The sequence below is a fragment of the Pseudomonas sp. MS15a(2019) genome, assembly GCF_013277805.1.
In the GTDB taxonomy this organism is placed as follows: Bacteria; Pseudomonadota; Gammaproteobacteria; order Pseudomonadales; family Pseudomonadaceae; genus Chryseomonas; species Chryseomonas benzopyrenica.
In genome coordinates, this window is sequence record NZ_VBTN01000009.1 from 55,610 (window position 1) to 284,261 (window position 228,652).

At 64.1% G+C, this 228,652-nt stretch carries 203 protein-coding genes, 5 tRNA genes, 1 other RNA gene and 1 riboswitch (2 of these 210 cut by a window edge); of the genes, 79 read left to right on the plus strand and 130 right to left on the minus strand.

The window, feature by feature from the left end; translation table 11 throughout:
* The 13 genes from murC to rsmI form a co-directional block, all read right to left on the minus strand.
* Positions 1–568, minus strand: the start of a protein-coding gene (gene murC / locus FEZ61_RS13005) for a UDP-N-acetylmuramate--L-alanine ligase (RefSeq protein WP_017640706.1). It extends 848 nt beyond the left edge of the window; 568 of the gene's 1,416 nt are visible here — the first part of the coding sequence; it begins with the start codon at positions 566–568; its stop codon lies beyond the left edge, outside the window.
* A gap of 34 nt (positions 569–602) precedes the next feature.
* Positions 603–1,673 carry an undecaprenyldiphospho-muramoylpentapeptide beta-N-acetylglucosaminyltransferase gene (gene murG, locus FEZ61_RS13010; RefSeq protein ID WP_017640707.1) on the minus strand — a complete coding sequence of 357 codons (1,071 nt, stop codon included), beginning with the start codon at positions 1,671–1,673 and terminating at the stop codon, positions 603–605.
* Positions 1,663–2,862: a putative lipid II flippase FtsW gene (gene ftsW / locus FEZ61_RS13015; RefSeq protein WP_026083805.1), complete on the minus strand. Its 1,200-nt coding sequence runs from the start codon at positions 2,860–2,862 to the stop codon at positions 1,663–1,665. Before ftsW ends, murG begins: the two co-directional genes overlap by 11 nt.
* Complete coding sequence (gene murD / locus FEZ61_RS13020) at positions 2,862–4,205, minus strand: UDP-N-acetylmuramoyl-L-alanine--D-glutamate ligase (protein WP_017640709.1); 1,344 nt, start codon at positions 4,203–4,205, stop codon at positions 2,862–2,864. Before murD ends, ftsW begins: the two co-directional genes overlap by 1 nt.
* Positions 4,206–4,210: 5 nt before the next feature.
* Entirely contained in the window at positions 4,211–5,293 is a 1,083-nt protein-coding gene (mraY, locus tag FEZ61_RS13025; RefSeq protein WP_017640710.1) for a phospho-N-acetylmuramoyl-pentapeptide-transferase, read from the minus strand.
* Complete coding sequence (gene murF, locus FEZ61_RS13030; protein ID WP_068383385.1) at positions 5,293–6,660, minus strand: UDP-N-acetylmuramoyl-tripeptide--D-alanyl-D-alanine ligase; 1,368 nt, start codon at positions 6,658–6,660, stop codon at positions 5,293–5,295. The genes mraY and murF overlap by 1 nt, the downstream gene beginning before the upstream one ends.
* A complete protein-coding gene (locus tag FEZ61_RS13035; RefSeq protein WP_173148971.1) occupies positions 6,653–8,122 on the minus strand; it encodes a UDP-N-acetylmuramoyl-L-alanyl-D-glutamate--2,6-diaminopimelate ligase in 1,470 nt (489 codons plus the stop codon). Before FEZ61_RS13035 ends, murF begins: the two co-directional genes overlap by 8 nt.
* Positions 8,119–9,882 (minus strand): penicillin-binding transpeptidase domain-containing protein, encoded by a 1,764-nt coding sequence (locus tag FEZ61_RS13040; RefSeq protein ID WP_093256247.1) that lies wholly within the window; start codon positions 9,880–9,882, stop codon positions 8,119–8,121. The genes FEZ61_RS13035 and FEZ61_RS13040 overlap by 4 nt, the downstream gene beginning before the upstream one ends.
* Positions 9,879–10,172, minus strand: coding sequence for a cell division protein FtsL (gene ftsL, locus FEZ61_RS13045; RefSeq protein WP_017640714.1), 294 nt, complete (start codon positions 10,170–10,172; stop codon positions 9,879–9,881). The genes FEZ61_RS13040 and ftsL overlap by 4 nt, the downstream gene beginning before the upstream one ends.
* Positions 10,169–11,110: a 16S rRNA (cytosine(1402)-N(4))-methyltransferase RsmH gene (gene rsmH / locus FEZ61_RS13050; RefSeq protein ID WP_017640715.1), complete on the minus strand. Its 942-nt coding sequence runs from the start codon at positions 11,108–11,110 to the stop codon at positions 10,169–10,171. Before rsmH ends, ftsL begins: the two co-directional genes overlap by 4 nt.
* A 2-nt stretch (positions 11,111–11,112) precedes the next feature.
* Positions 11,113–11,568 carry a division/cell wall cluster transcriptional repressor MraZ gene (gene mraZ / locus FEZ61_RS13055; RefSeq protein ID WP_173149188.1) on the minus strand — a complete coding sequence of 152 codons (456 nt, stop codon included), beginning with the start codon at positions 11,566–11,568 and terminating at the stop codon, positions 11,113–11,115.
* Between the two features lie 289 nt (positions 11,569–11,857).
* Positions 11,858–12,213: RNase P RNA component class A (gene rnpB, locus FEZ61_RS13060), an RNA gene on the minus strand.
* Between the two features lie 61 nt (positions 12,214–12,274).
* Positions 12,275–13,120 (minus strand): 16S rRNA (cytidine(1402)-2'-O)-methyltransferase, encoded by an 846-nt coding sequence (rsmI, locus tag FEZ61_RS13065; protein ID WP_173148973.1) that lies wholly within the window; start codon positions 13,118–13,120, stop codon positions 12,275–12,277.
* 120 nt (positions 13,121–13,240) lie between these two features.
* On the opposite strand from rsmI, the gene FEZ61_RS13070 reads away from it, so the two are divergent.
* The 4 genes from FEZ61_RS13070 to FEZ61_RS13085 are packed head-to-tail and all read left to right on the plus strand — an operon-like array spanning position 13,241 to position 16,594.
* Positions 13,241–15,028, plus strand: a complete 1,788-nt coding sequence (locus FEZ61_RS13070) for a penicillin-binding protein activator (protein ID WP_160923827.1) — start codon at positions 13,241–13,243, stop codon at positions 15,026–15,028.
* Positions 15,025–15,399, plus strand: coding sequence for a YraN family protein (locus FEZ61_RS13075; protein ID WP_017640719.1), 375 nt, complete (start codon positions 15,025–15,027; stop codon positions 15,397–15,399). The genes FEZ61_RS13070 and FEZ61_RS13075 overlap by 4 nt, the downstream gene beginning before the upstream one ends.
* 32 nt (positions 15,400–15,431) lie before the next feature.
* A complete protein-coding gene (locus FEZ61_RS13080; RefSeq protein ID WP_007162067.1) occupies positions 15,432–16,025 on the plus strand; it encodes a phosphoheptose isomerase in 594 nt (197 codons plus the stop codon).
* The gene (locus tag FEZ61_RS13085) at positions 16,022–16,594 is read left to right on the plus strand and encodes a BON domain-containing protein (RefSeq protein WP_017640720.1); all 573 of its coding nucleotides are present in this window, start codon (positions 16,022–16,024) and stop codon (positions 16,592–16,594) included. The genes FEZ61_RS13080 and FEZ61_RS13085 overlap by 4 nt, the downstream gene beginning before the upstream one ends.
* A 61-nt stretch (positions 16,595–16,655) precedes the next feature.
* Here the strand turns inward: FEZ61_RS13085 and FEZ61_RS13090 are convergent, their stop codons facing one another.
* Positions 16,656–16,892 carry a DUF2171 domain-containing protein gene (locus tag FEZ61_RS13090; RefSeq protein ID WP_017640721.1) on the minus strand — a complete coding sequence of 79 codons (237 nt, stop codon included), beginning with the start codon at positions 16,890–16,892 and terminating at the stop codon, positions 16,656–16,658.
* A gap of 148 nt (positions 16,893–17,040) precedes the next feature.
* Between FEZ61_RS13090 and FEZ61_RS13095 the strand changes: the two genes are divergently transcribed.
* A complete protein-coding gene (locus tag FEZ61_RS13095; RefSeq protein ID WP_173148975.1) occupies positions 17,041–17,697 on the plus strand; it encodes a sulfite oxidase-like oxidoreductase in 657 nt (218 codons plus the stop codon).
* Positions 17,698–17,704: 7 nt separating this feature from the next.
* Here FEZ61_RS13095 and FEZ61_RS13100 read toward each other — a convergent pair whose 3' ends face one another.
* Entirely contained in the window at positions 17,705–18,109 is a 405-nt protein-coding gene (locus FEZ61_RS13100; RefSeq protein WP_017640723.1) for a hypothetical protein, read from the minus strand.
* Positions 18,106–19,326 carry an N-acetylmuramoyl-L-alanine amidase gene (locus FEZ61_RS13105; RefSeq protein WP_017640724.1) on the minus strand — a complete coding sequence of 407 codons (1,221 nt, stop codon included), beginning with the start codon at positions 19,324–19,326 and terminating at the stop codon, positions 18,106–18,108. Before FEZ61_RS13105 ends, FEZ61_RS13100 begins: the two co-directional genes overlap by 4 nt.
* Positions 19,327–19,605: 279 nt before the next feature.
* Between FEZ61_RS13105 and osmE the strand changes: the two genes are divergently transcribed.
* From osmE to FEZ61_RS13155, 10 genes are all read left to right on the plus strand, one after another.
* A complete protein-coding gene (gene osmE / locus FEZ61_RS13110; RefSeq protein ID WP_017640725.1) occupies positions 19,606–19,944 on the plus strand; it encodes an osmotically-inducible lipoprotein OsmE in 339 nt (112 codons plus the stop codon).
* A gap of 192 nt (positions 19,945–20,136) precedes the next feature.
* Complete coding sequence (locus FEZ61_RS13115) at positions 20,137–20,658, plus strand: hypothetical protein (protein ID WP_064307900.1); 522 nt, start codon at positions 20,137–20,139, stop codon at positions 20,656–20,658.
* A 230-nt stretch (positions 20,659–20,888) separates the two neighbouring features.
* A complete protein-coding gene (gene ilvD, locus FEZ61_RS13120; RefSeq protein ID WP_173148977.1) occupies positions 20,889–22,724 on the plus strand; it encodes a dihydroxy-acid dehydratase in 1,836 nt (611 codons plus the stop codon).
* A 473-nt stretch (positions 22,725–23,197) separates the two neighbouring features.
* Positions 23,198–24,391, plus strand: coding sequence for a carbohydrate porin (locus tag FEZ61_RS13125; RefSeq protein WP_231356057.1), 1,194 nt, complete (start codon positions 23,198–23,200; stop codon positions 24,389–24,391).
* 65 nt (positions 24,392–24,456) lie between these two features.
* Positions 24,457–25,485, plus strand: coding sequence for a sugar ABC transporter substrate-binding protein (locus FEZ61_RS13130; RefSeq protein WP_173148979.1), 1,029 nt, complete (start codon positions 24,457–24,459; stop codon positions 25,483–25,485).
* Positions 25,486–25,580: 95 nt separating this feature from the next.
* On the plus strand, positions 25,581–26,663 hold the full coding sequence (locus FEZ61_RS13135) for an ABC transporter permease (RefSeq protein ID WP_173148981.1): 1,083 nt from the start codon (positions 25,581–25,583) through the stop codon (positions 26,661–26,663).
* Positions 26,663–27,430, plus strand: a complete 768-nt coding sequence (locus FEZ61_RS13140) for an ATP-binding cassette domain-containing protein (protein ID WP_085984308.1) — start codon at positions 26,663–26,665, stop codon at positions 27,428–27,430. Before FEZ61_RS13135 ends, FEZ61_RS13140 begins: the two co-directional genes overlap by 1 nt.
* 199 nt (positions 27,431–27,629) lie before the next feature.
* On the plus strand, positions 27,630–29,483 hold the full coding sequence (locus tag FEZ61_RS13145; RefSeq protein WP_173148984.1) for a methyl-accepting chemotaxis protein: 1,854 nt from the start codon (positions 27,630–27,632) through the stop codon (positions 29,481–29,483).
* Positions 29,484–29,596: 113 nt separating this feature from the next.
* A complete protein-coding gene (locus FEZ61_RS13150; protein WP_064307895.1) occupies positions 29,597–30,955 on the plus strand; it encodes a nucleobase:cation symporter-2 family protein in 1,359 nt (452 codons plus the stop codon).
* A 120-nt stretch (positions 30,956–31,075) separates the two neighbouring features.
* Positions 31,076–31,276, plus strand: coding sequence for a hypothetical protein (locus FEZ61_RS13155; RefSeq protein WP_068383394.1), 201 nt, complete (start codon positions 31,076–31,078; stop codon positions 31,274–31,276).
* Here FEZ61_RS13155 and FEZ61_RS13160 read toward each other — a convergent pair.
* Together FEZ61_RS13160 and FEZ61_RS13165 are read right to left on the minus strand one after the other, a co-directional pair.
* Positions 31,273–31,767: a DUF523 domain-containing protein gene (locus FEZ61_RS13160; protein ID WP_173148985.1), complete on the minus strand. Its 495-nt coding sequence runs from the start codon at positions 31,765–31,767 to the stop codon at positions 31,273–31,275. The two genes, FEZ61_RS13155 and FEZ61_RS13160, sit on opposite strands and share 4 nt — an antisense overlap.
* 31 nt (positions 31,768–31,798) lie before the next feature.
* Positions 31,799–32,431, minus strand: a complete 633-nt coding sequence (locus FEZ61_RS13165) for a 2OG-Fe(II) oxygenase (protein ID WP_173148987.1) — start codon at positions 32,429–32,431, stop codon at positions 31,799–31,801.
* A gap of 178 nt (positions 32,432–32,609) precedes the next feature.
* On the opposite strand from FEZ61_RS13165, the gene FEZ61_RS13170 reads away from it, so the two are divergent.
* Positions 32,610–33,347 carry a DUF2059 domain-containing protein gene (locus tag FEZ61_RS13170; RefSeq protein ID WP_173148989.1) on the plus strand — a complete coding sequence of 246 codons (738 nt, stop codon included), beginning with the start codon at positions 32,610–32,612 and terminating at the stop codon, positions 33,345–33,347.
* 6 nt (positions 33,348–33,353) lie between these two features.
* On the opposite strand, the gene FEZ61_RS13175 is transcribed toward FEZ61_RS13170, so the two are convergent.
* Positions 33,354–34,292 (minus strand): alpha/beta hydrolase, encoded by a 939-nt coding sequence (locus FEZ61_RS13175; protein ID WP_173148991.1) that lies wholly within the window; start codon positions 34,290–34,292, stop codon positions 33,354–33,356.
* A 182-nt stretch (positions 34,293–34,474) separates the two neighbouring features.
* Between FEZ61_RS13175 and FEZ61_RS13180 the strand changes: the two genes are divergently transcribed.
* Genes FEZ61_RS13180 through FEZ61_RS13195 form a run of 4 tightly spaced genes read left to right on the plus strand, consistent with a single transcriptional unit; the run spans position 34,475 to position 39,212 of the window.
* Positions 34,475–34,945 carry a MarR family transcriptional regulator gene (locus tag FEZ61_RS13180; RefSeq protein WP_017640741.1) on the plus strand — a complete coding sequence of 157 codons (471 nt, stop codon included), beginning with the start codon at positions 34,475–34,477 and terminating at the stop codon, positions 34,943–34,945.
* Positions 34,946–34,948: 3 nt separating this feature from the next.
* Entirely contained in the window at positions 34,949–36,403 is a 1,455-nt protein-coding gene (locus tag FEZ61_RS13185) for an efflux transporter outer membrane subunit (protein WP_173148993.1), read from the plus strand.
* A 16-nt stretch (positions 36,404–36,419) separates the two neighbouring features.
* A complete protein-coding gene (locus FEZ61_RS13190; protein ID WP_242455161.1) occupies positions 36,420–37,631 on the plus strand; it encodes an efflux RND transporter periplasmic adaptor subunit in 1,212 nt (403 codons plus the stop codon).
* A 54-nt stretch (positions 37,632–37,685) separates the two neighbouring features.
* On the plus strand, positions 37,686–39,212 hold the full coding sequence (locus tag FEZ61_RS13195) for a DHA2 family efflux MFS transporter permease subunit (protein WP_017640744.1): 1,527 nt from the start codon (positions 37,686–37,688) through the stop codon (positions 39,210–39,212).
* Between the two features lie 8 nt (positions 39,213–39,220).
* On the opposite strand, the gene FEZ61_RS13200 is transcribed toward FEZ61_RS13195, so the two are convergent.
* From FEZ61_RS13200 to FEZ61_RS13210, 3 genes are all read right to left on the minus strand, one after another.
* The gene (locus tag FEZ61_RS13200; protein WP_160923835.1) at positions 39,221–39,595 is read right to left on the minus strand and encodes a c-type cytochrome; all 375 of its coding nucleotides are present in this window, start codon (positions 39,593–39,595) and stop codon (positions 39,221–39,223) included.
* Entirely contained in the window at positions 39,592–40,404 is an 813-nt protein-coding gene (gene mutM / locus FEZ61_RS13205; RefSeq protein WP_093256224.1) for a bifunctional DNA-formamidopyrimidine glycosylase/DNA-(apurinic or apyrimidinic site) lyase, read from the minus strand. Before mutM ends, FEZ61_RS13200 begins: the two co-directional genes overlap by 4 nt.
* A 162-nt stretch (positions 40,405–40,566) precedes the next feature.
* Positions 40,567–41,391: an HDOD domain-containing protein gene (locus FEZ61_RS13210; RefSeq protein WP_173149192.1), complete on the minus strand. Its 825-nt coding sequence runs from the start codon at positions 41,389–41,391 to the stop codon at positions 40,567–40,569.
* Positions 41,392–41,611: 220 nt separating this feature from the next.
* On the opposite strand from FEZ61_RS13210, the gene FEZ61_RS13215 reads away from it, so the two are divergent.
* The gene (locus FEZ61_RS13215) at positions 41,612–42,151 is read left to right on the plus strand and encodes a type 1 glutamine amidotransferase domain-containing protein (RefSeq protein WP_173148995.1); all 540 of its coding nucleotides are present in this window, start codon (positions 41,612–41,614) and stop codon (positions 42,149–42,151) included.
* Between the two features lie 129 nt (positions 42,152–42,280).
* Here the strand turns inward: FEZ61_RS13215 and FEZ61_RS13220 are convergent, their stop codons facing one another.
* From FEZ61_RS13220 to FEZ61_RS13255, 8 genes are all read right to left on the minus strand, one after another.
* Complete coding sequence (locus FEZ61_RS13220) at positions 42,281–42,871, minus strand: LON peptidase substrate-binding domain-containing protein (RefSeq protein ID WP_160923837.1); 591 nt, start codon at positions 42,869–42,871, stop codon at positions 42,281–42,283.
* An 88-nt stretch (positions 42,872–42,959) separates the two neighbouring features.
* Positions 42,960–43,667, minus strand: coding sequence for an ABC-type transport auxiliary lipoprotein family protein (locus tag FEZ61_RS13225; protein ID WP_017640750.1), 708 nt, complete (start codon positions 43,665–43,667; stop codon positions 42,960–42,962).
* An 87-nt stretch (positions 43,668–43,754) separates the two neighbouring features.
* Positions 43,755–46,007 (minus strand): DNA topoisomerase IV subunit A, encoded by a 2,253-nt coding sequence (gene parC, locus FEZ61_RS13230; protein WP_173148997.1) that lies wholly within the window; start codon positions 46,005–46,007, stop codon positions 43,755–43,757.
* 140 nt (positions 46,008–46,147) lie between these two features.
* Positions 46,148–48,046 carry a DNA topoisomerase IV subunit B gene (parE, locus tag FEZ61_RS13235; RefSeq protein ID WP_173148999.1) on the minus strand — a complete coding sequence of 633 codons (1,899 nt, stop codon included), beginning with the start codon at positions 48,044–48,046 and terminating at the stop codon, positions 46,148–46,150.
* A 7-nt stretch (positions 48,047–48,053) separates the two neighbouring features.
* A complete protein-coding gene (locus FEZ61_RS13240; RefSeq protein ID WP_064308568.1) occupies positions 48,054–48,662 on the minus strand; it encodes a YqiA/YcfP family alpha/beta fold hydrolase in 609 nt (202 codons plus the stop codon).
* 84 nt (positions 48,663–48,746) lie between these two features.
* Positions 48,747–49,553, minus strand: a complete 807-nt coding sequence (gene cpdA, locus FEZ61_RS13245) for a 3',5'-cyclic-AMP phosphodiesterase (protein ID WP_173149001.1) — start codon at positions 49,551–49,553, stop codon at positions 48,747–48,749.
* Between the two features lie 139 nt (positions 49,554–49,692).
* Complete coding sequence (locus FEZ61_RS13250) at positions 49,693–50,148, minus strand: DUF1249 domain-containing protein (RefSeq protein WP_017640755.1); 456 nt, start codon at positions 50,146–50,148, stop codon at positions 49,693–49,695.
* Positions 50,139–50,759, minus strand: coding sequence for an NUDIX domain-containing protein (locus FEZ61_RS13255; protein WP_173149003.1), 621 nt, complete (start codon positions 50,757–50,759; stop codon positions 50,139–50,141). Before FEZ61_RS13255 ends, FEZ61_RS13250 begins: the two co-directional genes overlap by 10 nt.
* A 186-nt stretch (positions 50,760–50,945) precedes the next feature.
* On the opposite strand from FEZ61_RS13255, the gene FEZ61_RS13260 reads away from it, so the two are divergent.
* On the plus strand, positions 50,946–51,695 hold the full coding sequence (locus FEZ61_RS13260) for an RsiV family protein (protein ID WP_068383418.1): 750 nt from the start codon (positions 50,946–50,948) through the stop codon (positions 51,693–51,695).
* Between the two features lie 231 nt (positions 51,696–51,926).
* Here the strand turns inward: FEZ61_RS13260 and cytX are convergent, their stop codons facing one another.
* A complete protein-coding gene (gene cytX, locus FEZ61_RS13265) occupies positions 51,927–53,189 on the minus strand; it encodes a putative hydroxymethylpyrimidine transporter CytX (protein WP_068383420.1) in 1,263 nt (420 codons plus the stop codon).
* A gap of 235 nt (positions 53,190–53,424) precedes the next feature.
* Positions 53,425–55,302 (minus strand): phosphomethylpyrimidine synthase ThiC, encoded by a 1,878-nt coding sequence (gene thiC, locus FEZ61_RS13270; protein WP_173149005.1) that lies wholly within the window; start codon positions 55,300–55,302, stop codon positions 53,425–53,427.
* Positions 55,303–55,404: 102 nt separating this feature from the next.
* A riboswitch (TPP riboswitch) is annotated at positions 55,405–55,531 on the minus strand.
* A 109-nt stretch (positions 55,532–55,640) separates the two neighbouring features.
* On the opposite strand from thiC, the gene FEZ61_RS13275 reads away from it, so the two are divergent.
* Positions 55,641–57,137 carry a TolC family outer membrane protein gene (locus tag FEZ61_RS13275; protein ID WP_173149007.1) on the plus strand — a complete coding sequence of 499 codons (1,497 nt, stop codon included), beginning with the start codon at positions 55,641–55,643 and terminating at the stop codon, positions 57,135–57,137.
* Here FEZ61_RS13275 and waaA read toward each other — a convergent pair.
* From waaA to FEZ61_RS13290, 3 genes are read right to left on the minus strand one after another with little or no spacing between them, the layout of a single operon-like run.
* On the minus strand, positions 57,083–58,348 hold the full coding sequence (waaA, locus tag FEZ61_RS13280) for a lipid IV(A) 3-deoxy-D-manno-octulosonic acid transferase (RefSeq protein WP_173149009.1): 1,266 nt from the start codon (positions 58,346–58,348) through the stop codon (positions 57,083–57,085). The two genes, FEZ61_RS13275 and waaA, sit on opposite strands and share 55 nt — an antisense overlap.
* 45 nt (positions 58,349–58,393) lie before the next feature.
* Positions 58,394–60,178: an IlvD/Edd family dehydratase gene (locus tag FEZ61_RS13285; RefSeq protein ID WP_173149010.1), complete on the minus strand. Its 1,785-nt coding sequence runs from the start codon at positions 60,176–60,178 to the stop codon at positions 58,394–58,396.
* A 32-nt stretch (positions 60,179–60,210) separates the two neighbouring features.
* A complete protein-coding gene (locus tag FEZ61_RS13290) occupies positions 60,211–61,392 on the minus strand; it encodes a fumarylacetoacetate hydrolase family protein (protein ID WP_017640763.1) in 1,182 nt (393 codons plus the stop codon).
* 108 nt (positions 61,393–61,500) lie between these two features.
* Here FEZ61_RS13290 and FEZ61_RS13295 point away from each other — a divergent pair, with 108 nt between their 5' ends.
* The gene (locus FEZ61_RS13295) at positions 61,501–62,448 is read left to right on the plus strand and encodes a LysR family transcriptional regulator (protein ID WP_017640764.1); all 948 of its coding nucleotides are present in this window, start codon (positions 61,501–61,503) and stop codon (positions 62,446–62,448) included.
* Between the two features lie 166 nt (positions 62,449–62,614).
* Positions 62,615–63,979: an MFS transporter gene (locus FEZ61_RS13300; RefSeq protein ID WP_173149012.1), complete on the plus strand. Its 1,365-nt coding sequence runs from the start codon at positions 62,615–62,617 to the stop codon at positions 63,977–63,979.
* On the opposite strand, the gene FEZ61_RS13305 is transcribed toward FEZ61_RS13300, so the two are convergent.
* Entirely contained in the window at positions 63,976–65,262 is a 1,287-nt protein-coding gene (locus FEZ61_RS13305; RefSeq protein ID WP_242455162.1) for an MFS transporter, read from the minus strand. The two genes, FEZ61_RS13300 and FEZ61_RS13305, sit on opposite strands and share 4 nt — an antisense overlap.
* A 223-nt stretch (positions 65,263–65,485) precedes the next feature.
* On the minus strand, positions 65,486–66,370 hold the full coding sequence (locus FEZ61_RS13310) for a LysR substrate-binding domain-containing protein (RefSeq protein ID WP_173149016.1): 885 nt from the start codon (positions 66,368–66,370) through the stop codon (positions 65,486–65,488).
* Positions 66,371–66,453: 83 nt separating this feature from the next.
* Between FEZ61_RS13310 and FEZ61_RS13315 the strand changes: the two genes are divergently transcribed.
* The 4 genes from FEZ61_RS13315 (at position 66,454) to FEZ61_RS13330 (ending at position 69,847) form a co-directional block, all read left to right on the plus strand.
* Positions 66,454–66,786: an SMR family transporter gene (locus tag FEZ61_RS13315; RefSeq protein ID WP_173149018.1), complete on the plus strand. Its 333-nt coding sequence runs from the start codon at positions 66,454–66,456 to the stop codon at positions 66,784–66,786.
* Positions 66,787–66,864: 78 nt separating this feature from the next.
* A complete protein-coding gene (locus tag FEZ61_RS13320) occupies positions 66,865–68,040 on the plus strand; it encodes an FAD-dependent oxidoreductase (RefSeq protein ID WP_068383441.1) in 1,176 nt (391 codons plus the stop codon).
* A complete protein-coding gene (locus FEZ61_RS13325; protein WP_068383443.1) occupies positions 68,037–68,852 on the plus strand; it encodes an aldo/keto reductase in 816 nt (271 codons plus the stop codon). The genes FEZ61_RS13320 and FEZ61_RS13325 overlap by 4 nt, the downstream gene beginning before the upstream one ends.
* Positions 68,853–68,950: 98 nt before the next feature.
* Complete coding sequence (locus FEZ61_RS13330) at positions 68,951–69,847, plus strand: metal ABC transporter ATPase (protein ID WP_068383445.1); 897 nt, start codon at positions 68,951–68,953, stop codon at positions 69,845–69,847.
* A gap of 13 nt (positions 69,848–69,860) precedes the next feature.
* Here FEZ61_RS13330 and FEZ61_RS13335 read toward each other — a convergent pair whose 3' ends face one another.
* Positions 69,861–70,604, minus strand: coding sequence for a TIGR00266 family protein (locus FEZ61_RS13335; protein WP_173149020.1), 744 nt, complete (start codon positions 70,602–70,604; stop codon positions 69,861–69,863).
* Positions 70,605–70,808: 204 nt separating this feature from the next.
* Here FEZ61_RS13335 and FEZ61_RS13340 point away from each other — a divergent pair, with 204 nt between their 5' ends.
* Entirely contained in the window at positions 70,809–73,166 is a 2,358-nt protein-coding gene (locus FEZ61_RS13340) for an FdhF/YdeP family oxidoreductase (RefSeq protein ID WP_173149022.1), read from the plus strand.
* Between the two features lie 447 nt (positions 73,167–73,613).
* Here FEZ61_RS13340 and FEZ61_RS13345 read toward each other — a convergent pair whose 3' ends face one another.
* The 3 genes from FEZ61_RS13345 to FEZ61_RS13355 all read right to left on the minus strand — a co-directional run bounded on the left by FEZ61_RS13345 (position 73,614) and on the right by FEZ61_RS13355 (position 75,761).
* The gene (locus FEZ61_RS13345; protein ID WP_017640774.1) at positions 73,614–74,201 is read right to left on the minus strand and encodes a hypothetical protein; all 588 of its coding nucleotides are present in this window, start codon (positions 74,199–74,201) and stop codon (positions 73,614–73,616) included.
* Positions 74,202–74,308: 107 nt separating this feature from the next.
* On the minus strand, positions 74,309–74,926 hold the full coding sequence (locus tag FEZ61_RS13350; protein WP_017640775.1) for a LysE family translocator: 618 nt from the start codon (positions 74,924–74,926) through the stop codon (positions 74,309–74,311).
* A gap of 49 nt (positions 74,927–74,975) precedes the next feature.
* Positions 74,976–75,761, minus strand: coding sequence for a 2OG-Fe dioxygenase family protein (locus FEZ61_RS13355; protein WP_173149024.1), 786 nt, complete (start codon positions 75,759–75,761; stop codon positions 74,976–74,978).
* A gap of 125 nt (positions 75,762–75,886) precedes the next feature.
* Here FEZ61_RS13355 and FEZ61_RS13360 point away from each other — a divergent pair, with 125 nt between their 5' ends.
* The gene (locus FEZ61_RS13360) at positions 75,887–76,750 is read left to right on the plus strand and encodes a LysR family transcriptional regulator (RefSeq protein WP_173149026.1); all 864 of its coding nucleotides are present in this window, start codon (positions 75,887–75,889) and stop codon (positions 76,748–76,750) included.
* A gap of 363 nt (positions 76,751–77,113) precedes the next feature.
* Here FEZ61_RS13360 and FEZ61_RS13365 read toward each other — a convergent pair whose 3' ends face one another.
* The 7 genes from FEZ61_RS13365 to FEZ61_RS13395 form a co-directional block, all read right to left on the minus strand.
* Positions 77,114–77,422 (minus strand): chaperone modulator CbpM, encoded by a 309-nt coding sequence (locus FEZ61_RS13365; protein ID WP_017640778.1) that lies wholly within the window; start codon positions 77,420–77,422, stop codon positions 77,114–77,116.
* Positions 77,422–78,366: a curved DNA-binding protein gene (cbpA, locus tag FEZ61_RS13370; protein ID WP_173149028.1), complete on the minus strand. Its 945-nt coding sequence runs from the start codon at positions 78,364–78,366 to the stop codon at positions 77,422–77,424. Before cbpA ends, FEZ61_RS13365 begins: the two co-directional genes overlap by 1 nt.
* Positions 78,367–78,430: 64 nt before the next feature.
* The gene (locus FEZ61_RS13375) at positions 78,431–79,438 is read right to left on the minus strand and encodes a transporter (protein ID WP_059316035.1); all 1,008 of its coding nucleotides are present in this window, start codon (positions 79,436–79,438) and stop codon (positions 78,431–78,433) included.
* 118 nt (positions 79,439–79,556) lie between these two features.
* On the minus strand, positions 79,557–81,059 hold the full coding sequence (gene lysS, locus FEZ61_RS13380) for a lysine--tRNA ligase (protein WP_173149029.1): 1,503 nt from the start codon (positions 81,057–81,059) through the stop codon (positions 79,557–79,559).
* Between the two features lie 126 nt (positions 81,060–81,185).
* Positions 81,186–82,281, minus strand: a protein-coding gene (prfB, locus tag FEZ61_RS13385) for a peptide chain release factor 2 (protein ID WP_143075288.1) whose coding sequence is annotated in 2 segments (ribosomal slippage) — positions 81,186–82,208 and positions 82,210–82,281 — 1,095 coding nt in all. Because the reading frame shifts where the segments join, the coding sequence is not laid out codon by codon here.
* A gap of 100 nt (positions 82,282–82,381) precedes the next feature.
* The gene (locus FEZ61_RS13390; RefSeq protein WP_173149031.1) at positions 82,382–84,004 is read right to left on the minus strand and encodes an MFS transporter; all 1,623 of its coding nucleotides are present in this window, start codon (positions 84,002–84,004) and stop codon (positions 82,382–82,384) included.
* 109 nt (positions 84,005–84,113) lie between these two features.
* Positions 84,114–85,787 carry a GMC family oxidoreductase gene (locus FEZ61_RS13395; protein ID WP_093256114.1) on the minus strand — a complete coding sequence of 558 codons (1,674 nt, stop codon included), beginning with the start codon at positions 85,785–85,787 and terminating at the stop codon, positions 84,114–84,116.
* A 146-nt stretch (positions 85,788–85,933) separates the two neighbouring features.
* On the opposite strand from FEZ61_RS13395, the gene FEZ61_RS13400 reads away from it, so the two are divergent.
* Positions 85,934–86,836, plus strand: coding sequence for a LysR family transcriptional regulator (locus FEZ61_RS13400; RefSeq protein ID WP_173149033.1), 903 nt, complete (start codon positions 85,934–85,936; stop codon positions 86,834–86,836).
* A 3-nt stretch (positions 86,837–86,839) separates the two neighbouring features.
* Here FEZ61_RS13400 and FEZ61_RS13405 read toward each other — a convergent pair whose 3' ends face one another.
* Entirely contained in the window at positions 86,840–87,535 is a 696-nt protein-coding gene (locus FEZ61_RS13405; RefSeq protein WP_093256109.1) for a tellurite resistance TerB family protein, read from the minus strand.
* A gap of 191 nt (positions 87,536–87,726) precedes the next feature.
* Here FEZ61_RS13405 and FEZ61_RS13410 point away from each other — a divergent pair, with 191 nt between their 5' ends.
* On the plus strand, positions 87,727–88,197 hold the full coding sequence (locus FEZ61_RS13410) for a nuclear transport factor 2 family protein (protein ID WP_093256106.1): 471 nt from the start codon (positions 87,727–87,729) through the stop codon (positions 88,195–88,197).
* 38 nt (positions 88,198–88,235) lie between these two features.
* Here FEZ61_RS13410 and FEZ61_RS13415 read toward each other — a convergent pair whose 3' ends face one another.
* The 13 genes from FEZ61_RS13415 to ffh all read right to left on the minus strand — a co-directional run bounded on the left by FEZ61_RS13415 (position 88,236) and on the right by ffh (position 100,476).
* Complete coding sequence (locus FEZ61_RS13415; protein ID WP_093256104.1) at positions 88,236–89,339, minus strand: NADH:flavin oxidoreductase/NADH oxidase; 1,104 nt, start codon at positions 89,337–89,339, stop codon at positions 88,236–88,238.
* A 68-nt stretch (positions 89,340–89,407) separates the two neighbouring features.
* Entirely contained in the window at positions 89,408–91,129 is a 1,722-nt protein-coding gene (recJ, locus tag FEZ61_RS13420; RefSeq protein WP_173149035.1) for a single-stranded-DNA-specific exonuclease RecJ, read from the minus strand.
* Positions 91,129–91,668 (minus strand): YaeQ family protein, encoded by a 540-nt coding sequence (locus FEZ61_RS13425; protein WP_007160963.1) that lies wholly within the window; start codon positions 91,666–91,668, stop codon positions 91,129–91,131. Before FEZ61_RS13425 ends, recJ begins: the two co-directional genes overlap by 1 nt.
* A 275-nt stretch (positions 91,669–91,943) precedes the next feature.
* Entirely contained in the window at positions 91,944–93,353 is a 1,410-nt protein-coding gene (thrC, locus tag FEZ61_RS13430; RefSeq protein WP_064307872.1) for a threonine synthase, read from the minus strand.
* A 46-nt stretch (positions 93,354–93,399) separates the two neighbouring features.
* The gene (locus FEZ61_RS13435; RefSeq protein WP_017640791.1) at positions 93,400–94,704 is read right to left on the minus strand and encodes a homoserine dehydrogenase; all 1,305 of its coding nucleotides are present in this window, start codon (positions 94,702–94,704) and stop codon (positions 93,400–93,402) included.
* A gap of 63 nt (positions 94,705–94,767) precedes the next feature.
* Positions 94,768–95,493: a thioredoxin fold domain-containing protein gene (locus FEZ61_RS13440; protein WP_017640792.1), complete on the minus strand. Its 726-nt coding sequence runs from the start codon at positions 95,491–95,493 to the stop codon at positions 94,768–94,770.
* A gap of 62 nt (positions 95,494–95,555) precedes the next feature.
* Positions 95,556–96,446: a site-specific tyrosine recombinase XerD gene (gene xerD / locus FEZ61_RS13445; protein WP_017640793.1), complete on the minus strand. Its 891-nt coding sequence runs from the start codon at positions 96,444–96,446 to the stop codon at positions 95,556–95,558.
* On the minus strand, positions 96,443–96,856 hold the full coding sequence (locus FEZ61_RS13450) for an acyl-CoA thioesterase (protein ID WP_007160958.1): 414 nt from the start codon (positions 96,854–96,856) through the stop codon (positions 96,443–96,445). The genes xerD and FEZ61_RS13450 overlap by 4 nt, the downstream gene beginning before the upstream one ends.
* A gap of 65 nt (positions 96,857–96,921) precedes the next feature.
* Positions 96,922–97,272 (minus strand): 50S ribosomal protein L19, encoded by a 351-nt coding sequence (gene rplS / locus FEZ61_RS13455; protein ID WP_007160957.1) that lies wholly within the window; start codon positions 97,270–97,272, stop codon positions 96,922–96,924.
* Between the two features lie 42 nt (positions 97,273–97,314).
* Positions 97,315–98,052, minus strand: coding sequence for a tRNA (guanosine(37)-N1)-methyltransferase TrmD (gene trmD / locus FEZ61_RS13460; RefSeq protein WP_068383467.1), 738 nt, complete (start codon positions 98,050–98,052; stop codon positions 97,315–97,317).
* Between the two features lie 3 nt (positions 98,053–98,055).
* Complete coding sequence (rimM, locus tag FEZ61_RS13465; protein ID WP_064307868.1) at positions 98,056–98,592, minus strand: ribosome maturation factor RimM; 537 nt, start codon at positions 98,590–98,592, stop codon at positions 98,056–98,058.
* Positions 98,593–98,597: 5 nt separating this feature from the next.
* Complete coding sequence (gene rpsP, locus FEZ61_RS13470; RefSeq protein ID WP_017640797.1) at positions 98,598–98,846, minus strand: 30S ribosomal protein S16; 249 nt, start codon at positions 98,844–98,846, stop codon at positions 98,598–98,600.
* A 250-nt stretch (positions 98,847–99,096) separates the two neighbouring features.
* The gene (gene ffh / locus FEZ61_RS13475) at positions 99,097–100,476 is read right to left on the minus strand and encodes a signal recognition particle protein (protein WP_007160953.1); all 1,380 of its coding nucleotides are present in this window, start codon (positions 100,474–100,476) and stop codon (positions 99,097–99,099) included.
* Positions 100,477–100,901: 425 nt separating this feature from the next.
* Between ffh and ccsA the strand changes: the two genes are divergently transcribed.
* Positions 100,902–101,702, plus strand: coding sequence for a cytochrome c biogenesis protein CcsA (gene ccsA / locus FEZ61_RS13480; RefSeq protein ID WP_017640798.1), 801 nt, complete (start codon positions 100,902–100,904; stop codon positions 101,700–101,702).
* 188 nt (positions 101,703–101,890) lie between these two features.
* Positions 101,891–103,195: an MFS transporter gene (locus FEZ61_RS13485; protein WP_017640800.1), complete on the plus strand. Its 1,305-nt coding sequence runs from the start codon at positions 101,891–101,893 to the stop codon at positions 103,193–103,195.
* A 58-nt stretch (positions 103,196–103,253) separates the two neighbouring features.
* Here the strand turns inward: FEZ61_RS13485 and purT are convergent, their stop codons facing one another.
* The 3 genes from purT to FEZ61_RS13500 form a co-directional block, all read right to left on the minus strand.
* A complete protein-coding gene (gene purT, locus FEZ61_RS13490; protein WP_173149037.1) occupies positions 103,254–104,435 on the minus strand; it encodes a formate-dependent phosphoribosylglycinamide formyltransferase in 1,182 nt (393 codons plus the stop codon).
* A gap of 21 nt (positions 104,436–104,456) precedes the next feature.
* Positions 104,457–104,654 (minus strand): DUF1289 domain-containing protein, encoded by a 198-nt coding sequence (locus FEZ61_RS13495; protein ID WP_017640802.1) that lies wholly within the window; start codon positions 104,652–104,654, stop codon positions 104,457–104,459.
* Between the two features lie 265 nt (positions 104,655–104,919).
* Entirely contained in the window at positions 104,920–105,507 is a 588-nt protein-coding gene (locus tag FEZ61_RS13500; protein WP_173149039.1) for a CoA pyrophosphatase, read from the minus strand.
* A 127-nt stretch (positions 105,508–105,634) separates the two neighbouring features.
* Between FEZ61_RS13500 and FEZ61_RS13505 the strand changes: the two genes are divergently transcribed.
* Entirely contained in the window at positions 105,635–106,189 is a 555-nt protein-coding gene (locus FEZ61_RS13505; RefSeq protein WP_017640804.1) for an NUDIX hydrolase, read from the plus strand.
* Positions 106,190–106,256: 67 nt separating this feature from the next.
* Entirely contained in the window at positions 106,257–106,793 is a 537-nt protein-coding gene (locus tag FEZ61_RS13510) for a L,D-transpeptidase family protein (protein ID WP_017640805.1), read from the plus strand.
* A 163-nt stretch (positions 106,794–106,956) separates the two neighbouring features.
* On the opposite strand, the gene FEZ61_RS13515 is transcribed toward FEZ61_RS13510, so the two are convergent.
* Genes FEZ61_RS13515 through FEZ61_RS13530 form a run of 4 tightly spaced genes read right to left on the minus strand, consistent with a single transcriptional unit; the run spans position 106,957 to position 110,408 of the window.
* Positions 106,957–108,111: an ABC transporter ATP-binding protein gene (locus FEZ61_RS13515; RefSeq protein WP_017640806.1), complete on the minus strand. Its 1,155-nt coding sequence runs from the start codon at positions 108,109–108,111 to the stop codon at positions 106,957–106,959.
* Positions 108,112–108,121: 10 nt separating this feature from the next.
* Positions 108,122–108,781, minus strand: coding sequence for an ABC transporter permease (locus FEZ61_RS13520; protein WP_068383475.1), 660 nt, complete (start codon positions 108,779–108,781; stop codon positions 108,122–108,124).
* A gap of 4 nt (positions 108,782–108,785) precedes the next feature.
* Entirely contained in the window at positions 108,786–109,688 is a 903-nt protein-coding gene (locus FEZ61_RS13525) for a glycine betaine ABC transporter substrate-binding protein (RefSeq protein ID WP_017640808.1), read from the minus strand.
* A gap of 9 nt (positions 109,689–109,697) precedes the next feature.
* On the minus strand, positions 109,698–110,408 hold the full coding sequence (locus FEZ61_RS13530) for an ABC transporter permease (protein ID WP_017640809.1): 711 nt from the start codon (positions 110,406–110,408) through the stop codon (positions 109,698–109,700).
* A gap of 722 nt (positions 110,409–111,130) precedes the next feature.
* On the opposite strand from FEZ61_RS13530, the gene FEZ61_RS13535 reads away from it, so the two are divergent.
* The 4 genes from FEZ61_RS13535 to FEZ61_RS13550 all read left to right on the plus strand — a co-directional run bounded on the left by FEZ61_RS13535 (position 111,131) and on the right by FEZ61_RS13550 (position 115,834).
* Positions 111,131–111,322 carry a hypothetical protein gene (locus FEZ61_RS13535; protein WP_158891359.1) on the plus strand — a complete coding sequence of 64 codons (192 nt, stop codon included), beginning with the start codon at positions 111,131–111,133 and terminating at the stop codon, positions 111,320–111,322.
* Positions 111,323–111,641: 319 nt separating this feature from the next.
* Positions 111,642–112,688, plus strand: coding sequence for a glycoside hydrolase family 5 protein (locus FEZ61_RS13540; RefSeq protein ID WP_160923872.1), 1,047 nt, complete (start codon positions 111,642–111,644; stop codon positions 112,686–112,688).
* 294 nt (positions 112,689–112,982) lie between these two features.
* Complete coding sequence (locus FEZ61_RS13545; RefSeq protein WP_173149041.1) at positions 112,983–114,158, plus strand: acyltransferase; 1,176 nt, start codon at positions 112,983–112,985, stop codon at positions 114,156–114,158.
* A gap of 92 nt (positions 114,159–114,250) precedes the next feature.
* Entirely contained in the window at positions 114,251–115,834 is a 1,584-nt protein-coding gene (locus FEZ61_RS13550; RefSeq protein ID WP_064307861.1) for a peptide chain release factor 3, read from the plus strand.
* A 74-nt stretch (positions 115,835–115,908) separates the two neighbouring features.
* Here the strand turns inward: FEZ61_RS13550 and rmuC are convergent, their stop codons facing one another.
* The 4 genes from rmuC to recC all read right to left on the minus strand — a co-directional run bounded on the left by rmuC (position 115,909) and on the right by recC (position 126,730).
* Positions 115,909–117,492 (minus strand): DNA recombination protein RmuC, encoded by a 1,584-nt coding sequence (rmuC, locus tag FEZ61_RS13555; RefSeq protein ID WP_173149043.1) that lies wholly within the window; start codon positions 117,490–117,492, stop codon positions 115,909–115,911.
* 73 nt (positions 117,493–117,565) lie between these two features.
* The gene (gene recD / locus FEZ61_RS13560) at positions 117,566–119,647 is read right to left on the minus strand and encodes an exodeoxyribonuclease V subunit alpha (RefSeq protein WP_242455163.1); all 2,082 of its coding nucleotides are present in this window, start codon (positions 119,645–119,647) and stop codon (positions 117,566–117,568) included.
* Positions 119,640–123,302 (minus strand): exodeoxyribonuclease V subunit beta, encoded by a 3,663-nt coding sequence (gene recB / locus FEZ61_RS13565; RefSeq protein WP_173149045.1) that lies wholly within the window; start codon positions 123,300–123,302, stop codon positions 119,640–119,642. The genes recD and recB overlap by 8 nt, the downstream gene beginning before the upstream one ends.
* Positions 123,299–126,730, minus strand: a complete 3,432-nt coding sequence (gene recC, locus FEZ61_RS13570; RefSeq protein ID WP_173149047.1) for an exodeoxyribonuclease V subunit gamma — start codon at positions 126,728–126,730, stop codon at positions 123,299–123,301. Before recC ends, recB begins: the two co-directional genes overlap by 4 nt.
* A 182-nt stretch (positions 126,731–126,912) precedes the next feature.
* Between recC and FEZ61_RS13575 the strand changes: the two genes are divergently transcribed.
* Positions 126,913–127,410, plus strand: a complete 498-nt coding sequence (locus FEZ61_RS13575; RefSeq protein WP_173149049.1) for a hypothetical protein — start codon at positions 126,913–126,915, stop codon at positions 127,408–127,410.
* Positions 127,411–127,423: 13 nt separating this feature from the next.
* Here the strand turns inward: FEZ61_RS13575 and yacG are convergent, their stop codons facing one another.
* From yacG to pilB, 5 genes are all read right to left on the minus strand, one after another.
* Positions 127,424–127,621: a DNA gyrase inhibitor YacG gene (gene yacG, locus FEZ61_RS13580; RefSeq protein WP_173149051.1), complete on the minus strand. Its 198-nt coding sequence runs from the start codon at positions 127,619–127,621 to the stop codon at positions 127,424–127,426.
* On the minus strand, positions 127,618–128,229 hold the full coding sequence (gene coaE / locus FEZ61_RS13585; protein WP_173149053.1) for a dephospho-CoA kinase: 612 nt from the start codon (positions 128,227–128,229) through the stop codon (positions 127,618–127,620). The genes yacG and coaE overlap by 4 nt, the downstream gene beginning before the upstream one ends.
* Complete coding sequence (locus FEZ61_RS13590) at positions 128,226–129,098, minus strand: A24 family peptidase (RefSeq protein WP_173149055.1); 873 nt, start codon at positions 129,096–129,098, stop codon at positions 128,226–128,228. The genes coaE and FEZ61_RS13590 overlap by 4 nt, the downstream gene beginning before the upstream one ends.
* Entirely contained in the window at positions 129,098–130,315 is a 1,218-nt protein-coding gene (locus FEZ61_RS13595) for a type II secretion system F family protein (protein WP_201973606.1), read from the minus strand. The genes FEZ61_RS13590 and FEZ61_RS13595 overlap by 1 nt, the downstream gene beginning before the upstream one ends.
* Positions 130,316–130,524: 209 nt before the next feature.
* Positions 130,525–132,219 (minus strand): type IV-A pilus assembly ATPase PilB, encoded by a 1,695-nt coding sequence (gene pilB / locus FEZ61_RS13600; RefSeq protein ID WP_173149057.1) that lies wholly within the window; start codon positions 132,217–132,219, stop codon positions 130,525–130,527.
* A 212-nt stretch (positions 132,220–132,431) separates the two neighbouring features.
* Between pilB and FEZ61_RS13605 the strand changes: the two genes are divergently transcribed.
* A complete protein-coding gene (locus tag FEZ61_RS13605) occupies positions 132,432–132,896 on the plus strand; it encodes a pilin (RefSeq protein WP_173149059.1) in 465 nt (154 codons plus the stop codon).
* A 207-nt stretch (positions 132,897–133,103) separates the two neighbouring features.
* On the opposite strand, the gene FEZ61_RS13610 is transcribed toward FEZ61_RS13605, so the two are convergent.
* Positions 133,104–134,102, minus strand: a complete 999-nt coding sequence (locus FEZ61_RS13610) for an SDR family oxidoreductase (protein ID WP_173149061.1) — start codon at positions 134,100–134,102, stop codon at positions 133,104–133,106.
* Positions 134,103–134,391: 289 nt separating this feature from the next.
* On the opposite strand from FEZ61_RS13610, the gene FEZ61_RS13615 reads away from it, so the two are divergent.
* From FEZ61_RS13615 to cyoE, 6 genes are all read left to right on the plus strand, one after another.
* Positions 134,392–134,467 (plus strand) — tRNA-Thr (locus tag FEZ61_RS13615).
* 406 nt (positions 134,468–134,873) lie between these two features.
* A complete protein-coding gene (gene cyoA, locus FEZ61_RS13620; protein WP_017640824.1) occupies positions 134,874–135,797 on the plus strand; it encodes a ubiquinol oxidase subunit II in 924 nt (307 codons plus the stop codon).
* 3 nt (positions 135,798–135,800) lie between these two features.
* The gene (cyoB, locus tag FEZ61_RS13625) at positions 135,801–137,789 is read left to right on the plus strand and encodes a cytochrome o ubiquinol oxidase subunit I (protein ID WP_017640825.1); all 1,989 of its coding nucleotides are present in this window, start codon (positions 135,801–135,803) and stop codon (positions 137,787–137,789) included.
* 3 nt (positions 137,790–137,792) lie between these two features.
* Positions 137,793–138,407 (plus strand): cytochrome o ubiquinol oxidase subunit III, encoded by a 615-nt coding sequence (locus tag FEZ61_RS13630; RefSeq protein ID WP_064307850.1) that lies wholly within the window; start codon positions 137,793–137,795, stop codon positions 138,405–138,407.
* On the plus strand, positions 138,407–138,745 hold the full coding sequence (gene cyoD, locus FEZ61_RS13635; protein WP_064307849.1) for a cytochrome o ubiquinol oxidase subunit IV: 339 nt from the start codon (positions 138,407–138,409) through the stop codon (positions 138,743–138,745). Before FEZ61_RS13630 ends, cyoD begins: the two co-directional genes overlap by 1 nt.
* A gap of 11 nt (positions 138,746–138,756) precedes the next feature.
* The gene (cyoE, locus tag FEZ61_RS13640; protein WP_218189462.1) at positions 138,757–139,644 is read left to right on the plus strand and encodes a heme o synthase; all 888 of its coding nucleotides are present in this window, start codon (positions 138,757–138,759) and stop codon (positions 139,642–139,644) included.
* Between the two features lie 61 nt (positions 139,645–139,705).
* On the opposite strand, the gene FEZ61_RS13645 is transcribed toward cyoE, so the two are convergent.
* From FEZ61_RS13645 to rluD, 11 genes are all read right to left on the minus strand, one after another.
* Positions 139,706–143,470, minus strand: a complete 3,765-nt coding sequence (locus FEZ61_RS13645; RefSeq protein WP_242455164.1) for a PilC/PilY family type IV pilus protein — start codon at positions 143,468–143,470, stop codon at positions 139,706–139,708.
* 155 nt (positions 143,471–143,625) lie between these two features.
* On the minus strand, positions 143,626–144,234 hold the full coding sequence (locus FEZ61_RS13650) for a PilX N-terminal domain-containing pilus assembly protein (protein WP_017640830.1): 609 nt from the start codon (positions 144,232–144,234) through the stop codon (positions 143,626–143,628).
* A complete protein-coding gene (locus tag FEZ61_RS13655) occupies positions 144,231–145,031 on the minus strand; it encodes a prepilin-type N-terminal cleavage/methylation domain-containing protein (protein ID WP_173149063.1) in 801 nt (266 codons plus the stop codon). The genes FEZ61_RS13650 and FEZ61_RS13655 overlap by 4 nt, the downstream gene beginning before the upstream one ends.
* A gap of 3 nt (positions 145,032–145,034) precedes the next feature.
* Entirely contained in the window at positions 145,035–145,631 is a 597-nt protein-coding gene (gene pilV, locus FEZ61_RS13660) for a type IV pilus modification protein PilV (RefSeq protein ID WP_068383499.1), read from the minus strand.
* Entirely contained in the window at positions 145,632–146,165 is a 534-nt protein-coding gene (locus tag FEZ61_RS13665; RefSeq protein ID WP_068383500.1) for a GspH/FimT family pseudopilin, read from the minus strand.
* Between the two features lie 335 nt (positions 146,166–146,500).
* Positions 146,501–146,576: transfer RNA gene (locus FEZ61_RS13670), tRNA-Lys, on the minus strand.
* A gap of 5 nt (positions 146,577–146,581) precedes the next feature.
* Positions 146,582–146,658, minus strand: a tRNA-Pro gene (locus FEZ61_RS13675).
* 10 nt (positions 146,659–146,668) lie between these two features.
* Positions 146,669–146,744 (minus strand) — tRNA-Asn (locus tag FEZ61_RS13680).
* A 162-nt stretch (positions 146,745–146,906) separates the two neighbouring features.
* Positions 146,907–149,471 (minus strand): ATP-dependent chaperone ClpB, encoded by a 2,565-nt coding sequence (gene clpB / locus FEZ61_RS13685; RefSeq protein WP_173149065.1) that lies wholly within the window; start codon positions 149,469–149,471, stop codon positions 146,907–146,909.
* Positions 149,472–149,602: 131 nt separating this feature from the next.
* The gene (gene pgeF, locus FEZ61_RS13690) at positions 149,603–150,334 is read right to left on the minus strand and encodes a peptidoglycan editing factor PgeF (RefSeq protein ID WP_173149067.1); all 732 of its coding nucleotides are present in this window, start codon (positions 150,332–150,334) and stop codon (positions 149,603–149,605) included.
* On the minus strand, positions 150,331–151,290 hold the full coding sequence (gene rluD, locus FEZ61_RS13695; RefSeq protein ID WP_017640836.1) for a 23S rRNA pseudouridine(1911/1915/1917) synthase RluD: 960 nt from the start codon (positions 151,288–151,290) through the stop codon (positions 150,331–150,333). Before rluD ends, pgeF begins: the two co-directional genes overlap by 4 nt.
* Before the next feature lie 188 nt (positions 151,291–151,478).
* Between rluD and FEZ61_RS13700 the strand changes: the two genes are divergently transcribed.
* Positions 151,479–152,504 (plus strand): outer membrane protein assembly factor BamD, encoded by a 1,026-nt coding sequence (locus FEZ61_RS13700; RefSeq protein ID WP_007160812.1) that lies wholly within the window; start codon positions 151,479–151,481, stop codon positions 152,502–152,504.
* Positions 152,505–152,571: 67 nt separating this feature from the next.
* On the opposite strand, the gene FEZ61_RS13705 is transcribed toward FEZ61_RS13700, so the two are convergent.
* Positions 152,572–154,194: an NAD+ synthase gene (locus FEZ61_RS13705; protein WP_173149069.1), complete on the minus strand. Its 1,623-nt coding sequence runs from the start codon at positions 154,192–154,194 to the stop codon at positions 152,572–152,574.
* Between the two features lie 134 nt (positions 154,195–154,328).
* Here FEZ61_RS13705 and FEZ61_RS13710 point away from each other — a divergent pair, with 134 nt between their 5' ends.
* From FEZ61_RS13710 to FEZ61_RS13720, 3 genes are read left to right on the plus strand one after another with little or no spacing between them, the layout of a single operon-like run.
* The gene (locus FEZ61_RS13710) at positions 154,329–154,577 is read left to right on the plus strand and encodes a PP0621 family protein (RefSeq protein ID WP_017640839.1); all 249 of its coding nucleotides are present in this window, start codon (positions 154,329–154,331) and stop codon (positions 154,575–154,577) included.
* Complete coding sequence (locus FEZ61_RS13715; protein ID WP_017640840.1) at positions 154,561–156,135, plus strand: ATP-binding protein; 1,575 nt, start codon at positions 154,561–154,563, stop codon at positions 156,133–156,135. The genes FEZ61_RS13710 and FEZ61_RS13715 overlap by 17 nt, the downstream gene beginning before the upstream one ends.
* A 2-nt stretch (positions 156,136–156,137) precedes the next feature.
* Positions 156,138–157,478: a sigma-54 dependent transcriptional regulator gene (locus FEZ61_RS13720; RefSeq protein WP_173149071.1), complete on the plus strand. Its 1,341-nt coding sequence runs from the start codon at positions 156,138–156,140 to the stop codon at positions 157,476–157,478.
* Here the strand turns inward: FEZ61_RS13720 and thiO are convergent, their stop codons facing one another.
* On the minus strand, positions 157,479–158,582 hold the full coding sequence (gene thiO, locus FEZ61_RS13725; protein ID WP_173149073.1) for a glycine oxidase ThiO: 1,104 nt from the start codon (positions 158,580–158,582) through the stop codon (positions 157,479–157,481). It abuts the gene before it with no gap.
* A gap of 97 nt (positions 158,583–158,679) precedes the next feature.
* On the opposite strand from thiO, the gene FEZ61_RS13730 reads away from it, so the two are divergent.
* The 7 genes from FEZ61_RS13730 to FEZ61_RS24620 all read left to right on the plus strand — a co-directional run bounded on the left by FEZ61_RS13730 (position 158,680) and on the right by FEZ61_RS24620 (position 166,059).
* Complete coding sequence (locus tag FEZ61_RS13730) at positions 158,680–159,204, plus strand: GspH/FimT family pseudopilin (RefSeq protein ID WP_068383511.1); 525 nt, start codon at positions 158,680–158,682, stop codon at positions 159,202–159,204.
* A gap of 104 nt (positions 159,205–159,308) precedes the next feature.
* Entirely contained in the window at positions 159,309–159,785 is a 477-nt protein-coding gene (locus tag FEZ61_RS13735; protein ID WP_173149075.1) for a GspH/FimT family pseudopilin, read from the plus strand.
* On the plus strand, positions 159,782–160,255 hold the full coding sequence (gene pilV, locus FEZ61_RS13740) for a type IV pilus modification protein PilV (RefSeq protein ID WP_173149077.1): 474 nt from the start codon (positions 159,782–159,784) through the stop codon (positions 160,253–160,255). Before FEZ61_RS13735 ends, pilV (FEZ61_RS13740) begins: the two co-directional genes overlap by 4 nt.
* Positions 160,252–161,274: a PilW family protein gene (locus FEZ61_RS13745; RefSeq protein WP_173149079.1), complete on the plus strand. Its 1,023-nt coding sequence runs from the start codon at positions 160,252–160,254 to the stop codon at positions 161,272–161,274. Before pilV (FEZ61_RS13740) ends, FEZ61_RS13745 begins: the two co-directional genes overlap by 4 nt.
* Complete coding sequence (locus FEZ61_RS13750) at positions 161,271–161,750, plus strand: PilX N-terminal domain-containing pilus assembly protein (protein ID WP_068383521.1); 480 nt, start codon at positions 161,271–161,273, stop codon at positions 161,748–161,750. The genes FEZ61_RS13745 and FEZ61_RS13750 overlap by 4 nt, the downstream gene beginning before the upstream one ends.
* A gap of 17 nt (positions 161,751–161,767) precedes the next feature.
* Positions 161,768–165,604: a PilC/PilY family type IV pilus protein gene (locus FEZ61_RS13755; protein ID WP_173149081.1), complete on the plus strand. Its 3,837-nt coding sequence runs from the start codon at positions 161,768–161,770 to the stop codon at positions 165,602–165,604.
* Between the two features lie 5 nt (positions 165,605–165,609).
* Positions 165,610–166,059, plus strand: coding sequence for a type IV pilin protein (locus FEZ61_RS24620; RefSeq protein WP_082731498.1), 450 nt, complete (start codon positions 165,610–165,612; stop codon positions 166,057–166,059).
* Between the two features lie 15 nt (positions 166,060–166,074).
* Here the strand turns inward: FEZ61_RS24620 and ispH are convergent, their stop codons facing one another.
* From ispH to murJ, 6 genes are all read right to left on the minus strand, one after another.
* A complete protein-coding gene (ispH, locus tag FEZ61_RS13765; RefSeq protein ID WP_173149083.1) occupies positions 166,075–167,019 on the minus strand; it encodes a 4-hydroxy-3-methylbut-2-enyl diphosphate reductase in 945 nt (314 codons plus the stop codon).
* 34 nt (positions 167,020–167,053) lie between these two features.
* Positions 167,054–167,500, minus strand: coding sequence for an FKBP-type peptidyl-prolyl cis-trans isomerase (gene fkpB, locus FEZ61_RS13770; RefSeq protein ID WP_173149085.1), 447 nt, complete (start codon positions 167,498–167,500; stop codon positions 167,054–167,056).
* Complete coding sequence (gene lspA / locus FEZ61_RS13775; protein ID WP_064307832.1) at positions 167,493–167,996, minus strand: signal peptidase II; 504 nt, start codon at positions 167,994–167,996, stop codon at positions 167,493–167,495. The genes fkpB and lspA overlap by 8 nt, the downstream gene beginning before the upstream one ends.
* Positions 167,989–170,823, minus strand: coding sequence for an isoleucine--tRNA ligase (ileS, locus tag FEZ61_RS13780; protein ID WP_173149087.1), 2,835 nt, complete (start codon positions 170,821–170,823; stop codon positions 167,989–167,991). Before ileS ends, lspA begins: the two co-directional genes overlap by 8 nt.
* Before the next feature lies 1 nt (position 170,824).
* Positions 170,825–171,772, minus strand: coding sequence for a bifunctional riboflavin kinase/FAD synthetase (gene ribF, locus FEZ61_RS13785; protein WP_173149089.1), 948 nt, complete (start codon positions 171,770–171,772; stop codon positions 170,825–170,827).
* Positions 171,773–171,851: 79 nt separating this feature from the next.
* Positions 171,852–173,390, minus strand: coding sequence for a murein biosynthesis integral membrane protein MurJ (gene murJ / locus FEZ61_RS13790; RefSeq protein WP_064307830.1), 1,539 nt, complete (start codon positions 173,388–173,390; stop codon positions 171,852–171,854).
* Between the two features lie 243 nt (positions 173,391–173,633).
* Between murJ and rpsT the strand changes: the two genes are divergently transcribed.
* On the plus strand, positions 173,634–173,912 hold the full coding sequence (gene rpsT / locus FEZ61_RS13795) for a 30S ribosomal protein S20 (protein WP_017640855.1): 279 nt from the start codon (positions 173,634–173,636) through the stop codon (positions 173,910–173,912).
* A gap of 95 nt (positions 173,913–174,007) precedes the next feature.
* Here the strand turns inward: rpsT and proB are convergent, their stop codons facing one another.
* The 4 genes from proB to rplU all read right to left on the minus strand — a co-directional run bounded on the left by proB (position 174,008) and on the right by rplU (position 177,077).
* Positions 174,008–175,126 carry a glutamate 5-kinase gene (gene proB, locus FEZ61_RS13800; RefSeq protein ID WP_017640856.1) on the minus strand — a complete coding sequence of 373 codons (1,119 nt, stop codon included), beginning with the start codon at positions 175,124–175,126 and terminating at the stop codon, positions 174,008–174,010.
* A 15-nt stretch (positions 175,127–175,141) separates the two neighbouring features.
* Positions 175,142–176,353, minus strand: coding sequence for an Obg family GTPase CgtA (gene cgtA / locus FEZ61_RS13805; protein ID WP_017640857.1), 1,212 nt, complete (start codon positions 176,351–176,353; stop codon positions 175,142–175,144).
* A 122-nt stretch (positions 176,354–176,475) separates the two neighbouring features.
* Complete coding sequence (gene rpmA / locus FEZ61_RS13810; RefSeq protein ID WP_007160792.1) at positions 176,476–176,736, minus strand: 50S ribosomal protein L27; 261 nt, start codon at positions 176,734–176,736, stop codon at positions 176,476–176,478.
* 26 nt (positions 176,737–176,762) lie between these two features.
* Positions 176,763–177,077 carry a 50S ribosomal protein L21 gene (gene rplU, locus FEZ61_RS13815; RefSeq protein ID WP_007160791.1) on the minus strand — a complete coding sequence of 105 codons (315 nt, stop codon included), beginning with the start codon at positions 177,075–177,077 and terminating at the stop codon, positions 176,763–176,765.
* 400 nt (positions 177,078–177,477) lie between these two features.
* On the opposite strand from rplU, the gene FEZ61_RS13820 reads away from it, so the two are divergent.
* Positions 177,478–178,452 carry a polyprenyl synthetase family protein gene (locus tag FEZ61_RS13820; RefSeq protein ID WP_160923906.1) on the plus strand — a complete coding sequence of 325 codons (975 nt, stop codon included), beginning with the start codon at positions 177,478–177,480 and terminating at the stop codon, positions 178,450–178,452.
* A 132-nt stretch (positions 178,453–178,584) separates the two neighbouring features.
* On the plus strand, positions 178,585–178,839 hold the full coding sequence (locus FEZ61_RS13825; RefSeq protein WP_017640860.1) for a hypothetical protein: 255 nt from the start codon (positions 178,585–178,587) through the stop codon (positions 178,837–178,839).
* A gap of 2 nt (positions 178,840–178,841) precedes the next feature.
* Here the strand turns inward: FEZ61_RS13825 and FEZ61_RS13830 are convergent, their stop codons facing one another.
* The 7 genes from FEZ61_RS13830 to FEZ61_RS13860 all read right to left on the minus strand — a co-directional run bounded on the left by FEZ61_RS13830 (position 178,842) and on the right by FEZ61_RS13860 (position 185,171).
* Complete coding sequence (locus tag FEZ61_RS13830; protein WP_173149091.1) at positions 178,842–179,459, minus strand: FKBP-type peptidyl-prolyl cis-trans isomerase; 618 nt, start codon at positions 179,457–179,459, stop codon at positions 178,842–178,844.
* Positions 179,460–179,501: 42 nt separating this feature from the next.
* The gene (locus FEZ61_RS13835; protein WP_081737463.1) at positions 179,502–179,657 is read right to left on the minus strand and encodes a DUF2256 domain-containing protein; all 156 of its coding nucleotides are present in this window, start codon (positions 179,655–179,657) and stop codon (positions 179,502–179,504) included.
* Positions 179,654–181,204, minus strand: coding sequence for a cryptochrome/photolyase family protein (locus tag FEZ61_RS13840; protein ID WP_173149093.1), 1,551 nt, complete (start codon positions 181,202–181,204; stop codon positions 179,654–179,656). The genes FEZ61_RS13835 and FEZ61_RS13840 overlap by 4 nt, the downstream gene beginning before the upstream one ends.
* Positions 181,201–181,506, minus strand: coding sequence for a DUF6482 family protein (locus tag FEZ61_RS13845; RefSeq protein ID WP_064308082.1), 306 nt, complete (start codon positions 181,504–181,506; stop codon positions 181,201–181,203). The genes FEZ61_RS13840 and FEZ61_RS13845 overlap by 4 nt, the downstream gene beginning before the upstream one ends.
* 147 nt (positions 181,507–181,653) lie before the next feature.
* A complete protein-coding gene (locus tag FEZ61_RS13850) occupies positions 181,654–182,142 on the minus strand; it encodes a TIGR00645 family protein (RefSeq protein ID WP_017640865.1) in 489 nt (162 codons plus the stop codon).
* An 81-nt stretch (positions 182,143–182,223) separates the two neighbouring features.
* Positions 182,224–182,565 carry a hypothetical protein gene (locus FEZ61_RS13855; RefSeq protein ID WP_007160783.1) on the minus strand — a complete coding sequence of 114 codons (342 nt, stop codon included), beginning with the start codon at positions 182,563–182,565 and terminating at the stop codon, positions 182,224–182,226.
* A 161-nt stretch (positions 182,566–182,726) separates the two neighbouring features.
* Positions 182,727–185,171 (minus strand): ATP-binding protein, encoded by a 2,445-nt coding sequence (locus FEZ61_RS13860; RefSeq protein ID WP_017640866.1) that lies wholly within the window; start codon positions 185,169–185,171, stop codon positions 182,727–182,729.
* A gap of 228 nt (positions 185,172–185,399) precedes the next feature.
* Between FEZ61_RS13860 and FEZ61_RS13865 the strand changes: the two genes are divergently transcribed.
* The 3 genes from FEZ61_RS13865 to FEZ61_RS13875 all read left to right on the plus strand — a co-directional run bounded on the left by FEZ61_RS13865 (position 185,400) and on the right by FEZ61_RS13875 (position 187,213).
* Positions 185,400–185,744, plus strand: coding sequence for a hypothetical protein (locus tag FEZ61_RS13865; RefSeq protein WP_017640867.1), 345 nt, complete (start codon positions 185,400–185,402; stop codon positions 185,742–185,744).
* Positions 185,745–185,813: 69 nt separating this feature from the next.
* The gene (locus FEZ61_RS13870) at positions 185,814–186,677 is read left to right on the plus strand and encodes an EamA family transporter (RefSeq protein ID WP_017640868.1); all 864 of its coding nucleotides are present in this window, start codon (positions 185,814–185,816) and stop codon (positions 186,675–186,677) included.
* Between the two features lie 41 nt (positions 186,678–186,718).
* Positions 186,719–187,213, plus strand: coding sequence for a gluconokinase (locus FEZ61_RS13875; RefSeq protein WP_068383540.1), 495 nt, complete (start codon positions 186,719–186,721; stop codon positions 187,211–187,213).
* A gap of 17 nt (positions 187,214–187,230) precedes the next feature.
* On the opposite strand, the gene FEZ61_RS13880 is transcribed toward FEZ61_RS13875, so the two are convergent.
* The 9 genes from FEZ61_RS13880 to FEZ61_RS13920 all read right to left on the minus strand — a co-directional run bounded on the left by FEZ61_RS13880 (position 187,231) and on the right by FEZ61_RS13920 (position 197,181).
* The gene (locus FEZ61_RS13880) at positions 187,231–188,025 is read right to left on the minus strand and encodes a thymidylate synthase (protein ID WP_017640870.1); all 795 of its coding nucleotides are present in this window, start codon (positions 188,023–188,025) and stop codon (positions 187,231–187,233) included.
* 128 nt (positions 188,026–188,153) lie between these two features.
* Positions 188,154–189,050, minus strand: coding sequence for an ABC transporter permease subunit (locus FEZ61_RS13885; protein ID WP_059316118.1), 897 nt, complete (start codon positions 189,048–189,050; stop codon positions 188,154–188,156).
* A gap of 82 nt (positions 189,051–189,132) precedes the next feature.
* Positions 189,133–190,041: an ABC transporter permease subunit gene (locus FEZ61_RS13890; RefSeq protein ID WP_064308087.1), complete on the minus strand. Its 909-nt coding sequence runs from the start codon at positions 190,039–190,041 to the stop codon at positions 189,133–189,135.
* Positions 190,038–191,192 carry a polyamine ABC transporter ATP-binding protein gene (gene potA / locus FEZ61_RS13895; RefSeq protein ID WP_017640873.1) on the minus strand — a complete coding sequence of 385 codons (1,155 nt, stop codon included), beginning with the start codon at positions 191,190–191,192 and terminating at the stop codon, positions 190,038–190,040. Before potA ends, FEZ61_RS13890 begins: the two co-directional genes overlap by 4 nt.
* Positions 191,193–191,246: 54 nt before the next feature.
* Positions 191,247–192,305 (minus strand): polyamine ABC transporter substrate-binding protein, encoded by a 1,059-nt coding sequence (locus FEZ61_RS13900; protein ID WP_173149200.1) that lies wholly within the window; start codon positions 192,303–192,305, stop codon positions 191,247–191,249.
* A 149-nt stretch (positions 192,306–192,454) separates the two neighbouring features.
* The gene (locus tag FEZ61_RS13905) at positions 192,455–193,552 is read right to left on the minus strand and encodes a polyamine ABC transporter substrate-binding protein (protein ID WP_064308089.1); all 1,098 of its coding nucleotides are present in this window, start codon (positions 193,550–193,552) and stop codon (positions 192,455–192,457) included.
* Between the two features lie 105 nt (positions 193,553–193,657).
* The gene (locus FEZ61_RS13910; protein ID WP_173149095.1) at positions 193,658–195,016 is read right to left on the minus strand and encodes an aminotransferase; all 1,359 of its coding nucleotides are present in this window, start codon (positions 195,014–195,016) and stop codon (positions 193,658–193,660) included.
* Between the two features lie 22 nt (positions 195,017–195,038).
* On the minus strand, positions 195,039–196,397 hold the full coding sequence (locus FEZ61_RS13915) for a glutamine synthetase family protein (protein ID WP_017640877.1): 1,359 nt from the start codon (positions 196,395–196,397) through the stop codon (positions 195,039–195,041).
* A 34-nt stretch (positions 196,398–196,431) separates the two neighbouring features.
* Positions 196,432–197,181 (minus strand): gamma-glutamyl-gamma-aminobutyrate hydrolase family protein, encoded by a 750-nt coding sequence (locus FEZ61_RS13920; RefSeq protein WP_173149098.1) that lies wholly within the window; start codon positions 197,179–197,181, stop codon positions 196,432–196,434.
* A 406-nt stretch (positions 197,182–197,587) separates the two neighbouring features.
* On the opposite strand from FEZ61_RS13920, the gene FEZ61_RS13925 reads away from it, so the two are divergent.
* Both FEZ61_RS13925 and aguA read left to right on the plus strand, forming a co-directional pair.
* The gene (locus FEZ61_RS13925; protein WP_007160769.1) at positions 197,588–198,964 is read left to right on the plus strand and encodes a glutamine synthetase family protein; all 1,377 of its coding nucleotides are present in this window, start codon (positions 197,588–197,590) and stop codon (positions 198,962–198,964) included.
* 139 nt (positions 198,965–199,103) lie between these two features.
* On the plus strand, positions 199,104–200,201 hold the full coding sequence (gene aguA / locus FEZ61_RS13930; RefSeq protein ID WP_173149100.1) for an agmatine deiminase: 1,098 nt from the start codon (positions 199,104–199,106) through the stop codon (positions 200,199–200,201).
* A gap of 61 nt (positions 200,202–200,262) precedes the next feature.
* On the opposite strand, the gene FEZ61_RS13935 is transcribed toward aguA, so the two are convergent.
* The 3 genes from FEZ61_RS13935 to desA all read right to left on the minus strand — a co-directional run bounded on the left by FEZ61_RS13935 (position 200,263) and on the right by desA (position 204,736).
* Positions 200,263–201,642, minus strand: a complete 1,380-nt coding sequence (locus FEZ61_RS13935; protein ID WP_017640880.1) for an OprD family porin — start codon at positions 201,640–201,642, stop codon at positions 200,263–200,265.
* A gap of 809 nt (positions 201,643–202,451) precedes the next feature.
* Positions 202,452–203,429, minus strand: coding sequence for a sensor domain-containing diguanylate cyclase (locus FEZ61_RS13940; RefSeq protein WP_064308092.1), 978 nt, complete (start codon positions 203,427–203,429; stop codon positions 202,452–202,454).
* Between the two features lie 113 nt (positions 203,430–203,542).
* Entirely contained in the window at positions 203,543–204,736 is a 1,194-nt protein-coding gene (gene desA, locus FEZ61_RS13945) for a delta-9 fatty acid desaturase DesA (protein WP_068383545.1), read from the minus strand.
* A gap of 250 nt (positions 204,737–204,986) precedes the next feature.
* On the opposite strand from desA, the gene oscA reads away from it, so the two are divergent.
* The 6 genes from oscA to FEZ61_RS13975 all read left to right on the plus strand — a co-directional run bounded on the left by oscA (position 204,987) and on the right by FEZ61_RS13975 (position 210,717).
* On the plus strand, positions 204,987–205,172 hold the full coding sequence (oscA, locus tag FEZ61_RS13950) for a sulfur starvation response protein OscA (protein WP_017640883.1): 186 nt from the start codon (positions 204,987–204,989) through the stop codon (positions 205,170–205,172).
* A gap of 77 nt (positions 205,173–205,249) precedes the next feature.
* The gene (locus FEZ61_RS13955; RefSeq protein ID WP_017640884.1) at positions 205,250–206,251 is read left to right on the plus strand and encodes a sulfate ABC transporter substrate-binding protein; all 1,002 of its coding nucleotides are present in this window, start codon (positions 205,250–205,252) and stop codon (positions 206,249–206,251) included.
* 106 nt (positions 206,252–206,357) lie between these two features.
* On the plus strand, positions 206,358–207,170 hold the full coding sequence (cysT, locus tag FEZ61_RS13960; RefSeq protein WP_017640885.1) for a sulfate ABC transporter permease subunit CysT: 813 nt from the start codon (positions 206,358–206,360) through the stop codon (positions 207,168–207,170).
* 9 nt (positions 207,171–207,179) lie between these two features.
* Positions 207,180–208,046, plus strand: a complete 867-nt coding sequence (cysW, locus tag FEZ61_RS13965) for a sulfate ABC transporter permease subunit CysW (protein WP_173149102.1) — start codon at positions 207,180–207,182, stop codon at positions 208,044–208,046.
* A 6-nt stretch (positions 208,047–208,052) separates the two neighbouring features.
* Positions 208,053–209,021, plus strand: a complete 969-nt coding sequence (locus FEZ61_RS13970) for a sulfate ABC transporter ATP-binding protein (protein WP_173149104.1) — start codon at positions 208,053–208,055, stop codon at positions 209,019–209,021.
* Positions 209,022–209,163: 142 nt separating this feature from the next.
* Positions 209,164–210,717 (plus strand): methyl-accepting chemotaxis protein, encoded by a 1,554-nt coding sequence (locus tag FEZ61_RS13975; protein WP_068383551.1) that lies wholly within the window; start codon positions 209,164–209,166, stop codon positions 210,715–210,717.
* On the opposite strand, the gene FEZ61_RS13980 is transcribed toward FEZ61_RS13975, so the two are convergent.
* The 3 genes from FEZ61_RS13980 to gabD all read right to left on the minus strand — a co-directional run bounded on the left by FEZ61_RS13980 (position 210,714) and on the right by gabD (position 214,988).
* Complete coding sequence (locus tag FEZ61_RS13980; protein ID WP_173149106.1) at positions 210,714–211,910, minus strand: HDOD domain-containing protein; 1,197 nt, start codon at positions 211,908–211,910, stop codon at positions 210,714–210,716. The two genes, FEZ61_RS13975 and FEZ61_RS13980, sit on opposite strands and share 4 nt — an antisense overlap.
* A 113-nt stretch (positions 211,911–212,023) precedes the next feature.
* Positions 212,024–213,304 carry a 4-aminobutyrate--2-oxoglutarate transaminase gene (gene gabT, locus FEZ61_RS13985; RefSeq protein WP_017640890.1) on the minus strand — a complete coding sequence of 427 codons (1,281 nt, stop codon included), beginning with the start codon at positions 213,302–213,304 and terminating at the stop codon, positions 212,024–212,026.
* A 235-nt stretch (positions 213,305–213,539) separates the two neighbouring features.
* Positions 213,540–214,988, minus strand: coding sequence for an NADP-dependent succinate-semialdehyde dehydrogenase (gene gabD, locus FEZ61_RS13990; RefSeq protein WP_068383558.1), 1,449 nt, complete (start codon positions 214,986–214,988; stop codon positions 213,540–213,542).
* Between the two features lie 342 nt (positions 214,989–215,330).
* Here gabD and FEZ61_RS13995 point away from each other — a divergent pair.
* Positions 215,331–215,407: transfer RNA gene (locus FEZ61_RS13995), tRNA-Arg, on the plus strand.
* 309 nt (positions 215,408–215,716) lie between these two features.
* Here FEZ61_RS13995 and FEZ61_RS14000 read toward each other — a convergent pair.
* Genes FEZ61_RS14000 through FEZ61_RS14015 form a run of 4 tightly spaced genes read right to left on the minus strand, consistent with a single transcriptional unit; the run spans position 215,717 to position 224,519 of the window.
* Complete coding sequence (locus tag FEZ61_RS14000) at positions 215,717–218,908, minus strand: DEAD/DEAH box helicase family protein (protein ID WP_173149109.1); 3,192 nt, start codon at positions 218,906–218,908, stop codon at positions 215,717–215,719.
* A gap of 23 nt (positions 218,909–218,931) precedes the next feature.
* Entirely contained in the window at positions 218,932–221,082 is a 2,151-nt protein-coding gene (locus FEZ61_RS14005) for a DUF4357 domain-containing protein (protein WP_173149111.1), read from the minus strand.
* A gap of 21 nt (positions 221,083–221,103) precedes the next feature.
* Positions 221,104–222,543 carry a restriction endonuclease subunit S gene (locus FEZ61_RS14010; protein WP_201973609.1) on the minus strand — a complete coding sequence of 480 codons (1,440 nt, stop codon included), beginning with the start codon at positions 222,541–222,543 and terminating at the stop codon, positions 221,104–221,106.
* Entirely contained in the window at positions 222,540–224,519 is a 1,980-nt protein-coding gene (locus tag FEZ61_RS14015; protein WP_173149113.1) for an N-6 DNA methylase, read from the minus strand. The genes FEZ61_RS14010 and FEZ61_RS14015 overlap by 4 nt, the downstream gene beginning before the upstream one ends.
* Before the next feature lie 696 nt (positions 224,520–225,215).
* On the opposite strand from FEZ61_RS14015, the gene FEZ61_RS14020 reads away from it, so the two are divergent.
* From FEZ61_RS14020 to sugE, 3 genes are all read left to right on the plus strand, one after another.
* Positions 225,216–225,446, plus strand: coding sequence for a hypothetical protein (locus FEZ61_RS14020; protein ID WP_017640892.1), 231 nt, complete (start codon positions 225,216–225,218; stop codon positions 225,444–225,446).
* A gap of 100 nt (positions 225,447–225,546) precedes the next feature.
* On the plus strand, positions 225,547–225,942 hold the full coding sequence (locus FEZ61_RS14025) for a hypothetical protein (RefSeq protein WP_017640893.1): 396 nt from the start codon (positions 225,547–225,549) through the stop codon (positions 225,940–225,942).
* A gap of 168 nt (positions 225,943–226,110) precedes the next feature.
* Positions 226,111–226,428 (plus strand): quaternary ammonium compound efflux SMR transporter SugE, encoded by a 318-nt coding sequence (gene sugE, locus FEZ61_RS14030; RefSeq protein ID WP_017640894.1) that lies wholly within the window; start codon positions 226,111–226,113, stop codon positions 226,426–226,428.
* A gap of 10 nt (positions 226,429–226,438) precedes the next feature.
* On the opposite strand, the gene FEZ61_RS14035 is transcribed toward sugE, so the two are convergent.
* Positions 226,439–226,924, minus strand: a complete 486-nt coding sequence (locus FEZ61_RS14035; protein ID WP_173149115.1) for a hypothetical protein — start codon at positions 226,922–226,924, stop codon at positions 226,439–226,441.
* A gap of 100 nt (positions 226,925–227,024) precedes the next feature.
* On the opposite strand from FEZ61_RS14035, the gene FEZ61_RS14040 reads away from it, so the two are divergent.
* The gene (locus FEZ61_RS14040) at positions 227,025–228,116 is read left to right on the plus strand and encodes a PQQ-dependent sugar dehydrogenase (protein ID WP_026083822.1); all 1,092 of its coding nucleotides are present in this window, start codon (positions 227,025–227,027) and stop codon (positions 228,114–228,116) included.
* A gap of 33 nt (positions 228,117–228,149) precedes the next feature.
* On the opposite strand, the gene FEZ61_RS14045 is transcribed toward FEZ61_RS14040, so the two are convergent.
* On the minus strand, positions 228,150–228,652 hold the end of the coding sequence (locus tag FEZ61_RS14045; RefSeq protein WP_173149117.1) for a DUF4214 domain-containing protein. It continues 835 nt past the right edge of the window; 503 of the gene's 1,338 nt are visible here — the last part of the coding sequence; its start codon lies beyond the right edge, outside the window; its stop codon occupies positions 228,150–228,152.

A 228,652-nucleotide genomic window follows, 5' to 3' on the forward strand; every position in this document is an offset into this window, starting at 1 on the left:
CCTCGTAGGTGCTCATGTGGTCGGCGTCGATATTGGTGACCACGGCAACCATGGGCTGCAGGTGCAGGAAGCTGGCGTCGCTCTCGTCGGCCTCGGCGATCAGGTAGCGGCTGGTGCCGAGCTGGGCATTGGTACCGGCGGCATTGAGGCGGCCGCCGATGACGAAGGTCGGGTCCAGGCCCTCGGCTGCGAACACCGAGGCGATCAGACTGGTGGTGGTGGTCTTGCCATGGGTACCGGCGACGGCGATGCCGTGGCGATAGCGCATCAGCTCGGAGAGCATCTCGGCGCGGGGCACAACGGGAATGCGCTGCTCGAGGGCGGCGGAGACCTCGGGATTGGATCTGTTGATGGCGCTGGACACCACCAGCACGTCGACCTGATCCAGGTTCTCGGCGCGGTGGCCAATGTAGATACGCGCGCCGAATTGCTGCAGGCGCGCGGTCACCGCGGATTCCTTGAGGTCCGAACCCGAGACTTCATAGCCCAGGTTCAGCAGCACCTCGGCGATGCCGCACATGCCGACGCCGCCGATACCGACGAAGTGGATGCGCCGGATGCTGCGCATGCGCCGAACCTCGGCCTGAATGGCACTTTGCGACTTAACCACGGGCAACCTCCAGACAGGCGTCGACGACTGCACGGGTGGCATCGGGTTTGGCCAGGGCACGGCTGCGAGCGGCCATGCCGGCAAGACGTTCGGGATGCATCAGGACCTCGGTAAGCTGCGCGGCGAGATCCGCCGGGCGGGTGGAATGTTGCGGCAGCACCACACCGGCACCGGCGCGCTCCAGGAAGCGCGCATTGCTGGTCTGGTGGTCGTCGATGGCGTGCGGCAGGGGGATCAGCAGCGCCGGCAGACCGGTGGCGGTCAGCTCGGCGACGGTCAGGGCACCGGCCCGGCAGATCACCAGATCGGCCCAGGCATAGGCGGCGGCCATGTCGGCGATGAAGGGCTGGACATCGGCCTCCACGGCGACGTTGGCGTAGCGCTCGGCGGTCACCTCGGCATGCTGGCGGCCGGCCTGGTGGCGCACATTGGGTCGCAGGCCCGCGGGGAGCTGGGCCAGGGCGTCGGGCAACAGCTTGTTGAGCGGCTCGGCGCCCAGGCTGCCGCCCAATACCAGCAGGTTGGCGGCGCGCTCTTCCAGCGGCGCACGGGTCACCGGAGCGAAGAGTTCGGCGCGCACCGGATTACCGGTGGACAGGCGTTTGGCGGACGCCGGAAAGGTGTCGGCAAAGCCTTCGCAGACGCGGGCGGCCATGGGCACCAGCAGGCGGTTGGCGGTGCCGGCATGGGCGTTCTGTTCATGGATCACCAGTGGGATGTTGCACAGCTTGGCGGCCAGGCCACCGGGACCGGTGACGAAGCCACCCAGGCCCAGCACGCAGACCGGCTTGAGCCGGCGCATGAGACCCATGGCCTGCATGAGGGCGCCACTGAGTTGCAGCGGTGCCTTCACCAGAGAACGCAAGCCCTTGCCGCGCAGTCCGGTGACCGGAATGTGGTGCAGGCTGATGCCGGCCTTGGGCACCACGTCGTTCTCGATGCCGCGCGGCGTACCCAGCCAATGCACGGTATAGCCGCGGGCTTCGAATTCACGGGCGCAGGCCAGGGCCGGGAAGACGTGCCCGCCGGTGCCGCCGGCCATGATGAGGACGTTAGCGGACATCGGCGAAATCCTCTTCGGTGAATTCCACATCCTCGGTATCGACCAGCGTTCGTCTCTCCCACTCGATGCGCAGCAGCAGACCCATGCTCACGCAACAGATCACCAGGGAGCTGCCGCCATAGCTGAGGAAGGGCAGCGTCAGCCCCTTGGTCGGCAGCAGGCCGACGTTCACGCCGATGTTGATCAGGAACTGGCCGATCCACAGCATGGACAGGCCATAGGCCACATAGGCCGAAAAGAACTGCTTGGACTGCTCGGCCCAGTGACCGATGAACAGACCGCGCACGCAGACGAAGAGGAACAGCCCGACCGTGGCCATGGCACCGATCAGCCCCAATTCCTCGGCCAGCACGGCGAAGAGGAAGTCGGTATGGGCCTCGGGCAGGTAGAACTGCTTCTGGATGCTGTTGCCCAGGCCGAGACCGGTCCAGCCGCCACGGCCGAAGGCGATCAGTGCCTGGGTCAGCTGGTAGCCGGAACCGAACTGGTCGGCCCAGGGATCGGTAAAGGTGATCAGTCGCTGCATCCGGTAGGACTGGGTCTGCACCAGGACGAACACCGCGAACACGGCCAGGGCGACCATCAGCATGAAGCGGAACAGGCCGACACCGCCGAGGAACAGCATGGCACCGGCGGCGCCCATCATCACCACGGTGGCGCCGAAGTCGGGCTCGCGCAGCAGCAGCATGGCCATCGGCAGCAGAACGATGAAGGGCTTGAAGAAGCCGGCCCAGGTGTGGCGCACCTCATGCTGACGACGGACCAGGTAACCAGCCAGATAGAGCACCACGAAGACCTTGGCGATCTCCGAGGGCTGCACGTTGAAGATGCCGAAGCCGATCCAGCGCAGGGAACCGTTCACCTCGCGACCGATGCCAGGCACCAGCACCGCTATCAGCAAGAGGAAAGCGATGATCAGCAACGGAAAACCGAAGCGCTGCCAGGTGGCCATGGGAATCAGCATCACCACGCCGCAGGCAACGAAGCCAATGGCCAGGTAGACCAGGTGGCGATACATGAAGTACAGCGGATTGCCGGACTGGGCCGCGGCCACTTCCGAGGAGGCCGAGGTCACCATCACCAGGCCGAGGCCGAGCAGCAACAGGCAGCCGGCCAGCAGCGGGAAATCCAGGTCGATGCCGTGGCGGCTGGCCAGCGGCGAGGGATAGGGACGCAGCAGGCTGAGGATCATGACAATGCTCCTACGGCCTGGGCGAACAACCGTCCGCGCTCTTCGAAATTGCGGAACATGTCGAGGCTGGCGCAGGCCGGCGACAGCAGCACGGCATCGCCCGGCTGGGCCAGCTGGCGGCTTTCATTCACCGCCTCGTCCAGGGTAGCGACGCGCACCTGTTGCACGGTGGCCGGCAGGATCTCGGCGATCCGCGCCGCATCGCGGCCCAGCAGCACCACGGCGCGGCAGTGGCGCGCGATGGGCTCGCGCAGGGCGCTGAAATCGGCCCCCTTGCCGTCGCCACCGGCGATCAGCACCAGTTGCCCGGCGATGTCGTCACCCAGGCCTTCGACCGCCGCCAGGGCAGCGCCGACGTTGGTGGCCTTGGAATCGTTGTAGTAGTTGACCCCCGCGACCTCGCCCACCCACTGGCAGCGATGCTCCAGCCCCGGGAAGGCGCGTAGCGCCTCCAGCATGGGCGCCAGCGGCAAGCCGGCAGCCTGACCCAGCGCCAGTGCGGCCAGGGCATTGCTGTGGTTGTGGGTGCCCCGGATCTTGAGTTCCTCGACATCCAGCAGGTTGTCGAAGGCCAGCGCCAGATAGCGATGGCCCTCCTCCTCGCGAATGCCGAAGGCACGGAAATCCGGACGTCCCAGGCCAAAGGTCAGGCAGGGCACGCCCTCGCCGATCAGCGGCCGCGACAGCGCATCGTCGCGATTGACCACCACCTGGCGGGCGCCGCGGAAGATGCGGTGCTTGGCCTGGTGATAGGCCGGCATGCCGCTGTAGCGATCCATATGGTCTTCGCTGAGGTTGAGCACCGTGGCCACCTCGGCGTCGAGCCGCTCGCAGGTCTCCAGTTGGAAGCTCGAAAGCTCCAGCACATAGAGTTCGACGTCGTCGGCCAGCAGATCCAGCGCCGGAGTGCCCAGGTTGCCGCCCACGGCGACGCGCTTGCCGGCGCGCCGGGCCATGTCGCCGACCAGTGTGGTGACGGTGCTCTTGGCGTTGGAGCCGGTGATGGCGACGAGGGGTGCCTTGGCGTGACGCACGAACAGATCGATGTCGCCGGACAGCCGCACGCCACGGGCAGCGGCCTCTCGCAGCGCCGGCGTTTCCAGGGCCAGACCGGGGCTCACATAGAGTTCGGCCGCGCGGCAGAGGAAGTCGGCATCCAGCTCACCGCAACGCACCTCGATCCCGGGATACTGGGTGCGCAGCGTTTCCAGTTCCGGCGGCTGTTCCCGCGTGTCGGCCACGGCAAAGGGCACGCCCCGGCGCGCGAGAAAGCGCACCAGCGACATGCCACTCTTGCCGAGGCCGACGACGATACGGAACTGGTCGGAAGCGATGAGCACTGCGATTACCTCAGTTTCAGGGTGGCGAGACCGAACAGCACCAGGATCACGGTGATGATCCAGAAGCGCACGATGACCCGCGGTTCGGGCCAGCCCTTCAATTCGAAATGGTGGTGGATCGGCGCCATGCGGAAGACGCGCTTGCCGGTCAGCTTGAAGGAGGCGACCTGGATGACCACCGAGAGGGTCTCCATGACGAAGACGCCACCCATGATGAACAGCACCACTTCCTGGCGGACGATCACGGCGATGGTGCCGAGAGCGGCGCCCAGCGCCAGGGCGCCGACGTCACCCATGAAGACCATGGCCGGATAGGTGTTGAACCAGAGGAAGCCCAGACCCGCCCCGATCAGGGCGCCGCAGAAGACGATCAGCTCGCCGGAGCCTTCCACATAGGGAATCAGCAGGTAGTCGGCGAATTTCACGTTGCCCGACAGGTAGCAGAAGATGCCCAGGGCGCCGCCGACCATTACGGTGGGCATGATCGCCAGGCCGTCGAGGCCATCGGTGAGGTTGACCGCGTTGCTGGAGCCGACGATGACGAAATAGGTCAGCACAACGAAGAAAATCCCCAGCGGGATTTCGATGTTCTTCAGCAGCGGCAGGATCAAGGTGGTTTCGATTGGGGCCTTGGCCGTCATGTAGAGGAAGATCGCCGCCCCCAGGCCGAACACCGATTGCCAGAAGTACTTCCAGCGACTGGGCAGGCCCCGGGAGTTCTTCTCGATCACCTTGCGATAGTCGTCGACCCAGCCGATGGCGCCGAACAGGAAGGTCACCCCCAGCACGGTCCAGACATAGCGGTTGTGCAGATCGGCCCACAGCAGGGTGCTGATGCCGATGGTGGTCAGGATCAGGGCGCCGCCCATGGTGGGAGTGCCGGATTTGGACAGGTGCGACTGGGGGCCATCGTTGCGTACGGCCTGGCCGATCTGGCGGATCTGCAGGGTGCGGATCATCCAGGGGCCGAGCCACAACGACAGCATCAGGGCGGTCAGAACGCCCAGAATGCCGCGCAGGCTGAGGTATTGGAAGACGGCGAAGCCCTTGTAGAACTGTTGCAGGAACTCCGCCAACAGCAGCAGCATCAGTGTTTCTCCTCGGTGTTGAGAGCGCAGAGCGCGGCGACGACCTTGTCCATCGCGGCGCTGCGGGATCCCTTGATCAGCAGGGTGGTTCCGGCCCGGTCCTCGTCCGCCAGGGCCTCGATCAGTTGTTCGCGATCGGCGAAATGTCGGGCCTCGGCGCCATAGGCGCGGGCCGCATGGGCCATCGAAGGACCGACGCTGTAGAAGGCGTCCACCTTGCCGCGGGCATGCTCGCCCACGTCGCGATGGCCCTGTTCGGTCCATTCGCCCAGCTCGGCGATGTCGCCCAGGACCACCACCCGACGGCCCGGCAAGGCAGCCAGCAGATCGATCCCGGCCTTCACCGAGGCGGGGTTGGCGTTGTAGCTGTCGTCGATGACCTGGGCGCCGCGCTGGCTGGTGCGGGTCAGGGTGCGACCCTGGACCGGTGCCGCTGTGGCCAGGCCACGGGCGACGGTGGTCAGGTCCAGGCCCAGGCTGAGGGCGGCTGCGGCGGCGGCCAGGGCATTGCCGACGTTGTGGGCACCCAGCAGTTGCAGGGTGATGCGTACGTCGTCTTGGGCAGTGTGCAGGGTGAAGCTCGGACGACCTTGGCTATCCAGGCTAACCTCGGTGGCGCGGACATCGGCGCGGGCATCCAGGCCGAAGGCGATGACTTGGCGCCCGGCCGCACGGCGTTGCCAGGTCTCGAAGGCGGCGTCATCGCGGTTGAGCACCACGGTGCCCGCCTCGCCCACGCCTTCGATGATCTCGCCCTTGGCCTCGACGATACGATCGACGCCGCCGAACTCGCCCACATGGGCCTGGCCGGCGTTGGTAATGATAACGACATCCGGGCGTGTCAGGCTCACGGTATAGGCGATGTCCCCGACGTGGGAAGCGCCCAGCTCGATGACGCCGAAGGCGTGCTCGGCGGCCAGTTGCAGCAGGGTCAGGGGTGCGCCGAGTTCGTTGTTCAGATTGCCTTGGGTGGCCAGCGTGGCACCCTGCTGACGCAGGATGGCGGCGAGCAGTTCCTTGACCGTGGTCTTGCCGCTGGAGCCGGTCACGGCGGCGAGCTTGCCTTGGAACAGATCACGATTGAAGGCGCCGAGGCGACCCAACGCCAGGCGGGTGTCGGCTACCACCAGTTGGGGCAGATGAACCTCGGGCACGGCGCGCTCCACCAGGGCTGCCGCGGCGCCCTGGGCGGCCACGTCGGCCAGATAGGCATGACCATCAAAGCGCGGCCCGCTCAGGGCAACGAAGAGTTGTCCGGCCACGGCCTTGCGACTGTCGGTGCCGACGCCATCGAACAGGGCATCGGCGCCCAGCAGGTTGCCGGTCAGGGCCTCGGCCACTTCGGTGAGGGTGAAGGATCTAAGCATGCTGTCGCTCCCAGGCGGTCAGGGCCCGCTCGGCCTGGTCGAGATCGGAAAAGGGATGGCGGACACCGGCGATTTCCTGGTAGGGCTCATGGCCCTTGCCGGCCAGCACCACGATGTCCTGGGCGGTCGCCGCGGCCACGGCCTGGGCGATTGCCACCTCGCGCCGGCCGGCGAAGCTCACCTGCTCAGGCTGCGCGAAGCCCGCGCGAATGTCGGCGACGATGGCGGCCGGATCCTCGGTACGGGGGTTGTCGTCGGTCACCACCACCTGGTCGGCCAGGCGCTCGGCCACCGCGGCCATCTCCGGCCGCTTGCCGCGATCGCGATCGCCGCCACAGCCGAACACGCAGACCAATCGACCCTGGGCACCGACATGGGGCCGCAGGGCAGTGAGCACCTTGTCCAAGGCGTCGGGGGTATGTGCATAGTCCACTACCACCAGCGGCCGCCCGGCGCCGCCCAGGCGCTGCATGCGTCCGGCCGGGCCCTGCAGCTGCGGGAGGATGGCAAGGATGGCGTCGAGGCCATGCCCCAAGCCCAGCAGCGCACCGATGGCGGCCAGCAGATTGCTCAGGTTGAAGAGTCCGATCAGCTGGCTGCGCAGCTCGCCGGTGCCCTGGGCGGTGGCCAGCTGGGCGCGCACGCCGTGGTCGTCGAACTGGACAGCCTGGCAATAGATGCTGGCAGCCGGATCGCTCAGGCTGTAGGTCAGGGTCGCTGCCGGGCTGGGGCGAGCTGCCAGCTCTCGGCCAAAGGCATCATCCAGATTGAGGACGCGGGTGCCGAGCCCGGGCCAGGCGAACAACTGGGCCTTGGCTTCGCCATAGGCGGCCATGGTGCCGTGGTAATCGAGGTGGTCACGGGATAGATTGGTGAAGACCGCGACCTTGAAGGCCAGCGCTGCCACCCGGCCCTGGACCAGGCCATGGGATGAGACCTCCATGGCCACGCTGGCGGCGCCACCGGCGGCCAGTTCGGCCAGGGTCGCCTGTAGCTTGAGGGGGTCCGGGGTGGTGTGGCGGCCTTCGGCGAGGGCGCCATGGAAGCCGTTGCCCAGGGTGCCGACGATGCCGCAGCGCTGACCGAGCAGGTCGCAGGCCTGGGCGATCAGCTGGCTGACACTGGTCTTGCCGTTGGTGCCGGTGATGCCGACCAGCGCCAGGCGCTGGCTGGGTTCGCCATGGAAACGACCGGCGATGGCGGAAAGCTTGCCGGCCAGCCCTTCGACGGCGATCAGAGGGATGTCCAGGTTCGGCAGCGCGGGAGCGTCCTTCACCTCGTAGGCGATGGCTGCGGCACCCCGTTCGGCGGCACTGGCGATATGGGTACGGCCATCGCTGTGCAAGCCGGGAATGGCGAGGAACAGCGAGCCCGGCCGAACGTCGCGACTGTCCAGCGCCAGGCCGTCGATGTCGACGGCAGCGCTGGCTTCAGACAGGAGTTCGGTCAGCAGACGGCTCATCGATCACGCTCCCCGACCAGCAGCGGCTTGGCGGCAGCCTGGGCCTGGGCCTGGGCCTGCTGCACCGGCAGCGGCTGCAGATTGTCCGGCTGGATGTTCATCAGGCGCAGAGCGCCGGACATCACGCGGCTGAACACCGGCGCCGACACCACACCACCGTAGTAGCCGCCCTTGCTGGGACGGTCGATCACCACCACCGCGGCCAGGCGCGGATTGCTGGTGGGGCCGAAGCCGGCGAACAGCGAGCGATAGGAATTTTCGGCATAGCCCCGGGTACCGGTGCTGGTCTTGCGCGCGGTACCGCTCTTGCCGGCGACGTGGTAGCCCGGCACCTGGGCGCGGAAGGCACCACCGGGAGCTTCCACGACCTGTTGCAGCATGCCTTGCAGGGTCTTGGCGACGCGCTCGTCCACCGCCTGGTCGCTGGCCGGAGCCTTATCCAGGCGCACCATGGATAGCGGTACCGAGCGCCCGTCGTTGGCCAGCACCGAATAGGCATGGGCCAGCTGCACGGCGGTCACCGCCAGGCCGTAGCCATAGGACAGGGTCGCGGTCTCGGCCGGACGCCAGGTGCGGTGGTTGGGCAGATTGCCGACCCGCTCGCCGGGGAAGCCCAGACCGGTGTCCTGGCCGAGGCCGACGGCGCGCATGGCGTTGTAGATGTTCTCGCCACCGACATCGAAGGCGATCTTGCTCATGCCGACGTTGCTGGACTTGATGAGGATGCCGGTCAGGTCCAGGGCGCCATCGCTGTGGGAGACGTCCTTGATGGTGTAGCGGCCGATCTGCAGCGAACCGGGATAGACGTTGACCTTGTCGGTGGGCTTCCAGCGACCGCTGGCGAGCGCCGCGGTCATGGAGATCGGCTTCATCACCGAGCCGGGCTCCATGACGTCGATCATCGCCCGGTTGCGCATAGCGGCCGGTTCGAGGCTGCGTCTGTTGTTGGGGTTGTAGGTGGGCATGTTGACCATCGCCAGGACTTCGCCGGTCTTGACGTCGACGATGGTGAGGCTGCCGGCCTCGGCTTCGAACTGGGTCAGGGCATTGCGCAGCTCGCGGGCAGCGAGATACTGCAGACGCAGGTCGATGGACAGCGCCAGGGTATTGCCCGGCTTGGCGTTCTTGGCGACCTGCACATCGCGGATCAGCCGACCGCGACGATCCTTGACCACCTGGCGACGACCCGGCACGCCGGACAGCCATTCGTTGAAGGCCAGTTCGATGCCTTCGCGGCCGTGATCGTCGATATCGGTGAAGCCGACCACATGGGCCGCCACCTCACCCGCCGGATAGAAACGCCGAAATTCCTCGATGTCGTAGACACCGGGAATCTTGTGCGCCTTGACCTGGCTCATCACCGCTTCGCCCTGCTCGGGCGTCAGGCCGCGGGCCAGGTAGAGAAATTCCTTGCTGGCGTTCTGCTCGATGCGTTTGGCCAGTTCCGCACGCGGCTGGCCGACGGCATCGGCCAGGGTCGGCCAGCGATCCTCGGCGCCCAGCAGCTCCTTGGGATTGATCCACAGGGTGGTGACCGGCGTACTCACGGCCAGGGGTTCGCCATTGCGATCGGTGATCAGGCCACGGTGCGCCGGGATAGGAATGGTGCGCACGCTGCGCGCATCCCCCTGCCCCTTGAGAAAGGCCCGGTCGATCACGTGCAGATCGACGATGCGCCAGATGATGGTGCCGACCATGACCAGCAACAGCCCGATAATCAGGCTGAAGCGCCAGGGCAGGCGCGCGATCAGGCCTTTCACGGATTGACCATCCGGATTTCGGTCGGATCGGGAATGCGCATCTGCAGCTGACCGCTGGCCAGGGCCTCGACGCGGCTGTGGGCGGTCCAGGTGCTCTGCTCCAGCAGCAGCCGACCGTACTCGGCCTGGGCCTTGTCGCGGATGGCCATCTCGCCATAGAGGGTATTGAGCAGCTGGCGATTCCAGTGGGCGCTATAGGCCACGGCTACCGCCGACAGCAGCACGCCAGCGAACAGCACCAGCATGACGCTGCTGCCCAGGGGCAGTTTCTTGACGAAGAGCCGGCTCATTTCAGCTTCTCGGCAACGCGCATCACGGCGCTGCGGGCGCGGGGATTGGCGGCCAGTTCGGCTTCGCTGGCATAGACCGGCTTGCCCAACAGGCGCAGCGAAGGCTCGAAGACCGTGGCGCGGATCGGCAGGTCGCGCGGCAGCTGGTCGGCCTCGCCCTTGGCCAGTCGGCGCATGAATTGCTTGACGATGCGATCTTCCAGGGAGTGGAAGCTGATCACCACCAGCCGGCCACCCACCGCCAACTGCTCGTAGGCGGCCTGCAGGCCCTGCTCCAGATCGCTCAGTTCGCGGTTGATGTAGATACGCAGCCCCTGGAAGGCGCGGGTGGCGGGATGTTTGCCCTTTTCCCAGGCCGGATTGGCCTCGGTGAGCACCTTGGCCAGATCACCGGTGCGTTCGAAGGGCTGGATCTCACGACGCTGCACCACGGCGCGCGCCATGCGCTTGGCGAAGCGCTCTTCGCCGAATTCCTTGAACACCTGGGCGATATCGGCCTCGGCAGCCGTGGCGATCCAGGCGGCGGCGCTCTGCCCCCGGCTCGGATCCATGCGCATGTCCAGGGGACCGTCCTGCATGAAGCTGAAACCGCGCTCGGGATCGTCGAGCTGGGGCGAGGAGACGCCCAGATCCAGCAACACGCCATCGACCTGGCCGGACCAGCCACGGCTGACGAGTTCATCGCCCAGCTCGGCGAAGCTGCGCTGGACGATCTCGAAACGCGGATCTTCCGCGGCCAGGGCCTGGCCGGCAGCGATCGCCTGGGGGTCCTTGTCGAAACCCAGCAACCGCCCTTCCCCACCCAGCAGGCGCAACGCGGCCCGGCTGTGTCCGCCGCGGCCGAAGGTGCCGTCCAGATAACGGCCGGCAGGCTGGATCGCCAATGCCTGTACGGCCTCGTCCAGGAGAACGGAGACGTGGTGGAAGACTGGGTTCATGGTCACAGGATCAAATCGCGCATTTCATCCGGCATACCGCCGGGTTCCTTAATCGCCAGGAGATCCGCGTCGCACACGGCACTCCAGGCATCCTCATCCCATAACTGGAACTTGTTGAGCTGCCCGACCAGCATCACGCGCCGGTCCAGCTTGGCGTATTCACGCAGGCGCGGCGGAACCAGGAAACGGCCACTGCCGTCGAGTTCCAGATCCACCGCATTGCCGATCAGCAAGCGCTGCAAGCGGCGAGTCTCCTCGCGTAGCGAGGGCAACTGCCGCAGCTTGCTTTCGATGATTTCCCATTCCGGGAGTGGATAGACGCAAAGGCAGGGCTCGACGGCATCGATCGTCACGATGAGCTGGCCGGCACAACGCTCCAGCAGCTCGTCACGATACCGGCTCGGCATCGCGGCGCGCCCCTTGGCGTCGAGACTGATGGCGTTCGCTCCCCGGAACAATTTCGCGTCCTCTAATAGGCTGTCCTTGCCATTAAATCCCACTTCGCCCCACTTCGTACCACCGGCCGCCACTATATTGAGGAGGGCCGCTTTCAGTCAAGGTAAGCGAGGGGGTTCCCAGGCCGCGTGGGACGCGGATTTCGAGCAAATTGCACGAGTTCACGACCAAGACGAACGACATCGATTTCCGACAAACGGAAATGAAGTCAATTGATTGGCTCAATTGATTAAAGTGATGTCTTAAGAAGAGGTCTCAGACCCCAGGCGTAGAGGCCCGGGAGGGAGGGAGTGCGAGAGCCGACCTGTAAGCCGGGTTCTGTCGAGGACAGTCATTCCTCTGGGACAACCATCGCTGATTGCCTCTAGCGACCTACCCGAATCCAGCGCGGGCCACGCCTATGGATTCCTATTTGGTCTTGCTCCAGGTGGGGTTTACCTAGCCACGAACTGTTGCCAGCCGTGCGGTGCGCTCTTACCGCACCTTTTCACCCTTACCGGCGCTTGCGCGCTTAGGCGGTTATTTTCTGTGGCACTTTCCGTAGGCTCACGCCTCCCAGGCGTTACCTGGCACCTCGCCCTATGGAGCCCGGACTTTCCTCCCTCGCGACCCTTGCGGATCACGACAGCGACTGCCCGGTCGGCTCTCGCGGCGCAAGGGTATAGAGACTGGGGGCGGATAACAAGGAAAGATGCCCACTAATTCGCCCTACTCGCTCTTGCGCTCCAGCGCTAGCTGGTAGAGCAGGTTCTTGCGCGCGCCGGTGATCTGGGCGGCCAGGGCGGCGGCGCGCTTGACCGGCAGCTCGGGCAGCAGCAGATCGAGGATGCGCAGGGTTTCGGCATCGACCTCGGCGTCTTCCGGCGCGGTCCAGCCGGCCACCAGCAACACGCATTCGCCGCGCTGCTGATCCAGATCCTCGCGAATCCAGGCCTGCAGCTCGCCCGCGGGCAGGCCGCGCAGGGTCTCGAAGGTCTTGGTCAGCTCGCGCCCCAGCACGATGTGCCGCTCGGGCCCGAAGGTGCTCACCATGTCGGCCACGCAGTCGTCGAGGCGATGGGGCGCCTCGTAGAAGATCAGGGTGCGCGGGTCTTCGCGCAGGGCCGCCAGCCGCCCCTGCCGGCCCACCGCCTTGGCTGGCAGGAAGCCCTCGAAGCTGAAGCGGTCCGAAGGCAGCCCGGCCGCCGACAGCGCCGCGATCAGCGCGCAGGCACCGGGAATCGGCGAGACCCGGATGCCCTGGGCGCGCGCGGCGCGCACCAGGTGAAAGCCCGGATCGGAAATCAGCGGCGTGCCCGCATCGGAGATCAGGGCGACGTCCTCTCCCGCCAGCAAGCGGGTGATGAAGCGACCTCCGGCATCGCGCTCGTTGTGGTCGTGACAGGCGGCAAGTGGCGTTTCGATACCGAAATGGCGCAAGAGGCGCGCCGAATGACGGGTGTCTTCGGCGGCGATCAGGGCCACGTCGCGCAGGACCTTGAGGGCACGGGTGGTGATGTCGTCCAGGTTGCCGATGGGGGTGGCAACCACATAAAGAGTACCCGGCGAAATCATGATGAAACCTGACGGACTGGAAATAGCCCAACAGTGTACGCCGCTCTCGCCTCGGCGTTCGCAGCGCCTGGGTGCTGTGAGACAATCGCCCCTTTCCGAACTCTGCTCAGGAACCACCGCATGAAGTTCCGCCTGCGTCCGCTGCTCTGCGCCACCGCCTTCGCCCTGCTCGCCGCCTGCAGCAGCTCGCCCACCACGAGCAGCCTCGGGGCGCTGCCTCAGCCCAGCCAGGCCAGCATCGAGCAACTGCTGAACCAGGCCGGCTCCAGTCAGTCCGAGCAGGCCAATCTGCTGCGTCTGACCGCCGCGGACAAGGCCTATGCCCAGCAGAACGCCCGCGAAGCGCGGCAGATCTTGGGCTCCATCAATCTGGAAGGCTTGAAGCCGGCGCAGCAGATGTTCGCCCAGACCCTGCTGGCCCAGCTCGATCTGCTCGACAAGCAGCCGGCCCAGGCGCTCAAGCGTTTCGACCATCCCAGCTTCGCCCAACTGGGCGAATTGCCGGCCCAGCAGCAGATCCGCAGCGGCCTGACCAAGGCCGAGGCCCAGGCCGCCAATGGTCAGCCGCTCGCCGCCGCCCAGGAACGCATCTTCCTGGGGCCATTGCTCGAAGGCGATGCCGCCCACGACAACCGCGAGCAGATCTGGCAGCTGGTGACCAGCCTGCCGGATGCGCAACTGCGCCAGAGCGTGAAGGATGCCGATCTCAATGGCTGGCTGGCCCTGGCCGCCATCACCCGCGGCAACCTGGCGCTGGATCAGCAATTGTCGGCCATTGAGGAATGGCAGCAGCAGCACCCCGGCCATCCCGCCGCGCGCAATCTGCCCGATGACCTGGAACGCCTGAAGACCCTGGCGCGTGAGCCACTCAATCGCGTCGCCCTGCTGCTGCCCCTGCAGGGTCAGCTCGCCGGCGTCTCCCGCGCGCTGCAGGACGGCTTCATGGCCGCCCGTTACGAGGCCCTGGCCGCGGGCCAGACCGCCCCGGCCGTGACCGTCTACGACAGTACCCAGATGGGCTCGCTGGACGCCTTCTACCGCCAGGCCCAGGCCGCCGGCATCCAGCTGGTGGTCGGCCCGCTGGAAAAGAATCTGGTCAAGCAGCTGAGCGATCGCCCGCAATTGCCGCTCAACACCCTGGCGCTGAACTATGGCGACAGCCAGGGCGCCCAGCCGCCGCAGCTCTTCCAGTTCGGCTTGGCCGCCGAGGACGAGGCCCGTGAAGCCGCCCGCCGTGCCTGGGCCGATGGCAAGCGCAGTGCCGGTGCCATGGTGCCCCAGGGCGACTGGGGCACCCGCGTGCTGGCCGCCTTCCAGAACGAGTGGCAGCAGTTGGGTGGTCGCCTGGTCGCCGCCGAGCGCATCGGCCAGCCGGTCGAGATCGCCAACCGCATCACCAGCCTCCTGCAGATGCGCCAGGGCATGGACTTCATCTTCCTCGCCTCGACGCCGGCGCAGGCCCGCCAGATCAAGCCGATCCTGGTCTACCAGAACGCCCGCGATCTGCCGGTGTACGCCACCTCCAACCTCAACAGCGGGGTCAACGAACCCGGCGTCAACCAGGATCTCAACGGCATCCTGTTCTGCGAAACGCCTTGGCTGCTGGACCCGAGCAATCCGCTGCGCGCCAAGATCACCGCCCAGTGGCCCCAGGCCGGCACCAGCATCGGTCGCCTCTATGCCATGGGCGCCGATGCCTACCTGCTGGCGCTGCACCTGCAGCAGCTCAAGGCCCTGCCCAACTCCGAGCTGCCCGGCTTGTCCGGCAATCTGAGCGTGGCGCCCGATCAGCGTGTGGTGCGTCACCTGCCCTGGGCGGAATTCCGCAACGGCGTGGCCCAGCCGCTGCCAGCCAACAATGCACCGCTGCCCACCACCAGCGTGCCGGCCTCGCTCAGCACGCCGTGAAGCAAGCCCCGCACCTCCAGCGCGGCAAGCAAGGCGAGGACCGTGCGCTGCAGTTCCTGCAGACGCACGGTCTGCGCCTGATCGCCCGTAACTGGCGCTGGCGTGGCGGTGAGCTCGATCTGGTCATGCTCGACGGCGATACAGTAGTATTCGTCGAGGTACGCGCCCGCAGGCACACCGCCTGGGGCGGCGCCGCGGAAAGCATAGATGCCCGCAAGCGGCAGCGACTGGTCAACAGCGCCGCCCTCTTTCTGCAATCCGAAGCGCGCTGGGCCAAGCGGCCCTGTCGTTTCGACGTGATCGCGATCGGCCCCGGGGCCGACGCATCCCCTCAGGCACTCGAATGGATCAAACAGGCCTTCGAGGCCTGAGGCCCTCCACAGCACAGGTCAAAGATATCGCGATGGACACCCACGCCCGCATCCAGAAACTCTTCCGGGACAGCATCGAAACCAAGCGTCAGGCCATGGAAGTCCTGATTCCGCATATCGATCTGGCCAGCCAGGTCATGGTCGCGGCCCTGCTCAACGAAGGCAAGATTCTCACCTGTGGCAATGGCGGTTCCGCCGGCGACGCCCAGCATTTCTCCTCGGAACTGCTGAATCGCTTCGAGCGCGAGCGGCCCAGCCTGCCGGCCCTGGCCTTGACCACCGACACCTCGACGCTGACTTCCATCGCCAACGACTACAGCTACAACGAGGTGTTCTCCAAGCAGATCCGTGCCCTCGGTCAGCCCGGCGACATCCTCCTGGCCATCTCCACCAGCGGCAACTCGGCCAACGTGATCCAGGCGATCCAGGCCGCTCACGACCGCGAGATGACCGTGGTCGCGCTCACCGGCCGCGATGGCGGCGGCATGGCCTCGCTGCTGCTGCCCGAGGACGTCGAGATCCGCGTACCCGCCAAGGTCACCGCCCGCATCCAGGAAGTGCACCTGCTGGTGATCCACTGCCTGTGCGACCAGATCGATCAGCAACTGTTTGGAAGCGAAGAATGAAGAAAGCTCCTCTGCTCGCCATCCTGGCGCTGTCCTTTGCGGTCGCCGGCTGCAGCAACGTGGTCACTGCCAGCCGCGACAAGCCCATCGACGACAACCGCGGCACCCGTACCCTGGGCAGCACCGTCGATGACGCCCTGATCGAGACCAAGGCCGCGGTCAACATCTCCAAGGCCAATGCCGACCTGGCCAGCTCGCACATCGTGGTGGTGAGCTACAACGGCGTGGTACTGATCGCCGGCCAGACACCGCGCGCCGATCTCAAGGCCCAGGCCGAACAGGCGGTGCGCAGCGTGCAGCGGGTCAAGACGGTGCACAACGAACTGCAGGTGACCGGTAACTCCTCGCTGCTGGCGCGCAGCAACGATTCCTGGCTGACCACCCGCATCAAGACCCAGATGTTCGCCGACCAGGACATCCCAGGCTCGCGCATCAAGGTGGTCACGGAAAACGGCATCGTCTATCTCCTGGGCCTGGTGACCCAGCAGGAAGCCGCCCATGCCGTGCAGCTGATCCAGAGCGTCTCGGGTGTGCAGCGCATCGTCAAGCTGTTCGAATACATCAACTGATCCCTATTCGCCGCCCAACAAAAAGCCCTGCAATGCGGGGCTTTTTGTTGGGCGGCGTGCCTTAGGCGGCCTGCCACTCGCTTTCGGCTTCGTCGCGGGTCTTGGACAGGCGTACCTGGCTGCCTTCCACGGACTGGACCCAGCTCAGCGGAATGTAGTGATGCTTGCCATCGGCGTCCTGATCGCGCTTGGTCAGCTTGATGCGATCGGCGCCCTCCATGTGGTCGACGGTGCCCACGTGCTGGCCGTCCGAACCGACAACTTCCGCATGCTCTTTGATCTGGGTTGCATCTACCATGGTGGTTCTCCGGCAGGTTAAGAAAAAGGAGGCGCCTCTCTGAGTGCCTGCAGGATAGGAGGCGTGAGCAGCCGTCTGGGTTCGGCCTGTGCCGACGAAAGGCCATCATTGAGGTCAGAAGCCCGAGAACTGCGAAGAGGATCCACCGATGAGTGATGAGCCAAGCAAGCTGACCCGTTTCAAGGAACGCTGGGCCCAGGAGGGCCGCTTCCTTACCGGCCAGGGCGCACGCCCGGACAGCGAACGCCTGCCACCCGGCCAGCATCGGGTCAGCAACTGGCCGGTCCTGGATCTAGGGGTACGCCCGGAAGTCAGCCAGGAACGCTGGCAACTGGCGGTGACCGGCGCGGTCGGCAAGACGCTGCGCTGGAACTGGGAGACCTTCGCGGCGCGGGCGACCACCCAGGCCATCAGCGACATGCACTGCGTCACCACCTGGTCACGCTATGACAATCACTGGATCGGCCTGCCGGTAAGCGAACTTCTGGACGAGGTACAGCCGCGGGACGAAGCGACCCATGTGCTCCTGCACAGCTACGACGGCTACATCACCAACCTGCCGCTGGCCGATTTCGCCGCACCTGGCGCCATGCTGGTGCACAGCTGGGAAGACCAGCCGCTGACCGCCGAGCACGGGGGCCCGGTGCGGGCGCTGATCCCGCACCTCTATCTGTGGAAGAGCGCCAAGTGGCTCAGGCGTATCGACTTCCGGGTCGGCGACACGCCTGGCTTCTGGGAGATGCGCGGCTATCACGACCGGGGCGACCCCTGGCAGGAGCAGCGCTACTCCGACGACGACGCCTGAGGCTCTCTCAGCGTGCGGCGGGGGCCAACTGCAGCTCCACCGGATCGCCGGGGTTGAGACTGCGGATACGGAATTCGTCGCGGGTGAGACCGAGGATTTCCGTGGGATAGGTGATGCCTTCCTCGATCAGATTCAGGCCCTTCTCGGTGCGCGTCCAGCGGCCCAGGGAGGGCTGGCTGCTCGGCGAGGCCATCACCAGGGTGCCATCGCTGAGAAAGACATAGAGCATTCCCGGCTCGATGCTGTTGCTGGTCTTGATCTGCCAGACCTTGTTGACGAAGCCTTCCTGGGCACTGCCCTGCTTGTCGCCACCGCCCTGCCCGTAGCCGATCAGCCCGGCCACGACACAGAGCGCGCCTATCACCAGCACCACCACGCGCCAGTAACGACGCGCCTTGTCTTGCAAACTCATGTCACTCCTTGGGTGTTCTTGAGGCTGGCCAGGTAGGTGCCCAGCGGCGGGCGCTCCTGGAAATAGCCATGCAGTCCGGCAAAGATCGAATCGGCCAGCTGCTTCTGGTGGCGACTGTCGAGCAAGCGCCGGCAGTCGCGATCATTGGAAATGAAGCCCGTCTCGACCAGGATTGAGGGGATGTCCGGCGATTTGAGCACAGCGAAGCCCGCCTGCTCCACCCGTTTCTGGTGCAGGTTGGTGATGTTCGCCAATTGCCCCAGCACCTTGTGGCCCAGGTCCAGGCTCGAGGAGATGGTGGCGTTCATCGACATGTCCAGCAGCACGCCGGCCAGCATGGGATCGCGGCCCTTGAGAATCTCGTTGGCACCGATCAGGTCGACGTTGTTCTCGCTGTCGGCCAGGAAGCGCGCCGTGGTGGAGGTCGCGCCTCGCTCCGACAGGGCATAGACCGAGGCCCCATAGGCCGTACGCCGCGGTGCGGCATCGGCGTGCACCGAGACGAACATGTCGGCGTTGTAGCTGCGGGCGACCTCGACCCGCTTGCGCAGCGGCACGAAGAAGTCGTCGTTGCGCACCAGCTTGGCCTTGAAGCCCTTCTGCAGGTTGATGCGCCGCGCCAGATTCTGCGCCACGATCAGGGCAATGTCCTTTTCCCGATCACCGCGGGCGCTCAGTGCACCGGGATCCTTGCCACCATGCCCGGCATCGACCACCACCATGATGTCGCGCCCCGTGGCCAGGCCCTTGCCGCGCTTGACCTCCAGCGGCGGCTCGGCGTCGACCGGCTTGCGTGCGGCCACTGCCGGCGTCCCGGCGCGCTTGAGATCGAGCACCAGGCGGTTGGACGCGCCCTCGCCCGGGCCGAGGATGAAGCTCTCCATCTCCACCGGATGGGCCAGCTCCAGCACCACCCGGGTGTCCTGGGCGCCATAGCGGGCGCTGCGCACGGCGCGCACCGGCGACCCCTGCAGGGCGAGGTGGTTGAGCACCGCGGGCGCCTGGGTATCGGCGAGATCGAGAATGATGCGATCCGGCGCCACCAGGGTAAAGGTCTTGTAGCGCACCGGTCCGGTGAGATCGAAGACCAGGCGGAGCTTCTCAGCGTCCTGCCAGGCCCGGGCACCCTTGAGTTGCTGCCGGGCGGCAAACGCCGGCAACCCGACGGGCAAAGTCATGCCAGCCAGGATCAGATTGAGCAGACGACGGCGATTCATGGGGTCCTCGCGAGAAACGAGAAACGGCTGGGAAGTTACAACATAACGCTAAAGATCGCCTGCCACCTGGCCCCTGTCAACTGCCATTCGGACAAAATATTCCTTAGAAAACCAGGGCATAGCGTTCGTTTGCAGAATCAGCTTTAGATACAGTCACTTGCCGCTCTCGCGAGCCGACCCGTCAAAGGCGCGAACGGCGAGAAGTGCGACGGAGAGCGAATTTATCGGCGCCGTCATCGTCGAAGTGTCAGGCACTTCCGCCTTTGAAGGGATCACACCATGAACAAGAAGATTGCAGTCGCGACCGCCCTGCTGGCCGGCACCGTGCTGGCGGGCTGTTCCTCGGTCAAGAACACCGCCGACTACACCGTGGGTCGCGTGGAATTTCGCGAGCAGCCGCTGGTGAAGCAGGTGGAAAAGGGTATGGCCAAGGCTGACGTCCTGCGTATCGGCGGCACCCCGTCGAGCACCTACACCCGCAAGTATCGTCCGGGTACCTGCAACAACTATGTGCTCAACAAGGACGGCAAGGAGCAGGTCTATTCGATCGGCTTCGACAGCATGAACCGCGTCGACAGCAAGGACTTCGAGACCTGCGAAAGCGCCGACCGCGCCTGATCGGGGATCTGACCGGCCAGCCAGGCCGGGTGTCCTGACGGACGCTGGCGGCGTCTGATGGACAGGATCGGCGAGCGGCAGCACCCTAAGCCCTCGCCATCCATGAACGTTGCGCCGACGTCCTGCACTGCGGATCGACGCAGGCACGGCCAGCGCCGCCAGGCTCTACCCATCGTTCCAAGGAATTCAGGCATGTCCAGACGTCACCTCATACTCACAGCTGCGGTGCTTTCCCTGACTGGCTGCGGTGGCTATGACTACAGTTGCGATGCGGCCAAGACCGCCGAACTGGTTCGTCAGCAATACGCCCAGACCATCAACGAGATCTATGCGGACGACATCGCCGCCGGCCAGCCCGCGCTGGAGGCCAACCAGATCTCGCTGGTCGACATCAAGGCCCAGGAAGAACCCTCGGACAGTGGCGAAGCAGGCTTCTATACCTGCAACGCGACCGTCGAGGCCACCTGGCCCAAGGCCGCGCTCGAACGCCTGGCTCCGGCCGCCGCTCAATTGGCCAGCGTGGGTGCCATCCTCGAAAACGGCCACCTGCGCCATGCGCTCAGCTACGAGTCCTCGCTGGAAGGCAGCGACAAGCAGCGCGTCGACATCACCCTGCCCGAAGCCGTGGACCTGAGTCTCAAGACCCTGGCCGGCCAGGAACCGATGGACGAATACCTGGAAGACGCTCCCGACGGCGAACAGGAAGCGCCCTGATCCACCGGCGCCCGCGCTGCTGTGCAGTGCTGGCGCCCGGGTGTATGATCCGGATTCCCCTCCGCCAGCATCCTCCGGCGGGTTCGTGAGCCCCGGCACCCCTGTGGAGATCCCGCATGGCGTCGTTGCCCTCCGGCCCGGCAATCGTCACTTCGCGTTTGCACCGTGCCTCGTCCGCGCTCACGATGACCAGAACCGTGACCTAGAAAGCCGCCTCGGAGAGACGCTTCATGCCTGACTATCGCTCGAAAACCTCCACCCAGGGCCGCAACATGGCGGGCGCCCGAGCGCTCTGGCGCGCCACCGGGATGAAGGACGAAGACTTCAAGAAACCCATCATCGCCATCGCCAACTCCTTTACCCAGTTCGTGCCGGGCCATGTCCATCTCAAGGACTTGGGCCAGCTGGTCGCCCGGGAGATCGAGAAGGCTGGCGGCGTGGCCAAGGAATTCAACACCATCGCCGTGGACGACGGCATCGCCATGGGCCACGACGGCATGCTCTATTCGCTGCCGAGTCGCGAGATCATCGCCGACGCCGTGGAGTACATGGTCAATGCCCACTGCGCCGACGCCCTGGTGTGCATCTCCAACTGCGACAAGATCACCCCCGGCATGCTGATGGCCGCTCTGCGCCTGAACATCCCGGTGGTGTTCGTCTCCGGCGGTCCCATGGAAGCCGGCAAGACCAAGCTGGCCAGCCACGGCCTGGACCTGGTCGACGCCATGGTCATCGCCGCCGACAGCTCGGCCAGCGACGAGAAGGTCGCCGAATACGAACGCAGCGCCTGCCCCACCTGTGGCAGCTGCTCGGGCATGTTCACCGCCAACTCCATGAACTGCCTGGTCGAGGCCCTCGGCCTGGCCCTGCCCGGCAATGGCTCGACCCTGGCTACCCACGCTGACCGCAAGGAACTGTTCCTGCAGGCCGGCCGCACCATCGTCGACCTCTGCCGTCGCTACTATCAGGAAAACGACGAGTCGGCGCTGCCGCGCAACATCGCCTGCCATGCGGCCTTCGAGAACGCCATGACCCTGGACATCGCCATGGGCGGCTCGACCAACACCATCCTGCACCTGCTGGCCGCCGCCCAGGAAGCCGAGGTGGACTTCGATCTGCGCGACATCGATGCCCTGTCGCGCAAGGTGCCGCAGCTGTGCAAAGTGGCGCCGAACATCCAGAAGTACCACATGGAAGACGTGCATCGCGCCGGGGGCATCTTCAGCATCCTGGGCGAACTGGCCCGTGGCGGTCTGCTGCACACCAACCTGCCCACCGTGCACAGCCGGACCCTGGGCGAAGCCATCGAGCAGTGGGACATCACCCTGACCCAGGACGAGGCGGTGAAGACCTTCTTCCGCGCCGGTCCCGCCGGCATCCCGACCCAGGAAGCCTTCAGCCAGGCGACTCGCTACGACACCCTGGACGATGACCGCGCCGAGGGCTGCATCCGCAGTGTCGCGCACGCCTATTCCCAGGAAGGTGGTCTGGCCGTGCTCTACGGCAACATCGCCCTGGACGGCTGCGTGGTGAAGACCGCCGGCGTGGATGAATCCATCCATGTGTTCGAGGGCAATGCCAAGGTCTTCGAGAGCCAGGACGCCGCGGTGCGCGGCATCCTCGCCGACGAGGTCAAGGCCGGCGACATCGTCATCATCCGCTACGAAGGGCCCAAGGGCGGTCCGGGCATGCAGGAGATGCTCTACCCCACCAGCTACCTGAAGTCCAAGGGCCTGGGCAAGCAGTGCGCCCTGCTCACCGACGGTCGCTTCTCCGGCGGCACCTCGGGCCTGTCCATCGGCCACGCCTCTCCGGAAGCTGCAGCCGGTGGTGCCATCGGCCTGGTGCGGGATGGCGACAAGGTGCTCATCGACATTCCCAAGCGCAGCATCAACCTGCTGGTGAGCGACGAAGAGCTGTCCCACCGCCGCATCGAGCAGGACAAGCTGGGCTGGAAGCCGGCACAACCCCGTGCCCGCCGCGTGACCACCGCGCTCAAGGCCTATGCCCTGCTGGCCACCAGCGCCGACAAGGGCGGCGTGCGCGACAAGGCGCTGCTGGGCTGACCGTTACTGCGAGGCGATGGCAGCTGCCGTCGCCTTGCAGCACTGCTCCACCACTCCCCTCTGCTCTCCACGCTCTATTTCACCCCTCTGGCTCCGCTCTCTCCTCGCCACTCCGCCTGCCCCTGCCTTCCTTACAACCTTCGCGCGTGTAACCCCCATTCCAGAGGGGTTCCACAGTTGCTTGGCTTGCTAATTTTGTAGAAGCGCAGCCTGTGATTCAGCTCACACCTCGCGATTAGCGCGCCGCTAGGCCGTTGAGTGATCAAAGGCTACCCTCCGTCTGCCGCTGAATTGATTCAGCGATAAGTTTGTAGTCAGGTTGAGCCCCAATGGTCACACCTATGCTGATCTTCCGCTGGAGCACGGCGGGTCAGGTGTAGGCCAGGCACGCGTCACACAACAACAATAAACAGGGAACATAAATGAATAAGAAAAAGGCTATGCCCTTGGCCAGGGTTTCGGTCGCCTCCTTGATGAGCACCCTCCTGCTGATTCCTTCGGCACACGCCCTGGAAACGATCGGGTACTTCCGTACCGGGCTCGGCGATTCCTCCGGTTCCGATTCCATGCGCTGCTTCAAGCTGCAGGGCGCGCAGTCCAAGTACCGCCTGGGCAACGAGTGCGAACAGTACGGCGAACTGGCACTCAAGCAGGACGTCCTGACTCTCAACGACGGCTCGGCAGTCGGCGTATACGGCATGGGCAGCTTCTTCAACCGCTACGACCGCACCCCGACCTTCAACGGGGACAATGGCGAGATCCGTGCCGTCCAGGCCTACGCCTACTGGAACAACATCGCCGCGCTGAACGGCGGTAATCTCTGGGCCGGCCGCCGTTACTACAAGCGGAACGACATCCACATCTCCGACTTCTTCTACTGGAACCAGAGCGCCACTGGCGGCGGTATCGAGGACGTCAACATCGGCGGTCTCAAGTACAGCCTGGCCTTCTCGCGCAAGGACAACCAGAACCAGAAGGACTTCCAGAACCGCCTCGACTTCAACGTCGCCGGTTTCAACACCAATCCCAATGGCTCGCTGGAGATCGGCGTCAGCTACCTGGACAAACCGACCAACCAGCCCAACGCCAACAGTGGTGTAGCCGTGACGCTGCAGCACAAGCAGGCCAATTTCATGGGTTGGGGTGGCGTGAACACCTTTGCCGTACAGCGCGGCCAGGGCCCGGGCACGGCGCTGGGCAGCACCGGCGATCCGACCCTGAGCAGCGCCGACGTCTCCTATCGCGTTGTCGACTTCTTCGATTGGCAGATCAGCCGCTACTGGGGTGGTCAGATCGCCGCGGTCTACCAGAAGGACGAACGTCCCAACGGCAATGACCTGCGCTGGACCTCGCTGGGTGGCCGCCTGGTGTACGGCATCACCGACCAGTTCAAGTTCTCCACCGAACTGGGCCATGATCAGGTGCAGGCTCCCGGCGGCACCCGCAAGCTGACCAAGCTGACCCTGGCGCCTACCTGGTCGCCCAAGGGCCCGGAATTCAAGACCCGTCCGGAGTTCCGCCTGTTCTATACCTATGCGGCCTGGAACCGGGCAGCGCAGCAGGCAGCCGATGATTTCGACGCCGGCTCCGCGCTGTCGAGCACCGGTACCTTCGGCAACGACCTGCACGGCTCCAACATCGGCTTCCAGATCGAGCAGTGGTGGTAGCCATCCTCCGCCGCGACCGGCGTGCTGCCGGTCGCGTTCTCGTCCGCGAACCTGAGCGCACAACAATGAAAAGAACCGTCTCCCTTTCCGCCTTCACCGGCTGCCTGCTGGCCGCCGCCCTGGCCAGCGCCACCGCCCAGGCGGCCCCCGTGTCCGCCTGCCTCATCACCAAGACCGATACCAACCCCTTCTTCGTGAAGATGAAGGAAGGTGCCAGCGCCAAGGCCAAGGAGCTGGGCATGACGCTCAAGGCCTATGCCGGCAAGATCGATGGCGACAGCGAAAGCCAGGTCGCGGCCATCGAGACCTGCATCGCCGATGGCGCCAAGGGCATTCTCATCACCGCCTCGGACACCAAGGGTATCGTCCCCAATCTGCAGAAGGCCCGCGAGGCCGGCCTGCTGGTGATCGCCCTGGATACCCCCCTGGACCCGGTTAACGCCGCCGACATGACCTTCGCCACCGACAACCTGCTGGCCGGCAAGCTGATCGGCCAGTGGGCGCGGGAAACCCTGGGTGACAAGGCCAAGGACGCCCGAGTGGCCTTTCTCGACCTGAACGCCTCCCAGCCCTCGGTGGACGTCCTGCGCGACCAGGGCTTCATGCTCGGCTTCGGCATAGATCCCAAGGATCAGAACCGCATCGGCGACGAGACCGACTCGCGCATCGTCGGCCACGACGTGACCAACGGCAACGAGGAAGGTGGGCGTGCAGCGATGGAAAACCTGCTGCAGAAGGACCCGACCATCAACGTGGTGCACACCATCAACGAACCGGCCGCCGCTGGCGCCTACGAGGCGCTCAAAGCCGTGGGTCGCGAGAAGGACGTGTTGATCGTGTCCATCGACGGCGGCTGCCCGGGCGTGCACAACGTCGCCGACGGCGTCATCGGCGCCACCTCCCAGCAGTACCCGCTGCAAATGGCCGCGCTGGGCATCGAGGCGATCAAGACCTTTGCCGACAGCGGCAAGAAGCCTACCGCCACCGAAGGCAAGAGCTTCGTCGACACCGGCGTGAAACTGGTGACGGACAAGCCGGTACCCGGCATCCAGTCCATCGACAGCAAGACCGCCCTGCAGAAATGCTGGGGCTGATGGCCCCTCGTCTACGCTAGAGCAGACCGATCGCCCCGCCAGCCGCGCCGGCGCGGGCGATCGCCTCTCGGCCGATCCGCTTTCAGGAGATTGCCATGAGCGATCCGACCTCGCCTTCCCCGTCCGGGCAACCCTTCGAACAGGTGCTCAAGCACAGCGCCACGGAGGTCGCCTCCTTCGCCCGTGACGAGCGCAGCCCGCTCGTCAAATTCCGCCACTTCCTGCATTCGCGCCCCTCGGCGGTCTCGCTGCTGGTGCTGCTGTTGTCGCTGGGCATCTTCGGCGCCCTGCTGGGCGGCAAGTTCTTTTCCGCCTTCGCCCTCACCCTGATCCTGCAACAGGTCGCCATCACCGGTATCGTGGGCGCGGCCCAAACCCTAGTGGTGATCACCGCCGGCATCGACCTTTCGGTAGGCGCCATCATGGTGCTGTCCTCGGTGGTCATGGGCCAGTTCACCTTTCGCTACGGCCTGCCGGTGGAGCTGTCGATCCTCTGCGGCCTGGTGGTGGGCACCCTGTGCGGCATGGCCAACGGCTGGCTGATCGCCCGCATCAAGCTGCCACCCTTCATCGTCACCCTGGGCATGTGGCAGATCGTGCTCGCGGCCAACTTCCTCTATTCGCGCAACGAGACCATCCGCGCCCAGGAAATCGGTGCGACGGCGCCCCTGCTGCAGGTGTTCGGTGACAACTTCCGCCTGGGCGGTGCCGTCTTCACCTATGGCGTGATCGCCCTGGTGGTGCTGGTCGCCCTGCTCTGGTACGTGCTCAATCACACCGCCTGGGGCCGGCATCTCTATGCGGTAGGCGACGATCCCGAGGCCGCGGCGCTGGCCGGGGTCAACGTCCGCCGCATGCTGATCACCGTGTACGGCCTGTCGGGGCTCATCTGCGCCTTCGCCGGCTGGGTGCTGATCGGCCGCATCGGCTCGGTCTCGCCCACCGCCGGCCAGTTCGCCAACATCGAGTCCATCACCGCGGTGGTGATCGGCGGCATCTCGCTGTTCGGCGGCCGTGGCTCGATCCTCGGCATGCTGTTTGGCGCCCTGATCGTCGGCGTCTTCGCCCTGGGCCTGCGGCTGCTGGGTACCGACGTGCAATGGACCTATCTGCTGATCGGCACGCTCATCATCGCGGCCGTGGCTATCGACCAATGGATCAGAAAGGCGGCCAGCTGATGACTACCGAACCCCTGCTGATGGCGCGCGGCCTGGTGAAGCGCTATGGCCGCGTTACCGCCCTCGACCACGCCGACTTTGACCTGCTGCCCGGCGAGATCCTCGCCGTGATCGGCGACAACGGCGCCGGCAAGTCCTCCTTGATCAAGGCCATCTCCGGCGCCCTGCGGCCCGATGAAGGCGAGATCCGCTTCGAGGGGCAGCCGGTGCAGTTCGCCTCGCCCATCGCCGCGCGCCGCGCCGGCATCGAGACGGTCTACCAGAACCTGGCGCTGTCGCCAGCGCTGTCCATCGCCGACAACCTCTTTCTCGGTCGCGAACTGCGCAAGCCGGGACTGCTGGGCACCCTCTGCCGCACCCTGGACCGCAAGGAAATGGAGCGCATCGCTCGGGAAAAGCTCTCCGAACTAGGGCTGATGACCATCCAGAACATCAACCAGGCGGTGGAGACCCTGTCCGGTGGCCAGCGCCAGGGCGTCGCCGTGGCCCGGGCGGCGGCCTTCGGTTCCAAGGTGATCATCCTCGATGAGCCCACCGCGGCGCTGGGGGTGAAGGAGTCGCGCAAGGTGCTGGAACTGATCCTCGACGTGCGGGCCCGCGGCATCGCCATCGTGCTGATCTCCCACAACATGCCCCATGTGTTCGAGATCGCCGATCGCATCCACATCCACCGGCTGGGTCGCCGGTTGACGGTGATCGATCCGCGCGAGCATTCCATGGCCGATGCCGTGGCCCTGATGACCGGTGCCCAGACGGTGGCCGCCTAGTCGTTCTCGCCATCTTGGGTCTTACAGCCGGCAGTCGCCTGGAAGACCCTAGGCCAGCCTACCCCAAGACGGATCGCCGCTGCTTCGACAAAGACCTGGCCAAACGCTCAAGTTATCGCGCACTTGCACCGATAAAGCCTGAATAATTATTTCGGAGCTACACAACGTGCCTGCCTTGTCGTTGAAACAGAAACTCTCGTTGTCTGCCACCGCGGCCGTGCTGGTGGTGGGTGTAGGTCTGACGACAATCAACTTCTTCAACACCCGTGCGGCCCTCGAAGCCTCCACGATCGAACAGCTGAAGACCGTCAGCTTCGTCTTCAACGGCGGTGTCCGCCAGTGGTTCGACGGCAAGGCCGCAGCGTTGCGCGCCCTGGCGGCGGACACTCAGGAGACGAACCTTCCGGCTGGTCTCAATCAGGTCAAGCGTTCCGGCGGCTTCGACAACGTCTTCTATGCCCGCGGCGATGGCAGCCAGGTCAATGCCAACGGCGCTCAGTTACCGCCGGACAACAACGACCCGCGCCAATGGCTGTGGTACCAGCAGGCGATGCAGAATCCCGGCAAGGTGTTCTTCTCCATACCCACGGTGGCGGCGGCGACCAAGCAGAACGTGCTGTCCCTGGGCTGGGCGTTGCAGTCCGGTGGCAAGACCAGCGCCATCCTCGGCGCCGACGTCAGCATCGGCGACATCCTCGACCAGCTCAAGCGGGTGCAGCTGCCGGGTGCCGGTAGCGCCGTACTGGTCAACGGCCAGAACATCGTGCTGGGGCATGAAAACACCGCCCTGTTGGCCAAACCGCTCACCGAGCTCTATCCCCAGCTCACCGCGGACACCCTCCAGCGGCTGGCCCAAGCGCCAGGCGAGCGCTATATCGAGACCAACGCCGGCCAGCGGCTCTATGCCGCGCCCATGAATCGCGACGGCGAGACCCTGGTGATGGTGGTCGACAGTGGCGTCCTGCTGGCACCGCTACAGCGGCAACTCTGGATCAGCATCGTCATCCTGGCCGTGGTGCTGGGGGGCTCGCTGCTGCTCATCAACCTGCTGTGCAGCTATCTGCTGCGGCCGCTGGGCGTGGTCTCGAACGGTCTGCAGGTGATCGCCGATGGCCAGGGCGACCTGACCCGGCGCATTGCCGTACAGAGCAACGATGAAGTCGGCGGCCTGGCCGGCCACTTCAACCAGTTCGTGGCCAGCCTGCACGGCTTGATCGGCGGCGTGCGCCAGCATGCCCAGAGCGTGGACGCCGAATCGCAAAAGGTCCTGCAGCGCAGCGCCGCGGCTACCCAGGAGCTGGGCCGCCTGCAGCAGGAGATCACCCTGGTGGCCACCGCCGTGACGGAGATGTCCTCGGCCACCCAGGAGATCGCCCGCAATGCCGAGCAGACCGCCGCGGCCATCCGCCAGTCCTCCGATAGCACCGCCCAGGGTCTGACGCTGGTGCAGACCAGCAAGGAATCCATCAACAGCCTGGCCCGGGAAGTCGACGACGCCACCCGGGTGATCGGCGAGCTGGATCACCACTCCCAGGCCATCGCCAAGGTGCTGGACAGCATCCAGAGCATCGCCGAGCAGACCAACCTGCTGGCGCTCAACGCGGCCATCGAGGCGGCCCGGGCCGGCGAACATGGCCGTGGCTTCGCGGTGGTCGCCGACGAGGTACGGACGCTGTCGCAGCGGACCCAGGCCTCGACCCGGGAGATCAACGAGACCATCGGCACCCTGCAGCAGATGACCCGCCAGGCGGTGCAGCGCATGGACAGCAGCATGGCCATCGCCGAGCGCAGCGTCGCCGACGTGGAACGCGCCTCCAGCGCCCTGGAAGAGATCGCCCAGAGCGCCGGCGTCATCTCCGAAATGTCCCTGCAGATCGCCACGGCGGCCGAGGAGCAGACCTCGGTCACCGAGGAGATCACCCGCAACGTCATCACCATCAAGGGCCTCGGCGACACCCTGGCCAGCGGCGCCGAGGATTCGGAACGTCAGTCGCGCTCCCTGCAGCATCACGCCGCCGATCTCAATCGCGACGTGGCCCGCTTCATCCTGTAAGACGCAAGGCATAGCCGCCGCCCCCCAGGTCGGCGGCTTTCTCCAGGCCGAAGACCCTGCGCCACGGGGCGGGCATCCGGTAAGATCGGCGCTTTTTCCGCGACGACTCCGCCATGTCCCAGCCTTCCCGCTCCGAACTGCTCTACGGTCCCCAGGACCGACCGCGCCCGCTGATCGCCCTGCTCGCCGCCATCCAGCACCTGCTGGCGATCATCGTGCCCATCGTCACCCCCGGTCTGCTGATCTGCCAGGCCCTCGGCGTCTCGCCGCGCGACACCAACCTGATCGTGTCCATGTCGCTGGTGATCTCGGGGATCGCCACCTTCGTCCAGTGTCGCCGCTTCGGGCCCTTCGGTGCCGGGTTGCTGATCGTCCAGGGCACCAGCTTCAACTTCGTCGGCCCGCTGATCGCCGGTGGCGCGCTGATGGTCAAGAACGGCACCCCGGTGGAAGCCGTGATGGCGGCCATCTTCGGCGTGGTCATGGCCGGTTCCTTCGTCGAGATGGGGGTGTCGCGGGTGCTGCCCTTCGTCAAGCGCCTCATCACCCCGCTGGTGACCGGCATCGTGGTGCTGATGATCGGCCTGACGCTGATCAAGGTCGGCCTGATCAGCATGGGCGGCGGCTTCGCGGCGCTGGGCAACGGTACCTTCGCCAATGGCGAGAACCTGCTGCTGTCGGGCACCGTGCTGGCCACCATCGTGGTGCTCAATCGCCTGCCGCTCCGTGGCCTGCGCAGCAGCGCCATCGTCGTCGCCCTGCTGCTGGGCTATGCCCTGGCGGCCTGGCTGGGCCGGCTGAATTTCACTGGCATGCACGAGGCCGCCTGGGTGCAGATCCCGATGCCACTGCACTTCGGCCTGGGCTTTTCCTGGTCGCTGTTCGTGCCCCTGCTGGTGATCTATCTGGTGACCTCGCTGGAGGCCATCGGCGACATCACCGCCACCAGCAAGGTCTCCCGCGAACCGGTGGAAGGTCCGCTGTGGATGCAGCGGATCAAGGGTGGCGTCTTGGTCAACGGCGCCAACTCGCTGCTGGCCGGGCTCTTCAACACCTTTCCCAGTTCGGTGTTCGCCCAGAACAACGGAGTGATCCAGTTGACCGGCATCGCCAGTCGCCATGTCGGCCTGTGGATCGCCGCCATCCTGGTCCTGCTGGGGCTGTTCCCAGCGGTGGCCGGGGTGATCCAGGCGGTGCCCGAGCCGGTGCTCGGCGGCGCGGCCATGGTGATGTTCGGCGCGGTCGCCGCCTCGGGGATCAACATCCTCGCCAGCGTCGAACTGGACAGACGCGCGCTGCTGATCATCGCCGTGTCCCTGGCCCTGGGCCTGGGCATTTCCCAGGTGCCGGAATTTCTCGCCCATATGCCTGCGGGCCTGAGAGCGGTGCTGGAATCCGGCGTCGCCACCGGCGGCCTGTGCGCCCTGCTGATGAACTGGTTCCTGCCGGAGACGCCCAAAGCCGCTGGCTAGACCGATTTTTCATCCGCGGGCTGAAGTTCCACGCGGGGGTGCCGATAGCCTGGGCAAGTCACCTGTGGACTCGCCACGATCGTCGTTTCGATCGTGAGCGACCCACCCAGCAGAGCGCCCATGATCAGCCCGGATGTTCCTGTCGTTAAGGTCCCGCTGCGCGAATATGCTGCCTTGGCGCGCGCCATGGGCGCCACCGTCTTTGCCCAGAACCTCGAGAAGCAGCCGGGCGAACTGGTCGGCTGGCGCTTTCCCAAGGGCTGCTTCGTGCAGAAGGCGTACTTCCAGATGCTGCTGGGCCGCCAGCCGGAAACGCTCTAGGGGTTACCGTCCAGCGCCGCGAGAAAGCGCTGCGCCTCGGCCAGTTCGGTCTCGTTGAAGACGGCGACCCCGGCGCGCTTCAGCGCCGCCGCAGTGACGCCCTCACCGGCTACCCGGGTGCCGCTGAAGCGGCCATCGTAGTTTTCCACATTGCCGCACGAGGGACTGCGGGCCTTGAGCACCGCCACGCGGATGCCATGGCGCGCGACCAGTTCGAGGGCGACCATGGCACCGGCGACAAAGGCGGCGCTGACGTCCTCTCCTGTCTCGGTCATGACTGGTAGCCGACCGTCCAGCACCGCCCCGCCCTGGCCGCCGGGGATCTCCGCGGGCGGACGCGGCGTGGGCAGGCCACCGGCCACCTCCGGGCAGAGGGGCACGATACGCCCTTCCGCCTGCCAGGCGCCCAGCAGATCGAAGGGGCCATGAGCGCCACCGTCATAGCGCACCCGATGCCCCAGCAGGCAGCGACTCACCAGTATCTTTTCCATACGCCCTCCAGGTCCGTCGCCAGTCTACCGCCTAGCCCTGCAGCGGATTCTCGCCACGGCGACGGAACCAGCCGGTCAGCGACAGCCGCTCGCGGGTGGCCGGCAGCACCTCGTGGGGCAACTGGCCGGAGAGAAAGCACACCAGGCTGCCGCCCAGGGGCAGGACATCCTGGTGGCGCTGCTCGTCCAGATAGAGGCGCAGCTCGCCGCCCTGCTCCGGCAACCAGGCGTCGTTGAGATAGAGCACCAGGGAGACCATGCGCCGGTCGTCGTCGCGGAAGCGATCCAGGTGGCGGGCGTAGAAGGCCCCCGGCGGATAGAGCGCGAAGTGGCTCTCGTAGTCTTCCAGTCCCAGGAACAGGGTGCGGTTGAAGGCCTCGCGCAGGGTGTCCATGAGTTGCAGGTAGCGCTGCACGCCGGGATGCTCGTCGTCCGGCTCCAGCCAGGCGATGTGATCGCCGCGGACGCCTTCGCGGATCAGCGGGCTGTCGCCACGGCCGATGCCGGCGCGCTCCAGCTCGCCGCGGGCATGGCGCAAGCGGCACTCGGCGGCCAGCTCGGCGGTGAGGTCCAGGGGCAGGAAGATGCTCTGCCGCGACCAGCCGTGCTCGGCGAGATCGTCGACGATACGTTGCAGCAGGGGATGCTCGGGGTGCAGAGCCATCGCGGGAACCGTAGGAACCGGACCAGGCCGGCGGGATGCCGAGTGTAAGAGAAGTCGGCCACGGCTGCGCGCCTGCCTTGACCAGGCGACGAATGCCCGGGATGAGCGCCTCGACAGCCAGCCTGGGGTTGCCGACAATGGCGGACTTTCCGGCTCCGTGCCGCTGCCCGAGGTGTCCATGCGCGTTCTGTTCGCTTCCCTGCTTTTCGCCATCAGCCTGCCCGCCCTGGCCGACGATACGGTCAGCCTCTATCAGGCCGCAGGTTGGCCCGAGCAGCGCGGCCACTTCCGCGACGCCCTGCAGGCCGCCCAGCAGCGCTATCAGAACAGCCTGCCGCCGGCGCTCTACCAGAGCCTGGTGGACAACAGCAACAAGCGTTATACCGCCGCGGCCATCGACCAGCGGGCCCTGGCCGCGCTGCGCCAGAGTCTGCCCGCCGAAGGCCCCGCGCTGCAGTTCTTCCAGTCGCCCGTCGGGCGCAAGGTGGTCGCCGCGGAAATCGCCGCCACCCGCAGCGATCAGCTGGCCAAGCATGCCAACGGCGTCCCCCAGGTGCAGGCCAGCCCGGCCCGGCGCGCCCAGGCCAAGCGTCTGGCCAGTGCCCTGCCCGTGCGTGAAGCCGGCGCCGAGGTCAGCGTGGCCCTGGCGGGCCTCGCCGCCGACAGCCTGAGCTCCATGCTGCCGGGCCTGATGGGGCAGCAGCAGTCCGGCGGCATGATCGAGCAGCAGCGCCAACGTTTCATCCAGCAGATGAATGCCGGTGACCTGGAGAACACCCTGCTCTATGTCTATCGCACCCTGAACGACAACGAACTCGGCCAGTTCGCCGACTTCGCCAGTTCGCCCAATGGCAGTGCCTACTACCGGGCCGCCGTGGCCGCGCTGCGCGCCGGTCTGGGCAGTGGCGGGCAGTAAGTCCGCTCAGGCGAGACGCTCGTCCAGCCAGCGGAAGTAGCGCTGGCGCAGGGCCTCGGTCTCGTTGACCAGATGGTGCCGCGCTTCCGGCAGGCGCAAGACCTCGGGCCGGACGAACTTGGCCTCCAGCACCCCCAGGTTGTGCCGCCAGTCGACGGTGAAATCCTGCTCGCCCTGGATCACCAGCGGGCTACGGGTACTGGCCGGCGCCCCTTCCAGTTGCGGAATCCAACGTGCCAGAGCGCCGACCCATAGGGCCGGCAGTTCCCTGGGCTGCAGGCTGTCCTGCTGCAGGAAGTCGAGAAAGGCTGGATCGCCGGAATTCACCGAAAAGCGCCGCGGCAGGGCCCGTACGAAGGGCTTCACCAGCCGATAGGTCCATAGGCTCTGGCGCCAGGCGTGGGGCCTGACCAGAGGCGCCAGCAAGATCGTCTCGCCCAGCTCGGGGGCAGGCTCGCCGCGCAGCAGATAGTCCAGCAGGATGGCGCCGCCGGTGCTCTGGCCCAGCAGGTGCCAGGGCCGGGGCAGGTCCAGGCGCCGGGCCTCGGCGATCAGCGCCGTCAGGGCGGTCTGGTATTCGGCGAAGTCGTTGATGCTGGCGCGGGCGCCGCTGGACAACCCATGCCCAGGCAGGTCGCAGGCCAGCACCGCCAGCTGCCGCGACAGGGCCCAGTCCACCACATGGCCATAGAGGCCCATGTGATCGTAGTAGCCGTGCAGCATCAGCAGGCTGCCACGCGGCTCGAGCGGCCACCAGCCCTGGACGGCGAGCTGATAGCCGCCGGCCGCGAGCGCGCCCAAGGCCACCGTCACCTCGGGTCGCGCCTGGCTGTCCGCCAGGCGGTAATGGGCGCGATAACCCAGGTGGTCGTCAGCCGCGGGCAGGTCGCGGTGCAGGGGCACCAGGGTCCCGCGCAGTCGGTCTAGATCGAAGGAAGAGATCATGGGTCGGTTCAAGATGAAGTTGCCACCATGATCAGCGTCCAGACCGCCACGGGACAAGAGGCCGCCAACAGACTTTTCCAATTGTTTCAAAGTGCGCAACTCTCCCCTGCGTAAAGGTGTCTGAATATTTCACTGCCTAGGCAGTATTCTGGATGCGCTTGATTGCCTGGGCAGATACTGCAATGTCACATTTCGACCGTAGCAACTTTCCATTGCGCAACTCCGTAGGTCATCTGATCCACCTGGCGAACCAATACAAGGATCGCGTGCTGGACAGCCACCTGGCGCCTTACGACATCACCGCTGCCCAGTTCAAGGTGCTGCTGCTGCTCGCTCGCGACCAGACCGACACCCCGGCCGAACTCAGCCGCTGCCTGTCCCTCGACAGCGGCGCCATGACCCGCATGCTCGATCGCCTGGAGGCCAAGGGCCTGCTGCGCCGGGTGCGCAGCCTGAGCGATCGCCGCCAGGTGCGGCTGGAGTTGACCGCCCAGGGTCAGGCCCTGAGCAGTGAACTCATGCAGATCGGCGTGGATGCCCTCAATGACCTCACCCACTGCCTGGATCGCCAGGAGCTGGATGACCTCGAACGCCTGCTGCGCCGCCTGCTCAGCCCCTCCGGCCTGCTGCCGGAGACCTCTGGAGACCTCTGACCCATGACCTTTCGCCTGCCGTTGACCGCCCTCTGCGCCGCCCTGCTGCTGGCCGGCTGCGTGTCGTCCGAGGGGTTGCACACCCAGGGACGCGCCGTGGATCCGGCGACGCTCAAGGGCGACGCCACCTTTGCCAGCGATCGCCTCTCTCCCGCCCAGTGGCCGAGCGCCGACTGGTGGACCCGGCTGGGCGATCCGCAGCTCGACAACCTGATCCGCGAGGCCCTGCGGGACAGCCCCTCGCTGCAGGAAGCCGATGCGCGCAGCCGCCAGGCCGATGCCGCCGTGCTCGCCGCCGATGCCGATCGCTATCCACAGATCGACGCCAACGGCGGCGTGACCCGCTCGCGCCTGGCACGGCCGGATGACCCCGTCGGCCAGGGCGAGCGCTACAGCACCCTGCGCCAGTTCGATGTGAGCGGCAGCTACAGCTTCGATCTCTGGGGTGGCCAGCGCGCCGCCTGGGAAGCTGCGCTCGGTCGCGCCCGCGCCGGCGAGGTGGATCGCCAGGCCGCCCGCCTGACGCTGGCCGCCGACGTCAGTCGCGCCTACAACCAGCTCGGCCTGGCCTATGCCAATATGGACGTGGCCCAGCAGGACCTGGAGCGTACCCGCGGCATGCTCGACCTGGCCCAGCGCCGGGTGGACGCCGGCCTCGACAGCGACTACCAGCTGCAGCAGACCCAGAGCCTGGAGGCCAGCGCGGCGGCGTCCCATGCCGCAGCTGAACAGCAGGTGCGAACGGCCCAGATCCGTCTCGCCGTGCTGTTGGGCAAGGGGCCAGACCGTGGCGCCGAGATTCCACGGCCCAAGCTGATCGCCCCCGCCGCGGTGAACCTGCCTGCCCAGTTGCCGGTCGAGCTGGCCGGGCGTCGTCCGGACCTGATCGCCGCCCGCTGGCGGGTGGAGGCCGCGAGCAAGGACATCGTCGCCAGCAAGACCAACTTCTATCCCAACCTGGACCTGACGGTGGCCGCCGGCAGCAAGGCCATCCTCGGCGACGCCTTGCTCGGCGGTCCGGCGCGCTTTTTCAACGTCGGCCCGGCGCTGTCGCTGCCGATCTTCGATGCCGGTCGTCGCCGCGCCGATCTCGCCAGCCGCGATGCCGACTATGACCTCGCGGTGGCCCAGTACAACCGGACCCTGGTGCAGGCACTGGGCGACATCGCCGACGCCATCACCCGCCAGCGCTCGCTGGACCAGCAGATCGTCGAGCAGCAACGGGCACGGGACATCGCCAAGAGCTCCTTCGACATCGCCATGCAGCGCTATGGCGCCGGCATCGGCAACTACCTCGATGCCCTGACCGTGGAGCAGCAACTGCTGCAGACCGAACGTCAGCTGGCCAGCCTCCAGGCCGACCGCGTCGACAGCGGCGTGCTGCTGATGCAGGCCCTGGGTGGCGGCTTCCAACCGTCCAAACTGCCGCCGGCGCCCGCCGCCGCGGCCACACACTGATACCGAGAGCCCGACCATGGCCGATTCCGCCGCAACCCCCAACGACAATGCCCAGGAGCAGAAGCCGCAGCGCTCCGGCAAACGCAAATTCCTCCTGCTGCTCCTGCTGCTGGTGGTGATCCTGGCCGGCGTGGGTGTCTACTGCTACCACCTGTTCTATGGCCGCTTCCATGCCGATACCGACGATGCCTACGTCAACGGCAACCTGGTGCAGATCACGCCCCAGGTCGTCGGCACCGTGACCCGCATCGCCGTGGATGATGGCGACTACGTCCGCCAAGGCCAGCCGCTGGTGGAATTCGATCCCAGCGACACCGCCGTCGCCCAGCAGAGCGCCGAGGCCAACCTGGCCAAGACCGTGCGCCAGGTGCGCGGCCTGTACAGCAACGTCGACAGCTACAAGGCCCAGGTGGCCGCCCGGCGCGTCGAGGTCGAACGGGCCCGCGCCGACTACGCCCGCCGCCAGCAACTGGCCAAGGGCGGCGCCATCTCCAAGGAAGAACTGGCCCACGCCCGCGACACCCTGGTGTCGGCGCAGAGCTCCCTGACCTCCGCCCAGCAGCAACTGGACACCAACCAGGCACTGGTGGACGACACCGAGATCGCCTCGCACCCGGACGTCAAGGCCGCCGCCGCCCAGCTGCGCCAGGCCTACCTCAACCATGCCCGCAGCACCCTGGTGGCGCCGGTCAGCGGCTATGTCGCCAAGCGCTCGGTACAGGTCGGCAGCCGCGTGCAACCCGGCGCGGCCTTGATGGCCGTGGTGCCGCTGGACCAGATCTGGATCGATGCCAACTTCAAGGAAACCCAGCTCGCCGAGATGCGCATCGGCCAGCCGGTGGAGATCCACTCCGACCTCTATGGCGACGACGTGCGCTATCGCGGCGTGGTGGAAAGCCTGGGCGTGGGCACCGGCAGCGCCTTCTCGCTCCTGCCGGCGCAGAACGCTACTGGCAACTGGATCAAGATCGTTCAGCGCCTGCCGGTGCGGATCCGCCTGGAAGACGACAACCTGGACAAGCACCCGCTGCGCATCGGCCTGTCGACCGTGGTCGACGTCGACCTGCACGACCAGGACGGCGCCCGCCTGCCCACCACCACGCCGCAGCAGCCGCGCTACAGCACCGATGTCTACGATCACCAGCTGGCCGAGGCCGATCAGCTGATCCAGCAGATCGTCCACAACAACGGTCCGGCCGCCCGCGCCGCCGGTGTCGCCAAGCGCTGACAGCCAAGGAGGCTCCCAGCGAGCCTCCCCGTCCACCCCTTCTGGTAATCCGTCATGAGCGATAACGCCTTTCGCCCGGCGAGCCTGCTGCTCGCTACGGTGGGCCTGTCCCTGGCCACCTTCATGCAGGTGCTCGACACCACCATCGCCAACGTCGCCCTGACCACCATTTCCGGCAACCTCGGGGTGAGTTCGGAACAGGGCACCTGGGTCATCACCGCCTTTGCCGTGAGCAACGCCATCGCCCTGCCGCTGACCGGCTGGATGGCGCGCCGCTTCGGTGAGGTGAAGCTGTTCATGGCCGCCGTGGTGCTCTTCGTCATCACCTCGTTCCTGTGCGGCATCGCCACCTCCATGCCGGAGCTGGTGATCTTCCGCGCCATGCAGGGTTTCGTCGCCGGCCCGCTCTACCCCATGGCCCAGACCCTGCTGCTGGCGATCTTTCCGGCGGCCAAGCGCGGCATGGCCCTGGCGCTGCTGGCCATGGTGACGGTGGTGGCGCCCATCATCGGGCCCATCGCCGGCGGCTGGATCACCGACAACTACAGCTGGCCGTGGATCTTCTTCATCAACATTCCCATCGGCATCTTCGCCACCCTGGTGGTCTGGAGCCAGCTGGGCAAGAAGCCGGAAAAGCTGGTGCACCAGCCCATCGACTACGTCGGGCTGATCCTCCTGGTGCTGGGTGTGGGCGTATTGCAGGTGGTGCTAGACAAGGGCAACGACCTGGACTGGTTCGAATCCAACCTGATCTGCCTGGGCGCGGCCTTTTCCGCCGTGGCCCTCACCGCCCTGGTGATCTGGGAGCTGACCGACAAGCATCCCATCGTCAACCTGCGGTTATTCCGCTATCGCAATTTCAGTTTCGGCACCCTGGCGCTGGTGCTGGGCTATTCGGGCTTCTTCGGCATCAACCTGCTGCTGCCTCAGTGGCTGCAGACCCAGCTCGGCTACACCCCGGTGTGGGCGGGCCTGGCCGCGGCGCCCATCGGCATCCTGCCGGTCATCCTCTCGCCGCTGGTGGGCAAGTTCGCGCACAAGACCGACCTGCGCCTGCTGGCCGGGGGCTCCTTCCTGGTGATCGGGGCGTCGTGCTTCATGCGCGCCACCTTCAACAACGAGGTGGACTATCGCCACATCGCCGAGGTACAGACCTTCATGGGCCTGGGCGTGGCGCTGTTCTTCATGCCGACCACCAGTATCCTGCTGTCCAGCCTCAAGCCGTCGGAGCTGGCGGACGGCGGCGGCCTGGCGACCTTCCTGCGGGTGCTGGGCGGCAGCTTCGCCTCCTCCCTGACCACCTGGTTGTGGCAGCGCCGCGCCATCCATCACCATGCCCAGCTGACCGAGGACGTCACCGTCTACAGCCCGGCCACCCAACACTACCTGGACGCCCTCGGCGGGCCATCGCAGCAGGCCTATGCGCAGCTGGACAAGGTGGTGGAAGGCCAGGCCTATATGCTCTCCACGGTGGACTACTTCACCCTGCTCGGCTGGATCTTCATGGGGCTGTTCCTGATCATCTGGCTGGCCAAGCCGCCCTTCGCGGCCAAGCCGGGGGCCGGCGGTGGCGACCACTAGGACAGCGTCTAGGGCGCGTGATGCTGGGTCTGCAGGTAGTCGGCGATGTCGCCTAGATCCTCGGCGTCACCGATGCCCCAGAATCTCATCTTGGTGCCTGGCACCTTCCGCTCGGGATCACGCAGAAAGGCCGCCAGGGCCTCGCGATCCCAGGCGAAACCGGCCTGGCGCATGGCTTCGGAGTAGTTGTAGCCGGCTAGACTGCCGGCCTGGCGGCCGAAGAGGTCGTTGAGCTGGGGGCCGAAGCCGGACTGGGCGCCGGGCCCCACCGAATGGCAGTTGTGGCAGCGCCGCAGGAAGAGATTGCGGCCGTTGTCGGCATCGGCCCAGGCCAATTCACCACTGAGCAATGCCAGCACGGCCAGCCCAGCCAGGCCCTTCATCGCTGGCACTTCCGGCAATAGACGCTGGCGCGCTGGCCCAGGCGGATCTCTTGCAGGCCCGTCCCGCAGACCTTGCAGAATTCGCCCTTGCGGCCGTAGACGAACAGCTCCTGCTTGAAATAGCCCGGCGCGCCGTCGCCGCCGATGAAGTCGCGCAGGGTGGTGCCGCCACTCTCGATGGAGCGCGCCAACACCTTCTTGATCTCGACGGCCAGGCGCTCGTAGCGCGCCCGGGAAACGCTGCCAGCGGCCCGGCGGGGATCGATGCCGGCAGCGAACAGTGCCTCGGCGGCGTAGATGTTGCCCACCCCCACCACCACGGCGTTGTCCATGATGAAGGGCTTGACCGCCATGCTGCGTCCACGCGACAGCTCGAACAGCCGACCGCCGTCGAAGGCCTCGGTCAGGGGCTCAGGGCCCAGCTTGCTGAGCAGCACATGGGCGTGGGGATCCTGGGTCCAGAGCAACGCACCGAAGCGCCGGGGATCGGTGTAGCGCAGCGACAGCCCGGATTCCAGCTCGATGTCGACGTGCTCGTGCTTGGCCGGCGGCTGGTCGGCCGGCACCAGGCGCAGGCTGCCGGACATGCCCAGGTGACCGATCAGGGTGCCGCTCTCGGCGCGGATCAGCAGGTACTTGGCCCGTCGCTCCACGGCCTCGATGCGCTGACCGGAGAGGCGCACGTCCAGGTCTTCGGGGACGGGCCAGCGTAGCCGACCATCGCGGACGATGACCCGGCGTACGCGCTGACCGACGACATGGGGCTCGATGCCCCGGCGAGTGGTTTCGACTTCAGGTAGTTCGGGCATGAGGATCCAGGAGGCTTATTCCAGAGATTTGGCTTAAAAGGCGCCGAGCGAAGGTCAGGCAAGGCGAAAAACAGCGAGGAAGCGGAGTTTACAAAGGGTAAATGAGCATTCCGAGCTGGTTTTCAACGCCGCCTGGCCGAGCGCAGGCCCTTTTAACCAAATCTAGTAATTGATCCGACCGCTGCCCATCTCAAGGATGGTCTCCTTGAGCGACTCGAAGTCGTACTCGGACAGGCCGACGTGATCCAGCACCCGCGGGGCGATGGCCTGCCACTCGTGATCCTCGTCCTGGCCGCCCAGGGCGCGATAGCAGCCACAGATGTGCTCGGCCATCTTCAGCAGGGCCAGCAGATTCTTGATCTGGATATCGGTGGTCGAGTCCTCGTCGAAGACCGACTGGGCGTTGTGGTGATTGGCGATGGCCTGGCCGACGTGCTCCGGCAAGCGCCAGGAGCGGGAGATGAAATAGCCCACCACGGCGTGGTTGGTGTTGAAAATCCGGTTCTCCACGTCCACCACCCGCACCTGCTCGTTGACGCTGGCATAGGCCTCTTCCAGCACCGCCATGTAGTTGGGGAAGCGCTTGAGCATCAGCGGGATGCCACAGTTGTGGAACAGGCCCAGGGCATAGGCCTCGTCCGGGGTCGGGTAGCCGGTCTTCTTGGCCAGGCTCAGGCAGGTCTCGGCCACGTCTTGGGCGGTGTCCCAGAAGCGGTTGAGGATGACGATGGTCTCGTCGGTGAGCTCGCCCTTGATCGACTGGGCGTTGATCAGGTTGATGACCGACTGGCTGCCCAGCAGATTGACCGCGCGCTGGATCGAGGTAATGCGATTGCTGAGGCCGAAATACGGCGAGTTCACCAGCTTGAGCAGGGCGCCCGACAGCCCCGGGTCCTGGCCGATCAGGCGGGAGATGACCTTGAGATCGGGGCTGGGCATGAGTTGTTCGAGCTGCAGATCCACCATGATCTGCGGCTGCGGCGGAATGCTGATGCCTTGCAGAGCCTGACGGATCTGCTCCTCGGTCAGCTGAGGGGACGCTTGGGACATGGGGACTACTCTGCGATGGATGTCGCAAATTTACTCCGCGCCGTGCGCCGATGCCATCGGGCGCGACGAAGGAACTTCAGAGGGGTAAAGCGAGACGGATTTAGGAGCGCTGGCAAAAGGCTAGCCCGACCGAATTCCAATCGAGGTATCCGCAACCATGGCTACATCCCTGAACGGCAAGAAAATCGCCATCCTGGTCACCGACGGCTTCGAACAGGCCGAGCTCACCGGCCCCAAGCAGGCCCTGGAACAGGCCGGCGCCCAGACCCACATCATCTCCGCCGAGCGCGGTGAGGTGCGCGGCTGGGACGGCACCGAGCCGGCCGACAGCTTTCCGGTTGACCTCACCTTCGCCGCAGCCAATGCCGGTGACTACGACGCCGTGCTGCTGCCCGGTGGTGTGGTCAATGCCGACACCATCCGCATCGACGCGCAGGCCCAGCAGCTGACCAAACAGATCGCCGATGCCGGCAAGCCGGTGGCCGTCATCTGCCATGGCGCCTGGCTGCTGATCTCCGCGGGCCTGGTGCAGGGCAAGACCCTGACCAGTTGGCCCTCGCTGACCGACGACCTCAAGAACGCTGGCGCCACCTGGCAGGACCAGGAGGTCATCGTCGACGGTCAACTGGTTAGCAGCCGCAAGCCGGACGACATTCCGGCCTTCAATCGCGAGTTCATCAAGCTGCTGGCAGGCTGACCCTCAGAGAATGGCACTTTGATCTCATAAGACTGAACTTATGGCAAAGTGCCAGGGTCTTATCGAGTGCCCCCAAAGCACTTTTAGCCCGCCCTGCCCGGCGGGCTTTCTTTTGCCTGGCGTTTGGCCTCAAGCCTGGAAGTCACCTTGCAGATCCACCAGATGGCGGTCGATAGCGGCCAGGCGCTGACCCTGATCGCCCATGCCCAGCCATTCCAGCTTGAGGTGGGCCTCGAACGGCAGCAGGTAGGCCAACTGGTAGCCCAGGGCCTGGCGGTCGGCGACTTCACCGCCCATGTCCAGGCTGGCGACCATGGGATGCTGGGCCAGGGCCACCAGCAGTGCCATGAGATCGGCGTCGCCATCGCGCAATGGCTGGGGCTCGCTTTCGGGGAGCCACTCCACCTCTCCCACCACCAGGTGATCGGGCTGTTCTTCCTGGCTCAGCAGGCGAAAGCGCCGGCCACCTTCGATGCGGATGCCCAAGAGGCCGTTGCTCTGCTGCTGCCAGTCGCGGATCAGTGCCTCGCAGCCGTAGGCGCCCAGGCGATTGGGCGCCGCACCGGTCTCGCGGCCTTCGAGGATGGTCACCACGCCAAAGCTGCTGCCCTGCTTGAGGCAACGACCGAGCATGTCCAGATAACGGGCTTCGAACAGCTGCAGATCGAGGCGGCAACCGGGAAACAGGGTGGTGTTCAGGGGAAACAGGGGCAGCGTCATGCAACCTCCAGGGCTTGAGGGTCCTGCTGGATAGAACATCGAGCGCCGCCGAAGGCTCCCGCGCGGCGACGCGCGGAGCCCGGCCGGATCAGAAGCGATAGACCTCGGCGCCGGTGCGAATGGGCACCACGGCTGGCAGCGTCGGCCGGGCCTGGGCCTCCTCGACGAGTTTTTTCGGCTCCTTGCGCGCTACCTCGGCCCCACGCCGGCCGCGCTGGGCGACCTTGGTGAGATCGGTGGCCAGGCGTGCGGCCAGTTGCTGCAGCAGCTCGCTCTGGGCCCGCACCTGGGCTGCGCGGTCGCCGGCATGACGCGCCTGCAGATGGACCACTTCGCTATCCAGCAGGCGGCCCTGGCCATCGCGCAGCTGCCAGCTGGCATCTAGCGCCGCAGGTGCCTGATCGCCCGCATCGAGGCGGGTCACCACCAGCTCCACGCGATACTGGGGATCGAAGCCCGCGGGTTGCTCACCCACCACCACCCGGCCGCTGTTCAGGCGACTGGCGAGTTGGCGCTGCAGCAGTTGCCGCACATTGGCATTCAGCGGTCCGGCCCAGTGATCGCCCGTGGTCTTGAGACTGCCATCGGGCTGGCGTTCCAGCAGCACGTCGCGCTGCAGATAGTCGGCCAGTTGCAGGCTTTCGATCCACACCGCAAGCCCACGCTCGCTGCTCGCCGGCGCGCGGGCGTTGCCGCCGTCGAGCTGGTAGTAGTGGCTGGGGCCGAGGCTGGCACAGCCACCCAGGCCGGCCAGCAGGCCAACGAGCGCCAGCCTGGCGAGACATATCCGTTTCATCGAGGCTCTCTCTCTCGACGGGCACCATGGCCCAGCGAGTCCTGGTCGAAAAAATCCGGACTATGCTAGCGGCTGACTGCAGACGGCTCAAGTTTCCACCTGCAGCGAGTCCACCCGCTGGAAGCCACGCGGCAGCTTGTTGCCGCGCCGGCCGCGCTCGGCGCGGTAGTGCTCCAGGTCGCTGCCCTTGAGGGTATAGGGTCGCTTGCCGGCCTGCAGGGTCAGGGAAGCACCGGCCGGCACCACGGCCAGATCGACCACGTACTCCTCGCGCTTGGCGACTCGCTCGCCAGGGATGGAGATCAGCTTGTTGCCCTTGCCCTTGGCCAGTTGCGGCAGCTCGGTGATGGCGAACACCAGCAGCCGTCCCTCGTTGGTGACCACCGCGATGGAGGTGTCCTCCAGGGAAGCCACCGGCTTCGGGGCCAGCACCTTGGCGCCGTTGGGCAGGCTGATCAGCGCCTTGCCGGCCTTGTTCTTGGCCTGCAGGTCCTCGCCCTTGACCACGAAGCCGTAGCCGGCATCCGAGGCTAGTACATAGAGGCTGCTGTCGTCCGGCAGGAGCAGACACTCGAAGCTGGCCCCTGGCGGCGGCGTCAGGCGTCCGGTCAGAGGTTCGCCCTGACCCCGCGCCGACGGCAGGGAGTGAGCCGCAACCGAATAGCTGCGCCCGGTGGAGTCGATGAAGACGGCGAACTGATTGGAGCGGCCCAGGGCTGCCGCCTTGAAGCCGTCGCCGGCCTTGTAGGACAGCCCGGTCGGGTCGACGTCATGGCCCTTGGCCTGGCGCACCCAGCCCTTCTCGGAAAGCACCACAGTCACCGGCTCGGTGGGCATGAGCTCGGTTTCGGACAGGGCCTTGGCCTCGGCACGGGCGACGATGGGCGAGCGGCGGGCGTCGCCATAGGTCTCGGCATCCTTGATCAGTTCGTCGCGGACCAGGTTGCGCAGCTTCTTGTCGCTGCCCAGCAGGGTCTGCAGGCGCTTCTGCTCCTTGAGCAGTTCGGCCTGTTCGCCACGGATCTTCATCTCTTCCAGCCGCGCCAACTGACGCAGGCGGGTTTCGAGGATGTAGTCGGCCTGGTCCTCGGAGAGCTCGAAGCAGGCCATCAGCGCCTGCTTGGGATGCTCTTCGGTGCGGATGATGTGGATCACCTCGTCCAGGTTGAGGAAGGCGATCAGCAGGCCGTCCAGCAGGTGCAGGCGGCGCTCGACCTTGTCCAGGCGGAACTGCAGGCGACGGCGCACGGTGCCGATGCGGTAGAGCAGCCACTCCTGGAGGATCTGCCTGAGGTCCTTGACCTGGGGTTTGCCGTCCAGGCCGATGACGTTGAGGTTGACCCGGTAGCTGGATTCGAGATCGGTGGTGGCGAACAGGTGCTGCATCAGCTCGTCGGCATCGATGCGGTTGGAGCGCGGCACGATGACGATGCGGGTCGGATTCTCGTGGTCCGACTCGTCGCGCAGGTCGGCCACCATGGGCAGCTTCTTGGCCTGCATCTGGGCGGCGATCTGCTCCAGCACCTTGGAACCCGAGACCTGGTGCGGCAGCGCGGTGATGACCACGTCGCCGTCTTCGCGGCGGTAGACGGCGCGCATGCGCACCGAGCCGCGCCCGGTCTCGTAGATTTTGCGCAGGTCGGCGTGCGGGGTGATGATCTCGGCTTCGGTAGGGAAGTCCGGACCGGGCACGTGTTCGAGCAGTTCGGGGATCCCGGCGATGGGATCGTCCAGCAGGCGCACGCAGGCAGCCGCCACCTCACGCAGGTTGTGCGGCGGGATGTCGGTGGCCATGCCCACGGCGATGCCGGTGGTGCCGTTGAGCAGCAGGTTGGGCAGACGTGCCGGCAACACCGCCGGTTCGTTCAGGGTGCCATCGAAGTTGGGCACCCAGTCCACGGTGCCCTGCCCCAGTTCATTGAGCAGCACCTCGGAATAGCGCGACAGCCGCGCCTCGGTGTAGCGCATGGCGGCAAAGGACTTGGGATCGTCGGGCGCCCCCCAGTTGCCTTGGCCATCCACCAGCGGATAGCGATAGGAGAACGGCTGGGCCATGAGCACCATGGCCTCGTAGCAGGCCGAGTCGCCGTGGGGGTGGTACTTACCGAGGACGTCACCCACGGTACGGGCGGATTTCTTGTGCTTGGCGTCGGCGTCCAGGCCCAGTTCGCTCATGGCATAGACGATGCGGCGCTGGACCGGCTTGAGACCGTCGCCGATGTGCGGCAGGGCACGGTCCATGATGACGTACATGGAGTAGTTCAGGTACGCCTGCTCGGTGAAGTCGGCCAGCGAACGGCGTTCGACGCCATCCAGGCTCAGGTCGAGGGGTGCACTCATGGGAGTCCTTTGGTGTTACGTCTTTGATCGGGGGGCCCGGTCCATCGCGGTCATGGACCACTCCTACAGGAGCTCGATACACCTGTAGGAGCGGTCGCTGCGGCGAACCGCCATGACCGCGATAAGCGCAGCCAACATATTTAGAGCAGCACTTCGGCGCGATCGCCCTTGGATTCCAGCCAGCTCTTGCGGTCGCCGGACCTCTTCTTGGCCAGCAGCATGTCCATCATCTCGAGGGTGCCGGGCACGTCCTCGAGGGTCAGCTGCACCAGGCGCCGGGTGTTGGGATCCATGGTGGTCTCGCGCAGCTGCAGCGGATTCATCTCGCCGAGGCCCTTGAAGCGGGTGACCTGGGGCTTGCCGCGCTTCTTCTCCGCCGCCAGGCGATCGAGGACGCCGTCACGCTCGGCCTCGTCGAGGGCGTAATGGACCTCCTTGCCCAGGTCGATGCGGTACAGCGGCGGCATGGCCACATAGACGTGGCCGGCGTCCACCAGCGGACGGAAGTGCTGCACGAACAGGGCGCACAGCAGGGTGGCGATGTGCAGGCCGTCGGAGTCGGCGTCGGCGAGGATGCAGATCTTGCCGTATCTCAGGCCGCTCAGGTCGGCGCTGCCCGGGTCGATGCCGATGGCCACGGCGATGTCGTGCACCTCCTGGCTGCCCAGCACCTCGCTGCCGTCCACCTCCCAGGTGTTCAGGATCTTGCCGCGCAGCGGCATGATGGCCTGGAATTCCTTGCTGCGCGCCTGCTTGGCACTGCCACCGGCGGAGTCACCCTCCACCAGGAACAGCTCGGATCTCATGGGATCCTGGCCGGCGCAATCGGCCAGCTTGCCGGGCAGCGCCGGACCCTGGGTGATCTTCTTGCGCTCGACCTTCTTGCCCGCCTTGAGGCGGCGGCCGGCGTTGTTGATGGCCAGTTCGGCGATCTGCTGACCCAGCTCCGGATGGGCGTTGAGCCAGAGGCTGAAGGCGTCCTTGACCACCCCGGCGACAAAGGCCGCCGCCTCGCGGGAGGACAGCCGCTCCTTGGTCTGGCCGGAGAATTGCGGCTCCTGCATCTTCATCGAGAGGACGAAGGCGATGCGCTCCCAGACGTCTTCCGGGGCCAGCTTGAGGCCACGCGGCAAGAGGTTGCGGAATTCGCAGAATTCGCGGATGGCATCCAGCAAACCTTGGCGCAGGCCGTTCACATGGGTACCGCCCTGGGCGGTGGGAATCAGGTTGACGTAGCTTTCCTGCACCGACTCGCCGCCCTCGGGCAGCCAGAACAGCGCCCAGTCGACCGCTTCCCGGGCCGAGGCCAGGCTGCCGTGGAAGGGGGCCTCGGGCAGCCGCAGGGCATCGCCCACGGTGTCGATCAAATAGGATCTCAGGCCGTCTTCGTAATGCCATTCGCTACGCTCGCCGCTGGCTTCGTCGAGGAAGCTCACCGCCAGGCCCGGGCAGAGCACCGCCTTGGCCTTGAGCACGTGCTTCAGACGGCTGACGGAAAACTTGGGCGAATCGAAGTACTTGGGATCCGGCCAGAAGTGCACGCTGGTGCCGGTATTGCGCTTGCCGACGCTGCCGACCACGGCCAGCTCGCTGGCCTTGAAGCCGTCGGCGAAGGCCATGCCGTATTCGTTGCCGTCGCGCTTGACGCGCACCTCGACGCGGGTCGACAGGGCGTTCACCACCGAGATGCCCACGCCGTGCAGGCCACCGGAGAATTGGTAGTTCTTGTTGGAGAACTTGCCGCCGGCGTGCAGCTTGGTGAGGATCAGCTCGACGCCGGAGACGCCCTCTTCCGGATGGATGTCCACTGGCATGCCGCGCCCGTCGTCGAGCACCTCGAGGGAGTTGTCGACGTGCAGGATTACCTGCACCTGGCGCGCATGACCGGCCAGGGCCTCGTCCACGCTGTTGTCGATGACTTCCTGGGCCAGGTGGTTGGGCCGGGAGGTGTCGGTGTACATGCCAGGGCGCTTGCGCACCGGATCGAGTCCGGAGAGGACTTCGATGGCGTCGGCGTTATAGGCGTTCTGCGTGGCCATGGGGTCTCTATTCGAAGGTGTTGAAATCCAGCTCGCGCCAGAGCGCCGGATCGAAGCCGGCCAGCTCCAGCAGCAGCGGCAGCTGGCGATGGAAGCCCTGGAAGCCGTGGTCGCCACCCTGCTCGATACGCAGGGTGCAGGCGCCGTAGTAGCGTTCGGCGTCGCGGTAGTCGAGGGTCTCGTCGCCGGTCTGCAGCCAGACGTGGAAGCGCTCGGGATCCGCCGGCGCGGCGACTTCCAGCGCACGCATGGCCTCGACGTGGGCCTCGGTGAGGATCCAGGTCTCGCCGGTATGGTGATTGCGCTGGAGCCCCAGGTAATGCTCCATGAAGCGCCAGGGCCGGACCGCGGGGTTTATCAGCACGGCCTTGAGCCCGTGGCGCTCGGCCAGGACGGTGGCATAGTAGCCGCCCAGGGAGCTGCCGACCAGCAAGGGGGCGTCCAGCTCGGCCAGTTCGCGCTCCAGGAGGGCGAAGGCGGCATCGGCATCGTTGGGCAGCGCCGGGGCACGCAGGCGGTCCGCCAGGCCGAGTCGGGTCATGCAGGCGGTCAGCTGCCGCGCCTTCAAGGACGCGGGTGAGCTGTTGAAACCATGGATATAGAGGATCGACGGCATCGGGCCGCTCCTACTGGATAAAAAAACAGGTAAAGAGTAACCCGTTTCGACCCGCGCGACCAAGGCAGCCGACCGGCGTCGGCGTCAGTAGCCCGCCGCGCTGTGATCCACAGTGAAGGCATGCTGTTGCAGACGCGAGACACCGGTTTCCAGGGTGCCATCGGGCAACAGGCGCAACCAGCGATAGCCCGGGGCCTGGTCGCCCGCCTTGAAATCCTCGCTGCCCGGCTCGAATTGCAGACCGGTGGACGGCGAGGCCAGCAGGCGCACGCCGTTGCGCAGCTGATCGAATTCCTGGTGGATGTGACCCCAGAGCACGACCTTGACCTGAGGATGGCGATCCAGCACGGCGAACAGCTCGTCCGGCCGGTGCAGCCCCAGGGGTTCCATCCAGCCACAGCCCACCGGGACCGGGTGATGGTGCAGGCAGATCAGTGCGGGACGTTCGGGCGCAGCGCTCAGGGCCTCTTCCAGGGCCAGCAGTTGCGCCTGCTCCAGCTCACCGAACACGCAGCCGCGCACGGTGCTGTCGAGCAGGATGAGACGCCAGGCGCCCAGGTCGGTGACGGATTCCAGAAAATCGCGATCGCCACAGGCCTTGGCCATGGGCGCGTTCTCGTCATGGTTGCCGGCCAGCCAGCGCATGGGCGCGTCCAGCGGCTCGGTCAGCGCGCAAAAGCGCTGATAGGACGCCACGGAACCATCCTGGGAGAGGTCACCGCTGGCCAGCAGCAGATCGATGCGTGGCTGCTCCCGTACCACCTGGGCGACCACCTGTTGCAGGCTGGCCGCCGTATCGATGCCCAACAGCCGGCCATTGGCACGAGCAAACAGATGGCTGTCGGTCAGTTGGACGACGAGGGGAGCGTTGACACTATCCGGCAAACTCACCAAAGCCTCCTAGGCATAAGGGGACAACGAGCGCAGGCAGGGTGCAGAAAAGTTCCCGGGAACTTGCGTGCATGCATCACATTTTCGCAGCTTGACGAGCGAGAGGGAAGCCGCGGCTGTCAGCGTTGCGCCCTGGTGCTCATCGCTGCAGGATGGGTTCAGCCTCGTGGCCACAGGCCAGGCAGTGACTCAACCACTCGCCGAGAAACAGATTGAGCTGGTTCTTTTCGTCAGGCTGATGCATCGCCTGGTTGGGATAGGGATAGCGTCCGAGCAGGTGCCGGGAGGCCCCGGCCGACACCACTTCCGCCATCCGCGCATCGTGATAGACCCGCACTTCCAGCTCGGGAACCGGCAGCCAGGGCAGCCCCAGTTCCTGGCGGACCCGCAGCACCGTCGTATAGGGACAGGCCTCGGTGACCTCCAGCGCCAGCACCCCCAAGGGGCGCTCGCCTTGCGACAACATGACGCGGCGCGATACCACGGCTTCGCGCATCTTGGGCAGAAGCCGCATCAGCCGCACGTAGTTGGCCTCGCACGTGGCCTGCAGGCCCGGCAGGTCAACTCGATAGCGATCTCGCAGTTTCAGCCCCATAACCCCCGTACCTCGGCGCGATTGAGCGCCAACCATTGCAGGGCGATGATTGCCGCTGCGTTATTGATTCGACCGTCGCGCACCCCTGCCAGTGCCTCGTCCAGCGACCAGACATGGACGCGAATGTCCTCGCCCTCCTCCTCCAGACCATGGACGCCACCGGCGTCCGCGGAGCTGCAGCGGCCCAGGTAGAGATAGACCTGTTCGTCACTGCCGCCGGGCGAGGGGAAGTAGGTGGAGATGGGCCAGAGCGATTGCAAGGTCAGCCCGGCTTCTTCCTCGGCTTCCCGATGAGCGACCGCCTCGACGGTCTCGCCCTGCTTGTCCACCAAGCCCGCCACCGGCTCAAGCAGCCAGGGATGAGCGGTCTTTTCCATGACGCCGACGCGAAACTGCTCGATCAGCACCACCTCGTCGCGCACCGCATCGTAGGGCAGCACGCAGACGGCATCGGGACGCACGAAGACCTCGCGCTCCAGTTCCGGGCCCAAATCACCGGAGAACTGGCGATGGCGCAGCCGGAAACGGGCCATGCGGTAGAAGCCTTGAAAGCAGATCTCGCGGCTCAGGATTTCAATGGCGGGCGCCTGGGATTCATTGGCTTCGGTCATGGGCGCTCCAGCGCTGATTGCAGGTAATCAGATCATCGTAGCGTGCCGCCTGCGTGCGTGCAGCCCCCGGCGCGCCAAGTCGCGAAAAGGACAACAAGCCGGGAAACCTGCGCCCACCCCTGGCAAACTTATGGGGCCAGACGGGTTCGAAAGCCGTCGTTCTCTGTTTCCAGGACAAGGAATCCCATGCGTATCCGCCCGCTCCTCCTGCTCGCCGGCCTGCTGCTCGGTGGTTGCCAAAGCGTCTTCGGCCCCAACCTCGACAAACCCCTCACGCCTCGCCACCAGGCCTGGGAGCACCGCCCCGCCGGCTGCCAGGGCGAAGACTGCCCACTGATCAACATCGACTACGTGGAGTTCGGCGAACCGGCGCTGGACGCCCTGGTGCAACGCCACCTGCTGGGCCTGGCCCGTGCCGAGCCGGGCGCGCCCATCCCCGCCTCGCTGGCCAGCTACGAGCGGGATTTCCTCGCCAAGGCCCAGCCGCGCTGGAGCAGCTATCTGCAGGCCAAGGTGCGCGAACAGCATGACGGTCTGGTGATCATCGAATTCTCCAGCTACCTGGCCAACGGCGGCGCCCATGGCCTGGCCGGGCGCGACTTCGTCACCTGGGATCGCCACCTCGATCGGCAGATCACCCTGGGCGACATGCTGGTGCCGGGGCAGGAAGCCGAATTCTGGCGCCTGGCGCAGCTGTCGCGGGAGGCCTGGATGCTCAGCAACGGTGTCGGCGATGCCGAATTCCGTCAGCAGTGGCCCTTCCTCAAGACCAACAACGTGGCCCTGGACTTCGGCGCCCTGACGCTCAAGTACGACATCGGCAGCATCGCCCCCTATGCCATGGGCCATCCGGAGCTGAAGATCCCCTATCCCAAGCTCAACGGCATCCTCAAGGGCGAGTATTTCCCGGGGCGCGGGAAGAGTCGCCAGCCGTAGTCCGCCCTGTTGGGCTTCGACGGTGGAGCCGTCTCAGCCCAACCTACGGTGTCACCTCGGACCGCGACCGACGTAGGTTGGGTTGAGCGCAGCGAAGCCAACAGGCCCTATTCAGCAGCGCACCGTTGGGTTTCGACGATGGAGCCGTCTCAGCCCAACCTACGCCTGCTAGGCCAGCACACTGTTCCCGTAGGTTGGCGCTGAGCGCAGCGAAGCCCAACAGGCCGGACCCTAAACCCGCTTCAACCCCAGCAGCGCCTGCGCGGTACCGGCCACCACGATGGCCGGCAGGGTCGCGCCCCAGGCCGGCAGCAGGGTCGGCAGCAGGTGGTAGACGGCCACGCCGAGGGCCCAGGCGATCAGGGATTCCAGGCGCAACGCCCGTACCCGCTGCGGAGCCTTGCGGCGGCGCAGCAGGAAATGATCCACCAGCACCACGCCGAACAGCGGGGCGAACACCGAGCCGATCAGCAGCAGGAAGTGCTCGTACTGGGCCAGAGGCACCAGCAGCGCCAGCAGGGTGCAGAGGATGCCGATAGCCAGGGTAAGCTGCCAGATCTTGACCTGAGCGAGAAAGCCCGTGGCCACTGCCGCCGAATGATAGGCGGCGAAGGCGTTTTCCGATTCGTCCAGCAGGATCAGCAGCAGTGGCAGGCCCAGGCCGGCCACGGCCAGGGCGCGCAGCAGGGCGTCGGCTTCACCGCCGCTGGCGAAGGCCAGGGTGTAGGCGAAGCCCAGGCCCATCAGCCAGAGGTTGCCGCAGAAATAGCCCAGCATGACGCCCCGGCCGGCGCTGCGTCCGGTGCGGGCGAAGCGGGTGTAGTCGGCGATCACCGGTAGCCACGACAGCGGCATGGCCACCACCAGGTCGAAGCCCAGGGCCTGGGTCAGGGAGCCATCGCCCGGGCGCTGCCAGAGCGCGGCCAGGTCGGCGCGCAAGAACAGGTCCAGGGTCAACCAGCCGCAGGCGCCCAACAGCAGCCAGATACCCCAGCGGCTGAGGAAACGGCGCACGAAGGTCAGGGGACCGGCCACCGCCAGGGCCGTGGCCAGGGCGCCGAAGACCAGGGTCCAGAGCACCGGCGAGGCCCAGCTCTGCAGGCCCCAGCTGCCCAGCAGCACACTGGCCGCCTCGCGCATCACCACCAGTTCGAAGGCACCCCAGCCGATCAGCTGGGTGATGTTGAGCACCGCCGGTAGCAGCGCGCCGCGCTGGCCGAGGCTCTGGCCTAGGGCGGTCATGCCGGCCAGGCCGGTATCGCTGCCCACCAGGCCGGCGGCCGCCAGCAGCAGCACCCCGACCCCGGTGCCGAGCACCAGCACCAGCAGGCCATCGGCCAGGCCGAGGCCGGGTGCCAGCAACGCGCCGGCCTGGGCCACCATGAGACCGATACCCAGGGAGAACCAGAGAGTGAAGAGATCGCGCCCGCCAAGGATGCGGCGGTCCGCCGGAACGGGGACGGTGGGGGTATAGAGGCCGGGGGCCTGGGCCATGATGGGTCTCGTGAACAAGGGGTTGAGGGCGCCCAACGTCGTTGGGTGACGCCGGGCATTGTTGGGCTTCGCTGCGCTCAGCACCAACCTACGGTGGTTTGTCTGGAACCGTAGGTTGGGTTGAGACGGTTCCATCGTCGACGCCCAACGGTACGAGGTCGACCTGCGCATCGTTGGGCTTCGCTGCGCTCAGCGCCAACCTACGGAAACAGCGTGCTGGCCCAACCTACGGTCGTCAGACCTGCTTGTAGATCACCCCGCCTTCGTCCTTGAAGCGCGCGGCCTGTTCCTGGAAGCCGGCTTCGATGGCCTTCTGCTCGTCGGTCAGGCCGTTCTCCTTGGCGTAGTCGCGGACCTCCTGGGTGATCTTCATGGAGCAGAACTTGGGTCCGCACATGGAGCAGAAGTGCGCCACCTTGGCCGAGTCCTTGGGCAGGGTCTCGTCATGGAAGGCGCGCGCCGTGTCCGGGTCCAGGCCCAGGTTGAACTGGTCTTCCCAGCGGAATTCGAAACGCGCCTTGCTTAGTGCGTTGTCGCGGATCTGAGCGCCGGGATGCCCCTTGGCCAGGTCGGCGGCATGGGCGGCGATCTTGTAGGTGATGATGCCGGTCTTGACGTCGTCCTTGTTGGGCAGGCCGAGGTGCTCCTTGGGCGTCACGTAGCAGAGCATGGCGCAGCCGAACCAGCCGATCATGGCGGCGCCGATGCCGCTGGTGATGTGGTCGTAGCCGGGGGCGATGTCGGTGGTCAGCGGGCCGAGGGTATAGAACGGCGCCTCGTCGCAGCACTCCAGCTGCTTGTCCATGTTCTCCTTGATCAGCTGCATGGGCACGTGGCCCGGGCCTTCGATCATGGTCTGGACGTCGTGCTTCCAGGCGATCTTGGTCAGCTCGCCGAGGGTTTCCAGTTCGCCGAACTGGGCGGCGTCGTTGGCGTCGGCGATGGAGCCCGGGCGCAGGCCGTCACCCAGGGAGAAGCTCACGTCGTAAGCCTGCATGATCTCGCAGATGTCTTCGAAGTGGGTGTAGAGGAAGTTTTCCTTGTGATGCGCCAGGCACCACTTGGCCATGATGGAGCCGCCGCGGGAGACGATGCCGGTGACGCGCTTGGCGGTCAGGGGCACGTAGTGCAGGCGCACCCCGGCATGGATGGTGAAGTAGTCCACGCCCTGCTCCGCTTGCTCGATGAGGGTGTCGCGGAACAGCTCCCAGGTCAGTTCTTCGGCGACGCCATCGACCTTTTCCAGGGCCTGGTAGATGGGCACGGTGCCGATGGGGACCGGCGAGTTGCGGATGATCCACTCGCGGGTCTCGTGGATGTGCTTGCCGGTGGACAGGTCCATCACGGTGTCGGCGCCCCAGCGGATGCCCCAGGTCAGCTTTTCCACCTCTTCCTCGATGGAAGAGCCCAGTGCGCTGTTGCCGATGTTGCCGTTGATCTTCACCAGGAAGTTGCGGCCGATGATCATCGGCTCCAGCTCCAGGTGGTTGATGTTGGCCGGGATGATGGCGCGGCCGCGGGCCACCTCGTCGCGGACGAACTCGGGCGTGATCTCCTGGGGAATGCTGGCGCCGAAGCTCTGGCCGCGGTGCTGGTTGCCGAGCAGGCCGGCGGCGCGGGCCTCCTGCAGCTTCATGTTCTCGCGGATGGCGATGTATTCCATCTCCGGGGTGACGATGCCCTGGCGGGCATAGTGCATCTGGGAGACATTGCGCCCGGCCTTGGCCCGGCGCGGCTGGCGCGCCAGGTCGAATCTTAGGGCGGCGAGGCTCGGATCGGCGAGCCGCGCCTGACCGAATTCGGACGAGAGCCCGGCCAGCAGTTCGGTGTCGCCACGCTCTTCGATCCAGCGCGAACGCACGTCCGGCAGGCCCTTGCGCAGGTCGATGCGGGCGGTCGGGTCGGTGTAGGGACCGGAGGTGTCGTAGACGAACACCGGAGCGTTCTTTTCACCGCCAAAGGCGGTGGGGGTATCGGCGAGGGAGATTTCCCGCACCGGCGCGCGAATGTCGGGACGCGAGCCAGTCAGATAGACCTTGCGCGAATTGGGCAACGGCTGGGTGGACTGGCGGTCGACGCGGGTAAAGTCGGTGACGTTGTTCTGCTTGTTCATCGAGGCTCTCCTGGTGGGCGCGTTGCCGAGGGAAGAACCTGGACGAAGGGGTGGGCACGCAGGAAGATGCAAGCCCGGACGGATGGCGACCACGGAGACGAATGCGGACGCCCTCTTGTTCCCTACGCAGGTTGACGCACCGCCATGCGGCGCGCCTAGCCTGATCAGGTTCAACGGGATCCGGGACTACCCGATCTCAGCGCCTCGTAGCGCACCCCGACAAGAACGCGGCCAGTGTAAACCCAGACTGGCAGAAACTTCGACCGCTATTTCCTCTCCTATGGCGGATTCGGACGAAGTCACTACACTGGCCCGGTCCCTCAAGGAAGGCTCCAAGAATGCGAAGATTCCTGCTGCTCGCGGCGCTCTGCACCACGGCCGGTCTGGCCCACGCCCAGGTGGCCGGCAATGGCCTGCTCGACGTCTACCGCGAGGCGCTGGACAACAACGCCGACCTCGCCGCCGAGCGCGCCGGTCTCGGCGCCCAGCGCGAGGCGGTGCCCCAGGCGCGCGCTGGCCTGCTGCCGCAGATCGGCCTTGGCGCCCAGTTCAACGACACCCACACCAGCCTGGAGCTGAAGGACAATCCGGCGCTGGGCGTCCAGGGTGGCCGCTACAGCAGCGATCGCAGCAGCCAACTGATCCAGGCCACCCTCAGCCAGCCCCTGTTCCGTGCCGACCGCTGGTTCCAGCTCAAGGCCGCCCAGGCCGCCACCGAGCAGGCCGAGCTGCAGTTTTCCGCCGCCCAGCAGCAACTGATCCTGCAGACCGCCGAGGGCTATTTCAGCGCCCTGCGCGCCCAGGACGCCCTGGCCACCGCCCGTGCCGAGGAAAAGGCCTTGTACCGCCAGCTGGACCAGTCCCGCGAGCGCTACAAGGTCGGCCTGACCGACGACACCGACGTGCTCCAGGCCCAGGCCAGCTTCGACAATGCCCAGGCCAACCGCTCGCAGAGCGAGCAGCAGGTGGCGGACGCCTTCCAGGCTCTGACCCGTCTGACCGATCGTGACTACGGCAGCATCGCCGGCATTCGCCACGACCTGCCGATCCTGCCGCCGCAGCCCAACGATGCGCGCCTGTGGGTGGACACCGCCATGCGCCAGAATCTGCAGCTGCTGGCCGCCGGCCAGGGCGTGAACGCGGCGCAGGAAACCCTGCGCCAGCGTCGCGCCGGGCACCTGCCGACGGTGGATGCGGTGGCGCGCTACAGCCACAGCGACAACGATGCGGTGAATCTGCCCAACGCCGAGCAGCTCGCGCTGTTCGGCAGCCCGGTCAACAGCCGCAGCATCGGTATCCAGGTGGAGCTACCGCTGTACAGCGGCGGCGCCACCAGCTCCCAGGCGCGTCAGGCCTACCAGCAGCTGGACCGGAGCGAACAGCAGCAGGAAAGCCTGCGCCGCCAGGTGGTGCAGAACACCCGCAATGCCCATCGGGCGATCAACACCGACATCGAGCAGGTGCGGGCCCGACGGCTGTCCATCGCCTCCAGCCAGCGCGCCCTGCGCGCCACCGAGATCGCCTACCAGGTGGGCAGCCGCACCATCGTCGACGTGCTCGACGCCCAGCGGCTGCTGTACAACGCCGTGCGCCAGTACAACGATGCCCGCTACAACTACATCCTGGATACCCTGAGACTCAAGCAGGCGGCCGGCACCCTGGCGCCCAACGACCTGCTGGCGCTGTCGGGCTATCTCGACGCCCACTACGACCCGGATCGCGACTTCCTGCCGCCGGACCTGGCCAAGACCCGCGCCGACGTCCTGCCGGCGCGCTCGGCTCAGGGCGTGAGCAATTTATCCAGTCCGGAGAGCAGGCGCTCCAGCGCACCCTGATTGGCGGCCAACACCGCCAGACCCGCCTGCCGGCGCCGCTCGGCTTCCGCCGGTTCGGCCCAGAGTCGGGCGACGGCGGCAGCGATGGCCGGGGCTTCCGCTACCGTTTCCAGGGCGCAGGCGTCGCGCAACTGGGCGACGATGTCGAGGAAGTTGAATACGTGCGGACCGCTGAGCACCGGCACCCCCAGGGCTGCCGGCTCCAGCGGATTGTGGCCGCCACGCTCGATCAGGCTGCCACCGACGAAGGCCACGTCGGCCAGGGCGTAGAGAAACAGCAGCTCGCCCATGGTGTCGCCCAGCAGGACCTGGGTCTGCGGTTGCACCGCCTCCCCCGTCGAGCGCTGGATCACGCTGAAATCTTCGCGGCGCACCTCGGCCAACACCTTGGGGAAGCGCTCGGGGTGGCGCGGTACCAGGATCAGCAGGGCATCGGGGCGTGCGGCCAGCAGTTGGCGATGGGCTTGGAGCAGGATCTCGTCTTCACCGGCATGGGTGCTGGCGGCGATCCACACCGGGCGATGGCCCCAGCCCTGGCGCAGGTCAGCCGCGCGGGCCGGCAGCTCGGGATCGATGCGTAGGTCGAACTTGATGGAACCGGTCACCGAGACCCGCTCGGCACGGGCACCGAGGGCCCGGAAGCGCTCGGCTTCCACCGGCGTCTGCACCGCGAGCCAAGCCAGCTCTGCCAGCATCGGCGCGGTCACTCCGCCCAGTTTTCCGTAGCCACGGGCGGAACGCTCGGACAGCCGGCTATTGGCCAGGGCGATGGGAACGTCGCGGCGCGCCGCCTGGTGGATGAGGTTGGGCCAGAGCTCGGTTTCCATCACCACCCCCAGACTCGGTCGCAGCCGGTCGAGGAAGCGCCCGGCCAGCCAGGGCAGGTCGTAGGGCAGATAGCAGTGATGGACCTCGCTACCGAACAGGGCGCGAATGCGCTCCGAGCCGGTGGGCGTCATGCAGGTCACGGTGATCGGCAGCTGCGGATGGCGCTGGCGCAGGGCGCGGATGACCGGCGCGGCGGCGATGCTCTCCCCCACCGACACCGCATGCACCCAGATGCCGCCGGGAGGTACCGCCGGTAGTCCCAGCGCCAGGCGCTCGCCGATACGTTGCCGATAGGCGGGAGCCTTGCGTCCGCGCCAGAGCAGGCGCAAGAGGATGAAGGGCAAGGCCAGGGTAAAGATCAGGCTATAGAGGGTACGGTTCATGGCGGCAGAGCTTAATGAAGCAAGGCCGCCAGTGCGAGCCCGATCCTAATGCGAATGCCGTGGCGTCCCGCCTTCGCGGGCGATCACCTTGAGGTGCAGGGTGGCCGGTTCCAGGCAGCCGCCGGTGGAGAGCTGGCCCACCAGTTGCCGGTAGAGCTCCTGCCAGGGGGTCTGGGCCGGCGGCAGGTTGGGTGTCCATTCGGCGCGGCGGCGCGCCAGCTCGGCATCGTCGAGCAGCACATCGACGCTGCGGGCGTTGAGGTCCACGCGCAGCCGGTCGTTGGTCTTGAGCAGGGCCAGGCCACCACCCACCGCTGCCTCCGGCGACATGTTGAGGATCGAGGGACTGGCCGAGGTGCCGCTCTGACGACCATCACCCAGGCACGGCAGGGAGTCGATGCCCTTCTTGATCAGGGCCGCCGGGGGCGCCATGTTGACCACCTCGGCGCTGCCCGGATAGCCCACCGGACCGGCGCCACGGATCACCAGGATGCAGCGTTCGTCGATGTCCAGCGCCGGATCGTCGATGCGCGCGTGATAGTCCTCCGGGCCTTCGAAGACGATGGCCCGCGCCTCGAAGCTGTTTTCCTTGCCCGGTTCGGCCAGGTAGGTCTGGCGAAAGGCCTCGCCGACCACCGACATTTTCATGATGGCGCTATCGAAGAAGTTGCCGCTGAGCACGATGAAGCCGGCGCGGTGCTTGAGCGGCGCCTCATAGGGCTGGATCACGGCGGGATCCGAGCTGGCGGCGCCCTCGGCGATGCTGCCGATGGTCTTGCCGGAGACGGTCAGGCATTCGCCGTGCAGGCGACCGGCCTTGAGCAGCTCGTGAAGGACCGCTGGTACCCCGCCAGCGCGGTGGAAGCCCTCGCCCAGGTACTTGCCGGCTGGCATACAGTTGGCCAGCAGCGGGATGTCCTCGCCCAGGCGCTGCCAGTCGTCCAGCGACAGTTCCACGCCCATGTGGCGGGCGATGGCGATCAGGTGCGGCGGGCAGTTGCTGGAGGCGCCCAGGGCCGAGGCCACCACGATGGCGTTCTCGAAGGCCTCGCGGGTCATGATCTGCGAGGGGCGGACGTCGCCCAGCACCAGCTGGCAGATGCGCTTGCCGGTGGCATAGGCCATCTGGCCGCGTTCGCGATAGGGCGCGGGGATGCTGGCACAACCCGGCAGCGACATGCCCAGGGTCTCGGCCAGGGCGTTCATCGACAGGGCCGTGCCCATGGTGTTGCAGTGACCCACCGAGGGTGAGGCGGCGGTGGTCAGGGCCATGAAGCCCTCGTAGTCAATCTCGCCGGTTGCCAGCAGGTTGCGCGCGTGCCAGAGCACGGTACCCGAACCGATCAGCTCGCCTTTGAAATGGCCGTCCAGCATGGGGCCGCCGGACAGCACGATGGCCGGTAGGTCGGTGGTGGCCGCGGCCATCAGGCAGGCCGGAGTGGTCTTGTCGCAACCGGTGGTGAGCACCACGCCGTCCAGGGGAAAACCGTGGAGGATCTCCACCAGGCCGAGGTAGGCCAGGTTGCGATCCAGGGCCGCGGTGGGGCGGCGACTCTGCTCGGCGATGGGGTGCACCGGGAACTCCATGGGGATGCCGCCCGCGTCGCGGATACCGGCCTTGACCCGCTGGGCCAGCTCCAGGTGATGACGATTGCAGGGCGTGAGGTCGCTGCCGGTCTGGGCGATGCCGATGATCGGCCGGCCGGACTGGAGTTCGTCACGGGTCAGGCCGTAGTTCATGTAGCGCTCGACATAGAGCGCGGTCATGTCGGCGTGGGCAGGATCATCGAACCATTGCTGGCTGCGCAGCGGGCGTTTGGCGGAAGTCATGATGGTCTCTAGTTGTTATTAGGAAAGAGCGGTTAGCGACCCAGCAGGCCGCGGGCGGCCAGGTTGTGCATCAGAGCACCGAGGCCGAAGCGCCAGGCCGGGGCCTGGTCGCTGGTGGTCACCCTATTGTGCAGGGTTCCCAGCAGCGGGCTGGCGATGCTCACCACGTCCCCTACCTTGTGGGTGAAGCCACCGCCCGGGGCGTCGCGATCCTGGGTCGGGGCGAATAGGGTGCCGAGAAACAGCACGAAACCGTCGGGATACTGGTGGTTGGCATTGAGGGTCTGGGCGGCGAGATCGGTGGGATCACGACTGATCTGCGCCATGGAGCTGCTGCCATTGAGGTGAAAGCCGTCTTCGCCCTGGACTTCCAGGGTCACCACACACTGGCGGACCTGGTCGAGATCGAAGGTCTCGTCGAACAGGCGGATGAAGGGCCCCAGGGCGCAGGAGGCGTTGTTGTCCTTGGCCTTGCTCAGCAGCAGGGCGCTGCGGCCCTCGATGTCGCGCAGGTTGACGTCATTGCCTAGGGTGGCGCCATGCAGGCGGCCGCGGCTGTCCGCCACCAGCACCACCTCGGGTTCGGGATTGTTCCATTGGGACACGGGGTGGATGCCGATGGCGCTGCCGCTGCCGACCGCGGCCAGCACCGGCGCCTTGGTGAAGATCTCGGCGTCCGGCCCGATACCCACCTCCAGGTATTGCGACCACATGCCCTTCTCGATCAGCAGCGCTTTGAGCGCCTGGGCGCGCGGACTGCCCGGCTCCAGGCCCTGCAGATCCGCGCCGATCACCGCCTGCACCTGCTCGCGGATGGCCACGGCGCGCCCGGCATCGCCGCCGGCCTGCTCTTCGATCACCCGTTCCAGCATGCTGGCGGCAAAGGTCACTCCGGCGGCTTTGATCACCTGCAGGTCGGCCGGTGGCAGCAGGTGCAGACGTGCGGGGTCGGCCTGCTCGCCACTGTTGGCCAGCAGGTCATCGAGGCTGCCGAGGTAGCGCCCAGGGGTATCGCGCAGGGCCTGCAGCGGCGCCTCTTCCTCGAACAGGGCGCTCAGCGTAGCAAAGCGTGCCGAGATATCGAAGACGCCGTCCTCGCGCAGCACCACGGGCGAGGGACCGGCCAGCGGACCGGGCACCCAGGCACGACCGACCAGAGTGCCGGCCAGGCCATCGGTGGGAAGGGTATTGGCAGGCGAGAGACGAAGGGGCATGGGCAGGACTCCAGGGCTGATGGGTCCACGCTAGGCAGCCGGACTGATAAACTCAAATGGGCTTATTTCATCATTCGATAACCTGCGCTTATCGCCTGGGAGGCATGCGTGTCCGAGCCGTCGTTCAGCCAGATCAGCCACTGGCTCAAGTTTCGCCACCTGCTGCTGATCGATACCCTGGGGCGCACCCGCAACATGCACCTGGCCGCGCAGCAGATGAATCTCAGCCAGCCGGCCATCAGCAAGATGCTCAAGGAGCTCGAGCACCTGCTGGGCTTCGCCCTGTTCGAGCGCCAGCCACGCAGCATGCCGCCCACCGCCCTGGGCGAGCACGTGCTGCGTTACGCCCGGGTGGCCCTCAACGATGCCCGCGACTTCGCCGAGCAGATCGACAGCCTGAGACGCGGCGGTCACGGCCAGCTCAAGGTCGGTGGCATCTTCGCCGCCACGGCGGTGGCCCTGCCGCAGGCCATCGTCGCGATCAAGCAGCGCTGGCCGCTGCTGGCCATCGAGGTGGTGGAGCAGACCAGCGATCACCTGATGGAGATGCTCGACGACAAACTGCTGCACCTGGCGGTGGCACGCTTCACCGACGAAGCCCAGGCCCAGCGTTTCGACTTCCAGCCCCTGGCACCGGAGCCCTTCCGTTTCGTGGTCAACGCCGATCATCCACTGGTGGGCAGCGGCCCCGTGGGCCTCGACCAGGTGCTGGCCTGGCCCTGGATCCTCTATCCCAAGGGCACGCCCATCCGCGGGCGCATGGAGCGGGCCTTCGCCGCCGCCGGCCTGCCGGTGCCGAACAACACCATCGACACCATCTCCATGCAGACCTTTCTCCAGGTGCTGCGCGCCGGCCCCATGATCGGCATGCTGCCGGAGGCCATGGTCGAGCCCTATCTCGCCAGCGGCGCGCTCAGTGCGCTGGAGCTGCCGCTGCACCTGCCGGCGCAGGACTACGGCATCCTCACCCGCAAGGGCGAACCCCTCGGCGAGGCCGCCCGGGAATTCGCCGCCATCCTGCTGAGCCATGCCGGTCGCGAGGAGTCCGCAGCCTAGACAGCTCGATAACGCGCCGTTATCGAATGATCCGCAAATGCCATTGGGAAAGAATCGCTCTCGCTCCTAGAGTGGCCTGGCGATCCAGACGGCCACCCCGCATCCCCGGCCGCCTCCGACCTCTTCAATAACAACAACGGGCCCCAAGGCCCCGAAGGTCATTCCCATGTTCGAGACCACCGCTCCCCAGGGCGCCGCTGGCGACGCCTTCGAAGAACGCACCTATCGCAAGGTGGTGCTGCGTATCCTGCCGATCCTGCTGCTGTGCTACATCGCCGCCTACCTGGACCGGGTCAACGTCGGCTTCGCCAAGCTGGACATGCTCGATGACCTGGGCTTCAGCAACACCGTCTATGCCCTCGGCGCCAGCATGTTCTTCTGGGGCTACTTCCTCTTCGAGGTCCCCAGCAACCTGCTGCTGCATCGCTACGGCGCGCGCTTCTGGATCGCCCGCATCATGCTGACCTGGGCGATCATCTCCATGGCGGTGGCCTTCACCCAGCCGCTGGCGCAATTCTTCGGTCTGCAGTCGAGCACCCTCTTCTATGTGCTGCGCTTCCTGCTGGGCGTCTGCGAGGCGGGCTTCTTTCCCGGGGTGATCCTCTATCTCAACTACTGGTTTCCGACCCGCCGGCAGAGTCGGGTGATGTCGGGCTTTCTCATCGCCCTGCCCTTCAGTCTGAGCTTTGGCGGCGTGCTTTCCGGCTGGCTGATGAGCAGCCTGCACAACTGGCACGGCCTGGCCGGCTGGCAGTGGATGCTGCTGGTGGAAGGGGTGCCTTCGATCATCATGGCGATGGTGGTGTTCTGCTGCCTGAGCGACAACATTGACAAGGCGCCCTGGCTGAACGCCCGGGAAAAGGCCCTGCTCAAGCGCAACCTGGAGCAGCAGAACGCCGGCAAGGCGTCGCGCCTCAGCGAGGTGTTCTTCAATCCGCGGGTCTGGCTGCTGGTGTTCATCCTGCTGACCTTCAACACCGGCTTCTATGGCCTGGCCTTCTGGATGCCCTCGATCATCAAGAACGCCGGGGTCAGCGGCAGCCTGCAGATCGGCCTGCTCACCGCCATCCCCTACAGCGTCGCCCTGGTGGTCATGCTGCTCAACGCCCGTCATTCGGCGCGCACCGGCGAGCAGCGCATGCATGCGGCGGTACCGGCCTTCGTCGGCGCCCTGGGGCTGGTGCTGAGCGCCTGGTTCATCCACAACATCGTGCTGTCGATCTTCTTCCTCACCGTGGCCGCCTCGGGCCTGCTGGCGCTGATGCCGATCTTCTGGTCGCTGCCCGGCACCCTGCTTTCCGGCGTCGCCGCGGCGGCGGGTATCGGCATGATCAACGCCATCGGCAACCTCTCCGGCTTCACCGGCTCGATGATCACCGCGACCATGGAAACCCTCACCGGTGACATCAACAATGGCACCTATGTGCTCGGCGCCTGCCTGTTCGTCAGCGGTCTGCTGATCCTGGCGATCCCGGCCTCGATGCTGCAGCGCACGCCGACCGCCGTGCCGCTGGACCTCAAGCCCGCCTAGCCCGCCTCGGGCACGGCCGAGCGCCCGGCTCCCGCGGCGCTCGGCCGGCCGATCCACAGCGCCATCAGCGCCGCCAGCAGACCGGTCAGCCCAGCCAGTACCAGGGCCTCCTGGTAGGAGCCGAAGTGCTCGCGCAGGGCTCCGGCGAGAAAGGCCGCGCAGGCGGCGCCGAGCATGTGCCCGCAGAATACCCAGCCGAACACCACCGGCGCGCTCCTTTCACCAAAGCTCTGGTTGGTCAGCTTGACCGTGGGCGGCACGGTGGCGATCCAGTCCAGCCCGTAGAAGATGCCGAACAGCAGCAGTTGCTCGGGGGCGAAGCCGGAGAACGGCAGGTAGATCAGCGAGAGGCCGCGCAGGCTGTAGTAGACGAACAGCAGGCGGCGCGGATCGTATCTATCGGTCAGCCAACCGGAAGCGGTGGTGCCCACCAGGTCGAAGATGCCCATCAGCGCGAGGATGCCGGCGGCCTGCACCTGGGACAGCCCGTGGTCGTGGCCCATGGCGATGAAGTGGGTGCCGATCAGGCCATTGGTGGTGAAGCCGCAGACGAAGAAGGTCAGGAACAGCAGCCAGAAATCGCGCCGCCGACTGGCCATGGCCAAGGTGCCGAGGGTCACGCGAAACAGATTGCCCGGTGCGGTGGCGACCGGCGCCTGATAGTCCGCCGGGGCGCCATGGGGCCGCAGGCCGACGTCCGCAGGACGCTCCGGCAGCAGCCAGGCCACCAGCGGGATCAGGGCGGCGCTGGCCACGGCCACGGTCAGCACCACGGTCTGCCAGCCTTCCTGACTGGCGAGATGGGCCAGCAACGGCAGGAACACCAGGTTGCCGGTGGCGGTGCTGGCCGCTAGCAGGCCCATCATCAGGCCCCGGTGGGCGACGAACCAGCGATTGACGATGGCGGCGCCCAGCACCATGGCCACGCAGCCCGTGCCCAGGCCGCTGAGCACGCCCCAGGTGGCCACCAGGTGCCAGGGTTCGCGCATCAGGGTGCTCAGGGCGGTGGCCAGGCTGATCAGGGTCAGGCCGCCGAGCAGGGTACGGCGGATGCCGAGGGTCTGCATCAGGGCGGCGGCGAAGGGCCCGACCAGGCCGTAGAGGAAGATGCCCACGGCGGCGGCGAAGGACACGCTTTCGCGGCTCCAGCCAAAGGTCTCCTGCAACGGCAGCAGCAGTACACCAGGGGTGGACCTAACCCCGGCCGAGACCAGCAGGGCGAGAAAGATCAGCGCCAGGACGACGAAGACATAGCGCTGGCCGAGGGCGGGAGGTGTGGTCATGGCGATCATCCCGGATCGAGGAGGAATGACCTGAGTATCGCAGCGCTCGCGCCTTGGCGCGGGTCAAATTACCCCACGGATCTGGCCAGGATACAACTTTCATAGGAAGAGCCCGTGGGCGAGCGCTGAAGGTCCGTCTTGTTGGGCTTCGCTGCGCTCAGCGCCAACCTACGGGCGCTCCGCGTAGGTTGGGTTGAGCACAGCGAAGCCCAACACGTCACGCTCAACCAATCGCCCGCAACTCTTCGGCCAGCCGCTGCGCCAGCCAGCGCGCGGCCGGCCCCGGCGCGGCGTTGCGGCGCCAGGCCAGCTCCACCACCAAGGCCGGCGGCACCCAGTCGCAATCCAGCTCGGCCAGCAGGCCCTGGTAGGAGGGATAGCGCGCCACGTGCCGCGGCAGCCAACCCCAGCCGAGGCCGCGCATCAGCAGTTCGGCGAGCAGATAGAAGCTGTCGGCGCGCCAGACCTGGGGCGCGATCTGCTCGCCGCCGGGATAGGGATGCTCCAGCGGCGCGATCAGCAGCTGGCGATGGCGGGCCAGTTCGCGTCGCCCTACCCCACGCTGGCGGGCCAGGGGATGCTGGGCGCCACAGGCGGTGACCTGGGCGACATCGCCCAGCGCCTGGCGCTCCAGGGCCTCGGGCATGTGCTCATGGCGAAACAGCAGACCGAGGTCGGCCTGGTCGGTCAGCAGCTTGCGCGCCACATCGCCCTGGGCGCCGCTGGTGAGCTGGACTTCCAGGTGTGGGAAGGCCGCCGCCAGGGCGTCCAGAGCATCGAGCACCGGCTGGTAGGGCATGGCCTCGTCCAGCGCCAGGCGCAACAGCGGTTCCTGACCGGCACAGAGCGCCTGGGCGCGACTGTCCAGCCGCTGGCACTGGCGCAAGACCTCACGCGCCTCCTCCAGCAGCGCCAGACCGGCCGCGGTGATGACCGGCGTGCGACCATTGCTGCGCGCGAACAGCGCGACGCCCAGATCGGTCTCCAGCAGGGCGATGGCAGTGCTCACCGCCGATTGCGCCCGTCCCAGACGGCGTGCCATGGCCGAGAAACTCGCGCCCTCGGCGATGCCGACGAAGATCTTCAGCTGCTCCAGATTCCACTGCACGACCCATCTCCTCAACGGATAGGTATCAACTTTCACCTATCGCCGCACAAGGCACAATGAGGCATTCGACAGGAGGAATCATCATGAGCGGATACATCTACCTGGCCATCGCCATCGCCGCCGAAGTCGTCGCCACCACCTCCATGAAAGCCATCAGTGGCTTCAGCAAGCCACTGCCACTGTTTCTGGTCATCACTGGCTACGGCCTGGCCTTCTGGATGCTGACCCTGGTGGTGCGCAGCATTCCCGTGGGCGTCGCCTACGCCATCTGGGCCGGGCTGGGCATCGTGCTGGTGAGCATCGCCGCGGCCTTTCTCTATGACCAGAAGCTGGACCTGCCGGCCATGCTGGGCATGGGGCTGATCGTCGCCGGCGTGGTGGTGATCCAGCTGTTTTCCGGCAGCACCGGGCATTGATGAGGGGCAGGACATTACACGTAGCGTGTAAAATTCCACGTAATGTGTAATGTCCTCGCTTTCTACTAGGTCTCGTTCATGTCCCAACCCTGCTCCACCGATATCCTCATCGTCGGCGGCGGCGTCGCCGGCCTCTGGCTCAACGCCCGTCTCAGACGCGCCGGCTACGCCACCGTGCTGGTGGAGACCGGTGCTCTGGGCGGCGGCCAGAGTGGCAAGTCCCAGGGCATCATCCACGGCGGCACCAAGTACGCCCTGACCGGGATGCTCACCGGCGCCTCCGAGGCCATCGCCGACATGCCGCGGCGCTGGCGCGAGAGCCTGGCCGGCAGTGGCGAGCTGGATCTGTCCGGCGTGCACCTGCTCTCCGAGGCCCACTACCTCTGGTCGCCCGGCAGCCTGGCCGGCAACCTCACCAGCTTCTTCGCCAGCAAGGCGGTGCGCGGCCGGGTGGATGCGGTCAAGGGCGACGAACTGCCCCCGGCCCTGCGCGACCGCGCCTTCAAGGGCAAGGTCTATCGTCTGGCCGAACTGGTGCTGGACGTACCCAGCCTCGTCGCGCGCCTGGCCGAGCTGGCCGGCGACAGCCTGCTGGCCGGGCATGACCTCCAGCCCCTGCGCGAAGACGGCGAACTGACCGGCCTGGTGGTGGACGGCCAGGCCATCCGCGCCCGCCGCATCGTGCTCACCGCCGGCGCCGGCATGGCCGATCTGCTCCAGGCACTCCATCTGGAACAGCCGGCCATGCAGCGCCGACCGCTGCACATGGTGGTGGTCAAGGGCCCCATGCTCAAACCCCTCTATGCGCACTGTCTGGGTGGCGGCCCCAAGCCGCGGGTGACCATCACCAGCCACCCCACCGCCGACGGCCAGTGGCTGTGGTACCTGGGCGGCGATCTGGCCGAGGCCGAGGGCGTGGCCCGTGAGCCAGCGGCGCAGATCGCCACGGCGCGCGAGGAATTGCAGCGCCTGCTGCCCTGGATCGACTTCGACGGCGCCCGCTGGGCAACCCTGCGCGTGGATCGCGCCGAGCCGGCGCAATCCGGACTGGTGCGGCCGGACAACGCCTTTCTCGCAGAGGAAGGCCGTCTGCTGGTGGGCTGGCCGACCAAGCTGGCGCTGTCGCCGGACCTGGCCGACCGTGTCCTCGCCAATCTCGCCCGCGACGGCATCGCCCCCGGACAACACCCCACCCTGCCCGCCCATCCGCAACCGCCGGTGGCCGCGCCCTTCTGGGAGGAACTGCTGCCATGAGCCTGCGCACCCTGCACGGCCTGCACCGCCCCCTGGGTAGCACCGGCCTGGAGATTTCCCCCCTGGGCCTGGGCACGGTCAAGTTCGGCCGCGACCAGGGCGTGAAGTATCCCAATGGCTTCACCATCCCCGACGATCGCACCGCCGCCGACCTGCTCAGCCTGGCTCGCGAGCTGGGCATCAACCTGCTGGATACCGCCCCGGCCTATGGCCGCAGCGAAGAGCGTCTGGGTCCGCTGCTGCGTGGCCAGCGCCAGCACTGGGTGATCGCCAGCAAGGTCGGTGAGGAATTCGAAGGCGGACTGTCCAGCTTCGACTTCAGCCCGGCCCATACCCGCCGCTCGGTGGAACGCAGCCTGAAGCGTCTGGAAACCGACTGGCTGGACCTGGTGCTGGTGCACTCCGACGGCAACGACCTGAGCATTCTCGAAGACAGCGGCTGCTACGAGACCCTGGCCGAACTCAAGCGCGAAGGCCTGATCCGCGCCTTCGGCTTTTCCGGCAAGACCGCCGCCGGCGGCCTCAAGGCTCTGGAAACCGGCGATTGCGCCATGGTCACCTTCAACCTCAACGAAGACGCCGAGATCCCGGTGATCCAGGCCGCCGCCGCCCAGGGCAAGGGCATCCTGATCAAGAAGGCCCTGGCCAGCGGTCACGCCGTACTCGGCGCCGGCCAGGATCCGGTGCGGGCCAGCTTCGCCCGGGTGTTCGGCGAGCCCGGGGTGAGCAGTGCGATAGTCGGCACTATCGATCCCCTGCACCTATCACATAATGTCCGTACCCTGGCCGAAGTGATCACCGCTCGGCCCTGATCCAGAGCGTTTCGCTGAACCCTTGCCTTCGTCCACTGGACGCCCTGCCCGATCGCCCGGGACGGCGCGTCCGCGGCACACTACAACAGGAGTCGGCCATGCCCCAGCTCATCGCCCGCCACAATCCCAAGGCGTTCAAGACCCTGCCCCTTTCGGTCGAGGCCAATCATGACGGCCTCACCTACCAGGCCCTCGGCCAACCGCTGAATTTCAGCGAGATGCTGGAGCGGCGCCAGCCGATCGAGATCGAGGATGCCCAGCACTTCAGTGCGAAGCTCGCCAACCTGGGCGTCTCGGTGCGCCTGACGTTGAACTGGCAGGGCCAGGACCACTGGCTGCTGGTGCGCCAGCGCCGGCCCGATCGGGGCGACGTGGTGCTCAAGCTGATCTCCGGCTATATCCCGACCCACGAACTGGCCCTGCCGCTGCTCACCGCCGTGCAGGAGGTGGCCGAGGAGTGCCTGATCGAGACGCCGCGCGGCTGGCTGGCCGGGCGCTTCGCCGACACCTGGCTACCGACGCCCTATGCCCCGGCCCTGCCCTATCGCGAGGACGTGGCCTTTCGCCTGAGCCCGCGTTCGGGGGCGGCACGGCCGGTGCGCTGCGGCAGCCTGGCGCTGCTGGAGCGTCCGCGCGCCTATGTGCACACCCCCACCGCCTCGCTGCAACTGGTCTATGACCTGCTGCTGGAGCTGCCCAAAGAGTGCAAGGCGCCAAGTCTGTTCCACGTCGACGAGAAGATCGAGAACGGCCAGCTGCTGGCGCGCCTGGCCCGCCAGCGCCCGGATCTCTATCTGGTCGCTCTGGACGACGGCAAGCCCACCGGCGAGCTCTATACCCTGTCGGTCGGCCAGCGCCTGCCGGTGTCGACCCGCGGCCTCTGGCTGTCGGAAAGCTTCGCCCGCCAGGACGGCTGGCTGGTCCACGACAGCCGCGTGCGCTGGCGCGACTGGCTGGAGCGCATGGCGCCCCAGAGCGCCCTGCAACGGGCCTAGGACACAGGGAGAACTAGTCGCCACCCGCGCGGCGTTCGCCGACACCGCCGCCGGCCGCGGCCTGAACCCGGCCGGCTAATCGCGAAAAGGGCAGCGTCTGGATCCACACGGTGCCGTGACCGCTCAGGGTCGCCAGCACCAGGCCTTCGCCGCCGAACAGCATGCTGCGCAGGCCACTGGCCAGCTTGATGTTGTAGTCGATGCCACTGGTGAAGCCCACCAGACAGCCAGTGTCCAGGCGCAGCGTTTCGCCCCTGAGTTCCTTGCGGATCACCGTGCCCCCGGCGTGCACGAAGGCCATGCCATCGCCTTCCAGCCGCTGCAGGATGAAGCCTTCGCCGCCAAAGAAGCCGGCGCCCAGGCGCCGGGTGAAGGCAACGCCGATACGGGTGCCCTTGGCCGCGCAGAGAAAGGAGTCGCGCTGGCAGAACAGGGTGCCGCCCAGGGCTGCCAGATCCAGGGAGATCACCTGACCCGGATAGGGCGCGGCAAAGGCGACGTGGCGCTTCTCCCGGCCCTCGTTGGTGAAATGGGTCATGAACAGCGACTCACCGCCGAGCATCCGCTTGCCGGCACCCCAGAGCTTGCCGAGCAGTCCGTCGGACCCATCGCCCATACGTGCGGTGAAATCGATGTCGGCCTCCATGTAGGTCATGGCACCGGCCTCGGCGATCACCGTCTCGCCGGGATCGAGACCGATCTCCACCGCCTGCAGGGATTCGCCGAGGATACGATGGTCGAGGATATGGCTGGCCATGGTGAGCTTTCTCGGTAGCTGCGGAAGCGTCCAGCCTAGCAGTCACCGGCCGCCTTGGCGCGCCCCTTCAGGCGGGTGAACGGCGCTTCGCTGTCCGCTCGCACTCGTCGGCCCGGCAGCCAGACGGTGGAACGCCAGCCCGCTTCCAGGGTTCACCTCTAGGTACCCGCCGGCTTCCTGTCCGGCTCAGTTCCAGAGGTGAACATGACCAAGCAATCCGCCCATTCCCCCGCTCAACCCCTGCACGGCACCCAGGAGCACGGCAGCGCCGGGGGCTGGGGTGCGCTCAATGCCGTGACCCAGCACCTGAGCCGCCAGAAGGTGTTGATGCGCGGCAACAAGGCATTGCTGACCATGAACAAGCCGGGTGGCTTCGACTGCCCGAGCTGCGCCTGGCCCGATCCGAAGACCCCGCATACCTTCGAATACTGCGAGAACGGCGCCAAGGCAGTGGCCTGGGAGGCCACCCGCAAACGCACCACCCCGGAATTCTTCGCCGCCCATACCCTGAGCGAACTGCGCACCTGGACCGATCACGACCTGGAAGACCAGGGCCGTCTCACCCACCCCATGCGCTACGACGCCGCCAGCGACACCTACCGCCCGGTGAGCTGGGCGGACGCCTTCGCCGAGATCGGTGCCGAACTGCGCACTCTGGACGATCCCTGGAAGCTGGAGCTTTACACCTCGGGCCGTTCCTCCAACGAAGCCGCCTTTCTCTACCAGCTGTTCGGCCGGCTCTATGGCATGAACAACTTTCCCGACTGTTCCAACATGTGCCACGAGACCACCACCACCGCCATGCCGGAGAGCATCGGCGTCGGCAAGGGCACCCTGGACCTGGAGGATTTCGCCCAGGCCGACGCCATCTTCATCATCGGCCAGAATCCCGGCACCAACAGCCCGCGAATGATGAGCGAACTGCACGACGCCGTGCACCGCGGCGTGCCCATCGTCACCTTCAATCCGCTGCGGGAAAAGGCCCTGGTGCGCTTCGCCTCGCCCCAGGCTGTGCGCGATATGGCCTTGCCGGGTGGCGGCGTGGCCATCAGCTCCCAGTACCACCAGGTGCGTATCGGCGGCGACATGGCGGCCATGCAGGGGCTGTGCAAGGTCGTCATCGAGGCTGACGACGAAGCGCGCCGCAGCGGCGCCCCGCGCATCCTCGACGTGGCATTCATCGAACAGCATTGCGTCGGCCTGGAAGCCTTCGCCGAACACTGCCGGGGGCTGAGCTGGGAGCGTCTGGAGCGCTATTCCGGCCTGACCCAGGCGGCCATGCGGGACGCGGCTCAGGTCTACATGAAGGCCGAGCGGGTGATCGCCTGCTGGGGCATGGGCGTGACCCAACACCGCCGCGGCGGCGATGTCCTGCAGCAGATCATCAATCTGTTGCTGCTGCGCGGCAACGTCGGCAAGCCTGGTGCCGGCCCCTGTCCCATACGCGGCCACTCCAACGTCCAGGGCGACCGCACCGTGGGCATCTACCAGAAGCCCAAGGAACCCTTCCTGGCGAGGCTGGACCAGGCGTTCGATTTCCAGGCGCCCCGCGAGGGCGGCGACGACGTGGTGGAGTGCTGCGAAGCCCTGCTGCGCGACGAACCCCAGGCCTTCATCGGCCTGGGCGGCAATTTCTTCCGCGCTATTCCCGACATCGACCGGGTAGCGCCCCATGTCGCCAACCTGCGCCTGACGGTGCAGATCGCCACCAAGCTCAACTGGAGCCATACCCTGCACGGTCGCAGCACCTTCCTGCTGCCCTGCCTGGGCCGCACCGAACGCGATGTCCAGGCCAGCGGAGTGCAAACCATCACCGTGGAAGACTCCATGTCCATGGTGCACGGCTCAACCGGCAGCCTGGAACCGGCCTCGCCGGAACTGCTGTCGGAGATCGCCATTGTCGCCGGCATCGCCAAGGCGACCCTGGGCGAGCGCTATCCCCATATCGATTGGGACGCCCTGGTTGGCAATTACGCGCGCATCCGCGACAAGATCGAGGCGGTGCTGCCCGAACAATTCGCCGACTACAACGCCCGTATCGAACAGCCCGGAGGTTTCCGCCTGCCCAATGGTGCCCGTGAGCGACAGTGGGATACACCCAACGGCAAGGCCAACTTCCTCTTTCCCGGCGACGTGCTGGACGAGGACGACAGCCCGCCGGATGCCGAGCACCTGCAGCTGATGACGATCCGCAGTCACGACCAGTTCAACACCACCATCTACTCCAATCGCGACCGCTACCGCGACATCGATGAGCGCATGGTGGCCATGCTCAGCCCCGAGGACATGCGCCGCCACGAGGTGCAGGAGGGTGACTTCATCGACTTCATCGGCGCTGCCCTGGACGGCATCTCACGCCGCGCCGGCCCCTTCAAGGTCATCGCCTACGACGTACCGGCCGGTTGTTGCGCCGCCTACTATCCCGAGACCAACAGCCTGGCGCCGCTGGCCAACCACGACACCCGCAGCCATACCCCGGCGTCGAAGTCCTTGCCGGTAAGAATTGAAAGGCTGAGTCAGGAACAGGCGATGCAACGGCGGGGGTTGATTGCGGCGGGATAGTCCTACGCGGCTACAGATCAACTCACGGAGTTCTCTTCACGCCGCCAGAGACTCAAGGCTTCCAGAGACTTGGTAGTCCTGAGCTGATTGGTTAAGTCAACTGCACTGCCTGGCAAAAGACCAACAAGATCCAGGCTGTGATTGCTGATCCTGGATAACCCTGGCGTAAGACGCCACATGCGGTGATAAGGAGGCCGCGGCCATGCGAGGCGCTTCCGTACGCCTGTAGTCCCCTGGCCATTGATTAAGGCTCAAGAGTAGGCGCAAATGAAGAGAGGGCGGGCTCTGGCGTTGTCGTGTCCAGAAAGGTCCCCATGCCTGCCTACGCTTCGCCTTGTTTGATCTCGAAAAACCTAGTGCGAATATGAGTTAGGGACCAATCACCTGACTTCGGTCGGGAATGAATTTTCGCACACTTACATCAGGTCTTCTGCATATCTTGCCGGCCTAACCAGAGCCTTGTTCATAAGCTTGCGAAACAAGGAGCAACGCTCTGGATGCAACTGCGTAAACAATTGCCAAGCCTGTCATCATGAATGTTAAAAACCATGCCATCGTATTAATGGAATCAGGTGCCACCAAGTTAGTGACACCAATCATGAACGCCCCATAAAGCAGCGGGATTAATGAAAGGCAGAAGGCAATTTTAACCAGCCTCTTGAACTTTAAAATAGATTCGAATTTTTCACCGCACTGCGCCACTCTGCCAGCAGCATTCAGCTTTAGCAAAGCTCGAATCAAATCATAAATTGAAGCGGCGCCACCTATAAAGCAAACCCAAGCCATAGGGTCGTTCAGCATAAACTTAGACTGAGAGCCGAAGAAATACAAAACCAAGTAACCAATGGGTGCAACCAATAGGAAAAACACAACACCATACATATCGAAGGCGACATCGATGAATTGCTTCCTACTGTCTCCGCTCAGCTTTCGACTAATACGCCAGTACATAAGCGGCGTGATCAATATCACTATCACAAAGACAAAGGCTGTAGACACCTGAACCCATTCCTTGGCATAGAAGCTTTCGAACATCAGAACCTATCCTTACAGAAATACATAGAAATTAGCATCAGGAGGCACTATTGTTCTGATACAGCATGTGCTGTCTGCCTCTGACCTGTCCGTTCGCGAACCCCGTATCACCGGAGAGTAGTAGGCATTAAAAGCATGGCGCCGAGTATCATCAGCGCGGCGCCGATGACCCTGTCTAGTACGATTTGCTTGCTAAGCATCTTCTGACGGAGCATCTCTGCAGAGAAAAAGATAGCGACGAGACTGAACCAAGCCCAGTGAGAGAACGACATGAACAGACCGTAGGCGAAGTTTGTGACAAGAGAGCTGTCAGGCTTTACCACCTGAGTGTAGGTCGACACAACGAACAGCATTGTCTTCGGATTGAGGGCATTGGTAAGAAATCCCATCCGAAAGATCGACAGTAGGCGCTCAGATGTTCCAAAGCCAGCATTGAGGTCAACTCGGTTTTTGTTAGTGAATGATTTTATACCTATATATATCAGGTAGGCTGCCCCGAGCAGCTTCATAGCGAACAGTAGGCGAGGTGACTGCACAATCAACAGGGCGATACCGAATACTGTGTAGAAGACGTGTATCTGAACACCACAAGCAATACCCAAAGCTGCTGTCAGGCCGGCCTTTCGACCGTGCAGAAAGCTGTTACGGGTTACCATGGCAAAATCGGGGCCCGGGCTGATAACTGCCAATATGGTGATCAATGCTACAGCTAGAATTTCGTTCATGTCGATCCTTTATGATGGACGAGCCTGAATGGCCCGTCCATGAACGGCTCTACTTTTTATTGAAAGTAATGACCAAGACGTCTCGGTAGGCTTCTCGTTCGGTATCGAGCTGGATAATTGGCGTTACGCCGTGCATTACCCTTTCATCATTCACGATAGCAACGTCCATAGGGTTGGTGAGCGTGAAGGCAGTCAGCCGCCTCTTTTGCCTATCGTGTATAGATGTCTCACCGTTAACGACATTAACTCGATTGATCAACATCATGAATACGAAATTTACGCCGTCACGATGTACACCTACGGGGGTGGGCGAGGAGCTCTGGCCTGGCTTGGCGTAGATCCGAAATTGATGAACCTCAATATGCCAAGAAAAAAACGGAGTGAGTTGTCCAAATGCTTCGCAGCACAGCCTCATTGAAGCGAGGAACGCTCGATTGTTGATCGTACCCGGATCAATTGGCGAAAAGTGCCGAGCGATATCGCCGTTGAGCTGATTGTAATCCAGGCTTTGATAGTGAGGCTGATGCGGAACAAGCTCGACCGATACGCCCAAAGGGTCAGCGTGAAAAGTTGCATGCCGACGATAGCGATAACTACCGCCGTCCCTCATGTAGCCATCCTGCTCCAAGAGATTCCAGCTTTCTTGAAACGCAGTCCATTCTTCCAAAAAGTCTTCATCCTGTTCAGCTAGCAGCTTGGACGTACGCCTTGCCGGCAGGTTTATAAAATCATTTTTGGCGATATTTTTGCACAGGTCCTCAACCCCTTTACGGACGCCGGCAAAGCTGTGACTGGAACGATTGGCAGATTGAGCAAAGCTAGAGGTGCTATCCATATCACTGTCCTAGATGTGTTCATAGAAGCTTTTTTTCCGAGTGGCTGCTGGATGATGCCTTGTTGCTTACCGAGATAAAAACGATTTAAAATCGCCTAACCTGTTCCATTTCGTTGCCGATCGATATGAAACTGCCACCACTGAATGCTTTGCGTTTTTTTGATGTTGCAGCCAGAACCGAAAGCTTTGTGGAGGCCGCGGCTGAGCTGCATGTCACGCACAGTGCCGTGAGTAGACAGGTACGACTATTAGAGGACGATCTGGGTGTTTCCCTGTTCGACAGAAGAGGGCGATCTATATATCTGAACAAGGCTGGACGTGAGCTGAGACAGGTCACTAGTAGAATGTTCGACGAGCTCGCGCAGGTGTCAGATCGAATCCGAAACTCGGCCATGGAGAATGTTTTGACCTTGTCCTGCGAGCCCACGATAGCGATGCGTTGGCTTATTCCTAAGCTGGGGTCATTTCAATCTGCATGTCCCGATATTACTTTGCATTTGGTGGCAGCAGGCGGGGCAATCGATTTTCGACGTACCAGGGTTGATATTGCGCTCCGCCGCAATGATTTCAAATGGGATGACAGTGTCGAAGCGCTATTCATCTGCAAAGAGCGCACAGGGCCGGTAGCGGCAGGAGCTCACGCATCAAGCATTGATAATGAAGATACAGTTTTTCTTCATACGAGCTCACGCCTCAATGCTTGGCCTACCTGGGCGTCGACGGCTGGCAGATCAATAAAAAGCAAACGTAACGTAACCTACGAACACTTTTATCTCTCCATTCAGGCTGCAACTGCTGGGCTGGGTGTGGCTATAGCTTCTTTTTTGATGGTACAAGAAGATGTTGCTGCGGGACAGTTGGTGGCGCCGCATGGATTTCTCGAAGACGGATCTGCTTATTATCTTTTGTCTCCAGAATCGATTTCCGGCTGTGACATTCGTCAGCGCTTCGCGAACTGGCTGCTAAGAGAGATCAGGAACAACGAATAAGTAGTTAAAAGACTCTATCAGGCCTTAAATCAACGCTTTCAAATGAGGGGCTGATACCACCGGCACAGTAAACATCTCGGCAGCACCATCTCAGCCGACGTGTCACATATCAGTCCCAAGGACACTGCGGTTAAGAGTCTATCTTATGTAAGAAAGGCCCCATTAGAGGCGGCCTCTGGCAATGATCGAAACTTACCTAGGCGCTGGAAACCTTACATCCGGCGTCCTCGCCCGGCCTCCGGAGAAGAACTGGGCGCTTTATTTCTTGAAGTGAGCTGAATACAGCGAAGCCCAACAACCAGACGCGGCTCCGACTGTTGGGTTCGGACGATGATGCCGGCTCAATCCACCCTACGCGGCCGGTCAGACGTCCCGCAGCTCGCCAGCGAAGCGTTCCAGGCGCCGTCGCAGCCGTTGGTTCTCCCGCCGCAGTTCTTCCACCTCATCCAAGAGGTGCAGCGCTAGAGCGGTCGCGGACCAGTCCAGGTCCAGTTCGTGGCGCAGACGCACGGCGCGGCGGGCGCGGTGCAGGGCACCGGTGTCGAAATGCCACTCGGCCGGGCGCTTGCCACGCTGGGGCGCCAGGATGCCGTGTTCGACGATTTCCACCACCACCGGCTCGCTCACCTCGCAGAGCACGCAGAATTCCTGCAGGACGATCAGACTGCTCATCAGACTTTCCTCCAGTCTTGGCGGGGATCGAAGGCCACCCGTTCGGCCAGTTGGCGCCACAGCGCCTGGGTTGCTTCATCACCTTTGGGCGGCATCACCACCTTGAGCAGGGCATGCAGATCGCCCTGCCCGTTCTTGCCGGCCAGGCCCTTGCCCCGTACCCGCAGCCGCGCACCGTTCTGGCTGCCGGGCGGGATGCTGAGCATGATCTGCCCATCCAGCGTCGGCACCTGCACCTTGGCGCCCAAGGCCGCCTCCCAGGGGGCGAGCGGCACGCTGACCACCAGGTCCTGGCCATCCACGTCGAACAGGGGATGAGGCACCAGACGGATGACCAGGTAGAGGTCACCCGGCTCCGCGCCACCAATGCCCGGCTCGCCCTGCCCTTTCAGGCGGATACGCTCGCCGTCGGTGCTGCCGGCGGGAATCTTGACGTTGAGGGTCTTGGTGGTCTCGCCGACGCGGCGACCTAGCTCGTCGCGCTGCGGCAGCGAAAAGCTCAGCGGCTTGGTGCTGCCGGCCTGGCTCTCTTCGAGAAACAGGGGTAATTCCAGCTCGACGTCGCGGCCACGGCGGGCGAAGCCACCCTGCTGCGAGCGTCCGGCGGCACCGAACAGGGACTCGAAGAAGTCCGAATAATCCTGGCCGAAGCCGGCATGGGGATCGCTGTAGTCGGCATCCGAGCCCGGTTGCCAATCCGGCGGCACCTGGAAGCGCTCGCCCTGTTGCTGATAGAGGCGCACCTGGTCGTATTCCGCACGCTTGTGCGGATCGCGTAGGACGTCATAGGCCTCGGCCACCTCCTTGAAGCGAGCCTCGGCATCGGCCTCCTTGCTCACATCGGGGTGGTACTTGCGCGCCAGTTTGCGGTAGGTGGTCTTGAGAGTCTTGTCGTCGACATCGGGGGCGACGCCGAGCACCTCGTAGTAGTCCTTGAAGTCCATTGCGGTCTCCAGTGGGGGTTCCCCTAGAGACCGCGCGGTGCCTGCAACGGTTGCATGACTCTGGTCAGTCGCCGCGCTTGCGGAAGGCCAGGCTACCGGCCAGCACGGTAAAGGTCGCCACCAACGCTACCAGGATCCAGAAGCCATGGGGCGAATCGGCAAGCGGAATGCCGCCGACGTTCATGCCGAAAAAGCCGGCGATGATGTTGATCGGCAGGGCCAGCACCGTGACCAGGGTAAGGGTGAACAGGGTGCGGTTGGTCTGCTCGGCGGAGGCGGCGGCGATCTCTTCCTGCAGCAGCTTGAGACGCTCCACCAGGGCGGCGAGGTCGTCCAGCACCCGGTCGAATTCCTCGGTGGCCTCGCGCAGGGTCTGGATGTCGTCGCGGCGCAGCCAGGCCGGTGGCCGGTTGAGCAGGCGCAGCAGCGAGCCCGGCTCCAGGGCCAGCAAGCGCTGCAAGCGCACCAGGGCGCGTCTCAGACTACCCAGCTCGGCGCGACTGGCGGACAGCCGCTGGGACAGCAGCCGATCCTCGATGGCATCCACCTTGACCGTGGTGTCGCGGATGATGCCGGTCAGCACATCGGCCTGGTCACGCAGCAGATGCACCAGCAGCTCCAGGGTCGAGCCGAAGCCCTCGCCCCGGCGTACCGCGTGGCGCAGGCGATCCACCGAGCGCAGCGGCTGGGCCCGGGCGGTCACCAGCAGTCCCGGACGGGCACATGCCCAGAGAGTGGCCACGTCCACCGAGACCTGCCCGTAGGCCAGGGTCACGTCGTTCACCACCCCGAGCAGGGTGTCGTCGGCTGGCTCCAGCCGGGTCGAATGGGAACCGGCGTGCAGGGATTCGAAGAATTCCTCCGGTAGCCCCAGGTGCTCGCGCATCCAGCGCTCAGCGGCGGCATGGGCCAGGTTGAAGTGCAGCCAGCGAAAGCCACCCTCTTCCGCGTCCCAGGGATCTTCCGGCGCCATGGTCAGGGCGCGCCCCGGCTGACCGGAAGTGAAATGGTAGGCGTAGAGCAGCCCCAGCCGTTCGGCAGCCGGATGCAGAGGAATCAGGGTGTTGGTCATGGCTACCTGCGGAGGGAACGCGACATCAGGGCTCTGTTAGCAGGTCCGGATGAACCTTTGATGACAGAGCCCCGAGTCTGCAGATGCCAGCGGCGCCCCCGAAAAGGAGGCGCGGCGCTTATTGCGGACGCATGTGCGGGAAGAGGATGACGTCGCGGATCGACGGCGAGTTGGTCAGCAGCATCACCAGGCGGTCGATGCCAATGCCTTCGCCGGCGGTGGGCGGCATACCGTATTCCAAGGCGTTGATGAAGTCGGCGTCGTAGTGCATGGCCTCGTCGTCACCGGCGTCCTTTTCCTGGACCTGCAGCATGAAGCGCTCGGCCTGGTCTTCGGCGTCGTTGAGCTCGGAGTAGGCATTGGCGATCTCGCGACCACCGATGAACAGCTCGAAGCGGTCGGTGACGCTGGGATTGTCGTCGTTGCGCCGGGCCAGCGGCGAGACCTCGAAGGGGTACTCGGTGATGAAGTGCGGCTGCTCCAGCTTGCTCTCCACCAGCTCCTCGAAAATCATCACCTGCAGCTTGCCCAGGCCTTCGTGGCCGAGGACCTTGGCGCCGGCCTTCTTGGCGATGGCGCGGGCCTTCTCGACGTCCTGGAGATCGGCCGCAGTGATGTCCGGGTTGTACTTGAGGATAGAGTCGTACACCGACAGGCGCACGAAGGGCTCGCCGAAGTGGAAGACCTTGTCGCCATAGGGCACGTCGGTGGTGCCGAGCACGGCCATGGCCAGTTCGCGGAACAGTTCCTCGGTGAGGTCCATGTTGTCGCGGTAGTCGGCGTAGGCCTGGTAGAACTCGAGCATGGTGAACTCGGGATTGTGCCGGGTCGAGACGCCTTCGTTACGGAAGTTGCGGTTGATCTCGAAGACCTTCTCGAAGCCACCGACCACCAGCCGCTTGAGGTACAGCTCCGGCGCGATACGCAGGAACATGGCCATGTCCAAGGCGTTGTGGTGGGTCTCGAAGGGCTTGGCCGCCGCGCCGCCGGGAATGGTCTGCAGCATGGGCGTTTCCACTTCGAGGAAACCACGCTCCATGAGGAAGCGGCGGATGTGGGCGATGACCTGGGAGCGTACGCGGAAGGTCTGGCGCACCTCTTCGTTGACGATCAGATCGACATAACGCTGGCGATAGCGCAGTTCGGTGTCGGTCAGGCCGTGGTGCTTGTCGGGCAGTGGGCGCAGCGACTTGGTCAGCAGGCGCACGTCGCTCATGTTGACGTAGAGATCGCCCTTGCCGGAGCGGGCCAGGGTACCTTCGGTGGCGATGATGTCGCCCAGGTCCCAGGTCTTGACCGCTTCCAGAGTCTCGGCCGGCAGGGTCTTGCGGTCGACGTAGACCTGGATGCGCCCGCTGGTGTCCTGCAGCACCATGAAGGCGCCGCGGTTGAGCATGATGCGGCCGGCTACCTTGACCTTGATGCCTGCGGCTTCCAGCTCTTCCTTGGTCTTGTCGGCGTACTGCTTCTGCAGGTCACCGGCCAGGCTGTCGCGACGGAAGTCGTTGGGGAAGGGAATGGCCTGCTGGTCGCGTAGCGCGGAAAGCTTTTCCTTGCGCTGGGCGATCAGCTTGTTGTCTTCCTGTTCCTGGGCTTGGGGGTCTAGGGGTTGTTCGCTCATGTCTGCTCTTTACCTGGGGTGCTGACCGTAGGAGCGGCCGCTTCGGCGGGCCGCCATGGCCGCGATAGAGTTTTATCGCGGCCATGGCGGTGCGCCGATGCGACCGCTCCTACAGGAAATGATGGATTAAACGCCCTGCTTGAGGCTGGCTTCGAGGTATTCGTCCAGATCGCCGTCGAGCACCTTGTCGCAGTCGCTGCGTTCCACGCCGGTGCGCAGATCCTTGATCCGCGAGGCGTCGAGGACGTAGGAGCGGATCTGGTGGCCCCAGCCGATATCGGACTTGGAGTCTTCCAGGGCCTGGGAGGCGGCGTTACGCTTCTGCATCTCCAGCTCGTACAACTTGGCCCGCAGCATCTTCATGGCGGTGTCCTTGTTGGCGTGCTGGGAGCGCTCGTTCTGGCAGGCCACCACGGTGTTGGTGGGCACGTGGGTGATCCGCACCGCGGAGTCGGTGGTGTTCACGTGCTGACCGCCGGCGCCCGAGGAGCGGTAGGTGTCGACGCGCAAATCGGACGGGTTGATCTCGATGTCGATGTTGTCATCGATCTCGGGCGAGACGAACACCGCGGTAAAGGAGGTGTGGCGACGGTTGCCCGAGTCGAAGGGACTCTTGCGCACCAGGCGGTGCACGCCGATCTCGGTGCGCAGCCAGCCAAAGGCGTATTCGCCCTTGATGTGCACGGTGGCGCCCTTGATGCCAGCGACCTCGCCTTCCGACAACTCGACGATCTCGGCGCTGAAGCCGTGCTGGTCGGCCCAGCGCAGGTACATGCGCAAGAGCATGTTGGCCCAGTCCTGGGCCTCGGTGCCGCCGGAGCCGGCCTGGATGTCCAGGTAGCAGTTGTTGGGGTCCATCTCGCCGCTGAACATGCGGCGGAATTCCAGCTTCTCGAGGATGCCGCGCAGGCGCTCCACCTCGGCCGCCACATCATCGACCGCGCTCTGGTCTTCCTCTTCGGCAGCCATTTCCAGCAGGTCGCTGGCATCCGCCAGGCCACCGTTCAGCTCGTCCAGGGTACCGACCACCTGGGCCAGCAGCGCGCGCTCGCGGCCAAGGTTCTGGGCGTATTCGGGCTTGTTCCAGACAGCGGGGTCTTCGAGCTCGCGCTCGACTTCGACGAGACGATCCTTTTTCAGATCGTAGTCAAAGATACCCCCGAATGGTCTCGGTGCGGCTGGAGAGGTCCTTGATGCTGGTGACGATCGGGTTGATTTCCATGGGGGAAACACTCGCGAGAAAAGCTGTGGAAAAGCTCGCGAGTATAACCCAATCGGCGGCGAAACTCAGAGTGCGACGGGGATTCGCCGCCTGCTGGGCCTCAATCGGCGTCGAGATCGCGGTGGCGGGTTTCCGGCAAACACAGCAGGCCTACCACCAGGCTGACGCCGGTCACCAGTACCGGGTACCAGAGGCCGTAGAAGATGTCGCCGGTATAGACCACCAGGGCAAAGGACACCGTGGGCAGGAAGCCGCCGAACCAGCCGTTGCCGATGTGGTACGGCAGTGACATGGAGGTGTAGCGGATGCGCGTGGGAAACAGCTCCACCATCAGTGCCGCCAGCGGCCCGTAGCAGAGGGTGGCGATCAGGATCAGAGCGAAGATTACCGCCACCACCATGGGCTTGTTGACCTGCGCCGCATCGGCCTTGGCCGGATAGCCGGCGGCCTGTACCGCAACGCGCAGGGCTGGCTCGTCATAGCCGACGATGACCTTGTCGCCGACATTGACCTGCACCGCGTCCCCCGGTGCCGCCGCCACGCTGCGGTAGGGCAGTCCGCTCTTGGCCAGCAGGGTCTTGACCCGGTCGCAGGGGCTGTCGAAACGCGCCTTGCCCACCGGATCGAACTGGAAGGTGCAGGTGGCCGGATCGGCGGTCACCACGATGGGCGCCTGCTGGCTGGCCTGGTAGATCTGTGGATTGGCGTAGTGGGTCAGGGCCTTGAACAGCGGGAAGTAGAGCACCGTGGCCAGCAGCAGGCCCAGCATCAGGATCGGCTTGCGGCCGACCTTGTCCGACAGCCAGCCGGCGATGACGAAGAAGGGGGCGCCCAGGATCACGCTGACGATCAGCAGGTTGTTGGCCAGCACCGGATCCAGCTTGAGGGTCTGGGTAAGAAAGAACATCACATAGAACTGCGACAGGTAGAAGGTCACCGCCTGGCCGCCGTTGATGCTGAACAGCGCGATCAGCACCACCTTGAGATTGCTCCAGTTGGTGAAGGAATCGCGGATCGGCGCCTTGCTCTGCTTGCCTTCGGCCTTCATGCGCAGGAAGGCCGGCGATTCGTGCATCGATAGGCGGATCCAGGTGGAGATGGCAAGCAGGAATATCGACAGCAGGAACGGCAGGCGCCAGCCCCAGACCTCGAACTGGTCACCGGTCAGGTAGCGGCAGACCAGGATCACCACCAGCGACAGCAACAGCCCCAGGGTCGCGGTGGATTGCAGCCAGCTGGTGTGGGCACCGCGCTTGCCGGGCGGCGCGTGCTCGGCGATGTAGGTAGCGGCGCCGCCGTACTCACCGCCCAGGGCCAGGCCCTGCAGCAGGCGCAGCACCACCAGGATGATGGGTGCGGCCACGCCGATGCTGGCATAGGTGGGCAGCAGGCCGACGCCGAAGGTGGCGATGCCCATGAGGATGATGGTGGCGAGAAAGGTGTACTTGCGCCCGACCATGTCGCCCAGGCGGCCGAACACCAGGGCACCGAAGGGCCGCACCACGAAACCGGCGGCGAAGGCCAGCAGGGCGAAGATGAAGGCGGTGGTGTCGTTGACGCCGGCGAAGAACTGCTTGCTGATCACCGCCGCCAGGGCGCCGTAGAGAAAGAAGTCGTACCACTCGAAGACGGTTCCCAGGGACGAGGCGAAGATCACCTTGCGTTCTTCGCGGCGACTGCTGGCCGCGCTGGGTTGGACCCGGGGTTGGGCATAGTCGGACATCGCACGTTCTCCTGACCCGGGATCGCCGGGCTGATTGTTGTTATGGGCGACAGCTACTACGGTGGAAACGGCGGGAGGCTCCGCCGTCGGTGGAACCGGATGGACGCAGCTAGGCCGCCGAGGCGGCGCTGGCCCGGGCAACCGCGGCGGGCAGCTCGTGACTGCCCTGCTCCCGCGCCTCGGCCAGCATGAAGGTGGCCGCCTGCTCGGCGATCATCAGCGTCGGCGAACAGCTGTTGCCCGAGACCAGGGTCGGCATGATGGAGGCGTCGGCCACCCGCAGCCCGGGAATGCCATGCACCCGCAGGCGGGCGTCCACCACGGCGTCGGCGCCCTGCCCCATGCGGCAGGTGCCGGAAGGATGGAAGATGGTGGTGCCAATGGCGCCCGCGGCTTGCTGCAGTTCTTCCTCGCTCTGATAAGCCGGGCCTGGCAGATACTCCTCGGGCCGGTAAGCGGCCAGTGCCGGCGCGGCGGCGATGCGCCGGGTCAGGCGGATGGCGTCGGCGGCCACCTTGAGATCCTCCGGCGCGCTGAGGTAGCGCGGCTGGATCAGCGGCGCGGCCAGCGGGTCGGCGCTGCGGATGGCCACCTGGCCACGACTGGCCGGGCGCAGGTTGCACACCGAGGCGGTAAAGGCGGGAAAGCCGTGCAGGGGCTCGCCGAAGCGCTCCAGCGACAGCGGCTGCACGTGATACTGCAGATTGGCCGAGGGCTGCCCGGGATCGGAACGGGCGAAGGCGCCCAGTTGGCTCGGCGCCATGGCCAGGGGACCACTGCGACTCCAGAGATACTCCAGGCCCATGCCCAGCTTGCCCCAGAGACTGCCGGCCAGGGCATTGAGGGTCGGCACGCCGTGCACCCGATAGATCAGCCGCAGTTGCAGGTGATCCTGCAGGTTGCCGCCGACCCCTTCCAGCCGATGCTGGACACCGATGCCCAGCCCTTCGAGCAGGCCGCGCGGACCGATGCCGGAGCGCTGCAACAGGGTCGGCGAGCCAATGGCGCCGGCGCAGAGCACGATCTCCCGCCGCGCCACCAGGCGCTGGGGTTCGGCCTGGCCCGGCAGCCGCGCCAGCACCGCCCGTGCCCTGCCCTCCTCCAGCAGCACCCGCTCCACTTGCACCCCGGTCAGCACCTGCAGATTGGCACGCTGGCGGATGGGCTTGAGAAAGGCCTTGGCGGCATTCCAGCGCACGCCATTACGCTGATTGACCTGGAAGTAGCCGCAGCCTTCGTTGTCGCCGGTGTTGAAGTCTTCCACCGGCGCGATGCCGGTTTCACCCGCGGCACTGCGAAAGGCGTCGAGCAGGGTCCAGTGCAGGCGCTGCCGCTCGACCCGCCATTCACCCCCGGCACCATGAACGGCCGAGGCGCCGTCGCAATGATCTTCCATACGCTTGAACAGCGGCAGTACGTCCTGCCAGCTCCAGCCGGGGTTGCCAGCGGCGGCCCAGCCGTCATAGTCACGGGCCTGGCCGCGCATGTAGATCATGCCGTTGATGGACGAGCAGCCACCCAGCACCCGGCCACGCGGATAGTTGAGCGCGCGGCCACCCAGGCCCGCCTCCACCTCGGTCTTGAAGCACCAGTCGGTGCGCGGATTGCCGATGCAGAACAGATAGCCGACGGGGATGTGGATCCAGGGATGGTTGTCACGGCCGCCGGCTTCCAGCAGCAGCACGCGATGGGCCGGATCGGCGGACAGCCGATTGGCCAGCAGGCAGCCGGCCGGACCGGCGCCGACGATGATGAAGTCATATTCCGCAGCAGGACCGGGCATGACGTTCCCTCGCTTTTTTGTTGTTGTGGTCCCTATCCTAGTGTCGTCATCCGCGAACAACAGTCGCAGAAAACGGGCACCGGCTGTGCATTTCTGAACAGCGCCCCGCAAGCGACCGCGCAGACAGGCCGAGACAAGGAGACGGGATGTTCGACTGGAACGATCTGCGGGTTTTTCTGGAGGTCCAGCGCCATGGCCGCCTGCTTACCGCCGCCCGCAGCCTGGGCGTCAGTCATGCGACCGTTGCCCGCCACCTGGAGACCCTGGAACGCGCCCTGGGCAGCCAGCTGCTGGTGCAGCAGGCCAGCGGCTACCAGCTCACCCCGGCCGGTCAGGCCCTGCTGGCGCACGCCCAGGCGATGGAAGAAGCCGCACTGCTGGCCCAGGAGGCGGTAACCCAGCGACTCAATCCGCTGGGCCAGGTGCGGGTCGGGGTGACCGAAGGCCTGGGCACCGGCTTTCTCGCCCAGCGCCTGGGCGCGCTGCTGCGCGACTATGCGGGGCTGGAAGTGGAGCTGGTCTCGGTGCCGCGCTTCGTCAGCGTCACCAATCGCGAAGCGGACATCGCCATCACCCTGGAAAGACCCACCGCCGAAGGCCTGATCGGCCGGCGGCTGACGCCCTATCGCCTACGCTTCTATGCCAGTCGTGCCTACCTGGATCGGGCACCACCCCTGGACGCCCAGGCCGATCTCGGCGAGCAGACCTTCATCGGCTACGTCGACGACCTGCTGTACACCCGCGAACTGCAATTCATCCAGGGACTCTGTTCGGATCCGCGCATCGTCTTTCGCAGCACCAGTGTCATCGCCCAGCGCGAAGCCGCTTGCGCCGGCATCGGCATCGCGGTGCTGCCCTGCTACCTGGTGGGTCAGAACACTCCCTTGGAAGGCGTGCTCCCGGAGCGGTCCTTCACCCGCGAGTACTGGATCTCGACCCACCGGGAGTTGCACCGCTCAGCGCGCCTGCGCGTGGTCTGGGATTTCCTGCTGCACCTCTGCGCGGCAGAGCGGAGCGTCCTGCTGGGTGAGGAACGCCCGCTCGCCTAGCCGTTAGACCGCCGCGGCCTCACGCTCCAGCTCGGCGCGCAGGCCGGGCTCCAGGCGCAGCTGGCGCGCCAGCTCGTCCAGGTAGGCCTTTTCCATGTATTGCTGATCGTCGATCAGCATCAGGCTGGCCAGGTACATCTCGGCGCCCATCTCGGGCGTTTCCGCCGCCGCGGCGACCTTGGCCGGATCCAGCGGTTGTTCCAGTTCGCGCTGCAACCAGCTGCGCAACTCGGGATCGTTGTCCAGCTTGGCCATCTCGGCTTCGATGGCCTGGCGCTCCTGGTCATCGACATGACCATCGGCCTTGGCTGCCGCGATCAGGGCGATCAGCACCGCCCGGCCATGGGCCTCGGCTTCGTGCTCCGGTACCCGATCCACGGTACGGGGCTCGACGGCTGCCGTACCCTGGGCCTGATTGGCCTGCCAGGACTGATAGGCCTTGTAGGCCACCATGCCCAGCGCCGCCAGACCGCCATAGCCGACAGCCTTGCCACCCATGGCGCGACCGCGCTTGCTGCCCAGCAGCGCAGTCAGGGCCCCAGCCGCCAGGCCGCTGTTGCCCAGTCCGGAGAGCAGACCGCCCAGGGAATCCTTGCCGGTGGACGCCGTGCCGGATCGGGGGGCCGAGTGACCGGTCTTCTTGGCCAGCGCCTGCTGGCCCGCCTTGAGCAATTGATCAAGCAAACCGCGGGTGTTCATGGATGACCTCCACAGAGTCAGGATTCAGCCCTTTAGGACCGCTGACCACACCGTCTGGCTCCCGGCACCTGCTTACCGAATGTTGCCGAGGTCGCCGTCGCGACCAGCCGGTTGATACAAAATATTGCTGACCGCGGGCCGCCCACGGCGCTACTCTTGCGCCTTTCCCTTGCAGTTGCCGGAGACACCCCATGCGCTCGCGTCTGGCTGTGCTGTTCGCGCTTTCGCTCGCCCTCACTGCCGGCCAGGTCCAGGCCGCCGCCGAGGACGCCCGCCTCATCGCCAATCGCTATCTCGATGCCTGGAACGATCACGATGCCGAGGCCGCCAGCGCCCTGCTCGACCCCAAGGTGCAGTATTTCGACAGCGGCGCCGCCACCACCGAGACCAGCCGCACCCAGGCCCGCGACCGCATCGTCAAGGTCACCCTCAAGGCCGTCCCGGATCTACAGGTAAAGATGGTGCACAAGCCGGTCATCGGCCCGCGCAGCATCGCCTTCGAATGGGAACTGACCGGCAACCGCGTCACCGCCACCGGCAAGCAACCGGTCAAGATCCGCGGCGCCAGCATCATGAAGATCCGCGACGGCCGCATCTGGTATCTGGGCGACTACTACGACAGCGACGCCCTGGAGGCGATGCTGCGCCCGGTCAAGCCCTAACTCGGGAGCCATCCGCACGGATGGCTCCGTCCCGCGCCCTATTCCTCCCCGAACGGCTTGCGCAGCGGCGTATCCCGGTGCGCGGCGCGCACGTATTGCGGCGGCCAGGAGACCTTTTCCCGTAGGGCTTCGGCGGCATTCAGCGGCCAATAGGGATCGCGCAGCAGTTCGCGGGCCAGCAGCACCAGATCGGCCTGACCGGTACGCAGCACGTGCTCGGCCTGGGCCGCATCGGTGATCATGCCCACCGCGCCACTGGGAATCCCGGCTTCCTTGCGCACCCGCTCGGCGAACTGGGTCTGGTAGCCGGGCCCGGTGGGAATGTCGGCCTGGGCGGCGGTGCCGCCGGAGGAGACGTCGATCAGGTCGACGCCCAGGGTCTTCAGCCGCCGCGCCAATTCCACCGTCTCATCGACATCCCAACCGTCTTCCACCCAGTCGGTGGCCGAGACCCGCACGAACAGCGGCAACGCTTCCGGCCAGACCGCACGTACATCGGCGGTGACTTCCAGCAACAGGCGAATGCGATTCTCGAAATTGCCGCCGTAATCGTCCTCGCGGCGATTGGAGAGCGGCGAGAGGAACTGGTGCAGCAGATAGCCGTGGGCGGCATGGACCTCGGCCACCTTGAAGCCGGCCGCCAGGGCGCGCTCGGCGGTGTCCACGAAAGCCCGGCGGATGCTGGCGATGTCGTCGCGATCCATGGCGGTGGGCCGGGTGTGCTGGGGATCGAAGGCGATGGCCGAGGGCGCCACCGGCACCCAGCCGCCCTCGGCGATGGGCACGCTGCCGTGCTTGCCGAGCCAGGGTTGCCAGGTACTGGCCTTACGGCCAGCATGGGCCAGTTGGATACCGGCGACGCTGCCCTGGCCTTCGATGAACTGGGTGATACGGCGCAGGGGCTCGATCTGCTCGTCCTTCCACAACCCCAGGTCCTGGGGCGTGATGCGCCCGTCGGCGGTGACCGCGGTAGCCTCGAAGATCACCAGGCCGGCGCCACCGGTGGCGCGACTGCCCAGGTGAACCAGGTGCCAGTCGTTGGCGAAGCCGTCTTCGCTGGAATACTGACACATCGGGGAGACCACCACGCGATTGGGCAGGGTCAGCTGACGCAGGGTCAGGGGCTGGAACAGGAGACTCATGGCGGACCTCGTCTAGTCGGGATTCACCGCATTGGAGTGTTCCCGAACAGAATAGGTCGCTGTTCCGACTAACGCGGTGCCAGGTGCACCACCAGCAACTGCACGCTCTCGTTGCCGCGGAATTCATTCACGTCCAGCCGATAGGCCAGCTCGGCCCAGCGGATGTTGGGATCGGGCCAGGTGTCACGGTCGATGTTGAAGGCGATGCCGTCCAGCTCCGGGCCGCCCTGCTCGCTGCGCAGGGTCAGCTTGAGGTGCCGTTCCTTGAGCAGGCGCTGGGAGAGGATCTCGAAGGTGCCGTGAAACAGCGGCTCGGGGAACTGCTGCCCCCAGGGGCCGGCCTGGCGCAGGGCCTGGGCCAGATCGAGCTGGAATTCGCTCGGAGCGAGGCAGCCATCGGTCTGCAGGCGCCCATTGAGGTCGTCGGCCTGCAGATGGCGACGGACCTCGGCGTCGAAGGCGCTGGCAAAGGTCTCATAATGCGCCTGGGGCAGACTGAGGCCGGCGGCCATGGCGTGACCGCCGAACTTGGTGATGAGCCCCGGATGACGGGTCGCCACGGCGTCCAGGGCATCGCGGATGTGCAGCCCGGGTACCGAACGCGCCGAGCCCTTGAGCATGCCGTTGCCACTGCCGTCGTCGGCGAAGGCCAGCGCCGGGCGGTGATACTTTTCCTTGAGGCGCGAGGCGAGGATGCCGATCACGCCCTGGTGCCACTCCGGGTCGAACAGACAGAGACCGAAGGGCAGATTGTCTTCCGGCAATTCCTTGAGCTGCTTGAGCGCCTCGCGCTGCATGCCCTGCTCGATGCTCTTGCGATCCTTGTTGAAGTCGTCCAGCTGCTGGGCATACTCCTGCGCCAGTTGCGGGTCTTCGCAGAGCAGCAATTCGATGCCGATGGACATATCGTCCAGGCGCCCCGCCGCATTGAGCCGCGGGCCGAGAATGAAACCGAGGTCGCTGGAGGCCACCTTGCCCGGTTGGCGCCCGGCCACTTCCAGCAGCGCCTTGAGCCCCGGGCGCGCCCGACCGGCGCGGATACGCATCAGTCCCTGGTGCACCAGGATGCGGTTGTTGGCATCAAGCGGCACGACGTCGGCGACGCTGCCGAGGGCGACCAGATCCAGCAACTCGGCTAGGTTGGGCTCGGCCAGGCCCTGACGGGCGAACCAGCCGTTCTCGCGCAGGCGACTGCGCAGGGCCAGCATCACATAGAAGATCACCCCGACCCCGGCGATGCACTTGCTGGGGAAGGCACAGGCCGGCTGATTCGGATTGACGATGGCATCGGCGGCGGGCAATTCGGCGCCCGGCAGGTGGTGGTCGGTGATGACCACCTGCAACCCGGCCGCCTTGGCCGCGGCCACGCCGTCCAGGCTGGAGATGCCGTTGTCGACGGTGAGCAGCACCTCGGGTTCGCGCTGCAGGGCCACGGCGACGATCTCGGGCGTCAGGCCGTAGCCGTATTCGAAGCGATTGGGCACCAGGTAGTCGACCCAGGCCGCGCCCAGGCGACGCAGGGCCAGCACGCCCACGGCGCTGGCGGTAGCGCCATCGGCATCGAAATCGCCGACAATGAGGATGCGCCGGCGCTCTTCCAGAGCGCGCGCCAGCAGCTCCACCGCCGCCTCGATGCCCTTGAGCTGGTGATAGGGCACCAGCCGCGCCAGCCCCTTGTCCAGTTCTTCCGGCAGGGTCACGCCGCGCGCGGCATAGAGCCGGGTGAGCAGCGGCGGCAGGTCACCCAGGTCGGGCAACACCGCCGGCAGCGGACGGGGCTCCAGGCGCATCAACGTTCGCCCAGCAGCCATTCCAGCTGCAATTCGTGCTGACCGCGGTCGTCGGTGACGAACAGGGTGCCTTCGCTGATCATCACCTGCCAGGAAATGCTGCGCGGCAGATCGCGGGCCAGTTCGGCCAGGGGCTCGGCGGGAACCGCGGCGATGTGCAGATTCTTCAGCGTCCTGACCGCGTCCACCACCTTGGTCTGCCAGACGCGCAGATTGCCGTAGGCCAGCAGGCTGGTGCGCTCGGTACGACGGCTGCACCAGGTCAGGCGCTCGGCATCGGGCTGGCCGACTTCGATCCAGTGCAGCACCCGGCCATCGAGACTCTTCTCCCACAGCGCCGGCTCGTCGACGTCGGACAGGCCACGACCGAAGGCCAGCTGCTCGTTGTACCAGAGCACATAGGCCAGCAACCGCACCGCCATGCGCTCCTCGGTCTCGGAGGGATGCCGCGCCACGGTCAGGCGCAGATTCTCGTAGACCCCGCGATCCAGATCGGTGAGGTTGAGTTCGACTTTGTAGGGCGTGGCTTGCAGAGCCATGGGCGGGTCACCGGCAGGGAAAGCCGGGCATTGTACCGGAAAAGGCCGAGGGGCTTGGGACCGTGGATCCGTAGGTTGGGCTGAGCGTAGCAGCGACGGTTGGAGTCTGCCTTGTTGGGCTTCGACGATGGAGCCGTCTCAACCCAACCTACAGGTCAGCGTAGGCTGGGTTGAGCGCAGCGAAGCCCAACAAAGACGGTTGGAGTCCGCCGTGTTGGGCTTCGACGAGGGAGCCGTCTCAGCCCAACCTACGGTCGCAGGTTGGACGAACCCCCTTACAGCGGCTGACCACGCTTGCCGTGGCGGCTGACGAAGGCCTGGACGGCGGCCAGGTCGTTGGGCAGCACGGTGCAGCGCTCTTCGCGCTGCAGCAGGTCGGCCAGGTGGGTCGGCAGGCTGAGGGTCGCGCCGATGCCGGCCTTTTCCACCGCTTCGGGAAATTTCACCGGGTGGGCCGTGCCCAGCACCACCATGGGTGTGGCCAGGCTGCGGCGGCATTCGCGAGCGGCGCGCACACCGATGGCGGTGTGCGGATCCAACACCTCGCCGGTGGCGGCAAAGACCTCGGCGATGGTGGCGCAGGTCTCCTCGTCGCTCACGGCCAGGGAGTCGAACAGCTTGCGCGCTTCGGTCCAGCGATCGTCGGCCACCGTCAGGGTACCGCTGCTGCGGAAGTTCGCCATCAGCTCGGCCAGGGCCAGGCCATCGCGACCGTGCAGGTCGAACAGCAGGCGCTCGAAGTTGGACGAGACCATGATGTCCATGGACGGCGACAGGGTGGCTTCCAGCTGCTGCTTGTCGTAGCGGTTGCCGGACATGAAGCGGTGCAGAATATCGTTGCGGTTGGTGGCTACCACCAGCTGGCTCACCGGCAGCCCCATGTTGCGCGCCAGGTAGCCGGCGAAGATGTCGCCGAAGTTGCCGGTGGGCACCGAGAAGGCGATGGAGCGCGCCGGGGCGCCCAGCTGCAGGGCCGCGTGGAAGTAGTAGACGATCTGGGCCATGATCCGCGCCCAATTGATCGAGTTGACCGCCACCAGCGGGGTGCCCTTGAGGAAACCCTGATCGGCGAAGCTGGCCTTGACCATCTCCTGGCAGTCGTCGAAGTTGCCTTCGATGGCGATGTTGTGGATGTTGTCGCCCAGCAGCGTGGTCATCTGCCGGCGCTGCACTTCCGACACCCGCTGGTGCGGATGGAGGATGAAGATGTCGACGTTCTCACAGCGCTTGCAGCCTTCGATGGCCGCCGAGCCGGTGTCGCCGGAGGTGGCGCCCATGATCACCACGCGTTCGCCGCGCTTGGCCAGCACATGGTCGAGCAGCCGTCCCAGCAGTTGCAGGGCGAAGTCCTTGAAGGCCAGGGTCGGGCCGTGGAACAGCTCCAGCACCCACTCGTTGGCATCCAGCTGACGCAGCGGCGCGATCGAGCTATGGGCGAAACCAGCGTAGGTCTCTTCCAGGATGGCCTTGAATTCGGCATCGGCGATGGAGCCGGCGACGAAGGGCTTCATCACCCGGAAGGCCAGCTCGTGGTAGGGCAGACCGGTCCAGGAGGCGATCTCTTCCAGGGAAAAGCGCGGCAGGTTCTCCGGCACATAGAGACCACCATCGCTGGCGAGACCCGCCAGCAGCACTTCTTCGAAATTCAGCGCGGGCGCCTGGCCGCGGGTACTGATGTAACGCATGACTCGACCTCGGGAAAGACGGCGGCGCCAGGCGCCGCCAGGCTGCTCAGTTCAGGTGCTCGACACGGATGCGGACGACATCGCCGACGACGTCATCGAGGGCTTCCAGCGCGGTGATGGCCTCGACCATATGGCGCTCCGTCACGCGGTGGGTCAGCAAGATCATGGGCACCAGGCCGTCATGTTCCTCGGCTTCCTTCTGCATGATGGACTCGATGTTGATGCCGCGCGCCGAGAGGATGCTCGCCACCTGGGCCAGCACGCCCGGGTGATCCTTGGCCTGGATACGCAGATAGTAGGCGCTCTCGCAGGCCTCGATCGGCAGCACCGGATGGTCGGACAGCGCATCGGGCTGGAAGGCCAGGTGCGGTACGCGATTCTCGGGATCCGAGGTCATGGCGCGAACCACGTCCACCAGGTCGGCCACCACCGCCGAGGCGGTCGGCTCCTGCCCGGCACCGGCGCCGTAGAACAGCGTCGAGCCGACGGCGTCGCCATTGACCATCACCGCGTTCATCACGCCGTTGACGTTAGCGATCAGCCGATCGGCCGGGATCAGCGTCGGGTGCACCCGCAACTCGATGCCCTGGTCGGTGCTGCGCGCCACGCCCAGGTGCTTGATGCGATAGCCTAGCGCCTCGGCGTAGCCGACATCGGCGGTGGTCAGGCGGGTGATGCCCTCGGTGTAGGCCTTGTCGAATTGCAGCGGAATGCCAAAGGCGATGGAGGCCAGGATGGTCAGCTTGTGGGCGGCATCGATGCCTTCGACGTCAAAGGTCGGATCGGCCTCGGCATAACCCAGCGCCTGGGCTTCGGCCAGGACATCGGGAAAGGTGCGACCCTTCTCGCGCATCTCGGAGAGGATGAAGTTGCCGGTGCCGTTGATGATGCCGGCCACCCAGTTGATGCGGTTGGCGGCCAGGCCTTCGCGCAGCGCCTTGATCACCGGGATGCCGCCGGCCACGGAGGCCTCGAAGGCGACGATCACGCCCTGCTCGCGTGCCTTGGCGAAGATCTCGTTGCCGTGCACGGCGATCAGCGCCTTGTTGGCGGTGACCACGTGCTTGCCGTTGGCGATGGCGCGCAGCACCAGTTCGCGGGCCAGGGTGTAGCCGCCGATCAGCTCCACCACCACGTCGATCTCGGGATTGTCGGCCACCGCCAGGACCTCGGCGGTGATCGGCGTACTGCCGGTATCGCACTGGGGATTGGGTCGGCGCTGGGCGATCTGCGCCACCTCGATACCCCGTCCGGCGCGCCGGGCGATTTCCTCGGCGTTGCGCTTGAGCACGTTGAAGGTCCCGCTGCCCACGGTACCCAGACCACAGATGCCTACTTTGACCGGCTTCACACCCTTATCCCCATGTCGTATGGGACCGCTCCGCGGCCCCGTTCATAGCTCTGATTGAGGCGCCTAGCGGGCGCCGATTGCCGCTTCCGCCAGCTGGTCGGCCGGCTGGTAGCCCGGGATCATCTGGCCATCGGCGAGAATGATCGCCGGCGTGCCCTGGATACCCATGTTCTGCCCCAGCGCGAATTGCTGGGCGACCGGACTCTGGCAGCTCTCGGACTTGACCTCACGCCCGGTGAACATCTGGTTCAGCGCCGCCGGCTTGTCCTTGGCGCACCACACCGATTCCAGCTGCTTGGAGCCCGGCGAGCCCATGCCCTGGCGCGGGAAGGCCAGGTAGCGCACCTCGATGCCGCGCTTGTTCAGCTCGGGCACCTCGGCGTGCAGCTTCTGGCAATAGGGGCAGGTGGTGTCGGTGAAGACGGTGATGTGCGCCTTGGTCTCGCCCTGGGCGGGATAGATGATCATCTGGTTGCGGTCGAGGCCGTTGATCTGCCGCGCCACGGCGACGTTCTCGGCCTTCTCGGTCAGGTTGGAGGCCTTGCCGTCCTTGACCTGGTACAGATAGCCCTGCATGACGAACTGGCCGTCGCCGCTGGCATAGAGCACCCGGCCGCCCTTGAGTTGGACCTGGTAGAGATCTTCCAGCGGACTCTTGGCGATGGACTCGATGGCGAGATTGGGCTGCAGCGCGGTCAGGCTCTGACGAATGGCCTGCTCAGGTTCGGCCTGAGCCAGTTGCACGCCGAGCCCCAGGCAAGCGGCGAGCAACAGTTGGGAAATACGCATGTTTGACTCCTGTTGAGACGCCGGCAAGCCTACCACAGACCTGCCGGCTACGGCGGTGGGCCCTAGCCGCGCGGATGGTGCTGGGCGTGCAGTTGCTGCAGCCGCACGCGGGCGACGTGGGTGTAGATCTGGGTGGTGGACAGACTGGTATGGCCGAGCAGCATCTGCACCGTGCGCAGATCCGCGCCGTGGTTGAGCAAATGGGTGGCGAAGGCGTGCCTCAGGGTATGCGGTGACAGCGAGGTGCGGATGCCCGCCACCTGGGCATGCAGCTTGATGCGGTGCCAGAAGGTCTGCCGGGTCATGGGCGTGCCCCGCTGGCTGGGAAAGAGGATATCGCCGGGCTGGCCGCCCAGCAGCAGCGGGCGCGCGGTCTTCAAATAGTCTTCCAGCCAGGCGATGGCCTCTTCGCCCAAGGGGATCAGCCGCTCCTTGCTGCCTTTGCCGAAGACCCGCAACGAGCCCTCGCGCAGGTTGATCTCGTCCAGGGTCAGGCTGATCAGCTCGGTCACCCGCAACCCGGTGGCATAGAGCACCTCGAGCATGGTGCGATCGCGCAGGCCCAGGGTGTCTTCGGTATCTGGTGCGGCCAGCAGGGCTTCCACGTCCGCCTCTGACAGGCTCTTGGGCAGCGGTGCGCCCAGTTGCGGCATGCTCACCAGCAGCGTCGGGTCCTCGGCGACCCGCCCCTCGCGCACGGCATACTTGTAGAAGCTGCGCAGACCGGAGAGAAAGCGCGCCGTGGAGCGCGCCTGGTAGCCCTCGCTCAGGCGCCAGCCGAGATGATCGAGCACGGCGTCGCGACCCAGGTTCTCCAGGGTCAGCCCCCTGCCCTCCAGCCAGCGGGCGAAGGCCAGCAGATCGGTGCGATAGGCGCTGCGGGTATGGGGCGACAGTCCCTTTTCCAGCCACAGGGCGTCGAGGAATTCCTCGATCAGCCGTTCGGCGCTCACGCGGCGAAGCCTGGCAGCACCGGCGTCGGCTTGCCCTCGTCATCGACCGCGACAAAGCTGAAGGCGCCGTTGATGGCGCGCTCGCGCCCTTCCGCCAGCATGCCTTCGACGAACACCTCCACCTGCACCTTGATGCTGGTGTTGCCAACCTTCACCACCCGGCCGATCAGCTCGACGATGGAGCCGGCGGGGATGGGGTGGTTGAAATCGATCCGGTCGGTGGAGACGGTGACCAGCGGCTTGCGACAGAAGCGCGTCGCGGTGATGAAGGATACCTCGTCCATCCAGGCCAGGGCGGTGCCGCCGAACAGGGTGTCGTGATGATTGGTGGTGGGCGGGAACACCGCCTTGGCCACCCGGGTTTCCGACAGCGCCGTGCGCCGCTGGATTTCCGCTTCGCGGGTCGTCATGTCTTACCTCGAACCTCAGAAACGAAAAAAGCAGCCGAAGCTGCTTTTTTCTGGTCACGCCGCGATCAGGAAAGCTTTTCCTTGATGCGGGCAGCCTTGCCGGACAGCTCGCGCAGGTAGTACAGCTTGGCCTTGCGCACGTCACCGCGACGCTTGACGCTCAGGCTGTCGACCAGCGGGCTGTAGGTCTGGAAGGTACGCTCGACGCCAACGCCGTTGGAGATCTTGCGTACGGTGAAGGCGCTGTTCAGGCCGCGGTTACGCTTGCCGATCACCACGCCTTCGAAGGCCTGCAGACGCTGACGGTCGCCTTCCTTCACCTTAACCTGGACAATCACGGTGTCGCCGGGGGCGAACGCCGGGATTTCTTTGTTCATCTGCTCAGCTTCGATCTGGGCAATGATTTTGTTGGTCATGTCACTCTGCTCCTAAGACAGGCCGCGGCCCGCCATCGATACCTAACTATCGTTCCGCTGACGAAGGTATTCCGCCAACAGGTTCTGCTCTTCCCCAGAAAGCGAGCGGCTATCCAGAAGATCGGCGCGTCGCTCCGCAGTGCGTCCCAGGGACTGCTGCAGGCGCCAGCGCCGGATATGCTCGTGATTACCACTGAGCAACACGTCGGGTACGCGACGGCCCTCGTACACCTCGGGTCGGGTGTAGTGCGGGCAATCGAGCAGGCCGTCGGTAAACGAATCCTGCTCGGCGGAATCCACATGCCCCAAGGCTCCGGGCAGCAGTCGCGTAACCCCATCGATCAGCACCATGGCCGGCAATTCACCGCCGGACAGCACATAGTCGCCAATCGACCATTCTTCATCCACGTGCGTCTCGATGAAACGCTCGTCGATGCCTTCGTAACGCCCGGCGATGAGGATCAGATGCTCCTCCTGCGCCAGTTCCCGTACCGCCGCCTGGTCGAGCTTGCGACCCTGGGGGGACAGGTAGATCACCTTCGCCGCCGAATCACCCCGGGCATCGGCCAGGGCGCGCTCCAGCGGCTGGATCTTCATGACCATGCCGGGACCGCCGCCAAAGGGCCGGTCGTCCACGGTCTGGTGGCGATCCTCGGTATAGTTGCGCGGGTTGTAGCAGGTCAGCTCCAGGAGCCCCTGCTTCATCGCGCGACCGCTCACGCCATAGGCGCTCACGGCTTCGAACATCTCGGGAAAGATGCTGATGACATCGATACGCATGGATCAGAAATCCGCATCCCAGTCGACCTGCATCTCGCCCTTGGCCAGATCCACCGCCAGCACGTACTGGTCGGGCAGATAGGGCAACAGACGCTCACGATCGTCGAGGCTGCCAGCACAGGGCATGACCACCATGACGTCGTTGGCCCCGGTCTCCAGCAGATGATCCACCACACCCAGCCACTGGCCTTCGCGATTGATCACCTTGAGACCTTCCAACTGATGCCAGTAATAGTCGCCGGCGCCCAGCTGGGGTAATTCACTACGCGGCACGCAGATCTCGAAACCGGCCATCAGGCGGGCTTCTTCACGATCGTCCAGGCCCTGCAGCCGTACCGTCAGGACCTTGCCGTGCAACCGACCGCCGAGCACCTTGACCTGCCGGGTCTCGCCTTCGCGCCGCAGCGTCCAGGTCCGATAGTCCAGCAGATTGTCGAGCGGATCGGTAAAGGAGTAGATCTTGAGCTCACCACGTACGCCAAAGACCGAAACTATCTTGCCCAGGACCACCAGGTCGGGGGCGGAGGTCGGCGTACTCATGGTCTTCAGGCGGTAGCCTGAGCGCTCTTCAGCAACTGAGCGACGCGCTCGGACGGCTGGGCGCCCTGCGACAGCCAGTAGCTGGCACGCTCTTGGTCCACCGACAGACGGATTTCTGCGCCGCTGGCCACCGGGTTGAAGAAACCGATGCGCTCGACGAAACGACCATCACGCGCATTGCGGCTGTTGGTCACGGTCAGGTGGTAGAAGGGGCGCTTCTTGGAGCCGCCACGGGCTAGACGGATGGTTACCATTGAACTTCGTTCCTGTAGTCGGTGCTTGTAGCTGTGGGCACACTGGGCCACATGGCCCGAAAGGCCGCATATTCTAAGGGCTGTCACCCGGTTTGCCAATGGCTTTAAACGGTGCCCTCGGCATTGCGGCAGCCTGGAGACTCCGACAGCGGAGCCTCATCGCTCGCGAAGGTGCATCAGCACTGGTGCCAACGCCCCACGCAGAGCCCTTTCCAATGCCGGCCATCTGGCGACGGGCGGCACCGGAAAATCACATCTTGGGCATGCCGCCGCCAGGGAACATGCTGCCCATGCCGCGCATCATCTTGGCCATGCCGCCCTTGGCGGTGACCTTCTTCATCATCTTTTGCATCTGCTTGTGCTGCTTGATGAGGCGGCCGACGTCCTGCACCTGGGTACCGGAGCCCAGGGCGATGCGCTTCTTGCGCGAGCCGCTGATCAGTTCCGGATCGCGGCGCTCGGCCGGGGTCATGGAGTCGATGATGGCTTCCATCTGCTTGAAGTGCTTTTCCGCCGCGCCCTGGGCGTTGCCCATCTGCTGGATGTTCATGCCACCCATCATGGTCGGCAGCTTGTCCATCAGCGAACCCAGGCCGCCCATGTTCTTCATTTGGCGCAGCTGATCGCGGAAGTCCTCGAGATCGAAGCCCTTGCCCTTCTTGAGCTTCTTGGCCAGCTTGTCGGCCTTCTCGCGATCCAGGGTCTGTTCGGCCTGCTCGATCAGCGAGAGGACGTCGCCCATGCCGAGGATGCGCGAAGCGACACGGTCCGGGTGGAAGGGATCGAGGGCTTCGCTCTTCTCGCCCATGCCGATGAACTTGATCGGCTTGCCAGTGATGTGGCGGACCGATAGGGCGGCACCGCCACGGGCGTCACCGTCGACCTTGGTCAGGATCACGCCGGTGAGCGGCAGGGCGTCGTTGAAGGCCTTGGCGGTGTTGGCGGCGTCCTGACCGGTCATGGCGTCGACCACAAACAGGGTCTCGGCCGGCTTGGTGGCGGCGTGGACCTGCTGGATCTCCGCCATCATCTCGCTGTCGATGTGCAGACGACCGGCGGTGTCGACGATCACCACATCGATGAATTTGAGCTTGGCTTCGCGAATGGCGGCCTGGGCGATCTCCACCGGCTTCTGGCTGATGTCGGAGGGAAAGAAGGTGACCCCCACCTCCCCGGCCAGTGTTTCCAGCTGCTTGATGGCGGCCGGACGATAGACGTCGGCGGAGACGACCATGACGGTCTTCTTCTTGCGCTCCTTGAGGAAGCGCGCCAGCTTGCCCGCGGTGGTGGTCTTGCCCGCGCCCTGCAGACCGGCCATGAGGATGACCGCCGGCGGCGCCACGTTGAGCGCCAGGTCTTCGTTGGCCGCGCCCATGATGGCTTCGAGTTCGGCGCGCACGATCTTCACGAAGGCCTGGCCCGGGGTCAGGCTCTTGGACACCTCGGTGCCGACCGCCCGCTCCTTGACCCGGTTGACGAATTCCTTGACCACCGGCAGGGCGACGTCCGCCTCGAGCAGCGCCATGCGCACCTCGCGCAGGGTGTCCTTGATGTTGTCTTCGGTGAGCTTGGCCTTGCCGGTAATGTGGCGCAGGCTTTGGGACAGGCGGTCTGTGAGATTCTCGAACATGCGGACATCCAGGGCAGAAACGGCGGCTGACCGACAAGTATAACGAAAGACCGCCTGACCAGGGATAGCCGCTGGGGCCGGTTACCGCGTGAATCCGTCAGCAGCGCCCGCTTTGGCGAGCAGCTGAGGAAGCAAGGACAGGCACCGGCATCAGGGCCGGTGCCCGAGGGGACGGGATCAGAAAATCAGCGAGAAGATGCCGATGACCACCACCAGGCCGATCAGAAAGATGATGCCCATGGTACCGCCGAGAAATTTAAGCATGGTCGCGACCTCTTCTAGATATGTACTTCATGGGACCACCCGACAGCGGCCAGGGTTCGCCCGATCCAGCCAGCCAGCCAGCACCAGGGCGTGGCTCGGACTTTCTGTACCGCCCTGTCTGTGCCACACTCGCCTGCTTTCCGCTCTGCTGAAACCGGACCATGCACGCCCTGCTGCCCACCCTCCTGGCCGCTGCCCTCTATCTACTCGCGACCCTCTACCAGGGCAGTTGCCTGCTGCGCAAACAGCCGTCGAGCAAGCCCCTGGTCCTGGGCGCCGGCATCCTGGCCCTGCTGCCCCATGCCCTGGCCGTCTATCTGCAGCTGATCCTCGAACCGACCCTCAGCCTGGACTTCTTCGACGCCTCCAGTCTGATCTCGGCGACCGCCATCGCCCTGATGCTGATCGGCTGCCTGCGCATGCCGCTGCAACCCTTGCTGGTGCTGATCTATCCCCTCGGCGCCATCACCGCGCTGCTGGCCGAATTCGTACCGCCCGGCACCGTGACCCCGCTGGACGTCTCGCCCAAGATCGTCGTGCACGTGCTGCTGTCGATCATCGCCTACGGCCTCTTCACCCTGGCGGTGCTGCAGTCGCTGCTGCTGCTGATCCAGGATCGCCAGCTCAAGAACAAGCATCCATCCGGCCTGATCCGCAGCTTTCCCCCGCTGCAGACCATGGAAAGCCTGCTGTTCGGCTTTCTCTGGGCCGGCTGGGTGGTGCTGTCGCTGTCGCTGATCTCCGGCTGGTTCTTTGTCGAGGACATGTTCGCCCAGCACCTGGTGCACAAGACGGTGCTCTCCTGCATCGCCTGGGTGGTGTTCGGCATCCTGCTGTGGGGGCGCAATCGGCTGGGCTGGCGCGGCCACCGGGCGATCCGCTGGACCCTGCTGGGCTTCATCCTGCTGATGCTGGCCTACTTCGGGAGCAAGCTGGTGCGGGAATTCATCCTGCATCGTTGACAGTCGTCATTCCACTACCCGCATAATCAGGCGACCGAACCACGTTCGGCGCGACCCGGCCAACAGCCAGGTCGCGCCCGGCACGTCATAACAGGTCGTCACGCCCGTCCTCATCCTCGGACAGCCGCTGCCCCATCAGGCCGCTCCGGCAGACGCCTCCTACAAGAACGACTGCCCGGTATCTCTGCATGTCCACAACCGCTGCCGCCTTCGACGCGCCCACTTCCGTGCCGCGCAATTCCCCCACCCGCGTGGCCACCGCCAGCTTCATCGGCACCGCCATCGAGTTCTACGACTTCTATGTCTATGCCACGGCCGCGGCCCTGGTGATCGGCCCGGTGTTCTTTCCCCAGGGCTCGGGCATGGCCCAGACCCTCAGCGCCTTCATCACCTTTGGCATCGCCTTCCTGGCGCGCCCCCTGGGTTCGCTGCTGTTCGGCCACTTCGGCGACCGCATCGGCCGCAAGTCCACCCTGGTGGCCTCGCTGCTGCTGATGGGTATCTCCACCACCCTGATCGGCCTCCTGCCCGGCTACGCCAGCATCGGCGTCTGGGCGCCCATCCTGCTGTGTCTGCTGAGATTCGGCCAGGGCCTGGGACTGGGTGGCGAATGGGGTGGTGCGGCGCTGCTGGCCACCGAGAACGCCCCGCCCGGCAAGCGCGCCTGGTTCGGCATGTTCCCCCAGCTCGGCCCCTCCATCGGCTTCCTCATGGCCAACGGCCTGTTCCTGGCTCTGGCGCTGCTGCTGGACGACGAGCAATTCCGCGCCTGGGGCTGGCGCATTCCCTTCCTGCTCAGCGCGCTGCTGGTGGTGGTCGGCCTCTATGTGCGGCTGTCGCTGCACGAGACACCGGTGTTCGCCGAGGCCATGGCCCGCCGCGAGAAACTGCGCCTACCCATGGTCGAAACCTTCGGCAAGCACGGCAAGGCGGTGCTGCTGGGCGCCCTGAGCATGGTGGTGTGCTACGCCCTCTTCTACATCTCCACGGTGTTCTCGCTGAGCTACGGGGTGAAGAATCTTGGTTACAGCCGGCAGGAATTCCTCGGCCTGCTGTGCATCGCGGTGCTGTTCATGGCCCTGGCCACGCCGCTGTCGGCCTGGCTGGCGGATCGCTTCGGCCGCAAGCCAGTGCTGGCGGTGAGCGCCATCGCCGCCCTGCTGTCGGGCTTCGCCATGGAGCCGCTGCTGACCCATGGCTCCAGCCAGGCGGTCGGCCTGTTCCTGGCGCTGGAGTTGTTTCTCATGGGCATGACCTTCGGCCCCATGGGTGCCCTGCTGCCGGAAATCTTCCCGACCCAGGTGCGCTACACCGGCGCCTCGGCGGCCTACAACCTGGGCGGCATCCTTGGCGCCTCCCTGGCGCCCTATGCCGCGCAGCAACTGGTGGAAGCCGGCGGCCTGAGCTGGGTGGGCGGCTACGTCTCGGCGGCGGCGGCCATCAGCCTGCTGGCGGTGCTCTGCATGCGCGAAACCCGCGATCAGTCACTGTAGATTCTTCAGCGCATGAAAAAGGGCCCCGCAGGGCCCTTTTTCGTGGCGCGAGACGGCGTTACAGCTCGACCTTCACCGCCTGGGAAGCACGCACGGCCTTGGCGCGCGCCGCCTCGATGCTTTCGTCGCGAGCCAGGGCCACGCCCATGCGCCGCTGCCCCTTGACCTCCGGCTTGCCGAACAGGCGCAGCGCGGTGTCGGGTTCGGCCAGGGCCGCGCCGAGGTTGCCGAAGGCGGTCTGCCGCGACTCGCCGTCCACCAGGATCACCGCCGAGGCCGAGGGGCCGAACTGGCGGATGGTAGGGATCGGCAGACCGAGGATAGCGCGGGCGTGCAGGGCGAATTCGGACAGGTCCTGGGAGATCAGGGTCACCAGACCGGTGTCATGGGGACGTGGCGAGACTTCGCTGAACCAGACCTGGTCGCCCTTGACGAACAGCTCCACGCCAAACAGGCCGCGACCGCCCAGGGCCTCGGTGACGGCGCGAGCGACCCGCTCGGATTCGGCCAGAGCCTTGTCGCTCATGGCCTGGGGCTGCCAGGACTCGTGGTAGTCGCCCTTGACCTGACGATGCCCGACCGGTGCGCAGAAGGCGGTGCCGCCGACATGGCGCACGGTCAGCAGGGTGATCTCGTAGTCGAAGTCGACGAAGCCCTCGACGATCACCCGGCCCTTGCCGGCGCGACCGCCTTCCTGAGCGTACTGCCAGGCGGCCTGCAGCTCATCGGCGCTGCGCAGCAGGCTCTGGCCCTTGCCCGAGGAACTCATGATCGGCTTGACCACGCAGGGATAGCCCAGCGCCTCGGCGGCGGCGGCGTAGTCTTCGTAGGTATCGGCGAAGTGATAGGGCGAGGTGGGCAGGCCCAGCTCCTCGGCGGCGAGGCGACGGATGCCTTCGCGATTCATGGTCAGCTGGGCCGCGCGGGCAGTGGGCACCACGGTGTAACCCTCGCCTTCCAGCTCCACCAGGGTAGCGGTGGCGATGGCTTCGATTTCCGGCACGATGAAGTGCGGCTGCTCGCGCTCGATCACCGCGCGCAGGGCGGCGCCGTCGAGCATGTCGATGACGTGGCTGCGGTGGGCGACCTGCATGGCCGGGGCATCGGCGTAGCGATCCACGGCGATAACCTCGACGCCCAGACGTTGCAGCTCGATGACGACTTCCTTGCCCAGTTCGCCGGAGCCGCAGAGCAGCACGCGGGTGGCGCTGGGGGACAGGGGGGTACCGATACGGGGCATGACAGATCTCTCCGGCTGATATCAGGTCAGGAAGGCCGCACCGCCCGCCCGCGCCCGCTCGTCGCAGCGCAGCAGCACCTCGCGGCGCTCGCTGTCGCTCATGGACATCCAGCGGGTGATCTCGGCGGCGCTGCGTTGGCAGCCGATGCAGATGTCCTGTTCGTCCAGGGCACAGACATGGACGCAGGGCGAACGCACGGGTGAATTGGCGGTGGTCATGCGGCTTCCCTCGAATGGCCGCGCATTGTGCCCGTTAACGTCCGACTTGGCATGTGCCTTTACCTTGTCGCTAGGCTCTGCACGAAAAGGCCTGCGCTCGGTGATGCTTCGTTGAAAAACGCCTGGATCGCCAGCCCGGCCTGGGCGGCCCCGTCGCAATGCTCATTTACCACTCGTAAACTCGTTCGCGAGCACGGTTCGCTTCCTCAGCGCTTTTCTCCTCGCCTGACCTTCGCTCGGCGACTTTTCGTACAGAGCCTACCGCTCAATCCCGCCTGGGCGGTGCCTTGAGCACGATACCGGCGTCGTACAGCAGGTTGACCAGCTCGACGATGATCACTGCCGTCAGCCCCCAGATGCGGTGCTCGCCATACTGATAGCTGGGCACCTGCCAACGCAGGCCGTCGTGGTCGACCCTGAGGGTGTAGTCCGGCGGCACTTCGCAGAAGAACTGCAGGGGCACGGTAAAGATCGCGGCGATCTCGGCTTCGCTGGGGACGTATTCGAGCTGATCGGGAATCAGGGCGACGATGGGCGTCACCGCCAGGCCGTAGCGTGACACCAGCGGACTCAGGGGCGCGATCACCTCCACCAGGCCTGGCGGCAGCCCGACCTCTTCCTCGGCCTCGCGCAGGGCGGTGGCGATCAGATCGACGTCCTCGGGATCGCGCCGGCCGCCCGGCAGGGCCACCTCGCCGCCATGGGTGGACAGGTTGCTGGCCCTCAGGGTGAGCAGCAATTCGGGATGCTCGCGACGAATGATGGGCACCAGCACCGCCGCTTCCTGATGGTTCTCGGTGCCGCTCAGGGTGCGCGGCCGATAGTGACGCAGGCGCTGGAGCAACTCATCCACGCCGGAATTCTCCCTTGCTCATCGTATCCCCTGGATCATGGCACGCCCGCCGGGCAATCCCAAGCCCAGCCATCGCTTGCGAGGCCCGCGATCGCCCCGGCACACTGCAGCAAAACGAGGATGAATCATGAAGCATTGCAACCACTGTGGCGGCCTGCTGGAAGAACGCATTCCCGCGGGCGACAACCGCATGCGCCTGGTCTGCAGCCAGTGCGGCGCGGTGCATTACCAGAACCCACGGGTGGTGGCCGGCTGTCTGGCAACCTGGGAAGGCCGGGTGCTGCTCTGCCAGCGCGCCATCGAGCCGCGCAAGGGCTACTGGACGCTGCCGGCAGGCTTCATGGAAAACGGCGAGACCACCACCGAGGCCGCCGCCCGCGAGACCCTCGAGGAAGCCGGCGCGCAGGTGCAGGACCTGGAGCTCTATACGCTCTTCGATCTGCCGCACATCGACCAGATCTACATGCTGTTCCGCGGCGAGCTGGTCGACGGACGCTTTGGCGTCGGCGAGGAAAGCCTGGACGTGCGCCTTCTGGACGAAGCCGACATCCCCTGGTCGTCTCTGGCTTTTCCGACCATCAAGCGAACACTAGAATGCTTTTTCGCTGACCGCCGCCGCGGCGAGTTTTCACTGCGCCATGAGGGCATGGCGCCCATGGTGGTCGCACCCAAGCCTGCCTAAGGGCCTGTTCAACGTCTGCTCGCGAGACCTTGAACAGGCTCTGAGCTCTTCCGAGGATCTTCTCGACATGCGTCCGTTGCACCTGTTGTTGGCGCTCTGCTATGTGCTGTGCGGTTCGTTGCTTCCCCAGCTGGCCCAGGCCAGTACCAGCGTCACGGTGATCCGCCAGCCGGCCGCGCCGCTGATCGACAAGGTGCTGGTCATCAAGTCGCGCAATCAGCTGCAACTGCTCAGCGGCGACACCGTGATGAAGTCCTACCGCATCTCGCTGGGCAAGAATCCCCGCGGCCCCAAGCTGCGCGAGGGCGACAAGCGCACCCCGGAAGGCTTCTATTGGATCGACTGGCGCAAGACCAGCGACAAATTCAACCTGGCCATGCACATTTCCTATCCCAATCGTGAGGACCTGGCGCGCGCCAGCCAGGCCGGCGTGCGTCCCGGCAGCATGATCATGCTGCACGGCACCCCCATCGACGAGGAGTACCCGGAGTGGTACTTCAACTCGCTGAACTGGACCGAGGGCTGCATCGCCATGACCAACCACGACATGCGCGAGGTCTGGGGGCTGGTCAAGGACGGCACTATGATCGAGATCCGCCCCTGAGAGCCTATCCAAAGGCTGCTGCGCGTCGGCCAGACTGCGTTGAAAAGGCCTTTGGAATGCTCATTTACAATTCGTAAACTCCGCTTCCTCAGGTCTTTTCGCCTTGTTTGGCTCTAGCTCGCGAGCCTTTGAACAGCCTCTGCGCCGATAGGCTTCCCGTGCCCTACCCCGCCACCTGCTCCGCGGGCGAGACGATGGTGGTCTTGCCCCGCGAACGACCACTGCTGAGGTAGTCGGCGATGGATTCCTGGGTGACCTCGCCAAGGAAGTCTTTGTCGGCGCTGAGCACCGGCAGCCAGGAAGTGTTGAACTGGTACATGCGCGACAAGAGGATGCGCAGGTGCTCGTCAAAGGCCGCGGTGGCCTTGAACGGGGTGACGAAGGGCGCCACCGGCCCGCTCTGACCGCGCAGGTCGCGGCGGCGCACGTAGCCCAGGCCCTTGTTGGCCGCATCCGTCACCACCAGGTAGCGGCGATCGTGCTCTTCCATCAATTCCACGGCATCGCCGATCAGCGTCTCGGCCTGGATCGCGGGCGCGTTGTCGGCGGCGTCCTCGGCACGAATCAGCAGCAGCCGCTTGAGGGTGCTGTCCTGGCCGACGAAGTTGCTGACGAACTCATCCTTGGGATGGGCCAGCAGGGTGTCCGGATGATCGAACTGCACCAGGCGCCCGCCGCGGAACACGGCGATCTTGTCGCCCAGGCGGATGGCTTCGTCGATGTCATGGCTGACCATGATCACCGTCTTGTTCAGCGCCCGCTGCATCTGGAAGAACTCGTTCTGGATGGCGTCGCGGTTGATCGGGTCCACCGCACCGAAGGGTTCGTCCATCAGCAACAGCGGCGCCTCGGCCGCCAGGGCGCGGATCACCCCGATGCGCTGCTGCTGGCCACCGGACAGTTCGCGTGGATAGCGCGACAGGTACTGCTTGGGCTCCAGCTGCACCATGCTCATCAGCTCGGTGGCGCGCTCGCGGCACCTCTTCTTGTCCCAGCCCAGCAGCTTGGGTACCACGGTGATGTTTTCCTCGATGGTCATGTTGGGGAACAGACCGATCTGCTGGATCACATAGCCGATATGGCGTCTGAGGGTCACCTCGTCGATGCCGGTGGTGTCCTCGCCGTTGATCAGCACCCGCCCCGAGGTGGGCTCGATGAGGCGGTTGATCATCTTCAGGGTGGTGGTCTTGCCGCAGCCGGAGGGGCCGAGGAAGACGCAGATCTGGCCCTCTTCCACGGTGAGGCTCACGGCATCCACCGCGGTCACGTCCTTGCCGTGCTGCTTGAAGGTCTTGGTCAGGCGGTCGAGTTCGATCATCTGGGGCTCCTTAAAGGGCGCTGCGCAGGCCGCGCGGGGTGAGGCGGCGTTGCAGCCACTGCAGGACGAGGTCGGCGACGATGGCCAGCAGGCTGACCAGCACGGCGCCGACGATGAGGGTGGCCATGTCACTGCGGCTGATGGCGGTGAGGATGAGCACGCCCAGGCCGCCGGCACCGATGGTGGCGGCGATGGTCATGACGCCGATGTTCATGACCACGGCGGTGCGTACCCCGGCGAGGATCACCGGCAAGGCGATGGGCAGCTCGACCATGCGCAGGCGCTGCCAGAAGGTCATGCCGATGCCGGCACCCGCCTCGCGGATGCCGGGCTCGACGCTGGTCAGCGCCAGGTAGGTGTTTCTCAGGATCGGCAGCAGCGAATAGAGGAACACCGCGGTGATGGCCGGCAGCGGACCGAGGCCCTGGCCGAACTTGGAGTAGAAGGGCAGCAGGAGGCCGAACAGGGCGATCGAAGGCAGCGTCATGACCACCGTGGCCACCGCCTGCAGCGGTCCGGCCAGCGCGGGGTAGCGGGTCATGAGGATGCCCAGGGGCACGCCTACCAGGATCGCCAGGGTCACGGCGATGCCCACCAGGGTGATGTGCTGGCGGGTCAGGTCGAGGACCTGCAGCCAGTCGATGTGATTGAAGGAGGTGACGAAATCCATGGGGTCATTGCCCTCCGCTTAGGGGGTGCTGGGCAAGAAAGTCGCGGGCCACCTGGGCCGGCGTCTGCCGCTCGATGTCCACCTTGGCGTTGAGCTGGCGCATGGTGGCCTGATCCAGGCTTTCCGCCAGGGGCCTCAGCAACGCGGCGAGATCCGGGTGCTTGGCCAGGTACCCGGCGTTCACCACCGGCGCGGCGGTGTAGTCGGGGAAATAGCCCTTGTCGTCTTCCAGCACCTTGAGCTTGAAGGCATCCAGGCGGCCGTCGGTGGTGTAGACCAGTCCAGTGAACACCTGGCCGTTGCGCAGCGCGGTATAGACCAGTCCCGGATCCATCTGGCGGATGTCGTCACGGGTGTAGTTCAGGCCATAGGCCTTGACCAGGCCGGCGAGGCCGTCGGAACGGTTGGCGAATTCGATGTCCAGCGCGGTCAGGTGGCGCTTGCCGGCCTCGGCCTTGAGCAGCCGGGCCAGGTCGCTGATGCTGTTCAGCTCGGGATGCTGCTGGGCGACCTTTTCCGGTAGCGCCAGGGCGTAGGTGTTGTTGAAGCGGGTGGGCGCCAGCCAGGCCAGCCCGACCTTGGCGTCCAGCTCCTTGACCCGCTGGTAGGAGGCGTCCTTGTCCAGCCGCTCGGTGACATGGTTGTAGGCCACCAGCGAGGTACCGGTGTATTCCCAGGTGAGGTCGAGCTGGGCGTTCTTCACGCCGTTCCAGGCGATGGTGCTGCCCAGGCCGCCGACGATCTCCGGCTGGTAGCCGTGCCTGGACAGGTACTGCCCGGTGAGCTCGGCGAGAATGGCCTGCTCGGTAAAGACCTTGGCACCGATGCGGATGGGCTCGGCCTGGGCACCACTGGCCAGCGCCAGTCCGAACCAGGCGGCGCCCAGGGCGATAAGCAACTTCTTCATCTCGTCTCCTTAGCGGGCCAGGCCGCGTTCCAGCCAGAGGCGACTGGCGAGCAGCACCAGGCCATCCAGCAGCAGCGCCAAGAGCGCCGTGGCGGCCGCGCCCAGCAGCAGCTGTGACTGGTTCTCCAGGGCGATGGCAGGAAAGATCAGACTGCCCAGGCTGTTGGCGCCGATGAGAAACACCAGCGGAGTGGTGCCGACGTTGATCGCCAGGGCCACCCGCACCCCACCGACGATGATGGGCACGGCATTGGGCAACTCCACCTTGGTCAGCACCTGGGTGGGGGTCATGCCGATACCGGTGGCCGCTTCCTTGAGCGAGCCCGGCACGTTCTTCAGCCCCTCGTAGGTGTTGCGCACGATGGGCAGCAGCGAAGCGAGAAACAGCGCCAGGATCGCCGGCCCGTCACCGATGCCGACGACGCCCAGGGCGATGGCCAGCACCGCAAGCGGCGGCACGGTATTGCCGATGTTGAACACCTGCATGAAGCGCTCGGCACTGCGGGCGAACCGCGGCCTGCTGAGCAATACCCCGGCGGGAATGCCCACCAGCAGCGCCAGGACCATGGAGACGGCCACCAGGTAGAGGTGGGCCTGGAGATAGAACAGCAGATCCGCGCGATAGGTACTGAGGGTATCCCTACCGATCCAGTGCACCAGCAGTGCCAGGATCACCACTCCCACGGCCGAGCCGAGCAGGAGGGTCTTGAACTTCGCCATGTCAGGCTCCTTCAACGGGCGGACAGGCCGCATGCCTTCCGAGTGCGGACCTCGCGACAGGGGCGAGGCGCAGGACGGCTGTCCGGGTTCAGGGTCGAGACACAGCAGGGCATAGCGGGTATGCCGGCTGGACCAACGGGGCGGTGCGGATCTCGGGATCTGCCTAGCCCTTAGGTGTCGCTCTCTCGTAGCGACATGGCGCTTTGCCTCGACCGAAGAGATTGACGTCCATCGCAGTCGATAGTTCGTCAGCTCCTTTTCAGGCTAACCCAATAGACTCGCTCAATGCCAACCCGATCGTGGAAAACGGCACACCTTGACAGGGTGAAAGGCCCAGGCGAGAGGCTCGGATACCCGGCGAAAAGCGAGAATCGCGTGCTAGAGCAGCCGGCGAATATGTGACGATAAATTTAATACCTTTACTGTTATCTGCTTTGCAGACTCGACGCGACATCTGTCACAGATGCCATGGCAGACCGGCCCGGTTTCGTGGAGCGTGACACAGCTCAGCTGACGTACGGTCATAACTGAAACATCTTTCTGTGAGCCAGTGCGATGCCGATGTTTTGGCACCTCTTTATCATGCCGACGAGTGGCTGACGCTTTGAGGGATCATTCAGCCATAACACGGTCAATAGGTGGCCCAGTGATAGCACCAAGCGCCGTTTCTGGAACCGCTATAAAAACAGACTATTCACCGAGCTAACTTCAAAGGGAACGTTATGAATGACATGACGGCTTGTGCATCGTTGGACTCCGCTGTTCTATCCTCTGCCCCCGTAATGCTGCTGCAACCCAAGGTGGAAAACTGGGTGGTGGTGTATGCGCACGGTGGCCTGATCGCCGACTTCGATGACGAGGCCTCAGCCCGCCGCGAAGCCGAGCAGTGGGCTGGAATCTGCCTGCGTCGCTAAAGACCGCTTTCGAATGATCTGCCTGCGCCATGGAAAGATGGAAAGCAGTCACAGGCAGTTCATTGCTCGCTCCAATGCCCTTTCCCTCCGTTCGGCTGATCGTCCCTCCCGGATCTAGACCCCGCGTTGTCCTGGCACAGGCTAACTCCCAGCCCTACCTAGCTCGCATTTCTGCGGCTTTCGCCTGGCATTAACGTCGCCTGGCGCACCTTCTGAGCAATACAGCGCAACTTCCTGACGTCTCTTCGGGCCTCATGGCGAATCGGGTCACCGTGACCCGTGCTCCTATCGTCTTCCGTCACTGTCCGGGACCTTGCCGATGACGCTACGCCTGAAAACCGCTCTCACGACCCTGCTCACTCTCCTCTGCCTGGCCATCGTGCCGGCCACCCGTGCCGATACGCGTGACTTCCCCACCGATCTGGTCGGACTGAACTTCTCCGGTGCCGGCTTCGCTCCTCATGTATTGCCGGGCAAGCCCGGCACCAACTACTTCTTTCCCGACGCCGGTCACTACCGACGCTGGGCGGCCAAAGGCATCCGCGTGATCCGCTTCCCGGTCATCTGGGAACGCCTGCAGCCCCGCCTGGGGCAGCCGCTGGATCCTGCCTATGCCAAGCTGATCGATAAGACCCTGGACAATGCCAAGCGCTATCGCATGCACGTGATCCTGGATCTGCACAATTACATGAGATACCGCGGGCAGATCATCGGCAGCGCGGCAGTGCCCTACCCGGCCTATGCCGATGTCCTGCGGCGGATCGCCCAGCGCTGGCACGAGCACCCCGCCCTCGCCGCCTACGACATCATGAACGAGCCCCACGATGCGGTTGAGCAATGGCCGATCGCGGCGCAGCACGGCATCGATGCGGTACGCGACGTGGACCGGGCGCGCCCGATCCTGATCGAGGGTAATGGCTGGTCCAGCAGCTATCTCTGGCCGCGCTACAACGCCAAGCTGCTCGGCCTCAGGGACCCGGCCGACAACCTGATCTATTCGGCGCACGTCTATTTCGACAACGACGGTGGCGGCAAATACCTCAAGAAGGACATGACCGACTTCGACCCGGACGTCGGCATCCGCCGGGTCGAGCCCTTCATCGCCTGGCTCAAGCAGCACGGCAAGCGTGGCCATATCGGCGAATTCGGCGTACCGGACAACGATCCCCGCTGGCTGGCGGCAATGGACCGGCTGCTGGCCCGTCTGCGCAAGGAATGCATTCCGGCCATGTACTGGGCAGCCGGCCCCAACTGGGGCGACTATCCGCTGGCGATCGAGCCGGTCAAGGGCAAACCCCGACCGCAATGGACCGTGCTGCAGAAGTACGTGAAGCCGGCCGACTGCACCGACCTGGGTCCTCGCTGAGACAAGGGCGCCACGGCCGAAGCCGAACGGCGCCCACTGCCACCCGTCAGCGATTTGCCTGAAAACAGGTGATTGCCGTCACAAAAGCCAAGGCCATGGACGGCCAGGCAAGAACTTGCTGGCTTTATGCGATCAAATTGTTACAGCAAGTAATAGTTCGACTATTAAGACGCTTGCACGACCACAAGAGCTAGGATGCCATGCCACCGTTCACCCCTCCGCTCCCTTCTCTTTCCCCCTAGCGGCTGCGCTGCCTCCGCTTGCCTCGTCCTGCTGCACCGTCAGGGAATTCCCATGGAAAGATTCGTCGCTCTGGATAGCTTTCGCGGTCTATTGGCCGTCGCCGTTGTCCTCTTCCACACCTATGTTGCTCAGGCTGCCTCGGAAAATCCGCTGATAGCCAATGCCTACCTGTTCGTCGAATTCTTCTTTGTGCTGAGCGGCTTCGTGCTGATGCACACCTACGAAAATCGGCTGCGCACCCTGGACGACTATCGCGACTTCGCCATCAGTCGCTCGGCGCGGATCCTGCCACTGCACCTGGCCATGCTGGGCCTCTATGTGCTGCTGGAGAGCGGTCGCCTGTTGGCGGAAAAACTGGGGATCGGCTTCAACGATCCGGCCTTCAGCGGCGCCACCGCGCCCGAACAATTCCTGCCCAATCTGCTGCTGCTGCAATCCTGGCTGGGCGAGGCCATCACCGGCTCCTTCAACTACCCCTCCTGGAGCATCAGCATCGAGTACTACCTCTATCTGGTATTCGGCCTGCTGGTACTCAAGGGCCAGGGTCATCAGCGCCAGTGGTTCCTGGCGATCGCCCTGCTGGCCTTCGTGCAGCTGCTGTTTCCCATCCTGCCGCTGAAGACCGAGATCTTCCGTGGCCTGTCGTGCTTTTTCGCCGGCGCCTGTACCTATCGCCTCTATGTCTGGATCAAGCAGCACAATCAGGGGCAATTCGGTGGCACCCTGCTGGAGCTGGCGTGCCTGATCGCGGGTGTCGCGGTGATGACCTCGGATCTGCCGGTGCCCAAAAAGGGCGTGCTGGCGACCCTGGTGTTCTGCGTCACCATTCTTACCTTCGCCTTCGAGCGCGGCTTGGTCTCCAGCGTGCTGCACCAGGGGTTCTTCGTCCGCCTGGGCGTGCTGTCCTATTCGATCTACCTCTGCCACGCCGCGGTGATCTTCGTGTTCAAGAGCGCCTTCATCGTGCTGGGCAAGCTGCTGCACCATGATCTCACGGTGGTGGCGCCCTCCCATGATGTGCCGGTGCCCTTCATGATCCGCTACATCGCCACCGGCAGCCCCGTGCTGGACAACCTGGTGGTACTGCTGGAACTGGGAGTGGTCTTCGCCTTCGCCTGCCTGACCCACAGGTACATCGAGATCCCGGGCATGGCCCTGGGCAAGCGCCTGGTCCGCCGCAAACGCACCCCATCCTGCTGCGACGGCACCATCCAGCCGCAGCGTTGAGCGGAGCCCCGGCAGCCCCACCGACCCAAGTCGGTGGGGCTGCGCTCTGCTATACTCCGCCCCCTCTTTTTTCTTCCCGCCCAGGTTCATCCATGACCACCCAGGCCGCCGAAGTCGCCAAGCGCCGTACCTTCGCCATCATTTCCCACCCCGACGCGGGCAAGACCACCATCACCGAAAAGCTGCTGCTGATGGGTCAGGCCATCGCCGTCGCGGGTACGGTGAAGTCGCGCAAATCCGATCGCCATGCGACTTCCGACTGGATGGAGATGGAAAAGCAGCGCGGCATCTCCATCACCACCTCGGTGATGCAGTTCCCCTACCGCGAGCACATGATCAACCTGCTCGACACCCCCGGCCACGAAGACTTCTCCGAAGACACCTACCGCACCCTGACCGCGGTGGATTCGGCGCTGATGGTGCTTGACGGCGGCAAGGGCGTCGAACCTCGCACCATCGCCCTGATGGACGTCTGCCGCCTGCGCGACACCCCCATCGTCAGCTTCATCAACAAGCTCGACCGCGACATCCGCGACCCCATCGAACTGCTCGACGAGATCGAGGCGGTGCTCAAGATCAAGGCCGCGCCCATCACCTGGCCGATCGGTAGCTATCGCGACTTCAAGGGCGTCTATCACCTCTCGGACGACCGCATCTACGTTTACACCCCCGGCCATGGCCACGAGCGCATCGCCACCAAGACCATCGACAAGCTGGACTCCGACGAGGCCCGCGCGCACCTGGGCGATCTCTACGACCGCTTCGTCGAGGAGCTGGAACTGGTACAGGGCGCCTGTCACGAATTCGATGGCGAGGCCTTCCTGCGTGGCGAGATGACCCCGGTGTTCTTTGGTACCGCCCTGGGCAACTTCGGTGTCGACCAGGTGCTCGACGCCGTGGTGGACTGGGCCCCGCGCCCGCTGTCGCGCGCCGCCCACGAGCGGGTGGTGGAGCCGGTGGAAGAGAAATTTTCCGGCTTCGTGTTCAAGATCCAGGCGAACATGGACCCCAAGCACCGCGACCGCATCGCCTTCATGCGCATCTGCTCGGGCAAGTACGAGAAGGGCATGAAGCTGCGCCACGTGCGCATCAAGAAGGACCTGAAGATCGCCGACGCCCTGACCTTCTTCTCCAGTGAGCGTGAGCACCTGGACGAGGCCTTCGCCGGCGACATCATCGGTCTGCACAACCACGGCACCATCCAGATCGGCGACACCTTCACCGAAGGTGAGCTGCTGGGCTTCACCGGTATCCCGCACTTCGCCCCGGAACTGTTCCGCCGCGTGCGGCTCAAGGATCCGCTGAAATCCAAGCAGCTGCGCCAGGGTCTGCAGGAACTGGCTGAGGAAGGCGCCACCCAGGTGTTCTTCCCCGAGCGCAACAACGACATCGTGCTGGGCGCGGTGGGCGTGCTGCAGTTCGACGTGGTCGCCAGCCGGCTGAAGGAAGAATACAAGGTGGAGTGCGCCTACGAGGCCATCAACGTCTGGTCGGCGCGCTGGATCGAGTGCGATGACAAGAAGAAGCTCGAAGACTTCAAGAACAAGGCCTTCGAGAACCTGGCGGTGGATGGCGGCGGTCACCTCACCTACCTGGCGCCAACCCGGGTCAACCTGGCGCTGATGGAAGAGCGCTGGCCGGAGATCAAATTCCGCGCCACCCGCGAGCATCACTAAGCGCTATCGTCTTGACCGGTGCGCCTGATACCGGTCAGGCGTACCTGCCCTCCCCCTGAACCCGTAGCGCCAGATCAGCCCTGGTTGGAAGATTCGGCCGCGGCTTCCAGCTCGACCATCGTCAGCTCCAGCTCCGCCCGCTCGGTCCACTGACCGTCCAGTTCGGTGCGTACCGCCACGCCCAGTTCCTTGAAGTCGGCCACCTGCTTGACCAGGTTGCCCGGGCCGCCCACCAGTTGGCCGCAGGCCTTGCGATAGGCTTCGCCGGCCTTGTCCAGACTCTTGCCGATGCCGTCCATGCTGCCGAGAAAGGTACGCAGCTTGTCGTAGACCTTGCCCGCGCGCTCGGCCAGCTCGGCGGTGTGGCGATTCTGGTCCTCGAAGCGCCAGAGCTGGCGGACGATGTTGAGGCTGGTCAGCAGGGTGGTCGGCGTGGCCACCAGCACGTTCTGCTCGATGGCGCGCTGGAACAGGCTTTCGTCGGCCTTGAGCGCTTCGACGAAGGCCGATTCGATGGGAATGAAGAGAAAGACCATCTCCGGCGAATTCAGCCCCGGCAGGCTGAAGTACTCGCGATCGGCCAGCTCGCGGATGCGGTCGCCCACGGCGCGCACGTGCTCGCCCAGGGCCAGGCGACGCTCGCCTTCGTCCTCACTGTTGACGTAGCGGGTATAGGCATTGAGCGACACCTTGGCGTCCACCACCAGGTGCTTCTTCTGCGGCAGATGGACCAGCACGTCCGGCCGTCGCCGCCCGGTCTCGGTGGTGAAGCTGCGCTCGCGGACGAAGTCGCGACCCTCGCGCAGGCCGGAACGCTCCAGCACATTTTCCAGGATCAGTTCACCCCAGTTGCCCTGGGCCTTCTTCTGGCCGCGCAGGGCGGTGGCCAGGTCATGGGCTTCCTGAGTGATCTGGCGGTTGAGCTCCTTGAGGTCGAGCAGTTGCTGGCCAAGGGCCGCCTGCTGCTGGACATCCTTGTGGTGGATGTCCTCGACCTTGGCGCGAAAGCCTTCGATCTGCTCGCGGAACGGCCGCAACAGCGCATCTAGCGATTGCTGGCTGTGCTGGGCGAAGGCCTGGCCCTTGGCGTCGAAGATGCGTCCGGCCAGTTGCTCGAATTCCAGCTTGAGTTGCTCGCGACTCTCGCGCAGCAGCAGCTGCTGCGCCTGGAAGTGTTCTTCCTTCTGCTCCAGGGTGGTCCTGAGCGTCGCATGCTCTTCGGCCAGGCGCGCATGGCGCTCCTGTACCTCGGCGTGCAGCTGTTGCTCGCGGTGCTGGCGTTCGCGCAGTTCGGCGAGCTGCTCCTGGCTACCCTGCAGCTGGGCGCGGGCGGCCTCGGCCAGGGCGTGTTGTTCGGCGGCCTGCAACTGGGCCTGGCGGGTCTGCTGGCGCAACTCGGCTTCCAGCTCGCGATTGGCCTCCAGTTGGCGCTGCAGGGCGGCGGTGCGTTCGCGCTCGGCGCCCAACTCCACCACCTGGCGACCGTTGGCCAGCTCGGCCCGCTGCAGGTCGTCGCGCAGCATGTCGTAGCGCTCGGCGGCGCTGTCGAGTTGCTGTTGCAGATAGCGCTGGCGCCCGGTCAGCCAGACGGCCGAACCCGCCCAGCCGGCCAGCAGCAACAGGGGAAGCACAAGGGAAACGAAAGGCAGGGAAGTCATGGCGCTCTCATCGCGGACGGCTCCCCTCACCTTAGGCAGGCGCAGGAGGAGCGTCCAGCGTTTATCTGTACATTTACACAGTGTTTCGCAAATCCAGGTCCAGGCCACTGACACGGCGGACTCGACGGGCCACGGCCTCGGCGAAGATGCCGCCGCGGGCCTCGATCAGGGTGAAATCATCGCGCGCCCGGGTGATGCCGGTATAGACCAGCTCCTTGGTCAGCACCGGACTGAGCTGCTCGGGCAGCAGCAGCGCGGTGTGGGCGAATTCCGAGCCCTGGGACTTGTGCACGGTCATGGCGAACACCGTGTCCACCGCCGCCAACCGGCTGGGCAGGACGAATCTCAGACCGCCGCTGCCATCGCCGCGGGGAAAGGCGACCCGCAGGACCTTGCGCCCCGGCTGATTGGCGTCCGGCAGGCAGAGGGTGATGCCGATGTCACCGTTCATCAGCCCCAGGCTGTAGTCGTTGCGCGTCACCAGCACCGGACGGCCTTCGTACCAGCCGTGCTCGCCCGTGAGCAAACCGGCGGTCAACAGGGCGTTGGCGATGCGCAGATTGAGGCCCTCCACGCCCCAGGGGCCCTTGCGCACGGCGCAGAGCAGCTGGAAGTCGTCGAAGGCGGCCAGCACCTGGCCGGCCCAGCGCGTCCAGACCGGATCCTCCAGCACGCTGTCGAGTTGCGGCCGCGTCTCATGCAGGACCTCAAGATAATGACGATAGCCACGGGCGCGCCCACGTCCTTCCAGTACCAGACGCTCCAGGGCGCGATCCTCCGGCCCCTTGAGCAGCACCCGGTGCAGGTCGGCGTAGCCGCCGTCGACCAGCACCTGCTGCGCGCCCATGCCGTCCTGGGCATTGACCCGGCGCGCCAGTTGGCCGATACCGCTGCCGGCGCCGAAGCGGCGCGAGCGCCTGAGCATCACCACCTGCTGGGCCAGGGCGTCACCCTGGTCGTCGCCGACCGCCAGCGCCGCCTGGGCCAGCGACTGGCCACTCACCCCTTCCAGCCAGGCCCGGGTGGCCGGACTGTAGCGTCCGGCTTCGGCATCCCGGCAGAGATCGCCCAGCACCGCGCCCGCCTCCACCGAGGCCAGCTGGTCCTTGTCGCCGAGCAGCACCAGTCGCGCCCGCGGCGGCAGGGCCGCCAGCAGGCTGGCCATCATTTCCAGGTCGATCATCGAGGCTTCGTCCACCACCAGCACGTCCAGCGGCAAGGGATGCCCGCGGTGATGGCGGAAGTGACGGGTATTGGGCCGACTGCCCAGCAGCCGGTGCACCGTGGTCACTCCCGTAGGGATGTGCCGGCGCAGTTCGTCGTCCACCGGCAGGCGACTGACCTGGCCGCCGATGGATTCGGTGAGCCGCGCGGCCGCCTTGCCCGTGGGCGCGGCCAGGCGGATACGCAGGGGCCGACCGGCCGCCACCGCCGGCGCCTGGAGCAGCGCCAGCAGCCGTACCACGGTGGTGGTCTTACCGGTACCGGGGCCGCCGGTGACGATGCTGAAGGCACCACGCACCGCCAGGGCGCAAGCCAGCTTCTGCCAGTCGGGTTCGCCGCCCGCGTCGGGGTCCGGCGGAAACAGCCGGTCGAGACGCTCGGCGAGATCCGCCGGCAACGGCTCCGGGGTGGCCAGGCGCTGGCGCAGGCTGGCCGCCACCGCACGCTCGTAATTCCAGTAGCGGCGCAGATAGAGGCGCTCACCGCCGAGCACCAGCGGTCGCTCCGGACAGCTGCCGTCGGCATCGACCAGCACGCTGGCCAACAACGCCTGCCGCCAGGCCTCCAGGGTATGGCCGTGCAGCAACTGCGACGGCAACAGCGAGGTGCGCGCCTCGTCGCCCTCGGGCGGCAGCGACAGGGCGGCATCGGGATTGCGCAGGGTGGCGGCGAGATCCAGGCAGACATGGCCATGGCCGAGCTGATGGCTGGCCAGGGCCGCGGCCAGCAGCACCGCCGAGTCGCCCTGGGGCTCGAGCTCACCGAGAAAGCTGGTGAAGGCCCGGTCCACCTGGCGCAGCCAGCCGCGCTGCACCCAGAGCTCCAGCAGGCGAAAGAGGTCATCGCGCTGTTCGAGCGGTGCCAGGGGGCGCTCCTGGGCCAGGGACGCCAGGCGCAGCAGCCGTTCGGTAGCGGGGCTGAAATCAGACATGGGCAATCTCCGCACCGCTGAACAGCAAATCCAGGGTCTCGATCAGGGCCTGGGCGGGACGCTCGACGAAGACGCCGTGGCCGGCAGGATCGCAGCCGCGCAGGAAGAGGTAGACGGCGCCGCCGAAGTGGCGCTCGTAGCTGTAGCCGGGCAGCCGCGCCTTGAGCAGGCGGTGCACGGCCAGGCTGTAGAGCACGTACTGTAGGTCGTAACGCTTGGCCAGGACGGCGGCTTCCATGGCCGCGCGGGTATAGGCGCCGGCCTCGGCGCCCAGCCAGTTGGACTTGTAATCCACCACGAAATAGCGCCCCTCGTGCTCGAACACCAGGTCGATGAAGCCCTTGAACAGACCATTGAGCTGGCCCGGCTCCAGCATCGGCCGTGCCTGGCCGCCATGGGTGCCGCGGCGGACCAGATCGTCAAGCCGCTCCAGATCGACGCCATGGGTGGCGAACCAGAATTCCATCTCCACCTGATAGCGCGCCAGTTCGCCCAGGCGCTGGCCTCCCCCCGGCAAGGGCAGCGGCAGCTCCAGCAACTGGCGCAGCCAGCCCTGCAGGATGGGAATCCAGTGATTCCAGCCGCGTCGCTGGCAACGCCGGGCGATCAGGTCGTCCAGCCGCTCGGGCGCGGCCTGGATGGCGGCGAAGCCTTCTTCGCCGACCCACTCCAACAGGCTGTGCAGGAAGGTGCCCGGACCGGGGCCGCGGGGAAAGCGATGAAGGTCTTCGCCGGCCGCGGGCTGGCGAGCCTCGTCCGGGGCGAGACGGTCATCGTCGAACAGCTTCTGGGCCGCCGGGGTGTCCAGGTCCAGCTCCAGGTTCAGCTGGCCTTCCTCCCGCGCTTCGCCCAGACGCGTGCCGATGCGCAGGGCGCTGTAGGAGGCGATCCACCAGTCCTCGCGGGCCGCGCGACGGGCCGTCAGCGCCCTGAGGGTCACCGGAGCCTCGCGGGCTTCGGGCAGCCGGGTCGGATCCGCCTCGGGCAGCGGCAGGATAAGGGTGTCGGATTGCGCGCCGATCAGGGTGGTCAGAGCGGTGCCCAGGGCCGCCGAACTCGCCAGGGGCTCGCCGCCGGTGGCCAGGTAGCCAAGGGCACTGCGGGCGAAGCCGGATTCCTTGCTGCGCCCGCGCTTGAGATCGGCCACCCCGACCCAGCAGGCATGGCGGGCCCGGGTCAAGGCGACATAGAGCAGGCGCAGGTCTTCGGCCAGGCGCTCGTCGTCGGCGCGGGCCAGTTCCTCGGCGGAGGGCTTGAAGGTACGGCGCAGCTGGCCCTGGTCGTCGTGATAGCGCAGCGGCAGGCTGGCGCCCTCCTCGGCGCGATAGGCGCAGGCGAAGGGCAGGAACACCAGCGGATACTCCAGGCCCTTGGACTTGTGCACCGTCACCACCTTGACCAGCTCGGCGTCGCTCTCCAGGCGCAGGATCTGTTCGTCGGCGGCCCCCTGGGCGGCCAACTGCTCGGCCAGGTGGCGGATCAGCGCCTGTTCGCCGTCCAGCTCGCCAGCGGCGCGCTGCAGGAGCTCGGCGAGGTGCAGCAGATTGGTCAGCACCCGCTCGCCGTCGGCGCGGGCCATCAGCCGCTGCGGCAGGCGGAAGTCCTGCAGCAGGCGGCGCAACATGGGCAACACGCCCTGAGTGCGCCAGAGCTGGCGATAGCCACGGAATTGCAGCACCCGCGACTCCCAGGCCTGCTCGTCGTGGTTGAGGGCGTCCAGCTCGGCCAACGGCAGGTCGAGGGTCAGGCTGCCCAGGGCCGCGCGCAGCCGGCGATCCACATCGGGCTCGGCACAGGCCTTGAGCCAGTCCAGCAGGCAGCGGGCCTCCTGGGCGGTGAACACCGAATCCTTGTCCGACAGATAGACGCTACGCACCCCACGGCGCACCAGGGCCTGGCGGACCGCCTGGGCCTCGCTGCCGGCGCGCACCAGGATGGCGATATCGGCGGGCCGCAGCGGCACCAGTTCGCCGTCTTCACGGCGAAAGCCAGCCTTGCCCTCGGCGGCCAGGCTCAGCAGCCGGACGATCTCGCTGGCGGTGCTCTCGGCCAGGGCGGCGCGATAGGCGGTACCGGCCAGCGGCTCGTCGCCCGCCAGTTGCCAGAAGGTCAGAGCTGCGCCCGGTACGCCGTCAATCTCCAGAGCTTCGCGCCGGCCCTGGGCACGGACCGGTTCAAAGGGCACCGGATTGTCCTCGCCCTGGCGGAACAGGAAGGCGGCGCGCGGTGCCGTCATCTCGCCATGCTGGAATACCTGGTTGACCGCCGCGACCATGGCGGCGGTGGAGCGGAAGTTGGTGTCCAGCGAATGCAGGTGGCCGGCATTGGCGCGGCGGGCCTGTAGATAGGTATGGATATCGGCGCCGCGGAAGGCATAGATGGCCTGCTTGGGATCGCCGATCAGGAACAGCCCGGTGCCCTCGCCCGCGCCGTAGACGGTGCTGAAGATGCGGTACTGCACCGGGTCGGTGTCCTGGAATTCGTCGATCAGCGCCACCGGAAACTGCTCGCGGATCAGCGCCGCCAGCCGCGCCCCGGCGCCATCGGCCTGCAGTGCCCGATCTAGACGGGTGAGGATGTCGTCGAAGCCCAGCTCGGCGCGGCGCAGCTTCTCGCGCTCGAATTTCTGCTGCACCCAGGCCGCGGCGTGTTCCAGCAGGGGCACCTCGGGGCTGGGCAGCTCGGCCAGTTGCCCGGGCAGGCGCGCCATGGCCGCCAGGGCCGGATGATCCGGCGGGCTGGCCTTGGTCCAGACCTCGGCGAAGCCCTCCTCGGTCAGCCGGGTGAAGCCGGTGCCGATATCGAGGTCTTCACTGGTGGGGTTGTCCGCCCAGGCGACCAGCTTGTCGCACCAGGGCCCGAAGAATCGCTTCTGCAATTTGCGACCATCGACCACCTTGGCGTCGCAGCCGGCCTGGCAGAGATCGCGCAACTCTTCCGCCCACCGGGCCCAAGGCGCCTTGAGCCTGGCCAACCGCACCTGGCGTTCGGCCAGGGCGGTGGTCAGCAGCGTGGCAGGCTCGCCCTGGGGTGCGCCCAAGGCCTCGCTCAACAGGGGCCGCAGGCGCGCAGCCAGGGCGCGGGGTTCGCCCCAGTGCTCGATCACCCAGTCCAGCGCCTCGCCCTCCAGCGGATAGCAGAAGCGCCGCCAGTAGTCGCGCACCACCTGGGCGAGTAATTCACTCTGGTCCTGCTCCAGGTTCTGCACGAAGAGACTGCCGCTGTCGAAGGCGTGCTCGCGCAGCATGCGTTGGCACCAGCTGTGGATGGTGGAGACGGCCGCCTCGTCCATCCACTGGGCGGCGATGTCCAGGCGCCGGGCGCAATCGGCCCAGGCCTCGGCGGGAAAGTCCTCGCGCAATTCGGCAAGCAAGGGATCGGGCGCCACGATCTCGTCACGGAAGAAGCGCGCCGCCTCGGCCAGGCGATGGCGAATGCGGTCGCGCAATTCCTGGGTGGCGGCCTCGGTAAAGGTCACCACCAGGATCTGCGGCGGCAACAGGTCGCGGCCAAAGGCCGTCTCGGACGTACCGTGGCCCAGCACCAGACGCACATAGAACGCGGAGATGGTGAAGGTCTTGCCGGTGCCGGCACTGGCTTCGATGAGCTGATTGCCCTGCAGCGGAAAGCGCAGGGCGAGCGGACGCTGGCTCATGCCTGTCCCTCCCCACCAACCACCTGCCAGCCGGCGGTATGCACCGGCGCATAGAGGGTCTGGCACCAGCCGTCGAATTCCTCGTCGGCCAGCAGCGCGGCGAAATCCGGATACTGCCGACGCAGCGCCGGATGGGTCGCCGCCTCGCCCTGATAGGCCTGCTCGGCCGCGACCAGGGCCTTGTCCGGCTCATTGGCCAGCCAGGCGAAGGCGGTGCGCGGCGCCACTGGCAGCGGACGCCGCTGGCCCAGTGCCCAAGCGTCCAGCAATTCATCCAGCTGCCGCCGGGCCAGCTCGGCGTCCAGCGGCGCCAGCAACAGGGTCAGATCGGTCGCCACCACCGCGGTGGTCAATTTCAGGCCACCCGCCGCAGCGACCAGATGCTGCACCCAGGGCCGTAGCAATCGGTGCCATTTGCGGGTACGGGTGCTGCCCAGGCCATTGGCCTGAGCGGTCAGGGCCAGCAGCCCTTCAGGACCACGACGCAGGCGTTCGAGGTTGGCCACCAATTGCAGCGCTTTGTGTTCGAGATCCAGGGTCACGGCCTCTTCCAGGGGTTCGGGCCAGCGTAGCGTCAGGGCCTCGACCTGGGCGACCACGGCAGGCAGAGGCTCGCGCAAGGCCCGCCCGGCCCGTTCGCCAAAACCCGCCAGCGGCAAGCGACCACTGCCGCGCAGGCGCTCCGCGGCGGCCATGAGCGCCTGGTCGGCCTCGGCCGGCTCAGCCAGTGCCGCCGTCAGCAGGTCTTCGCCCAACTGGTAGCGGGTCAGGGCATCCAGACCGAAGGGCTCTTCATCTTCCGCCGGCGCATCGGGCGCCGCGAAATGCACCTTGAGTCGATTGGCGAAGAACAGATCCACCGGTCCGCGCAGAAAGCGGGCGAGATCATCGAGGCCCAAGGGCTCTTCGGGTACCAGCAGCGGCAGCAGGGCATCCTCGTCGCGCGTGGTGCGGTCATGCACGCCCAGCCATTCAGCGGCAAAGCTGAAATACCCACGTTCGCCGCGGAAGTAACGGGCGCTGAAGGGTTGCAGCGGATGCTCCTGGGTCAGGGCCGCCAGGAGGCGCTCCGGCTCCTCTTCATGCCCCGCCAGCCGCCAACCGGCCTGGAGATGGTCACGCAACTGGGCGACCAGCACCGACGGCGGGCGCTCGCTGTTGTCGCGGATGCTGCGCCCCACCCAGCTGACATAGAACTGATCGCGCGCCGAGAGCAGCGCTTCCAGGAGCAGATAGCGGTCGTCCTCGCGCCGCGAGCGGTCACCGGGGCGATAGTCCTGGGCCATGAGATCGAAATCCAGCGGCGACTGGATGCGCGGATAGGCACCGTCGTGCATGCCCAGCAGACAGACCACCCGGAAAGGAATGGCGCGCATGGGCATCAGGGTGCAGAAATTGACCGCCCCGGCGAGAAAGCGCTGGGCCAGGCCCCCGCTGTCCAGTCCGGCCAGCCAGGCCTCGCGGACCACGGTGAGCGGCAGCTCTTCGTCCAGGGAGACGTCCTCGCACAGTTCGAGCCAGCGCTCGCGTAGATTTTCCAGCTGCTCCAGCAGGTATTCGTCATGCTCGTCCTGGGCGCTGAAGAACAGCGCCAGCAGCGCCTGCAGGCGGGCGCCCCACTCCGCCGGCCGGGCCGGCTGGGCCAGCGCCGCCTGGGCCGCATCCAGCGCATCGAGCAGATCCACCAGCGGCCCGACCAGCGCCGCGTCCAGGCCACCCACCTCGTCGAAGGGCTCGATATCGCCCAGGGCGGCGCCGCTACCCACGGCGTAGCCCAGCAGCATGCGCCTCAGGCCGAAGCGCCAGGTGTTCTGGTTCAGGCCTTCGGGCAGGTCGAGGCGACTGCGCTGCTCGGCATCCAGCCCCCAGCGCACGCCGGCGCCTTCCAGCCAGAGGTGCAGGGTCGGCAGATCGCCCTCGCGCAGGCCGAAGCGGGCACGCAGCGCCGGGACGTCCAGCAGATCGAGGATCTCGCTCAGGGCGAAGCGGCTGTCGGGCAGCTGCAGCAGATGCTCCAGGGCGATCAGCAGGGGCTGGAAACCGCGCTGGTGCTGGTCGGCCAGGCTAAAGGGAATGAAGCGCGGATCCTGGCGGTCGAGCTGGCCGAACACCGCACGGATGTGCGGCGCATAGGCGTCGATGTCCGGCACCATGACGATGACGTCGCGCGGTCTGAGGCTGCCATCGCTGCTGAAGCGCGCCAGGAGCTGGTCGTGAAGGATCTCCACTTCGCGCTGCGGACTGTGGGCCACATGGAAGCGCATGGACCTGTCGCGCGCCGGATCCACTGCCGGCCAGCGTTCGCGGGTCTCGCTCAGCGGACGCAATTCGAGGATGTCGTCCTGCAACTGGCCGAGCAGATGCTGGGGTTCGGTGTCGGCAAAGAGGTCGATGCGTCCGCCGTTGAGGTCCTCGAACAGCCGACGATAACCGTCGGGCTCGTCGAATTCGTCCAGCAGATGAATGTAGTCGCGGCCCTGCTTGCCCCAGCTCGCCAGCAGCGGCTGACCATGCTGGTGCAGCGCCTCGGCATCCAGGGTCTGGGGCATGCCCGGCTTGCGCTGCTGGCGTCGGTAGTTCTGCCGCAGGAGATCTTGGTCGGCAACGATGTCTGACCAGTGGTGGCGACAGGGATTGTGTACGCAGAGCAGCACCTGGCTGAACTGGGCCAGGGCAGCCAGAGCTTCGAGGGTCTGCGCCGGGATCGCCGACAGACCAAAGATCACTACCCGCCGCGGCAGACCGGCCGGCGCTTCGGTAGCCGCCCGCATCACCTCCAAAAAGCGCCGGTGCACGCCGGCCCGGCTGCGGGCCAGACCACCATCGCCCACATCGTCCAGCAGCGCCCGCCACAGCTGCGCCTGCCAACGGCAACTTTCCGGCAAGGGACGCCGACCGTCGCGCAGGCTGGCCAGCAGATCGCGACCCGCCGCCCAGTCGTTGAGCCAGTCGGCGCGATAGACTTGGTAGCCGTCATAGAGATCGGCCAGGCGCTCGGCCAGCTGGTATCTCTTGCGCAGATCGCCGTCGTCGTCGAGAAAGCGCCGCAGCGCAGCGAAGTCTGGCTGCAGGAGCAGCGTTGGCAAGAGCCGCATCAGGCGCCAGGTCAGGGGCGCGCGGTCCAGCGGCGAGGATGGCGGTACCTGGTCACGACCCAGTACCTGGCGATAGGTCCGCCAGAGAAAGGCCGCCGGCAACTGCACCTCAAGGGCTGCGGCCACCCCGCAGCCACCCTCGTCGTCCCCGCGCGGATCCTCGGCCAGCGCCAGCTTGAGCCATTGGGCGATGCCATTGCTCTGCACCAGCACCTGTTCGTTTTCCAGTGGCGCCAGGGGATAGCGCCGCATCCAGCCGACCGCCAGGCCGCGCAGCTCTTCGAGCCGGTTGCCGTGTACCACCATGAATCCGGGAGTGAGCGCCTCGGACATCCTACGCCTCGCTGTTCGCTGTCTGCGGCCAGGGTAAGGATCACCCGCGCCGGATACCAGTCCGCAATGTGCTGACCGACGCATGACGCAGCGCACAGCCGCTCCCGTCTTCCCGCCTGAGAAGAGGTTCCAGCCGGTAGACTCGGCCTCTATCGGCCGCTGGCCATCGACAGGATGTTTTCATGCGTTTCCTCGTTGCCCTTCCCCTGCTCCTGGGCGCTGCCCTCGCCCATGCCGATAACGGCGAACCCGTCGACTGCGCCAGCCTGCAGGCCCAGTTGCCATTGCCGCTGCTCCAGCAGACCTCCGGCCTGCCCCTGGCCTATGCCCGGCAGATCGCCGGCGGCTGCGCCTTCACTGATCGCGACACCGGCCAGCCGGCCAACTATCTGCTGGGCCTGTCGGCGGGCTACGAGAACGGTGGCAGGGCGCTGCCCAAACTGCGGCGACAGGTGCAATCGCTCAGCGAGCAACTGGAGTGCAAGGCCATCGACGGCCTCGGCGAAGGCGCCAGTGCCTGCAGCAAGCCCTTGCTGGGCACACAGGTGTTCTTTATCAAGCGCGATCGCATCCATACGGTGACGGCGTCGAGTCCGCTGGAATACGAAAAGCCCGAACTGGCGGCCAAGTTGCGTCAGGCAGCCCTGGCCACCGCCCAGGCGTGGACGCAACGGCTATAGAGGAAGGCGCGTCCTAGTGGCCGCGCCGATTAAGGTCTTCCGAATAGAGATCGTCTTCCAGCTCATTGCCCGGGATGGCATGTTCTTCCGCCGCCCAGGCACCCAGGTCGATCAGTTTGCAGCGGTCGGAACAGAAGGGCCGATTGGTGCTCTTTTCGCTCCATTCCACGGGTGCGCCGCAGGTGGGGCAGTCCACGGTGAGAGTGCTCATGCTTGGCCTCCGTCAAGGGTCAGATAAAAGGAATGCAGGCGCTCCACCTCGGTGTGGAGCGTGGCGAGATCGCCGTCGTTGCAGATGACGTCATCCGCCTTGGCCAGCCGCTCGGCACGCGGCAGCTGGGCCGCCAGGATGGCTCGTACCTGAGCCTCTTCCACTCCGTCACGGCGCATGGCTCGCTCAAGCTGGAGCGCTTCCGGCGCGTCTATCACCAGCCCGCGGCGAACCAGTGCCCGTTGCCCGGATTCGAACAGTAGCGGCGACACCAGGATGGCATAGGGCGACGCGGCCCGGGCCAGGGCCGCCAGGATCTCCTGGCGAATGAGGGGGTGCAGCAGGGCTTCGAGCCAGCGCCGCTCGGCCGGATCGGCAAAGATCGCGGCCCGTAGCGCCGCCCGGTCCAGGCTGCCATCCGGCTGCAAGACAGCCGATGAAAAATGCCCGGCGATCTCGACCAGTGCCGGTCGTCCCGGCTCCACCACCCAACGGGCGGCCTGATCGGCGTCGACACAGGTGATGCCCAACTGGGCGAAATGCTCGGCAGCGGCACTCTTGCCACTGCCGATGCCCCCGGTCAGGCCGAGGGTCCAGGCAGAAGTCATCGGAATCCGGCGAAGTTCAGGTACAAGCCGGTTATTTGATCACCCCAGAGCAAGGCAATCCACCCCGCCACGGCCAGATAGGGACCAAAGGGCAAGGGCGTGCTGGTTTCCGCCCGCCGTAGGCGCAAGGTGATGACACCCAGGATGGCACCCACCAGCGAAGACAAGAGGATGGTCAATGGCAGGATCTGCCAACCGCCCCAGGCGCCGAGCAGGGCCAGCAGCTTGAAGTCGCCATAGCCCATGCCTTCCTTGCCAGTAAGCAGGCGAAACAACTGGAACACCAGCCAGAGACTCAGATAGCCGGCTACCGCCCCCCAGACGGCATCGCCGAGGGTGGTGAACAGCCCGAACTGATTGGCGATCAACCCCAGCCACAACAGCGGCAGGACGATCATGTCCGGCAACAGCTGGTGATCGGCATCGATCAGACTGGCCGCCAGCAGCCCCCAGGTCAGCAGCAGAAAGGCTCCACCCTGCCAAGTCACGCCCAGATGCCAGATGACCCAGGCCGACAGCAGTCCACAGGCCAACTCCACCAGCGGATAGCGCAGGCTGATCGTCGCCTGGCAGCCCTTGCAACGACCGCGCAGGAGCAGATAACTCAGCACCGGCATGTTTTCCCAGGGCCGCACGGCACGCTGGCAGTGGGGGCAACGGGAAGCCGGTCTTGCCAAGCTGAAAGGCGCCTCGACCGGCTCAGCTGGCAACTCCAGCACCTCACGCGCCTCGGCTTGCCAATCCCGCCTAAGCATCACCGGCAGGCGATAGACCACCACATTGAGAAAGCTGCCCACCAGCAGCCCCAGGAGCAGCGCGCACAGCGCCGCGGCCAGCGGCGCGCCAGCCAGCAACTCCAGCGCCGCCATCAGACCACCGAGCCGAGCTGGAAGATGGGCAGGTACATGGCAATGATCAAACCACCGACCAGGACCCCGAGGACCGCCATGATCATCGGCTCCATCAGGGTGGTGAGGTTGTCGACCATGTTGTCGACTTCGTCTTCATAGAAGGTCGCGACCTTGGACAGCATCTCGTCCAGAGAGCCCGACTCCTCGCCGATGGCCGTCATCTGGATGGCCATGGACGAGAACACCCCGGTAGTACGCATGGAAAAGTTGAGCTGCATACCGGTGGAAACATCGCCCTTGATCTTCTCCACGGCATTGCGGAATACCACGTTGCCGGTCGCACCAGCCACCGAATCAAGAGCATCCACCAGCGGCACACCGGCCGCGAAGGTGGTAGCCAACGTGCGGGCATAACGGGCAATGGCCGACTTATAGAGAATGGAGCCGATCAGCGGGATCTTAAGTAATCCACGGTCCGTGGCGTCGCGAAACTTTTCCGATTTCTTGTAGAAGTGCCGCAGGACGAAAGCCAGTACGAAGATCCCGCCCAGTACCAGCAACCACCATTCCTGCAAGAGCTCGGAAATGGCGATGACCATAAGGGTGAACGCCGGCAACTGAGCACCGAAGCCTTCGAACACTGACTGGAACTGAGGCACTACCTTGATCAACAGAATGGCCGAGACGATCACCGCGACGACGATAACCGCCGCCGGATAGGTCATGGCCTTCTTGATCTTCTTTTTCAGCGCCTCGGTCTTTTCCTTGTAGGTGGCCACTCGATCCAGCAAGGTCTCCAGGGCACCGGATTGCTCGCCAGCGTCTACCAGGTTGCAATAGAGATCGTCGAAGTATTGAGGCTGCTTGCGCAGGGAATTGGCCAGGCTGTTACCCGCGGCGACATCCTGCTTGATGTCGTCGACCATCTTGCGCATGTTGGGATTGTCGAAGCCTTCGCCAATGATGTCGAAGGCCTGCAGCAGGGGCACACCCGCGCTCATCATGGTCGCCAGCTGTCGGGTGAACAGGGCGATATCCATGGGCTTGATCTTCTTGCCCTTGCCGAACAGCGACACCGACTTCTTGCGCACCCGGGTCGGATTGATACCCTGCTTGCGCAACTGTGCCTTGATCAGCGCAGGATTCAAGCCCGTCATCTCGCCCTTCACCTTGGTCCCTTTGCGATCGGTCCCCTCCCAGGTGAAGCTGCCCATCTTGATAGCTTTATCGGCCATGGCCTCGACTCGTCAAAGGCTCGGCCCGCCGTGGCGAGCCCGTCAAAAGAATGCTCTTTTCAGAGCCGGTTGCCGCTTTAAAGGCAAGCATCGCGCCAAACAGCGACAGTCGCCACGCCCGACATATCCGAGGCTTGCAGCGAGGATCGACCAACGCTCGGATAAAGTCCCCTCTCCCTCAGGGAGAGGGTTAGGGTGAGGGAAAACCGCTAGTCCTTGGTCACCCGATTGATCTCTTCCAGACTGGTAATCCCCTGCATGGCCTTCACCAGCCCCGACCGCCGCAGATCATTGAAGCCCTCTTTGCGCATCCGCGCTGCGATCTCGATGGAGTTACCCTCCTCCATGATCATCTGCTGCAGCGCCGGGGTGACCTTCACCACCTCATAGATACCCACACGTCCGCGATAACCGGCATTGCAGTCCTCGCAGCCAATGGGTTGGTAGAGGGTAAAGGTACCGATCTCTTCCTCACGGAATCCCTCAGCTAGCAGCGCCTCACGAGGTACCTCATGGATTCTCTTGCATTTATTGCACAGCTTGCGTGCCAGACGCTGGGCAATGATCAGGTTGACCGAAGTTGCCAGGTTGAAGGCCGGCACGCCCATGTTACGCAAGCGGGTCAGGGTTTCCGCCGCGCTGTTGGTGTGCAGGGTCGACATCACCATGTGACCGGTCTGGGCCGCCTTGATGGCGATCTCCGCCGTTTCCAGATCCCGAATCTCACCGACCATGATCACGTCAGGATCCTGACGCAGGAAGGCCCGTAGCGCCTGGGAGAAGTCGAGCCCTTGACGAGGATTGACGTTGACCTGGTTGATGCCTTCCAGGTTGATCTCCACCGGGTCTTCCGCGGTGGAAATATTGATGTCTTCGGTATTGAGGATATTGAGGCCGGTATAGAGGGAGACCGTCTTGCCCGAACCGGTCGGCCCGGTCACCAGAATCATCCCCTGCGGCTGCTTGAGCGCCTGCAGGTAGAGCTCCTTCTGCACATCCTCATAGCCCAGGGCATCGATCCCCATCTGGGCGCTGGAGGAATCCAGAATCCGCATCACGATCTTCTCGCCCCAAAGGGTGGGCAAGGTGTTGACGCGGAAGTCGATGGACTTGGTCTTGGACACCTTGAGCTTGACCCGCCCATCCTGGGGTTTGCGCCGCTCAGAGATATCCATATTGGACATCACCTTGAGCCGCGCGGAGATCCGCGATACCAGCTGCACCGGCGGTCGCGCCGCCTCGTGGAGGACGCCGTCAGTGCGGAAGCGCACCCGGTACATCTTTTCATAGGGCTCGAAGTGCAGGTCGGACGAGCCCTTCTTGATGGCATCGAGCAGCATCTTGTTGACGAACTTCACCACGGGCGCATCGTCGGCGTCGGTACCGGCTACGGCTTCCTGCGGCCGCTCGCCGCCATCGGCTTCCAGATCAAGATCGATATCGCCTAGGTCTAGGCCACCCGTGCCGGTGTCCAGATATCGCTCAATGGCTTGGTGCAGCTTGTCGTCCTCGACCAGCACAACCTCGACGGCTAGCTTGCTGCCAAAGGACACATCATTGATGGCCTGCTGGTTGGTAGGATCGGAAAGCGCGATGAAAAGCTTGTTGCCTCTTTTGCTCAAAGGCAGGAAGTGATGCTGCTGCATCAGCTTCTCGTTGACGATGTCCTTGGGTAGCTGCTCCTTGTCGATAGCCGCGAGATCAAGAAAGGGCACGCCGAACTCTTGAGCAGCCAATTCGGCCAAAGGCCGGCTCTGCACCAGCCGCTGCTGAACGAGATAGGTCACCAGTGGCACCTTGGCCTGCTTGGCCTTGACCACCGCCTGCTGCGCTGCCGCCTCCGCCAGCAACTGCGCATCCACCAACTGGCGCGCCAGTCCCGACAGCATCACCGTCTCGTTCATCGTTGTTCCTACCCTTGGCTACAGCAGGCGTTATAGCACCCCCCAGACCGCCCGCAAAATGGCGCCAGACAGCTGACATTTTTTGTCACGTGCTGCCCCTTTATTGACGCCTACCACATAAAAAACGTGCTGCAGTCGCCACTTTTCTTTGGCACGGCCTGTGCTATACCTGAAACAGGCACGTTGGCCTGATCCAACCTCGGAGATTTGGAATGAAAGCTCAGAAAGGTTTTACTTTGATTGAATTGATGATCGTTGTAGCGATCATCGGTATTTTGGCGGCAATTGCTATTCCGCAGTACCAAGATTATACAGTCCGGTCGCAAGCGGCAGCGGCACTGGCTGAAATCACACCTGGCAAAGTAGCTTTTGAACAGGCGATCAACGAAGGGAAGACTCCATCCACTACAGCTTCTGATGCTGGATTTATTGGCATAACGGCCTCTACTACATATTGCGGCGTAACTGTAGACGGCACCAAGATTGAGTGCACTACCAAAGGTGGAAATGCAGCCAACTTTAATGGCAAAAAGATTGCCTGGAACAGAGATGCAAACTCTGGCGTTTGGACATGCACTACTGATCTTGCGGCGAAGTATCGACCGGGCAGCTGCGGTGTGACCACGAGCACTGGTACTGGTACTGGTACTGGTACTGGTACTGGTACTGGCAGTTAAAATACGTTATTGAAAAATGCCTCGCCTGCGGGGCATTTTTTTACGAAACTTATGCACAAAAATTTCGCCAATAAATCAAACCCCTCAAAGTTAAAACCCAAAGGAATCTAAAAAGCACTAATAAGTCGCTACACCACACAAATCTACGACTGAAAGCCAAGAAATTAATAGATTCAGACAAACTGGCCACCCACCAGTATTGGTAGATTACGGCATCCCCTTCCCCCCAAACGCTCCCACTACAGTCCCCGTACTAAAACTCGCATCCTCCTCCGCAAGCGCCACATAGAGTCCCGCCAACTCCGCCGGCTGCCCTGCCCGACCGAGCGGCGTGTCCTGCCCGAACTCCTTCATCTGTCCTTCCAACTGTCCACCCGCCACCTGCAGCGGCGTCCAAACCGGACCCGGCGCCACGGCGTTGACGCGAATGCCCTTCTTGGCCAATTGCTTGGCCATGCCCTTGGTGAGATTGAGGATGGCGGCCTTGGTCGAGGCGTAATCGATCAGCTCTTCACCAGGATCGTAGGAATTCACCGAGACGGTATTGATGATGCTGGCGCCCGGCGGCAGGTGCGGGATGGCGGCCTTGCTGAAGCGGAAGACGTGATAGACGTTGGTCTTGAAGGTCCGGTCGAATTGCTCGTCGGTGATTTCGAGGATGTCGGCCTTGCTCTGCTGGTAAGCCGCGTTGTTCACCAGGATATCCAGGCCACCGAGTTGCTGGATGGCCTTGCTCACGACCTCTTCGCAATTCTCCTGGGTACGGATATCGGCCGGCAGGGTGATGGCCTTGCGGCCGGCCTCCTGGATCAGCTTGACCACTTCCTGGGCGTCGGACTCTTCGGAGGGGTGATAGTTGATGGCCACATCCGCCCCCTCGCGGGCGAAGGCGATGGCCACGGCGCGACCGATACCGCTGTCGCCGCCGGTGATCAGCGCCTTGCGCCCGGCCAGGCGACCCGAGCCGTGATAGCTGGTCTCACCATGGTCGGGGCGCGGCTCCATCTTGCTGGTCAGCGCCGGCCATTCCTGGCGCTGCTCCTTGAAGGGCTCGCGGGTGTACTTGGTCCGCGGGTCCTGTAGCGGCTTGGCGGGACGGGTCGTGCTGGTGCCTTCCTGGGCAACGGCAGCGCCCGAAGCTGCAGCGGCTAGCCCCACGGCGGAGCCGACGAGGACATTACGACGGGTGAGGGAGTAATCGGTCATCGTGGCTCTCCGCATGGGCAGCTATCAGCTTGCAGTATGGGTGGGGCGAAGCTGCGGCAAGGCTGGATCCGCGAAGGATTAGGTATGACGACTTCGATAAAGGTTTCCTGAATGAGCCATACCCTGACCACTGACCTTCCTCTCGACCAATATCGTCAGGCCGGGAGGCGTTGGCGAACCCCAAATTCGCAGCAGGCAGCAGTGCGACACATCGCCACAGGCCGTCGCACAGGGGCAGCGACCAGGCTTGCATAGCAGATAACCGAAGACTTATCATTGAAAGCTTCGTGCCGGTGTAGCTCAGTTGGTAGAGCAGCGCATTCGTAATGCGAAGGTCGTAGGTTCGACTCCTATCTCCGGCACCATCCTTCCGCGTCGTCCTCTCCCATCTTTCCAAAGCCTTCAAGGCCTTAGCCGCCTTGGGCCGCGCCTTCCTGGGTCGCTTGCCAGTCGCTCCCCCTGCCTTCGAGCAGCCCGTTACCTGCTCCGAGAACTGGCGACTCCGCAACCCTCGACTACTCTTACCCAGCGCATGACAGTGCCTTACCCCGCCTGTTTTCGGCTTTCTCGACGACCGATAACACCTGAACAGCGGCTGACCAAAGGGTCGAATATCCAGCCCCTCTGTGGCACCATACCGCGCTGCGAAATCCCGCAATTTCTGCAATCCATCAGCCTGCCGCACGGATGCCTGTCCGTTGCGGAGCATGAGGCTGGCGACAGGCACGTTGAGAGAATAACCACGATGAGCCGCTCTACTGAGGTCGTGAGATGAAACTAACGAAGTATCTAAAACCAACCGGTTGGCTTCTGGCCGGTGCCGCCGCGCTGCTGCTCAGCGGGTGCGACGCCGTGCTGCTGGATCCGAAAGGCTCCATCGGCGTGCAAGAACGCAACCTCATCTACACAGCGTTCGGCCTCATGCTGATCGTGGTGATCCCGGTCATCGTGATGACCTTCCTGTTCGCCTGGAAGTACCGCGCGACCAACAAGGACGCCAAGTACACCCCGAACTGGGCTCACTCCTACAAGATCGAAGCCGTGGTCTGGCTGGTCCCCCTGGCCATCGTGGTGTTCCTGAGCATCCTGAACTGGAAGACCTCCCACGAGTTGGATCCTTTCAAGCCGCTGGATCATCCCGAGCAGCCGCTGGTGATCGAAGCGGTCTCGATGGACTGGAAATGGCTGTTCATCTATCCCGAGCAGGGCATCGCCTCGGTGAACGAGATCGCCATCCCGGTCAATCGTCCGGTGCAGTTCAAGATCACCTCCGAGTCGGTCATGAACACCCTGTCCATCCCGGCCCTGGGCGGCATGATCTACGCCATGTCCGGCATGCAGAGCCAGTTGCACCTGATCGCCGATCATCCCGGCGAATTCGAAGGTCGCTCGGCCAACTACAGCGGCGCCGGCTTCTCCGACATGATCTTCGCCGTACACGCGGTACCCACCGCCGGTGATTTCGACGCCTGGGTCAACAAGGTCAAGCAGTCGGGTGGCAAGACCCTGGACCAGGCGAGCTACACCGAGCTGGCCAAGCCCAGCGAGAAGCAGCCGGTCGCCTACTACTCGACGGTCGAGCCGGATCTGTTCAGAACGGTCATCAAGAAGTTCATGAAGTCCGACTTCAGCAAGCAGACCGATCACGTGATGGACATGAGCCAGCACGGCGGTCAACACGGTACCGAGGAATAAGTCATGTTCGGTAAATTAACTCTCGCGGATATTCCGTATCACGAGCCGATCATTCTCGTGACGTTCGTCGTGGTCGCCCTGGGTGGCCTGGCGCTCATCGGGGCACTCAGCTACTTCGGCAAGTGGGGCTACCTCTGGAAAGAGTGGCTGACCACCGTCGACCACAAGAAGATCGGCGTGATGTACTTCATCGTCGCCCTGATCATGCTGCTCCGTGGCTTCTCCGATGCCATCCTGATGCGTAGCCAGCAGGCCATCGCCTCCGGCGGCGCCGAGGGCTACCTGCCACCCCATCACTACGACCAGATCTTCACCGCCCACGGCGTGATCATGATCTTCTTCGTGGCGATGCCCTTCGTGGCCGGCCTGATGAACGTGGTGACACCGCTGCAGATCGGTGCCCGCGACGTGGCCTTCCCCTTCCTGAACTCGCTGAGCTTCTGGCTGTTCGTGGCCGGCGCCGTGCTGATCATGATGTCGCTGTTCGTGGGCGAGTTCGCCGCGACCGGCTGGGTGGCCTATCCGCCGCTGTCAGGCATCCAGTACAGTCCAGGCGTAGGGATGGACTACTACATCTGGGCGCTTCAGCTCTCCGGTATCGGTACGACCCTGACCGGCGTCAACTTCTTCGTGACCGTGCTGAAGATGCGCACCAAGGGCATGACCCTGATGCGCATGCCGATCTTCACCTGGACCTCCTGGTGTACGGCCATCCTGATCATGGCGGCCTTCCCGATCCTGACCGTGACCCTGGCACTGCTGACCCTGGACCGTTACCTGGGCTTCCACTTCTTCACCGCGGAAGCTGGCGGCAACCAGATGATGTACACCAACCTGATCTGGGCCTGGGGCCACCCCGAGGTATACATCCTGATCCTGCCGGCCTTCGGCGTGTTCTCGGAAGTGACCTCCACCTTCAGCAAGAAGCGTCTGTTCGGCTACGTCTCGATGGTCTGGGCCACGGTAGCCATTACTGTGCTGTCCTTCATCGTCTGGCTGCACCACTTCTTCACCATGGGCTCGGGCGCTAACGTCAACGCCTTCTTCGGCATCGCGACCATGATCATTGCGATCCCGACGGGTGTGAAGATCTTCACCTGGCTGTTCACCATGTACCAGGGTCGCATCCAGTTCACCTCGCCGATGCTCTGGACCCTGGGCTTCATCGTGACCTTCAGCATCGGCGGCATGACCGGCGTCCTGCTGGCGGTACCGGGTGCCGACTTCGTGCTGCACAACAGCCTGTTCCTGATCGCTCACTTCCACAACGTGATCATCGGCGGCGCCGTGTTCGGCTACTTCGCCGGCATGATCTACTGGTTCCCGAAGGTCTTCGGCTTCAAGCTGAACGAGAAGCTGAACAAGCAGGCCTTCTGGTGCTGGCTGATCGGTTTCTATGTCGCCTTCATGCCGCTGTACATGCTGGGCTTCATGGGTATGACCCGTCGTCTGAACCACTACGACAACCCCGACTGGCACCCCTTCCTGGTGACCGCCGCCATCGGCGCCGGCATCATCGCCCTCGGCATCCTGAGCCAACTGTGGATGTTCTACGTCAGTATCCGCGATCGCAATCTGCCGGAGAACGTGGACGTGACGGGCGATCCGTGGGATGGCCGTACCCTGGAATGGTCGACCTCCTCGCCGCCGCCCTTCTACAACTTCGCCGAAGTACCGGAAGTGCACGACATCGACGCCTACTGGGGCATGAAGGAAAAAGGCATCACCGAGAAGAAGGATGCGGACTATAAGCAGATCCACATGCCGCGCAATACCGCTGCTGGCATCGTGATCAGCCTGTTCGCCCTGGCGCTTGGCTTCGCTCTGATCTGGCACATCTGGTGGCTGGCCATCGCTAGCTTCGTGGGTTCGATCGTCGCCTTCGTTATCCGTAGCTACGACGAAGACACCGATTACTACGTACCGGCGGAAGAAGTGGCGCGCATTGAAAACGCACGCATTCAGTCCCTGGCGAAATTGAAGCAGGCCTAACCAATGGCGAATCAAGTTATGCATAACGAAGTCGCCCATGCCGAGGAGCATGGGCACCACGACGCGGGATCCTTGACCACTTTCGGTTTCTGGTCCTACCTGATGACCGACTGCATCCTGTTCGGAACCCTGTTCGCGACCTATGCAGTGCTGAGCAACGCCTATGCGGGCGGCCCGACCCATCACGACATCGTGCAACTGCCGTTCGTGCTGGTCGAGACCTTCCTGCTGCTGTTCTCCAGTATCACCTACGGTTTCGCCATGATTGCCCAGCACAAGGGCAGCAAGGGCGGCGTCCTGGGGTGGCTGGCGGTCACCTGGCTGTTCGGTGCCGGCTTCATCGGCATGGAACTCTATGAGTTCAACCACCTGATCCATGAGGGCTGGGGTCCGGATCGCAGTGCCTTCCTGTCGTCGTTCTTCGCGCTGGTCGGCACCCACGGTCTGCACGTGAGCTCGGGTCTGATCTGGATGATCGTGTTGATGCTGCAGATCTCTTCCAAGGGTCTGACCACCACCAACGTGACCCGCCTGTCGTGCCTGAGCCTGTTTTGGCACTTCCTGGACATCATCTGGATCTTCGTCTTCACCATCGTCTATCTGATGGGGGTTCTGTAATGGCGCACGACCATAACGCCCACGGGCACACCGCCGAGAGCCATGGCACTTTCAAGAGCTACATGGTCGGCTTCATCCTGTCGGTCATCCTGACGGTCATTCCCTTCGGCCTGGTGATGTTCCCCACCTTCTCCAAGGGCGCGACCCTGGCGATCGTGGTGATCATGGCGGTGGTACAGCTGCTGGTGCACCTGTACTTCTTCCTGCACCTGAACACGTCCGAAGAACAGCGTTGGAACGTGATCTCCTTTGGTTTCACCGTGGTCATCGTCGGTATCTTGGTCGTGGGATCCCTGTGGATCATGTACCACATGCACCACAACATGATGATCCACTGAACCGGGCCGACGTGATGATCAAGAAGTACCTTCTCGTGACCAAGCCGGGCATCATCTTCGGCAACCTGATCTCGGTTGCCGGCGGGTTCTTCCTGGCTTCCAAAGGGAGCATCGACCCGCTGTTGCTGCTGGCGACGGCTATCGGGGTGTCGTTGGTCATTGCTTCCGGCTGTGTGTTCAACAACGTGATCGATATGGACATCGATCAGAAGATGGAAAGAACCCGCAATCGTGCCCTGGTTCAGGGCACGATCTCCTCGAAGGTAGCGCTGGCCTATGCCACCCTCCTCGGCCTGGCCGGGGTGGGGCTGCTGTACGTGGCGACCAATCTGGTCGCCACCGCCTTCGCGGTGATGGGTTTCGTGGTATACGTGGGGCTTTACAGCCTCTGGCTCAAGCGCGCCTCGGTCCACGGTACCCTGGTCGGCAGCCTGTCCGGTGCCGCTCCGCCGGTGATCGGCTACTGCGCCGCCAGCGGCCAGTTCGACAGCGGCGCCGCGGTGCTGCTGCTGATCTTCTGCCTCTGGCAGATGCCACACTCCTACGCTATCGCCATCTTCCGTCTCAAGGACTACACCGCGGCCTCGATTCCGGTACTGCCGGTGGCCAAGGGTATCTCGGTGACCAAGCGTCACATCGTCTGGTACACCGTAGCCTTCCTGGCCGCCACCCTGCTGCTGACCGTGCTCGGCTACGCCGGCTACGTCTACCTGGCAGTGGCTGCCGTGATCGGTGCCTGGTGGCTGCGCCTGGCCTTCATGGGCTATCAGGCCGAGAACGACGTGCAGTGGGCACGCAAGCTGTTTGGGTTCTCCATCATCGCCATCACCGCCCTGAGCGTGATGATGTCGGTGGACTTCCAGATCCCGGGTGACGTGCTGCTGACCTACGCGCGTTGAGACGCACCGTTCCATGAAAAAGCCCGGCCTAGTGCCGGGCTTTTTCATGACTTCTCGATTCCTAAGGATCGGGATAGTCCTGGTTGGTGATGACACGCCAGGTCTGGCGGCGGCTAGAACTTAAATTACCGCCTTTTCCGTCTCTGGGCGGCGTATCGCTGCCATAGATCGCGGAATCGGCCAAGGTGCCCTCCATGCTGAAGGTGCCATCGCCATAGACGAAGGGCACGATCCCTCCCAGCAAACCATCCATCTGGAAGCGCCCGTAGACCGTATCCAGTCCAAGGTTGAACAGTCCCCTGTTGCTGCCGCCGGTATAGGGATCCAGGGCATAGAGGTAGGTGGTCACACCAGCGGTACAGGCGTCGGTGCTGGGTATCAAAGAGCTCATCAACAGCGCGCCGCTGAACAGCTGGGGCTTATTGATCACCAACTCGCCGTTCAGCGGCAGATTGAGGTACCAGCCCTGTTTGCCGTTAGCAGCCGTGACAGGGTCATAGTTCACCGCCGTGGTGGAAACGGTGTTCGCGGTGCTGCTGGCACGGGAACCGGCGGAGCTGGTATAGCTGATGCGTTGATCGGTACCCAGGGTCTGCTGCTGGAGATTGGCCGTAGTCAGTAGCGGCGTACTGCCCGCTGGCGAACCATCGGTCTGCCGATCCCAGATACCGTAGAGGGTCATGGCCTTGCTGGTATTGGCGATGGCATCGTTGACCTCGAGGTACTTGCCAGTTCCGAACAGCACCAGGTGCCCCGTGCCACTGGGGTGGGTAACCGCCAACGGACTGGCGGTGATCGGCTGGACCAGGTTGGTAGTGCCTGGTGCCAGGCTGCTGGCCCGAGCGGTGTACAGCGGTCGACCGCCAAAGGCCACACGAAAATTGTCCCTGGTCGCAGACGCGGTCAAGGAAGTGCCTATCAGATCGAAGCGCCAAAGATTTCCGCGCAGATCACCGGCATAGGCGTAATCGGCGATCAAATCGCCATCGACGTCAGCCACGAAGGGTGAACCCAGCCCGTTAGGCGTGGCGAGATTGTCGCTAGCAGGCAACGCCTTCACCAGGCTACCGTCAGCGAGGTTCATCACGTACAGCACGGCATTGTCCTGAGCGCTGTTGTAGCCGTTGCTCACCACCACGCCCCAACTGCCCGTGTGCAAGCGCGTAATGACCGGCTGGCCATAGGTGAAGCCCAGGTCTTTGTAATCGGGATCGGCTGCGGACTTTTCCCACAGCAGTACCGGGACATTGGGATTGGTGATGTCCAGGGCGAAGATGCTCTGCCCTCCCCCCCTCAACGTCCCGATCAAAACCGTACGCCAGGCACCACCAAGGTAGGCCTCACCTATCACCGGCGTGTTATCGACATAGGAATGATGTCCGCCGCCGGTATAACTGCGCTCGGTAAGCCGGGTGAGATTACCAATGACCGCACTGGGAACGAAGGCATAGACCTCCTGCCCTTGATCGTTGAAGGCATGCAGCATGCCGTCGTTGGCGCCGACGTAGATACGGCGCTCACGAGCGAGGTTGGCGGTGCGAAAGGTGGCATAGGAATTGTCACCGACCATGGCATTCATCAAGGCGATGGGACTGCTGGGCATGTCTACCACCGCCGGCGAGGAATTCACGATATCCCCCAGAACATGGTTACGCGGTCGGAACGAGGGCGTCGCATTCGGCGCTTCCAGACTGCGATCTCCACGCAGATAGTCCACACGGCGACTGCCGTAGGTATCGGTAGCGCCGCCCGATGTTCGATTGAGGCTGATCTGTTGATCAACGTTCAGATTGGCCCAGGCAAAATCAGTCAGCGTGCCGCCCTTGGCCATATAGATCTTTCGAGCGGCAAAAGCGGTATTGCCCGCGACAAACCGGCTATCGAGCTGCTGAGCCGCACTCCAGATGCGGGTCTTGGTCGTGGCGGTGCGTTGATACTTGATGACATCCCCGCTCCAGTCGGTACTGGAAAAGGAGGGCTCATAGGTATAGAGCGAGGTGGTATCTCCCACCTGGGTTGGGGATAGAGTCTGGCTGGCGCCGACACTGGTGGATTGATTGATCCGGGTGATCACCTTGCCGAGGGAGCTGATGAGATCGCTAGCGTTTTCGGCACTGAAGAACTCACCCCGGGAATTGATCGCCGCGTGCCAGAGATCATAGACGTTGTTCTGATTGACCGAATTGTCCGCGCCGGCCACTGGCCAGAGCGTGGTACCGGCCGCCAACCCGGAATAGCCTCCGGAAAAGGTATCCCCGCCCCAGGCCGGATTGACCAGGGCGCTGCTCAGTCCGATACCGACATAGAAGCCGGTCAGGTGCTGCCAGGTGGCGGGGTCATTGCGCGGATTCCAATAGGGCGAAAGGGTCCGACTGCCCTGCTTCTCGTCACTGGTGGTGGTGTTATAGGGAGGCACCTTGTTATCGAGATTGGGCTGGGCATCGGTACGCCAATAGAGAAAGGCAAGATCCGCCAGGGTATTGGCCGTGGTGTCCTGAAACGGCGCCTGTGGGGAATACTGCTGGCCATCCGGCAAGGTAGCAGCGCTACCATCCACGTTGCTCGAAGCGAAAGCCGCATTCCAGATACCGTCGGTCACCACCAGGCTGTAGCTGGCCCGGCAGCCATAGACCGGCGCTTCGCTGCTGCCAGGCTGGAAGGCATAGGGACTTTCACTGCCTGTGGTCTTGAGCAACTCGCCGACACGGGCGACCGCCTGCAGCAAGGGCGTACTCTGGTTGTAGTAGACGTCGCCCAGCCAGGTGAAAAAGGCGGCCCGGTGCGCCCCGGCGAAGGGCCTCAGCCGGTTGTCATAGGTCGTGGAACTGGAGTTGCTAATGCCGCGGCAGTTGGCATTGGCGGTTACCAGAATGCAGCTGTCACTGGTGCCCAATGCCTGCCAGCCAAGCCGGATATTCTCCGAGGCGTCCGCCAGCGCCAGATTGGTCGACGTCTGCGCAGCCAGCGCTCGGCTACGATAGAAGGAATACCAGTTGGCGAAGTTCTGCCGCTCGTCCGTGTTGTTGGGACCCGAAGAGGCGCCTACCAGCACCCGCCGGTAGCAGCCTTCGGTCTGCAGGGTGGCGGGAAGACAGGTACTAAGCGTCGTGTCGTAAAGATAGTAATAGGCCTGTACACCGGTGATGGCGGCCGAGACGTTGGTGTTGGCCGTAACGGTGTAGTTGACCGAGGAAATCACTCCGAATAGCCCATAGTCCACATTGCGCGTGCAGGTGACGTTGCTATAGGTAACAGTCGACGTATTGGCGATGCTTGCCGCGCATCCGCCCGTCAGCGACTGCCCAAACAGTAACCAACCAAGCAAGGACGAATCGCTGATGGAAACCTGTGCGCCATTGATGATTTCGGTGAAACCGGCGCCCAGGAGTATGTCCAGCAGGGTCAGCCGCCCATAACTCCGACTGGTTCCCTGGTAGGTACCCGCGCTTTGGAAATCCTGCGACGGATTCTCTGCCAGCATACTTGGACTGTTGTTCTGCAATCCCGGGTTCCCGTAGGTATTGCCGCGTGCCACATTGGGATCAGTGGTCACCAAGTTGGGGTTGTAGCTCCAGCTCACCCGGTAGTCGCTGGCCAGATTGACGCTGCCCAGACTGGATCGATAGCCATTGACGTAGGCACTGGTAAAGCTGGTGGTCAGCCGCGTGCGAGTCAGGCCCCCGGCAGTGCTGTAGCTGACCGCATAGGGTGCCGGATAGGTGATCGCCGGATTGTAGTAGAGACTGTTGAAGGCCGCCGACTTGGCACGGCGGGTTGGCCTGATGACCTCGGTATTGGACGCATCCGGCACCACCGCCATCTGCATGCTGGTGGAGTTGTCCAGGGTGACGAACAGATTGGGACCGATGCTGTTGGTCAGGAACAGCGGCTGCTGGCTGAGATTCAGCGCCGCGGCTTGAGCGGCTGGCGCAGCGAAGGTCAGGAGCAGGGTCAGCGCCCCAAGGCCTGATACGGCTCGACTCATGGCACCTCCAGGGCGACGACGCTCTGCAGGATCACCGGGAAGCGCCGGCCTCGATCCTGGGCGACGGCGGTGATGCGGAACAGGTTGGTGGCCGGTGCAGACACATCGACCGAGCTACTCCCCATGGCGGTCACCACCCAGCGCGGCGTCTGGCTGAAAGAAGCGCTGCCATCGGAGCCGCGGTAGGCGACCGTACGGGTGGTGGGCGCACTTCCAGTCGCCTGCAAGGCGGTGGCCGCCCAGGTCTGGGTCAGGCTACTGGTGCTGAGATCACTGGCCTTGGTCAGGATGCAAAGATCACCGGTCTGTGCCTTGGCGAACGCGCTCCGCACGGCTGGCACGCTTTCCGTGCAGCTGGCAAAACCGGCGCTGAAGGCGGTGAAGGAAGGCTGTTGGCTGAGAGCGACCAAGCGGCGCTCCCCCTCCCGTAGCGCCGCCTCCGCCGCATTGAAGGCCTGGGTGTTTTCCAGCGCCGCGCCACCACTGCGGGCCTGCAGCAAGGTCTGACGCATGCTCGAGGCGGCCAATAGCGAAAGCAGCAGCAACATCACCAGGGCGATCAACAAGGTCGCACCCCGCTGCCCAGGACGGCGGTAGGCTTTCATAGCGCGAGATTCCTCAGCATGACGGTGCTCTGCAGCATCTGCATTGGCCGACTCGCGTCATCGATCTGCCGACCCGTCAGCGTCTTCCAATTAGCGGCAGCGTTACTGGCGACATCGCTCGTGAGTGCCTTGGTGGTGCTGAGCAGCGCCGCATAGCGCACCGCCGCGCTGCTGCCCTTTTGCACATCGGATTTCAACGGGATAGACCAGCGAAAATCTTGCAGCCCCTGCACCAGCACCGCGCTGCCCTTGCGTGTCAGAGCCCCGGACTGCTCGCTCCAAACGGTGCAGCTCAAGGTACCGGCACCAGGTGTCGCGCCGGCGGTATAACGCAGCTTGAGCAGGACATTGCCGCCGACATTGAGATTGACCCGGGGAATGACGTTGCCCAGGCAATCCAGGTCCTTGTTGTCCAGCGCACCTTGATAGCGGATGCAGACGCCGGTAGGCGCGTCGACATTGTCCGTAGTGGCAGCGAAGGTGACGCCCGCGTCAAAGGCGGGACAGCTGACACCATCGTTGTCCGCTACGGCATTGATGGCGGGAAACGCCGACGACAAGGTGCTCTGATTGCGAATGTTGGCGCGGAACCCGGTTCTCGCCAGTTGCCGATCAAGCACCTGCAAGGTCAACTGGGCATTGTTGCGATTGCCGGTCTGGCCTTGCTGGAAGAGAAAACTGCGCTTGTTGTTGATATAGATCTGCGACACGCCCAGCACCAGGAAGGTACCCACGGTCAGGGCGATCATCATCTCGATGAGTGAAAAACCCTTCTGTCCACGCGACATGATGAGCATGGCCTACAGCTCCGAGCGCAAGGCGTAGTAGCAGACGCCCTTGGGACAATTCAGCGAATCGTTGCTGACGTCCTGCCAGGCCACCACAACCATTACCGGTGCCACCGCCGTGGTCTCGCAGGCCTTGAGTGGCGTGGTGTTGCCGGTGGTATCGCTGGCGGGCAACGGTGGTACACCGGATGCCGGACAGACCGCGAAACTGCTGGCGATCAAGGCATCCGTCACCGGCAGCAAGGCCTTCACCTGATTCAACCAGCACCCCAGATCCTGTCCCGCTACCGTGTCACCTCCCGCAGAGCGATCCCGGGTCAGGCAGGTCTTGCCGGCATCGAGCGCCCTGATACGAAAATTGGTCCCCGGTTGCTTGATATAGGCCCCGTCGATCTTGACCTTGTCACTGGCCACCACCTGATCGCGATTGCTGCGCATCAGTTCGAGCAGGTCGTTGGCCAATACCATGGCATTGCTGCGCTGCACCGAATCCTGGGACAGCGCCACGCTGCGGGTCTGCAGGGCCACCATGCCCAGCACGCCGATGCAGATGATCACCAGACTGACCAGCACCTCGATCATGCTGAACCCCCCTTGCCAGCGCTTCATCTAGCTGCACCCCACGGCGCTGGCACGGTTAGGCACATAGTCGCTCACAGTCAGCACCCCGCCCTGACTGAGGGTGAATTGCTTGCCCTGGGTGAGCGCATTGGTAGCGCAGACGCGAATGGTGGCTTCACCGCTGAGTTTCAGGCTGCCATTGGGTTGGAAGGTCAGACTGGTGAGGGGGGTACCGCCCATGGATCCGGTTCCGTTGACACCGTTACCCAGTCCCCCGCTGTACTGCCGCAACACTTCGGCAGTGGGCAGCACCACCGTCTTGGCCGTGGTGATCCTCAGCGCGCCCATCCAGCCGTTGGCATCCTCCGGATCGGTGATGACGACGACATTTACACCGCGACTCATGGCTTCACTGCGCGCGTAATAGAGCGCGCGCTGTAATTCTCCCGCTGCCGCCTGGACGCGGTTGCTCTGGACCAAACCGGCGAAGCCCGGCGCCGCCAGTGCCGTGACGATGCCCAGCAGCGCCACGACGATCAAGACCTCGATAAGCGTGAAGCCCGAGAGGCGTTTCGACTGCATTCCCGCCGCCTGAAAACCCGTTACTTCACCTGATAGTAGTAAGGCCTCAGACGGTCGCTATGACCGGCTATCGCCTTGATAGGCGCGGGACGCAGCCTGGATGACGGCGTTTGCCAGAGATGAGCGGAATAGAGCGCGACGTGATGGAAGCGAGGCAGACCAACCTAGGCGCGACTTTTTCACGGCCCCCCTGTGGAAGCAGAAGGATGTCGAGCGCGCGCCTTGTCTGGCGTACTGGCGGGATCAGCCCCTTGCCAGCACAAATTGGATCTCGAAGGAAAAAAGTAATGCGCCAAAACGCAAAAACCCTCCTTGCGGAGGGTTCCTGGTAAAAATGGTGGGTCGTGCAGGATTCGAACCTGCGACCAATTGGTTAAAAGCCAACTGCTCTACCAACTGAGCTAACGACCCAAATATGGTCGGGGTAGGGGGATTCGAACTCCCGACATCCTGCTCCCAAAGCAGGCGCGCTACCGGGCTGCGCTATACCCCGAGAATGGAAGTGGCTCCGCGACCTGGACTCGAACCAGGGACCCAATGATTAACAGTCATTTGCTCTACCAACTGAGCTATCGCGGAATTTCGATCTTCCAACCCCTCTTACGTCAGTGCCTTTCGAGCTTTGCCGTAAGTGAGGTGCGCCATTTTACGGAAGTAGAAACAGACGTCAACACCTAGCCTGCTGTTTTTTCACAAATTTATGCGGAAAGCCGGGCAACCCTGAGGTCACCCGGTCTTTTCCTAGGCGAAGACGATCTCGTCGCCCTCTACGCTGCCGTGGATCCGCGTGTTTGGCGCGAAGGCACCCGACAGGATGCGCTGCGCCAGGGAGTTCTCGATCCAGCGTTGGATGGCCCGCTTGAGCGGACGCGCACCATAGACCGGGTCGTAGCCCACGGCGACCAGCTTGTCCAAGGCCTCCGGCGTCAGCTCGAGTTGCAAATCGCGCTCGGCCAGGCGCTGCCGCAGGTGCTGCAGCTGGATCTCGGCGATACCCGCGATCTGTTTGCGACCCAGGGGCTCGAACACCACCACCTCGTCGATCCGGTTGATGAACTCGGGGCGGAAATGACCGGCCACCGCATCCATCACCGCGGCGCGTTGGGCATCGGGATCGCCCACCAGCTCCTGGATCTGTGCCGAGCCCAGGTTCGAGGTCATGACGATCACCGCATTGCGGAAGTCCACGGTACGGCCCTGGCTATCGGTCAGGCGCCCATCGTCGAGCACCTGCAGGAGGATGTTGAAGACATCCGGATGGGCCTTTTCCACCTCGTCCAGCAGGACCACCGAGTAAGGCTTGCGCCGCACGGCCTCGGTCAGATAGCCGCCCTCCTCGTAGCCGACGTAGCCGGGCGGCGCACCGATCAGACGAGCCACGGAGTGCTTCTCCATGAATTCGGACATGTCGATACGCACCATGGCGTCCTCGGTGTCGAAGAGGAATTCCGCCAGCGACTTGCACAGCTCGGTCTTGCCAACCCCGGTCGGGCCGAGGAAGAGGAAGGACCCGCTGGGCTTGTTGGGATCCGACAACCCGGCCCGCGAGCGGCGCACGGCATTGGCCACGGCGGTGACCGCCTCGTCCTGACCGATCACCCGGTTGTGCAGGGCCTCTTCCATGCGCAAGAGCTTGTCGCGCTCGCCTTCGAGCATCTTGCTCACCGGAATGCCGGTCCACTTGGAAACCACCTCGGCGATCTCGTCTTCGGTGACCTTGTTGCGCAAGAGCTGGTTGGCCGGCTTCTCGTGCTGGTCCACCATCTGCAGACTGCGCTCCAGATCGGGAATGGTGCCGTACTGCAGCTCGGCCATGCGATTGAGGTCACCCTTGCGGCGAGCGGCCTCCAGCTCGGTGCGGGCCTGTTCGATGCGCTGCTGCAACTGGGCGGAATCCTGGACCTCGGCCTTCTCGGCCTTCCAGATTTCCTCCAGATCGGCGTACTCCTGTTCGAGGCGGGTGATGTCCTCGTCGAGCTTTTCCAGCCGCTTGCGCGCCGCCTCGTCTTCTTCCTTCTTCAGCGCCTGGCGTTCTACCTTGAGCTGGATCAGCCGGCGATCCAGGCGATCCAGAGCCTCGGGCTTGGAGTCGATCTCCATGCGGATGCGGCTGGCCGCCTCGTCGATCAGGTCGATGGCCTTGTCCGGCAGCTGGCGGTCGGTGATGTAGCGATGGGACAGCTTGGCCGCGGCGATGATGGCGCCGTCGGTGATGGCTACCTTGTGGTGCACCTCGTAGCGCTCCTTGAGGCCACGCAGGATGGCGATGGTGTCCTCTTCGCTCGGCTCGTCCACCAGCACTTTCTGGAAGCGCCGCTCTAGGGCCGCGTCCTTTTCGATGAACTGGCGGTACTCGTCGAGGGTGGTGGCGCCCACGCAATGCAGCTCGCCGCGGGCCAGGGCCGGCTTGAGCATGTTGCCGGCATCCATGGCGCCTTCGGCCTTGCCGGCGCCGACCATGGTGTGCAGCTCATCGATGAACAGGATGATGCGCCCTTCTTGTTTGCTCAGTTCGTTGAGTACGCCTTTCAGGCGCTCCTCGAATTCACCACGGAACTTGGCGCCGGCGATCAGGGCGCCCATGTCCAGGGCCAGTAGGCGCTTGTCCTTGAGGCCGTCGGGCACCTCGCCGTTGATGATGCGCTGGGCCAAGCCTTCGGCGATGGCAGTCTTGCCGACGCCGGGTTCGCCGATCAGCACCGGGTTGTTCTTGGTCCGCCGTTGCAGGACCTGGATGGTGCGGCGGATCTCGTCGTCCCGGCCGATCACCGGGTCGAGCTTGCCGTCTTCGGCGCGCTTGGTGAGATCGACGGTGAACTTGTCCAGCGCCTTGCGGCTGTCTTCGGCATTGGGATCATTGACCGCTTCGCCGCCGCGCAGGTTGTTGATGGCGTTCTCCAGCGCCTTGCGCGAGACGCCCTGCCCCAGCAGCAACTTGCCGAGGCGGGTGTTCTCGTCCATGGCGGCGAGCAGCACCAGCTCGCTGGAGATGAACTGGTCGCCCTTCTGCTGGGCCAGGCGATCGGCCTGGTTGAGCAGGCGCGCCAGGTCCTGGGACAGGTTCACGTCGCCGGTGGGATTCTGGATCTTGGGTAGCTTGTCCAGCTCTTCGCCGAGAGTCTTGCGCAGGCTGGCAAGGTCGAAGCCGACCTGGCGCAACAGCGGAGAAATGGAGCCGCCCTGCTGGTCGAGCAGCGCGGAGAACAGGTGCAGCGGCTCGATGGCCGGGTGGTCATGGCCGACGGCCAGGGACTGGGCATCCGCCAGGGCGAGCTGCAATTTGCTGGTGAAACGGTCTATACGCATGGGCAAGGTCCTTATCTGAAACGCGGGATGGCGCAGCAGAAGGCGCTTTCGATTACCCGCGGGAATGACCTTTAGATAGGGGCGATGCGTAACGATTCAAGCCAGGAAGGCTTGACATCCCAAAAAAATGCCTAGGGCTTGATCCAGATCAGGCTGGCGAAGCGACCGGTGCGAGAGGCGCGCCGGTAGGAGAAAAAGCGCTGATGATCGACAAAGGTATCGAAGCCACCCCCATAGACCGCCGTGATGCCCTGGGCGGCGAGACGCAGACGGGCCAGAGCATAGAGATCGCCCAGGTACTTGTCCCCGCCCTTGGCCACGAAGCACTGCCCGGCGTCACCGTGCTGGGCGAGGAAAGCCTCACGCACCTCGACACCCACCTCGAAGCTGGCTGGGCCAATGGCCGGCCCCAGCCAGACCAGCACCTCGGCGGGCGGCACGGCCAGACTGGCGGCAGCCGCTTCCAGCACCCCACCGGCCAGACCGCGCCAGCCGGCGTGGGCCGCCGCGACGCGGGAACCGTCCCGCCGGCAGAACAGCGCCGGCAGGCAGTCGGCGGTCATCATGGTCACGGCGATACCAGGCGTAGCACTCCAGGCCGCATCGGCACGCAGCACCTGGGTCGGGTCGGCTTCGACCACCGCGGTGCCATGAACCTGTTCGAGCCAGGCCGGCTGGCACCCCAGGGCCTCGCCCAGCCGTCGACGGTTCTCGGCGACCGCCGCCGGGTCATCCCCGACATGGGTGCCCAGATTGAAGCTGTCAAAGGGCGTCTGGCTGACACCGCCCATGCGGGTGGTGACGCAGGCCTGGACGCCGACCGGCGCCGGCCAGTCCGGCCGCAGCCAGTCGGCGCCTGTCACTCGAAGGACTCCCGGTCCTGGCGCAACAGATCCAGCAGCCAGACCAGGTCTTCCGGCAGCGGCGACTCCCAGCGCAGCCGTTCACCGGTCACTGGGTGATCCAGTTCGAGGAAGCGCGCGTGCAGCGCCTGGCGCGGAAATTCGCGCAGGGTCTTGATCAGGGTCGGATTGGTCGCTGGCGGAATCTTGAAGCGACCGCCATAGACCGGATCGCCGACCAGCGGGAAGCCGACGTGGGTCATGTGCACGCGGATCTGGTGGGTACGGCCGGTCTCCAGCTTGACCCGGGTATGGGTATAGGCGCGGAAGCGCTCCAGCACCCGATAGTGACTGACGGCTGGCTTGCCGCCGGCGATCACCGCCATCTGCTGACGACGCTGGGAATGACGCCCGATGGGCGCATTGACCGTGCCGCCGGCAACGATCACCCCGGCAACGACGGCTTCGTAGATGCGGCTCACCGAGCGTGCCTGCAACTGGGCGACCAGGTGGGTATGGGCCTCCAGCGTCTTGGCCACCACCATGAGCCCGGTGGTGTCCTTGTCCAGGCGATGGACGATGCCGGCGCGCGGCACGCTTTCCAGTCCCGGTACATGGTGCAGCAAGGCATTGAGCAGGGTGCCGTCGGCATGGCCGGCGGCCGGATGCACCACCAGCCCGGCCGGCTTGTCGAGCACCAGCAGGTGATCGTCTTCGTAGACGATGTCCAGCTCGATGTCCTGGGCCACCCACTCGCCCTGGGCCTCGCGCTCGGCGCGCAGCGCCAGCTGGGCGCCGCCATGGACGGAGTCACGCGGACGCAGCACGGCGCCGTCGACGGTCAGGCTACCGTCCTTGATCCAGGCGGCAAGACGCGAGCGGGAATGTTCGGCGAACAGCTGGGCAGCGACTTGATCGAGGCGCTGGCCACCGAGTTCGTAGGGGACTTCGGCATTGAGAACGATGGATTCGGACATGGATCTGCGCGGGCAATGGCGGGGCTTTTGGAATCGGCCCGACCCTGTGGTTAAATACGGCGACTTTTTTGCCCCGGCATTCCGGGTCGATCATCATAACAGGACGGTTCCGGCCCCGTCACAGGCTAGGTGAGCGCTCTCCGCGCTCATCCCTGCACCGCCGACCGTTTCGGGGAATCCAAGCCGCCATGCAATTGAAGCACCTGCTGCTGGTCACCAGCCTAGTCCTCACCGCCGCCTGCTCCTCGAAAGCGCCCGAGGTTCCGGAAAATCTGCCGGAAGGCGAGCTCTATACCCAGGCTCAGCGCGATATCTCCAACAGCAGCTACACGGACGCCATCAGCAAGCTGAAGGCCCTGGAGTCGCGGTATCCTTTCGGCCGCTATGCCGAACAGGCCCAGCTGGAGCTGATCTACGCCAACTACAAGAATGGCGAGCCCGAGGCGGCGCGCACGGCGGCGGATCGCTTCATCCGCCTGCATCCACAGCACCCCAATGTCGACTACGCCTACTACATGAAGGGCGTGTCCTCCTTCGAACAGGACCGCGGCCTGCTGGCGCGCTTCCTGCCGCTGGACATGACCAAGCGTGACCCGGGCGCGGCGCGCGATTCCTTCAACGACTTCGCCCAGTTCACCAGCCGCTTCCCCAACAGCCGCTACGCCCCGGACGCCAAGGCGCGCATGGTCTACCTGCGCAACCTGCTGGCGGCCTACGACGTCCACGTCGGCCACTACTACCTGACCCGCAAGGCCTATGTGGCAGCCGCCAACCGCGGTCGCTACGTGGTCGAGAACTTCCAGGGCACCCCGTCCGTGGGTGACGGCCTGGCGATCATGACCGAGGCCTACAAGCACCTGGGTCTGAACGACCTGGCGGCCACCAGCCTGGAAACCCTCAAGCTCAACTACCCGGACAACGTCAGCCTCAAGGATGGCGAATTCCAGCTGCGCGAGCCGGACGACAAGGATCAGCAGCGTTCCTGGCTGACCCGCGCGACCCTGGGCCTGATCGATCGCCCGAGCGATCCGCTGCCGCCCGGCGAGACCCGCGCCAGCCAGGACATCCAGCGCAAGTACCAGGAAGAGCGTGACAACCTGGCGCCCGAGTTGCGCATCGTCGACCCGGCCGAAGCCGAGAAGGCCGGCGGCGCGACCCCGGCTCCGGCCAAGCGCTCCTGGTTCAGCCGCCTGACCTTTGGTCTGTTCGACTGATCCGGCAGCAGATGTGCAAAGGGGAAGCCACTGGCTTCCCCTTTTTTATTGCGTCAGAACCGGCGGATTAGTCGCCGATCCGCCAGCCCGAGGTGATCGGGTAGCGCCGGTCGCGACCGAAACCGCGCTGGGTCACTCGTGCACCGACCGCCGCCTGGCGTCGCTTGTACTCGTTGAGATCCACCAGACGCAATACCTTGCGCACCGTTTCCTCGTCAAAGCCGGCGGCGACGATGTCCGCGGCCGAGAGATCCTGCTCGACGTACAGTCGCAGGATCTCGTCGAGCACCGGATAGGGCGGCAGCGAGTCCTCGTCCTTCTGGTCCGGCGACAGCTCCGCCGACGGCGGCCGGTCGATCACCCGCTGGGGAATCACCTCACCGTGGCGATTGCGGTACGCGCAGAGGCGGAACACCAGGGTCTTGGGCACGTCCTTGAGTACATCGAAGCCACCGGCCATGTCGCCATAGAGGGTGGCGTAACCCACCGCCATCTCGCTCTTGTTGCCGGTGGTCAGCACCAGATAGCCCTTCTTGTTGGAAATGGCCATCAGCAGGGTGCCACGGCAGCGCGCCTGTAGATTCTCCTCGGTGGTGTCGCGCCCAAGTCCGGCGAATTCGCCGGCCAGGGTTTGCTGGAAGGCCTCGACCATGGCCGCGATGGGCAAGACGCTGTAGCGTACCCCCAGCTTCCGCGCCTCGGCTTCGGCATCGTCCAGGCTGATCTGCGCGGTGTAGTGGTAGGGCATCATCACCGCCTCCACCTGTTCCGCGCCCAGGGCATCCGCCGCGACTGCCAGGACCAGCGCCGAATCGATGCCACCGGACAGGCCCAGGACCACGCCCTTGAAGCCGTTCTTGCGCACGTAGTCGCGTACCCCCAGCACCAGGGCGTCATAGATGCTGGCTTCCAACGAAGCCACGGGGGCGAGTTCGGCCGGCTGCGGGGTCAGGTCCCGGTCGAAGCTGACCGGATAGAGGCCCTCGACGAAGGCCGGCGCGCGCTGGCTGACCTGCCCCAGGGCATCGACCACGAAGGAGTGGCCGTCGAACACCAGTTCGTCCTGGCCACCCACCTGGTTGACGTAGACCACTGGCATGCCGCCCTCCCGGGCACGCTGGCCTACCACGGCCTCACGTTCCGGCTGCTTGCCACCATGGAAGGGGGAAGCGTTCAGATTGAGCATCAGCCGCGCCCCGGCGGCACGGGCCTTGGCCATGGGCTCGGCGAACCAGATGTCTTCGCAGATGGTGACGCCGATGGGCACGCCCTGGTAGTCGAACACGGCGGCACTGTCGCCTGGCTCGAAGTAGCGTTTTTCGTCGAACACCTGATAGTTGGGCAGTTGCTGCTTGCGATAGCAGGCCAGCTCGGCGCCATCGCGATAGACCGCACAGGCGTTGTAACGCCGCCCCTCTTCCAGCCAGGGAAAGCCCACCAGCACATGGATGCCGGCGATCTCCTGGCGGATCCGCTGCAAGCCCTTCTCGATGCGGCGCTGCATGCTCGAACGCAGCAGCAGGTCCTCCGGCGGATAACCGCACAGCGACAATTCCGGGAAGACGATGAGATCGCCCTGCAACCGGTCCCGGGCCTCATGGGCCGCGGTGATGATCCGTTCCACATTGCCGTGGATGTCGCCGACCTTGAGGTTCACTTGCGCCATCACGACCTTCAGCAGCTGACTCATGCACTCTTCCTTGCCCGATTCATCGCTGCATTTTCCTGCATGCAGCGAAGCGGGACAATCGATGCCCTGCGGGGGGGCTCACCCACTGCGGCGGCCCTGCTAAACTCCACCCTCCTTCACGCTGCGAGATCGCCATGGGTCTGCTTCGCCTGCTGTTGTGGCTCGTCCTCCTGGGCGCGCTGTTCTGGATGATCAGACGCTGGTGGCGCGGCAAGACGCAGAAGCCCGCTGCCAAGGCGCCTCCGCTGCCGCCCAATGCCATGGTGCGCTGCGCCCACTGCGGCGTGCATGTGCCCCAGGAAAGAGCCCTGGCCGACGGCGAAGGCCAGCGCTGGTATTGCAGCGCCGAACATCGCCGGTTGCAGCATGAGCACCGCGACTGATCCAGGCATCCTGAGAGCCGACGCGGTCCTGCGGCTCTATCATCTCTATCGCATCGTCATCGGTCTGGCGCTGGTGGTGCTGATTTCCAGCGATCTGGATCAGCACTGGCTGCGCACCGTCGACGGCCTGCTGTTCCGTCAGGCCAGCTGGGCCTATCTGGCAACCAACGTAGTGCTCGCGGTCGGCCATCGGCTGCTGCGCGGTCGCGCCTTCGCCCTGGCACTGATCGATATCCTCGCCCTGGGCGGCCTGTTCTTCCTGGCCGGCGGCATCGCCAGCGGCATGGGCAGTCTGCTGGTGGTGACCGTCGGGGTCTCCAACGTCCTGATCCGCGGACGCCGCGGCCTGCTGATCGCTGCCCTGGCCGCCATCGCCCTGCTGCTGGCGACCGGCTACCTGGACCTGCGCCGTGGCGACAGCGGCAGCGGCTATGTGCAGGCGGCAGGTCTGGGCACCCTTTGTTTCGCCACGGCGCTGCTGGTACAGGGCCTGGTCCGGCGGCTGCTGGACAGCCAGGCCCTGGCCGAAACCCGCGCCACTGCGGTGGCCGAATTGGAAGCCCTCAATGCCCTGATCCTCGAACGCATGCGTACCGGCATCCTGGTGTTCGATGCCGAGTACCAGGTGCTGCTGGCCAATCCAGCAGCCCGGCGCCTGCTCGGGGTGGACGACGAGGCCACCATCACGCCCCTGACCCTGGGCCTCGCCCAGCGGCTGGAGGAATGGGAGCGCAATCCCAGCATCCGTCCCACGCCCTGGCGCGCCCATGCCAACGGCCCGCTGCTGCAACCCAGCTTCGCCCGGCTGCAGCAAGGTGAAGGCGAACGGGTACTCACCTTTCTCGAAGACGTCTCGCGCATCGCGCAGCAGGCCCAGCAACTCAAGCTCGCCTCCCTTGGTCGTCTCACCGCCGGCATCGCCCACGAGATCCGCAACCCGCTGGGGGCCATCAGTCACGCCGCGCAACTGCTGCAGGAATCCGAAGAACTGACCACACCGGATCGGCGCCTGGCGCAGATCATCCAGGACCAGTCACGGCGAATGAATCGGGTGGTGGAAAACGTCCTGCAGCTGTCGCGCCGACGCCAGGCCGCGCCGCAGCTGATCGATCTGCGCTATTGGGCGCACCGCTTCGCCGGGGAGTTGCGCCCTACCCTGCCCGCCGGCCAGACGCTGCACGTCAAGACCGAAGCCGGTACCCTGCAGACCCACATGGACCCCCACCAGCTGGGCCAGATCCTGACCAACCTGGTACAGAACGGCCTGCGCTACAGCTGCCAGAAACACGGCACCGGCCAGGTCTGGCTCAGCACCTACCGCGACCCGGAAAGCGACCTGCCCATCCTCGAGGTGGTCGATGACGGCCCAGGCGTCGCCGCCGAACAACTCGACCACCTGTTCGAACCCTTCTTCACCACCGAGAACAAGGGGACCGGGCTGGGCCTGTACATCTCCCGTGAGCTTTGCGAGAGCAACCAGGCCAGACTTGGCTATCATCCTTTGGCGAACGGCAGCTGTTTTCGCATCACCTTCGCCCATCCCCGCACAATGAGCTGAGCATGGCCCGACAGAAAGTCCTGATCGTCGACGATGAACCCGATATCCGCGAACTCCTGGAGATCACCCTGGGGCGGATGAAACTCGACACCGCCAGCGCCAAGAACATCGCCGACGCCCGGGCCATCCTCGAACGGGAAAGCTTCGACCTCTGCCTGACCGACATGCGCCTGCCCGACGGCTCGGGACTGGACCTCATCCAGTTCATCCAGCAACGCTTTCCGCAATTGCCGGTAGCCATGATCACCGCCTTCGGCAGCCTGGAAACCGCTGTGCAGGCGCTCAAGGCCGGCGCCTTCGACTACCTGACCAAGCCGGTGGATCTGCCGCGCCTGCGCGAGCTGGTGGGCACCGCCCTGCGCCTGTCCGGGCCCACCCCGGCAGCAGCCGGTGCCAGTGAAACCCAACTGCTCGGCGAGTCGCCCCCCATGCGCGCCCTGCGCGGCCAGATCGCCAAGCTGGCGCGCAGCCAGGCGCCGGTCTACATCAGCGGCGAATCGGGCAGCGGCAAAGAGCGGGTGGCACGACTGATCCATGAGCAGGGTCCGCGGGCCGGTCGGCCCTTCGTGCCGGTCAACTGCGGCGCCATCCCCTCGGAACTGGTGGAAAGCGAATTCTTCGGCCACCGCAAGGGCAGCTTCACCGGCGCCATCGAAGACAAGCAGGGCCTGTTCCAGGCCGCCCAGGGCGGCACCCTGTTTCTCGACGAGGTGGCCGACTTGCCGCTGCCGATGCAGGTCAAGCTCTTGCGCGCCATCCAGGAAAAAGCCGTGCGCCCGGTAGGCAGCCAGCAGGAGATCAGCCTGGACGTGCGCATCCTCAGCGCCACCCACCGGGATCTCGCCGCCGAGGTCGCCGCCGGCACCTTCCGCCAGGATCTCTACTATCGCCTCAACGTCATCGAATTGCAGGTACCGGCCCTGCGCGAGCGCCGTGAAGACATTGGTGTCCTGGCCAATCACATGCTCGAACGCCTGGCGCGGGACTCAGGCCTCGCCCCGGCCATGCTGGGCGAGGATGCCCTGGCCAGGCTCAAGAGCTACCGCTTTCCCGGTAACGTGCGCGAACTGGAAAACATGCTGGAGCGGGCCTACACCCTTTGCGAAGGCGATGTCATCCGCCCGGCCGACCTGCGCCTGGCCGACGCCCCGGCGGCCACCGCCACCGGCGAAGCCAGCCTGGCCAACATCGCCAACCTCGAAGACCACCTGGAATCCATCGAGCGCCAGCTGATCATGCAGGCGCTCGAAGAGACCCGCTGGAATCGCACCGCCGCCGCGGAACGCCTGGGCCTCTCCTTCCGGTCGATGCGCTACCGACTGAAGAAGCTCGGCATCGATTGATCAGTCCGCCGCCAACCGCGCGCCTGGCGCATAGGGCGCCGAATCGATGATGGGCGTGCGTTCGGTGAGCAGATCGGTCAGCAACTGGCAGGACGCCGGTGCCAGCACCAGGCCATTGCGATAGTGCCCGCAGTTGAGCCACAGCCCGGGCAGCTCCGGTACCGGCCCGATGAAGGGCACGCCATCCGGCGACCCCGGCCGCAGTCCCGCCCAGTGCGCCACCGGCGCCTGGCCGGCCAGCGCCGGCAGCAACTCGGCGGCCGAGGCCTGTAGGCTGGCCAGCGCCTCGGCGGTCGGCGTCTTGTCGAATTCGGCGTGCTCCAGGGTACTGCCGATGAGGATATGACCATCGCGCCGCGGAATGGCGTAGCGCCCCTTGGCCAGCACCATGCTGGTCAGATAGCCGACCGGCTGGCGATACAGCAGCATCTGCCCCTTCACCGGCCGCACCGGCACCGCCAGCCCCAGGGTCTGCAGCAGCTCACCGCTCCAGGCGCCCGCACAGACGACGACCGACTCGGCATGGATGGCCTCGCGCGCCGTCTGTACCCCCATTATGCGCTCACCCTGGCGCAAGAACCCGGTCACCGGCGACTCGCTCATTAGCGTCACGTTCGGCATGCGCAGCAAGGCTTCGCGCAAGGAGCGCACCAGCCGGGGATTGCGCACATTGGCCACCCCCGCCATGAAGACTGCTCGCTCATAGCCCGGCCCCAGCACCGGCACCCGCTGCCGTACCGCCGCGACCGACACCGACGCCAGCGGCCGCACATTGCGCCGCGCCCAGTCCAGCGCCTCGGCTTCGTCCTCCAGATCGAGCCAGTACAGCCCGGTCACTTCCACCTCGGGGTCCACGCCCGTCTCCTGCCGCAACCGCTCCCCCAGCACCGGATAGAAATCCTGCGACCAGTGCGCCAGCGCCGTCACGGCCGGCTGATAGCGCCACGGATAGAGCGGCGAGACGATCCCGCCACCAGCCCAGGACGCCTCCCGCCCAGGCTCGCCCCGCTCCACCAACACCACCCGCCGACCGCTCAAGGACAGGTGATAGGCCGACAACAAGCCAATGGCACCGGCCCCTACCACAGCCACATCGAAACTCACGTCACACCTCTAGCACCTGGGAATTGACTCGCCAGCACGACGTCATTAAATCGCTTCTTCGGCCAGGAAGGCCGGAAGATCACACAAGGACGTCGACATGACATATCGCAACGCGCGAGGCGTCAGCCTCTTCGAACTGCTCATCTGTCTCAGTGTACTCGGCATCGTCACGGCGCTGGCGGCGCCCGCGTTCGGCGAATTGCTGCAACGTAACCGCCAGCAGATCGCCATCGACCACCTGAGGGAAACGGTCAACTTCGCCCGTACCGCCGCCATTACCAGAAAAAGCAGCGTCACCATCTGCCATGCGCCAGCGGCTACCTGCGAAGCCACCAGTCGCTGGTCAGCCGCGACGCGCGTCTTCCCCGATCATGATCGTGACGGGCAGCAGTCCGCCGAAGAGGCGACGCTGCTGGTCAGCGAACTGCCGGAAGGCCTGCACTGGCATTGGAACAACTTCCGCACCCAGCCCCATCTCACCTTCCTGGGCAACGGTACCACCGACTCGCTGAATGGCAGTTTCATCCTCTGCCGAGGCGACACTCCGCTCGCCCGCCTCGTCCTGAACAAAGCAGGACGGATCGAGCCAGCGAATCTCCGCGAGAGCGACCGTTGCGCTTAAACCCGCGTACCAGACACGTTCCTTTTTCGACCGAACATCCACCATTTGCTGGACATCAGAGTGCCATCACCCATCCTAGGCCTCCCAACCTGGCGAATCCGACGATGCGTGCTCAGTACGGCTTCACTCTTATCGAACTGATGGTGGCGATCGCCATTCTGGCGATCGTCATCGCCATCGCTGCGCCGTCGTTCAACAGGACCGTACAGAGCAACCGGGCGGCGGTCATGAGCAATGAACTGGTAGGCGCCCTGCAAACGACTCGTTCGGAAGCGCTCAAGCGCCGTACCAACGTCACCCTCTGTCGACGCAATGCAGACGGCAGCGCTTGTGAAGCGGGTACCGACTGGTCAGCAGGCTGGCTATTGATCCAAGAGAGTCTCGTCCTCCGCGTCTGGGAGCCTGCGACCGGGATCGCGCTCACCGGCCCCAGTGATGGCATCACCTATCGCAACAATGGCACGACGACGCTCAGCGCTGCTGAAACCCTGGGCGTCGCGACACCCAGTTGCCGCCGTATCGTCACCGTGACGGTCACCGGCAATGCCTCAGCCAACACGAGCGGTTGCATCCAGCCATGAACCGATCCCGATGGCAGCGTGGCGCGACGCTCATCGAGGTCCTGGTGGCCATGTTCATCCTCGCCATCGGCTTGTTGGGCCTGGCCGGCTTGCAGGCCATGAGCGTGCAGAGCAATCAAGGGGCCTACTATCGCTCCCAGGCCACCATCCTGGCCAATGACATAGCGGACCGCATGCGGGCCAATCGCAAGGCGGCGCTAGCTGGCGACTACGCGCAGTCCAGCCCCCCGTCCACCAGTAGCACGCCCAGTAGCACCTCAACTCCGGCGCAACGCGATCTGGCGGAATGGAATAGCCATTTGGCAAGCAGTCTTCCGCAAGGGACAGGCACCATAGTCACCTCGAGCAACATAGTGACCATCAGCATCAGCTGGAACGATGCACGAGCACGCATCAAGAGTACCGACGAAACGACCCAGCAAGCGACAGCGCGTGCACTGGAAACCTTCGAGTATAGGACCCGTCTATGATGCGCACCTCATCGCGTCGTCAAGCCGGTCTATCCATCATCGAATTGATGATCGCCCTGCTGCTTGGCTTGTTGCTGATGGGCGGCGTAATCCAGATTTTCCTGTCCTCTCGTCAGACCTATCAGACAAACACAGCCCTCTCCCAGGTACAGGAGTCAGGTCGCTTCGCGCTTGAATTCATCGCTTTCGATCTGCGAAATGCTGGCTACAGAGGCGAATGCCTGAGCAAGCTGAATGACCTCACGCCAACCAGCTTGACCAGTGGCAATGATGATCGCTATGTGCTGGGCAGCGGCCTAAAAGGCTGGAATGACAGCAGTCCAGGTACGCTACCGGACTGGTTGGATACTACTTATAACGCTCGGACATCGGGTACCGATGTCATCCTGCTCAAGCACGCTGCCAATCCCGTGGTGAAGGCCCTACCCGACAATGCCGCTGCCACTAATGGGAGCCTTACGACCGGCACCACCGACAGTGGTGCCAGGAAAGGCGATCTGATCATCGTCGCCGATCCTGTGGCTTGCGATTTCTTCATAAACCAAAGTGATACGGGCAAAAGCGTCTCTTTAAAAGAAGGTTTGAACTTTAGTCGCGCCTACAACAAAACGGCTCAGGCCCTCAACTATCAGAGCACACTCTATTACCTGAAGAACGACACCACTACCGGCGTCCCTTCATTGTGGCGCACCCGTTACACATCCAATGCGGGCTCGACACCGGTTGAAATAGCGGAAGAACTGGTAAGTGGCATCCAAGACCTGCAATTCCAGTATGCGCTGGGCAATGCCAATGGCCAGATAACAGGCAACTACCTCGATGCCAACGACTCGAGTCTGACCAACAACTGGCAAAGCGTGGTTTCCGTCCGCATCAATCTGCTCGCCGTGAGCCGACAAAAAAATGCAATCACGCCTGACCAGACTGTGCCATTCATGGGCAGCAACAGAACCATTGACGATGGCCGTCTTGCCCAGGTCTTCACCCTTACCGTCGGGATTCGCAACCATCTGCCATGAACAAGCTCCCAGGCCAGCAAAATGGCGCGGTACTCATCGTTACCCTGATCATGCTGCTGCTCATGACCCTGCTCGCCATCGGAAGCATGAGGGGCACCGTCCTGCAGGAGCGGATGGCGGGCAACTTGCGCGATGAGAATCTCGCCTTCCAGGCAGCGGAAATGGCGCAACGCGACGCTGAACAAGCGGCCAAGAACAAATCCATAGCGGAATGGCAAAGCACTGCCACTACCGACAACTGGACCGATGCCACAGACCTTTCCGACCAGGGTCAGGGTCGAGCAACCTATCGCATGAACCCGCTACCCGGCGTGACCATTCAAAAGTTCGGTTATAGCCTAGAGGCCGGGATCCCGATTACAACAAGTGTAATCCGGATTGAAACAAAAGGCTTGGGCAGTGCGAAAGACAGCTCAGGAGATACTCAGGTGGCTAGCTCCATAGTCAATCTCAGCACTCTTTTCATCAGGCGCTAGCGCTCGGAGAACAGCTCATGAGCAAACTCTCATTATTCCCCTTGATCTCACGTCGCGCCCTGCTTGCTCTATTAGCCCTACTCGGCATGAGTCCAAATACTCACGGTGCGGTATCTCAAACGCCGCTACTCATTGGCGGTGACATACCAGGTAGCCTAGCCTTGGTCCCCTCGGTGGAATGGCCAACGGTACTATCTGTAGCAAACATAAACAACTATGTTTCTGCCACCCGCTACACTGGCTACTTTGATTCCGAAAAATGCTACCTCTATCAATACGGCACACAAGAGCTCGACCGCTACTTCTATCCTGTAAGAAAAACGGAAAACTTTCGCTGCACTGGTGAAAAAGAGTGGAGTGGCAACTTCCTCAACTGGGCTGCCACACCCACTATTGATCCGTTTCGTAGCGCACTGACGGGAGGCAATCGAGTGGTCGACACCACCACATCGACCATCCTACAGAAAGCTCGACATAGCGGGCAGAGTGATGCAGGCAACCGCATAAATACCGGCCAGGATATGACTCAGCTTGAAGGCGCCCTACCACTCGACAACTGGAACAGTCTGAACATCCGCCTGGAGGGTCTGGGTTTTGACATGCTCATCTCCAACTGGACGGACAAGATCGGTGGGACTGGGTATTCAGAGGGGGACTACGAATGGACTGATTACGACCCTAACAACTCTGCCCAATGGGAAGATGGAAAGCTAAAAACTGCATATTACCCCCCAGAACAAGGGGTAAAAAGCGTTTACCGCTTAAGAATTCAGGTTAAGGTTTGCGTCTCCGAGAGTTTGAAAGAAGCCAACTGCAAGCGCTACCCTAACGGACAGTACAAACCTGAAGGCCTACTACAACAGTATGCAAACAATTTACGTTATTCAGCCTTCAGTTACCTAAACGTTTACGAGGATCGATTACGCGACGGTGGTGTTCTACGCGCCAACCAGGCCTACATAGGGCCTAACCCTCCAGACCAAACGACAAATCGCGCAGAATGGAGCTCTGAAACGGGGATATTGGTAAGCAATCCATCCACTTCCGAGGCTCAAGCAACAAACGATGCCATAGATAATACAGGTCGAATCGTCAATAGCGGCGTCATTAACTACATCAACAAATTTGGCTCCATGCCTTACAGAGGAAACCTTTATCGCAAGCTAAAGGATTTTGATCCGGTAAGTGAGCTTTACTATACTGCATTACGCTATTTCAAGAACCAAGGGAATGTTAACACCTATAGTGAGCTTACCGGCGATAGTGATGATCGTTACGCCCAGGCAGACGGCTTCCCCGTAGTTACCAACTGGATCGACCCTATTACCTACTCCTGCCAAAAAAATGTCATTCTCGGCATTGGCGACGTGAATACCTGGAGCGATAAAAATCTTCCAGGAAACCTTAAGCACGATCAGGAGCCAGCTTTACCTCCCGAGGTAGCGGCAGACACTACGGTCAATGTCGTAACGGCGACAAGCCGAGTAGCCGCCTTGGAAGGCATTTCGATTCCCACTCCATTCGACAATGAAGGGCGACAAAGCTCTGCCTATATCGCTGGCTTGGCATTCGATGCCCATGTAAAGGATCAACGAAACCTTATACCTGGCAAGCAAACCATTTCGACCTACTGGGTGGATGTCAGGGAAGGTCAACTGCTCAAGCCAAAGACAGCCAACCAGTATTGGCTTGCCACTAAATACGGTGGCTTCACCGTACCTCAGGGCTTTGATCCCGAGACCGCAGCGGCCTCAAGCATCACTGACGCCATGTGGACTACCAACGGGCAAACGCTTTCTTCTGGGGACAAGCGCCCAGATAACTTCTTCGTGGGTGGCGACGCAGCAGGAATGGTTGCAGGCCTCAAAAATGCCTTTGCTAGAATTGCCCAAGAAACTGCCACCACGAATACATCATTGGGAACCAGTAGCTCAGAGCTCAATACGGGCAGCGTCCTGTTCAAAGCCTCATACGAACCCAAGTTCTGGAGTGGTGATCTCCAAGCGTTGTCCGTCGATAGCTCAGGACAAGTCAGCAACGGCGCAACGTGGAGCGCAGCGACTATTCTAAACACCACGGAGCCTAGCGCACGCAAGATATTGACAAGCAACATAGCCACGACCAGCGAGCGCGACCTGGATGCCAATGCCCAGTTCTCTCGCGGTAGTGTTAATTTCTTGTGGAGTGAGCTTGACGATGACGCCAAAACGGCCTTGCGGCGAACAAATGATGAGTCTACTCACGTAAACGAAAGCGAAGGCCAGGCGCGCGTAGATTACCTGAGAGGCAACAGATCCTACGAAACGCGAGCAAGTAATCCCATGCGGGAGCGCAGAAGCCGTTTGGGCGATATCGTTAACTCAGACCCCTTATATATCGACACCGCAGACTATGGCTATAATTTATTAACCGGCTCCGCCTGGGGTACAGCCGGCTCGACTTATATAAACTTTCGCCAGTCTATAAAAGACCGCAAGCCGATGGTTGTCGTTGGTGCTAACGATGGAATGCTACACACATTCGACGCCTCATCAAACAACGGAGGCAATGAGCTATTTGCATTTATTCCTCGAACGCTCTTGGGAGAACTGTATCGCTTGACGCAACCAGACTATAGCCACCGTTATTACGTGGATGGTTCCGCCAAGGCTGGTGACGCCTGGATTAACAATTCGTGGAAAACATTGGTCGTAGGCAGTACCGGCGCTGGGGGCAAGGCCGTTTTCGCTCTAGATGTGACAAATCCAGAAAGCCCTGCGGTATTATGGGAGTTCACCTCTACTGAAATAAATTATCCTATCCAACGCCCCTCACTGGTTGCCTTGGCGAACGGTAAATTTGGCGTTATCGTCAGCAGCGGCTTTAGCGACGGTAGTGTGACTTCCGGGAAATTGTGGATCCTTGACGCGGCAGATGGCAGCGTGATAAGCAAATTCAACATCACGACTGAGGGTAGCCTGAGCGAACCTACGGCAATCGATCTCGACAATGACCGCGTAGCCGATCGCATCTATGTAGGCGACACTATCGGCAATGTTTGGCGCTTCGACATTGTCAGCAGTGATCCAGCGAACTGGAGCGCACCTACCTCTCTTGGGAGCGCCCCCTTATTTACCGCTAAGACAGGAAACACCAGTGACGCTGTTGCCCAGCCTATCACTTCTGCCATTTCCGTAGCGCTTAACAAGGACGGCAATCCAATCCTTCTATTCGGCACAGGCAGCTATTATAAAACGGGAGACAATGAAGTGCCGGACTCGCCGCGCCTGGAAAGTTACTACGGAATCATCGATCACGGACAGAATATATCCCGTAGTGCGCTTGTAGAGCAGACGATCATTGCGCAAGAAACCATAAACGGCAAAATTGCCAGAGTAATGAGCAATAACAGCATCCCTACAAACAAGTCAGGATGGTACTTGAACCTAGCAGTCAACAGTGTTAATAAAGGCGAGCGCGTCATATCGCGCGCCAGTGTCGCCAATGGAGTATTGAGCTTCGCCTCCTTGATTCCATCTGCCGACCCCTGTCAAGGTGGTGGGGTTAGCCCAGTCACCAAAATCGACGTGCTATCGGGCGGGCGTCTCTCCTACGCCGTTTTCGATATCAACGGCGATGGAGTCATCAATGATCAGGATTACTACGTGGCGACCGACGGTACGAAGACCCCCTATTCCAGTGTGATAGATCCCGAACAGGGCGCCATCAAAACCCCTACTCAAATCAATCGTGGCGAGGATGCCGATACTGACCTGATCTGCTATTCAGGGTCAGCGAACAGTGCGCCTAAGTGCGAGCCCATTAGCAAAGGTGCGCGAGTATCGGAGCGCGCATCGTGGCAAGAAATTAGGTAGACACAATGAGAGAAACTCACATCAGCCGCTATCAGACTAGCGGCTTCACCCTCATCGAAGTGATGATCGTGGTGGCCATCGTCGGCATCCTGGCCGCCATTGCCTATCCGTCCTATATGGAACACATCCGCAAGGGCAATCGGGCCGATGCGGAGGCGACGCTTATGCAACTGTCGCAATTCATGGAACGCTATTACACGGGGACGGGGCGTTACTCCAAGACAGCCAATAGGACAGACGTACCGGACAATCCGGCTCCGCCCTACCCCACTGGAACTCCGTACACCTTCAGCATCAGCGTGGGTGACGCCGGAGCGTCCTACACCGCCACGGCGACGCGGAATAGCTCGGGGGTAATGGCCAACGATAAGTGTGGGGATCTGAAGCTTACCAACACGGGCAAGAAGGACCAGACCGGCACCGGTGCCACCACCGCCGACTGCTGGCGCCGCTAGGGCGCCAGCGACGTCCTATACCGCCTTTACCCTGAGCTCCCGCGGCAGGGTGAAGGTGATGTTCTCCGGCTCGCCCTCCAGCTCCACTTCGCCAGTGGCACCCCAACTCTGCAGCCGATCGATGACGCCGCGTACCAGGACTTCAGGGGCCGAGGCGCCGGCGGTGACGCCGATGCGTTGCACGCCTTCGAACCAGCTCTGCTGCATATCCTCGGCGCCATCGATGAGATAGGCCGGGGTGCCCAGGCGTTCGGCGAGTTCGCGCAGGCGGTTGGAGTTGGAGCTGGTGGGGCTGCCCACCACCAGTACCACGTCGCTTTCCAGCGCCAGGGTCTTCACCGCGTCCTGGCGGTTGGTGGTGGCGTAGCAGATGTCGTTCTTGCGCGGGCCGTTAATCTGGGGAAACTTCGCGCGCAGGGCGTCGATCACCTTGCGGGTGTCGTCCATCGACAAGGTGGTCTGGGAGACGTAGAACAGGGCTTCGGGGTTGCGCACCTCGAGCTTTGCCACGTCTTCCTCGTCTTCCACCAGGTAGATGGCACCACCGGCGCGATCATCGTACTGGCCCATGGTGCCCTCCACTTCCGGGTGCCCAGCGTGGCCGATGAGGATGCACTCCTGCCCGTCGCGACTGTAGCGCGCGACTTCCATGTGCACCTTGGTCACCAGCGGACAGGTGGCGTCGAACACTTTGAGGCCACGCGCGGCGGCCTCCCGGCGCACGGCCTGGGAGACGCCATGGGCGCTGAAGATGAGGATGACGTCGTCCGGCACGTCGGCCACGTCTTCGACGAAGACGGCGCCGCGGGCGCGCAGGTTGTCGACCACGAACTTGTTGTGCACCACTTCGTGACGCACATAGATGGGCGGACCGAAAACGTCCAGCGCCCGGTCGACGATGTCGATGGCGCGGTCCACGCCGGCGCAGAAGCCGCGGGGATTGGCGAGCTTGATCTGCATAGGCTCCTCTGCCCGCTTCACGGGCGGCGTTGGATCAATGGGAGACGGCAGGCTCGATGGCCAGAATTTCCACGTCGAAGGTCAGCACACGGCCGGCCAGCGGGTGGTTGAAGTCGATGATCACTTGGTCGTCGTCGTAGCTCTTGACCACGCCAGGCATCTCGCCGCCGGCGGCGTCGCTGAAGATGATCAGCAGGCCGGGCGACAGCTCCATGTCGCTGAAGTCGTCCCGGGCCATGGTCTGCAGATTGCCGTCATTGGGCTGGCCGAAGCCACGCTCCGGCGGAATGGTCAGGCTGGTCTTGGTACCGGCTTCCAGGCCGAACAGCGCCTGCTCGAAACCGGGCAGCAGATTGCCGTCACCAACGGTGAAGGTGGCCGGCGCCTTGTCGAAGGTGCTGTCCACCACGTCGCCGTTCTGCAGCTTGATGGCGAAATGCAGGGTGACCCGGGTGTCCGGGCCGATGGTGATCTCAGCCATGGGCTTCCTCGGGTGTTTTCTTGCGGAACATATCCAGGGCCAGCATCACGGCGCCTACACAGATGGCACTGTCAGCCAGGTTGAAGGCCGGGAAGAACCACTCTTGGCGCCAATGGACCAAGACAAAGTCGATGACGTGGCCAAGCACCATACGATCATAGAGATTGCCCAGGGCACCGCCGAGGATCAGGGCCAAGGCGATCGCGGTCCAGGTATCGTTGCGCAGGCGCTTGAGCCAGACCACCAGCACCACGCTCACTACCAGCGCGATGCCGGCAAAGAACCAGCGCTGCCAGCCGGAGTGGTCGGCCAGGAAGCTGAAGGCGGCACCGGTGTTGTAGGCCAGGGTCCAGCTGAACAGATCGGTGATGACCGGTACCTGTTGGTAGAGCGACAGGTTGTTCTGGAAATAGGCTTTGCTCAGCTGATCCAGCAGGATCACCACCACGCTCAAGACCAACCAGGGCAAGGCGCCAAAACGCTGCGCATCACGCATGCTCGCGCACCTCGCCCGAACCATAGACGTTGGTCACGCAGCGCTCGCAGATCTCCGGATGCGCGGCGTCCTGGCCGACGCTGTGGCTGTGATGCCAGCAGCGGGCGCACTTGGGTGCCTCGGACTTGCGCACCACCAGCTTGAGGCCGCTCAGCTCGCTGACCACGGCGCCTTCCGGGGCCTGTTCCAGCGGCTGGACAGCCGCCTGGGACGAGATCAGCACGAACCTCAGTTCGTTGCCCAGGGCCTCCAGCACGGTCTGCAGGGCGCTGTCGGCGTAGAGGGTGATCTCCGCCTGCAGGCTGCCGCCGAGGGTCTTGGCCGCACGCTGGTTTTCCAGTTCCTTGTTGACCGCGGCCTTGACCGCCATGACCTGATCCCAGTAGGCGCGATCCAGGGTCGCGCCCTCGGGCAGGGCGAAGAGGCCGTCGTACCAGGTGGTCAGCATCACCGACTCTTCCCGCTCGCCCGGCAGGTACTGCCAGATCTCGTCGGCGGTAAAGGACAGGATGGGCGCGATCCAGCGCACCAGGGCCTCGGCGATCAGGTACAGCGCGGTCTGGCAGGAACGCCGCGGCAGGCTGTCGGCGCCGGTGGTGTACTGGCGGTCCTTGATGATGTCCAGGTAGAAGCCACCCAGCTCCTGCACGCAGAAGTTGTGCACCTTCTGGTAGACGTTGAGGAAGCGGTACTCGGCATAGGCCTGCTCGATTTCCCGTTGCAGCAACAGGGCGCGATCCACGGCCCAGCGGTCCAGGTCGATCATGTCCTCGGGGGCGACCCGATTGACCGCCGGATCGAAGCCGGACAGGTTGGAGAGCAGGAAGCGCGCGGTGTTGCGGATGCGGCGATAGGAGTCGGCGCTGCGCTGCAGGATCTGGTCGGAGACTGCCATCTCGCCGGTGTAGTCGGTGGAGGCGACCCAGAGACGCAGGATGTCGGCGCCCAGGCTGTCGATGACCTTTTGCGGGGCGACCACGTTGCCCAGCGACTTGGACTGCTTGCGACCCTGCTCGTCCACGGTGAAGCCGTGGGTCAGCAGTTCCTTGTAGGGGGCATGGCCGTCGATGGCGCAGCCGGTCAGCAGCGAGGAGTGGAACCAGCCACGGTGCTGGTCGGAGCCCTCCAGGTAGAGATCGGCCACCGGACCCTGCGGGTGCGCCAGTTCGGCATGGGAGCCGCGCAGCACGTGCCAGTGGGTGGTGCCGGAATCGAACCAGACGTCGAGGGTGTCGCGACTCTTGTCGTACTGGCCGGCTTCTTCGCCGAGCAATTCGACGGGATCGAGCTTGAACCAGGCCTCGATGCCCTCGCGCTCGACGCGCTGGGCGACGGCTTCCATCAGCTCGACGGTACGCGGATGCAGCTCGCCGCTTTCCTTGTGGGTGAAGAAGGGAATCGGCACACCCCAGTTGCGCTGGCGCGAGATGCACCAGTCGGGCCGGCCGGCGATCATGCCGTGCAGCCGCGCCTGGCCCCAGGCCGGGACGAACTGGGTCTGCTCGATGGCCGCCAGGGAGCGCTCGCGCAGGGTAGCGCCTTCGTTGGGCTGCTTATCCATGCCGACGAACCACTGAGCGGTGGCGCGATAGATCAGCGGGGTCTTGTGCCGCCAGCAATGCATGTAGCTGTGATTGATCGCCTCGTGCTTGAGCAGCGCACCCGCCTCTTCCAGGGCGCCGACGATAACCGGGTTGGCCTTCCAGATGAACTGGCCGCCAAACAGCGGCAGCGACTCGGCGTAGACGCCGTTGCTCTGCACTGGGTTGAGGATGTCGTCGTTGCTCAGGCCGTACTGCTTGCAGATGCGGAAGTCATCTTCGCCGTAGGCAGGCGAGCAGTGCACGATACCCGTACCGGCGCCCAGCTCGACGTATTCGGCCAGGTAGATGGGCGACAGACGCTCGTACAGCGGATGACGGAAATTGATCAGCTCCAGGGCGGTTCCCGGGGCAGTGGCGATCACCTCGCCCTGCAGGCCGTAGCGCGCCAGGCAGCTTTCCACCAGCTCTTCGGCCAGCAGCAGCAGGCGATCACCGACGTCCACCAGCGCATAGGTGAATTCGGGATGCACGTTGAGCGCCTGGTTGGCCGGGATGGTCCAGGGGGTGGTGGTCCAGATGACGATGGTGGTGGGCTTGGCCAGCGCATCGAGGCCGAAGGCAGCGGCCAGCTTGTCGGCATCGGCGACCGGGAAGGCCACGTCGATGGCGTCGGAACGCTTGTCCTGGTACTCCACCTCGGCCTCGGCCAGGGCCGAGCCGCAGTCGAAGCAGAAGTTGACCGGCTTGAGGCCCTTGAAGACGAAGCCCTTCTTGACCAGTTCGCCCAGGGCGCGGATCTCGCCGGCCTCGTTGGCGAAGTTCATGGTCAGGTAGGGATTGCTCCAGTCACCCAGCACGCCCAGGCGGACGAAGCCGGCCTTCTGCTCTTCGATCTGCTCGCTGGCATAGGCACGGCAGCGCTCGCGGGTCAGGTCCGCCGGCTGATTCTTGCCGAAGGTGGTCTCCACCTTGTGCTCGATGGGCAGGCCATGGCAGTCCCAGCCCGGCACATAGGGGGCATCGAAGCCGGCCAGGGTCTTGGACCGGGTGATGATGTCCTTGAGGATCTTGTTCAGCGCATGACCGATGTGGATGCTGCCGTTGGCATAGGGCGGACCGTCATGCAGGATGAAGGTCGGACGGCCCTTGCCGATGGCGCGCAGCTTCCCGTACAGGTCGATGTCCTGCCAGCGCTTGAGCGCTTCCGGCTCGCGCTGCGGCAGGCCGGCTTTCATCGGGAATGCCGTTTCAGGCAGGTTGAGCGTCGCTTTGTAATCGGTCATGTCAGTCCAGGCTCGTTGACGGTTGCCCCTGCCAGTAGGCGCGGGCCGTGGCGACGTCCGCTTCGATCGCCGCCTTGAGGGCCTCCAGAGAGGCGAATTTCTGTTCGTCGCGGACCTTCTGCACGAAGGTCACGCTGAGGTGGCGGCCATAGAGGTCGCCGGCAAAGTCCAGCAGATGGATCTCCAGGTGCGGACGGCCATCGCCCTGCACCGTCGGCCGCTGGCCGATGTTGGCTACGCCTGGCACCACCTGCCCATCGATCAGGCTGCTGACCAGATAGACGCCGCGCAGCGGCGGCCGGCGCCGCTTGAGCTGGACGTTGGCGGTGGGCCAACCCAGCTGACGCGCCAGCTTCTGGCCATGCAACACCCGCCCCGAAAGGCTGTAGGGTCGTCCCAGCATGCGTGCGGCCAGGGCCAGATCGCCATCGGCCAGGGCCTGGCGGATCAGGGTACTGCTCACCCGCAGCCCATCCAACTCCACGGTGGTAGCGGCTTCCAGGGTGAAACCGTGGTCGCGAGCGGCCAGATTCAGGTAGGTGAAGTCGCCGGCACGGTCGCAGCCGAAACGGAAGTCGTCACCGATCTCCAGATGCTTCACCCCCAGGCCGTCCACCAGCACCTGCTGGACGAAGGCCTCGGCGGACAACTCGCGCAGCCGCCGATTGAAATTCAGGCAGAGCACGTTGTCGACGCCCAGGCGCGCGAAGCATTCCAGCTTCTCGCGCAGGCGGGTCAAGCGCACCGGCGCGATGTCGGGCAGGAAGAATTCCCGAGGCTGCGGCTCGAAGATCACCACGCAACTGGGCACCCCGAGCTCCGCCGCCCGCTCACGCAGCCGCGCGAGGATGGCCTGGTGCCCCAGGTGAACCCCGTCGAAGTTGCCGATGGTGGCAACGCAGCCCTTGGGAAAGGCGTCGAGATGATGGAGACCGCGAAACAGCTGCATGGGTAGGGATTGCTCAGAAATTAATCGATTATATCTGGATGCCCGCCGCGAGGACAGGCGCACACCCGGCCTTGTGCAATCACAGCACCGCCCGCCGATTGAAGTCGCGCAGGCGGAAACCGAGCAGGAACAGGCTGGCGAAATAGGCCAGTACGCCCGCCGCGACCAGGCCGCCCAGACGCAGCAGGCGCTGCCACATCAGCCCTTCGCTCCAACTGGGCAGCAGCTGCATCAGGCCGAACAGGACGGCGCTCATCACCGCCACCGCGATCAGCAGTCGCAGCAGGAAGCCCGTCCAGCCGGCCTGGGGAATGAACAGGTTATGGCGGCGCAACTGCCAGAATAAAAGGCCGGCGTTGAGACAGGCCGCCAGACCTATGGCCAGGGCCAGGCCGACGTGCTGCAGCGGCCCGATCAGGATCAGGTTGAGCACCTGGGTCACCGCCAGGGTGAAGAGCGCGATCTTTACCGGCGTCTTGATGTTCTGCTGGGCATAGAAGCCCGGCGCCAGCACCTTGACCAGGATGATGCCGAGCAGCCCGACGGCATAGGCGACCAGCGCCCGCTGGGTCATCAGGGCGTCATGGGCATCGAAGCGGCCGTACTGAAACAGCGAGACGGTCAGCGGCTCGGACAGCAACGCTAGGGCCGCGGAACAGGGCAGCACCAGCAGGAAGCACAGCCGCAGGCCCCAGTCGAGCAGCCGCGAGTATTCCTGGCGATCGGCCTTGGCATAGGTCCGCGACAGCGCCGGCAGCAGGATGGTCCCCAGGGCCACGCCGAGCACCCCCGAGGGCAATTCCATGAGGCGATCGGCGTAGTACATCCAGGACACCGAGCCGGCGGCCAGGAAGGAGGCGAAGATGGTGTTGATGATCAGCGAGATCTGGCTGACCGAGACCCCTAGGATCGCCGGCCCCATCTGTTTCATGACCCGCCAGACACCGGCGTCGCGCAGATTCAGCCGCGGCAGCACCAGCATGCCGATGCGCTTGAGGTGCGGTAGCTGATAGAGGAACTGCGCCAGGCCACCCACCAGGGTCGCCCAGGCCAGCGCCATGATCGGCGGATCGAAATAGGGCGTCAGGAACAGCGCGAAGATGATCATGCTGATGTTGAGCAGGGTCGGCACGAAGGCCGGTACGCTGAACCTGTTCCAGGTGTTGAGCACGGCGCCGGCCAGGGAGGCCAGGGAGATCAGCAGGATGTAGGGAAAGGTCACCCGCAGCAGATCGGACGTCAGGGCGAACTTTTCCGGGGTATCGGCAAAGCCCGGCGCGGTGATCCAGATCACCAGGGGCGCGGCCAGCATGCCCAGCACCGTGACCACGGCCAGCACCAGGGTCAGCAGGCCGCTGACGTAGGCCAGGAAGGTGCGGGTGGCCTCCTCGCCCTGCTGGGCCTTGTATTCGGCCAGGATGGGTACGAAGGCCTGGGAGAAGGCGCCCTCGGCGAAGATACGCCGCAAGAGATTGGGCAGCTTGAAGGCGACGAAAAAGGCATCGGTAGCCATGCCGGCGCCAAAGGTGCGGGCGACGATGGTGTCGCGCACGAAACCCAGCACGCGGGACAGCATGGTCATGGAGCTGACGGCGGCCAGGGACTTGAGCAGATTCATGACTGAGAGAGCACTCGGTGAACGCAGCGGGAGGTGACGAAAGATGCGCGTGAGCGCAGTCGCGCGATGGGCACAAGCGATCGAGTGTAACGACGCACTTCATCGGCGACCAGCCGGATATCCATCCAGACAGCCTTGACAGCCGCCGCCAGGGGCGTCAAGATTCGCGACCTTAATTTAGCTCTGTACTCGCTACAGAGTTCGCTCTGTACCCAATACAGTCTTTTTCGAAGGAGCTCCACGGTGGCTAACTCCCCCTCCGCCAAAAAACGCGCCAAACAGGCTGAGAAGCGTCGCAGCCACAATGCGAGCCTGCGCTCCATGGTGCGCACCTACATCAAGAACGTCGTCAAGGCGATCGACGCCAAGGACCTGGAAAAAGCCAAGTCCGCCTATATCGCTGCCGTTCCGGTCATCGACCGCATGGCCGACAAGGGCATCATCGACAAGAACAAGGCCGCTCGCCACAAGAGCCGCCTGAACGCTCACATCAAGGCCCTGGCTACCCCCGCCGCCGCCTGATCAGCGTTCGAATAAAAAACCGGCCTCGGCCGGTTTTTTATTGCCTGCGATTTGAGAACACAACGCCTCCGAAGAGGCGCCAGGATCGACGATCGTCAGACCAGGACCAGATTGTCCCGATGGATCAGCTCGGGCTCGTAGACGTAACCCAACTCGACGACGATGGCATCCGAAGGTCTTCCCAGGATGCGTCGCGCCTCGGTCGCACTGTAGTTGACCAGACCACGCGCCACTTCGCGCCCATCCGGACCGACGCAGGCGACCATCTCGCCACGCCGAAAGCTGCCCTCCAACTCCCGCACACCCACCGGCAGCAGACTACGATGCCCGCCCACCAGGGCCTGCACCGCACCGGCGTCCAGGCGCAGGGTGCCACGCACCTGCAAATGCCCGGCCAGCCACTGCTTGCGCGCCGCCACCAGGCCGCGCTCGGGTGACAGCAGGGTGCCCAGCTGCTCGCCCTGCTGCAGGCGACTGAGCACCTGCTGGATACGGCCACCGACGATGACGGTATAGGCACCGGAGCGCGCCGCGAGACGAGCCGCGCGCAGCTTGGTCTGCATGCCGCCACGCCCCAGGGCGCCGCCGGTACCGCCAGCGACCAGATCCAGGGCCGGATCGTCGGCGCGCGCCTCGCTGATGAGGCTGGCGTCGGGGTTGTTGCGCGGATCGGCGTCGAACATGCCATCGCGATCGGTGAGGATGACCAGCAGATCGGCCTCGACCAGGTTGGCCACCAGGGCAGCCAGGGTGTCGTTGTCGCCGAAGCGGATCTCGTCGGTCACGACGGTATCGTTCTCGTTGATCACCGGCACCACACCCAGGCTCACCAGGGTGCGCAGGGTGCTGCGGGCATTGAGATAGCGCTTGCGATCGGACAGGTCGTCATGGGTGAGCAGGATCTGCGCGGTCTGCACCTGATGCTCGGCGAAACTGGATTCCCAGGCCTGCACCAGCCCCATCTGCCCCACCGCCGCCGCGGCCTGCAACTCGTTGATGGCGGTCGGGCGCTGCGCCCAGCCGAGCCGACTCATACCAGCCGCCACCGCCCCCGAAGAGACCAGCACCAGCTCGATGCCGGCCTGGTGCAGCGCCACCATCTGCTCGACCCAACCGGCCATGGCCCCGCCGTCCAGGCAACGACCGTCGTCGGTCAGCAGGGCACTACCGATCTTCACCACCCAGCGCTGGGCGCCAGACACCTGATCACGCATGGGCAAGCTCCTTTCTTACCGTACGTAGAAGATTTCCGGACCGTCGCCGTCGTCTTCGTCATCGAAGTCGTCATCGGCATCGTCCACTGCCTTGACTCCGGAACGACGCAGCGCACGCTGGTCGTCCAGCGCCTGCAGCCGCGCCCGCGCCTCGTCCTCGATGCGCTGATCGAGTTCTTCCAGCGCCTCGGCATAGGCCGGATCCTCGGCAAGACGCAGGGTACGCTCGTCGAGGTACTGCATGATCGCCTGACAGAGCTGCTCGGTGCCTTCCCGCTCCAGGGCGGAGATGACGAAGACCGGACCCTGCCAGTCCAACCGCTCGACCACCGCCTTGAGGCGCTCTTCGCGCTCGTCATCGAGCAGCTGGTCGGCCTTGTTCAGCACCAGCCAGCGATCACGCTCGCCCAGCGCCGGGCTGAACTTGGTCAGCTCGTTGATGATGGTCTCGGCAGCCTCGGCCGGATCGCTCTCGTCCAGGGGCGCCATGTCGACGAGGTGCAGCAGCAGGCGGGTGCGCGCCAGGTGCTTGAGGAAACGAATCCCCAGGCCCGCGCCTTCCGAAGCGCCTTCGATCAGCCCCGGAATGTCGGCGACCACGAAGCTCTTGAAACGCCCGACGCTGACCACGCCTAGGTTCGGCACCAGGGTGGTGAAGGGATAGTCCGCCACCTTGGGCTTGGCGGCCGACACAGCACGGATGAAGGTGCTCTTGCCGGCATTGGGCAGGCCGAGCAGACCGATGTCCGCCAGCACCTTGAGCTCCAGCTTGAGGTCGCGCTCTTCACCGGGCTTGCCGGGGGTGGTCTGCCGCGGCGCGCGATTGGTACTGGACTTGAACCGGGTGTTGCCCAGGCCGTGCCAGCCGCCTTGGACGACACGGATGCGCTGACCGGGCTGGGTCAGGTCACCAATGATTTCCTGGGTCGCCGCATCGATCACCGTGGTGCCCACGGGAACCGGCAGCACCAGGTCTTCACCCTTGGCGCCGGTGCACTCGGTGCTCCCGCCCTTCTCACCGTTCTGCGCGGTGAAACGCCGGGTGTAACGGTAATCGACCAGGGTGTTCAGGTTGATGTCGGCTTCGAGCCAGATCGACCCGCCATCACCGCCATCACCGCCATTGGGGCCACCCTTCTCGATGAATTTCTCCCGGCGGAAACTCATCATGCCGTTGCCGCCGTCACCCGCTTTTACGTGTATGGATACTTCATCGACGAATTTCATCTGGACCTCCCGCGCTCGCGGGCCGCTGCAAACAAGGAAATAGCTTAACTACAAGGGAAATAGCTTAACTACAAACGAAAAAGCCCCGTCGGGTAGACAGGGCTTTTCTTTCGTCACGGGCCTTAGGCGGCGGCGACGATGCTCACGTAACGACGGCCGAAGGCGCCCTTCACGTCGAACTTGATCACGCCGTCCACTTTCGCGAACAGGGTGTGATCCTTGCCAAGGCCCACGCCGTAACCGGCATGGTACTGGGTGCCGCGCTGACGCACGATGATGTTACCGGCCTTGACGACCTGGCCGCCGTACAGCTTCACGCCAAGGCGTTTGCTTTCGGAATCGCGACCGTTACGAGTAGAACCACCCGCTTTTTTGTGTGCCATGAGTCAATTCTCCGTTAGAGGCGAGATCAGGCCTGGATGCCAGTGATCTTGATTTCAGTGAACCACTGACGGTGGCCCTGACGCTTCATGTGATGCTTACGACGACGGAATTTGATGATGGTGACCTTGTCGTGACGGCCCTGGGCGGTCACTTCGGCGGTCACTTTGGCACCATCAACGACCGGCAGACCGATCTTGACGTCGTCACCGTTGCCAACCAGCAGAACCTGGTCGAAGGTGACGGTTTCACCGGTGGCGATGTCGAGCTTCTCGACCTTCAGGTACTCGCCTTCGGCGACCTTGTATTGCTTGCCACCGGTAACGATAACTGCGTAGGACATGGTAAATCTCCGTTAAACCTGCTCACCCGGTGCTTTATAAGAGGTATCGTCGACCGGCATGGCTGCACGGGACCGGAAGGAGCGCCGCGCAATTGCGTAAGACAGGGGGTTAACCCTAGGAATGTTCAGGGCCCGCGATTCTACGCAAGCCAAGGCCCGGAGGCAAGAGCCGCCCGCCCGCGCCTTGACAGTCCCCCACCCCACCCCTAGCATGCCGCGCAACCTCGTTCAGCGGCCATGCCGGGCCGGTGCCCAACCGAATCGGCAGGAGCGGCGAGCCGCGGGAGCGCGATGGCAATCCCTGGGCATGGCACTGGTGCCGGTCCCTAGGGCATAGTCTGGCGGTCATGCGCCATCCGGCCGCCTGAATATTGCCCGGACCTCCAGTGGACACCTCTCAATGACGCAGCAATCCCAGTCCTTCTATCGCGTGGTGACGGACGATTTCGCCGCCGTAGACGGCATCATCCGCCAGCAGCTGACCTCGCGCGTGCCGCTGGTCGAGAAGATTGGCGACTACATCGTCTCCGCCGGCGGCAAACGCCTGCGTCCGCTGCTGGTGCTGCTGGCCGGCAAGGCCCTCGGGCGCGCCGACCACGATCTGCAGTTGCTGGCGGCGACCATCGAATTCCTGCACACCTCCACCCTGCTGCACGACGATGTCGTCGATGCCTCAGGTATGCGCCGCGGCCGTTCCACCGCCAACGCCCTCTGGGGCAATGCCCCCAGCGTGCTGGTCGGCGATTTCCTCTATGCCCGCTCCTTCGAGATGATGGTGGCGCTGGGCTCCATGGAGGTGATGCGCATCATCTCCCAGGCGACCCGCGTCATCGCCGAAGGCGAGGTACTGCAGCTGTCGAAGATCCGTGACGCCAGCACCACCGAAGAGATCTACATGGAGGTCATCCGCGGCAAGACCGCCATGCTCTTCGAAGCCTCCACCCACAGCGCGGCGATCCTAGCCGGCGCCAACGCCGAGCAGGCCGAAGCCCTGCGCCGCTATGGCGATCACCTGGGCGTGGCCTTCCAACTGGTCGATGACCTGCTCGACTACCAGGGCGACGCCGTGGCCCTGGGCAAGAACGTCGGTGACGACCTCGCCGAGGGCAAGCCGACCCTGCCGCTGATCGTGACCATGCGCGAAGGCACTGCCGAACAGGCGGCGCTGGTGCGCCAGGCGATCCGCCAGGGCGGCAGCCAGGACCTGGAAAGCGTGCGTGCCGCCGTCGAAGCCGCCGGCGCCCTCGACTACACGGCGCGCAAGGCGCAGGAATTCGCCGAGCGGGCCATCGCCTGCCTGGACGCCCTGCCCGCCAGCGAATATCGCGACGCCCTGGCCGAACTGGGTCGCTTCTCGGTGGCCCGGACTCACTGACGCTTGCGCCGACCGATCGAGCCCGCCGTCGCCAGACCGCGGGCTTTTTCATGTCCGACCAAAAAAGTCAGGTAATCCCTTGCTATTTATTGAATAAGAATTATTCTCATAAATAGCAGCAGGAGCCTTCCCATGACTTATCTGATCGACGCCTGGCTGGACCGGCCTCATCCCTATCTGCGCATCCTCAATCGGGAAACCGGCAAGGTTTGCGCGGAGTTGGACGAGACGGCCCTGGAAGAACTCAAGGACCTGGGCGAGCTGGATCTGCACAGCCTCACTTCCAGCGAACCGCGGGTGGTGAAGGAGCAGATCCGCCAGGTCTTCCTGTTCAGCTACGCCTTGGCACTGCGCCCGGAAAACGAGGCGCTACGCCTGGACTGCTAGCGTTAGAGAACGTCGAGCAACTCGACGTCGAACACCAGCACGCTGTGCGGCGGGATGCCGCCGACGCCTTGGGCGCCATAGGCCAGTTCGCTGGGCACATGCAGGCGCCACTTGCTACCGGCGGACATCAGTTGCAGGGCTTCGGTCCAGCCGGCGATCACGCCGCCGACCGGAAACTCGGCCGGCTGGCCGCGCTGGTAGGAGCTGTCGAACACGCTGCCGTCGATGAGGGTGCCATGGTAGTGGGTGCGTACCTGGTCTTCGCGGGTTGGCGTAGCGCCCTCACCTTGGGTGAGCACTTCATATTGCAGACCGGACGGCAGCACCACGACGCCGGGGCGCTCGGCGTTGGCCTTCAGGTAGTCGACGCCTTCCTGGGCCGCTGCGGCGGCCTTGGCCTGGGCTTCCGCCTGCATGCGCTCGCGGATAACGCGGAAGCTGGCATTCAGCGACTCGACGTCCACCTGGGAATCCTGGCCATCGAAAGCTTCGGTGAGGCCGGCGAGCACGGCAGCCAGTTGCATGCCGGGGACCGGATTCTGGCGCAGCTGATCGCCCAGCTGGCGGCCGATGCCGTAGCTGACGCGAGCCTCGTCGGTATCGAGCAGGATGTCGTTCATAGCAGCCTTTCCATCGTGAAAAAAGGAGCCGAGCCTAGCACATCAGGGTCCCGGCTCGCCGCCGAGGCTGCCGCGCTGCCGGCGACAGCGCTCGGAGCAGTAGCGCACCTCGTCCCAGTTGCGCTCCCATTTCTTGCGCCAGGCGAAGGGCCGCTGGCAGACCGGACAGACCTTGGTGGGCAGATCGCCCTTCTTCATAGGGATTCTCCCGCGTCGAGACGCGCCAGCAGGGCCTCGCCACGCCGCCAGAGGGCCTGCTGGCGCTCGGGGGCCTGGGAATCGAGATTGCGATAGAGATTGAGCATGCGCGGATAATGGGCGAACCGCTCGCGATGGCGGATCAGGAAATGCCAGTAGAGGGCATTGAAGGGGCAGGCCCGCTCGCCCAGGGCCTCGCCGACCTGATAGTGGCAGCCCTTGCAGTAGTCGGACTGGCGACGGATGTACTGGCCGCTGGCGCAATAGGGCTTGCTCGCCAGATAGCCACCGTCCGCATGCATCACCATGGCCTGGGTATTGGGCAGCTCGACCCACTCGAAGGCATCCAGGTAGACCGCCAGATACCACTCGCCGATGGCCTGGGGCGCGATACCGGCCAGCAGGGCGAAGTTGCCGGTGACCATCAACCGCTGGATATGGTGGGCGTAGCCCAGCGCCAGAGTCTGGCCGATGGCCTCGCGCATGCAAGCCATGTCAGTGGCTCCGGTCCAGTAGAAGTCCGGTAGCGCCCGGGTATTGCCGAGTACGTTGAGCTCCCGATACTCGGGCATGCGCAGCCAGTAGACGCCATGGACATACTCCCGCCAGCCGATCAGCTGGCGCAGGAAGCCCTCGGCGCTGTTGAGCGGCACCCTCCCCTCACGATAAGCGGCATCCACCTCCGCGCAGAGCTGGCGCAGGTCCAGCAGCCCGATATTGAGCGCCGCACTGATCCGGGCGTGATGCAGATAGGGCTCGCCGCGGGCCATGGCGTCCTGGTAGGTACCGAAGTCGCGCAGCCCTGCATCCAGGAAGTGCGGCCAGAGGCGCTCGGCATCCGCGCGGGTCACCGGATAGTCGAAGCCGTCGAGCCGGCCATAGTGGTGAGCGAAGCGCTGCCCGACCAGCTTGAGCACTTCTTGGGTACAGGCATCGGGCGGACAGCTGAAGGGCTCGGGAACAGGATGGCCACTGGGCAGCGCCTTGCGATTGTCCTTGTCCAGATTCCAGACGTCACCGCAAGGCTCGCCTGGTCCCTCCATCAGCCAGCCGTGGCGCCTGCGCATGCCGCGGTAGAAGGCCTCCATGCGCAATTCGGTGCGGGTTCCGGCCCAGCGGGCGAAGGCGGCGCGACTGCAGAGAAATCGGTCGTCGCCGTGCCAGTGCACAGGCACCGCCAGATCGAGCCCGTGCAGCGCCTGCTCCAGTCGCCATTCGCCGGTCTCGGTCAGATGGACCTCATGCGCGCCCGACGCCCTGACCCAGCAGGCGATCTCGGCCGGCAGCGAGCCCTGGTTGTCCGGGTCGTCCAGGGTACGGTAGTGGACCTGGAAGCCACGCGCGCGCATCTCGATGGCGAAATGGCGCATGGCACTGAAGATCAGGGCGATCTTGCGCGGATGGTGAGGCACATAGCTGGCCTCGCTCATGACCTCTGCGAGCAGCAAGACGTCCTGCGCGGGATCGGCTTCACGTAGCGACGCCAGCTGGGGCGACAGCTGATCGCCGAAGACCGGTAGCAGGCGCCGGACGGCGCCTTCGCTCAAGAGGCGTTCCGGTAGTTCAGCGGGATCTTCAGCGGCTCGGCCGAGCGTGGCGCCATGCCGACCATCTCGTCGTAGGCGCTGTGCTGGATGAGAAAGCACGGCAGTGCCGGCAGATCGGCCAGCAGGCGGCGGGCCTGGGCGGCCGAGCCCAGGCGGTAGAAGTGCCCGTCCCGTCCGGTCAGCCGCGTGCGACCGTCCTGGGTGAGCACCTCGAGCACATAGAAGCCGCCCTCGATGGACAGCAGGTTGAGTTCACGGACCTCGCCGGCCTGGGCGCGCTGGGTCAATTCCGGCAATTGCATGGGAACCTCCGGGTCGAGATCGACATCCGGGATGACGTCGATTGGCAGCTGTGAGCATTCGACAACCTAGGACAGGCAAGCGCAACGGCGCAATCCACAAAGCGTAAGCGAAAGATGCCGACGGCGGACGAGTGGCCGCTCTGCCGGTCAGTGCTTGGTCAGCCGATCCAGGTAACCCATGGCGAAGGCCGAGACCACGAACACCAGGTGAATGATCACGTACCACTTGAGATATTCGGGATTGGTGTTCTGGGCATCCATGAAGATGCGCAGCAGGTGGATCGAGGAGATGGCGACGATGGAGGCGGCCACCTTGTTCTTGAGCGACCCCGAATCCATCTTGCCCAGCCAGCTGAGCTTTTCCGACCCTTCGTCGATGTCCAGCTGGGACACGAAGTTCTCATAGCCGGAGATCATCACCATGACCAGCAGACCACCCACGAGCGCCATGTCGATGAGCGACAGCACCAGCAGGATCAGCTCGGCTTCGGTGGATTCGAAGATATGCGGCAGGACGTGGAAGACTTCCTGAAAGAACTTGAGCGCCAGCAGAACCAGCGCCAACGACAATCCCAGATAGATGGGCGCCAGCAGCCAGCGGGAGGCGTAAAGGGCTTTTTCGATCAGACGTTCCATGCAGACTCGCTCGGTTTACCAGGGCCGGGCGAGTATACCGGGGCGTTGCGGACGGACCAATGCGGCAGGTTGTACCGTCGCTCAGGCGTCGGGACCGACCTGGAAGCGAACCTGCTGATGGGCGCGTTCGCCATTCATCTTGCGCAGTTCACTCTGCATGTGCAGGCGCCAGATCTGGGTCTCTTCGACCTGGATATAGCCCTGTTCGACCAGGTTCTCGGCGATGGCGGTCATGACGCCTTCGGCCGCCTTGGGCCCGTGGAAAGGCCCCTGGGCCTTGATGGCGGTGGGCTGCTGGCCATTGAGGCCGGCAGCGCACAGCAGGGTCCAGAGGCCCTGTTCCTGACCGAGCGGTTTGATTTCGCATTCGATACGGGTGACGAGGCCCAGGCAGGGACGGATCAGGGTAATGGTGCGGGACATGGCGTCATCCTCTCGAAGCGCTCAATGCTCGCCGGTCCTAGGCCAGAGGTATCCACAAAGGCTGTGGACAACCCTGTTGGTCAACAGGGGGCAAGCGGGTCTGGGCGCCGTGCTACTTGGGCTGCGACGCCTTGTACAAAATCCGACCTGCCCCCTGGACCTCAGTTCTCCTCCGCTTCGTTGTTTTTCCCTTTTGCCTTGGAGTTATCACTGAGTTTGTCGGCCAGTTCATCTTCCAGTTCGAGCTCGGCGATTTCCTTGAGACGCTGTACCACGCGCGCATTGACGCTGCCGTCGGGGAAGCGGCCCTTGGCATCGGGCGCCCCGGCGGGCTCGCCCACCAGCAGCGACAGGGCCTCGTCCGCCTGACGTACGGCATAGACATGGAACAGCCCTTCACGGACCGCTTCCAGCACGGTTTCGTCGAGCATCAGGTTGGTGACATTGGCGCGCGGGATGATCACGCCCTGCTCGCCGGTCAGGCCGCGGGCCTGGCAGAGGCGGAAGAAACCTTCGATCTTCTCGTTCACGCCGCCGACCGGCTGGACCTCGCCGAACTGGTTGATGGAGCCGGTGATGGCGAAACACTGCTTGAGCGGGGTGCGCGACAGCGCGGAGATCAGGGTACAGGCCTCGCCCAGGGAGGCACTGTCGCCATCGACGTAGCCATAGGACTGTTCCAGGGCGATGCTGGCCGAGATCGACAGGGGGAATTCCTGGGCATAGCGACTCCCCAGGTAGCCGGTCAGGATCATCACCCCCTTGGAGTGGATCGGCTGGCCCAGGCTGACCTCACGCTCGATGTCGAGGATGCCGCTGGCACCCGGGTAGACGGTGGCCGAGATGCGCGCCGGCATGCCAAAGGCGGAATCGGCCACTTCCAGCACCGTCAGGCCGTTGCACTTGCCCACCGCGGCGCCCTGGGTGTCGATGAGGATGAGCCCGGTGAGCATGTCGTCCAGCACCCGGGCACAGACGCGTCCGGTGCGGGTTTCCTTGGCCTTGAGCGCGCGCTCGACATGGCCCTTGTCGGTGCGCTCGTCCCCGGCCAGATGGCGGATGAAATCGGCTTCGCTGACCAGCTGGAAGAGATCGCCGATACGCGCTGACAGCCGCCCCTGGTGCTCGGCCAACCGGGCACTGTAGGTGGCCAGACGGGCTACGGCCGCCGAGGTCAGGGGCGCCATGCCCTCTTCCGAGGTGCGCGTCTTGAGCAGCTGGGCGAACTGTTCCAGGCTCTCGTCACGCAGCGGCAGTTCCTCGTCGAAGTCCACCAGCACCCGGAACATCTCCTGGAAGTCCGAATCCAGCTCCTGCAGGGTGTAGTAGATGTTGCGCGAGCCGATGATGATGACCTTGAGCTGCAGCGGGATCTGCTGGGGCGCCAGGCTCATGGCGGTGAGGCGCCCCAGCTCGGCCAGTGGCGATTCCATCTTCAGCTGGCGCGAATGCAGGGCGCGCTTGAGCGCGTCCCAGACGAAGGGCTCGGTCAACAGCTTGTCGGCTTCGACGATGAGGAAGCCGCCATTGGCACGATGCAAGGCGCCCGGGCGCAGCTGGCGATAGTTGGTGTAGAGCGCGCCCTGATCGGATTGGTACTCGATGCGACCGAAGAGATTGTCGTAGGTAGGGTGGGACTCGAACACCACGGGTGCACCGCCGGTGACGTGGTGGCCGATGATCAGATTGGGCTCGTACTGCTCGCGCAATTCCTTGCGCCGCTGCATGTCGGGCTTGGCGTCGTCGGCCAGTTGCTCGACCACCGTCTTGAGTAGATCCACCTGCATGGCCTGCAGATAGGCGCAGACCCCGGGGTTGTCGTTGTACTTCTCCGACAAGGGCGCCAGCAGCGGCTGCAGGGCCTGGATGATGGTGTCCTCGTTCAGCGCCCGCAGCTGGTTGCTCGACTCGCGCCGCCATTGCGGCAGGCTGGACAGTTCTTCGTTGAGGCGTTCTTCGAGGCTGGAGATATCGGCGTGGAAGCGCTCGCGCTCGGCCTCGGGCAACTGGGCGAAGTCGGCCTCATCCAGCGCCTTGCCGTCCTTCATGGGGGTGAAGGCGACATTGTTGGCGTCGCGGTAGAGGGCGATCTCCTTTTCCAGGGCGAGCTTTTCTACCACGTCCAGGGCCTGGTCGTAGCGCTGGTTGAAGGCACGCTCGATGGCGTTCTTCTTCTGCTGGAACGCCGGGTGTTCGAACACCGCCGGAAAGGTGGCCAGCAGGTTGTCGATGAAATGGGCCATGTCGGCCACGAAGGCCTCGCCCTCGCCAGGTGGCAGTTCCAGGGCTCCCGGTGCGCGCGGCTCTTCGAAGTGATTCAGGTACACCCAGTCGTTGGGCGTCGGCTGCCGCTTGGCCTCGGCCTTGAGATAGCGTTGCACGAAGGAGAAGCGACCGGTGCCCGGCTCGCCCATGACAAAGACGTTGTAGCCGGGCCGCGGCATGGCCACCCCGAACTGCAGGGCTTCAACCGCGCGCTCCTGGCCCAGGATGCCGCGGAAGGGTTCGAGCTGATCGGTATCGGCAAAGGAGAATTGTTCGGGAGCGAAGGGGCGGGTCAGCTCATCGGGAGCGAGCCGGAGACCGGCCGCGACGGGATCGTGCATCGTAAGTCCTTGTCAGGCATGCAAGCAGTGTCCGCATTCTGCGACCGGGATGACAGCGGAGGCAAGGCAAGCAGCGCTCCCCTGCATATTTAAACGCAGCGGTTCGAAGAGGCTGACATGACGTCTGTCGGTATTTTCCGACCCCAGCGTTTTTTGACGAAATTCTCACCAGACGCCTACTAAGCTCTCTGTAGGGGGATCAGTCGTAGGATCCCGTGAGGAGGCCCCATGGCTGGCTCTCGTCGTTTCATTCCGCTGTTCTTCCTGCTGTCCGCGCTCGCGGCCTGCACCAGTTATCACGACCAACTGATTGCCAAAGGCTATCCGCCGGCCTATGCCGACGGCTTCAGCGACGGCTGCCAGACCGGCAAGCAGGCGGTCAATGGCATTGGGTACGAACACAAGGATGCGCGCCGCTTCGTCGCGGAGAAGCCCTATCAGCAGGGCTGGGACGCGGGCTACGCGCAATGCGTGCAGGTGGCCCAGCGCGAAGAGCAGCAGCGCTTCATCGAGCAGGTCCGGGAAAACCGCGAAGGCGCGGAGCAACTGCATCTGCGCTCCAAAACACGTTGAGGTCGCAGCCATCCTTGCAGCACAGATAGGATGACCTATGCTGGCGGGCCCGCTTGTTGAGCTCAGCCAATGTCCGCCCGTTCGCCGCTGTTCGCCGTCGCCCTGCTGCTGGTCGCCATGACCTCGATCCAGACCAGCGCGAGTCTGGCCAAGACGCTGTTCCTGCGCCTCGACCCGGTGGGTGTCACCACCCTGCGCCTGATCTTCGCCGCCCTGGTCCTGCTGATCGTGCTGCGTCCCTGGCGCAACTTCCGCCGCGAGGCGCTGGGCAGTCTACTGGGCTATGGCGTCGCCATGGGCGTGATGAACCTGACCATCTATATGGCCATGCAGCGCCTGCCGATCGGCATCGCCGTTGGCCTGGAATTCGTCGGCCCCCTGGTGGTGGCGCTGTGTGCGCTGCGCCGCTGGCTGGACCTGCTGTGGATCGTCCTGGTGGTCGCCGGCCTGGCCGTGCTCCTGCCCTTCGGTCACAACGCCTCGGCGCTGGATCCCCTGGGTACCAGCCTGGCACTGGGTGCCGGTGCCTGCTGGGCGTTGTACATCGTGCTGGGCAAGCGCGCGGGCGCGGTCCATGGCACCGGCACGGTGGCCTTTGGCGCTTCCATCGCCGCCCTGGTGATTCTGCCCATCGGCATCGTTCACAGCGGCAGCAATCTCTTGCAACCGGAAATCTGGCCACTGGCACTGGCCTTGGCTCTGATGTCCACGGCCATTCCCTATGCCCTGGAAATGGTCGTGCTCACCCGCCTGCCGGCCTCGACCTTTGGCACCCTGATGAGTCTGGAACCCGCGCTGGGCGCCCTTTCCGGCTGGGTGTTCCTCGGCGAGATCCTGGGTGTCGCCCAATGGTTCGCTCTCGCCTGCATCATCGCCGCCTCGATCGGCGCCACCTGGAGCAGCCGTCTGACCCCGGAGCAAACGCCGCTCTAGGGACTCTATAACGAGGCGAATCCTCACGCGGAGTACCGACGATGATCTATCTGATAATGGGCGTCTCGGGCAGTGGCAAGACCACCCTGGGCGAACTCCTGGCCAGCCGACTAGGCTGCCGTTTCGACGATGCCGACACCTTTCACAGCCAGGCCAACAAGGACAAGATGGCCAAGGGTATCGCCCTCACCGACGAGGATCGCTGGCCTTGGCTGGATGCCATCCACGCTGCCATGCAGCAGGCGCGGGCCGAGGGCACCACCCGGGTGTTCGCCTGTTCGGCGCTGAAGAAAGTCTATCGAGATCGCCTGCTGAACGGCCTCGAAGGTGTGCGTCTGCTGTTTCTCAAAGGCTCCCCGGAGCTGCTCGCCGAGCGTATCGGCAGCCGCCGTGGGCACTTCTTCGATCCAAAGCTGTTGCAGAGCCAACTCGATACCCTGGAAGCGCCCGACCACCTGGAGGCCCAGGTACTTGACGTACGCCAGTCGCCCGAGCAACTGGTGGACGAGGTGCTGGAACACGACCGCAGCGCCTGAGCGCTGCGGTCACGGCGTCAGACCGCGACCGGTGCCTTGATGTGCGGATGGGCCTGATAGCCTTCCAGCTCGAAATCCTCGAAGCGGAAGGCGAACAGGTCCTGTACCGCTGGATTGAGCTTCATGGTCGGCAGCGGCAGCGGTTCGCGGGTCAGCTGCAGATCGGTCTGCTCCAGGTGATTGGCATAGAGGTGGCAATCACCGCCGGTCCAGATGAATTCGCCCGGTTGCAGCCCGGTGACCTGGGCCACCATCAGGGTCAGCAGCGCATAGCTGGCGATGTTGAAAGGTACGCCGAGGAAGATGTCGGCGGATCTCTGATAGAGCTGGCAACTCAGGCGGCCATCGGCGACATAGAACTGGAACAGCGCATGGCACGGCGGCAAGGCCATCTCGTCCACCAGCGCCGGATTCCAGGCCGAGACGATCAGGCGGCGTGAATCGGGCTTGGCGCGGATCATGTCCACCACCCCGGCGATCTGGTCGATATGGCGACCATCCGGTGCCGGCCAGCTGCGCCACTGGTAGCCGTAGACTGGGCCCAGTTCGCCATTCTCGTCGGCCCACTCGTCCCAGATGGAGACGCCATTGTCCTTGAGATAGCGGATGTTGGTCTCGCCCTGCAGGAACCACAGCAGCTCGTGGATGATGGATCTGAGATGGCACTTCTTGGTGGTGACCAAGGGAAAGCCCTCGGCCAGATCGAATCTCATCTGGTAGCCGAAGACGCTGTAGGTCCCGGTGCCGGTGCGGTCGCTCTTGAAGGTGCCGTGTTCGCGCACGTGGCGCATCAGGTCGAGGTACTGTTTCATGGCGGGAGCGCTACCTGGCAAAAGCCAAATGGTATCAAATCGCGCCCTGCGGGAGCGGTCGCGCTTGTCGCAGCCCTGACCATCGGACACAAAAAAGGCGGCCCTGAGGCCGCCTTTTCCACCAATCCTCAGCTGTTGGCTGGCGGCGCCGTGAGGGTCGCCGTCTCGCGTTCGCGCTGGGTGATCTCCGAGGCCGTGGCATCCATGGCCTCCTGCAAGCCTTGCAAGCGCTTCTTCTCGGCGCGCCGGGTGAAGTACCAGGCGAAGAAGGTGAACAGCGAGACCGCCAGCAGGATCAGGCTGGCGATGGCGTTGATCTCCGGCTTCACGCCCAGGCGCACCGCGGAGAACACCTCCATGGGCAGGGTGGTGGAGCCGGGACCGGACACGAAGCTCGCCAGCACCAGGTCGTCCAGCGACAGGGCGAAGGACATCATGCCACCCGCCGCCAGCGACGGCGCGATCATGGGGATGGTGATCAGCAGGAACACCTTCCAGGGGCGGGCGCCCAGGTCCATGGCCGCCTCTTCGATGGACAGGTCCAGTTCGCGCAGGCGCGAAGAGACCACCACCGCCACATAGGAGGCGCAGAAGCTGGTGTGGGCGATCCAGATGGTGGTCACGCCGCGGTCCTGCGGCCAGCCGATCAGCTGCGCCATGGAGACGAACAGCAGCAGCAGCGACAGACCGGTGATCACCTCGGGCATCACCAGCGGCGCCGTGACCATGCCGCCGAACACGGTGCGGCCGCGGAAGCGTGGGATACGGGTCAGCACGAAGGCCGCCAGGGTCCCGAGGATCACCGAGGAGATGGCCGTGTAGAAGGCGATTTCCAGGGAGCGGAACACCGCACTCATCAGCTGGGTGTTGTCCAGCAGGCCGACATACCACTTCACCGACCAGCCACCCCAGACGGTCACCAGGCGCGACTCGTTGAAGGAGTAGATGACCAGGATGACCATCGGCAGATAGATGAACAGCAGTCCGAGCACCAGCATCAGGTTGGTGAACTTGAGGCCTCTCATAGCTTGCCCTCCAGTTCCTTGGCTCGGCTCCAGATTGGAGAGCCGGTTGAACAGCACGATGGGCACAGAATGGCTGTCTGGCTCACAGCTTGCCCTCCAGTTCCTTGGCTTGGTTGCGATTGAACAGCACGATGGGCACGATCAGGATCAGCAGCATCACCACGGCCAGCGCCGAGGCCACCGGCCAGTCACGGTTGTTGAAGAACTCCTGCCAGAGCACGCGGCCGATCATCAGGGTCTCCGGGCCACCCAGCAGTTCGGGAATGACGAACTCCCCCACCGCCGGAATGAACACCAGCATACAGCCGGCGATGATGCCGTTCTTGGACAGCGGCACGGTGATCTTCCAGAAGCTGGTGAAACGACTGGCACCCAGGTCGCCGGCGGCTTCCAGCAGGGTCAGGTCATGCTTCACCAGATTGGCGAACAACGGCAGGATCATGAACGGCAGATAGGAATAGACGATCCCCAGGTACACCGCGAAGTTGGTGTTGAGCATCTGCAGCGGACTGTTGATGATGCCCAGATTCATCAGGAAGCTGTTGATCAGGCCATTGGTGGAGAGCAGCCCCATCCAGGCATAGACGCGGATGAGAATGGCGGTCCAGGTCGGCATCATGATCAGCAGCAGCAGCACCGTCTGCTTCTCGCGACTGGCGCGGGCGATGGCATAGGCCATGGGATAGCCGATCAGCAGGCAGATCAGGGTACTGATGCCGGCCATCTTCAGCGAGCCGAGATAGGCATCCAGATACAGCGGATCGCCGGCGAACATCAGGTAGTTGCCGAAGTTGAGCGCGATATCCAGTTGCTGATCGGCGTAGCTGAACAGCTCGGTATAGGGCGGGATGGCCACGTCCGCCACCGAGAAGCTGATCTTGAGCACGATCAGGAACGGCAGCAGGAAGAACAGGAACAGCCAGACGAAGGGCACGCCAATGGTCAGGCGGCGGCCATCGAGCAGGCGCTTGAGCAAGGGAGGTCTGGTCATGCTTGCAGTACCACGCCGCTGTCGTCTTCCCAGTACACCACCACGGCGTCGTCCCAGGTGGGTCGTTTGCCGAGACGCTCGGCGTTGGCGATGAAGCACTGGACGATGGGCCCGGTCCCCAGCTTGACGTGATAGACCGAGTGCCCACCCAGGTAGGCGATGTCATGCACGGTGCCGCTGCACCAGTTGTAGTCGGGATGCTCGTGATCCGCTGGCAGGCTGGTGCCCATCAGCAGCTTCTCGGGCCGCAGGGCGAAGGTGACCTGCTTTTCCTGGGCACGGGTGCTGATGCCGTGACCGATGTAGATCGGCCGCTCCAGTTGCGGACTGTGGATGATGGCGTGGTCGGCGCCATCGTCGGTCAGCTCGCCGTCGAAGATGTTGACGCTGCCGATGAACTCGCAGACCAGCCGGCTCGCCGGGGTCTCGTAGATGTCCATGGGGCTGCCCACCTGGGCGATCCAGCCCAGGTGCATGATGGCGATGCGCTCGGCCATGGTCATGGCCTCTTCCTGGTCGTGGGTCACCATCACGCAGGTCACGCCCACGCGTTCGATGATTTCCACCAGTTCCAGCTGCATCTGCGAGCGCAGCTTCTTGTCCAGGGCGCCCATGGGCTCGTCGAGCAACAGTAGCTTGGGTCGCTTGGCCAGGGAACGCGCCAGGGCCACCCGCTGGCGCTGGCCACCGGAGAGCTGGTGCGGCTTGCGCTTGGCGTACTGGGTCATGTGCACCAGCTTGAGCATCTCGGCCACGCGGGCGTCGATCTCGGCCTTGGGCAGCTTGTCCTGCTTGAGGCCGAAGGCGATGTTCTGCTCCACGCTCATGTGCGGGAACAGCGCATAGGACTGGAACATCATGTTGATCGGCCGCTCGTAGGGCGGCATGTCGGTGATGTCCTCGCCATCGAGGAAGATGCGTCCTTCGCTGGGCCGCTCGAAACCGGCCAGCATGCGCAACAGGGTCGACTTGCCCGAACCCGAGCCGCCGAGCAGGGCGAAGATCTCACCCTTGTTGATGGTCAGGGAGACGTCGTCGACAGCGACGGTTTCGTCGAACTTCTTGGTGACCCGGTCGATCTTGACCAGGACTTCCTTGGCTTTCTTGTCGCCGGTGGCGGCTTTCTTGAAGGCACTGGTGGCGGTCGCCATGTACATCTCCCCAGGAAAATCGGGGACCGGCCGGGCCGGTCCGCTTAGCGTTGGTTATTTGCCGGACTTGACCCGCGTCCAGCTACGGGTTTCCAGGCGCAGGAGTTGCGGGGGCAGCTCCTTCATGACGTACAGCTTGTCCATCACCGCCTGAGGCGGGTAGACGGTTTCGTCCTGCCGCAGCTCGGCATTCATCAGCTCGCCCGCCTTGGGATTGGGGTTGGCGTAGCCGACATAGTCACTGACCTTGGCGATGACCTCGGGCTGCAGCAAATAGTTGATGAAGGCATGGGCCTCCTTCACGTTCTTGGCATCCTTGGGGATGGCCAAGAGGTCGAACCAGAGGTTCGCGCCCTCCTTGGGAATCGCGTAGCCGATGTTGACGCCCTTCTTCGCTTCCTCGGCACGCGAACGTGCCTGAAAGACATCGCCGGAATAGCCGAAGGCCACGCAGATGTTGCCGTTGGCCAGGTCCGAGATGTACTTGGAGGAATGGAAATAGGTGATGTAGGGCCGCACCTTGAGCAGCTGTGCCTCGGCCTTCTTGTAGTCGTCAGGGTTGGTGCTGTTGGGATCGAGTCCCAGGTATTGCAGTACCGCCGGATAGACCTCATCGGGCGAATCCATGAAGGAGACGCCGCACTTGCTCAGCTTCTTGAGGTTCTCGGGTTCGAACAGGATGGCCCAGGAATCGAGCTTGTCGGTACCCAGCGCGGCCTTGACCTTGTCGACATTGTACCCGATGCCGTTGGTGCCCCACAGGTAGGGCACGCCGTATTGATTGCCCGGATCGCTCTTTTCCAGTTGCTTGAGCAAGGCCGGGTCGAGATTCTGCCAGTTCGGCAGCTGACTCTTGTCCAGTTTCTGGAAGGCGCCCGCCTTGATCTGCTTGGCCAGGAAGTTGCTCGAAGGCACCACCACGTCGTAGCCGGTGTGGCCGGCCAACAGCTTGCCTTCGAGGGTTTCGTTGGAATCGAAGACGTCATAGACCGGGGTGATGCCAGTGGCCTTCTGGAAGTCTTCCAGCGTGGTCTCGCCGACGTAATCGCTCCAGTTGTAGACACGTACCGTCGGGTCGGCGACAGCGGTTCCCATGACGGTCAGGGTGGTCATGGCCAGCAGGGTTTTACGCAACGAAAGCACGGGCGGCTCCTTTCATGATGGGCATCGACGGCGACACCCTTTCAGCGGTCCATACAGACGTACGGCACGCCGGAGCGACTCCGGCGTGCCGTCCTTTCAGCCGCACGCGGCGGCAGCAATCACTTGCCGGACTTGATGGTGGTCCAGGTACGGGTCATCAGACGCTGGGTCTTGGCCGGAAGATCCGGGAAGGCATACAGCTTGGTCATGGTTTCCTGGGTCGGATAGATCCCCGGGTTGGTGCGGATCTCTTCGGCCACCAGCGGGGTGGCCGCCTTGTTGCCGTTGGGATACTGCACATAGTCGCTGACCGCCGCGATCACCTTGGGCTCCATCAGGTAGTTGATGAACTTGAGCGCGCCCTCGGGATTCTCGGCATCCTTGGGAATGGCCATGGTGTCGAAGAAGGTACCGGCGCCTTCCTTGGGAATGTTGTAGGCCACGGTCACGCCGTTCTTGGCATCGGCGGCACGGGCCTTGGCCTGGGCGATGTCGCCGGAGTAACCGACCGCCACGCAGACGTTGCCATTGGCCAGGTCCGAGATGTACTTGGAGCTGTGGAAATAGGTGATGTACGGACGCACCTTGAGGAACAGCTCTTCGGCCGCCTTGATCTCCTTGGGATCCTGGCTATCCGGCTTGTAGCCGAGGTAGTGCAGGCCGGCGGGAATGATCTCGGTGGGCGAATCCAGCACCGCCACGCCGCAGCCCTTGAGCTTGGAGAGATTCTCGGGCTTGAAGATCAGGTCCCAGGAATCCACCGGGGCATTGTCGCCCAGGGCAGCCTTGACCTTGGCCGGGTTGTAGCCGATGCCGATGGTGCCCCACAGATAGGGGATGGCGTACTGGTTGCCCGGATCGCTGACTTCCAGGGTCTTCATCAGCTGCGGATCCAGGTTGCTGTAGTTGGGCAACTTGGACTTGTCCAGCGGCTGGTAGACGCCGGCCTTGATCTGCTTGGCCAGGAAGGAGTTGGACGGCACCACCACGTCGTAGCCGGAACGGCCGGCCAGCAGCTTGGCCTCGAGGGTCTCGTTGCTGTCATAGACGTCATAGACCACCTTGATCCCCGACTCCTTCTCGAAGTTGGCGATGGTGTCTTCGGCAATGTAGTCGTTCCAGTTGTAGACGTGCAGGACCTTGGGGTCCGCCGAGGCGTTGCCGGCAAAGAGGCCGGCCAGGCTCAGCGCTAGAAGAGTCTTGCCAAAAACATTCATGCGGTGGTGCTCCTCAAGTCATCGTTGGTCTTTTGATTCGGTGCGCGGCCAGCGCCCGCGCGCAGTCTGGCAAGGTCCGCCGCCGCGCTCAAGCCTTGCCGGCCATTAGCCACGTTGACGTAGCACCGCATGGGTCTGATCGAGACTCAGGCGCGCCAGGGTGACGAGCTCGTCGATGGACTCCGGCGTGATGACCAAAGGCGGGGCGATGATCATGGTATCGCCCACCGCACGCATCACCAGCCCATTGCGGAAGCAGTGCTCACGGCAGAGCATGCCCGCCCCACCCTCGTACCGCGTCCGCGTCTTCTTGTCGCGCACCAATTCCAGCGCCGCCACCATGCCGACACCGCGGGTCTCGCCCACCAGCGGATGGTCGGCCAGCTCAGCCCAGCGTTTCTGCAAATAGGGTGCCGTGGCGTTGCGAACCCGGTCGACGATGCCTTCGTCACGCAGGATGCGGATGTTTTCCAGGGCCAAGGCGGCGGCCACCGGATGCCCGGAATAGGTGAAGCCGTGATAGAACTCGCCACCCTCGTCGAGCACCCTGACCACTTCGTCGCGTACCACCACGCCACCCATGGGCACGTAGCCGGAGGTGAGCCCCTTGGCGATGGGCATCAGGTCCGGGGCATTGCCGTAGTACTGGCTGCCGAACCATTCGCCGGTGCGACCGAAGCCGCAGATGACCTCGTCGGCGATGAACAGGATGTCGTACTTGGCGAGGATCTGGCGCACTCGCGGCCAATAGCTTTCCGGCGGCACTATCACCCCGCCGGCACCCTGGATGGGCTCGGCGATAAAGGCGGCGACACGTTCTTCGCCGACCTCGAGGATCTTCTGCTCCAGCTGATCGGCCGCCCAGACGCCGAACTCCTCCGGGCTCATCTCGCCACCTTCACCGAACCAGTAGGGCTGCGGAATATGCACGATGTCGGGCAGCAGACCGCCCTGTTCGTGCATCGCCGCCATGCCGCCCAGGCTGGCGCCGGCCATGGTCGAGCCGTGGTAGCCATTCCAGCGGCCGATGACCACCCGCTTCTCCGGCTGGCCCTTGGTTGCCCAGTAATGGCGCACCAGACGCAGCACCGTGTCGTTGGCCTCCGAGCCCGAACCGGTGAAGAACACGTGATTCATGCCCTCCGGTGCCAGTTCGGCGATGGCCTTGGCCAGCTCCAGCGCCGGCGGGTGGGCGGTCTGGAAGAACAGGTTGTAGTAGGGCAGCTCACGCATCTGGCGACTGGCCGCTTCGACCAGCTCTTCACGGCCGTAGCCGACGTTGACGCACCAGAGCCCGGCCATGCCGTCGAGAATGCGCTGACCCTCGCTGTCCCAGAGGTGCACACCCTCGGCACGGGTAATGATGCGTGCGCCCTTCTCGTTGAGCTGGCGATAGTCGGTGAAGGGCGCCAGCAGGTGCCGACGACTCAGGTCCTGCCAATGGGCGGTGGTAAAGGTAGTCACGAAGCCTCTCCTTGAATCGCGGTCAGACGCTGAGCAGCAGGAATTCCCGCTCCCACGAACTGATCACGCGCTTGTAATTCTCATGTTCGGCGCGCTTCACCGCGACGTAGCCACGGGTGAAACGACTCCCCAGATAACGCTCCAGGGTGGCCGACTGCTCCATGCGCTCCAGGGCGGCTTCCAGGGTCAGCGGCAGGCGCAGGTTGCGGCGCTCATAGCCGCGGCCCTGCACCGGGGCGCTGGGCGAGACGTTCTCGACCATGCCCAGATAGCCACACAGCAGGCTGGCGGCCAGGGCCAGATAGGGGTTGGCATCGGCGCCGGCCAGACGATTCTCAACCCGGCGATTCTGCGGATCGGAATCCGGTACCCGCAGGCCCACGGTGCGGTTCTCCTCACCCCACTCCACGTTGACCGGCGCCGAGGTATCGGGCAGGAAGCGGCGGAAGGAATTCACGTTGGGCGCGAACAGCGGCAGCGCCTCGGGAATGTATTTCTGCAGACCGCCGATGTGGTGCAGGAAGAGCTCGCTCATGCTGCCATCGGGGTTGGAAAACACCGTCTTGCCGGTCTTGAGATCCACCACGCTCTGGTGCAGGTGCATGGCGCTGCCAGGCTCGCCGGTCATGGGTTTGGCCATGAAGGTGGCGGTGACGTTATGCTTGAGCGCCGCCTCGCGCAGGGTGCGCTTGAAGACGAAGATCTGGTCGGCCAGGTGCAACGGATCGCCGTGACGGAAGTTGATCTCCATCTGGGCGGTGCCTTCCTCGTGGATCAGGGTATCCAGATCCAGCTCCTGGGCCTCGCACCAGTCGTACATGTCCTCGAACAGCGGATCGAATTCGTTGGCCGCGTCGATGGAAAAGGATTGGCGCCCAGTTTCCTGGCGACCGGAGCGGCCTACCGGCGGCTGCAGCGGATAGTCGGGGTCGTCGCTGCGCTTGGTCAGGTAGAACTCCATTTCCGGCGCGACGATGGGCTGCCAGCCATGCTCGGCATAGAGTTTGAGCACCTTCTTGAGCAGGTTGCGCGGCGACAGCTCGATGGGGATGCCGCGCTTGTCGTAGGTGTCGTGGATCACCAGGGCGGTGGGTTCCAGCGCCCAGGGCACCAGGAACACCGCGCGATCATCCGGCCGACAGTGCATGTCGATGTCAGCCGGGTCGAGCAATTCATAGTAGATGTCGTCGTCGACATAGTCCCCGGTCACGCTCTGCAGGAGCACGCTCTCCGGCAGGCGCATGCCCTTTTCGTTGAGAAACTTGGCGGTGGGAGAAATCTTGCCGCGGGCGATGCCGGTCAGATCGGCTACCAGGCATTCCACTTCAGTGATCTTGCGTTCTTTCAACCAGGCGGTGAGCCGGTCAAGCGGGGTGCTCATAAAGACCTCGAAGGTTCGAGCGGGGTGAACAGCATCAGCGGCCGGCAGCGCGCTCCTTGCAGGCCTTGCCGAACGCCTTGAATAAAGCGAGATAGACTGGGTAACTGCGTACCTTCCACTCCGGGTGCCACTGCACACCGCAAGTGAAGGCGCGGGCCTCGGGAAGCGAGACGGCTTCGATCAGGCCATCGGGGGCCAGCGCCTCGGCGCGCAACCCCGGCGCCAGGCGCTCGATACCCTGGCCATGGATGGAGTTCACCTCGAAGCGCGCCGGCAGATCCAGGGTCTCGAACAGGCCACCTGGCTGGACCTCGACCGGATGGTGCAAGCCATAGTGCTCTTCCAGGGTCTCGCCGCGCTCGCGGTGATCCATGAGGGAAGCGACCTCATGCACCTTCTGGTGCAGGCTGCCGCCAAAGGCCACATTCATTTCCTGGAAGCCCCGGCAGATGCCCAGCACCGGCACGCCCGCAGCCACCGCGGCGCGCAACAGCGGCAGGGTCACGGCGTCGCGCGCCGCATCGTGCAGGGTGCCGGGCTCGCTGGGCGGGCCCTGGTAATGGCGAGGTTCGACATTGGACGGCGAACCGGTGAACAGCAGACCGTCCAGACGCTCCAGCAGGGTCTCGGTGGCGATGAGGTCGGCGAGGGCCGGAATCACCAGCGGCATGCCCTCGGCCCCCTCCACCACCGCGCGCAGATACTTGTCGCCAGCGATGTGAAAGGGATGCAGGCCTAGTTGCCTGGTACAGGCTGTGACACCTATGAGGGGCAGCGCGGACATGGGGCACCGGGTTGAACAGGAATCATCCGAGCCTAGTCTTGTTCGTTATTTTTCACAACCACCGGTAAAAAGTTTCGGGATTCTGCACAGAAGCGGCACAACAGAGGCGTTCTAGCGCTCATGAATGCGCCAAAAACAGGCACCTGCGCACCACCCCTGAGCAGGCTTTCCGCCAGTTGACTTTGCTCCGCCTTTCGGATTGACTCCAGGGTGGTAACTCCGCTGATTGATATTTTTAACAGGGGCGCTGGCAAAGCGTCGGAGCGCAGGCGAGACCGTACTCTCAGGTCGCTGTCGGATCGACAGCGGGCACTCGTGCCCTCACTGCGGTTGGCCCACTGGGCAAACAGGCGCATCAGGCGCTAACCGTTTTGTCGAGCGCAGCCAAAAGCAAAGGTGTTTCATCATGTCGGTACCCCCGCGTGCCGTTCGTTTGGATGAAGCGACCGACTTCCTCAGGGAGCACCCTGAGGTCCAGTTCGTCGATCTTCTTATTGCGGATATGAATGGCGTGGTGCGTGGCAAACGCATCGAGCGCAACAATCTGCCCAAAGTCTTCGAGAAAGGAATCAACCTCCCCGCTTCGCTGTTCGCCCTCGACATCACCGGCTCCACCGTCGAAAGCACCGGTCTCGGGCTCGACATCGGCGATGCCGACCGCGTCTGTTTCCCCATCACCGATACCCTCTCCATGGAGCCCTGGCAGAAGCGCCCCACCGCGCAGCTGCTGATGACCATGCACGAGATGGAAGGCGAGCCCTTCTTCGCCGATCCCCGCGAGGTCCTGCGCCAGGTCGTCCAGCGCTTCGACGAGCTCGGACTCACCGTCTGCGCCGCCTTCGAGCTGGAGTTCTATCTGATCGATCAGGAGAACATCAACGGCCGCCCGCAACCGCCGCGCTCACCCATTTCCGGCAAGCGTCCGCAGTCGGTCCAGGTCTACTCCATGGACGATCTGGATGAATACGCCGACTGCCTGCAGGACATCATCGACGGCGCCCGCGCCCAGGGCATTCCGGCCGACGCCATCGTCGCCGAATCGGCGCCAGCGCAATTCGAGGTCAACCTCAATCACGTCGCCGATCCGATCAAGGCCTGCGACTACGCCGTACTGCTCAAGCGCCTGATCAAGAACGTCGCCTACGACCATGAGATGGACACCACCTTCATGGCTAAGCCCTATCCGGGCCAGGCGGGCAATGGTCTGCATGTGCACATCTCCCTGCTGGACAAGGAAGGTCGCAACATCTTCGCCGGCGAGGATCCCGAGCAGAACGCCGCATTGCGTCATGCCATCGGCGGTGTGCTCGAGACCCTACCCGCCTGCATGGCCTTTCTCTGTCCCAACGTGAACAGCTATCGGCGCTTCGGCTCGCAGTTCTTCGTGCCCAATGCCCCGAGCTGGGGCCTGGACAACCGCACCACCGCCCTGCGCGTCCCCACCGGTACGCCGGAGGCACACCGCATCGAGCATCGAGTGGCTGGCGCCGACGCCAACCCCTACCTGCTGCTGGCCGGCGTCCTGGCCGGGGTACACCACGGCCTGACCCGGCAGATCGAGCCCGGCCCGGTCACCGAGGGCAACTCCTACGAGCAGCACGAGCAGAGCCTGCCGAACAACCTGCGCGATGCCTTGCGCTACCTGGACGACAGCTCGGTGATGGCGGAGTACATCGATCCGAAGTACATCGACATCTTCGTCGCCTGCAAGGAGCACGAGCTGGAGGAGTTCGAGCACTCCATCTCCGACCTCGAGTACAACTGGTACCTGCACACCGTGTAAGCACCGCCTGCCGACCGGTCCTGCACCGGTCGGCAGGTGCGCTGCAGTACCGCCGGAGCCCTGCGCGTAATCACGCTCGTGGCGCCCTGCCGATCTTTCCCTTTATCACCCACGACGACTCTGGACGGAGAGCTTCGCCATGACCACCCTCACCACGCCGCGTGCCGATGGCTTCCACATGCCGGCCGAATGGGCCGACCAGCGCCAGATCTGGATGGTCTGGCCCGAGCGACCGGACAACTGGCGCCTGGGCGGCAAGCCTGCCCAGGCGGCCTTCACCGCCGTGGCCCAGGCCATCGCCCGCTTCGAGCCGGTCACCATCGGTGCCTCGGCGCAGCAGTACGAAAATGCCCGCGCCCGCCTGCAGCATCCGAACATCCGGGTGGTGGAAATCAGCAATGACGACGCCTGGTGCCGCGATACCGGCCCGACCTTCGTCAGCGACGACCAGGGCGGCGTGCGCGGTGTGGACTGGAGCTTCAATGCCTGGGGCGGCCTGGACGGTGGTCTCTACTTTCCCTGGCAGCGCGACGACCAGGTAGCGGGCAAGATCCTGGCGATCGAGAATCTGCCGGGCTATCGCACCCCGGACTTCGTCCTCGAAGGCGGCTCCATCCATGTCGACGGCGAAGGCACCCTGATCACCACCGAGGAATGCCTGCTCAACGCCAACCGCAATCCACACCTGGATCGTGCGCAGATCGAGCGTTACTTGAGCGACTACCTGGCGGTGGACAAGGTCATCTGGCTGCCCCACGGTCTCTACAATGACGAGACCAACGGCCACGTGGATAACTTCTGCTGCTACGTGCGCCCGGGCGAGGTGCTGCTGAGCTGGTGCGACGACCAGGCTGATCCCAACTACGGCCGGTGCCGCGAGGCCCTGGCCGTGCTGGAGCGTGAAACCGATGCCCGCGGCCGCACCCTCAAAGTGCACCGCATTGTTACCCCAGGTCCGCTGTTCGCCAGCGAGGAAGAATGCCGCGACGTAGACGCCTGCCTGGGTACCCAGCCGCGCCGGGCTGGCGAGCGTCTGGCCGCCTCCTACGTCAATTTCCTGATCGTCAACGGCGGCATCATAGCGCCGACCTTTGGCGTCCCCGAGGATGCCGAGGCCCTGCGTACCCTGCAGGCCTGCTTCCCGGAGCACCAGGTGATCCAGGTCCCCGGACGCGAGATCCTGCTGGGCGGTGGCAACATCCACTGCATCACCCAGCAGCAGCCGACCGGCCGCTGATTTCCGGCGGAAACGAAAAAAGCCCGTCTTTCGACGGGCTTTTTTCTGACCTGAGCGCGGCTTAGAGCAGCGGCAGGGTGTAGCTGACGATGAAGCGGTTTTCGTCCTGATCGCGCTGACCCGGAACGCCCTGGGTGCTGGCTGCCGGCAGGTCGGAGCGCAGCGAAGCGTTACGCCAGGTGAAGCCCAGACCTTTCAGCTGGCCTTCCGGGACCACGTAGCTCAGCGTCAGATCGCGTTCCCACTCCATGTAGTCGCCATTGCGGGTGCGGATGTTGTCGCCGTACTGGTAAATGATACCGGCAGTCAGACCCTTCATACCCAGCTGACCGAAGTCATAGGAGTAGCGAGCTTGCCAGGTGTCTTCACCGGAGCGGGCGAACTTGTTGATCTGCAGGTCGGTGATGATGTAGGCGGAAGCGCCATCACCCTGGTTCAGGAAGGGGAAGTCGCTGTTGCCATTGCTACCCTGGTAGCCAGCGCCAAAGGTATGGCCCTTGATCGAGTAGGTGAACAGGGCGCTGTACAGACGGTTGTCCACTTCGCCACGGGTAACGGCGCCAGTGGCGGTGCGGCCGTAGTAACCGCTGGACGCATAGAGCGCGCCTTGGGTGTCGGCATTCTTGTTAGCGCCATCGCCGTTGCTGTCGAAGTAGCGCAGATCGGTCTTGAAGGTACCTTCACCCAGCTTGACGCTGTGGGTCAGACCCAGGAAATGCTGGCTGTAGAAATCTTCCAGCTGACCGAAGTAGTACTGCAGCGTCAGGTCCTTGGTGACCTTGTAGTCGGCACCGGCGAAACGGAACTGGTTGCTGTCACGCGCGGTGGAACCACTGTTGGAGCCCGCGATGGACATTTCTTCGTAGTTGCTGGAAGCACGGCCCTTGACGTGTTCGATCTGACCAGCAGTCAGAGTCACGTCCTTGATTTCCTTGGAGGTCACCTGACCGCCCAGGAAGGTCTGCGGCAGGATACGACCATCGTTGAAGGTGATGACCGGCAGCTTGGGCATCAGGGTGCCGTAGCGCAATTCGGTCTGGGAGATCTTCATCTTGGCAGTAGCGCCAACGGTGCTGAATTCGTCGACGGAGCTGCCGTCGGTTTCACGCGGGAACATGGTGCCCGGCTGATTGGAGCCGTCGGTCTTGCCGGCACGGCCGCCGCCATCCAGACGCAGACCCAGCATGCCGATCGCGTCGACACCGAAGCCAACGGTGCCTTGAGTGAAGCCGGACTGATAATTGAGCAGGAAGCCCTGACCCCATTCCCGGTTGGTCGACGGGTTGGCGGTGCCATTGCGGTTATCGAGATTCTCGTAGAAGTTGCGCAGGCTCAGGGTTGCTTTGCTGTCCTCAATAAAGCCGGCAGCGTTGGCGGCGGCAATGAGGGACAGGTTCAGACAGGCCGCGGAGACCGCGACCACCAGTGGCTTCTTGACCATGTGTGCTCCAGGGGTGAATCGTTGTTATGCAGCCACCAGAGGTGTCAGCGTCTGCTGGTGGTATGCCCGACGGGCCGTGCGGAAGGGAAAGCTAGAGGGCTTTTGTTTCAATTTGGAGAATTATCCCGAGCTTGGTCGACTTTTAATTTGCGACTTCAAGCACAGGTCCCCTGCCACCGTCTTCCACGTTGCGAAAGCTAATTGCAAAAAAGCATTTCGTCTAGCGATACCTCGTTGAAAACCCGCTCTGTGGTCTTCCCCTTAGACTGGTCGGTCATGGCTGTAGGGAACCTTCCCCGCATACCGCACCGGAAAGGCTGGCCTTTCCCTGAAAAAAGGCCAGCTCATAGCCTGCGACTTTCCGCTCTAGGACGGGCTTTTCAAGGCATTGGAAAACCCTTGCAGTCCGTCATCGAATGCTGGATCCAGAGAAATTCCCTGCGCTCTTCAAGGACTTGTAATTTTTTGCTACGGCTTCCAGGGCCGACTCGCCCAGCACATGACACGCCTCGTCCGCCGCGTGAAACCTGACATCCCGCATCACAGTGGTTACGACGCGTTAGCGGCTTGGAAACAGACTTTCCATTCAGCGGGTGCCAACTCGCCGGCTTCCACAAACAGCTGTGGATAGCGTCAGGCTGCCGGGGCAAGAGGGGGAAGAAAGGAGTCCATGCCAGCTGACTGGGGAGAGGATGAAGCTACCGGGCACCGAGGACCAGGCTAGGCTAGGCTAGGCATGATCGGAACTGGCACGCTGGTATCCGAGAGCCAGACCTGGAGGTACGGCTCTGGAACATCTGCCAAGGGCTTCAGCCTTGGACGACTTGATCCTTGCCCTGGCGCTTGGCCTTGTACATGGCCTCGTCGGCCCGTACATAAAGAGTGTCGAGGGACTCATCGCCCTCACGCAGGACGGTGACACCCTGACTGATGGTGACCTTCAGCGGCCCCTCGGCGGTGGGTACGGCCAATTGGCGCACGGCGCGCTGTAGTCGGCCCCCGATCTGCAGTGCGAGGTCGCTGTCGCAACCTGGCAACAAGAGGGCGAATTCCTCGCCGCCGATGCGGCCGAACAGATCGCCTCGACGAGTGGTCTGGACCCCGCACTCGGCAACACGCTGTAACACTTGGTCGCCCATCTGGTGGCCGAAGCGATCATTGATCTTCTTGAAGTCATCAATGTCGAGCAGCAGGAAGGCCAGCGGCTCGCCTTCGTTCTGAGCGAATTCGAAGGCGCGCTGGGCACTTTCGAAGAAGTGCCGACGATTGCTGCTGCGGGTCAGGACGTCGGTGGTGGCGAGCCGCTGCAGCTCCTCCTCCATACGCTTCTTGTCGGTGATGTCTTCGGCGATGCCCACCACCAGAAGCGGCATGCCCGCCTCGCTGCGTTGACTGACAAAGCACTTGTCGCTGAGCCAGCGGATTTCGCCATCGGCGCGGATGATGCGGTATTCGCGCGACTCTATGGCGCCTTGCTCTATCACCTGTTCCAAGGTGCGCTGGGCGTATTCGAGGTCGTCCGGGTAGATATTATTGAGCCAGGTGCTGTAGTCGGTCAGTACCAGCGACTGGGAGCGGCCGAAGATCTGTTCGTAGGCGGGGCTGACATAGATGATCTGGCGAGTGCGCCAGTCCAGGGCCCAGAGCACTGCGTTGACGCTTTCCAGCAGCGCGCTGAACAGCTGCTCCCGGTCACGCAGGCGATCTGTCTCGGCCCGCGAATGCAGGAGAGCCAGCAGATTCTCTTCCGGAGTGGGAAGAGCAGACAGAGAGGGTTGTTCATCCATATACACATGCGCCTACGCGGGGTCCTGAGGGAGTTAGAGACAGCTGAAACCAGCCTGGTTCAATCCCCGCATAGAGCAGCCCACCGCTTCGGTGGGCTTTTGTGAAGCCTTTCTCAGGCGGTTCCAGCCGGCCGCAAGGAATAGGTTTTCAGCTGTTCGGCGAATTCGCGAAGCGACTGGATGCCGCTGGCTTCGGCCTCGCCGATCCACTGCCGGGTCGCGGCCAGCATGTCGTGACCGTTGGCACTGGTCCGCGCCCAGATCTGCTGCAGCGCCAGGCGCTTTTCGTAGATCAGCTTGAGCGCTTGGCTGTGTTCGAGCAATTCATCGATACGCACCTGATGACGGGCCTTGAGCAGACTGGTTTCCCGCGCCAGCAGGCCGCGCGCCCGACGGAACAGCGGGCGCTGGGAGGGCGTGGCACTGCCTCGCTCCTGCCGCAGCAGTGGCCCGATCACCTGCTTGCGATACTGGGCCATGATCTGGAAGCGGTTGTTGAGGATGGCCATGGCGGTATCCATATCCAGCTGACCCTTGCCTTCGATGCGATGGGCGATGGGGGCGACGCGATTGACCTTGGCTAGGCGCAGCCAGGTGAACAGCTTGATCCAGGCCCAGCCCATGTCGAACTCCCAGCGCTTGACCGACAGCTTGGCCGAGTTGGGATAGGTATGGTGGTTGTTGTGCAACTCTTCGCCACCGATGACGATGCCCCAGGGGATGAGGTTGGTGGCGGCATCGCGGCATTCGAAGTTGCGATAGCCCACGGCATGGCCCAGGCCATTGACCACGCCAGCAGCCCAGAAGGGAATCCAGACCATCTGCACGGCCCAGACGGTGAGGCCCAGGGCGCCGAACAGGGCGACGTCGATCAGCAGCAACAGCACCACACCCAGGTTGCGGGTGCGGGGATTGGAGTAGAGCTTGCGCTCGATCCAATCATCCGGGCAGTTCTTGCCATAGATGCGCAGGGTATCAGCGTTGTTCGCCTCGGCCTTGTACAGCTCGGCGCCGCGCCGGACCACGGTGGCGAGGCCCTTGTGCACCGGACTGTGCGGGTCCTCTTCGGTTTCGCATTTGGCGTGGTGCTTGCGGTGAATGGCGGTCCATTCACGGGTATTCATCGCCGTGGTCAGCCACAGCCAGAAGCGGAAGGCGTGTTTGAGCGCGGGATGCAATTCCAGCGAGCGGTGGGCGGAGTAGCGATGCAGGTAGACGGTGACACTGACAATGGTCAGGTGGGTCAGCAGCAGGGTGACCACCACCAGTTGCCAGACCGACAGGTCGAGCAGGCCGTTGTAACTCATGGACGCAAAGGACCTCGCGCGGGTTGTGTAGTGCAACTGTCACCTAAAGTTCAGTGAACAGGCGTTCGCGCATTATTGCCAGGGTGGGTGATAAATCCAGCCCTCCCTTTTGCTACACAACGTGTCCTTCACAGAGTGTTAATTCTAAAAACGAATAAACAAAGCATTATTAGCAATTTTAAGAAATAAAGATCAGCCCCCTAAGATGGCGTCACTCTTTCGCCCACCTCTGCACACGAGGACGCCATCCATGAGTTCCGTTCCGTTCCGCAGCCTGGAAAACCAGGACGAAACCGCACTGCTCCGCGATATTCAGCAGGCTTTGCGCGGGCTGAGATTCGGCGCCATCGAGATAACCGTGCACAACGGTCAGGTGGTGCAGATCGAGCGCAAGGAAAAATTCCGGCCCCAGAGCGGCCAAGCCAACAAGCATTGAATTCTCGAGGTCAGCGGACGAGCGGGCACGGTGCCCGCCAGACGGTGTCCGGCTTTCTCACGTCAAGGAGTCTTTTCATGTCGATTCGCCGTTTCGCTCTGGCCGCGCTGGCCGGTGCCCTGTTCGCCACCCAGGTCCACGCCGTTGAATTGCTCAACGTGTCCTACGACCCGACCCGCGAGCTCTATCAGCAGTACAACGCGGCCTTCGCCAAGCACTGGAAGGCCGAAACCGGCGAAGACGTGAGCATCAAGAATTCCCATGGCGGCTCCGGCAAGCAGGCGCGCTCGGTGATCGATGGCCTACAGGCCGACGTGGTGACCCTGGCGCTGTCCGGCGACATCGATGCCCTCAACCTGCACCAGCAACTGGTCGACCCCAACTGGCAGAAGCGCCTGGCGGACAACAGCACCCCCTACACCTCGACCATCGTCTTCCTGGTACGCAAGGGCAATCCCAAGGGCATCAAGGATTGGGACGATCTGGTGAAGAAAGACGTCCAGGTCATCACGCCCAATCCCAAGACCTCCGGCGGTGCCCGCTGGAACTTCCTCGCCGCCTGGGCCTATGCCAAGGCCAAGTACGGCAGCGATGCCGAGGCGCTGAAATTCGTCACCGAGCTCTATCGCCACGCCCCGGTGCTGGACACCGGCGCCCGCGGCGCCACCATCAGCTTCGTGCAGCGCCAATTGGGTGATGTGCTGATCGCCTGGGAAAACGAAGCCTATCTGTCCCTGAAGGAAGAAGGCGGCGACCAGTTGGAGATCGTCACCCCGTCGTTGTCGATCCTGGCCGAGCCGCCCGTAGCCGTGGTGGACAAGGTGGTCGACAAGAAGGGTACCCGCAAGCAGGCCGAGGCCTATCTGCAGTATCTCTACAGCCCCGAGGGTCAGCGCATCGCCGCGCAGAACTTCTATCGTCCTCGCGATGCCAAGGTGGCGGCGGAATTCAAGGATCAGTTCAAGCCGGTCAAGCTGGTGACCATCGACCAGGAATTCGGCGGCTGGAAAGCGGCGCAACCCAAGTACTTCGCCGACGGCGGCGTGTTCGACAAGATCTTCGCCGACATCAACAAGTAGCACCGCAGCCGGGACGGCTCACGCTGACCGGCCCGGAACAGGTATCGTTCCACCCCTCTGCGCCCTGGCGAATGCATCGCCGGGGCGCCTTGCAGAAGGACGCCTCATGTCTCGCCGTCTCTCCCCGGTCATACCCGGCTTCGGGTTGACCCTGGGCTTCTCCCTGACCTACCTCGCGCTGATCGTGCTGATCCCGCTGGGCGCCATGTTTCTCCATGCCAGCCAGCTGAGCCTAGGGCAATTCTGGTCGCTGATCACCGGTCGCCAGGTGTTGGCCGCGCTGCAGCTGTCCTTTGGCACCGCCCTGCTCGCCGCCTTCGTCAACGGCATCCTCGGCACCCTGCTGGCCTGGGTGCTGGTGCGCTACGAGTTCCCTGGGCGCAAGCTGATCGATGCCATGGTCGACCTGCCCTTCGCCCTGCCCACCGCGGTGGCCGGCATCGCCCTGACCGCCCTCTATGCCCCCAACGGCCTGATCGGCTCGCTGTTTCCCTTCAAGATCGCCTATACCCCGATCGGCATCACCCTGGCGCTGATCTTCGTCACCCTGCCCTTCGTGGTGCGCACCCTGCAGCCGGTGCTGGCGGACATCCCCAAGGAGATCGAGGAAGCCGCCACCTGCCTGGGTGCCCGCCCCTGGCAGGTGTTTCGCTATGTGCTGGTGCCGACGCTGTTGCCAGCCTGGCTGACCGGCTTCGCCCTGGCCTTCGCCCGCGGCGTGGGCGAGTACGGCTCGGTGGTGTTCATCGCCGGCAACATCCCGTTCAAGACCGAGATCCTGCCGCTGCTCATCGTCTCCAAGCTGGACCAGTACGACTACACCGGCGCCACTGGCATCGGCGTGTTCATGCTGCTGGTGTCCTTTGTCATGCTGCTGCTGATCAACATCCTGCAGCGCCGCATCCAGCCCAACATCTAAGGAGTCCGCATGAGCCTCATGACGTCGACCAAGGCGGATGCGCGCGCCAACAAGCAGCGCACGCCGGTGGCCATCGCGCTGATCGCCAGCGCCTGGCTGATCTTCCTGCTGATCCTGGTGCTGCCGCTGTACATGGTACTGAGCCAAGGCCTGGCCAATGGCATCGGCGCCTTCTGGGACGCCATCAGCGAACCGGACGCGATCTCGGCCCTCAAGCTGACGCTGTTCGCCACCGCCATCTCGGTCCCCCTGAACCTGGCCTTCGGCCTGGCGGCGGCCTGGTGCGTCACCAAGTTCGAGTTCACCGGCAAGAGCCTGCTGATCACCCTGATCGATCTGCCCTTCTCGGTCTCGCCGGTGATCGCCGGTCTCATCTATGTGCTGCTGTTCGGTGCCCAGGGGCTGATGGGCCCCTATCTGCAGAGCGTGAACGTGCAGATCGTCTTCGCCGTGCCCGGCATCGTACTGGCGACGATCTTCGTCACCTTTCCCTATGTGGCCCGCGAACTGATCCCGCTGATGCAGGAACAGGGCACCCAGGAAGAAGAAGCCGCACGGCTGCTGGGCGCCAGTGGCTGGCAACTGTTCTGGCACGTGACCCTGCCCAACGTGAAATGGGCGCTGATCTATGGCGTGGTGCTCTGCACCGCGCGGGCCATGGGCGAGTTCGGCGCGGTGTCGGTGGTCTCCGGCCACATCCGCGGCCTGACCAATACCCTGCCGCTGCACATCGAGATTCTCTACAACGAATACAACATCGTCGCCGCCTTCAGCGTGGCGATCCTGCTGTTGCTGATGGCCCTGGTGATCCTGCTGCTGCGGCAGTGGAGCGAGAGTCGCCTGAGCCACCAACTGCAGCACCGTGACGAGGAATAAGGCGCCATGAGTATCGAGATCCAGGATATCAACAAGAGGTTTGGCACCTTCCAGGCGCTCAAGGACATCAACCTGCACATCGAGAGCGGCGAACTGGTCGCCCTGCTCGGCCCCTCCGGCTGCGGCAAGACCACCCTGCTGCGCATCATCGCCGGTCTGGAAGCACCGGACACCGGTAACATCGGCTTCCACGGTGAAGACGTCTCCGGACGTGACGTGCGCGATCGCAACGTCGGCTTCGTCTTCCAGCATTACGCGCTGTTCCGCCACATGACGGTGTTCGACAACGTGGCCTTCGGTCTGCGCATGAAGCCGCGCCGGGAGCGGCCGAGCGAGGCGCAGATTGCCAGCAAGGTGCACGAACTGCTGAACATGGTGCAGCTCGACTGGCTGGCCGACCGCTATCCCGAACAGCTCTCCGGTGGTCAGCGCCAGCGCATCGCCCTGGCCCGCGCCCTGGCGGTGGAGCCCAAGATCCTGCTGCTCGACGAACCCTTCGGCGCCCTGGATGCCAAGGTGCGCAAGGAGTTGCGCCGCTGGTTGGCACGGCTGCACGAGGAGATCCACCTGACCTCGGTGTTCGTCACCCATGACCAGGAAGAGGCCATGGAAGTGGCCGACCGTATCGTGGTGATGAACAAGGGGCAGATCGAGCAGGTCGGCTCGCCCGGCGAGGTCTATGAGCAACCCGCGAGCGACTTCGTCTATCACTTCCTCGGTGATTCCAACCGCCTGGCCCTGGGCGAGCAGGAGGTACTGTTCCGTCCGCACGAGGTGGAGCTGGAGCGTGAGCCGCGAGCGGGTTATCACGCCGCCGAAGTGCGCGACATTCGCCCGCTGGGCGCCATTACCCGGGTGACCCTGAAGGTGCCGGAGCAGACCGAGGTGATCGAGGTGGAACTGGTCAAGGACCACCCGGCGCTGGCCGGTCTGCAACGCGGTGCGCCGCTGCATTTCCTGCCGCGTACGCCCTGAGCTGCAGCAGGCGGCTAAGACCAAAGTCGTAGCCGCCTGGATCAGACAGCGGTTGCAACCTCCGGAAAGCTGGCTCCATGATCGACGAAGCTGACCCACGTCACATTTCGTAATCGATCGAGCCGAATCACAAGGAGGTCGCATGCCCAGGCGCTGGCCCGTCGTGCTGTCGCTTCACCTGGCCATCCTCGTGGCTGCGCTGCTACTCTGGCAGGGGCTGGCGCTGCCCTCCACCGCCGGCCTGGGACTGGTTCTCGTGGCAGCCCTCTGGCCTTGGCTACTGCTGCTGCGCAAGCCTGTCGCGCCGCCGGCCCCGCCCCAGTCCTTCGACGAGCTGACCAGCGATCTTTCGCGCAGTACGGCGCGCAACGCCGTGGCCATCGCCGGGGTGGCCTTCGCCGCCCAGCAACTGGCGGCCCGGGTGCAATCTCAAGCCAGCACGGCCGCACAGATTTCCAGCAGCGCCGCGTCCCTTACCCAGACCGAGCACGACAGCGCCGGCAGCGCCCGCCAGGCCCTGGCGGTGGCGCAGCAGGTGCACCAGCGCAGCGAGGCCGGTCGGGAGGCCCTGAACTCGGCGATCGCCGCCATCCGCGCGCTCAGCGAGCACGCCCGCCAGAGTCGGGAATTGATCGCGGGTCTGAGCGCCCGCACCGACAAGATCCAGCAGGTCACCGAGGTCATCCAGGCCATCGCCAGCCAGACCAACCTGCTGGCGCTCAATGCCGCCATCGAAGCCGCCCGGGCCGGCGAGCACGGTCGCGGCTTCGCCGTGGTGGCCGACGAGGTCCGCGGCCTGGCGGCACGGACCTCCAGCGCGACCGGCGAGGTGGGCGTGATCGTCGCCGATATCGGCCAGCAGACCGAGGCCGTGGTGGCGCAGATCCAGGAACTGGCCCAGGCGCTGGAAGATGGCGTGCGCCAGGTCGAACGCACGGGCGAAGGCCTCCAGGAGATCGCCCAGCTGGCGCAGACCGCCGAGCGCCAGGCGGCGGACATCGCCCAGGGCACCTCGGCCAATCTCGCCCAATTGGAAAGCCTGGCCCAGGCGGTGGAGCAGGTGCACAGCGATCTCGCTGACAGCGAGCGTCAGACCAGCCGCCTCAGCGGCGCCGCCGATGAATTGGTGGACATGGCCGAAGCCAGCAGCGAACGCCTGGCCGAGGTCGGCCTGGACAGCTATCACCAGCGCATCTTCGAACTGGCGCGCCAGGGCGCGGATGCCATCGGTCGCCGCTTCGAGGAAGACCTGGCCGCCGGACGCATCACCCAGGACGCCCTCTTCGACCGCCAGTACCAGCCCGTGCCCGGCAGCCAGCCGGCCAAGTACCGCACCCGCTTCGACAGCTACACCGATGGCGTGCTACCGGCGATCCAGGAGCCGCTGCTGGACCAGCATCCCGGCCTGGTCTTCGCCATCGCCTGTACGCCTGAGGGCTATGTGCCTACCCACAACCGCGCTTTCGCCCAGGCGCCCACCGGCGATGTGGCGGTGGATACGGCGCGCAGTCGCAGCAAGCGCCTCTTCAGCGATCGCACCGGCAAGCGCTGCGGCAGTCATCAGCGCCGCCTGCTGTTGCAGACCTATATGAGGGACACCGGCGAGGTGATGCACGACCTCTCGGTGCCGATCCTGGTGAACGGTCGGCACTGGGGTGGACTGCGCCTGGGCTATCGCCCCGACACCGCGCGCTAGCCCAACTTGAGCTGGGTGACCGCCAGCTGCCAGACCGCGGCTTCCAGCCCGAGCATACGCCCGGCCTTGTGCTCGAGCAGGGCCTCGAGGGATTCGCCCGGAGCAGGATTCGCCGCCTGCGCCGCCAGATGCAGGATCAGCGACGGCTTGGGCAGTACGCCGTGCAGGCTGTGTACCGCTGTCACCAGTTCGCGCAATTCCAGCGGCAGCCGCCAGTGCCGCTGCAATTCCGCGGAGAACTCCAGGCTGTAGCTCAGCAGGGCGCGCTCCAGCGCTGCCTCCTCGAGAACGCCGCCCCCGTCGCACCAGCGTTGCACACCTTGCAATACGGCCAGCTCACCTAGCCGATGGAGCAGGCCGGCGGTATAGCAGCGCTCGGCGTCTTCGCGCGCATAGCGCAGCGCCAGCAGACGCGCGCAGTCGGCAGCGCGTTGGGCCAGATGCAGATAGCCTTCGGCGCGCGTGGCCAGCAGCGGGTCGGTCAGACGCGTCGCCCGTCGCAGACTCAGGCCCAATACCAGATTGAGGGTAAAGCCGACGCCCAGCCGCGGCAGGGCCTGGCTGAGGGTCTGGCAGGACTGGCCGACGCGCTGAGAGGCGCTGTTGGCCGCGGCGATCAGGGTCGCCGTGACCAGCGGATCCTGGCCGAATTCGGTTTCCAGCTCGCCCAGGCTGCAGCTCTCGCTCTCGCGGCAGCGCTGGATGATAGCGGGCAGATCGGCGAACAGCGGCACGGCGTCGATTTCGGCGGCCATGCGCTGCAGATGATCGTCCAGCGAGCCCAGGGCCGCGGCACTGGCTGCCTGAGCGGCGTCTCCCGCAGGTGGCAACAGACTGCGCAGACGGCGCAACACCTCTTCCGCTGCATAGGGTTTGACCAGATAGGCCGTTGGTGCCAGGCGCAAGGCGGCGCGCACATAGGCGGCATCGGAATGGTCGGACAGCAGGATCACCGGCTGCAGTGGCTGGGCACCGCGCTGGCGGATGCGCCGCAGCAGGTCGAGGCCGTCGCAATCGGCCGGTCGCTCGACGATGATCAGGGCGCATCTCTTGCGCTGATCCAGTTCGGCGAGGGCCTGATAGCCATGGCCGTATTCATGCACCAGGGCATCGGCGCGCACGGCCAGCACCAATGACTTGAGCAGGTCACGGGTCCAGGGATTGGCGTCGACGATGAGTATCAGGGGCGGCATCCCAACCCACTCCTGCTTGAGGAAAGCGAAGCGGCGGATGATGCGTCAAAGCAGAAATAATGCCAAGTACATCACAGAAAAACCGCCCTCCAGGAGGGCGGTTTGGGCAGGACTCAGGCCAATTCGGTGAAACACTCGCCGATAATGGCCAAGCCGCGATCCAGCTCTTCGTCGCTGGCGGTCAGGGGGACGAGGATGCGCAGCACATTGCCGTAGCTGCCGCAGCTAAGCAGGATCAGGCCCTTCTGGCGTGCGCGGACCACGATCTGGCTGGTCAGCTCGGCGTCGGGCTGCTCGATATCGCCACCCTTGCCCAGCTCCATGGCGATCATGGCGCCCAGACCCCGGACGTCGCAGATCTGCGCGTGCTTGGTGGCCAGTTCGCGCAGGCCGGCGGTGAGGCGCTCGCCCACGGCCTTGGAGCGGTCCAGCAGTTTCTCTTCTTCGAAGGTCTCGATCACCGCCAGGGCTGCGGCGCAGGCGATGGGGCTGCCGGCGTAGGTGCCACCCAGGCCACCAGGGGTGACGGCATCCATCACCGTGGCCCGGCCGGTCACGCCCGACAGCGGGAAGCCACCGGCGATGGACTTGGCGAAGGTCACCAGGTCGGCGTCGACGCCCATCTGCTCCATGGCGAAGAAGGTGCCGGTACGACCGGCGCCGGACTGGACTTCATCGGCGATCAGCAGGATGCCGTGGGTGTCGCACAGCTTGCGCAGGCGCTGCATGAATTCCTTGGGCGCGGCATAGAAACCGCCCTCGCCCTGCACCGGCTCGAGGATGATGGCCGCTATGTCGCCAGGGGCCGCATCGTTCTTGAAGATGCGCTCGACGCTGGCGATGGCGTCATCGACGCTGATGCCGTGCAGTTCGCAGGGATAGAGCGCGCGATAGACGCCGCCGGGCATCAGGCCCATGCCGGCCGAATAGGGCGCGACCTTGCCAGTCAGCGACAGGGTCATCATGGTGCGGCCGTGGTAGGCGCTGGAGAAGGCGATGACGCCAGCGCGCTGGGTGGCGGCGCGGGCGATCTTGACGGCGTTCTCCACGGCTTCGGAGCCGGAGTTGAACAGCGCGGTCTTTTTCGGGAAGTTGCCCGGCACCAGTTCGTTGAGCTTTTCGCAGACCTCGACGTAGGGCTCGTAGGCCAGCACCTGGAAGCAGGTATGGGAGACCTTGGTCAGCTGCTCCTGCACGGCCGCCACCACGCGCGGATGCAGGTGGCCGGTGTTGAGCACGGCGATGCCGCCGGCGAAGTCCAGGAACTCGTTGCCCTCGACGTCCCAGACCTTGGCGTTCTCCGCACGGGCGACGAAGATCGGGTGGGTCTGGCCGACGCCACGGGCGACGGCGGCGCTGCGGCGGTGCATCAGGGAATCGTTGGTGTGGCTCATTGCAGTCCTCGATGGCCGCTCATCGTGGCGGCCGGCTACGGGAAAGGCGCGGACCGGATTCCGGGCAGCATACGATGATCGACTGCCAACGGCCCGGCGTCCGCGCCGGGAAAAACTTTGGTTCAGGCTGAGGGGGCTGTTGGGCTTCGACGGTGAAGCCGTCTCAACCCAACCTACCTCGACCGCAGGTTGGGTTGAGCTCCGCGAAGCCCAACAGATCCAGCTAGCAGCGGTATCAGACGCCCAGGCAGAGGTACTTGATCTCCAGGTACTCTTCGATGCCGTACTTGGAGCCCTCGCGGCCCAGGCCCGATGCCTTGACGCCGCCGAAGGGCGCGACCTCGTTGGAGATCAGGCCGGTGTTGATGCCGACCATGCCGTACTCCAGCGCCTCGGCCACGCGGAACACGCGGGACAGGTCGCGGGCATAGAAGTAGGAGGCCAGGCCGAACTCGGTGTCGTTGGCCAGCTCGATGACCTCGGTCTCGTCCTTGAAGCGGAACAGCGGCGCCAACGGGCCGAAGGTCTCTTCCTTGGACACCTTGGCGCTCTTGGGCACGTCGGCGAGGATGGTCGGCTCGAAGTAGCTGCCCCCGTTGGCGTGGGCCTTGCCACCGGCGATGACCTTGGCGCCCTGGCTCACGGCGTCGTCGATGTGTTCCTTGACCTTGGCCGCGGCCTTGGCGTCGATCAGCGGGCCGATGGTGACGCCCTCTTCCAGGCCGTTGCCGACCTTGAGTTTGGCCACCGCGGCCTTGAATTTCTCGGCGAAGGCCTCGTAGACACCGTCCTGGATATAGAGACGGTTGACGCAGACACAGGTCTGGCCGGCGTTACGGTACTTGGAGGCGATGGCGCCTTCCACGGCCTTGTCCAGGTCGGCGTCGTCGAAAACGATGAAGGGCGCGTTGCCGCCCAGCTCCAGCGACAGCTTCTTGATGGTGGGCGCGCTCTGCTCCATCAGCTTGGCGCCGATCTCGGTGGAGCCGGTAAAGGAGATCTTGCGCACGATGGGGCTTTCGGTCAGTTCGGCGCCGATCTCGGCGGCGGAGCCGGTGACCACGCTCAGCACGCCCTTGGGAATGCCGGCGCGCTCGGCCAGCTCGACCAGGGCCAGGGCCGAGTACGGGGTCTGGCTGGCGGGCTTGATGACCATGGTGCAGCCGGCGGCCAGGGCCGGGCCGGCCTTGCGGGTGATCATCGCGGTGGGGAAATTCCACGGCGTGATGGCGGCGGTGACGCCGATGGGCTGCTTGATCACCAGAATGCGCTTGTCGGCCTGGTGGCCGGGAATGGTGTCGCCATAGATGCGCTTGGCTTCTTCGGCGAACCACTCGATGAAGGAGGCGGCGTAGACGATCTCGCCCTTGGCCTCGGCCAGCGGCTTGCCCTGCTCCAGGGTCATCAGCCGGCCCAGGTCGTCCTGGTTCTCGATCATCAACTCGTACCAGCGCCGCAGCTTGGCCGAGCGCTCCTTGGCGGTCAGCGCACGCCAAGCCGGCAGGGCGCGGTTGGCGGCGTCGATGGCACGCTTGGTCTCGGCGCGACCGAGCTTGGGGATGGTGCCCAGGGTCTCGCCGGTGGCCGGGTTGTCCACCTGGACGGTGGCACCGCTGTCGGCGTCGATCCAGGCGCCGTCGACATAGGCTTGCTGGCGAAACAGGGAAGCGTCTTTGAGCTGCATTACGGTCTCCTTGGCTGAAAGGGCCGGAAGCAAGGGCATGACACCCCTGCGCCTGCGATAGGGTCAGGCTTGAAAACGCTGGCATGGCCACCGTTCAGCGCCCGCTCGAGCAACATCCGAACCGCCCTGGGCGTTCGAAATATTGAACGCATCCTAGGAGAATATTGAACCCCCGCGCAAGAGCGCCGGAGCGGTTTTCGCGCGGCCCTCCTCCTCGTTTATGCAGCCCTTGCCACGCCCCGCGAAACAGTCGTTCAAAATCAACAACATCGTGCTTCCGGGCATGGACGGTTGAGGGCAAGGTGAGTATGATGGCGACCGATTCAGCGTCACCGAATCGTTGCACTCGTAGCTCAGCTGGATAGAGTACTGCCCTCCGAAGGCAGGGGTCGTGGGTTCGAATCCCGCCGAGTGCGCCATCTTCCGTTCGCCGTCGCGTGAACCTCAACAAAGCCCGCCATCGAGCGGGCTTTGTTGTTTCTGACTGTTTATTCCTACTACCGAATCATCACGCGCTCAACCACATGATTTGGGAAAAGCGTGGGCGGAGTGCGACCAGCACTGACGGCTTAACATCAGGATTCAATTAATTAATAAACCGAACCCCATGAGCAGGAATAGGATGCGGCTAGCATATGCGGCAGACGAAGGAAATCCTCGCAGCTGCTTCAAGGCGGCCTAGCAGAGCTCAAACCACTAAAGTCGCCTCGAGAAAGCCCTGTCTATTCCTACAAGCTCTGATCAGGAGCGCTTGCTCCAAGCGTTTTCAGCATTTTCAAAATCGTCAATGCGAACGCTCTCGTCTTTGTTTCACTATCTAAAACTTCCAACGAGAGCTTTTCATGATCAGTGATGGAGTCCAGCACCGTGTCCAATACCCGTTTGGGGAAAAGGCCATGCATAACCTGCTCGGTCGAGTGATTGTTAACCTGAGCCATCACATCTTCTTGCCGACTAATTCGCTTTGCAATGCCGGTTAAAAAGTGCAGTTGATCATCGTCACTCACCTCAGCTCCGAAGATATCGTTTAGTGCCTTGACGATCTCCGATAGGCGCTTCTTTTCTGGATCGTGAGGCTTGCCGCTGCCTACCTCACTCGCTGGTTGCAGCTTGTACTCACCGTTATCAGCACTCAGCTGAAGCATCTGTTCTGCACGTTTGCTTAGCCGATAGTGGGTCAACTCCAGCTCGCCTAGATCTACATCGTCCCGCTCAAGCCGATCTACTCGAAGCAACGGATACAGGTGCTTAGCAAAGACACAAAGCTGCTCTAGCTCACGGTCTTCGTACGGGACAATTTGAGAGAGGAATTCATACAAGCGCACAAAGCTTTGCAGGTTCTTTCGGAAGAGGTCGAGCTGATCCACCTGCTCGCCGGCCTCCCTGAGAGCATGCTCAGCTTTCTTCAAACCGGCGCTATCGCCATTGGCCTCAGCGGTACGCTTGTAATCCAGTGCTTGCTGGCGCGACTCGACGCTGAAGGCGTAACGCTTGGCAAAGCGTTCCTTCGCCGGCTGACAGTAATAGCTGAGCTTGCTAGCGGCCGCTTTCGGGTCGAAGAACGCCAGGGCAAACGCCTCGACCTCTTGCCAGTGATAGATCCCTTCAGCATCCAGTCTTTTCTGCAGGTCATAGATAATCTGCGGGTCAGTGACATCGCTCAGCTCGGCCTTGGTGTAGTAAGGCAAGAAAGCATCGAGAATGTCCTGCGGCTCGTTGAAAAAGTCGAGGATGAAGGTCTGCTTGGCGGGAAAGGTTCGATTAAGGCGCGATAGCGTCTGTACGCAGTCCACGCCCTGTAGCTTCTTATCAACGTACATGGCGCACAGCTTGGGCTGATCAAAGCCAGTCTGGTACTTGTTGGCCGCGATCATGACGTTGAAATCTTGAGTGTCGAAGGCCTTGGCTAGGTCGCGGCCATTTAGGCCAGCGTTGAGCAGGTTGCTAGTCTCGGTTACCTCCTCTGGAATCACGTCATCAGGCAGCACACTACCCGAGAAGGCCACCAGTGGATGCACATCGGCATACCCCATTCGCTGTACATACTCTTTAACTGCGAGTTGGTAGCGCACCGCCTCTTGGCGACTACTGGTGACTACCATTGCTTTGGCCTGGCCGTTGAGCAGATGAAGGATGTTGGCGCGAAAATGCTCGACGATGATCTCGACTTTCTTGTCAATATTGTAAGGATGCAGCCGCACCCAGCGTGCCAGCTTCATGCGCGCTTTCTTTGAATCCACCTCATCGTCTTCACCATCGGGGTGGGCGATCTTCCAGGCGGTGCTGTAAGTGGTGTAGTTCTGCAGCACATCGAGAATGAAGCCTTCCTCAATGGCTTGACGCATGGAATACAGATGGAACGCCTCGGGCTTATTGCTGGCGCTTGGTGGGAGCGTCGGGTCAGGCACGCGACCAAACAGCTCTAAGGTCTTAGCCTTGGGCGTGGCGGTAAAGGCGTAATAGCTGATGCGCTCGTTTGGCTTGCGCGCCTGCACGGCAGCGTCGAGCAAGTCTTCAGCGCTGATCTCTTCAGCTTCGAGCGCATCGCTGCCGAGGATCTGTTTCAGTTTGCTAGCCGAGGAGCCTGTCTGAGAGGAATGCGCTTCGTCAGCGATCACCGCATAGCGCCCTGAGGCTAGCTTTGGATACTTCTCTAGCGCGTCGAACAGCGCCGGGAACGTCTGGATTGTGACGATGATGATGCGCGTCTGCTCAGCCAGCGCCTCCGCCAGTTGTTCAGACTTGCTCTGGTTGCCAACGTCACGGGTAATTGGTCTCACCACACCTTGCGCATGCTCAAACTGGTAGATGGTGTTCTGCAGCTGACTATCCAGCACCGTTCGGTCGGTGACCACGATCACCGAACTGAATAGCCGCTGACCGTCGTCGTTGTACATGGAAGCAAGCTGGTGGGCGGTCCAGGCAATTGAGTTGGACTTACCAGAGCCAGCGCTATGCTGAATCAGATACCGCTTGCCCGGTCCTTCAGTGTGGGTGGTTCCGATCAGCCGGTTGACCACATTCCACTGATGGTAGCGTGGGAAGATCATCGTCTCTTTGGTGGTGAGCGTACCGTCAAAACCCTCGCTGGTCTTCTTATCCAGGTGTAGGAAACGTCCAAGCACCTTGAGCCAGGCATCCGGCTGGAACAGCTGCTGCCACAGATAGCCAGTGGCGTATTGACTGTCGTCGGGCGGCGGCGGGTTGCCTGCTCCGCCCTCCAAACTGCCAAGGTTGAACGGTAGGAAGAAGGTGTCCTTGCCGTCCAGCTTGGTGGTCATTGCCACCTCGTTCTGGCCGACGGCGAAATGCACCAGCGCGCCGCGCTTAAAGGTCAGTAGCGGCTCGGGCTTGCGGGTCAGCGGATCTTTTACCGGGCGGTCGTAGCGGTACTGGCGCTTGGCATTTTCTACCGACTGCTTGAATTCGCTTTTTAGCTCCAGCGTCGCTGTTGGGATGCCGTTGACGAATAGCACCAGATCCAACCGTGGGTTGTAGCTCTGCCCGCCCGCACCGGTTTCCCGTGCGTGGGGGGAGTAGGACACCTCCGGCACCACGCGCAGGCGGTTGTACTGGTAGCGCTTGAGCGTATCCGGGTTCATGCCGTGGTCGGGCTGGAAGCTGCATATCTCGACCTTCACCGCCGGCAGCTTGAAGCCATGGCGCAGCACATCCAAGGTGCCGCTCTGCTCCAGCTCGCGCACCAGCTTTTGTACCAGCACATCATCCGGATTATTCGGGTTGGCCTTGGCGAACTTGCCCCAACGCTCCGGCCAGGCTTCCTTGAAGTAGCCGAGAAAGTCCTCGGTATAGAGCGCTGTGCGCCGGTCATAGCCACTGCCCGGGCCGGTGAGCCAGCCCTGAGCAGTCATGGCGGTAATGATGTCCTGCTGGAATTGATATTCCTTACTGTCGGCCATGCTCAATCCTTTCTGCCGAAGCCTTAATGGCTTTCGTCCATTACTGCCTCAGCAGCTAAATCATCATTGCGACCTGAAGCAGGCCTCTCAGCGGACTGACTGTTTAGCCACGTTCCATAATCAATCGTCGTGCCCTGTAATCGCCAACTGGCTCGACCGTTGTCGGCTCTGCCAAGGATGACTGCAGATGCAGCGCTGGGGCTTTTGAAGGCCACGTCACGGGTGAATACCAAAAGCTCACCAGCGTCATCAAAATGGAAACATCCTTCCTCCCTCAGCTGAGCATGCAGCGAGGCGTAGTTATGCGGCACACCAATCCACTCCGGGCGTGCCTTCGAGCCCTTCAGTACTACAAACTCATTGCCCAATTCTCGGGCATTTGCCTCCAGCCCGCTTTTCGGCTGTTTGAGTTCGAACAGCGCCTCCGCCTCAGCATGGGTTTGCAAAGCAATTTGCTGCATCGCTTGTTCAACGCTGGTGATACGGCCTTCTAGACGCCAGACCTGCTCAAGCTTGCTCAACAATGAAGCCTGTCTCCCCTTGATGACATCAGCCGTCCAGCAGTCGTGCTGCAGCACCTGTGTGGTCAGCGCAAACGACGAAACCCCACCTTTAGTGAAATAGGCCGTCTTTTTCTTGGGAAATTCGTAGTTACTGGCGGAGCTGTTCTTCCTCCGGCTCAGAAGGGCTAGATTACCCAATCGATGAACCCAATGCTGGTGCTGCTCCAGCTCTGGTACCCATTCCTTCCACTTGCTGCCCGATGCCGGCTGTCTCGGCAAAACGTGCTCCACACTTACGATGTCGTGTTGATAGCTTGCACTTCCATCGGAGAGCAAAGCATCCAGCCTTAACAAAAGTACCCCCAAGGCCTTCGATGAGTGTGTCTCGTAGAGCGGGCCGTTGAGCGCGTTATAGGTTTCATTCTGCTCGGCTGGCCGCAACTGGAGTGGCGATTGCTGCAACGCTAGATCGTCACCTTTTTCCACCGCCTCGATCAGTTTCGAGAACCGTTCAATACGCGCGTTGACCCCAGCCTTACGCACCAGCATCGAATAAGCCAGCCGTTCCAAATCCTTGAAGAACGCCATCATGGCCTTAGGGTCGTTGTGGTGGCGAATATAGAAGGACAACGCGGGCGGCACCCAGTCCTTAAACTCTAGGCGATTCAGCCAGCGCAGGTGATTGTTGACCTCACCTGCCAGCTTGGGGCTGCTGTATTCCGCATCAGTTATAGCCTCGTAGGCCTCTGCCATAGGCAGCAATACTTGTTCCATGAACAACTTGGGTTGGGCTGCAAGCGTAACGTGGGTGCGGAACTCCTTGAGAAGAGTCCCTTGCGGCTTAGCCTTGCGATAAACCATCCGAATATGACTGAATAGCTCACTGAAACTGCTCCGACCCAACGACTCCTCAACATCCTCCCAACGCTTGGTGTAAGCGTCCCTTAGTGCTTCGGGCAGCGAGCCGATTATCTCTGCCTTCAGGATATCGGTTGCGCTGAGGTCGAGCCCTCGGCTATTCAATACGCCGAAGATTCGATACGCCGAGTCGAGGTCTGGTGTAGAGACGACCACCAGAAAGCAGCGCGTAACAATGAATTGCACGAGTCGAACCAACTCGACTTCGGCCAATGCACTCAGCTCTCGCAGAAAGAGCCGAGCATTGGAACGCATACGATTAGGGGCATCGTGGAGCGTGGCGTTTACCTCCACCAATTGACCCAAGCCATTCTCGTGCTGTACGTACTTACGGAAAAACTCTCGATCGCGTTCACGCAGCGATAGCCGATAGCGAGGTTCAACCGCTGCCACCACATCACCTGTCTCATAAATGCGCTTGGTGATGCCAGCCTGAACACTTGAGTCCTTAACCGTTGCCCGAATGGCCGATAACAGCAGCGTCAATGTGGTCAGCCGCTGCTGACCGTCTACCACTGTCGCATCCGGTACGGCGTCACGCTTGATCAGGACGACGCTGCCGAGAAAATACGGCATTGAATCGGCCAGCTTCTCGGGCGCATCGCGCAAAGCGCCAAGTAGGTCGTCTAGCAGCTCCTGAGCCTGTTCCTCGCCCCAAGCATAGGGTCGCTGATAGCCTGGGATAGTGAATACGTAATCATCCGAGAAGACCTTGGAGAGTGCCTGCTCTTTGGCACTAAGGGTATGGCTCATCAATTCATCCCTAGATTAAAATTAAGCTTCCACGGCTTTGCGATACTGTGTACTATTTACAATAGATGGCTGCCAACCGCGCACGTCGATTTTTCCGGTGACGGCGGCGGATATTAGAGCGGAGCGGCGCTCTTGGAGTAGCGCCATAGAGTTTTCTGACTCTGCCGCGAGCTCATCAAAGACAGATGATTGCTCCTCGACAAACTCAGCAATTATTGCTTGCTCGCTCAAAGGCGGCCTAAACATCCAAAACTCTATTGCGTCAGCGATGTTGAACTGTTTCTGGGCCGCACCATACTGAACAACCTCCACTTGCTGCCTAACCAAACGGCTATTCATTACAGCGCAAAGCCATCTCGAATCGAAACCTCCGCGTTTAACCAACATAACTGAAGCGCAGTTCCCACCTTCGCATTCAGGCGGTACGACAGCTGTCAAACCTGGGTATCCAACACGCATTGTGACAATGTCACCTGCCTCAAGCATAGTCTTTCTATTTTTCAAACTATCTTTCAAAGAAATTTTTCGAGCCTTATCAACTTCAATAAGTCCTTCCTTCACCTCACCACCGTATATGAACGGCAGACCTTCTTCTGCCACGTAGTCACTAGGATTAACGACTATCCCTACAGTGATAAACGGCGAAATATTTTTAAGGCGCTTCCTCTCCCAATGCGCCGGCACCTCGCCTAGCCACTCCACGCCGGAGTCTTTCATGGGCACTGTCGGGTCGAGGCCTTTGGTGACAGCGTGGGAAATTACGGCTTGGCGCTTTTCCTTGAGTAGTTCGATCAGGCGCTGCTGTTCTTCGATCAGCGCGTCAATGCGGGCGGTTTCGTGGTCGAGGAAGCGGGCGATTTGGTTTTGTTCTTCCTCACTTGGCATCAGTGCTGGAATATCACCTATAAGCTCAAGATTAAGACCGTCCCGAAGATCACCGCCAGCCATGTTTCGAATATTCTGGTAGTTATTTGAAAGCCACCAGAAAAGGTATCTTGGCTTTACATTACCTACCGGGGTTATAGCCGCCATCGATTGATTGCAAGTGGTTCTAATGGCTAGCTGTGCAACCATGCCTTTCGTCTTGCCTTGTCCTGCAAGAGCCATCACCAACGATCCAGAAGGAATCCATCTGGCACTACTCGAGTTAAATGCTTCAGTCGTTATGAAGGCGGACGGCTCAGAGATTAATACTTGATTGACTGCCCCTGAGTTCAGCCAGGGTATTGACCCATTTTCCCAGTAGTGAGTTTTTGTTTTATCTGGGGTGCCTCCAGCAAAAATCCTCGATACCCACTTGAGGGCTACTTTTTCCCAATGGGCAGGAAGGGTATCCAGCCACTCAACTCGCGAATCCTTGTACTCCGGATACGCTGGAAACGGACTCGGGCTATCCATGCCCTCGCCCTGCGAGCCAACGGCTGCGCGGTTACTCAGATCTGCTCCCGACAAATTTTTCATGCCGACAGCCCTTCAATCATCTGCTTGATCCGATCGGTGCAGGCTTTCAAGTCGCTATCGATCTCGGCCAACGGACGCGGTGGTTGGAACACATAGAAATGACGATTAAAGGGAATCTCGAAGCCAACAATACCGACTTCGCCGTCCAGCGCATCGGTCTTGCTTTCGTCGATCCAGGCATCCGGCACATGGGGGATGACTTCGCGCTGGAAGTAGTCGTACACCGACTCGCCTAGAGGCACGTTCTCATTGTCACGCAGGCCAGCATCGGCTTCCGGCTGGCCCTTGGTCACGCAGATATCCGCCTCGGGGTCGCGCTCGCTCAGGGCGCTCATCAGAGCTTTTAGTTCCGGCGTGCTGAGGCTGATACTGTGTGCAGTAAGGGCTTTTTTTAGAAGTTTGCTGAACTGCTCGCGGTTGCGGTGCAACACGCTGGCGTCCATTGTTTGCAGGGCGGCCATTAGTTGCCGCTGAGCAGCACTGTCGAGTTTTTGTATGGCTTTTTCCTCCAGCACTTTGGCGATGCGCTCAGCACTGGTCTGGAAATTGAGGCGCAGCGGGCGCTCGACGGTGATGCGCCGGTAGCCAAAGGCTTCGATAGGGAAGATCTTGCTCTGTGCGGTTTGCTCGAAGCTGCCGTAGAGGCGCACCAGCTCGCTGATTTGATCTTCGGTGACGTACTGGCGCTTGCTGCCCAGCGACTTACGCATTTTGGCGAATTGCTGGCTGCCATCGATCAGCTGCACCTTACCCTGGCGCGCAGTGGCTTTGTGGTTGGAGAGTATCCACACATAGGTGGCGATGCCGGTGTTGTAGAACATGTCGGTCGGCAGCGCGACGATGGCTTCGACGAGATCGTTCTGCAGCAGGTAGCGGCGAATTTCCGACTCGCCAGAGCCCGCGCCGCCGGTAAATAGTGGCGAGCCGTTCAGGATAATGCCGATGCGCGAACCACCATCGCGCGGATCACGCATCTTGCTGACCAAGTGTAAGAGGAACAGCAGCGAGCCGTCGGACACGCGGGGCAGGCCTGGGCCAAAGCGGCCATCGAAGCCCTTCGATGTATATTCGTCAGTGATCTGCTTCTGAACCTTCTTCCACTCCACGCCGAATGGCGGGTTGCTCAGCATGAAGTCGAAGCGCTTGTCAGCAAGCTGGTCATTGGACAGGGTGTTGCCGAGCTTGATGCTGGTGACGTCTTGGCCCTTGATCAGCATGTCCGCTTTGCAGATGGCGTAGGACTCGGGGTTGAGTTCTTGGCCGTGCAGAGAAACGGTGACCTTGTCGCTGATGGACTGGATGTACTCGTCGCCCTCAGACAGAAAGCCACCGGTGCCGGCGGTTGGATCGTAGATGGTGACGATGCTGTTGGGCGCGAGCTTGCCGTCCTGCCCGGTGATCACCAGCGAGGTGGTGAGGTGCACGATATCGCGGGGGGTAAAATGCTCCCCGGCGGTTTCGTTGGAGCTTTCCGCGAATTTGCGGATTAGCTCTTCGAAGATGATGCCCATGCCGAAGTTGCTGATGCGCTCGGGGCTCAGATCAGTGGCAGCGAAACGCTGCACCACCTGGTACAGCAGGTTGGCACTAGCCAGCTGCTGAACGAAATCTTCAAAGTGGAAGTGCTCGAAGATCTCGCGAGCGTCTTTGCTAAAGGCCTGCACGTAGCTCATCAAGTCGGCGGCGGTCTGGGTGTCAGACAGCGTACCGAGAGTCAGCGGCGAGGCGTTGAAGAACTGCAAGTCTCCAGTAGCGCGGCGCAGGAACATCTCACGCACGGTATCCGGGCGGCCTTCCTGGGCGAAGGTCTGTTTGATGACCTCATCCTTAGTGGGCGCAAGCACGCATTCCATCCGCCGTAGCAGCGTGAACGGCAGGATGATGCGACCGTACTGGGACTGCTTGAAGTCACCGCGTAGCAGGTCGGCAATCGACCAGAGAAAAGTGGCCGTCTGAGAATGGTTTTCCGTATTCACGCTGGAGCTCCAAGAATCGCTAGCAAAAACGCTAGTTTAGCTTGGATGAATCAAACGGTTAGGCCCTACTCATGCCATCTAGCTACATAGCGCTACCACTGGCCGGGCGGCAGGAAAGCGTGTTTCCGCGCAGGATAGGGTAGCTACGCTCAGATAGTCCGCGAGCTAGAAAATGTTGGATCCCTGTGGCAACCCATATCAACCTCAGTTGGCGAGGCGCTAAACACTCCTTGTGATGAGTCAAACGTCTCAAAGACAACCGCTGGCAAGTTATGCCACAAATTTGCCACACTCAACCCGCTAATCACAGCGAAATCGAGCTAACGCAAGCTAACTTAACTCGTTGATCAATAAGCTAAATTCCGCTAACGTGTTGTTTCTAAACGTCGACTTTTAGGACTCCGAAGGCAGGGGTCGTGGGTTCGAATCCCGCCGAGTGCGCCATCTTCCGTTCACCGTCGCGTGAACCTCAACAAAGCCCGCCATCGCGCGGGCTTTGCTGTTTCTGGCTGTCGCTCGAGCCTTTCCAAGATGCACAGACCGTTCGTGAAAGGACCTTCGCCAGATTGCCGGCGTGATTTCTCTGACCATTATCACTACCGCCCTGGCGATTCTGATCTAAGCTCTGACCTCTAGACCCGCTCCAACAGGCCGGCCGGATGCCGATACCCTGGTGATCACCCGCAAGGACGCCTCATGAAATACCTCCTGACCAGCTCGGTCACCCTCTTTCTCGCCGCTCCGCTCTTGACCGAAGACACCGCCCTGGCCCAGGCCGGCCATGCCCTTCGTCCGGGGATAGAGGCAGCGGCGCACTCCCTCAATCTGTCGCTCCTCCAGAGCAGCGCGGTGGGCAGAGGCCCGGTGGCCGACGGGGCTCGGCTGCAGTTGGCGGCGCTGGAGCGACAAGCGCGGTTGGACGACTAGTCTCAGGGCTTTGCCAAGGCCCGGCGCAGAGGCCTTCTTGAACGAAGCGCCCGCTCTGAGCTCTCAAGGTCTCCACTACGGCCACCCCGAGGAGACCTTGATGAAATCCCTGATTCCCCTGTTGCTGCTGCCCCTCGCCCTGGGCGCCTGTACCCGAGAGCCGGTTCGGCAGGACGACCTCGGCCTGCCGAGCTGCAATCTCCAAGAGCAACGCGCCGTGCCGGGAGAACTGGGCGGATCGATCACGGATCCGCGGCAGGCGCATGTCTCGATGCGGGCCAATGTGCTGCTGGCGGATGTGAGCACGGCGCGCAAGGCGCGGCGGATCAGTCAGGAGCAGGCGACAGCCTTCAGCGAGCGCATCGCCGCAGTGCGCAGCCAGACCGATGCCTTCGTACAGCAGCAAGGCTTTCTCAGCGCGGCTGAGCGGGCCAGTTTCGATCGGGAATTCGACGAGATCGCCGCGCAGATCTGCCAGCCACGTACGGCGCAGTGATCTCTGCCTAGCCAGGACGGGTCGAAAGACCGCCGCTCGAACGGCTAGGATAGCGGGGCCGATCAAGCGGTAAGGACCCTTTGCCGCCCTTCTCTTCCAGCCCAGGGGACGACCCCGGCGATCGGTGGGCAGCGCTCCGGGACGGCCCGGTTTCACAGGAGGCCGTCTTTGGCTTGGTTCTATCTGGTTTGTGCAGGACTGCTCGAGGTGGTCTGGGCGTTCTACATGAAGCAATCCGCGGGCTTCACCCGCCTCACGCCGACGATCATCACCGGGGTCGCCATGGTAGCGAGCGTGGCGCTTTTGTCGATCTCCATGCGCAGCCTGCCACTGGGTACCGCCTATACCATCTGGACCGGCATCGGCGCAGTAGGCGCCTTCATGGTCGGCATCCTGCTGTTGGGCGAGGCGGCGAGTCCGCTGCGCATCCTGGCCGCGGCGCTGATCGTCAGCGGCCTGGTGCTGATGAAGCTGACGTCGTCCTGAGCGCTTGCCCCTAGCGCAGGTCCCCTGCTCGGTCGGCTTTTGGTCGGGCCAGCCAGATGAACAGCAAGCCTCCCACCAGGCCGCCCACGGCCATTGCCAGCAGGCCATCCAGGGTACGGGTGGCGTAGATGAGCACCGGCATGGGGGCGAAGGCGTCGATCAGGCGAATGGCGGCGATCAAGCTGACACTGGTGGCTAGCGGCACCACGCAGACTAGATAGGCGCCCTTGCGACGGCCGAGCCAAAAGGCGGCGGCAAAGGCTGGTAACCAAGCGGCGAGCACGATGGCGGCGTAGACGGGTCCGAAGCCCAGCAGATCCTGTAGCGACGTCTGCCAACGGGTGGCGGCGTCTATCGACTGCCCCAAGCCCTGCAGCGCGGCCAGGTTGTACTGGGTCTGCACCAGGCTGCCCCAGGCGGTGGCCAGCAACAGGGCGGCGGCGAACGCCAGCAGCGGGCGGGGTCTGAACAAGGCGCGCCAGAGCGGTTTGGACATGATCGATCAGTCTCGAAGAGAGGTAGTGATGGTAACGACAGCGGATGCCTGCGGTAGACCTCGGCCGTCACGTAAAGCTTCCCGGCGTGGGGTCTGGTTTGTGTTGCTAACCGTTGTGCTGGGAAGCCCGTTGGCCACGGCGGCGCCCGCTTACCGGATCGAGACGGTAGCGACCGGACTCGAGCGGCCTTGGTCGCTCGCCTTTCTGCCCGATGGCCGGGCGCTCTTGACCGAGGGTGCCGGGCGTTTGCGGCTGCTGGTGCCGGATGGCCAGGGCCGGCTCAGCCTGCAGGCGGAGGCCGTGAGCGGACTGCCCGAGCTCTATACCGAAGGCCAGGCTGGTCTGTTCGAGGTCATGCCGGATCCAGATTTCGCCCGTAATCAGCTGATCTATCTCTCCTATGCGTCAGGCACGCGCCAGGCCAATCACCTCAGGGTGGTGCGCGCGCGGCTGAACGGCGGACGCCTGCAGGACGTCCAGCCGCTGTTCACCAGCCAGCCGGCCAAGGCGTTCGGCCAGCACTTCGGGGCGCGGATGGCCCTGCTCGGCGACGGCACCCTGGCCATCGCCCTGGGCGACGGCAACGTCGAGCGCACCGACGCCCAGCGGCTGGATACCCATCTGGGCAAGATCGTGCGCATCACTCGGGACGGCCAGGTGCCGGCGGACAACCCCTTCCTCAAGCGACCCGGCGCCCTGCCGGAGATCTACAGCCTCGGCCATCGCAATCCCCAGGGCCTGGTGTGGGTGGCCGAGCGCCAGGCCCTGTACGAGCACGAACACGGCTCCAAGGGCGGCGATGAACTCAATCTGATCCGCGCCGGGGCCAACTATGGCTGGCCGCTGACCACCGGCGGCGTGGACTACACCGGCGCGCGCATCACGCCCTTTCGTGAATTACCGGGCATCACCCCGCCGCTGTTGGAGTGGACGCCCTCCATCGCTCCCGCCGGCCTGACCTGGTACGACGGCCAGGGCTTTCCCACCTGGCGCGGCAGTCTGTTCGTGGCGGCGCTGCGCGAGAAGTCGGTGCGGCGGATACCGCTGGTGAACGGCGTGCCTGGCGAGCAGGAGCTCTTGTTCCAAGAGCTGGACCAGCGTTTGAGAGACGTGCGCAGCGGACCGGACGGTAATCTGTGGCTGCTGACCGATGGCGAGGACGGCCAGCTGTTGCGGGTGGTACCGGGGTAGAAGGGGCCACTGCAGGAGACCCCGACTGCCCGATCAGACGGCGATGAAGGTGTTGTTGGCGCCCAGCAGGGTCAATTCGTCGATGGGATTGTTGTAGGCGTCGTAGACGAAAGCCTCCGGCAGATAGACGCTGTACTGGTGCCCTTGCTCTAGGTCAGTCGCCAAGCGGATGTCTACCAAGTTGGTCAGATGACGCACCGTGGTAGCGAGCTCGAAGCCAATCTTCGTGCCTGTGGTGACATCGAGTAGGAAGGCCTTCTCCAATAGCGTCGGGTCCACCTTCACAGGCGTCGGATAGACTTCCGAGTAGAGACCCTGTGTCCCACGATAGATGGAGCTATCAAACAACAGATTGATGTGATCATCAGCACCAGGGCTGTAGTAGGACTGCTGATCGATACCGATCAACAGCGGCGGCGTGAGGTCGGCGGGCAGAACCTCGAGGTCACGCGATAGGGCCGTCACCGCGACATTGCCGGCGGTATCGGTGGTCTCCACCAGGATCGAGCCCTGCGCATAGAAGCCCGGCTCCAGCT

Bases quoted from the DNA above. Each gene is read 5' to 3' on its own strand.
- FEZ61_RS13155 (WP_068383394.1), top strand. From the start codon at position 31,076: ATGATCAGCCCGGATGTTCCTGTCGTTAAGGTCCCGCTGCGCGAATAT.
- FEZ61_RS24620 (WP_082731498.1), top strand. From the start codon at position 165,610: ATGAGAGAAACTCACATCAGCCGCTATCAGACTAGCGGCTTCACCCTC.
- FEZ61_RS13700 (WP_007160812.1), top strand. From the start codon at position 151,479: ATGCAATTGAAGCACCTGCTGCTGGTCACCAGCCTAGTCCTCACCGCC.
- murJ (WP_064307830.1), bottom strand. From the start codon at position 173,390: ATGAATCTGCTCAAGTCCCTGGCCGCCGTCAGCTCCATGACCATGCTG.
- FEZ61_RS13865 (WP_017640867.1), top strand. From the start codon at position 185,400: ATGGCTGGCTCTCGTCGTTTCATTCCGCTGTTCTTCCTGCTGTCCGCG.
- FEZ61_RS13340 (WP_173149022.1), top strand. From the start codon at position 70,809: ATGACCAAGCAATCCGCCCATTCCCCCGCTCAACCCCTGCACGGCACC.
- FEZ61_RS13715 (WP_017640840.1), top strand. From the start codon at position 154,561: ATGAGCACCGCGACTGATCCAGGCATCCTGAGAGCCGACGCGGTCCTG.
- FEZ61_RS13070 (WP_160923827.1), top strand. From the start codon at position 13,241: ATGAAGTTCCGCCTGCGTCCGCTGCTCTGCGCCACCGCCTTCGCCCTG.
- FEZ61_RS13870 (WP_017640868.1), top strand. From the start codon at position 185,814: ATGTCCGCCCGTTCGCCGCTGTTCGCCGTCGCCCTGCTGCTGGTCGCC.
- FEZ61_RS13520 (WP_068383475.1), bottom strand. From the start codon at position 108,781: ATGGATTTCGTCACCTCCTTCAATCACATCGACTGGCTGCAGGTCCTC.
- FEZ61_RS13305 (WP_242455162.1), bottom strand. From the start codon at position 65,262: ATGACCACACCTCCCGCCCTCGGCCAGCGCTATGTCTTCGTCGTCCTG.
- clpB (WP_173149065.1), bottom strand. From the start codon at position 149,471: ATGCGTATAGACCGTTTCACCAGCAAATTGCAGCTCGCCCTGGCGGAT.
- FEZ61_RS13540 (WP_160923872.1), top strand. From the start codon at position 111,642: ATGACGCTACGCCTGAAAACCGCTCTCACGACCCTGCTCACTCTCCTC.
- FEZ61_RS14005 (WP_173149111.1), bottom strand. From the start codon at position 221,082: ATGAGCCATACCCTTAGTGCCAAAGAGCAGGCACTCTCCAAGGTCTTC.
- lspA (WP_064307832.1), bottom strand. From the start codon at position 167,996: ATGCGTGATGCGCAGCGTTTTGGCGCCTTGCCCTGGTTGGTCTTGAGC.
- FEZ61_RS13090 (WP_017640721.1), bottom strand. From the start codon at position 16,892: ATGGTAGATGCAACCCAGATCAAAGAGCATGCGGAAGTTGTCGGTTCG.
- FEZ61_RS13195 (WP_017640744.1), top strand. From the start codon at position 37,686: ATGAGCGATAACGCCTTTCGCCCGGCGAGCCTGCTGCTCGCTACGGTG.
- FEZ61_RS13320 (WP_068383441.1), top strand. From the start codon at position 66,865: ATGTCCCAACCCTGCTCCACCGATATCCTCATCGTCGGCGGCGGCGTC.
- FEZ61_RS13845 (WP_064308082.1), bottom strand. From the start codon at position 181,506: ATGCAATTGCCGGAATTGACCCAGCGCGCCCAGGCCGGCGAGGTCCGT.
- ilvD (WP_173148977.1), top strand. From the start codon at position 20,889: ATGCCTGACTATCGCTCGAAAACCTCCACCCAGGGCCGCAACATGGCG.
- FEZ61_RS13885 (WP_059316118.1), bottom strand. From the start codon at position 189,050: ATGAGAGGCCTCAAGTTCACCAACCTGATGCTGGTGCTCGGACTGCTG.
- FEZ61_RS13605 (WP_173149059.1), top strand. From the start codon at position 132,432: ATGAAAGCTCAGAAAGGTTTTACTTTGATTGAATTGATGATCGTTGTA.
- FEZ61_RS13180 (WP_017640741.1), top strand. From the start codon at position 34,475: ATGTCACATTTCGACCGTAGCAACTTTCCATTGCGCAACTCCGTAGGT.
- rluD (WP_017640836.1), bottom strand. From the start codon at position 151,290: ATGTCCGAATCCATCGTTCTCAATGCCGAAGTCCCCTACGAACTCGGT.
- FEZ61_RS13825 (WP_017640860.1), top strand. From the start codon at position 178,585: ATGACTTATCTGATCGACGCCTGGCTGGACCGGCCTCATCCCTATCTG.
- FEZ61_RS13225 (WP_017640750.1), bottom strand. From the start codon at position 43,667: ATGAAACGGATATGTCTCGCCAGGCTGGCGCTCGTTGGCCTGCTGGCC.
- FEZ61_RS13835 (WP_081737463.1), bottom strand. From the start codon at position 179,657: ATGAAGAAGGGCGATCTGCCCACCAAGGTCTGTCCGGTCTGCCAGCGG.
- FEZ61_RS13850 (WP_017640865.1), bottom strand. From the start codon at position 182,142: ATGGAACGTCTGATCGAAAAAGCCCTTTACGCCTCCCGCTGGCTGCTG.
- FEZ61_RS13890 (WP_064308087.1), bottom strand. From the start codon at position 190,041: ATGACCAGACCTCCCTTGCTCAAGCGCCTGCTCGATGGCCGCCGCCTG.
- parC (WP_173148997.1), bottom strand. From the start codon at position 46,007: ATGAGTGCACCCCTCGACCTGAGCCTGGATGGCGTCGAACGCCGTTCG.
- FEZ61_RS13250 (WP_017640755.1), bottom strand. From the start codon at position 50,148: ATGGGGCTGAAACTGCGAGATCGCTATCGAGTTGACCTGCCGGGCCTG.
- FEZ61_RS13510 (WP_017640805.1), top strand. From the start codon at position 106,257: ATGCGTCCGTTGCACCTGTTGTTGGCGCTCTGCTATGTGCTGTGCGGT.
- FEZ61_RS13360 (WP_173149026.1), top strand. From the start codon at position 75,887: ATGAAACTGCCACCACTGAATGCTTTGCGTTTTTTTGATGTTGCAGCC.
- pilV (WP_173149077.1), top strand. From the start codon at position 159,782: ATGAACCGATCCCGATGGCAGCGTGGCGCGACGCTCATCGAGGTCCTG.
- cyoA (WP_017640824.1), top strand. From the start codon at position 134,874: ATGAAACTAACGAAGTATCTAAAACCAACCGGTTGGCTTCTGGCCGGT.
- FEZ61_RS13400 (WP_173149033.1), top strand. From the start codon at position 85,934: ATGTTCGACTGGAACGATCTGCGGGTTTTTCTGGAGGTCCAGCGCCAT.
- FEZ61_RS13350 (WP_017640775.1), bottom strand. From the start codon at position 74,926: ATGAACGAAATTCTAGCTGTAGCATTGATCACCATATTGGCAGTTATC.
- FEZ61_RS13130 (WP_173148979.1), top strand. From the start codon at position 24,457: ATGAAAAGAACCGTCTCCCTTTCCGCCTTCACCGGCTGCCTGCTGGCC.
- recJ (WP_173149035.1), bottom strand. From the start codon at position 91,129: ATGCGCCTGGAGCCCCGTCCGCTGCCGGCGGTGTTGCCCGACCTGGGT.
- rimM (WP_064307868.1), bottom strand. From the start codon at position 98,592: ATGAGTACGCCGACCTCCGCCCCCGACCTGGTGGTCCTGGGCAAGATA.
- FEZ61_RS13750 (WP_068383521.1), top strand. From the start codon at position 161,271: ATGAACAAGCTCCCAGGCCAGCAAAATGGCGCGGTACTCATCGTTACC.
- FEZ61_RS13315 (WP_173149018.1), top strand. From the start codon at position 66,454: ATGAGCGGATACATCTACCTGGCCATCGCCATCGCCGCCGAAGTCGTC.
- FEZ61_RS13300 (WP_173149012.1), top strand. From the start codon at position 62,615: ATGTTCGAGACCACCGCTCCCCAGGGCGCCGCTGGCGACGCCTTCGAA.
- rpmA (WP_007160792.1), bottom strand. From the start codon at position 176,736: ATGGCACACAAAAAAGCGGGTGGTTCTACTCGTAACGGTCGCGATTCC.
- FEZ61_RS13125 (WP_231356057.1), top strand. From the start codon at position 23,198: ATGAGCACCCTCCTGCTGATTCCTTCGGCACACGCCCTGGAAACGATC.
- fkpB (WP_173149085.1), bottom strand. From the start codon at position 167,500: ATGGCTGAGATCACCATCGGCCCGGACACCCGGGTCACCCTGCATTTC.
- FEZ61_RS13345 (WP_017640774.1), bottom strand. From the start codon at position 74,201: ATGTTCGAAAGCTTCTATGCCAAGGAATGGGTTCAGGTGTCTACAGCC.
- purT (WP_173149037.1), bottom strand. From the start codon at position 104,435: ATGCCCCGTATCGGTACCCCCCTGTCCCCCAGCGCCACCCGCGTGCTG.
- rsmH (WP_017640715.1), bottom strand. From the start codon at position 11,110: ATGAACCCAGTCTTCCACCACGTCTCCGTTCTCCTGGACGAGGCCGTA.
- FEZ61_RS13485 (WP_017640800.1), top strand. From the start codon at position 101,891: ATGTCCACAACCGCTGCCGCCTTCGACGCGCCCACTTCCGTGCCGCGC.
- FEZ61_RS13940 (WP_064308092.1), bottom strand. From the start codon at position 203,429: ATGGATGAACAACCCTCTCTGTCTGCTCTTCCCACTCCGGAAGAGAAT.
- cytX (WP_068383420.1), bottom strand. From the start codon at position 53,189: ATGGCCCAGGCCCCCGGCCTCTATACCCCCACCGTCCCCGTTCCGGCG.
- FEZ61_RS13515 (WP_017640806.1), bottom strand. From the start codon at position 108,111: ATGATCGAACTCGACCGCCTGACCAAGACCTTCAAGCAGCACGGCAAG.
- ribF (WP_173149089.1), bottom strand. From the start codon at position 171,772: ATGCAGCTGTTTCGCGGTCTCCATCATCTCGACGCCTTTCCCAAGGGC.
- FEZ61_RS13175 (WP_173148991.1), bottom strand. From the start codon at position 34,292: ATGATCTCTTCCTTCGATCTAGACCGACTGCGCGGGACCCTGGTGCCC.
- FEZ61_RS13935 (WP_017640880.1), bottom strand. From the start codon at position 201,642: ATGGTCAAGAAGCCACTGGTGGTCGCGGTCTCCGCGGCCTGTCTGAAC.
- ffh (WP_007160953.1), bottom strand. From the start codon at position 100,476: ATGTTCGAGAATCTCACAGACCGCCTGTCCCAAAGCCTGCGCCACATT.
- FEZ61_RS13975 (WP_068383551.1), top strand. From the start codon at position 209,164: ATGCCCAGGCGCTGGCCCGTCGTGCTGTCGCTTCACCTGGCCATCCTC.
- cysT (WP_017640885.1), top strand. From the start codon at position 206,358: ATGTCTCGCCGTCTCTCCCCGGTCATACCCGGCTTCGGGTTGACCCTG.
- cysW (WP_173149102.1), top strand. From the start codon at position 207,180: ATGAGCCTCATGACGTCGACCAAGGCGGATGCGCGCGCCAACAAGCAG.
- FEZ61_RS13650 (WP_017640830.1), bottom strand. From the start codon at position 144,234: ATGAAAGCCTACCGCCGTCCTGGGCAGCGGGGTGCGACCTTGTTGATC.
- murF (WP_068383385.1), bottom strand. From the start codon at position 6,660: ATGCTTAGATCCTTCACCCTCACCGAAGTGGCCGAGGCCCTGACCGGC.
- cyoD (WP_064307849.1), top strand. From the start codon at position 138,407: ATGGCGCACGACCATAACGCCCACGGGCACACCGCCGAGAGCCATGGC.
- FEZ61_RS13335 (WP_173149020.1), bottom strand. From the start codon at position 70,604: ATGGCCAGCCATATCCTCGACCATCGTATCCTCGGCGAATCCCTGCAG.
- FEZ61_RS13290 (WP_017640763.1), bottom strand. From the start codon at position 61,392: ATGCCCCTTCGTCTCTCGCCTGCCAATACCCTTCCCACCGATGGCCTG.
- recD (WP_242455163.1), bottom strand. From the start codon at position 119,647: ATGTCTGATTTCAGCCCCGCTACCGAACGGCTGCTGCGCCTGGCGTCC.
- FEZ61_RS14000 (WP_173149109.1), bottom strand. From the start codon at position 218,908: ATGGCCGACAGTAAGGAATATCAATTCCAGCAGGACATCATTACCGCC.
- FEZ61_RS13610 (WP_173149061.1), bottom strand. From the start codon at position 134,102: ATGACCGATTACTCCCTCACCCGTCGTAATGTCCTCGTCGGCTCCGCC.
- FEZ61_RS13505 (WP_017640804.1), top strand. From the start codon at position 105,635: ATGAAGCATTGCAACCACTGTGGCGGCCTGCTGGAAGAACGCATTCCC.
- FEZ61_RS13190 (WP_242455161.1), top strand. From the start codon at position 36,420: ATGGCCGATTCCGCCGCAACCCCCAACGACAATGCCCAGGAGCAGAAG.
- FEZ61_RS13200 (WP_160923835.1), bottom strand. From the start codon at position 39,595: ATGAAGGGCCTGGCTGGGCTGGCCGTGCTGGCATTGCTCAGTGGTGAA.
- FEZ61_RS13720 (WP_173149071.1), top strand. From the start codon at position 156,138: ATGGCCCGACAGAAAGTCCTGATCGTCGACGATGAACCCGATATCCGC.
- FEZ61_RS13440 (WP_017640792.1), bottom strand. From the start codon at position 95,493: ATGCGTATTTCCCAACTGTTGCTCGCCGCTTGCCTGGGGCTCGGCGTG.
- rplS (WP_007160957.1), bottom strand. From the start codon at position 97,272: ATGACCAACAAAATCATTGCCCAGATCGAAGCTGAGCAGATGAACAAA.
- yacG (WP_173149051.1), bottom strand. From the start codon at position 127,621: ATGAGCACTCTCACCGTGGACTGCCCCACCTGCGGCGCACCCGTGGAA.
- FEZ61_RS13705 (WP_173149069.1), bottom strand. From the start codon at position 154,194: ATGAGTCAGCTGCTGAAGGTCGTGATGGCGCAAGTGAACCTCAAGGTC.
- FEZ61_RS13260 (WP_068383418.1), top strand. From the start codon at position 50,946: ATGCGTATCCGCCCGCTCCTCCTGCTCGCCGGCCTGCTGCTCGGTGGT.
- aguA (WP_173149100.1), top strand. From the start codon at position 199,104: ATGACCACCCTCACCACGCCGCGTGCCGATGGCTTCCACATGCCGGCC.
- FEZ61_RS13920 (WP_173149098.1), bottom strand. From the start codon at position 197,181: ATGTCCGCGCTGCCCCTCATAGGTGTCACAGCCTGTACCAGGCAACTA.
- FEZ61_RS13100 (WP_017640723.1), bottom strand. From the start codon at position 18,109: ATGAGTTTGCAAGACAAGGCGCGTCGTTACTGGCGCGTGGTGGTGCTG.
- FEZ61_RS13735 (WP_173149075.1), top strand. From the start codon at position 159,309: ATGCGTGCTCAGTACGGCTTCACTCTTATCGAACTGATGGTGGCGATC.
- cyoB (WP_017640825.1), top strand. From the start codon at position 135,801: ATGTTCGGTAAATTAACTCTCGCGGATATTCCGTATCACGAGCCGATC.
- ileS (WP_173149087.1), bottom strand. From the start codon at position 170,823: ATGACCGATTACAAAGCGACGCTCAACCTGCCTGAAACGGCATTCCCG.
- mutM (WP_093256224.1), bottom strand. From the start codon at position 40,404: ATGCCCGAACTACCTGAAGTCGAAACCACTCGCCGGGGCATCGAGCCC.
- FEZ61_RS13170 (WP_173148989.1), top strand. From the start codon at position 32,610: ATGCGCGTTCTGTTCGCTTCCCTGCTTTTCGCCATCAGCCTGCCCGCC.
- FEZ61_RS13080 (WP_007162067.1), top strand. From the start codon at position 15,432: ATGGACACCCACGCCCGCATCCAGAAACTCTTCCGGGACAGCATCGAA.
- gabT (WP_017640890.1), bottom strand. From the start codon at position 213,304: ATGAGCCACACCAACGATTCCCTGATGCACCGCCGCAGCGCCGCCGTC.
- oscA (WP_017640883.1), top strand. From the start codon at position 204,987: ATGAGTTCCGTTCCGTTCCGCAGCCTGGAAAACCAGGACGAAACCGCA.
- FEZ61_RS14035 (WP_173149115.1), bottom strand. From the start codon at position 226,924: ATGTCCAAACCGCTCTGGCGCGCCTTGTTCAGACCCCGCCCGCTGCTG.
- pilB (WP_173149057.1), bottom strand. From the start codon at position 132,219: ATGAACGAGACGGTGATGCTGTCGGGACTGGCGCGCCAGTTGGTGGAT.
- potA (WP_017640873.1), bottom strand. From the start codon at position 191,192: ATGGCGACCGCCACCAGTGCCTTCAAGAAAGCCGCCACCGGCGACAAG.
- ispH (WP_173149083.1), bottom strand. From the start codon at position 167,019: ATGCAGATCAAGCTCGCCAATCCCCGCGGCTTCTGCGCCGGCGTGGAC.
- FEZ61_RS13745 (WP_173149079.1), top strand. From the start codon at position 160,252: ATGATGCGCACCTCATCGCGTCGTCAAGCCGGTCTATCCATCATCGAA.
- FEZ61_RS13415 (WP_093256104.1), bottom strand. From the start codon at position 89,339: ATGAGTCTCCTGTTCCAGCCCCTGACCCTGCGTCAGCTGACCCTGCCC.
- trmD (WP_068383467.1), bottom strand. From the start codon at position 98,052: ATGCGTATCGATGTCATCAGCATCTTTCCCGAGATGTTCGAAGCCGTG.
- FEZ61_RS13915 (WP_017640877.1), bottom strand. From the start codon at position 196,397: ATGAGCACCCCGCTTGACCGGCTCACCGCCTGGTTGAAAGAACGCAAG.
- rmuC (WP_173149043.1), bottom strand. From the start codon at position 117,492: ATGACTTCCCTGCCTTTCGTTTCCCTTGTGCTTCCCCTGTTGCTGCTG.
- FEZ61_RS13390 (WP_173149031.1), bottom strand. From the start codon at position 84,004: ATGTCCGACTATGCCCAACCCCGGGTCCAACCCAGCGCGGCCAGCAGT.
- FEZ61_RS13450 (WP_007160958.1), bottom strand. From the start codon at position 96,856: ATGACGACCCGCGAAGCGGAAATCCAGCGGCGCACGGCGCTGTCGGAA.
- FEZ61_RS13410 (WP_093256106.1), top strand. From the start codon at position 87,727: ATGCGCTCGCGTCTGGCTGTGCTGTTCGCGCTTTCGCTCGCCCTCACT.
- recC (WP_173149047.1), bottom strand. From the start codon at position 126,730: ATGTCCGAGGCGCTCACTCCCGGATTCATGGTGGTACACGGCAACCGG.
- FEZ61_RS13285 (WP_173149010.1), bottom strand. From the start codon at position 60,178: ATGACTTCCGCCAAACGCCCGCTGCGCAGCCAGCAATGGTTCGATGAT.
- FEZ61_RS13185 (WP_173148993.1), top strand. From the start codon at position 34,949: ATGACCTTTCGCCTGCCGTTGACCGCCCTCTGCGCCGCCCTGCTGCTG.
- murG (WP_017640707.1), bottom strand. From the start codon at position 1,673: ATGTCCGCTAACGTCCTCATCATGGCCGGCGGCACCGGCGGGCACGTC.
- FEZ61_RS13900 (WP_173149200.1), bottom strand. From the start codon at position 192,305: ATGACCACCCTGACCGTCATGGGAACCGCTGTCGCCGACCCGACGGTA.
- FEZ61_RS13135 (WP_173148981.1), top strand. From the start codon at position 25,581: ATGAGCGATCCGACCTCGCCTTCCCCGTCCGGGCAACCCTTCGAACAG.
- thiC (WP_173149005.1), bottom strand. From the start codon at position 55,302: ATGAACAAGCAGAACAACGTCACCGACTTTACCCGCGTCGACCGCCAG.
- FEZ61_RS13240 (WP_064308568.1), bottom strand. From the start codon at position 48,662: ATGCCGTCGATCCTCTATATCCATGGTTTCAACAGCTCACCCGCGTCC.
- FEZ61_RS13590 (WP_173149055.1), bottom strand. From the start codon at position 129,098: ATGGCGGCGCTGGAGTTGCTGGCTGGCGCGCCGCTGGCCGCGGCGCTG.
- FEZ61_RS13970 (WP_173149104.1), top strand. From the start codon at position 208,053: ATGAGTATCGAGATCCAGGATATCAACAAGAGGTTTGGCACCTTCCAG.
- FEZ61_RS13525 (WP_017640808.1), bottom strand. From the start codon at position 109,688: ATGAAGAAGTTGCTTATCGCCCTGGGCGCCGCCTGGTTCGGACTGGCG.
- parE (WP_173148999.1), bottom strand. From the start codon at position 48,046: ATGGCCACGCAGAACGCCTATAACGCCGACGCCATCGAAGTCCTCTCC.
- FEZ61_RS13160 (WP_173148985.1), bottom strand. From the start codon at position 31,767: ATGGAAAAGATACTGGTGAGTCGCTGCCTGCTGGGGCATCGGGTGCGC.
- FEZ61_RS13365 (WP_017640778.1), bottom strand. From the start codon at position 77,422: ATGAGCAGTCTGATCGTCCTGCAGGAATTCTGCGTGCTCTGCGAGGTG.
- ccsA (WP_017640798.1), top strand. From the start codon at position 100,902: ATGCACGCCCTGCTGCCCACCCTCCTGGCCGCTGCCCTCTATCTACTC.
- FEZ61_RS13140 (WP_085984308.1), top strand. From the start codon at position 26,663: ATGACTACCGAACCCCTGCTGATGGCGCGCGGCCTGGTGAAGCGCTAT.
- FEZ61_RS13730 (WP_068383511.1), top strand. From the start codon at position 158,680: ATGACATATCGCAACGCGCGAGGCGTCAGCCTCTTCGAACTGCTCATC.
- FEZ61_RS13875 (WP_068383540.1), top strand. From the start codon at position 186,719: ATGATCTATCTGATAATGGGCGTCTCGGGCAGTGGCAAGACCACCCTG.
- FEZ61_RS13215 (WP_173148995.1), top strand. From the start codon at position 41,612: ATGGCTACATCCCTGAACGGCAAGAAAATCGCCATCCTGGTCACCGAC.
- FEZ61_RS14020 (WP_017640892.1), top strand. From the start codon at position 225,216: ATGAAATACCTCCTGACCAGCTCGGTCACCCTCTTTCTCGCCGCTCCG.
- FEZ61_RS13905 (WP_064308089.1), bottom strand. From the start codon at position 193,552: ATGAATGTTTTTGGCAAGACTCTTCTAGCGCTGAGCCTGGCCGGCCTC.
- FEZ61_RS14010 (WP_201973609.1), bottom strand. From the start codon at position 222,543: ATGAAAAATTTGTCGGGAGCAGATCTGAGTAACCGCGCAGCCGTTGGC.
- FEZ61_RS13980 (WP_173149106.1), bottom strand. From the start codon at position 211,910: ATGCCGCCCCTGATACTCATCGTCGACGCCAATCCCTGGACCCGTGAC.
- FEZ61_RS13150 (WP_064307895.1), top strand. From the start codon at position 29,597: ATGTCCCAGCCTTCCCGCTCCGAACTGCTCTACGGTCCCCAGGACCGA.
- FEZ61_RS14025 (WP_017640893.1), top strand. From the start codon at position 225,547: ATGAAATCCCTGATTCCCCTGTTGCTGCTGCCCCTCGCCCTGGGCGCC.
- proB (WP_017640856.1), bottom strand. From the start codon at position 175,126: ATGCGTGATCAGGTGTCTGGCGCCCAGCGCTGGGTGGTGAAGATCGGT.
- FEZ61_RS13405 (WP_093256109.1), bottom strand. From the start codon at position 87,535: ATGAACACCCGCGGTTTGCTTGATCAATTGCTCAAGGCGGGCCAGCAG.
- FEZ61_RS13860 (WP_017640866.1), bottom strand. From the start codon at position 185,171: ATGCACGATCCCGTCGCGGCCGGTCTCCGGCTCGCTCCCGATGAGCTG.
- FEZ61_RS13855 (WP_007160783.1), bottom strand. From the start codon at position 182,565: ATGTCCCGCACCATTACCCTGATCCGTCCCTGCCTGGGCCTCGTCACC.
- rplU (WP_007160791.1), bottom strand. From the start codon at position 177,077: ATGTCCTACGCAGTTATCGTTACCGGTGGCAAGCAATACAAGGTCGCC.
- FEZ61_RS13630 (WP_064307850.1), top strand. From the start codon at position 137,793: ATGGCGAATCAAGTTATGCATAACGAAGTCGCCCATGCCGAGGAGCAT.
- FEZ61_RS13375 (WP_059316035.1), bottom strand. From the start codon at position 79,438: ATGACCAACACCCTGATTCCTCTGCATCCGGCTGCCGAACGGCTGGGG.
- FEZ61_RS13115 (WP_064307900.1), top strand. From the start codon at position 20,137: ATGTCCAGACGTCACCTCATACTCACAGCTGCGGTGCTTTCCCTGACT.
- FEZ61_RS13495 (WP_017640802.1), bottom strand. From the start codon at position 104,654: ATGACCACCGCCAATTCACCCGTGCGTTCGCCCTGCGTCCATGTCTGT.
- FEZ61_RS13255 (WP_173149003.1), bottom strand. From the start codon at position 50,759: ATGACCGAAGCCAATGAATCCCAGGCGCCCGCCATTGAAATCCTGAGC.
- FEZ61_RS13665 (WP_068383500.1), bottom strand. From the start codon at position 146,165: ATGCAGTCGAAACGCCTCTCGGGCTTCACGCTTATCGAGGTCTTGATC.
- cbpA (WP_173149028.1), bottom strand. From the start codon at position 78,366: ATGGACTTCAAGGACTACTACGAGGTGCTCGGCGTCGCCCCCGATGTC.
- FEZ61_RS13330 (WP_068383445.1), top strand. From the start codon at position 68,951: ATGCCCCAGCTCATCGCCCGCCACAATCCCAAGGCGTTCAAGACCCTG.
- thrC (WP_064307872.1), bottom strand. From the start codon at position 93,353: ATGCGTTACATCAGTACCCGCGGCCAGGCGCCCGCGCTGAATTTCGAA.
- FEZ61_RS13710 (WP_017640839.1), top strand. From the start codon at position 154,329: ATGGGTCTGCTTCGCCTGCTGTTGTGGCTCGTCCTCCTGGGCGCGCTG.
- FEZ61_RS13545 (WP_173149041.1), top strand. From the start codon at position 112,983: ATGGAAAGATTCGTCGCTCTGGATAGCTTTCGCGGTCTATTGGCCGTC.
- FEZ61_RS13925 (WP_007160769.1), top strand. From the start codon at position 197,588: ATGTCGGTACCCCCGCGTGCCGTTCGTTTGGATGAAGCGACCGACTTC.
- FEZ61_RS13830 (WP_173149091.1), bottom strand. From the start codon at position 179,459: ATGAACGACATCCTGCTCGATACCGACGAGGCTCGCGTCAGCTACGGC.
- FEZ61_RS13105 (WP_017640724.1), bottom strand. From the start codon at position 19,326: ATGAATCGCCGTCGTCTGCTCAATCTGATCCTGGCTGGCATGACTTTG.
- FEZ61_RS13085 (WP_017640720.1), top strand. From the start codon at position 16,022: ATGAAGAAAGCTCCTCTGCTCGCCATCCTGGCGCTGTCCTTTGCGGTC.
- FEZ61_RS13220 (WP_160923837.1), bottom strand. From the start codon at position 42,871: ATGACGCTGCCCCTGTTTCCCCTGAACACCACCCTGTTTCCCGGTTGC.
- desA (WP_068383545.1), bottom strand. From the start codon at position 204,736: ATGAGTTACAACGGCCTGCTCGACCTGTCGGTCTGGCAACTGGTGGTG.
- FEZ61_RS13550 (WP_064307861.1), top strand. From the start codon at position 114,251: ATGACCACCCAGGCCGCCGAAGTCGCCAAGCGCCGTACCTTCGCCATC.
- waaA (WP_173149009.1), bottom strand. From the start codon at position 58,348: ATGAACCGTACCCTCTATAGCCTGATCTTTACCCTGGCCTTGCCCTTC.
- rsmI (WP_173148973.1), bottom strand. From the start codon at position 13,120: ATGATTTCGCCGGGTACTCTTTATGTGGTTGCCACCCCCATCGGCAAC.
- gabD (WP_068383558.1), bottom strand. From the start codon at position 214,988: ATGCAGCTCAAAGACGCTTCCCTGTTTCGCCAGCAAGCCTATGTCGAC.
- FEZ61_RS13530 (WP_017640809.1), bottom strand. From the start codon at position 110,408: ATGGCGAAGTTCAAGACCCTCCTGCTCGGCTCGGCCGTGGGAGTGGTG.
- FEZ61_RS13955 (WP_017640884.1), top strand. From the start codon at position 205,250: ATGTCGATTCGCCGTTTCGCTCTGGCCGCGCTGGCCGGTGCCCTGTTC.
- mraY (WP_017640710.1), bottom strand. From the start codon at position 5,293: ATGCTGCTGCTGTTGGCGGAGTTCCTGCAACAGTTCTACAAGGGCTTC.
- FEZ61_RS13035 (WP_173148971.1), bottom strand. From the start codon at position 8,122: ATGAGCCGTCTGCTGACCGAACTCCTGTCTGAAGCCAGCGCTGCCGTC.
- FEZ61_RS13575 (WP_173149049.1), top strand. From the start codon at position 126,913: ATGCGTTTCCTCGTTGCCCTTCCCCTGCTCCTGGGCGCTGCCCTCGCC.
- FEZ61_RS13820 (WP_160923906.1), top strand. From the start codon at position 177,478: ATGACGCAGCAATCCCAGTCCTTCTATCGCGTGGTGACGGACGATTTC.
- FEZ61_RS13325 (WP_068383443.1), top strand. From the start codon at position 68,037: ATGAGCCTGCGCACCCTGCACGGCCTGCACCGCCCCCTGGGTAGCACC.
- osmE (WP_017640725.1), top strand. From the start codon at position 19,606: ATGAACAAGAAGATTGCAGTCGCGACCGCCCTGCTGGCCGGCACCGTG.
- FEZ61_RS13535 (WP_158891359.1), top strand. From the start codon at position 111,131: ATGAATGACATGACGGCTTGTGCATCGTTGGACTCCGCTGTTCTATCC.
- coaE (WP_173149053.1), bottom strand. From the start codon at position 128,229: ATGACTTCTGCCTGGACCCTCGGCCTGACCGGGGGCATCGGCAGTGGC.
- FEZ61_RS13095 (WP_173148975.1), top strand. From the start codon at position 17,041: ATGAGTGATGAGCCAAGCAAGCTGACCCGTTTCAAGGAACGCTGGGCC.
- FEZ61_RS13395 (WP_093256114.1), bottom strand. From the start codon at position 85,787: ATGCCCGGTCCTGCTGCGGAATATGACTTCATCATCGTCGGCGCCGGT.
- lysS (WP_173149029.1), bottom strand. From the start codon at position 81,059: ATGAGCGAACAACCCCTAGACCCCCAAGCCCAGGAACAGGAAGACAAC.
- FEZ61_RS13275 (WP_173149007.1), top strand. From the start codon at position 55,641: ATGCGAAGATTCCTGCTGCTCGCGGCGCTCTGCACCACGGCCGGTCTG.
- FEZ61_RS13355 (WP_173149024.1), bottom strand. From the start codon at position 75,761: ATGGATAGCACCTCTAGCTTTGCTCAATCTGCCAATCGTTCCAGTCAC.
- FEZ61_RS13880 (WP_017640870.1), bottom strand. From the start codon at position 188,025: ATGAAACAGTACCTCGACCTGATGCGCCACGTGCGCGAACACGGCACC.
- FEZ61_RS13165 (WP_173148987.1), bottom strand. From the start codon at position 32,431: ATGGCTCTGCACCCCGAGCATCCCCTGCTGCAACGTATCGTCGACGAT.
- cgtA (WP_017640857.1), bottom strand. From the start codon at position 176,353: ATGAAATTCGTCGATGAAGTATCCATACACGTAAAAGCGGGTGACGGC.
- rpsP (WP_017640797.1), bottom strand. From the start codon at position 98,846: ATGGTAACCATCCGTCTAGCCCGTGGCGGCTCCAAGAAGCGCCCCTTC.
- pilV (WP_068383499.1), bottom strand. From the start codon at position 145,631: ATGAAGCGCTGGCAAGGGGGGTTCAGCATGATCGAGGTGCTGGTCAGT.
- FEZ61_RS13755 (WP_173149081.1), top strand. From the start codon at position 161,768: ATGAGCAAACTCTCATTATTCCCCTTGATCTCACGTCGCGCCCTGCTT.
- ftsL (WP_017640714.1), bottom strand. From the start codon at position 10,172: ATGAGCCGGCTCTTCGTCAAGAAACTGCCCCTGGGCAGCAGCGTCATG.
- recB (WP_173149045.1), bottom strand. From the start codon at position 123,302: ATGAGCCAGCGTCCGCTCGCCCTGCGCTTTCCGCTGCAGGGCAATCAG.
- FEZ61_RS13425 (WP_007160963.1), bottom strand. From the start codon at position 91,668: ATGGCTCTGCAAGCCACGCCCTACAAAGTCGAACTCAACCTCACCGAT.
- FEZ61_RS13645 (WP_242455164.1), bottom strand. From the start codon at position 143,470: ATGCAGATGGCGGTGGTGCCGGATGCGTCCAATACCGAGGTCATCAGG.
- FEZ61_RS13655 (WP_173149063.1), bottom strand. From the start codon at position 145,031: ATGCTCATCATGTCGCGTGGACAGAAGGGTTTTTCACTCATCGAGATG.
- FEZ61_RS13595 (WP_201973606.1), bottom strand. From the start codon at position 130,315: ATGGCCGATAAAGCTATCAAGATGGGCAGCTTCACCTGGGAGGGGACC.